Annotated in this window: 210 protein-coding genes, 7 tRNA genes, 3 pseudogenes and 1 riboswitch (1 of these 221 running past the window's edge); of the genes and pseudogenes, 99 read left to right on the forward strand and 121 right to left on the reverse strand. The window is 61.8% G+C overall.

Features of this window, described 5'->3' with window-relative positions; translation table 11 throughout:
- From tuf to ACTJKE_RS09790, 3 genes are all read right to left on the reverse strand, one after another.
- On the reverse strand, positions 1-1,157 hold a 1,157-nt coding region (tuf, locus tag ACTJKE_RS09780; RefSeq protein WP_057252251.1), incomplete at its 3' end, for an elongation factor Tu.
- A 273-nt stretch (positions 1,158-1,430) separates the two neighbouring features.
- Positions 1,431-1,504 (reverse strand) — tRNA-Gly (locus ACTJKE_RS09785).
- A 23-nt stretch (positions 1,505-1,527) separates the two neighbouring features.
- A tRNA-Tyr gene (locus ACTJKE_RS09790) sits at positions 1,528-1,612 on the reverse strand.
- 218 nt (positions 1,613-1,830) lie between these two features.
- Here ACTJKE_RS09790 and ACTJKE_RS09795 point away from each other — a divergent pair.
- Together ACTJKE_RS09795 and ACTJKE_RS09800 are read left to right on the forward strand one after the other, a co-directional pair.
- Positions 1,831-2,706 carry a TrmH family RNA methyltransferase gene (locus ACTJKE_RS09795; protein ID WP_113132767.1) on the forward strand — a complete coding sequence of 292 codons (876 nt, stop codon included), beginning with the start codon at positions 1,831-1,833 and terminating at the stop codon, positions 2,704-2,706.
- Between the two features lie 134 nt (positions 2,707-2,840).
- Positions 2,841-3,557: an AprI/Inh family metalloprotease inhibitor gene (locus tag ACTJKE_RS09800; protein WP_082615946.1), complete on the forward strand. Its 717-nt coding sequence runs from the start codon at positions 2,841-2,843 to the stop codon at positions 3,555-3,557.
- Here the strand turns inward: ACTJKE_RS09800 and ACTJKE_RS09805 are convergent.
- On the reverse strand, positions 3,547-3,798 hold the full coding sequence (locus ACTJKE_RS09805) for a hypothetical protein (RefSeq protein WP_162261311.1): 252 nt from the start codon (positions 3,796-3,798) through the stop codon (positions 3,547-3,549). The genes ACTJKE_RS09800 and ACTJKE_RS09805 overlap by 11 nt on opposite strands.
- Positions 3,799-3,958: 160 nt before the next feature.
- A complete protein-coding gene (locus ACTJKE_RS09810) occupies positions 3,959-4,579 on the reverse strand; it encodes an FMN-dependent NADH-azoreductase (RefSeq protein ID WP_113132766.1) in 621 nt (206 codons plus the stop codon).
- Positions 4,580-4,716: 137 nt separating this feature from the next.
- Here ACTJKE_RS09810 and ACTJKE_RS09815 point away from each other — a divergent pair, with 137 nt between their 5' ends.
- Complete coding sequence (locus ACTJKE_RS09815; protein ID WP_057252255.1) at positions 4,717-5,658, forward strand: LysR family transcriptional regulator; 942 nt, start codon at positions 4,717-4,719, stop codon at positions 5,656-5,658.
- Positions 5,659-5,677: 19 nt separating this feature from the next.
- Here the strand turns inward: ACTJKE_RS09815 and ACTJKE_RS09820 are convergent, their stop codons facing one another.
- Positions 5,678-5,950 carry a VOC family protein gene (locus tag ACTJKE_RS09820; RefSeq protein ID WP_162261312.1) on the reverse strand — a complete coding sequence of 91 codons (273 nt, stop codon included), beginning with the start codon at positions 5,948-5,950 and terminating at the stop codon, positions 5,678-5,680.
- 126 nt (positions 5,951-6,076) lie between these two features.
- Positions 6,077-6,152 (reverse strand) — tRNA-Thr (locus ACTJKE_RS09825).
- A gap of 157 nt (positions 6,153-6,309) precedes the next feature.
- On the opposite strand from ACTJKE_RS09825, the gene ACTJKE_RS09830 reads away from it, so the two are divergent.
- A complete protein-coding gene (locus ACTJKE_RS09830; RefSeq protein ID WP_057252257.1) occupies positions 6,310-7,083 on the forward strand; it encodes an NAD kinase in 774 nt (257 codons plus the stop codon).
- A 209-nt stretch (positions 7,084-7,292) separates the two neighbouring features.
- Complete coding sequence (locus tag ACTJKE_RS09835; RefSeq protein ID WP_057252258.1) at positions 7,293-7,781, forward strand: hypothetical protein; 489 nt, start codon at positions 7,293-7,295, stop codon at positions 7,779-7,781.
- Between the two features lie 64 nt (positions 7,782-7,845).
- Here the strand turns inward: ACTJKE_RS09835 and prfB are convergent.
- The 3 genes from prfB to ACTJKE_RS09850 form a co-directional block, all read right to left on the reverse strand.
- A protein-coding gene (prfB, locus tag ACTJKE_RS09840; protein ID WP_112995481.1) for a peptide chain release factor 2 occupies positions 7,846-8,977 on the reverse strand; the annotation gives its coding sequence in 2 pieces (ribosomal slippage) (positions 7,846-8,907 and positions 8,909-8,977; 1,131 coding nt in all).
- A gap of 96 nt (positions 8,978-9,073) precedes the next feature.
- A complete protein-coding gene (locus ACTJKE_RS09845) occupies positions 9,074-11,527 on the reverse strand; it encodes a penicillin-binding protein 1A (RefSeq protein ID WP_057252260.1) in 2,454 nt (817 codons plus the stop codon).
- Positions 11,528-11,864: 337 nt separating this feature from the next.
- On the reverse strand, positions 11,865-13,076 hold the full coding sequence (locus ACTJKE_RS09850) for an N-acetylmuramoyl-L-alanine amidase (RefSeq protein WP_348272233.1): 1,212 nt from the start codon (positions 13,074-13,076) through the stop codon (positions 11,865-11,867).
- A 778-nt stretch (positions 13,077-13,854) separates the two neighbouring features.
- Between ACTJKE_RS09850 and ACTJKE_RS09855 the strand changes: the two genes are divergently transcribed.
- Positions 13,855-16,656: an Rne/Rng family ribonuclease gene (locus ACTJKE_RS09855; RefSeq protein ID WP_057252262.1), complete on the forward strand. Its 2,802-nt coding sequence runs from the start codon at positions 13,855-13,857 to the stop codon at positions 16,654-16,656.
- 169 nt (positions 16,657-16,825) lie between these two features.
- On the opposite strand, the gene ACTJKE_RS09860 is transcribed toward ACTJKE_RS09855, so the two are convergent.
- Positions 16,826-17,983, reverse strand: coding sequence for a pyridoxal phosphate-dependent aminotransferase (locus ACTJKE_RS09860; RefSeq protein ID WP_112995483.1), 1,158 nt, complete (start codon positions 17,981-17,983; stop codon positions 16,826-16,828).
- Positions 17,984-18,217: 234 nt separating this feature from the next.
- On the opposite strand from ACTJKE_RS09860, the gene ACTJKE_RS09865 reads away from it, so the two are divergent.
- The 6 genes from ACTJKE_RS09865 (at position 18,218) to ACTJKE_RS09890 (ending at position 23,083) form a co-directional block, all read left to right on the forward strand.
- Complete coding sequence (locus tag ACTJKE_RS09865; protein ID WP_057252264.1) at positions 18,218-18,985, forward strand: DsbA family protein; 768 nt, start codon at positions 18,218-18,220, stop codon at positions 18,983-18,985.
- A gap of 106 nt (positions 18,986-19,091) precedes the next feature.
- Positions 19,092-19,538 carry a type II 3-dehydroquinate dehydratase gene (gene aroQ, locus ACTJKE_RS09870; protein ID WP_057252265.1) on the forward strand — a complete coding sequence of 149 codons (447 nt, stop codon included), beginning with the start codon at positions 19,092-19,094 and terminating at the stop codon, positions 19,536-19,538.
- Between the two features lie 25 nt (positions 19,539-19,563).
- Positions 19,564-20,049, forward strand: coding sequence for an acetyl-CoA carboxylase biotin carboxyl carrier protein (gene accB / locus ACTJKE_RS09875; RefSeq protein WP_057252266.1), 486 nt, complete (start codon positions 19,564-19,566; stop codon positions 20,047-20,049).
- A gap of 12 nt (positions 20,050-20,061) precedes the next feature.
- Positions 20,062-21,405, forward strand: coding sequence for an acetyl-CoA carboxylase biotin carboxylase subunit (gene accC / locus ACTJKE_RS09880; RefSeq protein ID WP_057252267.1), 1,344 nt, complete (start codon positions 20,062-20,064; stop codon positions 21,403-21,405).
- Between the two features lie 10 nt (positions 21,406-21,415).
- Positions 21,416-22,030 (forward strand): leucyl/phenylalanyl-tRNA--protein transferase, encoded by a 615-nt coding sequence (gene aat, locus ACTJKE_RS09885; RefSeq protein ID WP_057252268.1) that lies wholly within the window; start codon positions 21,416-21,418, stop codon positions 22,028-22,030.
- Between the two features lie 123 nt (positions 22,031-22,153).
- The gene (locus tag ACTJKE_RS09890; RefSeq protein ID WP_440636675.1) at positions 22,154-23,083 is read left to right on the forward strand and encodes a DUF2167 domain-containing protein; all 930 of its coding nucleotides are present in this window, start codon (positions 22,154-22,156) and stop codon (positions 23,081-23,083) included.
- Between the two features lie 68 nt (positions 23,084-23,151).
- Here ACTJKE_RS09890 and ACTJKE_RS09895 read toward each other — a convergent pair whose 3' ends face one another.
- From ACTJKE_RS09895 to gatB, 5 genes are all read right to left on the reverse strand, one after another.
- Positions 23,152-23,604, reverse strand: coding sequence for a DUF2155 domain-containing protein (locus ACTJKE_RS09895; protein WP_057252269.1), 453 nt, complete (start codon positions 23,602-23,604; stop codon positions 23,152-23,154).
- A gap of 125 nt (positions 23,605-23,729) precedes the next feature.
- On the reverse strand, positions 23,730-24,125 hold the full coding sequence (locus ACTJKE_RS09900; protein WP_057252270.1) for an NADH:ubiquinone oxidoreductase subunit NDUFA12: 396 nt from the start codon (positions 24,123-24,125) through the stop codon (positions 23,730-23,732).
- Positions 24,126-24,233: 108 nt separating this feature from the next.
- On the reverse strand, positions 24,234-24,704 hold the full coding sequence (locus tag ACTJKE_RS09905) for a GNAT family N-acetyltransferase (protein ID WP_093232281.1): 471 nt from the start codon (positions 24,702-24,704) through the stop codon (positions 24,234-24,236).
- Positions 24,705-24,818: 114 nt separating this feature from the next.
- A complete protein-coding gene (locus tag ACTJKE_RS09910) occupies positions 24,819-25,319 on the reverse strand; it encodes a GNAT family N-acetyltransferase (RefSeq protein WP_057252271.1) in 501 nt (166 codons plus the stop codon).
- Positions 25,320-25,322: 3 nt separating this feature from the next.
- Positions 25,323-26,825, reverse strand: coding sequence for an Asp-tRNA(Asn)/Glu-tRNA(Gln) amidotransferase subunit GatB (gene gatB / locus ACTJKE_RS09915; RefSeq protein ID WP_057252865.1), 1,503 nt, complete (start codon positions 26,823-26,825; stop codon positions 25,323-25,325).
- Positions 26,826-26,983: 158 nt separating this feature from the next.
- Between gatB and ACTJKE_RS09920 the strand changes: the two genes are divergently transcribed.
- A complete protein-coding gene (locus ACTJKE_RS09920; RefSeq protein WP_112995485.1) occupies positions 26,984-27,292 on the forward strand; it encodes a DUF1294 domain-containing protein in 309 nt (102 codons plus the stop codon).
- Between the two features lie 179 nt (positions 27,293-27,471).
- Positions 27,472-27,726, forward strand: a complete 255-nt coding sequence (locus ACTJKE_RS09925; protein ID WP_057252273.1) for a YjhX family toxin — start codon at positions 27,472-27,474, stop codon at positions 27,724-27,726.
- 241 nt (positions 27,727-27,967) lie between these two features.
- On the opposite strand, the gene ACTJKE_RS09930 is transcribed toward ACTJKE_RS09925, so the two are convergent.
- From ACTJKE_RS09930 to ACTJKE_RS09945, 4 genes are all read right to left on the reverse strand, one after another.
- Positions 27,968-28,366 carry a GNAT family N-acetyltransferase gene (locus ACTJKE_RS09930; RefSeq protein ID WP_425986854.1) on the reverse strand — a complete coding sequence of 133 codons (399 nt, stop codon included), beginning with the start codon at positions 28,364-28,366 and terminating at the stop codon, positions 27,968-27,970.
- Between the two features lie 82 nt (positions 28,367-28,448).
- A complete protein-coding gene (gene gatA, locus ACTJKE_RS09935; RefSeq protein WP_057252275.1) occupies positions 28,449-29,930 on the reverse strand; it encodes an Asp-tRNA(Asn)/Glu-tRNA(Gln) amidotransferase subunit GatA in 1,482 nt (493 codons plus the stop codon).
- Between the two features lie 51 nt (positions 29,931-29,981).
- Positions 29,982-30,269, reverse strand: coding sequence for an Asp-tRNA(Asn)/Glu-tRNA(Gln) amidotransferase subunit GatC (gene gatC, locus ACTJKE_RS09940; RefSeq protein ID WP_057252276.1), 288 nt, complete (start codon positions 30,267-30,269; stop codon positions 29,982-29,984).
- A 109-nt stretch (positions 30,270-30,378) separates the two neighbouring features.
- Positions 30,379-31,083: a metal-dependent hydrolase gene (locus ACTJKE_RS09945; RefSeq protein WP_057252277.1), complete on the reverse strand. Its 705-nt coding sequence runs from the start codon at positions 31,081-31,083 to the stop codon at positions 30,379-30,381.
- Positions 31,084-31,164: 81 nt separating this feature from the next.
- Here ACTJKE_RS09945 and ruvX point away from each other — a divergent pair, with 81 nt between their 5' ends.
- Positions 31,165-31,650 (forward strand): Holliday junction resolvase RuvX, encoded by a 486-nt coding sequence (ruvX, locus tag ACTJKE_RS09950; protein ID WP_057252278.1) that lies wholly within the window; start codon positions 31,165-31,167, stop codon positions 31,648-31,650.
- Here the strand turns inward: ruvX and ACTJKE_RS09955 are convergent.
- Complete coding sequence (locus tag ACTJKE_RS09955) at positions 31,596-31,937, reverse strand: DUF6105 family protein (RefSeq protein WP_057252279.1); 342 nt, start codon at positions 31,935-31,937, stop codon at positions 31,596-31,598. The genes ruvX and ACTJKE_RS09955 overlap by 55 nt on opposite strands.
- A 126-nt stretch (positions 31,938-32,063) precedes the next feature.
- Between ACTJKE_RS09955 and ACTJKE_RS09960 the strand changes: the two genes are divergently transcribed.
- On the forward strand, positions 32,064-32,279 hold the full coding sequence (locus ACTJKE_RS09960; protein ID WP_156414687.1) for a hypothetical protein: 216 nt from the start codon (positions 32,064-32,066) through the stop codon (positions 32,277-32,279).
- A gap of 31 nt (positions 32,280-32,310) precedes the next feature.
- Positions 32,311-33,246, forward strand: coding sequence for an AEC family transporter (locus tag ACTJKE_RS09965; RefSeq protein ID WP_093232273.1), 936 nt, complete (start codon positions 32,311-32,313; stop codon positions 33,244-33,246).
- Positions 33,247-33,341: 95 nt separating this feature from the next.
- Here the strand turns inward: ACTJKE_RS09965 and ACTJKE_RS09970 are convergent, their stop codons facing one another.
- A complete protein-coding gene (locus tag ACTJKE_RS09970) occupies positions 33,342-34,994 on the reverse strand; it encodes an acyl-CoA dehydrogenase family protein (RefSeq protein ID WP_057252281.1) in 1,653 nt (550 codons plus the stop codon).
- A 157-nt stretch (positions 34,995-35,151) separates the two neighbouring features.
- On the opposite strand from ACTJKE_RS09970, the gene ACTJKE_RS09975 reads away from it, so the two are divergent.
- The 10 genes from ACTJKE_RS09975 to rpmG all read left to right on the forward strand — a co-directional run bounded on the left by ACTJKE_RS09975 (position 35,152) and on the right by rpmG (position 47,087).
- Positions 35,152-36,093 (forward strand): aspartate carbamoyltransferase catalytic subunit, encoded by a 942-nt coding sequence (locus tag ACTJKE_RS09975; protein ID WP_057252282.1) that lies wholly within the window; start codon positions 35,152-35,154, stop codon positions 36,091-36,093.
- Positions 36,090-37,382, forward strand: coding sequence for a dihydroorotase (locus tag ACTJKE_RS09980; RefSeq protein WP_057252283.1), 1,293 nt, complete (start codon positions 36,090-36,092; stop codon positions 37,380-37,382). The genes ACTJKE_RS09975 and ACTJKE_RS09980 overlap by 4 nt, the downstream gene beginning before the upstream one ends.
- Positions 37,383-37,412: 30 nt before the next feature.
- On the forward strand, positions 37,413-38,024 hold the full coding sequence (gene plsY / locus ACTJKE_RS09985) for a glycerol-3-phosphate 1-O-acyltransferase PlsY (protein WP_057252284.1): 612 nt from the start codon (positions 37,413-37,415) through the stop codon (positions 38,022-38,024).
- Positions 38,024-39,172: a DNA-processing protein DprA gene (gene dprA, locus ACTJKE_RS09990; protein ID WP_057252285.1), complete on the forward strand. Its 1,149-nt coding sequence runs from the start codon at positions 38,024-38,026 to the stop codon at positions 39,170-39,172. The genes plsY and dprA overlap by 1 nt, the downstream gene beginning before the upstream one ends.
- Before the next feature lie 231 nt (positions 39,173-39,403).
- Positions 39,404-42,070: a type I DNA topoisomerase gene (gene topA / locus ACTJKE_RS09995; RefSeq protein ID WP_112995488.1), complete on the forward strand. Its 2,667-nt coding sequence runs from the start codon at positions 39,404-39,406 to the stop codon at positions 42,068-42,070.
- Between the two features lie 2 nt (positions 42,071-42,072).
- Positions 42,073-44,445 (forward strand): ribonuclease R, encoded by a 2,373-nt coding sequence (gene rnr / locus ACTJKE_RS10000; protein WP_440636684.1) that lies wholly within the window; start codon positions 42,073-42,075, stop codon positions 44,443-44,445.
- A gap of 26 nt (positions 44,446-44,471) precedes the next feature.
- Positions 44,472-44,927: a DUF983 domain-containing protein gene (locus tag ACTJKE_RS10005; RefSeq protein ID WP_057252287.1), complete on the forward strand. Its 456-nt coding sequence runs from the start codon at positions 44,472-44,474 to the stop codon at positions 44,925-44,927.
- Entirely contained in the window at positions 44,924-45,628 is a 705-nt protein-coding gene (locus ACTJKE_RS10010) for an NUDIX hydrolase (protein ID WP_057252288.1), read from the forward strand. The genes ACTJKE_RS10005 and ACTJKE_RS10010 overlap by 4 nt, the downstream gene beginning before the upstream one ends.
- A 13-nt stretch (positions 45,629-45,641) precedes the next feature.
- Positions 45,642-46,826, forward strand: coding sequence for an MFS transporter (locus ACTJKE_RS10015; protein WP_093232267.1), 1,185 nt, complete (start codon positions 45,642-45,644; stop codon positions 46,824-46,826).
- 93 nt (positions 46,827-46,919) lie between these two features.
- Positions 46,920-47,087, forward strand: a complete 168-nt coding sequence (gene rpmG / locus ACTJKE_RS10020; protein WP_034795357.1) for a 50S ribosomal protein L33 — start codon at positions 46,920-46,922, stop codon at positions 47,085-47,087.
- 583 nt (positions 47,088-47,670) lie between these two features.
- On the opposite strand, the gene ACTJKE_RS10025 is transcribed toward rpmG, so the two are convergent.
- Both ACTJKE_RS10025 and ACTJKE_RS10030 read right to left on the reverse strand, forming a co-directional pair.
- Positions 47,671-49,038, reverse strand: coding sequence for a PleD family two-component system response regulator (locus tag ACTJKE_RS10025; RefSeq protein WP_112995489.1), 1,368 nt, complete (start codon positions 49,036-49,038; stop codon positions 47,671-47,673).
- A 17-nt stretch (positions 49,039-49,055) separates the two neighbouring features.
- Positions 49,056-49,427, reverse strand: coding sequence for a response regulator (locus tag ACTJKE_RS10030; protein WP_003537642.1), 372 nt, complete (start codon positions 49,425-49,427; stop codon positions 49,056-49,058).
- Positions 49,428-49,583: 156 nt separating this feature from the next.
- Between ACTJKE_RS10030 and ACTJKE_RS10035 the strand changes: the two genes are divergently transcribed.
- On the forward strand, positions 49,584-49,853 hold the full coding sequence (locus ACTJKE_RS10035) for a DUF3572 domain-containing protein (RefSeq protein ID WP_058329343.1): 270 nt from the start codon (positions 49,584-49,586) through the stop codon (positions 49,851-49,853).
- A gap of 2 nt (positions 49,854-49,855) precedes the next feature.
- On the forward strand, positions 49,856-50,497 hold the full coding sequence (locus tag ACTJKE_RS10040) for a hypothetical protein (RefSeq protein ID WP_112995490.1): 642 nt from the start codon (positions 49,856-49,858) through the stop codon (positions 50,495-50,497).
- Positions 50,498-50,514: 17 nt separating this feature from the next.
- Here the strand turns inward: ACTJKE_RS10040 and ACTJKE_RS10045 are convergent, their stop codons facing one another.
- Positions 50,515-51,099 (reverse strand): GNAT family N-acetyltransferase, encoded by a 585-nt coding sequence (locus tag ACTJKE_RS10045; RefSeq protein WP_093232265.1) that lies wholly within the window; start codon positions 51,097-51,099, stop codon positions 50,515-50,517.
- A 66-nt stretch (positions 51,100-51,165) separates the two neighbouring features.
- Here ACTJKE_RS10045 and ACTJKE_RS10050 point away from each other — a divergent pair, with 66 nt between their 5' ends.
- Entirely contained in the window at positions 51,166-52,458 is a 1,293-nt protein-coding gene (locus tag ACTJKE_RS10050; RefSeq protein ID WP_112995491.1) for a DNA polymerase IV, read from the forward strand.
- Positions 52,459-52,571: 113 nt separating this feature from the next.
- Positions 52,572-53,801, forward strand: coding sequence for a L,D-transpeptidase family protein (locus ACTJKE_RS10055; protein WP_112995492.1), 1,230 nt, complete (start codon positions 52,572-52,574; stop codon positions 53,799-53,801).
- A 109-nt stretch (positions 53,802-53,910) separates the two neighbouring features.
- Here the strand turns inward: ACTJKE_RS10055 and dnaE are convergent, their stop codons facing one another.
- Positions 53,911-57,408 (reverse strand): DNA polymerase III subunit alpha, encoded by a 3,498-nt coding sequence (gene dnaE / locus ACTJKE_RS10060; protein WP_112995493.1) that lies wholly within the window; start codon positions 57,406-57,408, stop codon positions 53,911-53,913.
- A gap of 414 nt (positions 57,409-57,822) precedes the next feature.
- Between dnaE and ACTJKE_RS10065 the strand changes: the two genes are divergently transcribed.
- Positions 57,823-58,395: an FG-GAP repeat protein gene (locus ACTJKE_RS10065; RefSeq protein ID WP_057252297.1), complete on the forward strand. Its 573-nt coding sequence runs from the start codon at positions 57,823-57,825 to the stop codon at positions 58,393-58,395.
- 137 nt (positions 58,396-58,532) lie between these two features.
- Positions 58,533-58,931: a DUF5680 domain-containing protein gene (locus ACTJKE_RS10070; protein WP_440636692.1), complete on the forward strand. Its 399-nt coding sequence runs from the start codon at positions 58,533-58,535 to the stop codon at positions 58,929-58,931.
- 136 nt (positions 58,932-59,067) lie between these two features.
- Here the strand turns inward: ACTJKE_RS10070 and ACTJKE_RS10075 are convergent, their stop codons facing one another.
- The 25 genes from ACTJKE_RS10075 to ACTJKE_RS10195 form a co-directional block, all read right to left on the reverse strand.
- Positions 59,068-59,754: an ABC transporter ATP-binding protein gene (locus ACTJKE_RS10075; protein WP_057252300.1), complete on the reverse strand. Its 687-nt coding sequence runs from the start codon at positions 59,752-59,754 to the stop codon at positions 59,068-59,070.
- A 16-nt stretch (positions 59,755-59,770) separates the two neighbouring features.
- Positions 59,771-61,081 (reverse strand): lipoprotein-releasing ABC transporter permease subunit, encoded by a 1,311-nt coding sequence (locus ACTJKE_RS10080; RefSeq protein ID WP_057252301.1) that lies wholly within the window; start codon positions 61,079-61,081, stop codon positions 59,771-59,773.
- A gap of 19 nt (positions 61,082-61,100) precedes the next feature.
- Positions 61,101-62,429, reverse strand: a complete 1,329-nt coding sequence (gene proS, locus ACTJKE_RS10085) for a proline--tRNA ligase (RefSeq protein ID WP_112995495.1) — start codon at positions 62,427-62,429, stop codon at positions 61,101-61,103.
- A gap of 752 nt (positions 62,430-63,181) precedes the next feature.
- The gene (locus ACTJKE_RS10090; protein ID WP_057252306.1) at positions 63,182-63,451 is read right to left on the reverse strand and encodes a DUF1467 family protein; all 270 of its coding nucleotides are present in this window, start codon (positions 63,449-63,451) and stop codon (positions 63,182-63,184) included.
- A 127-nt stretch (positions 63,452-63,578) separates the two neighbouring features.
- Positions 63,579-63,983 (reverse strand): methylmalonyl-CoA epimerase, encoded by a 405-nt coding sequence (gene mce, locus ACTJKE_RS10095; RefSeq protein WP_058321489.1) that lies wholly within the window; start codon positions 63,981-63,983, stop codon positions 63,579-63,581.
- A 58-nt stretch (positions 63,984-64,041) separates the two neighbouring features.
- Complete coding sequence (locus ACTJKE_RS10100; protein ID WP_058329350.1) at positions 64,042-65,709, reverse strand: ribonuclease J; 1,668 nt, start codon at positions 65,707-65,709, stop codon at positions 64,042-64,044.
- A gap of 26 nt (positions 65,710-65,735) precedes the next feature.
- Complete coding sequence (locus ACTJKE_RS10105; protein WP_162728065.1) at positions 65,736-66,500, reverse strand: biotin--[acetyl-CoA-carboxylase] ligase; 765 nt, start codon at positions 66,498-66,500, stop codon at positions 65,736-65,738.
- A complete protein-coding gene (nuoN, locus tag ACTJKE_RS10110) occupies positions 66,500-67,942 on the reverse strand; it encodes an NADH-quinone oxidoreductase subunit NuoN (protein ID WP_057252312.1) in 1,443 nt (480 codons plus the stop codon). The genes ACTJKE_RS10105 and nuoN overlap by 1 nt, the downstream gene beginning before the upstream one ends.
- Before the next feature lie 19 nt (positions 67,943-67,961).
- The gene (locus ACTJKE_RS10115) at positions 67,962-69,473 is read right to left on the reverse strand and encodes an NADH-quinone oxidoreductase subunit M (protein WP_057252314.1); all 1,512 of its coding nucleotides are present in this window, start codon (positions 69,471-69,473) and stop codon (positions 67,962-67,964) included.
- A complete protein-coding gene (gene nuoL / locus ACTJKE_RS10120; RefSeq protein WP_058321491.1) occupies positions 69,473-71,467 on the reverse strand; it encodes an NADH-quinone oxidoreductase subunit L in 1,995 nt (664 codons plus the stop codon). Before nuoL ends, ACTJKE_RS10115 begins: the two co-directional genes overlap by 1 nt.
- A gap of 7 nt (positions 71,468-71,474) precedes the next feature.
- On the reverse strand, positions 71,475-71,783 hold the full coding sequence (gene nuoK / locus ACTJKE_RS10125) for an NADH-quinone oxidoreductase subunit NuoK (RefSeq protein ID WP_034803568.1): 309 nt from the start codon (positions 71,781-71,783) through the stop codon (positions 71,475-71,477).
- Positions 71,784-71,810: 27 nt separating this feature from the next.
- Positions 71,811-72,425 carry an NADH-quinone oxidoreductase subunit J gene (locus tag ACTJKE_RS10130; protein ID WP_057252871.1) on the reverse strand — a complete coding sequence of 205 codons (615 nt, stop codon included), beginning with the start codon at positions 72,423-72,425 and terminating at the stop codon, positions 71,811-71,813.
- A gap of 137 nt (positions 72,426-72,562) precedes the next feature.
- Positions 72,563-73,054, reverse strand: coding sequence for an NADH-quinone oxidoreductase subunit NuoI (gene nuoI, locus ACTJKE_RS10135; RefSeq protein ID WP_025426590.1), 492 nt, complete (start codon positions 73,052-73,054; stop codon positions 72,563-72,565).
- A gap of 64 nt (positions 73,055-73,118) precedes the next feature.
- Entirely contained in the window at positions 73,119-74,162 is a 1,044-nt protein-coding gene (nuoH, locus tag ACTJKE_RS10140) for an NADH-quinone oxidoreductase subunit NuoH (RefSeq protein ID WP_057252316.1), read from the reverse strand.
- A 20-nt stretch (positions 74,163-74,182) separates the two neighbouring features.
- Positions 74,183-76,264, reverse strand: coding sequence for an NADH-quinone oxidoreductase subunit NuoG (nuoG, locus tag ACTJKE_RS10145; protein WP_112995496.1), 2,082 nt, complete (start codon positions 76,262-76,264; stop codon positions 74,183-74,185).
- A 110-nt stretch (positions 76,265-76,374) separates the two neighbouring features.
- Positions 76,375-77,025: an NADH:ubiquinone oxidoreductase gene (locus ACTJKE_RS10150; RefSeq protein ID WP_112995497.1), complete on the reverse strand. Its 651-nt coding sequence runs from the start codon at positions 77,023-77,025 to the stop codon at positions 76,375-76,377.
- A 6-nt stretch (positions 77,026-77,031) separates the two neighbouring features.
- Positions 77,032-78,336: an NADH-quinone oxidoreductase subunit NuoF gene (gene nuoF, locus ACTJKE_RS10155; RefSeq protein WP_058329354.1), complete on the reverse strand. Its 1,305-nt coding sequence runs from the start codon at positions 78,334-78,336 to the stop codon at positions 77,032-77,034.
- 11 nt (positions 78,337-78,347) lie between these two features.
- Positions 78,348-79,475: an NADH-quinone oxidoreductase subunit E gene (locus ACTJKE_RS10160; protein ID WP_113132763.1), complete on the reverse strand. Its 1,128-nt coding sequence runs from the start codon at positions 79,473-79,475 to the stop codon at positions 78,348-78,350.
- Positions 79,476-79,491: 16 nt separating this feature from the next.
- Positions 79,492-79,749, reverse strand: coding sequence for a hypothetical protein (locus ACTJKE_RS10165; RefSeq protein WP_440636700.1), 258 nt, complete (start codon positions 79,747-79,749; stop codon positions 79,492-79,494).
- Positions 79,749-80,939, reverse strand: a complete 1,191-nt coding sequence (locus ACTJKE_RS10170; protein WP_058321497.1) for an NADH-quinone oxidoreductase subunit D — start codon at positions 80,937-80,939, stop codon at positions 79,749-79,751. The genes ACTJKE_RS10165 and ACTJKE_RS10170 overlap by 1 nt, the downstream gene beginning before the upstream one ends.
- Before the next feature lie 57 nt (positions 80,940-80,996).
- Positions 80,997-81,602 carry an NADH-quinone oxidoreductase subunit C gene (locus ACTJKE_RS10175; protein WP_057252333.1) on the reverse strand — a complete coding sequence of 202 codons (606 nt, stop codon included), beginning with the start codon at positions 81,600-81,602 and terminating at the stop codon, positions 80,997-80,999.
- Between the two features lie 17 nt (positions 81,603-81,619).
- Positions 81,620-82,201 carry a NuoB/complex I 20 kDa subunit family protein gene (locus ACTJKE_RS10180; RefSeq protein ID WP_057252335.1) on the reverse strand — a complete coding sequence of 194 codons (582 nt, stop codon included), beginning with the start codon at positions 82,199-82,201 and terminating at the stop codon, positions 81,620-81,622.
- Positions 82,192-82,557 (reverse strand): NADH-quinone oxidoreductase subunit A, encoded by a 366-nt coding sequence (locus ACTJKE_RS10185; RefSeq protein WP_034803593.1) that lies wholly within the window; start codon positions 82,555-82,557, stop codon positions 82,192-82,194. The genes ACTJKE_RS10180 and ACTJKE_RS10185 overlap by 10 nt, the downstream gene beginning before the upstream one ends.
- A 298-nt stretch (positions 82,558-82,855) precedes the next feature.
- Positions 82,856-82,932: transfer RNA gene (locus tag ACTJKE_RS10190), tRNA-Asp, on the reverse strand.
- A gap of 76 nt (positions 82,933-83,008) precedes the next feature.
- A tRNA-Asp gene (locus ACTJKE_RS10195) sits at positions 83,009-83,085 on the reverse strand.
- 452 nt (positions 83,086-83,537) lie between these two features.
- On the opposite strand from ACTJKE_RS10195, the gene ACTJKE_RS10200 reads away from it, so the two are divergent.
- Positions 83,538-83,613: transfer RNA gene (locus tag ACTJKE_RS10200), tRNA-Val, on the forward strand.
- A 254-nt stretch (positions 83,614-83,867) separates the two neighbouring features.
- Here the strand turns inward: ACTJKE_RS10200 and ACTJKE_RS10205 are convergent.
- The 3 genes and pseudogenes from ACTJKE_RS10205 to ACTJKE_RS10215 form a co-directional block, all read right to left on the reverse strand.
- Positions 83,868-84,264: pseudogene (locus ACTJKE_RS10205) on the reverse strand ((R)-mandelonitrile lyase).
- Between the two features lie 88 nt (positions 84,265-84,352).
- Positions 84,353-87,811 (reverse strand): AAA family ATPase, encoded by a 3,459-nt coding sequence (locus ACTJKE_RS10210; RefSeq protein ID WP_113132761.1) that lies wholly within the window; start codon positions 87,809-87,811, stop codon positions 84,353-84,355.
- Positions 87,811-89,091: a metallophosphoesterase family protein gene (locus tag ACTJKE_RS10215; RefSeq protein ID WP_057252872.1), complete on the reverse strand. Its 1,281-nt coding sequence runs from the start codon at positions 89,089-89,091 to the stop codon at positions 87,811-87,813. Before ACTJKE_RS10215 ends, ACTJKE_RS10210 begins: the two co-directional genes overlap by 1 nt.
- Positions 89,092-89,474: 383 nt before the next feature.
- Here ACTJKE_RS10215 and ACTJKE_RS10220 point away from each other — a divergent pair, with 383 nt between their 5' ends.
- A complete protein-coding gene (locus ACTJKE_RS10220; protein ID WP_162728064.1) occupies positions 89,475-91,313 on the forward strand; it encodes a methyl-accepting chemotaxis protein in 1,839 nt (612 codons plus the stop codon).
- A 219-nt stretch (positions 91,314-91,532) separates the two neighbouring features.
- On the forward strand, positions 91,533-92,009 hold the full coding sequence (locus ACTJKE_RS10225; protein WP_057252345.1) for a MarR family winged helix-turn-helix transcriptional regulator: 477 nt from the start codon (positions 91,533-91,535) through the stop codon (positions 92,007-92,009).
- Positions 92,010-92,117: 108 nt separating this feature from the next.
- Here ACTJKE_RS10225 and ACTJKE_RS10230 read toward each other — a convergent pair whose 3' ends face one another.
- From ACTJKE_RS10230 to ACTJKE_RS10270, 9 genes are all read right to left on the reverse strand, one after another.
- Positions 92,118-94,313: an esterase-like activity of phytase family protein gene (locus ACTJKE_RS10230; RefSeq protein WP_112995501.1), complete on the reverse strand. Its 2,196-nt coding sequence runs from the start codon at positions 94,311-94,313 to the stop codon at positions 92,118-92,120.
- An 88-nt stretch (positions 94,314-94,401) separates the two neighbouring features.
- On the reverse strand, positions 94,402-95,316 hold the full coding sequence (locus ACTJKE_RS10235; protein WP_192494661.1) for a DMT family transporter: 915 nt from the start codon (positions 95,314-95,316) through the stop codon (positions 94,402-94,404).
- Between the two features lie 78 nt (positions 95,317-95,394).
- Positions 95,395-95,560, reverse strand: a riboswitch (FMN riboswitch).
- A 125-nt stretch (positions 95,561-95,685) separates the two neighbouring features.
- Positions 95,686-95,961 carry a DNA-binding protein HupB gene (gene hupB, locus ACTJKE_RS10240; RefSeq protein WP_057252351.1) on the reverse strand — a complete coding sequence of 92 codons (276 nt, stop codon included), beginning with the start codon at positions 95,959-95,961 and terminating at the stop codon, positions 95,686-95,688.
- A 220-nt stretch (positions 95,962-96,181) separates the two neighbouring features.
- Positions 96,182-98,602, reverse strand: a complete 2,421-nt coding sequence (lon, locus tag ACTJKE_RS10245; protein ID WP_093232249.1) for an endopeptidase La — start codon at positions 98,600-98,602, stop codon at positions 96,182-96,184.
- A 374-nt stretch (positions 98,603-98,976) separates the two neighbouring features.
- Complete coding sequence (gene clpX / locus ACTJKE_RS10250; RefSeq protein WP_034803621.1) at positions 98,977-100,254, reverse strand: ATP-dependent Clp protease ATP-binding subunit ClpX; 1,278 nt, start codon at positions 100,252-100,254, stop codon at positions 98,977-98,979.
- A 283-nt stretch (positions 100,255-100,537) separates the two neighbouring features.
- Positions 100,538-101,170: an ATP-dependent Clp protease proteolytic subunit gene (locus ACTJKE_RS10255; protein ID WP_057252356.1), complete on the reverse strand. Its 633-nt coding sequence runs from the start codon at positions 101,168-101,170 to the stop codon at positions 100,538-100,540.
- 291 nt (positions 101,171-101,461) lie between these two features.
- On the reverse strand, positions 101,462-103,021 hold the full coding sequence (locus tag ACTJKE_RS10260) for a phospholipase D family protein (RefSeq protein WP_112995502.1): 1,560 nt from the start codon (positions 103,019-103,021) through the stop codon (positions 101,462-101,464).
- Between the two features lie 18 nt (positions 103,022-103,039).
- On the reverse strand, positions 103,040-103,897 hold the full coding sequence (locus tag ACTJKE_RS10265; protein ID WP_112995503.1) for an endonuclease/exonuclease/phosphatase family protein: 858 nt from the start codon (positions 103,895-103,897) through the stop codon (positions 103,040-103,042).
- Positions 103,898-104,059: 162 nt separating this feature from the next.
- The gene (locus tag ACTJKE_RS10270) at positions 104,060-104,707 is read right to left on the reverse strand and encodes a VOC family protein (RefSeq protein ID WP_113132759.1); all 648 of its coding nucleotides are present in this window, start codon (positions 104,705-104,707) and stop codon (positions 104,060-104,062) included.
- Positions 104,708-104,911: 204 nt separating this feature from the next.
- Here ACTJKE_RS10270 and ACTJKE_RS10275 point away from each other — a divergent pair, with 204 nt between their 5' ends.
- Positions 104,912-106,150, forward strand: a complete 1,239-nt coding sequence (locus tag ACTJKE_RS10275) for a cytochrome P450 (RefSeq protein WP_440691812.1) — start codon at positions 104,912-104,914, stop codon at positions 106,148-106,150.
- Between the two features lie 37 nt (positions 106,151-106,187).
- Here ACTJKE_RS10275 and ACTJKE_RS10280 read toward each other — a convergent pair whose 3' ends face one another.
- The 7 genes from ACTJKE_RS10280 to ACTJKE_RS10310 all read right to left on the reverse strand — a co-directional run bounded on the left by ACTJKE_RS10280 (position 106,188) and on the right by ACTJKE_RS10310 (position 114,222).
- Entirely contained in the window at positions 106,188-106,532 is a 345-nt protein-coding gene (locus ACTJKE_RS10280; RefSeq protein WP_057252366.1) for a cupin domain-containing protein, read from the reverse strand.
- Between the two features lie 212 nt (positions 106,533-106,744).
- The gene (locus ACTJKE_RS10285; RefSeq protein WP_440636709.1) at positions 106,745-109,933 is read right to left on the reverse strand and encodes an efflux RND transporter permease subunit; all 3,189 of its coding nucleotides are present in this window, start codon (positions 109,931-109,933) and stop codon (positions 106,745-106,747) included.
- Positions 109,930-111,360: an efflux RND transporter periplasmic adaptor subunit gene (locus ACTJKE_RS10290; protein ID WP_440691813.1), complete on the reverse strand. Its 1,431-nt coding sequence runs from the start codon at positions 111,358-111,360 to the stop codon at positions 109,930-109,932. Before ACTJKE_RS10290 ends, ACTJKE_RS10285 begins: the two co-directional genes overlap by 4 nt.
- Positions 111,357-111,761 carry a FixH family protein gene (locus ACTJKE_RS10295; protein WP_112995508.1) on the reverse strand — a complete coding sequence of 135 codons (405 nt, stop codon included), beginning with the start codon at positions 111,759-111,761 and terminating at the stop codon, positions 111,357-111,359. Before ACTJKE_RS10295 ends, ACTJKE_RS10290 begins: the two co-directional genes overlap by 4 nt.
- Before the next feature lie 111 nt (positions 111,762-111,872).
- Entirely contained in the window at positions 111,873-112,268 is a 396-nt protein-coding gene (locus tag ACTJKE_RS10300) for a hypothetical protein (RefSeq protein ID WP_112995509.1), read from the reverse strand.
- 38 nt (positions 112,269-112,306) lie between these two features.
- Positions 112,307-113,590, reverse strand: a complete 1,284-nt coding sequence (locus tag ACTJKE_RS10305; protein ID WP_057252373.1) for an O-acetylhomoserine aminocarboxypropyltransferase — start codon at positions 113,588-113,590, stop codon at positions 112,307-112,309.
- Positions 113,591-113,793: 203 nt separating this feature from the next.
- Positions 113,794-114,222 (reverse strand): CoA-binding protein, encoded by a 429-nt coding sequence (locus ACTJKE_RS10310; protein ID WP_093232341.1) that lies wholly within the window; start codon positions 114,220-114,222, stop codon positions 113,794-113,796.
- A 179-nt stretch (positions 114,223-114,401) separates the two neighbouring features.
- Between ACTJKE_RS10310 and ACTJKE_RS10315 the strand changes: the two genes are divergently transcribed.
- Entirely contained in the window at positions 114,402-115,238 is an 837-nt protein-coding gene (locus ACTJKE_RS10315) for a DMT family transporter (protein WP_093232243.1), read from the forward strand.
- 12 nt (positions 115,239-115,250) lie between these two features.
- On the opposite strand, the gene ACTJKE_RS10320 is transcribed toward ACTJKE_RS10315, so the two are convergent.
- Positions 115,251-116,072, reverse strand: coding sequence for an enoyl-CoA hydratase (locus ACTJKE_RS10320; RefSeq protein ID WP_440636713.1), 822 nt, complete (start codon positions 116,070-116,072; stop codon positions 115,251-115,253).
- Positions 116,073-116,243: 171 nt separating this feature from the next.
- On the opposite strand from ACTJKE_RS10320, the gene ACTJKE_RS10325 reads away from it, so the two are divergent.
- The 4 genes from ACTJKE_RS10325 (at position 116,244) to ACTJKE_RS10340 (ending at position 118,276) form a co-directional block, all read left to right on the forward strand.
- Entirely contained in the window at positions 116,244-116,675 is a 432-nt protein-coding gene (locus ACTJKE_RS10325) for a PaaI family thioesterase (protein ID WP_058321511.1), read from the forward strand.
- Positions 116,676-116,900: 225 nt separating this feature from the next.
- Positions 116,901-117,365, forward strand: a complete 465-nt coding sequence (gene rplM, locus ACTJKE_RS10330; protein ID WP_057252379.1) for a 50S ribosomal protein L13 — start codon at positions 116,901-116,903, stop codon at positions 117,363-117,365.
- A 2-nt stretch (positions 117,366-117,367) separates the two neighbouring features.
- Positions 117,368-117,835 carry a 30S ribosomal protein S9 gene (gene rpsI / locus ACTJKE_RS10335; RefSeq protein WP_057252381.1) on the forward strand — a complete coding sequence of 156 codons (468 nt, stop codon included), beginning with the start codon at positions 117,368-117,370 and terminating at the stop codon, positions 117,833-117,835.
- Positions 117,836-117,937: 102 nt separating this feature from the next.
- The gene (locus ACTJKE_RS10340) at positions 117,938-118,276 is read left to right on the forward strand and encodes an antibiotic biosynthesis monooxygenase family protein (RefSeq protein ID WP_058321512.1); all 339 of its coding nucleotides are present in this window, start codon (positions 117,938-117,940) and stop codon (positions 118,274-118,276) included.
- Positions 118,277-118,306: 30 nt separating this feature from the next.
- On the opposite strand, the gene ACTJKE_RS10345 is transcribed toward ACTJKE_RS10340, so the two are convergent.
- Complete coding sequence (locus tag ACTJKE_RS10345) at positions 118,307-118,780, reverse strand: Lrp/AsnC family transcriptional regulator (RefSeq protein WP_058321513.1); 474 nt, start codon at positions 118,778-118,780, stop codon at positions 118,307-118,309.
- A 106-nt stretch (positions 118,781-118,886) separates the two neighbouring features.
- On the opposite strand from ACTJKE_RS10345, the gene ACTJKE_RS10350 reads away from it, so the two are divergent.
- The 3 genes from ACTJKE_RS10350 to argC all read left to right on the forward strand — a co-directional run bounded on the left by ACTJKE_RS10350 (position 118,887) and on the right by argC (position 121,852).
- Positions 118,887-119,678: a phenylalanine 4-monooxygenase gene (locus tag ACTJKE_RS10350; RefSeq protein ID WP_058321514.1), complete on the forward strand. Its 792-nt coding sequence runs from the start codon at positions 118,887-118,889 to the stop codon at positions 119,676-119,678.
- 127 nt (positions 119,679-119,805) lie between these two features.
- Entirely contained in the window at positions 119,806-120,768 is a 963-nt protein-coding gene (speB, locus tag ACTJKE_RS10355; RefSeq protein WP_440636717.1) for an agmatinase, read from the forward strand.
- 151 nt (positions 120,769-120,919) lie between these two features.
- A complete protein-coding gene (argC, locus tag ACTJKE_RS10360; protein WP_057252391.1) occupies positions 120,920-121,852 on the forward strand; it encodes an N-acetyl-gamma-glutamyl-phosphate reductase in 933 nt (310 codons plus the stop codon).
- A gap of 77 nt (positions 121,853-121,929) precedes the next feature.
- Here the strand turns inward: argC and ACTJKE_RS10365 are convergent, their stop codons facing one another.
- On the reverse strand, positions 121,930-123,033 hold the full coding sequence (locus ACTJKE_RS10365) for a COX15/CtaA family protein (RefSeq protein WP_058321517.1): 1,104 nt from the start codon (positions 123,031-123,033) through the stop codon (positions 121,930-121,932).
- Between the two features lie 174 nt (positions 123,034-123,207).
- On the opposite strand from ACTJKE_RS10365, the gene ACTJKE_RS10370 reads away from it, so the two are divergent.
- From ACTJKE_RS10370 to ACTJKE_RS10380, 3 genes are all read left to right on the forward strand, one after another.
- The gene (locus tag ACTJKE_RS10370; RefSeq protein ID WP_057252395.1) at positions 123,208-123,420 is read left to right on the forward strand and encodes a DUF2842 domain-containing protein; all 213 of its coding nucleotides are present in this window, start codon (positions 123,208-123,210) and stop codon (positions 123,418-123,420) included.
- Positions 123,421-123,455: 35 nt separating this feature from the next.
- A complete protein-coding gene (locus ACTJKE_RS10375) occupies positions 123,456-124,196 on the forward strand; it encodes a metallophosphoesterase family protein (protein ID WP_058321518.1) in 741 nt (246 codons plus the stop codon).
- Positions 124,197-124,406: 210 nt separating this feature from the next.
- The gene (locus ACTJKE_RS10380; RefSeq protein ID WP_440636843.1) at positions 124,407-125,597 is read left to right on the forward strand and encodes a GNAT family N-acetyltransferase; all 1,191 of its coding nucleotides are present in this window, start codon (positions 124,407-124,409) and stop codon (positions 125,595-125,597) included.
- A 55-nt stretch (positions 125,598-125,652) separates the two neighbouring features.
- Here ACTJKE_RS10380 and ACTJKE_RS10385 read toward each other — a convergent pair whose 3' ends face one another.
- Complete coding sequence (locus tag ACTJKE_RS10385; RefSeq protein WP_112995514.1) at positions 125,653-127,842, reverse strand: GumC family protein; 2,190 nt, start codon at positions 127,840-127,842, stop codon at positions 125,653-125,655.
- A gap of 204 nt (positions 127,843-128,046) precedes the next feature.
- Between ACTJKE_RS10385 and ACTJKE_RS10390 the strand changes: the two genes are divergently transcribed.
- From ACTJKE_RS10390 to ACTJKE_RS10415, 6 genes are all read left to right on the forward strand, one after another.
- Positions 128,047-128,622, forward strand: coding sequence for a polysaccharide biosynthesis/export family protein (locus tag ACTJKE_RS10390; protein WP_057252881.1), 576 nt, complete (start codon positions 128,047-128,049; stop codon positions 128,620-128,622).
- Positions 128,623-128,627: 5 nt separating this feature from the next.
- Positions 128,628-129,800, forward strand: a complete 1,173-nt coding sequence (locus ACTJKE_RS10395) for a glycosyltransferase family 4 protein (protein ID WP_112995515.1) — start codon at positions 128,628-128,630, stop codon at positions 129,798-129,800.
- A gap of 248 nt (positions 129,801-130,048) precedes the next feature.
- Positions 130,049-131,422, forward strand: a complete 1,374-nt coding sequence (locus ACTJKE_RS10400; protein ID WP_440636845.1) for an undecaprenyl-phosphate glucose phosphotransferase — start codon at positions 130,049-130,051, stop codon at positions 131,420-131,422.
- Positions 131,419-132,663 carry an O-antigen ligase family protein gene (locus tag ACTJKE_RS10405; protein WP_440636722.1) on the forward strand — a complete coding sequence of 415 codons (1,245 nt, stop codon included), beginning with the start codon at positions 131,419-131,421 and terminating at the stop codon, positions 132,661-132,663. The genes ACTJKE_RS10400 and ACTJKE_RS10405 overlap by 4 nt, the downstream gene beginning before the upstream one ends.
- A gap of 2 nt (positions 132,664-132,665) precedes the next feature.
- Positions 132,666-133,859 (forward strand): glycosyltransferase family 4 protein, encoded by a 1,194-nt coding sequence (locus tag ACTJKE_RS10410; RefSeq protein ID WP_112995517.1) that lies wholly within the window; start codon positions 132,666-132,668, stop codon positions 133,857-133,859.
- Positions 133,860-134,280: 421 nt separating this feature from the next.
- Entirely contained in the window at positions 134,281-134,733 is a 453-nt protein-coding gene (locus ACTJKE_RS10415; RefSeq protein WP_440691814.1) for a hypothetical protein, read from the forward strand.
- On the opposite strand, the gene ligD is transcribed toward ACTJKE_RS10415, so the two are convergent.
- The gene (gene ligD, locus ACTJKE_RS10420; protein WP_440691815.1) at positions 134,730-135,656 is read right to left on the reverse strand and encodes a non-homologous end-joining DNA ligase; all 927 of its coding nucleotides are present in this window, start codon (positions 135,654-135,656) and stop codon (positions 134,730-134,732) included. The two genes, ACTJKE_RS10415 and ligD, sit on opposite strands and share 4 nt — an antisense overlap.
- A gap of 172 nt (positions 135,657-135,828) precedes the next feature.
- Between ligD and ACTJKE_RS10425 the strand changes: the two genes are divergently transcribed.
- The 5 genes from ACTJKE_RS10425 (at position 135,829) to ACTJKE_RS10445 (ending at position 138,984) form a co-directional block, all read left to right on the forward strand.
- On the forward strand, positions 135,829-136,005 hold the full coding sequence (locus ACTJKE_RS10425; protein WP_197417280.1) for a hypothetical protein: 177 nt from the start codon (positions 135,829-135,831) through the stop codon (positions 136,003-136,005).
- A 70-nt stretch (positions 136,006-136,075) separates the two neighbouring features.
- On the forward strand, positions 136,076-136,282 hold the full coding sequence (locus ACTJKE_RS10430) for a hypothetical protein (protein ID WP_370006533.1): 207 nt from the start codon (positions 136,076-136,078) through the stop codon (positions 136,280-136,282).
- 4 nt (positions 136,283-136,286) lie between these two features.
- The gene (locus ACTJKE_RS10435) at positions 136,287-136,697 is read left to right on the forward strand and encodes a hypothetical protein (RefSeq protein ID WP_440691816.1); all 411 of its coding nucleotides are present in this window, start codon (positions 136,287-136,289) and stop codon (positions 136,695-136,697) included.
- A 1,289-nt stretch (positions 136,698-137,986) separates the two neighbouring features.
- Positions 137,987-138,253: a hypothetical protein gene (locus ACTJKE_RS10440; RefSeq protein WP_440691817.1), complete on the forward strand. Its 267-nt coding sequence runs from the start codon at positions 137,987-137,989 to the stop codon at positions 138,251-138,253.
- Positions 138,254-138,465: 212 nt separating this feature from the next.
- Entirely contained in the window at positions 138,466-138,984 is a 519-nt protein-coding gene (locus tag ACTJKE_RS10445) for a YidB family protein (protein ID WP_440691818.1), read from the forward strand.
- A 508-nt stretch (positions 138,985-139,492) separates the two neighbouring features.
- Here ACTJKE_RS10445 and ACTJKE_RS10450 read toward each other — a convergent pair.
- From ACTJKE_RS10450 to ACTJKE_RS10465, 4 genes are all read right to left on the reverse strand, one after another.
- Positions 139,493-139,858 carry a hypothetical protein gene (locus tag ACTJKE_RS10450; RefSeq protein ID WP_440691819.1) on the reverse strand — a complete coding sequence of 122 codons (366 nt, stop codon included), beginning with the start codon at positions 139,856-139,858 and terminating at the stop codon, positions 139,493-139,495.
- A gap of 95 nt (positions 139,859-139,953) precedes the next feature.
- On the reverse strand, positions 139,954-140,127 hold the full coding sequence (locus ACTJKE_RS10455; protein WP_192372506.1) for a hypothetical protein: 174 nt from the start codon (positions 140,125-140,127) through the stop codon (positions 139,954-139,956).
- Positions 140,127-140,441, reverse strand: a complete 315-nt coding sequence (locus tag ACTJKE_RS10460; protein WP_440691820.1) for a cell wall anchor protein — start codon at positions 140,439-140,441, stop codon at positions 140,127-140,129. The genes ACTJKE_RS10455 and ACTJKE_RS10460 overlap by 1 nt, the downstream gene beginning before the upstream one ends.
- Positions 140,442-140,469: 28 nt before the next feature.
- Positions 140,470-140,952 carry a peptidoglycan recognition protein family protein gene (locus tag ACTJKE_RS10465; RefSeq protein WP_440691821.1) on the reverse strand — a complete coding sequence of 161 codons (483 nt, stop codon included), beginning with the start codon at positions 140,950-140,952 and terminating at the stop codon, positions 140,470-140,472.
- A gap of 387 nt (positions 140,953-141,339) precedes the next feature.
- On the opposite strand from ACTJKE_RS10465, the gene ACTJKE_RS10470 reads away from it, so the two are divergent.
- Entirely contained in the window at positions 141,340-141,678 is a 339-nt protein-coding gene (locus ACTJKE_RS10470) for a hypothetical protein (RefSeq protein WP_218374335.1), read from the forward strand.
- 143 nt (positions 141,679-141,821) lie between these two features.
- On the opposite strand, the gene ACTJKE_RS10475 is transcribed toward ACTJKE_RS10470, so the two are convergent.
- The gene (locus tag ACTJKE_RS10475; protein WP_440691822.1) at positions 141,822-141,947 is read right to left on the reverse strand and encodes a hypothetical protein; all 126 of its coding nucleotides are present in this window, start codon (positions 141,945-141,947) and stop codon (positions 141,822-141,824) included.
- Positions 141,948-141,977: 30 nt separating this feature from the next.
- On the opposite strand from ACTJKE_RS10475, the gene ACTJKE_RS10480 reads away from it, so the two are divergent.
- Positions 141,978-143,042 carry a class I SAM-dependent methyltransferase gene (locus ACTJKE_RS10480; RefSeq protein ID WP_440691823.1) on the forward strand — a complete coding sequence of 355 codons (1,065 nt, stop codon included), beginning with the start codon at positions 141,978-141,980 and terminating at the stop codon, positions 143,040-143,042.
- Here ACTJKE_RS10480 and ACTJKE_RS10485 read toward each other — a convergent pair.
- From ACTJKE_RS10485 to ACTJKE_RS10505, 5 genes are all read right to left on the reverse strand, one after another.
- The gene (locus tag ACTJKE_RS10485) at positions 142,950-145,301 is read right to left on the reverse strand and encodes a hypothetical protein (protein ID WP_440691824.1); all 2,352 of its coding nucleotides are present in this window, start codon (positions 145,299-145,301) and stop codon (positions 142,950-142,952) included. The genes ACTJKE_RS10480 and ACTJKE_RS10485 overlap by 93 nt on opposite strands.
- Before the next feature lie 70 nt (positions 145,302-145,371).
- Entirely contained in the window at positions 145,372-147,585 is a 2,214-nt protein-coding gene (locus ACTJKE_RS10490) for a hypothetical protein (RefSeq protein ID WP_440691825.1), read from the reverse strand.
- Entirely contained in the window at positions 147,582-147,995 is a 414-nt protein-coding gene (locus ACTJKE_RS10495; protein ID WP_440691826.1) for a DUF6950 family protein, read from the reverse strand. The genes ACTJKE_RS10490 and ACTJKE_RS10495 overlap by 4 nt, the downstream gene beginning before the upstream one ends.
- An 8-nt stretch (positions 147,996-148,003) precedes the next feature.
- Entirely contained in the window at positions 148,004-148,606 is a 603-nt protein-coding gene (locus ACTJKE_RS10500) for a hypothetical protein (RefSeq protein WP_440691827.1), read from the reverse strand.
- Positions 148,606-149,370 (reverse strand): hypothetical protein, encoded by a 765-nt coding sequence (locus ACTJKE_RS10505; protein WP_440691828.1) that lies wholly within the window; start codon positions 149,368-149,370, stop codon positions 148,606-148,608. The genes ACTJKE_RS10500 and ACTJKE_RS10505 overlap by 1 nt, the downstream gene beginning before the upstream one ends.
- 71 nt (positions 149,371-149,441) lie before the next feature.
- On the opposite strand from ACTJKE_RS10505, the gene ACTJKE_RS10510 reads away from it, so the two are divergent.
- The 3 genes and pseudogenes from ACTJKE_RS10510 to ACTJKE_RS10520 all read left to right on the forward strand — a co-directional run bounded on the left by ACTJKE_RS10510 (position 149,442) and on the right by ACTJKE_RS10520 (position 151,119).
- Positions 149,442-149,786: a dATP/dGTP pyrophosphohydrolase domain-containing protein gene (locus ACTJKE_RS10510; RefSeq protein ID WP_440691829.1), complete on the forward strand. Its 345-nt coding sequence runs from the start codon at positions 149,442-149,444 to the stop codon at positions 149,784-149,786.
- Between the two features lie 8 nt (positions 149,787-149,794).
- A pseudogene (locus ACTJKE_RS10515) lies at positions 149,795-149,953 on the forward strand (helix-turn-helix domain-containing protein); the annotation flags it as partial.
- Between the two features lie 20 nt (positions 149,954-149,973).
- The gene (locus ACTJKE_RS10520; protein WP_440691830.1) at positions 149,974-151,119 is read left to right on the forward strand and encodes a tyrosine-type recombinase/integrase; all 1,146 of its coding nucleotides are present in this window, start codon (positions 149,974-149,976) and stop codon (positions 151,117-151,119) included.
- Between the two features lie 129 nt (positions 151,120-151,248).
- On the opposite strand, the gene ACTJKE_RS10525 is transcribed toward ACTJKE_RS10520, so the two are convergent.
- A tRNA-Pro gene (locus tag ACTJKE_RS10525) sits at positions 151,249-151,325 on the reverse strand.
- A 309-nt stretch (positions 151,326-151,634) separates the two neighbouring features.
- On the opposite strand from ACTJKE_RS10525, the gene ACTJKE_RS10530 reads away from it, so the two are divergent.
- On the forward strand, positions 151,635-151,799 hold the full coding sequence (locus ACTJKE_RS10530; RefSeq protein WP_093232207.1) for a hypothetical protein: 165 nt from the start codon (positions 151,635-151,637) through the stop codon (positions 151,797-151,799).
- 305 nt (positions 151,800-152,104) lie between these two features.
- Here ACTJKE_RS10530 and ACTJKE_RS10535 read toward each other — a convergent pair whose 3' ends face one another.
- The 6 genes from ACTJKE_RS10535 to ACTJKE_RS10560 form a co-directional block, all read right to left on the reverse strand.
- On the reverse strand, positions 152,105-152,641 hold the full coding sequence (locus ACTJKE_RS10535; protein ID WP_057252555.1) for a MerR family transcriptional regulator: 537 nt from the start codon (positions 152,639-152,641) through the stop codon (positions 152,105-152,107).
- Between the two features lie 139 nt (positions 152,642-152,780).
- Positions 152,781-153,119, reverse strand: coding sequence for an integration host factor subunit alpha (locus tag ACTJKE_RS10540; RefSeq protein ID WP_057252557.1), 339 nt, complete (start codon positions 153,117-153,119; stop codon positions 152,781-152,783).
- 92 nt (positions 153,120-153,211) lie between these two features.
- Positions 153,212-154,183, reverse strand: coding sequence for a beta-ketoacyl-ACP synthase III (locus tag ACTJKE_RS10545; protein WP_112994520.1), 972 nt, complete (start codon positions 154,181-154,183; stop codon positions 153,212-153,214).
- Positions 154,184-154,187: 4 nt separating this feature from the next.
- Positions 154,188-155,246: a phosphate acyltransferase PlsX gene (gene plsX, locus ACTJKE_RS10550; RefSeq protein WP_112994540.1), complete on the reverse strand. Its 1,059-nt coding sequence runs from the start codon at positions 155,244-155,246 to the stop codon at positions 154,188-154,190.
- 201 nt (positions 155,247-155,447) lie between these two features.
- Positions 155,448-155,999 (reverse strand): YceD family protein, encoded by a 552-nt coding sequence (locus ACTJKE_RS10555; RefSeq protein WP_057252561.1) that lies wholly within the window; start codon positions 155,997-155,999, stop codon positions 155,448-155,450.
- A 104-nt stretch (positions 156,000-156,103) separates the two neighbouring features.
- Positions 156,104-156,643: a ubiquinol-cytochrome C chaperone family protein gene (locus ACTJKE_RS10560; protein ID WP_440635466.1), complete on the reverse strand. Its 540-nt coding sequence runs from the start codon at positions 156,641-156,643 to the stop codon at positions 156,104-156,106.
- Positions 156,644-156,781: 138 nt separating this feature from the next.
- Here ACTJKE_RS10560 and ACTJKE_RS10565 point away from each other — a divergent pair, with 138 nt between their 5' ends.
- Complete coding sequence (locus tag ACTJKE_RS10565) at positions 156,782-157,291, forward strand: outer membrane protein assembly factor BamE (RefSeq protein ID WP_057252891.1); 510 nt, start codon at positions 156,782-156,784, stop codon at positions 157,289-157,291.
- A gap of 69 nt (positions 157,292-157,360) precedes the next feature.
- On the opposite strand, the gene ACTJKE_RS10570 is transcribed toward ACTJKE_RS10565, so the two are convergent.
- The 4 genes from ACTJKE_RS10570 to ribH form a co-directional block, all read right to left on the reverse strand.
- Positions 157,361-159,496 carry a sodium-translocating pyrophosphatase gene (locus ACTJKE_RS10570; protein ID WP_112994519.1) on the reverse strand — a complete coding sequence of 712 codons (2,136 nt, stop codon included), beginning with the start codon at positions 159,494-159,496 and terminating at the stop codon, positions 157,361-157,363.
- A 195-nt stretch (positions 159,497-159,691) separates the two neighbouring features.
- Positions 159,692-160,921 (reverse strand): MFS transporter, encoded by a 1,230-nt coding sequence (locus ACTJKE_RS10575; protein ID WP_162727978.1) that lies wholly within the window; start codon positions 160,919-160,921, stop codon positions 159,692-159,694.
- A gap of 5 nt (positions 160,922-160,926) precedes the next feature.
- Positions 160,927-161,409 carry a transcription antitermination factor NusB gene (nusB, locus tag ACTJKE_RS10580; RefSeq protein WP_058329384.1) on the reverse strand — a complete coding sequence of 161 codons (483 nt, stop codon included), beginning with the start codon at positions 161,407-161,409 and terminating at the stop codon, positions 160,927-160,929.
- Positions 161,406-161,867, reverse strand: a complete 462-nt coding sequence (gene ribH / locus ACTJKE_RS10585; protein ID WP_440691831.1) for a 6,7-dimethyl-8-ribityllumazine synthase — start codon at positions 161,865-161,867, stop codon at positions 161,406-161,408. The genes nusB and ribH overlap by 4 nt, the downstream gene beginning before the upstream one ends.
- A 645-nt stretch (positions 161,868-162,512) precedes the next feature.
- Here ribH and ACTJKE_RS10590 point away from each other — a divergent pair.
- From ACTJKE_RS10590 to ACTJKE_RS10600, 3 genes are all read left to right on the forward strand, one after another.
- Positions 162,513-163,013, forward strand: coding sequence for a cupin domain-containing protein (locus ACTJKE_RS10590; RefSeq protein WP_057252572.1), 501 nt, complete (start codon positions 162,513-162,515; stop codon positions 163,011-163,013).
- 24 nt (positions 163,014-163,037) lie between these two features.
- Positions 163,038-163,604 (forward strand): GNAT family N-acetyltransferase, encoded by a 567-nt coding sequence (locus tag ACTJKE_RS10595; protein ID WP_057252574.1) that lies wholly within the window; start codon positions 163,038-163,040, stop codon positions 163,602-163,604.
- Between the two features lie 285 nt (positions 163,605-163,889).
- The gene (locus ACTJKE_RS10600; RefSeq protein WP_112994518.1) at positions 163,890-164,240 is read left to right on the forward strand and encodes a hypothetical protein; all 351 of its coding nucleotides are present in this window, start codon (positions 163,890-163,892) and stop codon (positions 164,238-164,240) included.
- Between the two features lie 92 nt (positions 164,241-164,332).
- Here the strand turns inward: ACTJKE_RS10600 and ACTJKE_RS10605 are convergent, their stop codons facing one another.
- The 7 genes from ACTJKE_RS10605 to ACTJKE_RS10635 form a co-directional block, all read right to left on the reverse strand.
- Complete coding sequence (locus ACTJKE_RS10605) at positions 164,333-164,953, reverse strand: riboflavin synthase (RefSeq protein ID WP_112994517.1); 621 nt, start codon at positions 164,951-164,953, stop codon at positions 164,333-164,335.
- Complete coding sequence (gene ribD / locus ACTJKE_RS10610) at positions 164,953-166,062, reverse strand: bifunctional diaminohydroxyphosphoribosylaminopyrimidine deaminase/5-amino-6-(5-phosphoribosylamino)uracil reductase RibD (protein WP_112994516.1); 1,110 nt, start codon at positions 166,060-166,062, stop codon at positions 164,953-164,955. Before ribD ends, ACTJKE_RS10605 begins: the two co-directional genes overlap by 1 nt.
- 19 nt (positions 166,063-166,081) lie before the next feature.
- Positions 166,082-166,555, reverse strand: coding sequence for a transcriptional regulator NrdR (gene nrdR, locus ACTJKE_RS10615; RefSeq protein ID WP_034803756.1), 474 nt, complete (start codon positions 166,553-166,555; stop codon positions 166,082-166,084).
- A 10-nt stretch (positions 166,556-166,565) separates the two neighbouring features.
- Positions 166,566-167,861 carry a serine hydroxymethyltransferase gene (glyA, locus tag ACTJKE_RS10620; protein WP_093232201.1) on the reverse strand — a complete coding sequence of 432 codons (1,296 nt, stop codon included), beginning with the start codon at positions 167,859-167,861 and terminating at the stop codon, positions 166,566-166,568.
- Positions 167,862-168,044: 183 nt separating this feature from the next.
- Complete coding sequence (locus tag ACTJKE_RS10625; RefSeq protein WP_057252585.1) at positions 168,045-169,370, reverse strand: L,D-transpeptidase family protein; 1,326 nt, start codon at positions 169,368-169,370, stop codon at positions 168,045-168,047.
- Positions 169,371-169,865: 495 nt separating this feature from the next.
- Positions 169,866-170,378: a transcriptional regulator LdtR gene (gene ldtR, locus ACTJKE_RS10630; protein WP_058320190.1), complete on the reverse strand. Its 513-nt coding sequence runs from the start codon at positions 170,376-170,378 to the stop codon at positions 169,866-169,868.
- Between the two features lie 130 nt (positions 170,379-170,508).
- On the reverse strand, positions 170,509-170,946 hold the full coding sequence (locus ACTJKE_RS10635) for a DUF6163 family protein (protein WP_110878184.1): 438 nt from the start codon (positions 170,944-170,946) through the stop codon (positions 170,509-170,511).
- 186 nt (positions 170,947-171,132) lie between these two features.
- On the opposite strand from ACTJKE_RS10635, the gene hemB reads away from it, so the two are divergent.
- The 4 genes from hemB (at position 171,133) to ACTJKE_RS10655 (ending at position 174,590) form a co-directional block, all read left to right on the forward strand.
- Positions 171,133-172,149, forward strand: a complete 1,017-nt coding sequence (gene hemB / locus ACTJKE_RS10640; RefSeq protein ID WP_113479469.1) for a porphobilinogen synthase — start codon at positions 171,133-171,135, stop codon at positions 172,147-172,149.
- Between the two features lie 147 nt (positions 172,150-172,296).
- Positions 172,297-172,761 (forward strand): RDD family protein, encoded by a 465-nt coding sequence (locus ACTJKE_RS10645; RefSeq protein ID WP_110878182.1) that lies wholly within the window; start codon positions 172,297-172,299, stop codon positions 172,759-172,761.
- Between the two features lie 140 nt (positions 172,762-172,901).
- The gene (locus ACTJKE_RS10650; protein WP_057252595.1) at positions 172,902-173,690 is read left to right on the forward strand and encodes an arginyltransferase; all 789 of its coding nucleotides are present in this window, start codon (positions 172,902-172,904) and stop codon (positions 173,688-173,690) included.
- Positions 173,691-173,693: 3 nt separating this feature from the next.
- Positions 173,694-174,590 carry a DMT family transporter gene (locus tag ACTJKE_RS10655; RefSeq protein WP_440635467.1) on the forward strand — a complete coding sequence of 299 codons (897 nt, stop codon included), beginning with the start codon at positions 173,694-173,696 and terminating at the stop codon, positions 174,588-174,590.
- A 105-nt stretch (positions 174,591-174,695) separates the two neighbouring features.
- On the opposite strand, the pseudogene ACTJKE_RS10660 reads toward ACTJKE_RS10655, so the two are convergent.
- Positions 174,696-175,022 (reverse strand): annotated as a pseudogene (locus tag ACTJKE_RS10660) (helix-turn-helix domain-containing protein); the annotation flags it as partial.
- Positions 175,023-175,190: 168 nt separating this feature from the next.
- Positions 175,191-177,467, reverse strand: a complete 2,277-nt coding sequence (gene parC, locus ACTJKE_RS10665; protein WP_440691832.1) for a DNA topoisomerase IV subunit A — start codon at positions 177,465-177,467, stop codon at positions 175,191-175,193.
- A gap of 425 nt (positions 177,468-177,892) precedes the next feature.
- Between parC and ACTJKE_RS10670 the strand changes: the two genes are divergently transcribed.
- From ACTJKE_RS10670 to groL, 5 genes are all read left to right on the forward strand, one after another.
- Positions 177,893-179,092 (forward strand): hypothetical protein, encoded by a 1,200-nt coding sequence (locus tag ACTJKE_RS10670; protein ID WP_058320196.1) that lies wholly within the window; start codon positions 177,893-177,895, stop codon positions 179,090-179,092.
- Positions 179,093-179,561: 469 nt separating this feature from the next.
- Entirely contained in the window at positions 179,562-180,995 is a 1,434-nt protein-coding gene (locus tag ACTJKE_RS10675) for a cytochrome P450 (protein ID WP_110878177.1), read from the forward strand.
- Complete coding sequence (locus ACTJKE_RS10680; protein ID WP_440635468.1) at positions 180,982-181,989, forward strand: lysophospholipid acyltransferase family protein; 1,008 nt, start codon at positions 180,982-180,984, stop codon at positions 181,987-181,989. Before ACTJKE_RS10675 ends, ACTJKE_RS10680 begins: the two co-directional genes overlap by 14 nt.
- A gap of 134 nt (positions 181,990-182,123) precedes the next feature.
- Positions 182,124-182,357, forward strand: coding sequence for a hypothetical protein (locus ACTJKE_RS10685; RefSeq protein ID WP_057252607.1), 234 nt, complete (start codon positions 182,124-182,126; stop codon positions 182,355-182,357).
- Positions 182,358-182,468: 111 nt separating this feature from the next.
- Positions 182,469-184,094 carry a chaperonin GroEL gene (groL, locus tag ACTJKE_RS10690; protein WP_057252609.1) on the forward strand — a complete coding sequence of 542 codons (1,626 nt, stop codon included), beginning with the start codon at positions 182,469-182,471 and terminating at the stop codon, positions 184,092-184,094.
- Positions 184,095-184,262: 168 nt separating this feature from the next.
- On the opposite strand, the gene aspS is transcribed toward groL, so the two are convergent.
- The gene (aspS, locus tag ACTJKE_RS10695) at positions 184,263-186,050 is read right to left on the reverse strand and encodes an aspartate--tRNA ligase (RefSeq protein WP_057252612.1); all 1,788 of its coding nucleotides are present in this window, start codon (positions 186,048-186,050) and stop codon (positions 184,263-184,265) included.
- A 324-nt stretch (positions 186,051-186,374) separates the two neighbouring features.
- Between aspS and ACTJKE_RS10700 the strand changes: the two genes are divergently transcribed.
- From ACTJKE_RS10700 to ACTJKE_RS10715, 4 genes are all read left to right on the forward strand, one after another.
- Positions 186,375-187,616 carry an MFS transporter gene (locus ACTJKE_RS10700; RefSeq protein WP_440635469.1) on the forward strand — a complete coding sequence of 414 codons (1,242 nt, stop codon included), beginning with the start codon at positions 186,375-186,377 and terminating at the stop codon, positions 187,614-187,616.
- Positions 187,617-187,711: 95 nt separating this feature from the next.
- Positions 187,712-189,112 (forward strand): multicopper oxidase family protein, encoded by a 1,401-nt coding sequence (locus ACTJKE_RS10705; protein WP_440691833.1) that lies wholly within the window; start codon positions 187,712-187,714, stop codon positions 189,110-189,112.
- A 78-nt stretch (positions 189,113-189,190) separates the two neighbouring features.
- Positions 189,191-190,342 (forward strand): ribonuclease D, encoded by a 1,152-nt coding sequence (gene rnd, locus ACTJKE_RS10710; RefSeq protein WP_058320199.1) that lies wholly within the window; start codon positions 189,191-189,193, stop codon positions 190,340-190,342.
- 288 nt (positions 190,343-190,630) lie between these two features.
- A complete protein-coding gene (locus ACTJKE_RS10715) occupies positions 190,631-191,680 on the forward strand; it encodes an adenylate/guanylate cyclase domain-containing protein (protein WP_058320200.1) in 1,050 nt (349 codons plus the stop codon).
- A 22-nt stretch (positions 191,681-191,702) separates the two neighbouring features.
- Here ACTJKE_RS10715 and ACTJKE_RS10720 read toward each other — a convergent pair whose 3' ends face one another.
- The gene (locus ACTJKE_RS10720; protein ID WP_112995479.1) at positions 191,703-192,110 is read right to left on the reverse strand and encodes a DUF2000 family protein; all 408 of its coding nucleotides are present in this window, start codon (positions 192,108-192,110) and stop codon (positions 191,703-191,705) included.
- On the opposite strand from ACTJKE_RS10720, the gene ACTJKE_RS10725 reads away from it, so the two are divergent.
- Together ACTJKE_RS10725 and ACTJKE_RS10730 are read left to right on the forward strand one after the other, a co-directional pair.
- Positions 192,109-193,005: an AraC family transcriptional regulator gene (locus ACTJKE_RS10725; RefSeq protein WP_113132292.1), complete on the forward strand. Its 897-nt coding sequence runs from the start codon at positions 192,109-192,111 to the stop codon at positions 193,003-193,005. The two genes, ACTJKE_RS10720 and ACTJKE_RS10725, sit on opposite strands and share 2 nt — an antisense overlap.
- Positions 193,006-193,211: 206 nt before the next feature.
- Positions 193,212-194,570: an esterase-like activity of phytase family protein gene (locus ACTJKE_RS10730; RefSeq protein ID WP_440635516.1), complete on the forward strand. Its 1,359-nt coding sequence runs from the start codon at positions 193,212-193,214 to the stop codon at positions 194,568-194,570.
- A 65-nt stretch (positions 194,571-194,635) separates the two neighbouring features.
- Here ACTJKE_RS10730 and ppx read toward each other — a convergent pair whose 3' ends face one another.
- From ppx to ACTJKE_RS10750, 4 genes are all read right to left on the reverse strand, one after another.
- Positions 194,636-196,159 (reverse strand): exopolyphosphatase, encoded by a 1,524-nt coding sequence (gene ppx / locus ACTJKE_RS10735; protein WP_440635471.1) that lies wholly within the window; start codon positions 196,157-196,159, stop codon positions 194,636-194,638.
- Positions 196,160-196,170: 11 nt separating this feature from the next.
- Complete coding sequence (locus ACTJKE_RS10740) at positions 196,171-198,357, reverse strand: RNA degradosome polyphosphate kinase (RefSeq protein WP_057252898.1); 2,187 nt, start codon at positions 198,355-198,357, stop codon at positions 196,171-196,173.
- Positions 198,358-198,421: 64 nt separating this feature from the next.
- Positions 198,422-199,111, reverse strand: coding sequence for a DnaA regulatory inactivator HdaA (hdaA, locus tag ACTJKE_RS10745; RefSeq protein ID WP_093232193.1), 690 nt, complete (start codon positions 199,109-199,111; stop codon positions 198,422-198,424).
- Between the two features lie 26 nt (positions 199,112-199,137).
- On the reverse strand, positions 199,138-200,259 hold the full coding sequence (locus tag ACTJKE_RS10750) for an AI-2E family transporter (RefSeq protein WP_058329395.1): 1,122 nt from the start codon (positions 200,257-200,259) through the stop codon (positions 199,138-199,140).
- 372 nt (positions 200,260-200,631) lie between these two features.
- On the opposite strand from ACTJKE_RS10750, the gene purM reads away from it, so the two are divergent.
- The gene (purM, locus tag ACTJKE_RS10755) at positions 200,632-201,702 is read left to right on the forward strand and encodes a phosphoribosylformylglycinamidine cyclo-ligase (RefSeq protein WP_058329396.1); all 1,071 of its coding nucleotides are present in this window, start codon (positions 200,632-200,634) and stop codon (positions 201,700-201,702) included.
- A complete protein-coding gene (gene purN / locus ACTJKE_RS10760) occupies positions 201,699-202,367 on the forward strand; it encodes a phosphoribosylglycinamide formyltransferase (protein WP_057252632.1) in 669 nt (222 codons plus the stop codon). The genes purM and purN overlap by 4 nt, the downstream gene beginning before the upstream one ends.
- A gap of 59 nt (positions 202,368-202,426) precedes the next feature.
- Here purN and ACTJKE_RS10765 read toward each other — a convergent pair whose 3' ends face one another.
- The 5 genes from ACTJKE_RS10765 to ACTJKE_RS10785 form a co-directional block, all read right to left on the reverse strand.
- Positions 202,427-203,812: a virulence factor family protein gene (locus ACTJKE_RS10765; RefSeq protein WP_058329397.1), complete on the reverse strand. Its 1,386-nt coding sequence runs from the start codon at positions 203,810-203,812 to the stop codon at positions 202,427-202,429.
- Positions 203,809-206,418 (reverse strand): bifunctional lysylphosphatidylglycerol flippase/synthetase MprF, encoded by a 2,610-nt coding sequence (mprF, locus tag ACTJKE_RS10770; RefSeq protein WP_440635472.1) that lies wholly within the window; start codon positions 206,416-206,418, stop codon positions 203,809-203,811. The genes ACTJKE_RS10765 and mprF overlap by 4 nt, the downstream gene beginning before the upstream one ends.
- 103 nt (positions 206,419-206,521) lie before the next feature.
- Entirely contained in the window at positions 206,522-207,118 is a 597-nt protein-coding gene (locus ACTJKE_RS10775; RefSeq protein WP_440635473.1) for an NUDIX domain-containing protein, read from the reverse strand.
- 43 nt (positions 207,119-207,161) lie between these two features.
- Entirely contained in the window at positions 207,162-208,055 is an 894-nt protein-coding gene (locus ACTJKE_RS10780; protein ID WP_057252638.1) for a cation diffusion facilitator family transporter, read from the reverse strand.
- 32 nt (positions 208,056-208,087) lie between these two features.
- Positions 208,088-210,223 carry a molybdopterin-containing oxidoreductase family protein gene (locus ACTJKE_RS10785; RefSeq protein WP_440635474.1) on the reverse strand — a complete coding sequence of 712 codons (2,136 nt, stop codon included), beginning with the start codon at positions 210,221-210,223 and terminating at the stop codon, positions 208,088-208,090.
- A 69-nt stretch (positions 210,224-210,292) separates the two neighbouring features.
- Here ACTJKE_RS10785 and ACTJKE_RS10790 point away from each other — a divergent pair, with 69 nt between their 5' ends.
- The 4 genes from ACTJKE_RS10790 to ACTJKE_RS10805 all read left to right on the forward strand — a co-directional run bounded on the left by ACTJKE_RS10790 (position 210,293) and on the right by ACTJKE_RS10805 (position 213,046).
- Positions 210,293-211,162 carry a 23S rRNA (adenine(2030)-N(6))-methyltransferase RlmJ gene (locus tag ACTJKE_RS10790; RefSeq protein WP_058329401.1) on the forward strand — a complete coding sequence of 290 codons (870 nt, stop codon included), beginning with the start codon at positions 210,293-210,295 and terminating at the stop codon, positions 211,160-211,162.
- Positions 211,163-211,213: 51 nt separating this feature from the next.
- Positions 211,214-211,654, forward strand: coding sequence for a hypothetical protein (locus tag ACTJKE_RS10795; RefSeq protein ID WP_113479462.1), 441 nt, complete (start codon positions 211,214-211,216; stop codon positions 211,652-211,654).
- 137 nt (positions 211,655-211,791) lie between these two features.
- Positions 211,792-212,373 (forward strand): ribonuclease T2 family protein, encoded by a 582-nt coding sequence (locus ACTJKE_RS10800; protein ID WP_440635475.1) that lies wholly within the window; start codon positions 211,792-211,794, stop codon positions 212,371-212,373.
- Positions 212,374-212,455: 82 nt separating this feature from the next.
- The gene (locus tag ACTJKE_RS10805) at positions 212,456-213,046 is read left to right on the forward strand and encodes a glutathione S-transferase (protein WP_057252648.1); all 591 of its coding nucleotides are present in this window, start codon (positions 212,456-212,458) and stop codon (positions 213,044-213,046) included.
- A 61-nt stretch (positions 213,047-213,107) separates the two neighbouring features.
- On the opposite strand, the gene ACTJKE_RS10810 is transcribed toward ACTJKE_RS10805, so the two are convergent.
- The gene (locus ACTJKE_RS10810) at positions 213,108-213,746 is read right to left on the reverse strand and encodes an outer membrane protein (RefSeq protein ID WP_057252653.1); all 639 of its coding nucleotides are present in this window, start codon (positions 213,744-213,746) and stop codon (positions 213,108-213,110) included.
- A 367-nt stretch (positions 213,747-214,113) separates the two neighbouring features.
- Between ACTJKE_RS10810 and ACTJKE_RS10815 the strand changes: the two genes are divergently transcribed.
- From ACTJKE_RS10815 to ACTJKE_RS10835, 5 genes are all read left to right on the forward strand, one after another.
- Entirely contained in the window at positions 214,114-214,878 is a 765-nt protein-coding gene (locus ACTJKE_RS10815) for an SDR family oxidoreductase (protein ID WP_440635476.1), read from the forward strand.
- Positions 214,875-216,896 carry an excinuclease ABC subunit UvrC gene (uvrC, locus tag ACTJKE_RS10820; protein WP_440635477.1) on the forward strand — a complete coding sequence of 674 codons (2,022 nt, stop codon included), beginning with the start codon at positions 214,875-214,877 and terminating at the stop codon, positions 216,894-216,896. Before ACTJKE_RS10815 ends, uvrC begins: the two co-directional genes overlap by 4 nt.
- Positions 216,897-217,025: 129 nt before the next feature.
- On the forward strand, positions 217,026-217,613 hold the full coding sequence (pgsA, locus tag ACTJKE_RS10825) for a CDP-diacylglycerol--glycerol-3-phosphate 3-phosphatidyltransferase (RefSeq protein WP_057252657.1): 588 nt from the start codon (positions 217,026-217,028) through the stop codon (positions 217,611-217,613).
- Positions 217,610-217,870 (forward strand): molybdopterin converting factor subunit 1, encoded by a 261-nt coding sequence (gene moaD / locus ACTJKE_RS10830; RefSeq protein WP_440635478.1) that lies wholly within the window; start codon positions 217,610-217,612, stop codon positions 217,868-217,870. Before pgsA ends, moaD begins: the two co-directional genes overlap by 4 nt.
- A gap of 4 nt (positions 217,871-217,874) precedes the next feature.
- Positions 217,875-218,342 (forward strand): molybdenum cofactor biosynthesis protein MoaE, encoded by a 468-nt coding sequence (locus ACTJKE_RS10835; RefSeq protein ID WP_112995452.1) that lies wholly within the window; start codon positions 217,875-217,877, stop codon positions 218,340-218,342.
- A 32-nt stretch (positions 218,343-218,374) separates the two neighbouring features.
- Here the strand turns inward: ACTJKE_RS10835 and ACTJKE_RS10840 are convergent, their stop codons facing one another.
- A complete protein-coding gene (locus tag ACTJKE_RS10840; protein ID WP_112995451.1) occupies positions 218,375-219,271 on the reverse strand; it encodes a branched-chain amino acid ABC transporter permease in 897 nt (298 codons plus the stop codon).
- A 67-nt stretch (positions 219,272-219,338) separates the two neighbouring features.
- Here ACTJKE_RS10840 and ACTJKE_RS10845 point away from each other — a divergent pair, with 67 nt between their 5' ends.
- Together ACTJKE_RS10845 and ACTJKE_RS10850 are read left to right on the forward strand one after the other, a co-directional pair.
- Positions 219,339-219,899: a CGNR zinc finger domain-containing protein gene (locus ACTJKE_RS10845; RefSeq protein ID WP_440635479.1), complete on the forward strand. Its 561-nt coding sequence runs from the start codon at positions 219,339-219,341 to the stop codon at positions 219,897-219,899.
- The gene (locus ACTJKE_RS10850; RefSeq protein WP_440635480.1) at positions 219,896-220,405 is read left to right on the forward strand and encodes a hypothetical protein; all 510 of its coding nucleotides are present in this window, start codon (positions 219,896-219,898) and stop codon (positions 220,403-220,405) included. Before ACTJKE_RS10845 ends, ACTJKE_RS10850 begins: the two co-directional genes overlap by 4 nt.
- Before the next feature lie 76 nt (positions 220,406-220,481).
- Here ACTJKE_RS10850 and ndk read toward each other — a convergent pair whose 3' ends face one another.
- The gene (gene ndk, locus ACTJKE_RS10855; protein WP_034803877.1) at positions 220,482-220,904 is read right to left on the reverse strand and encodes a nucleoside-diphosphate kinase; all 423 of its coding nucleotides are present in this window, start codon (positions 220,902-220,904) and stop codon (positions 220,482-220,484) included.
- Positions 220,905-221,006: 102 nt separating this feature from the next.
- Positions 221,007-221,696, reverse strand: coding sequence for a glutathione S-transferase family protein (locus ACTJKE_RS10860; protein WP_113132286.1), 690 nt, complete (start codon positions 221,694-221,696; stop codon positions 221,007-221,009).
- Between the two features lie 136 nt (positions 221,697-221,832).
- Here ACTJKE_RS10860 and ACTJKE_RS10865 point away from each other — a divergent pair, with 136 nt between their 5' ends.
- Positions 221,833-222,342: a DinB family protein gene (locus tag ACTJKE_RS10865; RefSeq protein ID WP_440635481.1), complete on the forward strand. Its 510-nt coding sequence runs from the start codon at positions 221,833-221,835 to the stop codon at positions 222,340-222,342.
- On the opposite strand, the gene ACTJKE_RS10870 is transcribed toward ACTJKE_RS10865, so the two are convergent.
- A complete protein-coding gene (locus tag ACTJKE_RS10870) occupies positions 222,328-224,964 on the reverse strand; it encodes a non-ribosomal peptide synthetase (protein WP_440635482.1) in 2,637 nt (878 codons plus the stop codon). The genes ACTJKE_RS10865 and ACTJKE_RS10870 overlap by 15 nt on opposite strands.
- Before the next feature lie 245 nt (positions 224,965-225,209).
- Here ACTJKE_RS10870 and ACTJKE_RS10875 point away from each other — a divergent pair, with 245 nt between their 5' ends.
- Positions 225,210-225,377, forward strand: partial view of a GGDEF domain-containing protein gene (locus ACTJKE_RS10875; RefSeq protein WP_440635483.1) — the start only. 912 nt of this gene lie beyond the right edge of the window; 168 of the gene's 1,080 nt are visible here — the first part of the coding sequence; its start codon is at positions 225,210-225,212; its stop codon lies off the right edge, out of view.

Raw genomic sequence — 225,377 nt, forward strand, 5'->3', positions numbered from 1 at the left:
ACGATGCCTGCGCCGACGGTACGGCCGCCTTCGCGGATCGCGAAGCGCAGCTTTTCTTCCATCGCGATCGGAACGATCAGCTCGACGGCAACGGTGACGTTGTCGCCCGGCATGACCATTTCCGTGCCTTCCGGCAGCGTCACGATGCCCGTCACGTCCGTCGTGCGGAAGTAGAACTGCGGACGGTAATTCGTGAAGAACGGCGTATGACGGCCGCCTTCTTCCTTCGTCAGGATGTAGGCTTCGGCCATGAACTTCTTGTGCGGCTTGACCGAACCCGGCTTGCACAGGATCTGGCCACGCTCAACGCCGTCACGGTTAACACCACGGATCAGCGCGCCGATGTTGTCGCCGGCCTGGCCCTGGTCGAGCAGCTTGCGGAACATTTCAACGCCCGTAACCGTCGTCTTCGACGTGTCGCGGATGCCGACGATTTCAACTTCTTCGCCGACCTTGACGATACCGCGCTCAACGCGACCGGTCACAACCGTACCACGGCCCGAGATCGAGAACACGTCTTCGATCGGCATCAGGAACGGCTGGTCGATCGGACGCTCCGGCGTCGGGATGTAGGCGTCAACAGCGGCCATCAGCTCGCGGATCGCGTCTTCGCCGATCTTCTTGTCCGAATCTTCCAGAGCTGCAAGAGCCGAGCCCTTGATGATCGGAATGTCGTCGCCCGGGAATTCGTAGGACGACAGAAGTTCGCGAACTTCGAGTTCGACGAGCTCGAGAAGCTCGGCGTCGTCAACCTGGTCGACCTTGTTGAGGAACACGACGATTGCCGGAACGCCAACCTGGCGGGCGAGCAGGATGTGCTCGCGGGTCTGCGGCATCGGGCCGTCAGCAGCCGAGCAAACCAGGATCGCGCCGTCCATCTGAGCCGCACCGGTGATCATGTTCTTGACGTAGTCGGCGTGGCCGGGGCAGTCAACGTGAGCGTAGTGACGGTTCGGCGTCTCGTACTCAACGTGGGCCGTCGAAATGGTGATACCACGGGCCTTTTCTTCCGGCGCAGCGTCGATCTGGTCATACGCCTTGAACTCGCCGAAGTACTTCGTGATCGCTGCGGTCAGCGACGTCTTGCCATGGTCAACGTGGCCAATCGTGCCAATGTTAACGTGCGGCTTGTTGCGCTCAAATTTGCTCTTTGCCATGGGTACGTTTCCTGTGGTCAAGTATGAATGATCAGCCGGCAGGGCCGGTTTGTGGAGCCGTTTAAGGGTTTCAGGGGATTTGCGCAAGACTTAATTGCGTACGCCCGGACCGGTCGCCGACGGCCTTTTCCTGCCGATATGTAAGAACGCTGAAGCGCCGACACAAGGGCAGGCATGCGCGAATCACGGATCGCTCCGCAAGCAAGACAAACAATGACTTACCGCGAAGCGTTGGAGCATCGGATTAATTCGGATAAGGAGGCTGTTCGCTGCTGGAGCGGGTAGCGGGAATCGAACCCGCGTATTCAGCTTGGAAGGCTGCTGCTCTACCATTGAGCTATACCCGCGGGCCTTCGATCCAGAAGCAGAATGGTGGAGGGAGTTGGATTTGAACCAACGTAGGCTGAGCCAACGGATTTACAGTCCGTCCCCTTTAACCACTCGGGCATCCCTCCATTATTCTGTCGGGATCTTTCGACCAAGCATTTGAGATCGTGAGACAACCAGCGACGCGTCGTTGCCGCCTCTCGATCTGTGGCCGGGTATATGACCGCCCTCTTTCCTCCTGTCAACACGGGTCAGTGGAAAATTTCCGAATTTCTCCACAGCGACAATTCCGGACCGCTCATCGAAAACCATTTCGCCACGCCTGCAACCCCTCTATAAGACGCCCATGAGCAAAGATCACACCGGCGACAAGAGCGCCAAGGACACCCATTACGCCAACCTCAGGCGCGCCCACCGCGACGCCAAGCGGGAACGCGGCGAAATCCCAACGCTAAAACAGGAGAAGCGCCGCAAGGCGCCGGCCGACTGGAAGCCACCGCAGCTCGCGCCCGAGCAGGTTCTGCTCTACGGCCTGCATACGGTTCGCGCCGCCCTCGACAATCCGGCGCGCCAGTTCGTTCGCCTCAGCGTGACGCCGAACGCCGCTGCAAGATTGGAGCTCGACGAGCTTTCGGCCCTGCCCTTCCCGGTCGAAACCGTGACGCCGCAGGATCTCGACAAGATCCTCGGCCCCGATGCGATCCACCAGGGCGTGATGCTCGAGACGCGCCCCTTGCCGCATCGCAAGCTCGAAGCGCTTCGCGACTGCCCGCTGATTCTGGTGCTCGACCAAGTGACGGATCCGCACAATGTCGGCGCCATCATGCGTTCCGCCGTCGCCTTCGATGCCGGTGCGTTGATCACCACCATGCGCCACAGCCCGACCGAATCGGGCGTTCTCGCCAAATCCGCCTCGGGCGCGCTGGAAATGATTCCCTATATCCAGATCACCAATCTTGCGGATGCCATCGAAGAACTCCATCGGCTGGGCTTCCAGACGATCGGCCTCGATTCGGAAGGACCGCAGCCGCTTGAAGGAACATTCAGCGGTGAGAAGATCGCGCTCGTTCTCGGCTCCGAGGGCAAGGGACTGCGGCAGAAGACCCGTTCGATCGTGACCGACCTTGCCCGCCTCGACATGCCGGGCGCGATCAAGTCGCTGAACGTGTCGAACGCGGCAGCAATCGCCATGTATGCCGCGCGCCAGTTCCTGAACCGCTGACATCCACGCGCAGCCGGCCGCCCATGGCGACGACCAAGCGGGCGACGGCGTCATCCCACACTGCTGCAAGGGCTGGCGCATTGACGCGAAAATGTGACTGTGGAAATCTCCGCGCGTTGGGATCGGAGAGCTCCATGGTTGTCGCAGTTGCGTCACGCGTTCCTATGTTTCGGCTGCTCGTTCTGGGTGCAGTCTGCCTCGGTTCACACACCGCCTTCGCCGCCGGCGACATCGATCCCGGGATCATCGCGGCGCAGGCGGGCGACTATCTGGTCGCGCCGCTCGATGGCGCCGAAGGATGCAAGCTCACCCTCACCGCCGATGAGGCGATCGGCGGCTACGCAGTTACCGGAGCCGAGGGTTGCGCCAAGAGTGTGCCAACCCTTGCCGACGTCGCCGCCTGGAATTTCGACGGGAACGGCGGCCTGCTGCTGATCGACGTCCTGCGAAAAGTCCATGCCCGCTTTGAAGAGAGCGAGGGATCCCCGCTCCTGACGAACGGCGAGGACGGGCCTCGACTGGCCCTCGTAACCGCGGTGGACGGCATCTCGCATCTGCCGGCGCCGGCAAACATGAAAGGCGCGTGGCAGATGAAACGGCCGGGCGGAACCGCCATCTGCCATGTGCGCTTTAAGGAGGCTGCCGACAGTGACGGCAATTTTGCACTGTCCGTCGAAGAGCCATGCGATAGCGCCGTCAGAAAATTGAAACTGAAGAGCTGGACGGCGAACGGACTTGGCATAACCCTGCTCGGCGAAGACGGCAGCTCGCTCGCGTTCACCGCCACACCTTCCGGCTTCGAAAAAGACCGTAATGAGGGCGGCAAGCCGCTGCTCCTCGTCAGAAACTGACCAATTGCTCCGTAGGGCTCAGCGGCGTGCTCATGCCGGCCGCCGTCGGGCAGCCGTCACGCAGCTTCTTCCAGGTGGAGACGTTGAGGTTCATTTCGCAGCGCGCCATATAGACGTTGCCGTCGACCCTTAGGCAGGCGATCTGTCCGAGCTCATATTTCGAACCGTCGCGGTTGCGGCACGTGCAATTGTGTGCGCGCGCCGCGTCGGCGGCGAGCAGTGCAGCCACCGCAGCGGTCATGCCCAACAGAATTGTCCGCCGGTCCACCATCGATGCATTATAAAGCAGATTGTGAAATCCCAAAACGGACAATGCCGGCTGCGTTTGCAACCGGCACCGTCCGCACGCAGGGCCTGGGCCCCTCCACCGGATCACGTCAGTGACCCGCTGAACCTATATGTTAGCTCGCCAGGCGAAGGACGTTGCCTTCCGCGATGGCCTTTTCAGCCTCAGCGATCGCAAACTGCTTGGAATCGGCGCTGAGGTTGAGACCTTCGGCACGGACAAATTCCACATCTGTGACGCCCAGGAAGCCGAAGACCGTCTTCAGGTAGGATTCCTGGTGGTCCATGACGGCGGCCGGGCCGGCGGAGTAGTGACCGCCGCGGGTCGAGGCGACGATGATCTTCTTGCCCTTGGCGAGGCCTTCCGGACCATTTTCGGTGTAGCGGAATGTCTTGCCGGAGACGGCGATGCGGTCGATCCAGGCTTTCAGCTGGCTCGGGATGCCAAAGTTGTACATCGGGGCGCCGATGACGACCGTGTCGGCCGCCAGGAATTCTTCGAGCATGTCGCGGCCAAGCTTGACGTCGGCGGCAAGGTCGGCATCCACGCCTGCGAGATCGGCGGGAGCCATGATCTGGGCGCCGGTCAAATGCGGGAGCGAGCTGGCGGCGAGATCACGATAGGTCACGGTGGCATCCGGGCGGTCAGCCTTGATCTGAGCGGCGAGTGCGGCCGTCAGGCGACGGGAAACCGAGTGATCGCCGAGGATACCAGAGTCGATATGAAGAACGTTCATGGGAACACCTTTGTGTTTGCGTTGCGGTGCTCCACATATGAGCGGAAAACAATCGACCGATAAGCCAGCGGATATTTGACATACTGTTTCCAGACGGAAACAATCGGGCAAAGCATCCGGACCTCGGAGACAGGACAATGCAGGATCTGAACGATCTCGGGCTCTTTGCCGCCGTCGTGCGCAACAACGGCTTCAGCGCTGCCGCACGCGATCTCAATATACCCAAATCCAAACTCAGCAAACATGTGGCCCGCCTCGAGGAACAGCTCGGCGTGCGGTTGCTTGAACGTTCGACCCGCAAGCTGCGTGTCACCGACATCGGCCGGGTTTTCTATGAACATTGCCAGGGGCTGCTCGACGGCGTCGCGGCCGCCGAAGCCGAAATTGCGGCGGTGCGGGCTGAACCTTCGGGCACCGTCAGGCTCGCCTGCCCACTCGGCTTCACCCCGATGCTCGCGGATATCCTGCCGGCGTTTCACCGGCGTTATCCCGGCGTGCGGCTCCTGATCACCGCCACCAACCGGCGCATCGACCTGATCGAAGAACGGATCGATGTGGCGCTCCGCGCCCGCGGCCAGCTCGATACCGACAATCAGCTGATCATCCGCAAATTCGGCGAGGTTCGCGAGCGGCTCGCCGCTAGCCCGACGTTCCTTGCCCGCTCGGGCGACATCACCATCGACAACCTCAGCCAGCAGGCGACGCTGTCGATGAACGAACAACACCCGACCGACGTCTGGCGGCTCGTCTCATCCGACGGAAACACGACGGAAATCTCCCATCGTCCGATCATCGGCTGCAGCGACTTCCTGATCCTCGAACGCGCCGCGATCGAAGGCATGGGCGTGGCGCTGTTGCCGGACCATATCTGCGAGCGCGCCTTCCGCGCCGGCGTGCTCGTGCCGGTGCTGCCGGAATGGACCTCGAACGACGTCGTGGTGCACCTCGTCTTCCCGTCTCGCCAGGGCATGCTGCCGGCGACCCGGGCGCTGATCGACTATCTCGCCGAAAACCTTCTCAACGCCCTGCAGAAATGCCGGGAGGTTCCGATGCGCATGGCCCCCTCGTTCGACATCTGACATCGCGAGGCAGTCCCGCTCAGCACCGGCAAATCATCAAGACATTGCCGTCGGGGTCGCGGATCGTGAACCATTGCTCGAATTGCACCGGCGTGACGATCTCGACACCGAGGGCGACCGCGTGATGATGTGCCGCAGCCACGTCTTCGGTATCGAAATGAAAGAGCGGCGCATCCTGCGGCCTCCCGAGAGCGAATATTCTCGCATCGAGAATCAATCGTGCGCCGTTACCCTTTGGAAAGACCGCGAGGTGGCCGTGCACGGTTTCCGGTTCGTCGACCTGGATCGGCACGCCTTTCTTATGGCGATCCTTGCTGAACGTGATTGACTGCTCAATTCGCAGCTTGGCCCCGCGTCTCAAATCCGAATGCGGTTAAAGCTTCAAAACATGCGCGATTTCAGCAGAAAAAGGCAGATGTGGTGCCCCCAGAGAGACTCGAACTCCCGACCTACTGATTACAAATCAGCCGCTCTACCAACTGAGCTATAAGGGCACTTGCTGCGGTGGGAGTTACCATAATCTCATCCGGTGTAAAGCAAAATTGCGAATTCTCCCAATTTTTCAGATGCGTTCGGCTTCGGGCCATGCCAGAAACGATGGACAGAGATCGCCGCTAGCGGCATGCAACGCATCGAACGGACCACTGTTTCATGGCCAGAACGTTCAACTCCTTCGCCTTCCTCGCCTCTTCTGCGGAGGAGGCGCAAAAGGCTGCGGCTGATCTCAAGGCGATCTATGGTGACAACGATCCGGCGAAGGCCGATGTGATCGTAGCGCTCGGCGGCGACGGCTTCATGCTGCAGACGCTGCACCAGACCATGAACAGCGGCAAACTGGTCTACGGCATGAACCGCGGCTCCGTCGGCTTCCTGATGAACCGGTACAGCACCGAGAACCTGACGGACCGCATCTGCCAGGCAGTCGAGAACGCGTTCCATCCGCTGGAGATGCAGACGACCGACGTCTACGGCGAGAGCTTCACGGCGCTTGCGATCAACGAAGTCTACCTCTTCCGCCAGTCCTATCAGGCTGCAAAGCTTCGCGTCCTCATCGACGGAAAGACAAGGCTCCAGGAGCTGACCTGCGACGGCCTGCTGGTGGCGACACCAGCCGGTTCCACCGCCTACAACCTCTCCGCCCATGGGCCGATCCTGCCGCTCGAAGCACCGCTTCTGGCCATGACGCCGGTCAGCGCCTTCCGTCCACGCCGCTGGCGCGGCGCGCTCTTGCCGAACCATGTCACGGTCGAGATCGAAATCCTGGAAGCCGACAAGCGGCCGGTGAACGCCGTGGCGGACCATCAGGAAGTAAAGTCGGTGGTCAAGGTGCGGATCGCCGAATCGGAGAACATGACGGCGCGCATCCTCTCGGATCCCGATCATTCCTGGTCGGACCGCATCCTGGCCGAGCAATTTTCGAACTGAACGCACGTTCTCCGCGCGATATGTTATGATCCTCCACGGCTCGTTTTCCGACGGCTACTGCATGTTTTCCTTTAATCGTAGCCGATTAAAGGACAAAAACATGCAGCAATTCAAAGTGCTACAGCGACCTTTGCGCGTCTGATAAGACGCGCGGCGCTGTAGGAGCGAAGCGGCAGCGGAGCTGCGGTTTGAAAGGACGACAATCCCCAATGCAAAGATCCGCCCTCCTCGCGCTTCTCCTGTTCGTGAGCACCGCCGGCGCCAGGGCCGAGGACGCCAACGTCGTGCCGCCGCAGGCTACCTTTGTCACGAGCACCGGCTACTGGGAGGAAAGCGGAGCGCCGCTTTCATCACTCGATCCCAATGCGGCCGCCGAGAAGCAAACCGACGCCCGCCGCGGCTACTACAAGCTGATCGCGCTTCGCCAGACGGATGGCACGGCACAGGTCCATCTGCAGCAGATCGAAGCGACGCCAGCCGGACCGGTGGTGGTTTCCTCGGCGGAGCTCGAAGAGTTCTCGGCGCTCAAAGCCTATGTCACCGACATTCGCCCGGAGACCTCAACCGGCGTCACCGCGCAGCCGGGCATGTTCGCGACCGTCTATCTGAAGACAGATCCGACCGCCCGCGAACCGGAGACCTGGACCGTGCTCATCGATGATCTCGGCGACATCAAGGTCGAGCGCGCCTCGAACTGAGCAAAAGAAAAGGCCGGATGCGAACACCCGGCCTTCTTCAATTCAAGAACTCTCGCAACGACGCTTAGTTCAAATCGTCGACGACTGCATCCGCGCCACCGCTGACACGGTGCGCAAGCGCCGCCTCCATGAACTCGTTGAGCTCGCCGTCGAGCACATCGCCCGGTGCGGTGCTCTCGACCCCGGTGCGCATGTCCTTGACCAGCTGGTAAGGCTGCAGAACGTAGGAGCGGATCTGGTGGCCCCAGCCGATATCCGTCTTTGACGCAGCCTCGGCGTTTGCCGCCTCTTCGCGCTTCTTCAACTCCGACTCGTAGAGACGCGCACGCAGCATGTCCCAGGCCTTGGCCCGGTTCTTGTGCTGTGAGCGCTCCTGCTGGCACTGCACGACGATACCGGACGGCATATGCGTAATACGCACGGCCGAGTCGGTCGTGTTGACGTGCTGGCCACCGGCACCAGACGAGCGGTAGGTGTCGATGCGGCAGTCACTCTCGTTGATGTCGATCTGGATCGAATCGTCGACCACCGGGTAGACCCAGATCGACGAGAACGAGGTGTGGCGGCGCGCATTGCTGTCATAGGGCGAAATGCGAACGAGGCGATGCACGCCCGATTCGGTCTTCAGCCAACCATAGGCATTGTGGCCCTTGACGAGCAGCGTCGCAGACTTGATGCCGGCTTCTTCACCGTCCTGGATTTCAAGAAGCTCGACCTTATATCCCTGGCGCTCGGACCAACGGGTGTACATGCGCAGAAGCATGTTGGCCCAGTCCTGGCTTTCGGTACCGCCGGCGCCGGAATGCACTTCGAGATAGGTGTCGTTCTGATCGGCCTCGCCGGAAAGCATGGCCTCGACCTGCTTCTTGGCCGCTTCGTTGCGCAGTTCACGCAGCGCCTGTTCGGCATCCGCGATGATCGCCGCGTCGCCCTCTTCCTCGCCGAGCTCGATGAGTTCGATGTTGTCGTTGAGCTGCTGCTCGAAACGACGCAGGCCATTGATGCCGTCGTCGAGTTGCTGGCGCTCGCGCATCAGCTTCTGTGCTTCCGAAGCATCGTTCCACAAGGTCGGATCTTCCGCCTTGTTGTTCAACCAGTCCAGTCGTCTTACCGCCTGATCCCAGTCAAAGATGCCTCCTCAGCAGGCTTATGGCCTGCTTGATTTCGTCGACAATGTTCTCGATTTCGCTGCGCATAATCCTGCTTCTTGTGAACCCGATATGAAATTGAGCGTCAAATAGCGATGCCCGCCGCTGATGTAAAGGCGGCGGGCATCGCGAGAGGGGAAAGGCTTAGAACAGACCGTTGGAGCCCGAGGTCACCGCCTGGTTCGCCTGCGGCGAGTTCTTCAGGATTTCCTCCGGCGGCACGTATTGATCGAGCCCGCCGATGACCGAGAAGGTGTCGGCCGGGCCGGTGCCGGGCTTGAAGGCCTCGATGATCGTGTCCGGCTCACCCTCTTGGGCGGCCATGCCGGTCTTGCGGTTGACGGCGACCATGCTCATGCCCTCGGGCACAACGAACTTGCTCGGGCGGGTGTCCTTGACGGCTTCCTGCATGAAGTCGTTGAAGATCGGCACCGCGAGGCTGCCGCCGGTGGCACCGCGGCCGAGCGGGGCCGGATTGTCGAAGCCGAGGTAGAGGCCGGCAACCATGTCGGGCGTGTAGCCGACGAACCAGGCGTCCTTTTCGTCATTTGTCGTGCCGGTCTTGCCGGCAACCGGACGATCGAGCTTGATCTTGCCGGCGGCCGTGCCGCGCAGCACCACGCCCTCCATCATCGACGTGATCTGGTAGGAGGTCATGGGGTCGAGCACCTGCTCGCGATTGTCGGTCAGGACGGGTTCTTCCTGGCTCTGCCAGTCGCCCGCGTTGCAGTTGTCGCAGGTGCGGTCCTCATGCCGGAAAATCGTCTTGCCATAGCGGTCCTGAATACGGTCGATCAGCGACGGCTTGATCTGCTTGCCGCCGTTGGCGAGCACCGAATAGGCCGAGACCATACGCAGAACCGTCGTTTCGCCGGAGCCCAGCGACATCGCGAGCAGCGGCGGCATCTTGTCGTAAATGCCGAAGCGTTCGGCATATTCGGCGACCAGATTCATGCCCATGTCGTTGGCGAGGCGAACCGTCATCAGGTTGCGCGATTTCTCGATGCCGAGGCGCAGCGTCGACGGACCGGCGGAGCCGCCGCCATAGTTTTCAGGACGCCAGACCTGACCGCCCGCGACGATTTCGATCGGGGCATCGAGAATGACCGATGCCGGCGTGTAGCCGTTGTCGAGTGCTGCGGCGTAGACGAAGGGCTTGAAGGACGAACCCGGCTGACGCATCGCCTGCGTCGCGCGGTTGAATTCCGACTGGCCATAGGAGAAGCCACCGACCATCGCCAGGACGCGGCCGGTCTTCGGATCCATCGCGACGAGACCACCCTGCACCTTCGGCGGCTGGCGCAGGCGATATTCGCCCTTTTCGGCGAGCGGCTCAACGTAGACAACGTCGCCGGCGCCGAAGACGCCTTCGGGGGATTTCGCCGACTTGCGGTCGCCAGTCGCCGAACGGTAGGCCCACTGCATGTTCTTGGCGGAGATGTGTCCGGTGACGCGCTCGGCCACGATTTTGCCCGATGCTTCCTTCTCCGGCTGGATGCCGATCTCGGCGCCCTGTGCGTCGACAGAGAGAACAACGGCGAGCTTCCACTCCGGCACGTCGCTGAAGGCGACGACGGCACCAAGCGGCTCACCCCAATCGCCACCGATCTCGATCGACTTCACCGGACCATGGAAGCCGCGGCGCTCGTCGTAGGTCAGCAGACCCGCCTGCAGCGCCTTACGGGCCGCGATCTGCAGACGCGGATCGAGCGAGGTGCGAACCGACAGGCCGCCCTCATAGAGCGCGTTGTCGCCGTATTTCTGAATGATCTGCCGGCGGACTTCCTCGGCGAAGAAATCGGAGGCGAAGAGATGCGCGCCGCCGCGGCGCGGGTTGACACCGAGCGGCTGCTTCTTGGCTTCTTCGCCGTCGGCCTTGGTGACGTAGCCGTTCTCGACCATGCGGTCGATCACCCAGTTGCGGCGTTCGATGGCGGCTTCGGTCTTGCGGAACGGATGGTAGTTGGCCGGTCCCTTCGGGAGCGCTGCGAGATAGGCGGTCTCGGCAATGGTAAGCTCGGTTACCGACTTGTCGAAATAGGTCAGCGCCGCACCGGCAATACCGTAGGAATTCAGGCCGAAGAAGATCTCGTTGAGATAGAGTTCAAGGATCCGGTCCTTGCTGTAGGCCTGCTCGATGCGGAACGAAAGGATCGCTTCCTTGACCTTGCGGTCGATCGTCTGGTCCGAGCTCAGCAGGAAGTTCTTTGCCACCTGCTGCGTGATCGTCGATGCGCCAACCGGGCGACGGCCGGAACCGAAGTTCTGCAGGTTCACCGCGATAGCGCGGGCGAGACCTGTGATATCGACACCCGGATGCTGGTAGAAGTTTTTGTCTTCGGCGGAGATGAAGGCTGCCTTGACGCGATCAGGAATCGCCTGGATCGGCAGATAGAGACGCCGCTCACGGGCATATTCCGCCATCAGCGCGCCATTGCCGGCATGAAAGCGCGTCGTTACAGGCGGCGAGTATTTCGCCAGCACCTCGTAGTCCGGTAGATCCTTGGTGACGACGCCCAGATAAAGCGCCACGGCTCCAGCCACGCCAAGCAGCAGAAACGCACCAATCCCGAAGAAATATCCAATCAGCCTGATCATCAGTCAGATACCGGTACCTTAATTATCGTTCAATTGCCGGACCGCCGAGCGACAGTCCATGCTCTGTCCCGCCGGCTTAATTGCGTCAGTCCGACCAAACTCTTCCGTCAGAAATCGTCTGGCTTCGCAGCAACCCGCTAAGCCCGGCTCCTCATATGGCGAGGAACCCCGGGCTTCAACTCGTTTCTCAACAAATCCGGGCGCAATTCCGGTTAGGTTCCCGGAATGTGCGTAAAATAGGGCTGTTTCCGATTATCGCGTGCGCATCCAGTTGAAAAGCATAACGCTGTTACCAAGGCGACACAAATCACTTCGTTCCTGGGCATGCCTTCAAACGTCAGCCGCCGCTGGCAACCGCCTGCTCGCGATAACGCCGAACCGCGACGGCAAGACGCTCCGAAACCTTCTTGCGCCATTCCGGATCCAGCAGCAATTTCTCATCCTCCTTGTTCGACAGGAAGCCCAGTTCCAGCAGGATCGACGGCACGTCGGGTGCCTGCAACACGCGGAACCCGGCGAAGCGGTGCGGGTTGTTGATGAGATTGATCTGGCCCTCGAAGGAAGAAACCACCGCGCGCGCCATGTTGACGGAAAAGGCCTGCGTCTCGCGGCGGGTCAAATCGATCAGGATATCGGCGACCTCCGCGGGCTCGCTCTGAAGCGGTACGCCGGCGATTTCGTCCGAAAGGTTTTCGCGAGCGGCAAGGCTTGCGGCCAGATGGTCCGACGCCTTGTCAGAGATAGTATAGACCGTAGCGCCGCGGATGTCCTTCTGGCGGAGCGCATCGGCATGGAGCGAGATGAAAAGATTGGCGCCCTTGTTCCGGGCAATCTGCACGCGCTGCGGCAGCGAGAGAAAAACATCCTTGTCGCGGGTGAGAAAAGCCTCGATCCCGGCACCCTTGTTCAGGGCCTCGACGAGATCCTTGGCAAAGGCCAGCGTGACGTGTTTCTCTTCCGTCTTCGTCTCGGCGGCAAGCGCACCGGTGTCGATGCCGCCGTGGCCGGCATCGATCGCGATGATGAAGGGACCGCCGTCCTTGGTGGGCGCAACGGCCACAGGTCTGTCGGTTTTCGTCGCAGCGACGGAACCGGTCCATTGCTGTTCGCCGAGAAGCGCATCGAAGCGCGTCTGGTCGACCCGTTCGGCGTCGATAACCAGGCGGTAGCCCTTGCCCCCCTCCTCCGCGATCACCTCCGCATGGGTTACCGCAACAGGCCCCTTCGCGGAAAGAACGATACGGGAATTGCCCGCGCCCATGCCGCCGTAGCGGATCGCGTCGAACAGGCCGCGCGGTTGGAGGCTGTCCGCCTTCAGGCCGAAGGCTGTTTCCGGCAGGTCGACGACAACGCGAACGGGGTCGGCCACGTAATGAACGGAAAAATCCGGCTTGCGGTCGAACTCGACGACGACCCGGGTGCGCGCGTCGTCGCCGGCGATCCGCGCGCCAAAGGCGAGCAACGGGCCCGGCTCGGCAGCACGAGCGGCCGGCACGCTCAGGAGGAGACCGCCGACGAGCACCGAAGCACCGAACAAACGCCAACCCATCCGCGACATCAACGACAACAGCGAACCGCGCATACAAACCGCCAAAGGCTTCACCTTGGGCTCCCCGCCACTTTCTCAAAACCAGACGGCGGCCGATGCGGCCACCAAACGCATACCTTGATCAATGAACCCTTATGGTTAATCAAAGCTTGACAAAGGCCATCTTCCACCTCGCACCGGCGCCATCGATTCATCATTTGCCGGCCTACTCCACGTGGACAAGCGAATCGATCATTATTGTGGCGGCACGGGCTTTTCCCTTGCCAATGTGACATAGAAAACATAAAAGCGTCACAAGGAGAAAGTGTTGACGGGATAGAACAGTCGACCGGGCAGCCGGAGCTTCTCCAAAGCTTGGCGCCAGGGAGTGGTCGAACCGGATCAACCGGTTAAACGCATCGCACTTCCGCGGTCGCAAGGTGTTCATCCGCCGTCGCTGCATTTCCTCCTCGTACACTGGATCGCAAATTTCCGGCGGTGGCCGGAGTTCTTGATGGTGATTTTTCACCAACGCCCGCAAGCGGGCGAATTCATTGGGTCTTCATGAGACCTTGGACATTGGCATTCTTGTTTGGTCATTGATGTTGACTCAGCAGTATCGGTCAGAAGTAGAGCGGCCCCGGGACACAGGTGTTCCGGCTGTCGTCTGGCTGCTGCACCATCGCCTGCACCAAACAGGAACTTTCATATCCGGCGCACCTTCCGACGTGTTTGGCAGTCTTCCCAAGGAAGCAGGTCTGTCTCCCGTTCCGCTGGTGCGCCGAGGAGCACAGCTTAGATGGCAGAGAAAATGCTTATCGATGCGTCTCACTCCGAGGAGACGCGCGTCGTTGTCGTACGCGGAAACCGCATAGAAGAGTTCGACTTCGAGTCGGAACATAAGAAGCAAATCCGCGGCAATATCTATCTGGCGAAGGTCACCAGAGTGGAGCCTTCGCTGCAGGCCGCCTTCGTCGACTACGGCGGTAACCGCCACGGATTTCTGGCCTTTGCCGAAATTCACCCCGACTACTACCAGATTCCGCTTGCCGACCGTCAGGCACTGCTGAAGGCCGAAGCCGAAGAAGCGCGACGCGACGACGACATCGAACATGTCGAAACCGCCCCGGCGCCGGCGAGCGAACTTTCCGTTCCCGTCGACCTCGAGGTCGTAGCGGAGACCGAAGTCGAGGCGCAGCCGGCAGAAGCCGTCACCGCCGAACCGGTGGTCGAAGAGGAAGTGCCGGTCGAAAAGCCCAAGGCAAAGCCGAAGCGCACCCGCAAAACCAAGGCCAAGGCTGCGGAAGAAGCGGCTGCCGCTTCCGTCGATGGCGACGAAAGCAACGGCGGCGAAATGGCCGCGATGGTCGATACCGACGCGATCTCCGAAGACGTCGACAGCCGTCGTCGCCATGACGACGACGATGATGATGACGACAGCCACGATGGCGAAAAGGAAATCATCGAATCCGTCGGCGCCGAAGATGCCATGGAAGAGGTTCCGGATCGCCAGGTCCGCAAGCCGCGCAAGCAGTACCGCATCCAGGAAGTCATCAAGCGGCGCCAGATCCTGCTCGTCCAGGTTGCCAAGGAAGAGCGCGGCAATAAGGGCGCGGCGCTGACGACCTACCTGTCGCTGGCCGGCCGCTACTCTGTCCTGATGCCGAACACGGCACGCGGCGGCGGCATCTCCCGCAAGATCACCAACCTGCAGGACCGCAAGCGCCTGAAGGAAATCGCGCGCGGCCTCGAAGTGCCGCAGGGCATGGGCGTCATCCTGCGCACCGCGGGTGCGAACCGAACCAAGGTCGAGATCAAGCGCGACTTCGAATACCTGATGCGCCTGTGGGAAAACGTCCGCACGCTGACGCTGAACTCCACGGCCCCCTGCCTCGTCTATGAGGAAGGCAGCCTGATCAAGCGCTCGATCCGCGATCTCTACAACAAGGATATCGGCGAGATCATCGTTTCCGGCGAGGAAGGTTACAAGGAAGCCAAGGGCTTCATGAAGATGCTGATGCCGAGCCACGCCAAGGTGGTTCAGCCCTATCGCGACGTACATCCGATCTTCTCGCGCTCCGGTATCGAAGCGCAGCTCGACCGCATGCTGCAGCCGCAGGTGACATTGAAGTCCGGTGGCTACATCATCATCAATCAGACCGAAGCGCTGGTTTCGATCGACGTCAACTCCGGTCGTTCGACGCGCGAGCACTCGATCGAAGACACGGCGCTGCAGACGAACCTGGAGGCTGCCGAAGAAGTGGCGCGCCAGCTGCGCCTGCGCGACCTTGCCGGCCTCGTCGTCATCGACTTCATCGACATGGAAGAAAAGCGCAACAACCGCGCCGTCGAGAAGAAGCTGAAGGACTGCCTGAAGAACGATCGCGCCCGCATCCAGGTCGGCCGCATCTCGCATTTCGGCCTGCTCGAAATGTCGCGTCAGCGCATTCGCGCCTCGGTGCTCGAATCGACGATGCAGACCTGCCCGCACTGCAACGGCACGGGCCACGTTCGCTCGCAGTCCTCCGTCGCCCTGCACGTGCTGCGCGGCGTCGAAGAACATCTGCTCAAGAACACCACGCACGACATCACCGTGCGCACCATCCCGGATATCGCGCTCTATCTGCTGAACCAGAAGCGCGGCACGATCATGGATTACGAGGCCCGCTTCGGCGTTTCGATCATCATCGAGGCGGACGCTCATGTCGGCGCACAGCACTTCGCAATCGATCGCGGCGAACCGGTCGAAAACCCGGTCAAGATCGAGCAGCTCCTGCACTTCCAGCCGGAGCCGGAAGAAGATGACGTCGTGATCGAAGAGGATCTCGACGAAGAAGAAGCCGAAGAAGTCGTCAGCGAGCCGCGCCAGGAGCAGCCGAAGGCTGCCCAGTCCTCCGACGACCAGAGTGGACGCAAGCGCAAGCGCCGTCGCCGCCGTCGCGGCAAGGGTGGCCAGCAGGCCGAAGGTGCCGTCGGCCAGGCGTCCGAAGCGGCAGGCGATGTCGATGACGACGCCGACGAAGGTGATGCGGACGACGAGGGCGTCGATGCCGAGGCCACAACCGCTGACGGCGAGCAGAAGCGCAAGCGCCGCCGCCGCGGCAAGCGCGGTGGCCGCCGCAATCGTCCGGAGGGCGAAGGTGAAGGCGAAGGCCAGATCGAGGCCGATGCCGAAGGTGATGACGCCGACGAGCCGGAAGCCGTTGACACGCCGGCCGTCGCCGCAGAGATCGAAGTAGCCGTCGCCGTCGAGGAAACCGCGGCAGTCGTCGCGGAAGCCGAGGCCGTCGAGGCCAAGCCGGCCAAGCCGAAGCGGACCCGCAAGAAGGCTGTAAAAGCCGAAGAACCGGTCGCAACCGTCGATGAAGTCGCTCAGGCGGTTATCGAAGACCAGCCGGCAGGCGTCGATGTCGCCGCCGAGGCGGTGGAAGAGGCTGCGGCCGACCTCGCGGAAACCAAGCCGGCGCGCGCGAACCGCGACCTTTCGAAGATCGCCTCGGAGCCTGTCGTGACCTCGAGCTCTCCGAAGGCCGAAGGCGAAGAAGAAGACCCGACCAAGCCCAAGAAGGGCGGCTGGTGGCAGCGCCGCGGCTTCTTCTAAGAAGTCGCCTCTGGTCCCGGCTCGAAGCCGAACCGGGATCCTGACGCCGAAGCGTTGGACGCGAAAGAGCACAAATAAAAAGGCCCGGATCGCTCCGGGCCTTTTCTTTTACGGGTGATGGCCACAGCAGACGGGGCGTCTTCGCTCCCCTGCCCGTCCAGTCGGGCAATCAGGCAAGCCAGCGCGCGATCCGGTCCATTGCCTCGACCATGTCAGCCTCCGCGCCGGCATAGGAAAAGCGCATCGTGCGATGCCCTTCCAACGGATCGAAGTCGAAACCCGGCGTTGCCGCGACATTGATCTCGGCGAGCATCCGCCGGGCAAAGGCCATGCTGTCATTGGTAAAGCGGCTGACATCCGCATAGGCATAGAAGGCACCGTCCATCGGCGAGGCGATCGAGAAGCCGATCTCCGGCAGGCGCTTCAGCAGCATGTCCCGATTGACGGCATAGGCGGCCTTGTAGCGGTCGAGTTCCTCATGCGCGTCAAGCGCCGCTTCAGCGGCGATCTGCGACAGTTCCGGCGGCGAAATGTAAAGGCTCTGGGCGATGCGCTCGAAGCCCCGCACCTTATCGGCGGGCAACACCATCCAACCGATGCGCCAGCCGGTCATGCAGTAATATTTCGAGAAGGAGTTGATGACGATCACTTCGTCGGTAACCTCCAGCGCGCTCGCCTCTTCGCCGGCAAAAGTCAGCCCGTGATAGATCTCGTCGGAGATGAACGCGATCTTTTCCGCGCGGCAATAGTCGGCCAGCGCCTTGAGGCCGGCCCTCCCCGTCACGGTGCCGGTCGGGTTCGCCGGGCTTGCCAGCAACACACCCTTCAGCGGTCGGCCGACCTTTGCAGCGGCCCGCTTCAGGCTTTCCGGCGTCAGTGTGAAGCCGGTCTCGGCATTCGCCTCGACCTCGACCACCGTCAGCCCGAGAGCGGCGAGGATGTTGCGGTAGGCCGGATAGCCGGGCCGCGCGATGGCGACGCAGTCGCCAGGATCAAACAGCGCAAGGAAGGCGAGATTGAAGCCGGCGGACGATCCCGTGGTGACGGCCACCCGCTGCGGATCGAGCGCGATACCGTGGCGCTTCTCGTAGTGGCGGGCGATCGCGGTTCGCAGCGATAGCGTGCCGAGTGCGTCGGTATAGCCAAGGCGCCCATGTTGGAGTGCGTTGCGCGCAGCTTCGAGAGCGGCCTGCGGCGCCGGGTGGGCAGGCTGCCCGACTGCCATCGAGATCACCGGGTGGCCGGCATCACGGCGGCGGGTCGCCTCCGCCAGCACATCCATCGCGTGAAAAGGTTCGACGGCGCTGCGTTTTGACAAGTCTACCAACGGAAAATCCTCGATAAGCGGCTGTTATCCAGCCCCTTTGCCCGATGAAATTGACCTTCACAAGTCCGCGAGTGCCGTATTTCTGCCGATTTTGCCGTTTCGTTTCCGCGGCACCCACCCTATGCTGCCAGCATATTGCGGATACGAGGATTCCTGTTGTCTTTCAGAACTGCCGGTTGACGTGACGACGGGGGATGAACGACACACAGGACACGCAAGGACAACGAGGTAGAAATGAATTTCAGCACCAAGATGATTGCCGCCGGGACGCTCGCAGCGCTCGTGGCCGGGGTCAGCCTGCCGCAAAGCGCGTTTGCGCTCGACGCGAAGCAGAAGGAAGAGATCGGCGCGTTCATCAAGGAGTACCTGATCGCCAATCCGGAGATCATGCTTGAAGTCCAGGAGGCGCTGACGACGAAACAGCGCGCCAAACAGCAGGAAGCGGCTGAGAGCGCGATCACCGAGAACAAGAAGGCGATCTTCAACTCCGACTATGACATGGTCCTTGGCAATCCCAAGGGCGACGTCACCATCGTCGAGTTCTATGACTACAATTGCGGCTATTGCAAACGCGCCCTCTCCGACATGGATGACATCCTCGCCAAGGATAAGAACGTCCGTTTCGTGCTGAAGGAACTGCCGATCCTCGGTCCGGATTCGCTTGCCGCCCATAAGGTGAGCGCCGCGTTCCGCCTGGTCGCTCCGGAAAAGTACGGCGACTTCCATCGTGCGCTGCTCGGCGGCGAAGATCGTGCCACGGAAGAGACCGCAATTGCGGTTGCCGCAAAGCTTGGCGTCTCGGAGAAGGACCTGCGCGCCAAGATGGAAAAGGAGCCGCATGATGCGGCCGTGCGCGAGGCCTATGGGCTTGCCAACGACCTCGGCATCACCGGCACACCGTCCTATGTCATCGGTAACGAAGCGGTCTTTGGTGCCGTCGGCGCCGAAGAGATCGAGGGCAAGGTCTCCAATATGCGCGAATGCGGCAAGACGGCCTGCTGACAAACCTTCCCATGACTGTGGACAAATCCCGCGGGGGCCCAAAGGGCTTTTCCTCGCGGGACCATCAGTCTATAGGTAACCCTCCATCACCGGACCGGAATCCCTTATGCCATCGACCATTTTCGTGCTGAACGGCCCCAACCTGAATGCGCTGGGCAAGCGCGAACCGGGTATTTATGGCGGCCAGACGCTCGCCGATATCGAGGCCATGTGCAAGGCGGAGGGCAAGACGCTCGGTTTCGAGGTCGATTTCCGCCAATCGAACCATGAGGGCACGCTGGTCGACTGGCTGCATGAAGCCGGCAACGTCGCCGCCGGCGTGGCGATCAATCCGGCGGCATACGGCCATACGTCGATCGCACTTCACGACGCCATCCGCGCCATCGGCATTCCAGTCGTCGAACTCCACCTCTCGAACATCCATGCGCGCGAGGAATTCCGTCACAAGTCGATGATCGCGCCGGCTGTCAAAGGCGTCATCTGCGGCTTCGGTGCCCAGAGTTACATTCTTGCGCTGCATGCGCTAAAGAACCTGACACATCCGTCGAAATAAAAAGAACACAAGAGGCTCATATTCCATGGCTGACAAGAAACCAGGTATCGACCAGGCGCTGATCCGCGATCTCGCCAACATTCTCAAGGACACCGATCTGACCGAGATCGAAGTCGAGCAGGACGACTTGCGCATTCGCGTCTCGCGCAACGGCACGCCGGTTGCAATGCCGATGGCCATGCCGCAGATGCCGGCCTACCAGTTCCCTGCCGCAGCCGCAGCGGTTGCCCCTGCAAACGCTGTCGCCGCTCCCGCCGCCGAGAGCGCCCGCGCATCGAAGAACGCCGTGACCGCACCGATGGTCGGCACCGCCTATCTGTCTCCGGCACCGGGCGCCCGCCCCTTCGTTGAAGTCGGCGCCACCGTCAAGGAAGGCCAGACGATCCTGATCATCGAAGCCATGAAGACGATGAACCAGATCCCGGCTCCGCGCTCGGGCAAGGTCACCGAGATCTTCGTCCAGGACGCAGCCCCCGTCGAATATGGCGAACCGCTGATCGTAATCGAATAAGGCGGCGTGGCGATGATCTCGAAAATTCTCATTGCCAATCGCGGCGAAATCGCCCTTCGCGTGCTCAGAGCCTGCAAGGAGCTCGGCATTGCTACGGTTGCCGTTCATTCCACGGCCGACGCTGACGCCATGCATGTGCGCCTCGCCGACGAGAGCGTCTGCATCGGCCCGCCGCCTTCGCGCGATAGCTATCTGAACATTCACCAGATCGTCGCTGCCTGCGAAATCACCGGCGCCGATGCCGTGCACCCGGGCTACGGCTTCCTGTCGGAAAACGCCAAGTTCGCCGAAATCCTGGAAGCGCACGACATCACCTTCATCGGCCCGACGGCGGAGCACATCCGCATCATGGGCGACAAGATCACCGCCAAGAAGACGGCGCAGGAGCTTGGCATCCCGGTCGTTCCGGGTTCCGATGGCGAAGTGAAGCCGGAAAACGCGCTTGAAGTCGCCCGCAAGATCGGCTTCCCGGTGCTGATCAAGGCAACAGCCGGCGGCGGTGGCCGCGGCATGAAGGTCGCTCGCTCCGAGGCTGACCTCGAAGAAGCCGTCTCGACTGCCCGCGCCGAGGCGCTTGCTGCCTTCGGCAACGACGCCGTCTACATGGAAAAGTACCTCGGCAAGCCGCGCCACATCGAGATCCAGATCGTTGGCGATGGTGCCGGCAACGCGGTGCACCTCGGCGAACGCGATTGCTCGCTGCAGCGTCGTCACCAGAAGGTTTGGGAAGAAGCAAACTCCCCAGCCCTCAACGTCGACCAGCGCATGAAGATCGGCCAGGTCTGCGCCGACGCGATGAAGAAGCTGAAGTACCGCGGCGCCGGCACGATCGAATTCCTCTACGAAAACGGCGAGTTCTATTTCATCGAAATGAACACCCGTCTTCAGGTCGAGCATCCGATCACCGAAGCGATCACCGGCATCGACCTCGTGCACGAGCAGATCCGCGTCGCCTCCGGCGGCGGCCTCTCGGTCAAGCAGGAAGACATCGTGTTCTCCGGACACGCCATCGAGTGCCGCATCAACGCCGAGGACCCGCGCACCTTCGTCCCCTCCCCGGGCACGATCACGCATTTCCATGCTCCGGGCGGTCTTGGCGTACGTGTCGATTCGGGCGCCTATCAGGGCTACCGCATCCCGCCGTACTACGACAGCCTGATCGGCAAGCTGATCGTGCACGGGCGTACCCGCGTCGAATGTATGATGCGTCTGCGCCGTGTGCTTGATGAATTTGTCATCGATGGCATCAAGACCACGCTTCCGTTGTTCCAGGACCTGATCAATAATCAGGATATTGCCAACGGCGACTACGATATCCATTGGCTGGAAAAGCATCTGGCCGCCACGTCCGAGTAAGGACCGTACATTGAAAGGGACGCGCAGCAAGCAGCCCGACATTACACCGGACATGCTGCTGCGCGCCTATTCGATCGGCCTGTTCCCTATGGCCGATTCGGCCGATGACCCCGAGCTTTTCTGGGTCGAGCCCGAAATTCGCGGCGTTATCCCGCTCACGGACTTTCACGTCTCCCGCAGCCTCGCCAAGACGATCCGCCGAAAACCCTTCGACATCCGCTTCAACACCGCCTTCGAAGCAGTGATGGAAGGCTGCGCCGCCCCGGCCCCTGACCGCCCGACGACCTGGATCAACAACAAGATCCGCACCCTCTACGCAACGCTGCACACGATGGGTTACGCCCACAGCGTCGAGGCCTGGGAGGACGACCTGTTGGTCGGCGGCCTCTACGGTGTCTCGCTCGGCTCGGCATTTTTCGGCGAAAGCATGTTTTCAAGGCGCACCGACGCCTCAAAGATCTGCCTTGTGCATCTGGTGCAGCGCCTGCGTGCCCGAGGCTTTGAGCTGCTGGACACCCAATTCACGACCGAGCATCTGAAATCTTTCGGTGCGGTCGATGTGCCGAAGGCCGAGTACGAGATCATGCTCGGCAACGCGATGAACTCGCCAGACCTTTCCTTCTAGAGCGTCTTCCCGCTTCCAGTGATTCCACTTGAGAGCGGGATACTCTTCGTTGGATATCTCCACCTGGAGATGTACTTCGCTCACATGTTCATCCACAGTTCAACCGTTTTCGAGGGCACATGGATGAACAAGTTTATATTGGCATTGTCGGTTTTCATGGCTTCCAGCGCGATTGCGGAAGCAAAGACATATCGCGAGATGTTCGGCAGCGAACCGAACCTGTCGCCTGAGTACTCGGCCATCGTCGGGTCGCTTGATTTCAAGCAGGGCAAGGTCTCGCTGCCCGCAGCCCAGGCGCAGCTCGATATTCCAGCGGAGTTCTATTTCCTGGATCCTGCCGACACAAAGAAGGTCCTTGTCGACCTGTGGGGCAATCCTCCGGGCTCTGCCGAGGGTCATCTCGGCATGGTGTTTCCCGCCAAGTATGCGCCTGACGCCGACAAAGCCTGGGGATCGGTCATCGATTACCTGAAGGACGGTTACGTCTCGGATGCGGATGCGCTGACCACCGATTTTACCGAACTGCTGGCACAGCTGAAGGAAGCGTCTGCCGAAAACAACATCGAGCGCGAGAAGCAGGGCTACGATCCGATCACGCTGGTCGGCTGGGCCTCCCCTCCCCATTACGATCTGGAAACGCACACGATGCATTGGGCACGCGACCTGATCTTCGGCAAGGATCCAAACGCGCCCCATACCCTGAACTATTCTGTTCGCATCCTCAGCCGCGAAGGCGTGCTGCAGATGAACTTCGTTTCGGGGCTGGAGCAGCTCGACGAAATCAAGTCGGGACTGCCGGGTGTTACGGGCATGGTGCAGTTCGACGCCGGGCAGGCCTACGCGGACTTCAAGGAGGGCGATGCTGTCGCGGCCTATGGAATGGCGGGCCTTATTGCAGCCGGCGCCGGCGCCAAGGTCGCCGCCAAGGCCGGCTTGCTTGCCGTCGCGCTGGCCTTTCTGAAAAAGGGCGGCGTGCTGGTCGTGATTGCAGGTGCTGCGGCTATGCGTTTCTTCAAGGGCCTGTTGGGCCGCAAGGAACCGCCAAGCGCATAGCGCCAAGGTGATGAGGTAGATCGATTACGGGTTAGGCTGCCGCTCTTATGTCCGGCAGCCTCAGCGAATTACTGCTTCGCCGCGGTATCCGGTGGCGGCAGATCGGACGTCGCCTTGCAGGACTGCAGCCAGACGTCATAGACCGGATGCTCCACAGCGTTCAGGCCCGGGCTATCGGCAAACATCCAGCCTGTAAAGATGCGGCGGATCTTGCGGTCGAGCGTGATCTCCTCGACCTCGACAAAGGTCGTGATCTTTTGCGCTTCGGTATCATCGCGGCTGTAGCAGACGCGCGGCGTCACCTGGAGGGCGCCGAACTGGACCGTCTCGCCAATATAGACGTCGAAGGTGGTGATGCGGCCGGTGATCTTGTCGATGCCGGAGAAGACAGCGACGGCATTGGAGAGGCGCGCCGCGTCAACGGCTCCCGCCGAGGCGATCAGCGGCAAACCGGCAAGCAGGGACAAGCCCAACCGCCGTGCTCCTTGGCCGATTGCTTTGCGCAGATCAGAACCTGCCATTGTCGCCTGTCTCCCGCGTGCCCTGTTCATCGTCGATGGATTTCAGGCGCTAACCATCAATTGTGGCCGCGCCGTGATCGAGGAACCTATTCCGCGGCCCGTCGTCGTCTCTGAGAACAGATTATTCAGGAGCCAGGCGTCCAGGCGTCGTAGTCGCCGGTCACGCGCGGACGCTTGCCGGTGGCTGCAATCGAGCCCTGCGGGCGGTAGGCGCTGGCCGTACCGGTCGGGTTCGCGCGATGCGGCTTCTGCCATTCGCGCGGCGTGTATTTCTCATCGGCCGGCGAGACGTCGGTTCGGTGATGCATCCAGCCGTGCCAGCCGGCCGGAATGGCGGAGGCTTCGGCATAGCCATTGTAGATCACCCAGCGGCGGGTGCGGCCTTCTGAGTCCTTGCCGCCCTGATAGTAGACATTGCCGAGTTCGTCTTGACCGACCCGTTGACCATGGCGCCAGGTGTGAAAGCGCGTTCCGATCGTCTGTTCGTTCCACCAGGTGAAAATCTGCAGCAGGAGCTTCATGGATGCCGTCCTTGACCGGCCGTTGGGAAGGCGGCCAGATACCAAAACTATGTTCCCGCTTATGCCCCGCCGCTCATGGCTTGTCCAGTGATTCCGAGGCAAAGGCCGTCATTTCAACGGCATGAGGAAGCCGAAGTGACTGCGCGTGAAGCCGAGCCGCTCGTAGAAACGGTGCGCGTCGGTGCGCACAGCATTGGACGTCAGCCGGACCTTCTTCGCTCCTCGGTCGCGAGCCTCGGCGATCGCGTGGCGCATCATGCGTTCGCCGATCCCACGGCCACGCATATCCTCGCGCGTCTGAACCGCTTCGACGATCAGGCTCGAGCTGCCGCGACCGGAAAGCGACGTATGCAGCGCCGTCTGAAAGGTACCGACGATCTCCCGGGCAAGAACCGCGACAAAGAGTGTCTGCAGCGACGAGGCTTCGATTTGTTCGAAGGCGGCGACGTAGTCTCCGAAGGCTTCCGGAGCGGTCGTATCGCCATGACCACCGAGCTGATCATCGGCAAAGAGTGCCACGATGGCGGACAGATCTTCGCGCTCGGCCTTGCGGATCAAGAGTTCGGCTATCGCGTCCATGGTTCCCTCGGCTCGCTTCGTTCATCGACGGCGGACCAAGCACTGCAGTGCAAAGGTTTCATGACAGAGCCGCCCCCGATGAAGTTATCCACAGGGAGCTGCCAGGACTTGCACTTAGCCGAGAAGCCGCTTTTCCAGGATGATCGCCGGCAGACCGGATTGCTCGTCACCATGGTTGGCCGTCTCACCGACCTCGGCGAAGCCATGCGTTCGATAGAAGGCAAGCGCGTGCAGGTTCTGCGGCTCGACTTCGACGCGCATGCGCTCGGCATCCGGGAAGCAGGTTTCGAGCTCGGCGAAGATGTCGCGGCCGATGCCCTGCCGCTGGAACTTCGGCAGCACATAGAGCTGATGCAGCACGGCAGTCTTGGCTTGCGTGTCGGACATGGCCGCAAAACCCATGCCGCCGATCTGGCGACCGTCATCTGCGACCAGGAACTCGGCGTTCTTGCGCGCGACCCGCGCTTTCAGCGCCGGCAGCGAATGCCAGCGCTCCGTCAGTTCGTTGACCTTCTCGACGCCGTAGAAGGTGTCGTAGGTCGCATGCCACGTCTCGACCAGCAGGGCGCGAACCTTTTCGAGATCACGCTCGCTGGCCGTCCGCACGAAGAACATCGCTTATTCCTCGATGCCGAGCTTGGCCTTCACGAGGGCCTGCACGGCCTGCGGGTTGGCCTTGCCGCCCGTCGCCTTCATCACCTGACCGACGAACCAGCCGGCAAGCGAGGGCTTGGCCTGGACCTTGGCGACCTGGTCCGGGTTGGCGGCGATGATCTCGTCCACTGCCTTTTCGATGGCGCCGGTGTCCGTCACCTGCTTCATGCCGCGGGCTTCGACGATCTCGGCCGGGTCGCCACCTTCGTTCCAGATGATCTCGAAGAGGTCCTTCGCGATCTTGCCCGAGATGGTCTCGGCCTTGATGAGATCGATGATGCCGCCGAGCTGAGCCGGGGAAACGGGAGTCTCTTCAATGGCTTTGCCGGCTTTGTTCAAGGCGCCGAGCAGGTCGTTGATGACCCAGTTCGCGGCGATCTTGCCATCGCGTCCTTCGGCTACAGCCTCGAAGTAGTCCGCGATCGACTTTTCGGAAACGAGCACCGAGGCATCGTAGACCGAAAGGCCGAGGTCTCGAACGAACCGGTCCTTCTTGTCGTCGGGCAATTCCGGCAGATCGGCCTTCAACGCTTCAACGAAAGCATCGTCGAACTCCAGCGGCAACAGGTCCGGGTCCGGGAAGTAACGGTAGTCGTGCGCGTCTTCCTTGGAGCGCATCGAACGGGTCTCGCCCTTGTTCGGATCGAACAGGCGGGTTTCCTGATCGATAGAGCCACCATCTTCGAGGATGCCGATCTGGCGGCGCGCCTCGTACTCGATTGCCTGGCCGATGAAGCGGATTGAGTTGACGTTCTTGATCTCGCAACGGGTGCCGAAGCCCTCGCCCGGACGGCGCACGGAAACGTTGACGTCGGCGCGCATGGAACCTTCGTCCATGTTGCCGTCGCAGGTGCCGAGGTAGCGCACGATCGAGCGCAGCTTCGTCATATAGGCTTTGGCCTCATCCGACGAACGCATGTCCGGCTTGGAGACGATCTCCATCAGCGCCACGCCCGAACGGTTGAGGTCGACATAGGACATGGACGGATGCTGGTCGTGCATCGACTTGCCGGCATCCTGCTCGAGATGCAGCCGCTCGATGCCGACCTCGACGTCCTCGAACTGGCCCTGGCGATCAGGGCCGATCGAAATCATGATCTTGCCCTCGCCGACGATCGGATCCTTGAACTGGGAGATCTGATAGCCCTGCGGCAGGTCCGGATAGAAATAGTTCTTGCGGTCGAAGATCGAGCGCTTGTTGATTGCGGCCTTGAGGCCGAGACCGGTGCGCACCGCCTGCTTCACGCATTCCTCGTTGATGACGGGCAGCATGCCGGGCATGGCGGCGTCGACCAGCGAAACGTTGGCATTCGGCGCATTGCCGAACTCCGTCGAGGCACCCGAGAACAGCTTCGAATTGGAAAGCACCTGGGCATGGACTTCCATGCCGATGATGACTTCCCAGTCGCCGGTGGCGCCGGGGATGAAGCGTTTCGGATCGGGGGTGCGGACGTCGACAATGCTCATATCATGCTCTTCTTTGAAGCCTGAATTCTTGGTTTCTCGGTAGAACAATTGGTCCGCCGGTGCAAGTTGTTCGGCAGCATGCGGCCGCATCTCCGGACAGCCGCGCGTTGGGAGCGCCGCTTAACCATCGTTTAGCACCCTTGCGCCAAGATTTGCCGATGTCCACCGCCACCGCACTCGCCTTGTACGCAGCCTACATCAACATCTTAAGCTTCGGGCTGTTCTGGTTTGACAAACGGGCGGCGCGCGCGGGCCGTTGGCGCATCAGCGAACAGACGCTGTTGACGATTGCTTTTCTCGGCGGAAGTCCGGGGGCGATGGCTGCCCGGCACATATTTCGCCACAAGACACGCAAGGAACCATTCAGAACCCGGCTGGCGCTCATCATCGTCTTTCAGGTGGCAGCCGCGGCGTTCGGCACCCTGGCGTTGCAGGGGCATCTTGACGCGCTCGCGAACGTCTTTTAGGAAAGCACCGTCTTTCTGGAGTTTTGATGTTCTCGTATTCGCCTGAGTCCCGGTAAGGGCCCGTCCCCGCAATCTTCCTTTGATTGCGCGCACGGGCCGGAAACGTCACCCCGCTTTCCCAGTGATTTGCGGAACGTTTTCCTGCGTTCTTCCGAACGCTTTTCCGGAACATTCAGACAATGGACATCTCGCGCGCAGAACAGCGCATTCTTCATCATTTGGCCCAGGGCGGCCGCATCGAAATCATCCGCGAAAGCAAGGCGATCACCGAGATCCGCTGCTTCACCCGTGACGGCTGGGTCTACCCCGGCTTCGACCTGGAGCTCTTCCGCAAACTGAAGCGCAAGAAGGCGATATCGTCTTCCGGCGGAAATCCCTATCGCATCACGGAACGCGGTTTGCAGCTCGTGCGCTCCGAATTCAACAACCGCTGAGCGGCTGAAACGGCGATAACGGACATCGAACGATGTCCGGTATCGCCGGCGCTTCACGCAAGGTGAAGCGACGAGAAGCCTCACCTTGCATCAATACCGGAAGCTGCGCATTTCCGGGTGGCAGCCGTGCACGGATATGCGCAGGGTCGGCGGTTCTAGTCTTGCTCGGTGAGGACTTTGCTCAGACCGATAAACTCGACATCACTGTCGAGTTGCGGGGCGTAGGCGGTGGAAAGCCAACTCACGCCGTAGCCGCGGTTGCGGAAAAGGTCACGGCTCGGTCGTTGCGCGCATGGGTCTTGGTGGTGGCGACATCGAACCCGTCCGCAACGATGCAACGCTCGATCTCGCCGAGGAGCAAAGCACCGAGCCCCCTGCCCTGGACTGCCGGCTCGATCCACAGGTCGGATATCGCGTTGTCGAAGTCCTCTCGCGCCGCCCAACCGCGAATGCCGCCTTCGGCTTCGATCAGCAAAACAGACAACCAGTGATCGGAAAGAAAACGGAAAAACGAGGCTTCTGCCACACGCCGCATTATCTCACCATCGGCAAGACCGGCAATGGCGGATTGCCAAGCGGCGAGACCGATCGCCGTCAGCCGGTCGACATCGCCGGCGCGGGCATGACGGATGGCGGGCATGACGCGGGCTCCTTCCGCGACAAGAGTGACTGATCGCCTTCAGAAACAGTGGCGGCGCCTGTCCGGCACCGCCATCAAAGCCTTACCACCACTTGGTGGGCGTGAAGCGACCGGCGGCCTGTTCGATGATATGCGCCGTCTTGAACAGCGTCTCTTCCTCAAACGGCTTGCCGATCAGTTGGAGGCCAAGCGGCAGACCCTTGTGGTCGAGGCCGCCGGGAACGGCAATGCCGGGAAGACCAGCCATGTTGACCGTTACCGTGAAGATGTCGTTCAGGTACATCTTGACCGGATCGGACGCCAGGTCCTCGTCGGCGATACCGAAGGCGGAGGACGGTGTAGCGGGCGTCAGGATGGCATCGACGCCGGCGTGGAAGGCCAGTTCGAAGTCGCGCTTGATCAGCGTACGGACCTTCTGCGCCTGCAGATAATAGGCGTCGTAATAACCGGCCGAAAGCACGTAGGTGCCGATCATGATGCGGCGCTTGACCTCCTGGCCGAAACCGGCGGCGCGGGTCTTCTCGTACATGTCGACGATGTCCTTGCCGTCGACGCGCAGGCCGTAGCGCACGCCGTCATAGCGGGCGAGGTTCGAGGAAGCCTCGGCCGGAGCGACGATGTAATAGGCCGGCAGCGCATACTTCGTGTGCGGCAGGGTGATGTCGACGATCTCGGCGCCGGCGTCCTTCAGCCAGGCGATGCCCTGCTGCCAGAGCGCCTCGATCTCTTCCGGCATGCCGTCGACGCGGTATTCCCGGGGAATGCCGATCTTCATGCCCTTGACCGACTTGCCGATGGAAGCTTCGTAATCCGGCACCGGCAGATCGACCGAGGTCGTATCCTTGGTGTCGACGCTTGCCATCGACTTCAAGAGGATCGCAGCATCGCGCACGTCACGGGCGATCGGGCCGGCCTGATCGAGCGACGAGGCGAAGGCGACGACGCCCCAGCGCGAGCAGCGGCCATAGGTCGGCTTGATGCCGACGGTGCCGGTAAAGGCGGCCGGCTGGCGGATGGAACCGCCGGTATCGGTCGCCGTGGCACCGGCGCAGAGATGCGCAGCGACGGCTGCAGCCGAACCGCCGGACGAGCCGCCCGGAACGAGGTCGAGATTGGAGCCCTTGGCGCGCCACGGGTTCTTCACGGCACCGTAGTAGGAGGTCTCGTTCGACGAGCCCATGGCGAATTCGTCCATGTTCAGCTTGCCGAGCATGACGGCGCCGTCGTTCCAGAGGTTCTGGGTCACGGTCGATTCGTAGCGCGGCGCGAAACCGTCGAGGATATGGCTGCAGGCCTGTGTGTGCACGCCTTCGGTGCCGAAGAGATCCTTGATGCCGAGCGGGATGCCTTCAAGCGCACCGGCCTTGCCGGCGGCGATACGCGCGTCCGAGGCTTTCGCCATCTCGCGCGCCTTGTCCGGCGTTACGGCGATGTAGGCATTGATCGCCTCATTGGCGGCATCGATCGCGCCGATGTAGGCATCCGTCAGTTCGACGGCGGTGATTTCCTTGGCGGCGAGTTTCGCGCGGGCTTCGGCAATCGTGAGGCTGATAAGGTCGGTCATGATGAAATCGGGCTTTCGCAATCGGGAACGTCGGGGCGGCAGGGGGTCTGGTTATTCGACCACCTTCGGAACGAGGAAGAAATTGCGATCGGAATTCGGTGCATTGGCAACGATATCGTCGGCCTTGTTGCCGTCCGACACGATGTCCGTCCGCTTCTTCATCTCCATCGGCGTGACCGAGGTCATCGGCTCGACGCCATCGACATTAACTTCGGAGAGCTGTTCGACAAAACCGAGGATGCCATTGAGCTCGCCCATCATCCGCTCGGCTTCCTCTTCGCTGACGGCGATACGGGCAAGGCGCGCAACGCGCTTCACGGTGGCAAGGTCTACGGACATGATCGTCTCCGGTAACTGGAACTTCCCCCGCTATAATGGCGCACGGCGAGCCACGCAACGGGGGAATTGCCGGAGTACCGGACCTCTCGTCAAAAGGCCCGGCGCAACATCAGACCTCGACGACGACGCCGACGTAAGGTGTCTCCACCTTGGTGGATGCACTTTCCATGCCGGCAACGAAGGTCGCGGGGGTCTGGTCGATGATCGGGAACGAGCCGTAATGGCAGGGGATCGCCGTCGAGAACTTGAAAAAGCGCTGGCAGGCGAGTGCCGCCACCGCGCCGCCCATGGTGAAACGGTCGCCGATCGGCACGATGCCGATTTCCGGCTGGTGCAATTCGTTGATCAGCGCCATGTCGGAAAAGATGTCCGTGTCACCCATGTGGTAGAGCGTCGGCTCGTCCTCGAAATGCAGCACCAGGCCATTGGCATTGCCGAGCGAATGGGAAACGCCGTCCTCGGTGAGCTGCGCCGAGGAATGGAGCGCGTTGACGAAGGTCGTTGAAAACGCGCCGAGGTTGATGGTGCCGCCGGTATTTCCCATTTCGAGCGCCTTGACGCCATGCCGCCCGAGCCAGGCGGCGAGATCGGCATTGGCGACCACGGTCGCACCGGTCTCCTTGGCGATCGCAATCGTATCGCCGACATGGTCGCCATGACCATGGGTCAGGAGGATGTGGGTGAGCCCGGCGGTCGCGTCCCTGCGATCCTCGTCCCGGAAGGCGGGATTGCCGGTGAAGAAGGGGTCGATGAGGATTTTGGACTTTGCCGTTTCGATGTGAAAGGCGGCATGACCGAGCCATTTGATCTTCATGACGATCTCCCTGATGATTTGCGTGTCGGAACAGCATATGGAACAGACAGCCCTCCGCGCAAAGATCGAATCGACACCGACATGGCAATTCTCACCATCGAAGAGCTGGCATCCCAGCTTCAACAGAACCAGGCGATCGCCGGGCTCGACCTCGGCACCAAGACGATCGGCCTTTCGGTCTCCGATCTCGGCCGCAGGTTCGCAACACCCCGAGAGGTGATCCGCCGGATCAAGTTCGGGGTGGACGCGGAAGCGCTGCTGTCAGTGGCAGGAAAAGAAAAGATCGCAGCCTTCGTCATCGGCCTGCCCGTCAACATGGACGGCAGCGAGGGACCGCGTTGTCAGGCGACCCGCGCCTTCGTGCGCAACATGGAGCAAAAGACGCCGCTGCCTTTCATCTTCTGGGATGAAAGGCTTTCGACCGTTGCGGCCGAGCGTGTGCTGATCGAAATGGATGTGTCGCGACGGAAGCGGGCCGAACGCATCGATTCGGCCGCCGCCTCCTTCATTCTTCAGGGCGCGCTCGACAGGCTGGCTTCGCTCGCGAGGGACGGCCTTTCGGACTGAGCTACGCCGGCACCGAAACGACGGCGATACCAGGCTGCGATCTCACGGCGCTTGCGAAAGCCGATAATGGCAAAAACCACAAAACTATCGAAGACGATCGCACGCGCGACGAGGGGCGGGATCGTCTCTGGCGGAATGCCGAGGACATGGCCGTAGACCTGGAACACGAGATCATGGGTCTGCCGCGTCAGCATGAAGAAGCCGAAGCTCATGTCGTAGTAGGAGAGACCATACCACGACGTGAGGAACATGACCGGGCAGGCCCAAAGGATCAGAAACCACTTCATGCGGCTCCCCTTTCCGAGATGCGGCGGTAGACTAGCGGATATATGGCGCGGTCTGCCAGCAACAAGGCAAGCAGGACCATCGTTGGGACCGCAATATCCAGCGCCAGTCCGGCGAAAAACATCATCATGATGATCAAAAGACCAGTTCTCACCGAACCGCTCCACTCCGGATCTGTTGAAATTCCTGGTCAATTTCGCGCCTACAGGCAAGGCGTGCAACGTAAACCATTTGTTAAGGTTAATTTTCACAAGCTAGGTTTTCTTGCGCTCACGCTTGCGGTTGCGCCCGATCATTCACCACAAAGCTGCAAGCCCATTCCGGTCTCTGCAAAATTCGGGTAGCGGTATCCCTCCCCCTCGCAGGTCCTCCTCCATGACCGTCGTCTTTGAAAGCATCCTTCCGATCTTCCTGCTGGTTCTGCTCGGCGTCTGGCTCAAACGCTCGACATTCGTCGACCAGAGCCTTTGGCTCGGGCTCGAGCAGTTCGGCTACTTCATCCTGTTCCCTGCCCTGCTGTTCTCGACGCTTGCCCAGGCAGACTTTGCCGGGTTGAAAGCCGACGCGACGGCCATCGCGACGATCGGCAGCGTCAGCCTGATGTCGGCCTTCGTGCTGCTCCTCTGGCCAGTGCTGCGAGACCGGCACGTGTCCGGCGCCTCGTTCACCTCAGTCTTCCAGACCGCAACACGCTGGAACGGCTTCATGGCGCTGGCGATCGCGCAAAAACTCTATGGACCGATCGGCCTGACGCTGACCGCGCTGGTGATGACGCTCGTGATCATCCCCATCAATCTCTACAATATCGGCGTGCTGGTCTGGTTCGGCGGGGGCAATCGTGACTTCAGGCGCTTCTTCGCAAAGATCGCCACCAATCCGCTGATCGTCGCCTCGGTGCTCGGCATTCTCGTCAACCTGGTCGGACTTAAGATCTACGGCCCCGTGATGACCACGATCGAGATGCTGGCAAGCGCCTCGCTCAGCCTCGGGCTGGTGATGGTCGGGGCAGGTTTGCGCGCTTCCGATGCGCTGAAGCCGAGCGCGACGGCGCTGCTCGCGGTCTTCCTCAAGTTGATCGTCATGCCGGTCTTCATGGTGAGCGCGAGCTATCTGCTCGGCATTCGGGGGGACGCCCTGCTGGTCATCGCGCTTGGCGCGGCCGTGCCGACGGCGATGAACGGCTATCTGCTGGCCAAGCAGATGGATGGCGACGCCGAACTCTATGCGGCGGTCGCAACCGTGCAAACGGTCGTCTCGTTCTTCACGATACCACTCGTCCTTTACCTGACGACCTACGTCGCAGGGATCTGACGACGTACATGGCAGCGGACTGACGACGTACGTCGCAGCGGCTGACGGCATACGCCGCCGGGACCTGACGACGTACGTCGCAGGGGGCCGACGGCCTACGCCGCAGGGGGATAGAGAAGATCGAGGATGTAGGCGGAATCGAAGCGCGAATCGAGCATGCCGTAGGTCGAGCGCCATCCGGCAGCCAGTCGCGATTCGAGGAAAGCGTCGGCGATGCGGCCGGCACCGAGACGATAGAGTTCGGCGGCGGCGGCGGCGAGCGCCAATTGCTCGACCAGCATGCGCGCAGCACCCTCGTCCCGTTCGCAGAGCGACATGGCGGCGCGCAACACGTCGATCGTCTTGCGGCCGGCTGGTCCGAGATCGCGCGCCAAAACGACGAAGAGCTGCTCGAAGAGGTCCTTGCCCTTGGCGAGTACGCGCAGCACGTCCAGCGCCATGACGTTGCCGGACCCTTCCCAGATAGCGTTGACAGGTGCTTCGCGGTAATGGCGCGCCAGCGCGCGCTCTTCCACATAGCCGTTGCCGCCAAGGCACTCCATCGCCTCGTAAATCAGTGCCGGGGCGATCTTGCAGGCCCAGTACTTGGCAACAGGCGTCATGATCCGCGCATAGGCCGCGTCTTCAGGGCTGTTGCGGGCCTTGTCGAACGCTTCAGCCAGACGGAACGAAAGGGCGCTTGCCGCCGCCACATCGAGCGCCATGTCGGCAAGCACGCGCGTCATCATCGGCTGGCTCACGAGCGGCTTGCCGAAGACCTTGCGGCCGCGGGTGTGGTGCACGGCTTCGGCAAGCGAGGCACGCATCATGCCTGCGGATGCCAACGCGCAGTCGAGGCGCGTCAGCGTGACCATGTCGAGGATCGTCCGGATGCCGGCGTCCGGAGCGCCGAGGATGAAACCGAACGTGTCGGAGAACTCGACCTCCGACGAAGCGTTGGAGCGGTTGCCGAGCTTGTCCTTCAACCGCTGGAAGCGCAGGCCGTTGGCGCTGCCGTCTTCCAGAAGACGCGGCACGAGGAAACAGGCAAGGCCCTCGCGGGTCTGCGCCAGCATGACGAAGGCGTCGCTCATCGGTGCCGACATGAACCACTTGTGGCCATTCAACCGATAGATGCCCTCGCCTACACGCTCGGCCGTCGAGGTATTGGCGCGGACATCGGTACCGCCCTGCTTCTCGGTCATGCCCATACCGACGGTGACGGCCGACTTCTGCATCCAGGGACGGTTCGTCGAGTCGTATTTGCGTGACAGGATCTTCGGCGCCCATTCCTTCTGCACCGCCGGAGACGCGGTGATCGCGGCAAGCGACGCGCTCGTCATCGTCAGCGGGCAGAGATGGCCGCATTCCAGCTGCGCCGTCAGATAGAAGCGGATGGCGCGTGTCTTGTGCGACTGGTTGCGCTCGTCGGCCAGGTTTTCCCAGGCCGACGCATGCAGGCCCGACGACATTGAGCGGCGCATCAGCGCATGCCAGGCCGGGTGGAACTCGACGACATCGAGACGCTCGCCGCGCGGGCCATGCGTCTTCAGCTTCGGCGGACCTTCATTCGCCATACGCGCCAGTTCCTGCGCTTCGGGCGAGGTGACGTAACGGCCGAGCACATCGAATTCGTCGCGCAGCGTCTTGCTCATCGACGAGGTGATGTCCACCACGAGCGGATCGGAGCGATAGGCGTTGACACCGGACCAGGGCTTGGGCTGGTTCAGCTCGGCGAGTTTCTGTTCAGTCCGGTTCATCTGATTCATGGGCCGGTTCTAGCGCAAGTTTCTCGACCACGGAACGGGGCGCGAAAAAGATAGGATGGCCGTTGCAAGTTTTCTGCGGACGATGACGCCCAAGCCTTGCCGTACCGGGGGCCAAGTCTTATAGAGCGACCACATTTCCAGAGCGCAAGGGCGGCCCATGATCACTTTCCCGCATCGCCACCTGCTCGGCATCAAGGGGCTCACGGAGCAGGATATAACCTATCTGCTCGATCGCGCCGATGAAGCCGTCCAAATCTCCCGTCAAAGAGAGAAAAAGACCTCCACGCTGCGGGGGCTGACGCAGATCAACCTCTTCTTCGAGGCTTCGACCCGCACGCAATCGTCCTTCGAGCTCGCCGGAAAGCGGCTTGGCGCCGACGTCATGAACATGTCGGTCGGCAACTCCTCGGTGAAAAAGGGCGAAACGCTGATCGATACGGCGATGACGCTGAACGCCATGCACCCGGACGTGCTGGTGGTGCGCCATTCCTCGGCGGGTGCTGCCGCACTCCTGGCGCAGAAGGTCTCCTGCTCCGTCGTCAATGCCGGCGACGGTCAGCACGAGCACCCAACCCAGGCCCTGCTCGACGCGCTGACGATCCGCCGCGCCAAGGGTAAGCTCTCGCGCATCATCGTGGCGATCTGCGGCGACGTGCTGCACTCGCGCGTGGCGCGCTCCAACATCCTGCTCCTGAACCAGATGGGCGCCCGCGTGCGCGTCGTCGCTCCGGCGACGTTGCTTCCCTCGGGGATCGCCGAAATGGGCGTCGAGGTCTATCACTCGATGGCCGAGGGCCTGAAGGATGCGGATGTCGTCATGATGCTGCGCCTCCAGCGCGAGCGCATGGCCGGCTCTTTCGTGCCTTCGGTGCGCGAATACTTCCACTACTACGGACTCGATGCGCAGAAGCTGAAGGCGGCCAAGGACGATGCGCTCGTCATGCACCCCGGGCCGATGAACCGCGGCGTCGAGATCGCCTCGGAAATCGCCGACGGCCCGCAGAGCGTGATCGAACAGCAGGTCGAGATGGGCGTTGCCGTACGCATGGCGGTGATGGAAACGCTGCTTCTCTCGCAGAACCAGGGGCCGCGCCTATGACCAGACCACTCGTTCTGAAGAACCTCCGCATCGTCGATCCCTCGCGCAGCCTTGACGAGGTCGGCACTGTCATCGTCGGAAACGACGGCCGCATCCTGGCCGCCGGCGCGGATGCACAGAACCAGGGCGCGCCCGATGGCGCCTTCGTCAAGGACTGCGATGGCCTGACCGCCGTTCCCGGCCTCGTCGATGCCCGCGTGTTCGTCGGCGAACCGGGCAGCGAACATCGCGAAACCTTCGAATCCGCGTCGCGCGCAGCAGCGGTCGGTGGCGTCACCACCTTCATTGCGATGCCCGACACGGATCCTGTGATCGACGATATCGCGCTGGTCGAGTACGTAAAGAAGACGGCGCGCGACAAGGCCCTCGTCAATGTCCATCCTGCCGCGGCCCTGACCAAGGGACTGGCCGGGGAAGAGATGACCGAATTCGGCCTGCTGCGCGAAGCCGGCGCCGTCTGCTTCACCAATGGCCGACGGTCGATCCACGACACGCTGGTTCTGCGCCGCGCCATGACCTATGCGCGCGAATTCGGCGCCGTCATCTCTCTTGAGACCCGCGACAAGTATCTCGGCGCCAACGGCGTCATGCACGAAGGCCTGCTCGCAAGCTGGCTCGGCCTTGCCGGGATCCCGCGCGAATCGGAGATCATCCCGCTCGAGCGCGACCTGCGCATCGCCGGCCTGACGAAGGCCGCCTACCACGCCGCCCAAATCTCGGTTCCCGAATCGGCTGAGGCCATTCGTGCAGCACGCCAGCGCGGCGCCAACGTCACCTGCGGCATCTCGATCAACAATCTGGCGCTCAACGAAAACGACATCGGCGAGTACCGCACCTTCTTCAAGCTTTCGCCGCCCCTTCGCAGCGAAGACGACCGGGTGGCCATGGCCGAGGCGCTGGCCGACGGCACGATCGACATCATCGTCTCCTCGCATGACCCGCAGGACGTCGACACCAAACGCCTGCCGTTTGCCGACGCTGCCGACGGTGCGATCGGCCTTGAAACGCTGGCAGCGGCCGCTCTTCGGCTGTACCACAGCGGCCAAGTTCCATTGATGCGCCTGATCGATGCCATGTCGACCCGCCCGGCGGCGATCTTCGGTCTTAACGCCGGCACGCTGAGGCCGGGCGCCAAGGCCGATATCGCGGTCCTCGACCTCGACGAGCCGTGGGTGCTCTACAAGGAAGCCATCGTCTCGCGCTCCAAGAACACGCCGTTTGAAAATGCACGCTTTACCGGCCGGGTTGTGCAAACCTATGTTGCCGGCAAGCTTGTGCATTCCGCATAAGCCCAAAGCGGTCGCGCGGGAGGGGAACCGGTGGATCTATTTTCCTGGCAGCTTGGGCTGCCCTTGACGTTGTTGAGCCTGGGCTTCGGTTATCTGCTCGGCTCGATCCCATTCGGACTGATCCTGACCCGCATGGCCGGGCTGGGCGACGTCAGAAAGATCGGCTCGGGCAACATCGGCGCGACCAATGTGCTGAGAACCGGCAACAGGAAACTTGCGGCAGCAACATTGCTTCTGGATGCCCTGAAGGGCACCGCCGCGGCCTTCATCGCCTCCTACTGGGGCGTGGAAGCGGGGATCGCCGCCGGCTTCGCCGCCTTCATCGGCCACCTCTATCCGGTCTGGCTCGGCTTCAAGGGCGGCAAGGGTGTTGCCACCTATATCGGCGTCCTGCTCGGCCTCGTTCCCGCCATGGTGCTTGCCTTTGCGGTGATCTGGCTCGCCATGGCGAAAATCAGCCGTTACTCCTCATTGTCCGCCCTGGTTGCAACGGCTATCATTCCGGTACTACTTTACGCGGTAGGGAACGAAAAGGTCGCCCTGCTCTTCGCGGCAATGACCATCATTAGCTGGGTGAAGCATCGCGCCAATATTCAACGGCTGATCGCCGGCACGGAAAGCAAGATCGGGGACAAGGGATAATGTCTGAGGACAGCGCAGGACGAACCGGAGTGGCGCTGACTGAACGACAGAAAATATCCTGGCTGCGGCTGATCCGCAGCGACAATGTCGGCCCCATCGCCTTCAGGGACCTGATCAACCACTTCGGCACCGCGGAAAACGCGCTCGACGCGCTTCCAGAACTATCCCGGCGCGGAGGGACCAAACAGGCCTATCGCGTGGCAACGGTAAGCGAGGCCGAACGGGAACTGGAAGCGGCGCGACGCTGCGGCGCGGTCTTTGTCGGCATCGGCGAGCCAGGTTATCCTTCAGCGCTTCGGCAGATCGACGGCGCTCCCCCTCTCCTCGCGATGAAGGGCGATCTCAAAGCAGCAACCCGCCCGTCGCTCGGCATTGTCGGCTCGCGCAACGCGTCGGCCAGCGGCGCCAAGTTCGCGGCGATGATTGCCCGCGATGCCGGTCGCGCCGGCTATGTCGTCACCTCGGGTCTCGCGCGCGGCATCGATACCGCCGCCCATCGCGCAAGCCTCGAAACCGGCACGATCGCCGCGCTTGCCGGCGGCTTGGATCGGCCCTACCCGCCCGAAAACATCGGCTTGCTGGATGAGATCACCGCTGGCCGGGGTCTGGCGATCAGCGAAATGCCCTTTGGCTGGGAGCCACGTGCACGCGATTTCCCGCGGCGCAACCGGCTGATTGCCGGCGTCAGCCTCGGCGTGACCGTCGTCGAGGCGGCCAATCGCTCCGGCTCGTTGATCACCGCGCGTTATGCCGCCGATTTCGGCCGGCTGGTCTTTGCCGTTCCGGGATCCCCACTCGATCCCCGGTGCCATGGCACGAACGACCTTTTGAAGCAGGGCGCGATCGTCACGACGTCATCGGACGATGTCCTTGAAGCATTGGCGCCGCTCAGCCAGTTCGAGCTACGCTTGCCAAGTGTCAGGGAACCGGAGGGGCATGCGCAACCGAGCACCCCTGCCGCGACCAATGACAGCGACCGTGCGGCCATCATCAATGCGCTTGGTCCGACGCCGGTCGAAACCGACGACATCGTCAGGCACACCGGGCTTTCGCCGGCACAGGTCTACCTTCTTCTCCTAGAGCTCGATCTCGCTGGGCGGCTCGATCGCCACGCCGGAGGACTCGTGTCTCTCACGGCAAGCGAATGAGCACCGGCGATGGCGACCCCGCGGCCGTGAGGAAGCGAGCAGGCACCCATTCCAGATTGCAGATGCGATGCAATCTTGCATGAGTTGCATCACCTCCTCTCGTCGTTATTTTGGGTGAACCCTCTTGACCCCGCACGAATCCCTGTCCATTTCGGGGCATCGATACCAGGCGACACACGGCGCTGACAGCGCTGACGCCCGAACCAGAACCGGTTGTCTCAGAAAATGACGATGAATGTTGTAGTGGTGGAGTCGCCTTCCAAGGCAAAGACGATCAACAAGTACCTCGGGCCTAACTACAAGGTGCTGGCTTCGTTTGGCCATGTGCGCGATCTGCCGGCGAAGGACGGTTCGGTCCGTCCGGATGAAGACTTCGAAATGTCCTGGGAGGTCGATGGCGCCTCGGCCAAGCGCATGAAGGACATTGCCGACGCGGTAAAGTCCGCTGACGGCCTCATTCTCGCAACCGACCCGGATCGCGAAGGCGAAGCCATTTCCTGGCACGTGCTCGACCTCTTGAAGAAAAAGAAGGTGCTCGGCGACAAGCCGGTGAAGCGCGTCGCCTTCAACGCCATCACCAAGAAGGCCGTGCTCGAGGCGATCGCCCATCCGCGCGACATCGACATCTCGCTGGTCGACGCCTATCTGGCGCGCCGCGCGCTCGACTATCTCGTCGGCTTCAACCTGTCGCCGGTCCTCTGGCGCAAGCTTCCGGGCGCCCGCTCGGCCGGCCGTGTGCAGTCCGTCACGCTGCGCCTTGTCTGCGATCGCGAGTCCGAGATCGAGCGCTTCATCTCCGAGGAATACTGGAACATCTCCGCGCTGCTGAAGACCCCGCGCGGCGACGAGTTCGAGGCCCGCCTCGTCTCGGCCGATGGCAAGCGCCTCGCGCCAAGGGCTGTCGGCAACGGCGAAGAGGCCAACCGGCTGAAGACCCTGCTCGATGGCGCCGCCTATGTCGTCGACAGCATCGAGGCAAAGCCGGTCAAGCGTAACCCGTCGCCGCCTTTCACCACCTCAACACTGCAGCAGGCCGCCTCCTCCAAACTCGGCTTCTCCGCATCGCGCACCATGCAGGTCGCGCAGAAGCTCTATGAAGGCGTCGACATCGGCGGCGAGACGGTCGGTCTGATCACCTATATGCGTACCGACGGCGTGCAGATGGCGCCGGAAGCGGTCGAGGCCTCGCGCAAGGCGATTGCCAGCCAGTTCGGCGACCGCTACCTGCCGGAAAAGCCGCGTTTCTATTCGACCAAGGCGAAGAACGCCCAGGAAGCGCACGAAGCCATCCGCCCGACCGACTTCAATCGGACGCCGGACCAGGTCCGCCGCTTCCTCGACGGTGACATGCTGCGCCTCTACGATCTGGTCTGGAAGCGTGGCATCGCGAGCCAGATGGCATCGGCCGAGATCGAGCGCACCACGGCAGAAATCACTGCCGACAACGGCGGCCAGAAGGCGGGCCTGCGCGCCACCGGCTCGGTCATCCGCTTCGACGGCTTCATCGCCGCCTATACGGATGCCAAGGAAGACGGCGAGCAGACGGATGATGGCGAGGAGGATGGCCGCCTGCCGGAAATCAACGCGCGCGAAAACCTCGCCAAGCAGAAGATCAACGCCTCGCAGCACTTCACCGAGCCGCCCCCGCGCTACTCGGAAGCGAGCCTGATCAAGAAGATGGAAGAGCTCGGCATCGGCCGGCCGTCGACCTATGCCGCGACGGTCACGACCCTGCTCGACCGCGACTACATCACCAACGACAAGCGCAAGCTCATACCCCAGGCCAAGGGGCGGTTGGTGACGGCGTTTCTGGAAAGCTTCTTCACGCGCTATGTCGGCTACGACTTCACGGCGTCGCTCGAAGAAAAGCTCGACCAGGTCTCGGCCGGTGAGGTCAACTGGAAGGATGTACTTCGCGACTTCTGGAAGGATTTCTTCGCACAGATCGAGGAAACAAAGGAGCTGCGCGTCACCAACGTGCTCGATGCGCTGAACGAGGAACTGGCGCCGCTGGTCTTCCCGAAGCGCGAAGACGGCGGTGATCCACGCATCTGCCAGGTCTGCGGCACCGGCAAGCTGTCGCTGAAGCTTGGCAAATATGGCGCCTTCGTCGGCTGCTCGAACTATCCGGAGTGCAACTTCACCCGCCAGCTTTCCTCCGAAAGCAACGGCGACCAGGAAGCGGCGGTCTCCAATGAACCGCAGGCGCTCGGCAAGGATCCGCATACCGGCGAGGAAATCACCCTGCGCAGCGGCCGTTTCGGCCCCTATGTCCAGCGCGGCGACGGCAAGGAAGCGAAGCGCTCGAGCCTGCCGAAGGGCTGGACGCCATCGACGATCGACCATGAGAAGGCGGTCGCGCTGCTGTCGCTGCCGCGCGATATCGGCGCGCACCCCGAAAGCGGCAAGATGATCTCGACCGGCCTTGGCCGCTACGGACCGTTCGTGCTGCACGACGGCACCTATGCCAATCTCGAATCGATCGAAGACGTCTTCTCGATCGGCCTCAATCGCGCCGTGTCGGTTCTCGCCGACAAGCAGTCGAAGGCCGGTGCCGGGCGTGGCCGCACCGCCGCCGCCTCGCTCAAGGAACTTGGCGACCACCCGGACGGCGGCTCCATCACCGTTCGTGACGGTCGCTATGGCCCCTATGTAAACTGGGGCAAGGTCAACGCGACGCTGCCGAAGGGCAAGGATCCGCAGTCGGTGACGGTCGAGGAGGCACTCGTGCTGATTTCGGAGCGTGCCGCCAAGGGTGGAACTACCAAGGGCAAGCCCGTGAAGGCCAAGACGACCAAGGCGGCGGCAAAGTCCGAGGACGGCGCAACCAAGTCGACCAAGGCCAAGGCACCTGCCAAGAGCAAAACGAAGACGGCCGCCAAGGCCAAGAAGGGCTGATCTTGACCAGAATACCGCGCGATCCGACCGAACAGTCCGGCAGAAGAGCCATGGGCAAGAAGCCTGCTCGCGCGGCCAAGGGAGGACCGGCTCCGGCAAGCGAGCCCATCATCCACGGCGCGGTTCCGCCGCGTGACGTGCTGATGCGTTTCATTGCCGAAAACCCGGACCGCGCCTCCAAGCGCGAGATCGCCAAGGCCTTCGGGCTCAAGGGCGATACCCGTGTCGAGCTCAAGGCGCTGCTGAAGTCGCTGGAAGTGGACGGCCTCGTCGAAAAGAAGCGCAAGTCGCTGGTGCGTCCCGGCGCCCTGCCCCCGGTGACCGTGCTCGACATCACCATCCGCGACGTCGACGGCGAACTGATCGGCCGTCCCGCCGAGTGGCTGGACGATGACGGCGTCGCGCCGGCGGTGCTGATCAAGCAGTCGGTTGTCGGCAAGGCCAAGGGCAAGGTACCGGTCGGCGGTCTCGGCGACCGGGTGCTCGCCAAGATCTTCCCCGCCAAGGAGCGTGGCGGTCCTGCCTATACGGCGCGCATCATCAAGGTTCTCGACAAGCGCAAGGACGCCGTGCTCGGCGTCTTCCGCGCCACTCCAGGCGGCGGCGGCCGGCTGATGCCGATCGAGAAGCGCGGCGAAGAAGTGCTCGTCGATCCGGAGTTCACCGGCAACGCGCAGGATGGCGATCTGGTCGAAGTGCAGCTCTCGCGCCTCGGTCGCTACGGTCTGCCACGGGCCCAGGTCCAAAACGTCATCGGCTCCGTGGCCTCGGAGAAGGCAATCTCGATGATTGCCATCCACGCGCATGGCATCCCCCACATCTTCCCCGAGCGTGTGATCGAAGAGGCGAACGCCGCCGGTCCCGCCACCATGGCCCATCGCGAGGATTGGCGCACGCTGCCGCTGATCACCATCGACCCGGCCGATGCCAAAGATCACGACGATGCGGTTTATGCCGAACCCGACCCGTCCGAGGACAATCCCGGCGGCGTCATGGTCACGGTCGCAATCGCCGACGTCTCCTATTACGTCCGTCCGAAATCGGCGCTGGACCTGGAAGCGCTGAAGCGCGGCAACTCGGTCTATTTCCCCGACCGGGTGGTACCGATGCTGCCCGAACGGATTTCGAACGACCTCTGCTCGCTGAAGGAAGGCGTCGATCGTCCGGCGCTTGCCGTGCGCATGCGCTTCTCCAAGGAAGGCCGCAAGGCCGGCCACACCTTCCACCGCATCATGATGAAGAGTGCTGCCAAGCTCTCCTATCAGCAGGCACAGGCGGCGATCGACGGCAACCCGGACGACAAGACCGGGCCGATCCTCGACGCGATCCTGAAGCCGCTCTGGGAAGCCTATCGGATCCTCACGCGCGGGCGCGACCGGCGCCAGCCGCTCGAACTCAACATGCCCGAGCGCAAGATCATCCTGAAGCCCGACGGCACGGTCGATCGCGTTTTCGTCCCGGAACGCCTCGACGCCCACAAGCTGATCGAAGAGATGATGATCCAGGCAAACGTCGCGGCCGCCGAGACGCTGGAGCAGAAGCGCCAGGTGCTGATCTATCGCGTGCACGACCAGCCGTCGCTCGCCAAGCAGGAAAGCCTGCGCGAGTTCCTGGCGACGCTCGACATCTCGCTCGTCAAGGGCGGCAACATGCGCTCGAACCATTTCAACGGCATTCTCGCCAAGGCCGAGGGAAAACCCTTCGAGACGATGGTCAACGAGATGGTGCTGCGGTCGCAGAGCCAGGCGATCTACAGCCCCGAGAACATCGGGCACTTCGGCCTGAACCTTTTGAAGTACGCACATTTCACCTCGCCTATCCGGCGCTATGCCGACCTGATCGTGCACCGGGCGCTGGTTGCCTCGCTCGGCCTTGGCGAAGGCGGGCTGACGCCGCAGGAAGAGGGCGTGCTCGACGACATCGCCGCCGAGATCTCGACCTTCGAGCGTCGCGCCATGGCGGCGGAGCGCGACACCGTCGACCGGCTGATCGCACACCATCTGAATGGCCGTGTCGGCGAGGAATTCGAAGGCCGCGTCTCCGGCGTCACCAAGGCGGGACTCTTTGTCACCCTGCCCGCCTATGGCGCCGATGGCTTCGTTCCGATATCTACGCTCGGGCGCGACTACTTCATCCATGATGAGGCGCATCAGGCGCTTTCCGGCGAAAAGACCGGGCTCGGCTATCGCCTCGGCGATCCGGTGCGCGTTAAGCTCGTTGAAGCTGTGCCGCTTGCGGGTGCGCTCAGGTTCGAGATGCAAAGCGAGGGGCGCAAGATGCCGACGGCAACGCGCTCCTTCCACAAGTCCGGCCGGCGCGATCGCACCGGAGCACGTAAGACGCCGGGAACGCGGCCGCCGCGAGGCAGGCGTTAGAACTCCCGTAAGGCAGAGGATTAGGCATGAAAGCAGCGGCAGGCGAAACACTTCAACTGGGCGGTAGCGAAAGCGACAAGCGCTCCGTTGGCCTTTCGATGAAGCGCGGCTTTCTCGGCCGTTGCCCGGCCTGTGGCAGCGGCAAGCTGTTTCGCAGCTACGTCAAGTCCGTCGATGCCTGCGCCGCCTGCGGCGAACGCATGGACCATCACCGCGCCGATGACTTCCCGCCCTATATCGTCGTGACGATCGTCGGCCACGTCGTGCTTGCGGGCTACATGATGACCGATCTCATCCTGCCGCTGACAACGTGGCAGCATCTGGCAATCTGGGCACCGATCACCGTGATCAGTTCGTTGGCGCTGCTGCAGCCGATCAAGGGTGCCGTCATCGGCTTGCAATGGGCGCTCAGGATGCACGGTTTCGGCGGCCACGAAGACGCACCGGAAGATGTCCTGCCGCCGCGAGACGACAGGGCATGACGTCTGCGCGGGGCCTGGGCGGCGAGGTCGAACGCCAACGTTCCGCAGCCGTCAGGCCACGCGATGCGGCCTCCGTCATGCTGCTTGACCGCCAAGGGGGACGCGTGCGCGTCCTGATGGGCAAACGGCACAGCGCCCATGTCTTCATGCCGGATCTCTATGTCTTCCCCGGTGGGCGGCGCGATGCCGGCGATCACCGCATCGGCTTCGGCTCCGACCTGCACCCTTCCGTCCTGCATGCGCTGAAGGCGGCCGGCACGCGCGAGCTGACGGATGCACGCGCACGCGCGCTCGCCCTTGCCGCACTGCGCGAACTTTACGAAGAGGCCGGCATCGCCGTCGGGCAACCGGCTCCCTCTGCCACAGCGCCGGTTCCATTTCTTCCCGATCTTGCAAAGTTGCGCTATATGGCTCGGGCCATTACCCCTCCGGGCCACGCGCGGCGGTTCGATACGCGCTTCTTCGCATTGTTTGCGGACGAGGCCAAAATCGATCCGACACGCTTCCTGGACAGCCGGGAGCTTCAGGATTTGCAGTGGATCGATGTGAACGATTCTCCGTCTCTACGGATACCCGACATCACCGCCATCATACTTGCTGACCTCAGAAGCAGTCTCGACACCGATCCGTCGCTCCCCTGCGAACGAGAGGTGCCACTTTATGCCGCGCGCCGTGGGCGCCTCGTCCGCACGTTGCTCTAAGGACCCTCGTCGCATGTCACAGCCGTCGCCCGGTACAGTTGCACCGGTTGAGGAAATTCACTGGCGGTCGCTGATCGCCGCCGTTGCAGCGATCAGTGCGGTCGGCATTGCAATTGGTCTCGGTCTGCCGCTCCTGTCGATCATCATGGAGAAGCGCGGAATCTCCTCGACGCTGATCGGCTTGAACTCCGCCATGGCTGGCGTGGCATCGATGGTTGCCGCCCCGTTCACGACCAAGTTCGCTCATAGACACGGCGTCGCGCCGACAATGCTGTGGGCCGTCCTGATCGCAGCAACGAGTTCGTTCGGCTTTTACTACATTACCAACTTCTGGCTCTGGTTCCCGCTGCGGATCGTTTTCCATGGGGCGATCACCGTCCTCTTCATTCTCTCCGAGTTCTGGATCAACGCCACGGCGCCGCCGGCAAAGCGCGGCTTCGTGCTCGGCATCTATGGCACGTTCCTGTCGCTGGGCTTCCTGACCGGGCCGCTGTTGTTTTCAATCCTCGGCAGTGAAGGCATCCTGCCTTTCATGGTTGGCGCCGGCGTCATCCTGCTTGCCTCGGTGCCGATCTTCCTCGCACGCGACGAAAGCCCCGTCATAGACGAGAAGCCGGAGCGGCATTTCCTGCGCTACGTCTTCCTCGTGCCCACCGCAACCGCCGCCGTGTTCATCTTCGGCGCGGTCGAATCAGGCGGTCTTTCGCTGTTCCTCATCTTCGGCACGAGAGCCGGTTTCAGCGAATCGCAGGCGGCCCTCCTGCTGACTGTCATGGGGGTCGGAAATTTCATCTTCCAGATCCCGGTCGGCATGTTGTCCGACCGCGTCAAAGACCGGCGAACCCTGCTCTCGGCCATGACTGTTATCGGCCTTGTTGGCGCGCTGTTCCTGCCGCTTCTGGTCGAAAGCTGGTTCCTGATGGCGATCGTATTGCTGTTCTGGGGCGGCTGCGTCTCCGGGCTCTACACGGTCGGTCTCAGCCACCTTGGCTCGCGGCTGCAGGGCGCCGATCTTGCCGCCGCCAACGCCGCTTTCGTGTTCTCCTATGCCGTCGGCACGGTTGCGGGGCCGCAGGCCATCGGTGCTTCAATGGATGCCACCGGCAACAATGGCTTTGCCTGGGCGATCGCCGGCTTTTTCGGCCTCTATGTCGCGCTTTCGGTGGTCAGGATCGTTTTGAAGCCAAAACGGCCTTGACTTTTCGGCCGCGATTTGTAGTTTCGCGCCAACCTTGCCCGTGGCCCGCAACCGGTTGTCCACGGCTTTCATTGTTACAAAGGCAGGACGACCATGGCAAAAGCCACCACCATCAAGATCAAGCTGCTTTCGACAGCCGACACGGGTTTCTTCTACGTCACGACCAAGAACAGCCGTACGATGACGGAAAAGATGACCAAGACCAAGTACGACCCGGTCGTCAAGAAGCACGTTGAGTTCAAGGAAACCAAGATCAAGTAAGATCGACCGTTTCTCGGGAATTTAGGGCGCCGACCGCAAGGTCAGGCGCCCTTTCCTTTTGGACGTCCGGGAAACGGCGCGCAAGGCACCGCTGGCTTCGGTGACAGGTCAAAGGATGATTGAAAGACATGCCGACACGGCGCCCCCTCGCCCGGTGCCGAGAAAGCAAAAACGCCGCCCCAAGATGGGACGGCGCTTCGGAAAAGGGGGTCGGCTGGCGTCTGACTGCGGCACGAGGATTCCGCAGAAGTCAAAAGCCAACCGACCGACCCCACGACCCAGGAGATGCGGCGGACCTGAGCATCATGGGGTAAGTAAAATGTTGGTAGGCGATGCCTACTTGTTCATCAGCATCACCTGAAAATGGAAAAAAATCAACGAATTCTTAATGCGCGAAGCGGTGCCGCTAAGCGCATGGTTAATTTTGTATCAGACTGAGACAGGCACACGCATGGGCGCCGCGGCTACCCAATCTCCCCGGTAGCATCGGCTGTGGCGAGAATACAACTTTAAATGCAACCCGCAAGAGGTGACCCAAGAAAATCACTGGGTCGCGGAGCGCCCGGATTGGACGGCCAAACGCTCAGGCGGCCGCCGCCACCACTCGGTTGCGGCCCTCGTGCTTGGCTTGGTAGAGCGCCGTATCCGCGCGCTTCAACAGAGCCTCGGCCGTGTCAGCACCCGGCCTGAGCGTCGCTATTCCCATCGACGCCGTTACCTTCAAAACGCCATCCGCCTGCGGAACCGGGAACGGCAGGCTTTCGATAATCGTGCGCAAGCGCTCGGCGACGCCCGCCGCCATTTCAGCCGACGTATCCGGCATCACGACGACGAATTCCTCTCCGCCGAAACGGCAGGCAAGATCGGCACCGCGCACGGTGGTGCGAATGCGGTTGGCGAACTCCCGAAGCACTTCGTCGCCGGCATCATGGCCGTAGGTATCATTGACCTGTTTGAAACGGTCAATGTCGGTCATGCAGATGGAGAGCGGCCGGCCGCGCGCCGCAGCCCGGTCCATCAACAGTTTCAGGTGGGTGTCGAAATAGCGGCGGTTGTGCAAGCCTGTCAGGCCATCGGTGACGGCAAGTTCGATGGTCTGCTGCACGCTCGAGCGCAGCCTGTCATTGCAATGCTTGCGCCGGATCTGGGTCATGGAGCGGGCAATCAGTTCATTGGGATCAACCGGCCGCATCAGATAATCGGTCACGCCGAGATCGAGCGCACGCACCACCATCTCGTCGCTGCCCTGCTCCGCGATCAAGAGGATCGGGATGAAGCGCGTCCGCTCCAGCGAGCGCAACTGCGAACACAGCCGCAGGGGATCGTAGTCGTCGAAATTCGCATTGACGATGACCAGGTCGAAGTTGTTCTCGGCCGCTTCGAAGAGCGCCGCCTGCGGATCGGAAATCACCGAAACATCGGCGATCGGCTTGAGGGCGCGTTGCAGCCGCTCCTGTGACGAGCCACGGCCATCGACGAGCAGAACATTGCCCGGCTCGTCCGGACGATCCGCACCGCCGACGTCTTCGAGGCCGATGGTCTGCGCCGTCTGGGCGCGCAGGCGCAATTCATCGCTGACATTCTTCAACCGCACCAGGCTCTTCACGCGCGACATTAGCTGGAGATCGTTGACGGGCTTGGTCAGGAAGTCGTCGGCGCCGGCCTTCAGGCCGCGCACGCGATCCGACGGCTGGTCGAGCGCCGTCACCATGACGACGGGAATATGCGCCGTGCGCGGATTGGCCTTCAGACGTTCGCAGACCTCGAAGCCATCGAGGCCGGGCATCATAACGTCGAGAAGCACGAGATCGATGGGCGTCTTCTCGCAAAGCGCCAGCGCCGAATAGCCGTCATTGGCCGTCAGTACATCGAAATACTCGGCGAGCAGCCGGGCTTCGAGCAACTTCACATTGGCCGGAACATCATCAACGACAAGAATACGCGCAGTCATATCAATTTTCCCGCCGCTCAGGCATCGCCCAGGTAGGTTTTGATCGTTTCTATGAACTTCGGTACGGAAATCGGCTTGGAAACATAGGCTTCGCATCCACCCTGGCGGATCCGTTCCTCGTCGCCCTTCATCGCAAATGCGGTGACCGCAATGACCGGAATGACGTGAAGCTCGTCATCTTCCTTCAGCCATTTCGTCACTTCCAGACCGGATACTTCCGGCAACTGGATGTCCATGAGAATGAGATCGGGCCGGTGCTTGCGCGCGAGCTCGAGCGCCTCCATGCCGTTGCGCGTCTGGATCGTCGCGTAGCCGGAAGCCTCAATCAGGTCGCGGAACAGTTTCATGTTCAGCTCGTTGTCTTCAACAATCATTACCTGTTTGGGCATGTCGATCCCTTGCTGTCCATCATCGTCTTGCAAGTCTCCTCAGGACATTTAACTTGCAGAGCCGACGACTCGACCCATTTCCTCAACTTCAGAGATAGGCCTATTTGGTTGAAAAATAGGTAACTCCGCACGTAAAAACCATACGGGGACGAAGCATTGAAGAGCGCTGACGAAATCGCCATCGACATCCTTGCCTGGCTCGCGGGCGAGCCTGAGCTTCTGTCCCGTTTCCTGGCACTGACGGGCACCGATCCAACGGCGTTGCGCAATGCCATTGCCGAACCCGGCTTCATGGGCGGTCTCATCGCCTTTCTCATGGACCACGAGCCGACGCTGATGGCATTCTGCCAGGCAACCGGCACGGCACCGGAAGATGTCGTGCGCGCCCATGCGGCGCTTTCTGACCATTCGGGTTTTGAGGATTGAGCGTGCCAGGCACGTCCACGAGCGACCGCATTCAGCTTCGAGAGCGCCCGCTGATCGTCAGTGACGTCGATGAAGTCGTGCTCGAATTCATCAATCCCTTCAAAGCCTTTCTCGATAGCTGCGGCCACGTGCTGCTGCCCCGATCGTTCCGCCTGACCGGCAACATCATCGATCGCGCGAACGAACAACCGCTGGCGGAGGCGGAGGTCAAAGCCCTGCTTAATTCCTTCTACGGGACGCAGGATCGCTGGCAGACGCCGGCTGCACAGGTCGTCGAGACTTTGGCTGCTCTGTCGAAAGAAGCGGACATCGTTTTCCTGACGGCGATGCCGCCGCATCACGCGGCGGTCCGCCGTGCCTTGCTCGACCGGCTTGGCCTTCCCTATCCGCTGCTTGCCTCCGAGGAACCGAAGGGACCGATCGTCCAAAATTTGCACGGCGGACGCCCGGTTCCGCTGGTCTTCGTGGATGATATTCTTCGCAACCTGCAGTCGGTCCAGCATCACACGCCGTCCTGCCTGCTGATCAACCTGATGGTTAACGCGGAGTTTCGCGCCCTTGCCCCAAAGCCGGACGCCGGCATCCGCGCTGTGGCCGACTGGCCGGAAGCGGCGGCCACCATCCGCGCGCATTTCGAGGGTTAGTTCAGCGCCGGTTCCCATCAGTGCAAATCCAAGCGCATCAGCGGTCTACCATCCTTGCGGCGCGCCACGACATCGAATCCCGCAGCCTCGAAGACCGTCGTCGCGCCGACCCAAAGGGCGACTGACTTGGACTGTTTGGCACGATCGATCGGACAAGCATCGAGATAACGTGCGCCGCCCGCCCTGGCGTGGTCGATCGCGGCGCGCACGAGTTGATGGCTCAAGCCCCTGCCGCGTAGCTTCGACTGCATGAACAGACAGCTCAGCGCCCAGATCGTCGGATCGGTCGCCTCGCGGTCCTCCAGCGGTCGCGCGACCGTGCGCGGCGAATTGAACTGCGGAACATCCTGGCGCGGACCAATCTGAACCCAGGCCACCGGCGTTCCCTCGAAATAGCCGAGGATACCGGGCGACGGCGCGGTATCGATACGAGCCTTGATAAAGGCCCTGCGCTCCCTTGCCGGCATCGCCGTTCGAACGGAATGCGGCAGGCGCAACGCGGTGCACCAGCAACCGCCATAGGCACCGTTCGGCCCAAAAAGCTGCTCGAAATCCGCCCAACTATCCGCCGTGACAGGTGAGAACTGGAGTGTGATTTCCAACAGAGCCTCCCTTGAGACTCACTAGCGTAGAGCGTAAGGTCGCGATGTTCAATATTTGTTCCTGATATGCCCGACAGCGCTGCTCAATCTCCAGGCTTCTGCCGCGACTGCCTCAAGGAACAGGCCGCTAGCGCGCGGCGCTGCACGGCCTGCGGCAGTCCGCGCCTGCTGCGCCATAGCGAGCTCTACGATCTCACCTTGGCGCATATCGATTGCGACGCGTTCTACGCGTCGATCGAGAAACGCGACGATCCGGAGCTTGCCGACAAGCCGGTGATCATTGGCGGCGGCAAGCGCGGCGTGGTGTCCACGGCTTGCTACATCGCCCGCATTCACGGCGTGCGCTCGGCAATGCCGATGTTCAAGGCGCTGGAGGCCTGCCCGCAGGCCGTGGTCATCAAACCCAACATGGAGAAATATGCGCGCGTCGGCCGCGAGGTGCGGACGCTGATGCAGGAGTTGACGCCGCTGGTGCAGCCACTGTCGATCGACGAAGCATTTCTTGAGCTCAGAGGCACCGAGCGACTGCATCACGATCCGCCGGCCCGCACCCTCGCGCGCTTCGCCCGCCGTGTCGAGCAGGAGATCGGCATCACCGTTTCGGTTGGCCTCTCCTACTGCAAGTTCCTCGCCAAGGTGGCTTCCGATCTGCAAAAGCCGCGCGGCTTTTCCGTCATCGGTCAGGCCGAGGCGCTGGAGTTCCTGAGGGAAAAGCCGGTCACTCTGATCTGGGGCGTCGGCAAGGCCTTCGCCGCCATCCTGGAACGCGATGGCGTGCGCACGATCGGGCAATTGCAGACCATGGAGGAAGCCGACCTCATGCGCCGTTATGGCACCATGGGGCAGCGGCTCTATCGGCTGTCGCGCGGGCTCGACGAGAGGGCGGTCGAAATCGACGGCGAGGCGAAGAGCGTTTCCGCGGAGACGACGTTCAATGACGACATCGCACGCTACGACGACCTGGTCACGCACCTTAGGCGCCTGAGCGAGCAGGTGGCCCACCGGCTGCGAAAGTCCGAACTCGCGGGTCAGACCGTCGTTCTGAAGCTCAAAACCACCGACTTCAAGCTTCGCACCCGCAACCGGCGGCTCGACAGCCCCACCCGGCTTGCCGACCGCATTTTCCGCACCGGGCTTCAGCTTTTGGAGAAAGAGGCGGATGGCACGAAGTATCGCCTGATCGGGATTGGCGTCAGCGATCTATCCGCCCCAGATCTGGCCGACCCTCCGGACCTTGTCGATCCGGCGGCAACCCGCCGGGCAGCGGCCGAAGACGCCATGAACAAGCTGCGCGACAAGTTCGGCAAGGAGAGCGTCGAGACCGGCTATACCTTCGGTACCCGGAAACGCGATCACTGAACGTAAACGTGCGGCGATCACGCAACCTTGATGTGGCCGACACACGGACTGGATGAATTCCTTAAAGATTGCCGGCTAGGCTCGTTCGCCAAGTCACGTGTTGGGTTGAGTGTATGGTATCGCGTTTCGCTCTCACCGCCAGCTTCGTCGCTCTGCTTTTGTCGCCGGCCACCGGCTTTGCAGGCAGTCGCGGGCCGCTGCAAATCATTGTCTCGAAAGACCAGCAATCGCTCGTGGTCTATGACGGCGATGCCGTGATTGCGACGTCACCGGTGTCGACCGGCAAGGCCGGCCATGCGACGCCGACCGGAATCTTCTCTATCCTCGAAAAGCGGCGCCATCATAAGTCGAACATCTATTCGAATGCGCCGATGCCGTTCATGCAGCGGCTCACCTGGTCGGGCATTGCGCTGCACGGCTCCAACCACGTGCCCGACTACCCCGCCTCACACGGATGTGTGCGCCTGCCAAGCGCTTTCGCCGCGTCGCTCTACAAGATGACCGAGCGCGGCGTGCATGTGCTGATCTCGGACCGGCAGATATCGCCCGCAGAGGTTAAAAGCGCCCTCCTCTTCCGTCCGGTTCCGGTAAATATCCAGCCGCCGCTTTCCGATGTTCCGCTCAGACCGGCGATCAGCCAGGCCGGAGATACGCCGGTGGAAGTGGCGATGAGAGAGCCGACCGGCGGTGCCGGCACCTCCAGATCCATGGAAGAACCGATCCGCATCCTGATCACGCGCAGCGACGCGCGCGACACCATGCGCGAGGTTCAAACCTCGTTGGAATTCCTCGGATACGCGCCCGGCTCGATCGACGGCCATGCGGGCACGGCAACCACTGCGGCGCTCCGCGCCTTCCAGACGGGCGAAGGTCTCGAGAGCGATGGCAAGCTGACGCCGGAACTGACCGACAAGCTCCTGCGTAAGGCCGGCCGAACGCCGCCGCAGAACGGCAAGATCCTCGTGCGGCAAGGTTTCAAGCCGCTTTTCGAAGCCGGCCTCACCATCGACAAACCGGAAGAGGCCCTTGGGACGCATTTCCTCCAGTTCCGGCACAATGAAGAAGAAGGCGCCGAAGGCAAATGGTTCGGCGTTTCGCTTGAAAACCACCTGCCCGCCTCGATGAAGAAGCGGCTCGGCATTTCCATTGAGGCGGACCCCTTCGCTTATAACGGCATACAGCGCACGCTGGCGCGAATGACGATATCCGACGACGTTCGCAAGCGGGTTGAAGGACTGCTGGCCGAGGGCTCTTCGCTCTCGATCGCCGACACGGAAAGCGGGCTGGAGACCGGCCAGGGAACCGATTTCATCACCGTCACCCGATCGCGTCCGGGTGACTGATCCCGGGGAACCGCAGGAAAGCACAATGTGCGCTTTCTGTCCCAGCTGCCCACCCTCAAGGTGATCGGTGTGATTTCTTCGCTTCGAACGAAACGGAGAAACCTGCCGATCAAACCAACTCGACGTCGACCACGCCCGGCGCCGAGCGCAGCGCCGCAGCGATCTCGGGCGAGATCCGGAACTTCTCGCTCAGTTCCACCTCGATCTCGCGCTGACCGTTGTCCTTGATGACGACGAAGGAGACGAGACCGTCGCCCCTGGTGTTGAGGTGCGAGGCGATCGATTTCAGTGGGCCGGAATCGCGCACATAGACGCGCAGCGCCTTCTGCAGTTGCAGCGATTCTTCCTCGAGCGAGCGCAGGGTCTGGATGCGCAGCCCGATGCCTTCCGGCCGCTCCTCGGCGGCAACGGTCATGACCAGCGATTTGCCCGGCTCCAAGAGGTCGCGATACTGGTGCAGCATTTCGGAGAACAGCACGGCCTCGAATTGGCCCGAAGAATCCGAGAAGGCGACGATTCCCATCTTGTTGCCGGTGCGCGTCTTGCGCTCCTGCTTCGAGGTCACTGTGCCGGCAAGCCGGCCGGCGGTTGCCCCCTTCTTCACCGCGCCGGCGAAATCGCCGAAGGTCTGCACGCGCATCTTGGCGAGCAGCGCATTGTAGGTGTCGAGCGGGTGGGCGGAGAGGTAGAAACCCAGCACCTGGAATTCGCGATGCAGCTTCTCCGAAGCGAGCCAGGGCGTGTAGGTCGGGAGCGCGATACGCTCCGGCCCGGTTGCCGCCCCTGCCCCGAACATGTCGCTCTGGCCGCTCGTCTTGTTCTCCTGCGCACGCTGGGCGAAGCCGAGGATGCGGTCGAGCCCGCCGACCAGTTCCGCACGGTCATAGCCGAAGCATTCGAACGCACCGGCAGCGATCAGGCTTTCGAAGACGCGACGGTTGAGAAGCTTGGGGTCGATCCTGAGGCAGAAATCCTCAAGGCTCACGAAGGTCCGGTCGCCGCGCACTTCGACGATATGCTCAACCGCGGATTCGCCCACGCCCTTGATTGCGGCAAGCGAATAATAGATGCGGTTTTCGCCCGTCTGGAAATGTCGGAATGAAGACTGCACCGACGGTGCAATCACCTCGATGCCCAGGCGCTTTGCGTCCTGACGGAAGTCGTTGACCTTTTCCGTGTTGGACATGTCGAGCGTCATCGACGCCGCCAGGAACTCCACCGGATAGTGCGCCTTCATATAGGCGGTCTGGTAGGAGACGATGGCGTAGGCCGCTGCGTGCGACTTGTTGAAGCCGTAGTTGGCGAACTTGGCGAGCAGGTCGAAGATCAGGTCCGCCTGCGGCTTCGACACCTCGTTCTTCACCGCGCCGTCGACGAAGCGGGCGCGCTGCTTGTCCATCTCCTCCTTGATCTTCTTACCCATGGCGCGGCGCAGAAGATCGGCCTCGCCGAGCGAGTAGCCCGAGAGCACCTGGGCGATCTGCATCACCTGCTCCTGGTAGACGATAACGCCCTGCGTTTCCTTGAGCAGATGATCGATCTTCGGATGGATCGACTCGACTTCTTCCTCGCCATGCTTGCGGGCATTGTAGACCGGAATGTTCTCCATCGGGCCCGGGCGATAGAGCGCCACCAGCGCGATGATATCCTCGATGCAGTCGGGCCGCATGCCGATCAGCGCCTTGCGCATGCCGGCGCTTTCCACCTGGAACACGCCAACCGTTTCGCCGCGCGACAGCATCTCATAGGTCTTCGGGTCGTCGAGCGGGATGCTCGCCAGATCAACCTCGATGCCGCGCTGCTTCACGAAATCGACCGCGACCTTCAATACGGTCAGGGTCTTCAGGCCGAGGAAGTCGAACTTGACGAGGCCCGCCTGCTCCACCCATTTCATGTTGAACTGGGTGACCGGCATGTCGGAGCGCGGATCGCGATACATCGGCACGAGCTGAGACAGCGGACGGTCGCCGATCACGATACCGGCGGCGTGGGTCGAGGCGTGGCGATAGAGGCCTTCGATCTTCTGGGCGATGTCGAGAAGCCGCGCGACGACTGGCTCCTTCTCGGCTTCCTCCTGCAGGCGTGGCTCTTCCTCGATCGCCTTGGAGAGCGGCGTCGGATTGGCCGGGTTGTTCGGCACCAGCTTGCAGATCTTGTCGACCTGGCCATAGGGCATTTCGAGCACGCGGCCGACGTCGCGCAGTGCGGCACGCGCCTGCAGCGAACCGAAGGTGATGATCTGCGCCACCTGCTCGCGACCATACTTGCGCTGCACGTAGCGGATCACCTCTTCGCGCCGGTCCTGGCAGAAGTCGATGTCGAAGTCGGGCATCGAGACGCGCTCGGGATTGAGGAAGCGCTCGAACAGCAGCGAGAAGCGCATCGGATCGACGTCGGTAATCGTCAGCGCATAGGCAACGAGCGACCCTGCACCCGAACCACGGCCCGGCCCAACGGGAATATCGTGCTGCTTCGCCCATTTGATGAAGTCGGCAACGATCAGGAAGTAGCCGGGGAACTTCATGCGCTCGATAACGCCGAGTTCGAAGGCCAGGCGCTCGCGATACTCCTCTTCGCTATAGCCGGGCGCCATGCCGAGCCTGGCGAGACGCTCTTCGAGCCCCTCCTCCGCCTGGCGGCGCAGTTCGTCCGCCTCGGCGCGCTCCGCCTCTTCCGGATCTGCGGTGGCGCCGGTAAAGCGCGGCAGGATCGGTCCGCGGGTCTTCAGCATGAAAGAGCAGCGCCGTGCGATCTCGACAGTGTTTTCCAGCGCCTCCGGCAGATCGGCAAAAAGCGCAGCCATCTCCTTGCGGCTCTTGAGGTAGTGGTCCGGCGTCAGGCGGAAGCGGCTGTCGTCCGAAACCATCGCGTTGTGCGCGACCGCCATCAGGGCGTCATGGGCGTCATAGTCGGACGGTGACGGAAAGAAGGCTTCGTTGGTGGCAACCAGCGGAATGTCGAACTTGTATGCAAGGTCGATAATCCGGCTCTCATGGCGGCGGTCAAATCCGCCGTGCCGCTGCAGCTCGATATAGAGCCGGTCGCCGAAGAGATCATGCAGCGCCTCGAGACGCGCTTCGGCCAGTGCCGTCGAGCCCGCCTTCAGGGCCAGGTCCACCGGACCGCCCGACGCACCGGTCAGCGCGATCAATCCGTCCGTACCGTTTTCGGCAAGCCAGGAGCGCGTGATCCGAGTCGCCTGGCTGCCCTCGCCGCTGAGATAGGCACGGCTCACCAGATCCACGAGCCGGGTGTAACCATCATCGGTCGCGGCGATCAGGACGATCGCGGGCAGCTTCGCGAGATGTTGCGCGTGGCCGCGCCGTTCGCCATCCGCCTCGTCTTCCATGTCGATGGAAAGCTGGCAGCCGGTAATCGGTTGCAGTCCGTCGTCGGCTGCTTTCTGCGAAAACTCGAGCGCGGCAAAGAGATTGTTGGTGTCGGCGATCCCGATCGCCGGCTGATTATCGGCAACCGCCTTGCCGATGACCTTCTTCAGCGGCAGCGCACCTTCGAGCAGGGAGAAGGCCGAGTGGACGCGCAGATGCACAAACTGCGGGTCCGAACCAAGCGCCTCGCTCGATGCTGCTTTGCCGTCGTCTGCCATTATTCGCACCCTGATTCCTGTCTGGTCGGCAGGATATCCCGTTTATCACCCGACATGTCCAGTTTCACCTGACACGTCGCCCCCCTTATTCAATCCAGGGGGCGCATTTCGGGAGGTGCTTGAGAGGAAATATCGACGCTCCTCAGAGGCCGAGCGCGATGAAAGAGATGCTTGCGATGAACAGGCTCATCGAAGCGAAGGCGGCGAGGTCACGAACAAAATCAGTCATAACATGGCTCCTTTTCCGTTATGTTTTTACTTTGTTCTATTTTTGTTCACGCGTCAAGCCGAGCACAGACGTTCTGTTGACGATGGTTAACACGGCAGTCGAATGCAGGTTAACTGCCAGGAAGCCGCTTGAGGAAAGCGCCGCGCCCGCATATCAAGAGGAACAACCAAGCGGAGCGTTCCGACATGCATGCACGCCTGATTCTGCCATTGCTGTTTCTGGTTCCGGCCGTCGCCTCCGCGGCCGAAACGATCGACCCTGCCCGCATCGTCTCCGCGGCGACCGGCGACTGGAACAAGGACGGTGACGCGGACCTCGCCCTGATCGTGCGCCCCGCAGATGGAAGCGACGATGACAACGGTGTCTATCTCTATCTGACCGGTGAGAATGGCGCTCTTGAGCTGAAGGCGGCGATCCCGAACAAGATTTGGGGCGACTTTGACTTTGCCGGACAGGCGCCGTGGGTCGAGGCGCTGCCGAGCGGTTCTTTGCTCATCTCCAGCCACAACGATTCCATCGGACGTGACCGCTGGGAACAGAAACTGACGGTCGCCTACCGCAATTTCGAGTTCGTGGTCGCCGGCTATACCTACTCATCCTACGATACACTCGATCTAGACAACACGTTGAAGTGCGACCTCAACGTTCTGACAGGCAAGGGCAAATCCAACGACAAGGCCATAGCCACCAAGGGCGAACTCGTCCTGCTCAAGGACTGGAACGACGATCGCGGCCAGAAGGCTTGCGGCGTTCAGTAATCAGGTGATTGTTCTCTATTTGTTCTTTACAACCAACACGGACCACGGCATCCTCGGCCAGAACATATGAGGAACCCACATGGCCGCGCTCGAACAAAATCGTCGAAGCCAAATCGAAAACCTATGTCGGCGGCGGCGTGCCGCGGCCTTCCTCTCGCCAAGGCTCCCATGACATCGGCTACGAAACGGGCAGTTGGCGCTATCTCGACAGCTATTACGGCGGAACCGATTTTGCAGGACAGGAAACGGTCTGGCAGGATGGCGAACCGCGCTGGGCGATGAACTACTTCGGCCGGATTATGCGCCCCGAGCTCATAACTGGAGAGAAGGCAGGTCTGGTCATCAAGGCTGCGCTACAGGCGATGTATCGTGAGAAGCGGCACTTCCTCGGCGGTATGGAGTTTCGGCATGCACATGGCTACTACATCGATAGCAGCCGCGGCGACACCGAACATTTTTCCGGCCGCGAGGTCATCTTCGTCGATGGCGAGGAAGCTTACGAACTCGACTATCGTGGCGGGCTGATCCGGCGTTAAAAGCGGCGCCAGAAGACGCGTACGCCGCGCCCAGGGCGGCGTGGGACGTGAACTGTGAGACGTTTCTTCCGCGCTGGCCAAAGACAGTGAGCGGCAACGGCGCTGGGCGATCAATGCGCCCGCTCGGCCGGTGCCATCAGTTCATCTCGACGACTTTGCCGTCCTCGATCGTCACGCGCCGATCCATCAGCCCGGCGAGTTCATGATTGTGCGTGGCGATCAGGGCCGCGAGACCCGACTGGCGCGCGAGCGCCTCAAGCGCTTCAAAGACATAGCCGGCGGTTTCCGGATCGAGATTGCCTGTCGGCTCGTCCGCAAGAAGCACGAGCGGCGCGTTGGCGACGGCGCGCGCGATCGCGACGCGCTGCTGCTCGCCGCCGGAGAGCTCCGTCGGGCGATGATCGGCACGGTGACCGATGCGCATGTAGTCGAGCAGCGCCCTTGCCCTATCGGCGGCCTCAGCCTTGGGCAAGCCGGCGATCAGCTGTGGCATCATGATGTTCTCAAGTGCCGAGAACTCGGGAAGCAGATGATGAAACTGGTAGACGAAGCCGATCTCGTTGCGGCGGATCGCCGTGCGCCGATCGTCGTTGAGGCCACCACAGGAGACGCCGTTGACCAGCACTTCGCCGCCATCCGGGCGCTCCAGCAGGCCGGCGACATGCAGGAGCGTCGACTTGCCGGTTCCCGAAGGCGCGACCAGCGCAACCGTCTCGCCACTTCTCAGGGTAAAATCCGCACCCTTGAGGATGGACAGGAACGTTTCGCCTTCCCCGTAGTGTCGCTCGACGCCGGAAAGCTGCAGTGCCACGCGCGCATTCATTCAGTTGATGTCCTTGTCATTCGTAACGCAGGGCCTGCACCGGATCGAGGCGCGAAGCACGCCAGGCCGGGAAGATTGTGGCGAGGAAGGAAAGGGTAAGTGCCATGACGATGACGAGCGCGGTCTCATCGGCATTCATGTCGGCCGGAAGCTGGCTCAGGAAATAGAGCTCTGGGCTGAAAAGTGTGGTTCCAGAGATCCAGGAGAAGAACTGCCGAATGGATTCGATGTTGAGGCAGACGACGACGCCGAGCGCCACGCCCGCGACCGTTCCCGCCGCGCCGATCGCGGCACCCGTCATGAAGAAGATGCGCATCACCGAGCCGGAGGTCGCGCCCATCGTTCTGAGAATCGCGATGTCGCTGCCCTTGTCCTTCACCAGCATGATCAGGCCGGAAATGATGTTCAGCGCGGCGACCAGCACGATCAGCGTCAGGATCATGAACATGACGTTGCGCTCGACTTCGAGCGCCGAGAAGAAGGTCTTGTTGCGGTCGCGCCAGTCGGTAATGAAGATCTGTCGTCCCGCGGCATCCTCGATCGGCTGGCGCAGTTCGTCGACGACATCAGGATGCTCGACGAAGATCTCGATCGACTGCGCAAGCCCCTCCGCGTTGAAGAAAAGCTGCGCCTCTTCAAGCGGCATGAAGATGATCGTCGAGTCGTATTCCGACATGCCGATCTCGTAGATCGCCGAGACGGTGTAAGCCTTGACGCGCGGATTCATGCCAAGCGGCGTCACGTCGCCATTGGGCGAGGTCAGCGTGATTGTTCCGCCGACGCGAATGCCGAGTTGCTCGGCCATGCGGGAGCCGATCGCGACACCGGAGCCGGAGGCAAAGCCGACCATGTCGCCGGACTGGATATGGTCGGAGACCGACTTCATCTTGCCGAGATCGTCGGCGCGGATGCCGCGCACCAGAGCACCAGTAGAACTGTCGCCGATGCCTTGCGCCAGAACCTGGCCCTCGACCAACGGGATTGCCATGGTGACGCCCTTGACGCCCGAGAACTTGGTCGCCAGCTCCGCATAGTTGTTGAGTGGCCCGTCGATCGGCTGCACGATCATGTGACCGTTGATGCCGAGAATGCGGGAAATGAGCTCGGTGCGGAACCCGTTCATCACGGCCATGACGATGATTAGCGTCGCAACGCCGAGCATGATGCCGATGAAGGAGAAGCCGGCGATAACCGAAATGAAGGCTTCCTTGCGCCTGGAACGCAGGTAGCGCCACGCCACCATGCGCTCAAAGGCGGAAAAGGGACGGCTGGAGGACTTTTCAGGCTGCGTTGCGGCCTGCACCTGATCTTCAGTCACGGCGGTCATCCTGCCTTCCCTCGCCTCTTCACTTCGTTGCTATCAGCTTGTTGATCGCAGCTTCGACGGTCATGGTCTCGCGCTCGCCGGTCTTGCGATCCTTGACCTCGACTTCGCCGTTGGCGATCGAACGCGGGCCGACGATGATCTGGACCGGGACACCGATCAGGTCCGCAGTCGCGAACTTTGCACCGGCGCGGTCGTCCGTGTCGTCGAGCAGTGTGTCGAATCCCGCCTTGCCGAGTTCGGAGTAGAGCGTCTCGCAGGCGCCGTCGCAAGCGGCATCGCCCGCTTTCATGTTGATGATGACGCCATCGAACGGCGAGATCGACTTCGGCCAGATGACGCCGTTGTCGTCATGCGACGCTTCGATGATCGCCGGCACGAGGCGGGTCGGGCCGATGCCGTAGGAGCCCATGTGCACGGCATGCTCCTTGCCGTCGGGGCCGAGAACCTTGGCGCCCATGGCTTCGGAATACTTGGTGCCAAAGTAGAAGATGTGGCCGACCTCAATGCCGCGGGCCGACAGGCGGTCGCCTTCGGCAACCGCATTGAAGGCGGCCTCGTCGTGCATTTCCGATGTTGCGGCGTAACGCGAGGTCCACTTGTCGAAGATCGCCTTCAGGCCGGCGACGTCCTCGAAGTTGGTTTCTTCGCCCGGAATATCGAAGCCGAGGAAATCCTTGTGGCAGTAGACTTCAGATTCGCCGGTGTCGGCGAGGATGATGAATTCGTGGCTGAGGTTACCGCCGATCGGGCCGGTGTCGGCACGCATCGGAATGGCGCGAAGACCCATGCGCGCAAACGTGCGCAAGTAGGCCGCGAACATGCGGTTATAGGCGTGTTCTGCCCCCTCGCGATCGAGATCGAAGGAATAGGCGTCCTTCATCAGGAACTCGCGCGAACGCATGGTGCCGAAGCGCGGACGGATCTCGTCGCGGAACTTCAGCTGGATATGGTAGAGGTTGAGCGGCAGGTCACGATAGGACTTCACGTAGGACCGGAAGACGTCCGTGATCATTTCCTCGTTCGTCGGGCCGTAAAGCATCGGCCGGTCCTGGCGATCCTTGATGCGCAGCATCTCCTTGCCATAGGCGTCGTAGCGGCCGCTTTCCTGCCAGAGCTCTGCGGACTGCAGCGTCGGCATCAAGAGTTCGATTGCGCCTGAGCGGTTCTGCTCTTCGCGGATGATCGCATTGACCTTGTCGAGAACCCGCTTGCCCAGTGGCAGCCAGGTATAGATGCCCGAGGACTGCTGCCGGATCATGCCGGTACGGAGCATGAGGCGGTGGGAAACGATTTCCGCTTCCTTAGGATTTTCCTTCAGGATGGGCATGAAAAAGCGGGACAGGCGCATGACGGGTTCCAGAACTTGATGAACGTCGCACTATCGGCGGATTCGGGCGAAATGACGTTGAGCTCGGGTGCCTTCTTCGCCGGTAGACTGGCAAGGGCGACCGTTGCTTCTCGGGGTCGAGCTCTCCATTATCCATCGCCGGCAAAGCCAACGTGAACCTTTATGAGCCTTGCGTTCATAGCTGCTTCGCAGGCGGAAGAAAACCCTACTCTCAGGCCATCGCCGGAAAGATCGGAGCCACTGATTTTGAGGGGAAAAGACCGGAAAAGCCTGCGTCAAAGAGCACGCTAGTAACAAGATTACGACAGGAGTTGTCAACGGGAATATTTTACCCAACTGTAGCAAAAATGCAAAAAAACAGGATGACACAGCTTAATGTTTGGGCTAATTTCGGCTCACAAAACAGGCATGAAGACTAAATTCTTGCCGACTTTCGCGGTCAAGTCTTGGGAGGATAAGATCTTAGGCGCGCCTCGTCGCTGCCGCCGGAAACGGATTAGGATCACGCGAAACTTGAAAAACAAGGCTTTTAGCCTTGTTTTTTTTTGCTTTTCTCGACTCCGTCGCGAGCACGAAGCAGGTGTAGAAATTGAACTATGTCAATTCGGCGGCGGTCAATCCTGCAATTGCGCTGGTTCCACCCACAGCATCGCGCGCGGCGTCATCATGACGCAGAAATCCAGCACTCGGCATCCTGAAAACTCTCCGATTGCCTTGCGGTTCGGCTCAGCCCATCCGCCTTGCCGAAATTCTCAATAGAATTTCGGGTAAAACCGCGGAATAGAATCGATCCCGTAGCCAAGTTTGACGGAGACGATATACCAGGCGAGTTGGATGACAGCCGCGATGGCCGTGGTCAAAAGCACGACCCGTTTCGCATTGAACTTGGCCGGCGCGCTTTCGACGCTTCCCGGGACGACGCTGTTTTCTTCCGCTTGCGTGCGCACTCCCAAGGGAAGAACGGCAAACAGCGTGATCCACCAAATGATGAAGTAAATAGCAAAAGTTGAAAACAGTGGCATTTCCGGCTCCCGGTGAAGGCGATCGACGCAACGACCGCAGGCCGTTTCGCCGCGACTTCCGCGACATTCTGTCCGCCTTATAGCGCCGCCTGCCCGATCAGACAAATGCGCATCGCGCGGTCAACTGTCACACCTCTTCGAGTTCGATCAGCGTACCCTGGAAATCCTTGGGGTGCAGGAAAAGCACCGGCTTGCCATGCGCACCGATTTTCGGCTCGCCGTCCCCCAGAACGCGAGCGCCGGCCGCACGCAGCGCGTCGCGCGCGGCGAGGATATTGTCCACCTCGTAGCAGATGTGATGCATCCCGCCCGAAGGGTTCTTCGCCAGGAAAGCGGCGATCGGCGAGGTCTCGCCGATCGGCTCCAACAGCTCGACCTTGGTGTTGGCCAGCGTGACGAACACCACGGTTACGCCGTGTTCCGGCAACGTCTGCGGCTCGGTGACGGATGCACCAAGCGTCGAGCGGTAGCTTTCGGCGGCGGAGGCAAGATCCGGCACGGCGATGGCGATATGGTTCACTCTTCCCAGCATTGCGATCCTCCCGCGTCCTGTACCGGCCCCGCTTACACTGCCGCGAGGCGACCGCCAATCAGACTTTGGTGACGAACACCGTCACAATCGGCTTCTTGCCCCACGTCTGGTTGGCTGTGCTGCGAACGGCGCGGCGCACCGCCTCCTGCAGCATGGCCAGATCCTTGCGCTTTGCCCGCGGAATGCTCTCGACCGCACCGAGGATCGCGTCATAGAGCGTATCCTCCATGTCTTCGCCCTCGTCATCGAATTCCGGCAGACCGATCGCAACGATGTCCGGGTCGCCAAGGAAATCGTAGCGGCCATCAAGAACGACGTTGACGGCGACGTGCCCTGCGAAGGAGAGCTTGCGGCGTTCGCCGATGCCCATCTCTTCGAAATCGCCGATGAGGTTGCCGTCCTTGTAGATGCGGCCATGCGGCGCTTCGTCGATGACCTCGGCCGGGCCTGGTGCAAGACGCAGCATTTGACCGTTCCGAAGGCGCGGAACGCTGGCGATGCCCGACTGCTGACCAAGTTCGGCATGGGCCGTCAGATGCGCGGCTTCGCCATGAACCGGAACGAGAATCTGCGGGCGCAGCCATTGATACATCTGCTGCAGCTCGGTGCGGCGCGGGTGACCGGACACATGCACCAGCGCCTCACTGTCGGTGATGATGTGTATGCCTTGCTCGACCAGGCCATTCTTGATGTCGTTGATCGCCTTCTCGTTGCCGGGGATGGTGCGCGAGGAGAAAACGACCGTATCGCCGGCGGAAAAAGCCACGTTGCGCATCTCGTCGCGGGCAATCTTGGCGAGTGCTGCCCGAGGCTCACCCTGGCTACCGGTCAGGATGACCACGACCTTGTCGCGCGGCACGTAGCCGAACTCGTCTTCGGCAAGGAAAGGCTTGATCCCTTCCATCAGGCCGAGATCCGCGGCCACGGCGACGACCCGCTTCATCGAACTGCCGAGCAGCAGCACATCCCTGCCCGCCTCTTCCGCCGCCTCGGCGATCGAGCGAATGCGCCCGACATTCGAGGAGAAAGTCGTTATCGCGACCCGGCCCTCGGCGTTGGCGATGATCTTCGTCAGGCTCTCGGAGACTTCCTGTTCCGACGGCGAAACACCATCACGCATAGCATTGGTGGAATCGCAGATAAGCGCCAAGACGCCTTCGTCACCAATCTGGCGGAAGCGCGTCTCGTCGGTCAGGGGCCCAAGCGACGGATGCAGGTCGATCTTCCAGTCGCCGGTGTGAACGACAGTGCCGACCGGCGTGCGGATGATCAGCGACATCGGCTCGGGGATCGAATGGTTGACACCGACCGCCTCGATCTCGAACGGGCCAACATTGATGCGGTCGCCCTGTTTGAAGATCGTCACCGGGATCTCACTGCGGCTTCTCTCGAAATCGCGCTTGGCTTCCAGCATGCCTGCCGTGAACGGCGAGGCATAGACCGGAACGTTGAGGCCCGGCCAGAGATCGTTCAGGCCGCCATAATGGTCCTCGTGGGCGTGGGTAATGATGATGCCCTTGAGATTGCGGCGCTCTTCCGCCAGGAAGCTGATATCTGCGAGAACCAGATCCACGCCCGGAAGGTCCGGCCCCGGAAAGGTGACGCCGCAATCGACCATGATCCACTGGCGGCTTCCGGGCCGCCCGTAGCCGTATAGGCCAAGATTCATGCCGATTTCGCCGACGCCGCCAAGCGGCAAGAACACCAGTTCTTCGTCTTGCGCCATATTGTAACGCGCCCTTGTTCTAGGAATTATCCGAAAAATACGTCGCCGGCGGCAATCGCGTGCATCGTGCCTGACCCGGTATCGAGCATCAACCGCCCGGTCTCATCAATACCGGCAAAGCGGCCCGAAAGCGACCGGTCCGGCAGGTTCACAGTTATCGTCTCACCGATGCCGCGGGCGGCCGACCGCCACTGCTCGATGGTCTTTGCAATACCCGCGCCGCGCTCCCACACCGACAACGTCTCCGCCATCGTCATGAACAGCCGCGCGAAAAGTTCGTCCGGAGAAACCGACGCACCTTCACTCCTCAACGAGGTCACGGGATAGAGGGCCTCGTCCGGCTGGACGGCAATGTTGATGCCACAGCCAATGACCAGTGCCTGGCGCCCATCTGCAAGCGCCTCACCCTCGAGCAGGATGCCGCAGGTCTTTTTGCCGTCGATGAGAATATCGTTCGGCCATTTGATCTCGACCGGTGCAGCGCCCGGCGGCATCACCTGGCGGATTGCCCGGTGCACGGCAACAGCAACCGCGAGCGGCAGGGAATGCAAATGCTCGATCGGCGCCGGATCAATCAGGAGAAGCGATGCGTAGAGATTGCCGGGTTCTGAAAACCAGGCGCGGCCGCGGCGTCCCCGGCCACCGGTCTGCCTGACAGCCGTGACCCAGAGATTGCCCGGGTCGCCCTGGCGCGCACGCGCCAGGCATTCGCTGTTTGTCGATCCGACCGCATCGAGAGCGACGTGCCGGAAATCGTCGGGCGATATCCGGCCGCCGCTTTCAAGGGCGATCAAAAGAAGGTCCGCGCCGCGGCCTCGGCAGCGCTTCCAAGCGGACCGCCGATCAGGACGTATCCAAGGACGAACAGACCCGAGAGACCGAACACCAGTTTCAGTTCGCCAGCCGTACGGGCGAACTCGCCCTTGGCATCATCGAACCACATCACCTTGATGACGCGCAGGTAGTAATAGGCGCCGACAACGGATGCGAGGACGCCGATGATGGCGAGTGCATAGAGCTGCGCTTCGATTGCGGCCATGAACACGAAGTACTTCCCGAAGAAGCCTGCCATCGGCGGAATGCCGGCGAGCGAGAACATCAGGACGGTCAGTACGGTCGCCATGAAGGGGTTCGTCTGCGAGAGACCAGCGAGGTCGTCGACGTTTTCAACGTTTTCGCCTTCCTTGCGCCGCATCGCCAGGATGCAGGCGAAGGTGCCGAGCGTCATGACCATGTAAATGAGCATGTAGAGCAGCACGCCGCGAACGCCCGCCATCGAGCCGGCAGCAAGGCCGACCAGCGCGTAGCCCATGTGGCCGATCGAGGAATAAGCCATCAGACGCTTGATGTTCTTCTGGCCGATCGCCGCGAAGGAACCGAGCAGCATCGAAGCGATCGAGATGAAGACGATGATCTGCTGCCAGTCGGCAACGACGGGTTCAAAGGCATTGATGACGATACGCACAAGGATCGCCATGGCCGCAACCTTCGGCGCTGCCGCGAAGAAGGCGGTGACCGGCGTCGGCGCACCTTCGTAAACATCAGGCGTCCACATGTGGAACGGCACGGCCGAGATCTTGAAGGCGAGACCGGCGAGCACGAAGACGAGACCGAAGATCAGGCCGAGCGAACGTCCCTCCGCCGTCAGTGCAGCGGCGATCTGGGTAAAGCCGGTGTGGCCAGTGAAGCCGTAGATCAGCGACATGCCATAGAGCAGCATGCCCGAGGAAAGCGCACCGAGCACGAAGTACTTGAGGCCGGCCTCGGTCGAGCGAATGCTGTCGCGGTTGATCGCAGCGACGACGTAGAGCGCCAGCGACTGCAGTTCCAGCGAGAGGTACAGCGACATCAGGTCGTTGGCCGAGATCATCAACAGCATGCCGAGCGTTGCCAGCACCAGAAGCACCGGGAACTCGAAGCGATCAATCTGGGCGGAACGCGCGTGACCGACTGTCATCACCAGTGCCGTGATCGAACCGATCAACGCCAGCACCTTCATGAACTTGGCGAAGGGATCCGACAGGAAGGCGCCGCCATAGGCCGAGCCTTCGCCGGTCTTTAGCACGAGCCAGAGACCGGCGATGATCAGAACGGCAACCGCAAGGCCGGTGACCGTCGACGCCGATTTTTCGCCGGCAAACACGCCGATCATCAGCAATGCCATCGCGCCGACCGCGAGGATCAACTCGGGGATCGAGAGTTGCAGGCTTGCAAGGAGGGTTTCAGCAGTCATGTCCAATCACGTCCTGTGGTCATTGCACCGAAAGCGCAACGTTTTGCGCTGCCTGCAGGGCTGCGGAGTAGTTGTTGACGAGCAGATCCACGGAAGCCGCGGTTGCATCGAAGATCGGTGCCGGATAGACGCCGAAAAAGATCGTCAGGATCACCAGCGGATAGAGGATCGCCTTTTCACGACCGGAAAGATCGAGCAGAGACTTCAGGCTTTCCTTCTCCAGCGCACCGAAGATCACTCGTCGGTAGAGCCAGAGCGCATAGGCGGCCGAAAGGATCACACCGGACGTGGCGAAGAGCGCCACCCAGGTGTTGGCGCGGAAGGCGCCGACCAAGGTCAGCACTTCACCGACGAAGCTAGACGTGCCCGGCAAGCCAACATTGGCCATGGTGAACACCATGAAGGCGACGGCGTATTTCGGCATATTGTTGACGAGACCGCCATAGGCCGCGATCTCGCGGGTGTGCAAACGGTCATAGACGACGCCGACGCAAAGGAAGAGTGCGCCGGAGACGATGCCGTGCGACAGCATCTGGAAGATCGCGCCCTGAACGCCCTGAACATTGGCGGCGAAGATGCCCATCGTCACATAGCCCATGTGCGCCACCGACGAATAGGCGATCAGCTTCTTGATGTCGGTCTGCATCATCGCGACCAGCGAAGTGTAGATGATGGCAACGACCGAGAGCGTGAAGACGAACGGAGCGAAATAGTCGGATGCCAGCGGGAACATCGGCAGCGAGAAGCGCAGGAAGCCGTAGCCGCCGAGCTTCAGGAGAATGCCCGCCAGGATAACGGATCCCGCCGTCGGCGCCTGAACGTGCGCGTCCGGAAGCCAGGTGTGAACCGGCCACATCGGCATCTTCACCGCGAAGGAGGCGAAGAAGGCCAGCCACAACCAGGTCTGCATCTGGCGCGGGAAGTTGTAGGCGAGCAGCTGCGTGATGTCGGTGGTACCGGCCTGCCAGTACATCGCCATGATCGCGAGCAGCATCAGCACCGAGCCGAGCAGCGTGTAGAGGAAGAACTTGTAGCTGGCGTAAACGCGGTCCTTGCCACCCCAGACGCCGATGATGAGGAACATCGGGATCAGGCCAGCTTCGAAGAACACGTAGAACAGCACGATATCGAGCGACACGAAGACGCCGATCATGAACGTTTCCAAGACCAGAAACGCGATCATGTATGCCTTGAGACGCTTCTCGATCGACAGCCAGCTTGCGAGCACGCAGAACGGCATGAGGAAGGCCGAGAGCACGACGAAGAGCACCGAGATGCCATCGACTCCGAGATGGTAGGAAATGCCGGTGCCGAGCCACTCGTGCTTTTCGAGCATCTGGAAGCCGGGGTTCGACGCGTCGAACTGGTACCAGATGTAGACCGACACCGCGAAGGTGAAGATCGTCGTCAGCAGCGAAACGTTCAGGATGTTCCGGCGGCCGTAGGCGCTGTCTTCCCTGACAAGCAAGAGAAGCAGTACGCCGACGAGCGGCATGAAGGTGACCGCGGAAAGTACGGGCCAATCGGTCATCAGAAGGAACTCCTGAACATCATCCAAGTAACAAGCGCGGCAATGCCGATCAGCATCGCGAACGCGTAGTGATAGAGGTAACCAGTCTGCAGGCGGACAACGCGGTCAGTAACGTTGAGCACACGTGCGGCAATGCCGTTCGGGCCGTAGCCATCGATCACGCGACCGTCGCCTTCCTTCCAGAGGAAGGTGCCGAGCCACTTGGCCGAGCGCACGAACAGCAGGTCGTAGAGCTCGTCGAAGTACCACTTGTTGAGCAGGAACTGGTAGAGGCCACGGTGCTGGTCTGCCAGATACTTCGGCAGTTCCGGCCGGCGGATATACATGTACCAGGCGGTGAAGAGGCCGAGCGCCATGGCGCAGAACGGGCTCCACTTAACCCACAGCGGTACGTGGTGGTACTCATGCAGGACTTCGTTTTCAGCCGATGTGAACAGCGCACCCTTCCAGAACTCGGCATAGCCTTCGCCGAAGAAGTGGTCGTGGAAGAGGAAACCCGCGATCAGTGCGCCGGCGGCGAGAATGTAGAGCGGCACCAGCATGACCTGCGGCGACTCGTGCACGTGATGCATGACATCCGACGACGCACGGGGCTTGCCGTGGAACGTCATGAAGGCCAGGCGCCACGAATAGAAGCTGGTGAAGAGCGCGGCGACCACCAGCAGGGCGAAGGCGAAACCGGATACCGAGCTGTGCGCGGCAAACGTCGACTCGATGATCGCGTCCTTCGAGAAGAAGCCAGCCGTACCGAAGAGCGTACCGGGAATACCGACACCGGTCAGCGCGATCGTACCGATGAACATCATCCAGTAGGTGACCGGGATGTGCTTCCTGAGGCCACCCATGTAGCGCATGTCCTGCTCGCCATCGACGGCGTGAATGACCGAACCGGCACCCAAGAACAGGAGAGCCTTGAAGAAGGCGTGCGTGAACAGGTGGAAGATCGCTGCGCCATAGGCGCCGACGCCGAGCGCCACAAACATGTAGCCGAGCTGCGAGCAGGTCGAGTAGGCGATGACGCGCTTGATGTCGTTCTGAACGAGACCGACGGTCGCGGCGAAGAAGGCGGTGATGGCACCGATGATCGTCACGACGGTCAGTGCGTCCGGCGACAGTTCGAAGAGCGGCGACATGCGGGCGACGAGGAAGACGCCGGCGGTAACCATGGTTGCGGCATGGATAAGTGCCGAAACCGGAGTCGGGCCTTCCATGGCATCCGGAAGCCAGGTGTGCAGCAGGAACTGCGCCGACTTACCCATCGCGCCCATGAAGAGCAGAAGGCAGGCCGCAGTGATCGCGTCAGCCTTGTCAAGGTGCATGCCGAACAGGGTGACAACCGCCTCCCCTGCTGCAGCGCCTTCGGCCGGCAGGTAGGTCTGGGCGGCGGCGAAGATCGTCTCGAAGTTGACCGAGCCGAACAGCACGAAGACGAGGAAGATGCCGAGCGAGAAGCCGAAGTCGCCGACGCGGTTGACGATGAAGGCCTTCATCGCGGCAGCATTCGCCGACGGCTTCTTGTACCAGAAGCCGATGAGCAGGTAGGACGCGAGACCCACACCTTCCCAGCCGAAGAACATCTGCACCAGATTGTCCGACGTGATGAGCATCAGCATCGCGAAGGTGAAGAGCGACAGATAGGCAAAGAAGCGCGGACGATGCGGATCGTGGTGCATGTATCCGATCGAATAGACATGCACGAGCGTCGACACCGTGTTGACGACGACGAACATGACCGATGTCAGCGTATCGACGCGGAACGCCCATTCGACATCGAAGCTGCCGGATTGGATCCAGCGCAGCACCGAAACCTTGATCATCTCCTGGTGGCCCAAGGCGACGTCGAAGAAGACGTACCAGGACAGCGCAGCGGCGATGATCATCAGACCGCTTGTCACATATTCCGATGCCTTGGCGCCGATCGAAGTACCGAAGAGGCCGGCGATCAGAAAGCCGATCAAAGGCAGGAAGACGATAGCCTTGATGATGGTATCCATAGCCCAATCAGCCCTTCATCATGTTGACGTCTTCAACAGCGATCGAGCCGCGGTTGCGGTAGAAGACGACGAGAATTGCAAGTCCGATAGCCGCTTCCGCAGCCGCGACGGTCAGGATGAACAGGGCGAAGACCTGGCCAGTGATGTCGTTCAGGAACGCCGAGAAAGCGACCATGTTGATGTTGACCGCGAGAAGAATGAGTTCGACCGACATCAGGATAACGATGACGTTCTTCCGGTTCAGGAAGATGCCAAAGACGCCCAGCGTGAACAGGATGGCGCTGACGGTGAGATAGTGGGAAATTCCGATTTCCATTTTATGTTCCTCGATCTCGCGTCCGACTTAGATGCCCTGGCCCGGCTTGACCGTGACCACTTCGACGGCGGTCTCGGGCGTACGGGCAACCTGCTGCGGGATATTCTGGCGCTTGATGTTTTCGCGGTGGCGCAGGGTCAGCACGATGGCGCCGATCATGGCGACGAGCAGCACAAGGCCAGCGATCTGGAAGAAGTAGACGTAGTGCGTATAGAGCACGTCGCCGAGGGCAGCCGTGTTCGTGCGCTCCGTGACGGCCGGGATCGGCATCGAAATCGCCTTGGCGATCTCAGGCGAGAATGTTGCGCCGCCGACCACGATGATAAGCTCGGCAGCCAGGATCAGGCCGATCAGCGCGCCGATCGGCGCGTATTCGAGCACGCCCGCCCGCAATTCCGCGAAGTCGATGTCGAGCATCATGACGACGAACAGGAACAGCACCGCGACCGCACCGACATAGACGACCAGCAGGATCATCGCGAGGAATTCGGCGCCGGTCAGCAGGAACAGGCCTGCCGAGTTAAAGAAGGTCAGGATCAGGAACAGAACCGAATAAACCGGGTTCCTGGCCGCAATGACCATAAATGCCGACGCCACCGCGATGAAGGCAAAGAGATAGAAAAAAAGAACCTGCAGACCCATGATCGGTGCCTTCTTCGTCTTGCACGGCGTGAGGCGCTTCAGGCCCCACTCCACAGGCAAAGCCGGACACGCGTCCGGCCGTTGCCCAAACCTATGTCACATGCACCGCCCTCCCCGGGCGGCGCGACGCTCTGGCCTCAGCGATAGGGCGAGTCCATTGCGATGTTGCGGGCGATTTCGCGCTCCCAACGGTCGCCGTTGGCGAGGAGCTTGTCCTTGTCGTAGTAAAGCTCTTCGCGCGTCTCGGTGGCGAACTCGAAGTTCGGGCCCTCGACGATGGCATCAACCGGACAGGCTTCCTGGCAGAAGCCGCAATAGATGCACTTCACCATGTCGATGTCGTAGCGCACCGTACGGCGGGTGCCGTCGTTGCGGCGCGGTCCAGCTTCGATGGTGATGGCCTGTGCAGGACAGATCGCCTCGCAGAGCTTGCAGGCGATGCAACGCTCTTCACCATTCGGGTAGCGGCGCAGCGCATGCTCGCCACGGAAGCGCGGGCTGACCGGCCCCTTTTCAAAGGGGTAGTTCAACGTCGCCTTCGGCTTGAAGAAATAGCGCATCGACAGAAAGAACGCGCCGACGAATTCCTTCAGGAACAGCGAGCTGACGGCTTGCGAAAGACCGGCCATCATTTACCTCCAGAGTTGCCGGCCTGGGAGCGACCGGCGGTATGCTGCCAAACGTGAGCCATCGTCATGCGGCTCCCGTCAGCTTGAGAACGAATGCAGTGATCACGACCATTGCAAGAGAGATCGGCAGGAAGACCTTCCAGCCGAGACGCATCAGTTGGTCGTAGCGGTAACGCGGAACGAAAGCCTTCACCATTGCGAACATGAAGAACACGAAGGATGCCTTCAGAACGAACCAGATGATGCCGGGAACCCAGTTCAAGAACCAGACGTCAACCGGGGGCAGCCAGCCGCCGAGGAACAGGATCGTCGTCAGCGCGCACATCAGGCAGATGGCGGCATATTCGCCGAGCATGAACATCATGTACGGGGTCGAGCCGTACTCGACCATGAAGCCGGCGACGAGTTCGGATTCGGCTTCCGGCAGGTCGAAGGGCGGGCGGTTCGTTTCGGCAAGTGCGGAAATGAAGAACACGATGAACATCGGGAACAGCGCCAGCCAATGCCAGTCGAGGAACGACGCCGGCAGGCCGAGATTCGTGCCGATGCCCGTGGACTGAGCGTTGACGATGTCCGTCAGGTTCAGCGAGCCGACGCAGAGCAGGACGGTAACGATGACGAAGCCGATAGAGACTTCATAGGAGACCATCTGTGCCGCGGAGCGGAGCGCGCCGAGGAAGGGATATTTGGAATTCGACGCCCAGCCGCCCATGATGATGCCATAAACTTCAAGAGAAGATATGGCGAAGACGAAGAGGATGCCGACGTTGACGTTCGCGATGACCCAGCCGGCGTTGAGTGGGATCACCGCCCAGGCGGCAAGCGCCAGCGTCACGGAGACGAGCGGTGCGAGCAGGAAGATCGCCTTGTTGGCGCCAGCCGGAATCACCGGCTCCTTGAAGACGAACTTCAAAAGGTCGGCGAAGGACTGGAAAAGTCCCCACGGGCCTACCACATTCGGACCACGGCGGAGCTGAACTGCAGCCCAGATCTTACGGTCGGCAAGCAGAATGTAGGCGATGAAAAGCAGCAGCGCGACCAGGAGCAGCAGCGACTGGGCGACCATGATGATCGTGGGCCAGACATAGGTCGAAACGAAAGCGTCCATGATACTCTATTCCCTCGCGCTCATTCCGCCGCAGCTTTGAAGTTGTTGCGTGCCAAAGCCGAGCATTCGGCCATGACGGCGGATGCGCGCGCTATCGGGTTCGTCAAATAGAAGTCTTTGACCGGAGACGCAAACACGGATTTGCCCATCTCACCGGCTTTTTGGCCGAGTGCGGCAATTTCGTCGCCGTTGCCGGTCGCGATCGCGTCGACATCCGCGAAATGCGGGTGAGCCGCATAGAGCTTCGAGCGCAATTCGCCAAGCGAATCAAAGGGCAGCTTCTTGCCGAGAACGTCGGAGAGTGCGCGAATGATCGCCCAGTCCTCACGCGCATCACCCGGTGCGAAGCCGGCACGGTTGCCGACCTGAACGCGACCTTCCGTGTTGACCCAGGTGCCGGACTTTTCGGTGTAGGTCGCACCCGGCAGGATGACGTCGGCGGCATGCGCGCCGTTGTCGCCGTGCGAACCGACATAGACGGTGAAGCCGGACTTGCGACCGGCAAGGTCGATCTCATCGGCGCCGAGCAGGAAGAGAACGTCGGAAGCGGTAACCATTTCGGCCGCCGTCTTGCCGTTCGCACCCGGTACGAAGCCGAGGTCGAGACCACCGACGCGGGAAGCAGCCGTGTGCAGAACGGCAAAGCCGTTCCACTCGGCAGTGACCGCACCGACGGCGCCCGCGAGCTTGGCGGCGGCAGCAAGAACGGCAGCGCCGCCCTCCCCTGCAATCGCGCCCTGGCCGATGAGAATCATCGGGCGCTGCGCCTTCTTGAGCGTCGCGGCAAACTTGCCCTTGCCGGAGACGAGTTCGGCGAGCGTTTCGGTGCCGGCGCCGAGATATTCGTATTCGTAGCGCAGCTCGCCGGGCTCCCCGATCACGGCGATCGGGAAGTTGCCCATGCGGTAGCGCTTGCGGATACGGGCGTTGAGGACCGAAGCCTCGAAGCGCGGGTTGGAGCCGATGATCAGCAGCGCATCAGCGCTTTCGATGCCGGCGATGGTCGGGTTGAAAAGGTAGCTGGCGCGGCCAAGCGACGGGTCGAGTGCGGCGCCGTCCTGGCGGCAATCGACGCTCTCGGAGCCGAGTGCTGCGATCAACTGCTTCAGCGCGTACATTTCTTCGACCGAAGCGAGGTCGCCGGCGATGGCGCCGATCTTGTCGCCGGAGGTCTTGGCAACGGCAGCCTTGACCGCCTGGAAGGCTTCGCCCCAGGTCGCCGGCTGCAGTCGGCCGTCCTTCTTGACATAGGGACGATCGAGACGCTGCGTCTTCAGGCCGTCCCAGATGAAGCGGCTCTTGTCGGAGATCCACTCTTCGTTGATGTCCTCATTGACGCGCGGCATGATGCGCATGACTTCGCGACCGCGGGTGTCGACGCGGATCGCAGAACCGAGTGCATCCATCACGTCGATGGATTCGGTCTTGTTCAGCTCCCACGGACGAGCAGTGAAGGCAAATGGCTTCGAGGTCAGCGCGCCGACCGGGCAGAGGTCAACGACGTTGCCCTGCAGTTCGGACGTCATCGCCTGCTCGAGATAGGTGGTGATCTCGGCGTCTTCGCCGCGGCCAATCAGGCCAAGCTCGGCAATACCGGCGACTTCGGTCGTGAAACGGACGCAACGCGTGCAGTGAATGCAGCGGTTCATCACGGTCTTGACCAGCGGGCCGATATACTTGTCTTCGACGGCGCGCTTGTTTTCCTGATAACGCGAGCTGTCGATACCGAAGGCCATCGCCTGGTCCTGCAGGTCGCATTCGCCGCCCTGGTCGCAGATCGGGCAGTCGAGCGGGTGGTTGATCAGCAGGAATTCCATCACGCCTTCGCGGGCCTTCTTGACCATCGGCGTGGTCGTGAAGACTTCCGGCGTCTCGCCGTTCGGGCCCGGACGGAGGTCGCGCACGCCCATGGCGCAGGAAGCGGCGGGCTTTGGCGGCCCTCCCTTCACTTCGATAAGACACATGCGGCAGTTGCCGGCGACCGACAGCCGCTCATGGAAACAGAAGCGCGGAACCTCGGCTCCGGCCTCTTCGCACGCCTGAAGCAGCGTGAAATGATCCGGTACCTCGATCTCTTTTCCGTCGACTTTCAGCTTTGCCATCTTCGTACTCAATCCTGTCTTCCGTCCATCGGCCTTCCGGCGACGGACAATTCCAACACAGCCTTGCTGCTTGCGGGCGATGACCGTCTCAGGTCCCCGCCCCTATTGTCTCACGCGCCCTTCAGCGCCTTGGCCTGTCCAACCCAATCGTCCCGCTTGATGCGGCCGCCGAAACCGAGCTCGTCGTCAAAGCGGGCAACGTCCGCCTCGCTCCAGCCGGCGATATCGGCAAAACCGCGAATGCCCTTCGCGTTGAGCACCTGCTCCAGCTTCGGGCCAATACCGGAAATCCGCTTGAGGTCGTCAGCAGCTTGCGCCTTGGCGCGCGCCGCGCGAACCTTGACCGGCTTCTCGACCGCGACCTTCTCAACGGCCGGTTTTGCCGCAATACGATTTGGCGAAGCGGCGGGCTTCACGACCGTTTTCGCTTCTGCTTCTGCCGGGAGCGCCGTCTCGGCGACAACGGTGGTTACGTCCTGCTCTGCCGGCTCCACCCGCTTCTGAGCCGCCTCGACCGCACCCTGCATCGCGCCGAACATCGCGCCAGCAAAGTGGCTGGTCAGACCGAAACCGATCGCTGTTACCGCCGCCATAGCGGCAGCCGGGTGAACCATCAGCGGGTGCAGCGACACCTGCGGCAGGCCCTTCATCCATTCGGCCATGCCGAACGGATCGGCCGGATCACCGCCGAGCGGACGCGCGAATGGAATGCCTGTTTCGGCCTGCCCTTTCATCTGTCCCTCCTCGCGTGCACCGGCCATCGCCTGTTACTCCGCCGCTTCCAGAACCGCGCCGTGCGACGAGGCATTGCGCGTGTATTCGTCGATGCGCTTTTCCATTTCCGGACGGAAGTGCTTGATCAGACCCTGGATCGGCCAGGCGGCTGCGTCGCCAAGCGCGCAGATCGTGTGGCCTTCCACCTGCTTGGTGACGTCGAACAGCATGTCGATCTCGCGCTTCTGGGCGCGACCCTGAACCATGCGTTCCATGACACGCATCATCCAGCCGGTACCTTCGCGGCACGGCGTGCACTGACCGCAGCTCTCGTGCTTGTAGAAGGCCGAGAGGCGCCAGATCGCCTTGATGATGTCTGTCGACCTGTCCATGACGATGACGGCGGCGGTTCCAAGACTGGAACCGACTTCGCGCAGCCCGTCGAAATCCATGATCGCGTCCTTCATCTGCGCGCCGGGCACGCAGGGAACGGACGAACCGCCGGGGATGACCGCGAGCAGGTTGTCCCAGCCGCCGCGAATGCCACCACAATGCTTTTCGATCAGCTCATGGAACGGGATCGACATCGCGTCTTCGACCGTGCACGGACGATTGACGTGGCCGGAAACCGAATAGAGTTTGGTACCGTGGTTGTTCGGACGGCCGAAGCTCGTATACCAGCCGGCGCCGCGGCGCAGGATGGTCGGCGTGACGGCGATCGACTCGACGTTATTGACGGTGGTCGGGCAGCCGTAGAGGCCCATGTTGGCCGGGAACGGCGGCTTCAGGCGCGGCTGGCCCTTCTTGCCTTCGAGGCTTTCGAGCAGGGCCGTCTCTTCGCCACAGATATAGGCGCCGGCGCCGTGGTGCACATAGATGTCGATGTCGTAGCCGAGCTTGTTGTTCTTGCCGAGCAGGCCGAAGGCGTAGCACTCGTCGATTGCCGCCTGCAGCGCCTCGCGCTCGCGGACGAACTCACCGCGCACATAGATATAGGCGACATGCGCACCCATGGCGAAGCTGGCGATGACGCAGCCTTCGATGAGCGTGTGCGGATCGTGACGCATGATGTCACGGTCCTTGCAGGTGCCGGGCTCCGACTCGTCGGCGTTGACGACGAGATAGTGCGGACGGCCGTCGCTTTCCTTCGGCATGAAGGACCACTTGAGGCCGGTGGGGAAGCCGGCGCCGCCACGACCGCGAAGGCCGGAAGCCTTCACTTCGTTGACGATCCAGTCGCGACCCTTTTCGAGCAGCTGCTTGGTGCCGTCCCAGTGGCCGCGCGCCATGGCGCCCTTCAGGGACTTGTCCTTGAGGCCGTAGATGTTGGTAAAGATGCGGTCTTCATCTCTGAGCATAATTCACCTCTTTACCGCGGCTTCTTGCCGAAGACCTTGATGTATTCGGCTTCGCCGCCCTTGGCGAGCGCCTTGGCCTGCTTGACCCAGTCGTCGCGTTCGATGCGGCCCTTGAAATTCAGGTATCCGTCGACCCACTCGCGCTCCGCCTTCTTCCACGAAGCAAGTTGCGCGTAGGTGTAGATGCCCAGTTCGTTCAGCGTACCCTCGATCTTCGGACCGACGCCCGAGATCAGCTTGAGGTCGTCGACGGCCGCCGGCTTTTCGATGCCGGCCGGGCGGTTCTTGTCCTCAAGCGGCGGCTTGCCGGAAACGGTTGCCGCCTTGGCGGGCTTCGACTTGTCGACGGTGTCGCCTTCGACCTTGGCGTTGGCGGCAGCCTCGGCCTTTGCCGTAGCCGGCGTCTTCAGGGAAGCATTGGTCTCGCTGGCAGCCGTCTTGACACGGCCGGCGTTGGACGGCGGCACGGAGACGGCCGGCGCGTCGCTGACCTTCTTGGCGCTGGTCGCCGCCTTGGCCGGAGCCAGATCAGCCAACATCAGCGACGTCAGACCGCCTTCCGGTGCGGAATAGATACGGTCGATCTGCGGACCGGGGGTGACTTCGGCACCCTTGCCTGCTTCGAAACGGTCGATGATCTGCTCGAGTTGCTCGGGCGTCAGGTCTTCGAAGGTATCCTTGAAGATCATGACCATCGGCGCGTTGACGCAGGCGCCCTGACATTCGACTTCTTCCCAGGAGAGCGTGCCGCTCTCGTTGAGCGTGAAGGGATCCTGGGCGATCTTGCTCTTGCAGACCTTGATCAGGTCTTCGGCGCCACGCAGCATGCACGGCGTCGTGCCGCAAACCTGAACGTGCGCACGCGTACCGACAGGCTTCAGCTGGAACTGGGTGTAGAAGGTCGCGACTTCGAGCGCGCGGATATAGGCCATGCCGAGCATGTCGGCGATCGACTCAATGGCGGCCTTCGTGACCCAGCCGTCCTGGTCCTGAGCGCGCATCAAAAGCGGAATGACGGCGGACTGCTCACGGCCCTTGGGGTATTTCTTGATCGTTTCCTTCGCCCAGGCGGCGTTCTCCTTGCTGAAGGCAAAGCTCGCTGGCTGGACGGTGTCTTCGGCTAGTCGACGAACGGACATTCTAGTGGACACCTTATCAGTTAATCGAACCGCACCGCGATTTCGTCACAGAGACGAATTCGCAGGCATAGGCTGACTGGTCTTTCTGCAAAAATACGATGTAGCGCGTGCCATTGGCGACCGCGGCCTTGATCTCGTAGCCCTTGGCCACAAGGTCGGCCATCGAGCCCCCGCGCATGCCGCCCGACGTCGCGCCGCTATCGACCGATTCCTGTGCGGAAGCGGTCGATACAAACGCGAGAAGAGCAAGCGTGGCCAGGGGCACGAGACGCATCAGCGGTCCACCTCACCGAACACGATATCGAGGGAGCCCAGCACGGCCGAAACGTCGGCAAGCTGGTGTCCCCGACAGAGGAAATCCATCGCCTGGAGATGCGCGTAACCCGGCGCACGGATCTTGCAGCGATAGGGCTTGTTGGTGCCGTCGGAGACGAGGTAGACGCCGAACTCGCCCTTCGGCGCTTCGACGGCGGCGTAAACTTCGCCGGCCGGCACGTGATAGCCTTCGGTGTAGAGCTTGAAGTGGTGGATCAGCGCTTCCATCGAGCGCTTCATCTCGCCGCGCTTCGGCGGAACGATCTTGCCGTCGAGCGACGAAACCGGACCGACTTTGGCATCGCCGAGCAGGCGATCGACGCACTGGCGCATGATGCGCGCCGACTGGCGCATTTCGATCATGCGGATCAGGTAGCGGTCGAAGCAGTCGCCGTTCTTGCCGATCGGAATGTCGAATTCCATGTCGGAATAGCATTCGTAGGGCTGCGAGCGGCGCAGGTCCCAGGCAGCACCCGAGCCACGCACCATCACGCCCGAGAATCCCCAGGCCCAGGCGTCATCGAGCTTGACGACGCCGATATCGACGTTGCGCTGCTTGAAGATGCGGTTGCCCGTCAGGAGCTCGTCGATGTCGTCGACGGTCTTCAGGAACGGATCGATCCACTTGCCGATGTCTTCGACCAGCTCGTGCGGCAGGTCCTGATGGACACCGCCCGGACGGAAATAGGCCGAGTGCATGCGCGCGCCGCAGGCACGCTCATAGAACACCATCAGCTTTTCGCGCTCTTCGAAACCCCAGAGCGGCGGCGTCAACGCACCGACGTCCATGGCCTGCGTGGTCACGTTCAGCAGGTGCGAGAGGATGCGGCCGATTTCCGAGTAGAGGACGCGGATGAGCTGGCCGCGGATCGGCACTTCCGTGGCCGTCAGCTTCTCGATCGCCAGCGCAAAGGCATGCTCCTGGTTCATCGGCGCCACGTAGTCGAGGCGGTCGAAATAGGGCACGGCCTGCAGATAGGTCTTGGTCTCGATCAGCTTCTCGGTGCCGCGATGCAGCAGGCCGATATGCGGATCGACGCGCTCGACGATCTCGCCATCAAGCTCGAGCACCAGACGAAGAACGCCGTGCGCCGCCGGATGCTGCGGGCCAAAGTTGATGTTGAAATTGCGGACGTTATGTTCGGTCATACCGATTGCTCCAGGCCGGACGGCAGCCGTTCGACGGCTACCGCGGGCCATTTAGTCTCACCGTGCCTTCGCCTTCTCGTCGCCGGGCAGGACGTAATCCGTGCCTTCCCAGGGAGAGAGGAAGTCGAAGTTGCGGAATTCCTGCTTCAGCTCGACGGGTTCGTAGACGACGCGCTTGGCTTCGTCGTCGTAACGGACCTCGACAAAACCGGTGACCGGAAAGTCCTTGCGCAGCGGATGTCCTTCGAAACCGTAGTCCGTCAGGATGCGGCGCAGGTCCGGATGGCCGGTGAACAGGATGCCGTACATGTCGTAGGCTTCACGCTCGAACCAGTCGGCGCCGGGATAGACCGGCGTCGCCGACGGCACAGGCTCGTTCTCGCCGGTCTGGACCTTAATGCGCACGCGCAGGTTCTGGCGCGGCGACAGCAGGTGATAGACGACATCGAAACGGTCGGGACGCTGCGGCCAGTCGACGCCGCAGACATCGACGAAGTTGATGAAAGCGCAGTGCACGTCATCGCGCAGGAAGGTGAGCAGCGCGATGAGGTTCGCAGACGTAGTCGTCAGCGTCAGTTCGCCATAGTTCAGCGACGCGTCGGAGATCAGCGCACCGCGTGTTTCGCGCAGGTAGGACGCAAGCTCGTTCAGGGCTTCACTCATATCAAAGACCCCCTGCCTTAGCGCTCGATCGTGCCGGTCCGGCGAATCTTCTTCTGCAGCAGAAGCACGCCGTAAAGCAGCGCTTCTGCTGTGGGAGGACAGCCTGGCACATAGATGTCGACGGGAACGACGCGGTCGCAGCCGCGAACAACCGAATAGGAATAATGGTAGTAGCCGCCACCGTTGGCGCAAGAACCCATCGAGATGACGTAACGCGGCTCCGGCATCTGGTCGTAGACCTTGCGGAGCGCAGGCGCCATCTTGTTGGTCAGCGTGCCGGCGACGATCATGACGTCGGACTGACGCGGTGAGGCGCGCGGCGCGAAACCGAAACGCTCGGCATCATAACGCGGCATCGACATCTGCATCATCTCGACCGCGCAGCAGGCGAGACCGAAGGTCATCCACATCAGCGAGCCGGTACGGGCCCAGTTGATGAGCTCATCCGTCGAGGTGACGAGAAAACCCTTGTCGGCGAGTTCATTGTTGATCTCGCCGAAGAATGCATCATTGCTGCCGATCGGCTTGCCGGTGGAGGGATCGATGATCCCCTTCGGCTTGGGCGCAACGAGCGTAGTGCCGGATGCTGCTAGTTCCATTCCAGCGCTCCCTTCTTCCATTCATAGATAAAGCCGATCGTCAGCACGCCGAGGAAGACCATCATCGACCAGAAGCCGAACCAGCCCAGCTCATGGAACGAGACCGCCCAGGGGAAGAGGAAGGCCACTTCGAGGTCGAAGATGATGAAGAGGATCGACACGAGATAGAAGCGGATGTCGAACTTCATGCGGGCGTCATCGAACGCATTGAAGCCGCACTCGTAGGCCGACAGTTTTTCCGAATCAGGAGCCTTGAAGGCGACGGCGAAGGGAGCAATCAGAAGCGCCACACCGATCACCAATGCGATTCCAATGAAAATCGCGATCGGAACGTAGGAACCGAGAAGTTCAGTCATTGTTATCCGTCCCTGCCTGCGGGAGGGCGCATGGGAGAGCGCCAGAACAACAGATCTCGCAGGCCGAAAAATATGTTGCAACGCCAGAGTGGTTAGCGCAGCCCGCGCCCGTGCGCAAGCCTTCAAGGGTCAATTAAACCGGTTCGCGACACAGGATCGAATGGGTGGAGACGACAAAGCTCGGAATCGCAAGCCGTGACCGACTTTACCGTAAACAGCGGCAAGGAGAGACAGATTGCCGCAGTGCACAAATCAGGGCTAGCGCACGCAAAAACAGGAGGAGTGTAAGAAGAAGAAATGGCGCGAGTGACGGGGCTCGAACCCGCGACCTCCGGCGTGACAGGCCGGCACTCTAACCGACTGAGCTACACCCGCGCATGATGACCGCGAACGATCATTATTACCACCATCGGCGCTTCCTGAGAATGCCTAGGCAATTCCAGATCAAGAGTGGCGCGAGTGACGGGGCTCGAACCCGCGACCTCCGGCGTGACAGGCCGGCACTCTAACCGACTGAGCTACACCCGCATCATCTTGACTTGGTTGGAGCGTTTCCGCCCCGGCACCGAGCGGGCTTGCCCGTTCGATGAGCGGCTAACTAAGCGGTTCGCATTTGGGTGTCAAGCGTGTTTGAAGACAAATCCGTGACGGAATGAAAATAGATCCACAGGACAAAGTGACGACAAAGTTCAGGAGGCCGGATCATGCACACGACGCAGCCACATGCCCACTCCGATCGCCTCTTCCATCCCGTGCAGTGATCCCGAACGGCAAATCTTTATCTCTCGCCCTCCCCTGCCACGGGTGACGGCCAAAGACACGCTTTCTTGTCCACAACCAGGAACCCCGGCAATTCAGGGCATCGCGCGATCCAAGACAAAAAAAATCATAAAAACGATACAAATGCTCTTGCGGTTTTTTTCGGTTACGCCTAGATCACGGCCACCGACGCGGCGGACTGATCCGGTCCAAACGCTGAAGGGCGATTAGCTCAGTTGGTAGAGCGCCTCGTTTACACCGAGGATGTCGGGAGTTCGAGTCTCTCATCGCCCACCATTTTCCTTCTCCTCCCAATTCATCGCATAAGATAGCGACCTCGCGGCGTTAGAACCTTGTTGCGTTCGTGACTGTTCATAGGCCGAGAATGCGTTCGCTCCGGCGACGCCTATCTGTGCCACGATAGCGCTGATGTTGAGCGGCGCCTGTCGGGGACAGAAGCGGCTGTGCCTGACAGCCGCCGTCAGCCATGCACTCCCCACCATCGACGTGACCGGCCGTTCCTGTCGGTCAGCTGATTCTGTCGCGTGGCTCTACGCCCCGCGATACTGTTCGTCGGTCACATGCTCCAGCCAATCCACAGCCTTGCCGTCGAGCGCTTCCTGAATCGCAAGATGAACCATTGCGGTATCGGGTGCGGCACCGTGCCAGTGTTTTTCGCCCGGCAGGAACCAGACCACGTCGCCGACACGAATCTCGCGCACCGGGCCGCCCCAGCTTTGCGCGAGGCCGCGGCCGGCGGTCACGATCAATGTCTGACCGAGTGGATGGGTGTGCCAGGCGGTGCGGGCGCCCGGCTCGAAGGTAACGCTGACGGCGCGGATNCGCCGGATCTGCGGTCTCGATGACCGGATCCTGCCGCACCGTACCGGTGAAATACTCAGCCGGCGCGCGCGTCGAAGGTCTCGACCCACCGGGTATGATGTCCATCTCTCGTTCCTCCGGGTTTTTCGTTTGCGGCGCTTCTTTTCAGCGAAAGCGCGTCACGCCAACAGGCACTACCTCGCCCGCGAGCCTATCATAACCTGTGGATTGTCACAGTCGGGCAGGCACTGCGGGCGATCTCGCAAAGATGTTCGTGGTGCGTCAGGTAGATCACCTGGCCCACGCGCGCCATTTCGGCCATTTGCTCGAAAGCGCGGCCAGCACGCCCGTCATCGAAGGTCTCCATGATGTCGTCGGCGATAAAGGGCAGCGATTCGCGCGCTGCCGCGATTTCGTGATAGCCGGCGATCCTGAGCGCCAGATAGAGTTGGAATCGGGTGCCCTTGGAGAGATCCTTGGCAAGTTTCGATCCACCACCAGCGGCATTGGCGATCAGGAACTCCTGCCCCTTGTCGGACTGCGCCGATAGGCCGGAATATTCTCCGCCACTGATCCGGCTGAAGGTTTCGGAGGCGCGGCGCATCATCGCGCTGCGATGCCGCTCGCGGAAAAGCCGGAGCGCCATCTCCGCTGCGATGACGCCGGCCCGGAGCCGCAAATAGCCAAGCGCCCTGTTCTCGATGTCGAGCAGCAGCGTTCGCCGCTTCTGATCGAGATCGGCAACCGTGTCCCCGCCTTCGACATCGACGAGTGCCTTCTCCTTGCCGCGCATATCCGTGTGCAACTCGCTGACTTCGCGGTCGCTGTCTTCAAGCGCCGCATCGAGCCGCGCCAATTCCAGCAGGACCGCGGCCGCATCGAGCTCTGCGAGCAACGCCTCGGCCTGCTGGCACATGGAAACGCCCAATCGGGAAGCGATATCCGCTTCCAGTTCGGCGATTCGCTGGCGCAGGCGCCCCTGCTCGCGCGCGGCTTCGAACTGCTGCATGGCATCGTCGACCGTTTCACAGTCGAAAAACTCGAGGACGAGGCGCCGGCGCGCTATATGGAGCTCTTGCTCGGCACAGATTGCGCGTCGCTCGTCGTCCAAGCGGGCCAGCTCCGACAGGAATGTCGCCCGGCGGTCGGAAAGCCGCTGGGCCTCGGCAGCACGCGCCTTGAGCGCCGTAAAGGTTGTGAACGTATCGTCTGTCAGCGGTCCGCCAGCGAGGTCGGCGATGGCACGTTCGAATGCCGCCTGATCCTTGCGCATCCCGGCGACACGATACTCGAGATCGGCCTTGCGCTGTACGAGCTTGTCCAGGTCCTGCAGGACCGCAAGCATCGCGCCAATCTGCTCCGGCACGAGCCGGTCGCTGCGTTCCGCAAGCCAGCTCTTGGCAAGAAGCGTATTCCACTGCTCCTGCCAGGTAGTCATTTCGGTTTCAGCAAGATCAAGGGTCGAGCGTCGGCCTTCAAGAACCGTCGCGCTGCGCTTTGCCGCCTCGCGGGCTGTGTTGCGGGCGGCGGCTGAGGTCTGTGCCTGCGATACGACGCGCTCTGCGATCTGCAGGAGATCGTCGAGTCGCTCCGACAGCCCTCCTTCCATGCCGATGCCGGCGAGTTCGTCGCTGAGCCCGCGAATCGCTTCGGCCTCCTCGGCATGCGCCCGGTCGAACTCCAGACGGACAGGGCGCAATTGCGCGCGAAGTTCGAGCGCCGAACTCCGGATAGCGAGCCAGGCTTCCAGTTGGAGCAAGCCCGTGACGCTCGGCAAGCCGCAGGACGTGACGACGACTTCCAGAGACTGCGCCTGGAGCGCCACCTCCTCGCTGCATCGCTGCTGCTGCTCGCGCAGCGCCGCAAGGCGGGCGCGTCTCTCGGCGATCGAAAGAGACAGGCCGCGCATATCGGCAAGCCGCGCCGTTTCGGCGAGGCGCAGCGCGGTAACTTCGTCATCCCTACCCATCGCCTCTTCGAAAGCGACAGCCGTTTCCTGAAGAAGCCGGCCCTTGTGCCGCTCCCAGGCCTCGTCACGACGGCGACGCAGTGCCGCGGCCGAAACATCGTCCAGAGTGCCGCCAACGGCGGACTGCGCGGCCAGCCGCGCCTCCTCGCCCACAAGCAGCTCCTGCTCGCCGGCAACGCGATCGGATACGCGCGCTTGCCGCTCTTCCAAAGTGGCTGCGGCCCTACGCAACGCCTCAAGCGCTCCGGGCGCTGGAACGCTGAGCGCCAGCAGATCGTCGGCGCTTCCAGCGAAAGGCTTCAGCTGCAGCAGCTTGTCGGCAAGTTCCGCTTCCAGCCGATCCAGAGATTGCGCCGCGGCCTGTTTCCGAAGCAGGCAGTCACTGCGACGCAGCAGCGTCAGTCGCCCCGAAAGACCGGAGGTGTCCGCCAGCCCCCCTTCTCCATCAATCCGCACCAGCTCACATTCAGCGATCCGTTTTTCCTCGACCGCGGCTTGCACTTCGTGGTGAGCCGAAGCGCACCGTTCGGCCAGTGCAGAATGTCGGCGCGCCAGATCCTGCAGTCGCGCACCGACCCCTGCCGGCAGCAGCAGATCGGCAGGGTCGCGGTCTGCCGGTTCACCGAGCCGCAGCAGGCAACCGACGATCTCCGTCGACGTTCTCGCCAACTCTTCCAATCGCGACGGCATATCGCGCGCGGCCGTGACATAGCGCGCATCGAGGGCCGTCTCCTGCAGCGCCGTCAGCCGTTCGGCCAGGCACAGCCCTTTTTTGTCGAGCGGAAGCTCTTCCAACGCATTGCGGCGGTGCTGCATCTCGCTTTGGTTCTGCCGAAGCCTGACCTCGATCTCCGCTTCCTGGCGGCGAAGCGCCGGCAGCTCGGCTGCCCACTCGGTCGGCGGGACCGGCAGCACCGGCGCGCTCGCCAGTTCCATGCGAAGCGCACGCAGCCGGCCAAAGTGCGGCAGGGCCTCGATCTCCGCCTTCAGGCGAGACTGCGCGACTCGAAGTTCGGCGCGACGTGTGATCGCTTCCTCATGCCGGTCGCGTGCTTGCGCCAGCGTCTTGCGCAGCGCCGCATATTCGCGTGCGTTGATGTCGAGGGCATTTCGCTCCGTCCTCAGGGCGTCAAGCTGCGCCTTCAGCTCTGCAAGCTGATGCTTGCGCGCCTGTGGCCGGTAGAAGGCGTCGGCCTGGCCGCGCAAGGCGGCAAGGATCGCCGTACTGTCCGGCAGTCCCGAGCTTGCGGAAAACAACAGCGACCCAAGCTCTCCCTCGCTCTTCAGGATCGCCTCGCCGCCCTTCTCGATGCTCTCGTCATCGAGCGAAAACATTGTCTGATAGGTGTCGCGATCGATCGCGCCCAGCACACCGGAGAAGAGATTGTCGGGCAAAGGCTGGTCGTCGATGCCGACCAGCGAGTTCGACTTGCGTTTGACCCGGAACACGCGGTGCGTCCGATCAGCCGCCCCGATGGTGCCACCGACCCGCATTGTCGGATAGGGATGCAGGAACCCATAGGGGCTCGAGTGTTCTATCCCGAAGAGCAGATCGAGGAAGCCCGAGAACATCGTTGACTTGCCCGCCTCGTTCGGCCCGTAGACGATATGCAGATCGGGCACGCCGGCCACGCTCTCACCGAAGTCGAGGCGGCGATCGGTGAATTTGCCATAGCGGACGAGATCGAGGGCGCGGAGCCGCATCAGTGGATGCCCTCGCCGGAACCGCTGCCATGAAGATGGGCAAGCACTTCCGTGCCTCCCGACGCGCTGGCCTCGAAAGCGAGGCGCTCGATCGCGTCTTCATCGGGTGCCAACGCCTGGCGCAGCTCAGGAGGCAGTTGTTGCAGCAGATCTTCCACGGCTGCCCGGACTTCCTGGCGAAATCCGTGAGCCGGCAGAACATCGGCCTCGACGAGGGCCACCAGCTCATCGACCGGATCCAGCATTGCACCCGCTTTTTCCACCAGGGGATTGCCGCAGGCGAGTTCCAGCTTCTCGATCCAGCAACCGACGATGCCGGCCGCGATGTTGTCGATCTCGGCGCGCAGCAAATCCGTGTCGCGGCGAAGGCGCCAGGCCAGCGGTGTTGCGCCCGTCAGCGTTACGCGCAGGATCACATTTTCCGCCGGCGTATCCACAGATGTCCGCACAAGCGCCTGCCTGACCGCATCGAGCACGTCGCGCCACTCGGAGAGGCCGGCAATATCGACTGACAGGCGCTCGAAACTGGCGATGCCGATCGGCAGCTCGTTAATCTCGATCCGGCCGTCGTCATCGATCGCCACCAGCGTCACGCTCTTCACACCGGCTTCGTTGACATCGCGGCCCTGCGGTATGCCGGGCATGACGACGAAGGGGGCCGTTGCATGGATCTGGCGTTGATGGATGTGGCCGAGAGCCCAGTAGTCAAAACCATGTGCCACGAGGTCGGCGGCGCTGCAGGGCGCGTAGAGATCATGGCCGGCCGCACCGGCAAGGCTTGTGTGCAGCATGCCGATGTTGAGCGCCCCCGACATCGGCGGCTGAAAGGCCGGCAGCAGGCTTTCCGGCGCGTGCGGGCTGGCGAAACTCACCCCGTGCACATAGACGTCGCGCCCGCTTGCCAAGGTCTTGGCAAGAACGGCCTTCGCTCTGCCTTTGAACACATGCGCCGAAGGCGGCAAAGTGAGCTCGTTGGTGACCTGCGACTGGGCATCGTGGTTGCCACGGATGATGAACGCCCGGATCCCCGCCTCATCCAGCCGGCGCAACTCCCTCCCGAGAAACAGCGCCGTGTTCATCGACGTCTGGCTGCCGTCATAGAGGTCGCCTGCGATCAGCAGCGCATCGACCTTTTCGGCAATGCAGAGATCGACGATCTTGACGAAGGCGCGCCTGGACGCGCCGCGCACGATCTCAGCGAGGTCGGCGTTTCTAAGGGCGAGGCTGCGGAGGGGCGAATCGAGATGAAGATCTGCGGTATGGACGAAGCGGAAGGGCATGGCCGACCATGGCCCGGCAGGCCGCCGCCCGTCAATCAGCGTCGACCCTTCATCCACGGTGGGAGATTGGCCTGCTGCAGACGAGCATATTTCAGACCAGCCAAGTAAAGCCAAGACTAATACAGAACATCCCCGCAGGATTTGCCGAAAACGAATGGTCAACAGCACCGCCGGAGTACCTGCAAATATCAGATTATACTCACTTTAATCGATTAGGGCTTTTGTAACATCTTGTTCGCTAGGTTTCCGCCGGCTGCGCTCCCAGCGCATCCAGGCACCGGAATGATTCCTGCTTCGGCATCCGCTCCGTCATGACGATCAAGAGCCGGAACGACTTCATCAAGTACAGCTTTTATGGACGGCCGTCCTTCCGGGGGGAACCTATGTCACGGCTCAAGATTTCACATACGCTCATTGCCCTTTTCCTCGTGGTCGCCGTCATCGTCGCGGCGCTTGCCGTCTCGTCGCTCGGCGGCATCAAGATGATGAACGAGCGCAACAACGAGATCGCCACCACCTGGCTGCCGCGTGTCTCGCTTTCCCGCGCGCTCGAAACCCAGCTTTCCGATACGCGCATGGCCTTTGCGCGCCACCTGATCTCGCTAACGCCCTTCGAGAAGAAGGCCGCGGAAAAAGTCATCGGCCAGACCGTCGAAGGCTTCAACAAGCTCGCCGACGACTATGCGGCGCTGATGGTAACGGACGCCGACAAGGCCGCGCTGGAAAAGGTACGCGCTGCCTATCAGGCCTACCTCGCCATCGCCGATGGCATGGTCAAGCTCTCGAACAACCTTGAGAACATGAAGGCGCAGAGCGTCTTCAAGGTCGAGATGCGGGAGACCGAACAGAAGGTCGACGAGGCGATCAAGGAAGTGCGCGCGCTCAACGTCGCCGGCGCCGACGCCGCGGTTGCAGCAAGCTCGGCAACGCACGACCAGATCCGCATGATCGAAATGGCCGTCATCGCCGTCGCGGCGATCATCGTGCTCGGCGCCATTCTCTATGCCGTGCGCGGTATCGCCCGCCCGATCCAGATCATCACCCGTTCGATGGCGCGCCTTGCGGAAGGCGACACGGACAGCAGCATCCCCTACGGCGCCCGCAAGGACGAAATCGGCGAGATGGCCCGTGCCGTCGAAGTCTTCCGTCAGGCGGCAATCACCAACCAGCAGCTCGAAGCGGATGCCCAGGCACAGCGCGCCCAGGCTGAGGCCGATCGCCTGCGTCTGACCGAGGAAGCCGAAACTGCGGCTCAGCACCGCCTCCAGGAAGCGACGGCCGGTCTTGCTGGTGGCCTGCGCAGGCTTGCCTCCGGCGATCTCGCCTTCCAGCTCGACGAACCCTTTGCGCCGGACTTCGAGCAGCTCCGCCACGACCTGAACCAGGCCGTCGCTCAGTTGGCCGATACGCTTGCTGCCGTTTCGGCCAGCTCCGGCAGCATCGACAGCGGTGCGCGCGAAGTCAGCCAGAGTGCCGACGACCTGTCGCGCCGAACCGAGCAGCAGGCGGCCTCACTGGAAGAAACCGCAGCAGCACTCGACCAGATCACCGTCAATGTCGGCAATTCGTCGAAGCGCACCAACGAGGCCCGTGCCGTCGCCAGCCAGGCAAACGAAAGCGCCCGCAAATCCGGCGCCATCGTCTCGGGCGCCGTCGATGCCATGGGCCGCATCGAGCATTCGTCGAGCCAGATCTCGAACATCATCGGCGTCATCGATGAAATTGCCTTCCAGACGAACCTTCTGGCGCTGAACGCCGGCGTCGAAGCAGCCCGCGCCGGTGATGCCGGCAAGGGTTTCGCCGTCGTCGCTCAGGAAGTCCGCGAACTTGCCCAGCGCTCGGCCAATGCGGCCAAGGAGATCAAGGACCTGATCCGCAACTCCGCCGTCGAAGTCGAAAGCGGTGTCCGGCTCGTGCGCGAAACCGGCGAGGCTCTGCGCACCATCGAAGGCTTCATCGTCACGATCAACCAGCACATGGATGCGATCGCCATCTCGGCGCAGGAGCAGTCCGCCGGACTGTCGGAGGTCAACACCGCCGTGAACCAGATGGATCAGGTGACGCAGCAGAACGCAGCCATGGTCGAGGAAGCCAATGCCGCAAGCGCCACGCTTGCCCAGGAAGCCGGCCGCCTGCGCGAGCTGATCGCCCGCTTCACGCTGGAAGAGGCTCAGGCCTACGGCTACGCGCCGTCGGCCGGCTCGACACGCCGGGCGGCATAACCACGACGCACGCCCGTGCTTGGTTTTTCGCGGGCGGGTTCGAGACACGAAATTCTTGACAAACCAACAGAAACGGCCGCCGGAAACGGCGGCCGTTTCTTTGCCTCCAAGTGCTTACCGTGAAGTCTCAGAGGTTTCTGTCGACAAAGGTGGCAATTGTAACTATCACTAATGTTACTGCCATTTCACATGGCACCTCATGAAATTCCAGCGACGATCATGAAGAAGACATTTGAAGTTTCCGATAGACTGTTCGAGCTCTACCACCGGGTCCATCGGCTGGTGAACGAATCGATGACCGAAGAAGGCGTGTCGCTGGCACGCAGCAAGTTCCTCTTCTTCCTGAGCAAGCTCGGTCCCTGTCGCTCGACAGATATCGCCTGTGCGCTGAACTTCGCGCCGCGCACGGTCACCGAGGCCATCGACGGTCTGGAACGCGACCGCCTGGTGATGCGCAAGCCCGATCCCGAGGACCGGCGCGCCAAGATCGTCTCGATTACCGAAACGGGTCGCGTCGTGCTTGAAGCCGCAGAGCATCCACGCAAGCAGCTGCTCGAGGAGATTTTCTCGGCGCTCGACGACGAGGAACTCGATGCCCTCTACGGCATCGTCGGCAAGCTGGTCGACAGGACGGATGAGATCCGCAAGCGCAAGGATGAGGCCGAAGAGGCAGCGCAGGTCGCTGTCGCCCGCTAGTCGGCGCCCGCTATTCGGGATCGTGCTATTTATTTCCTGCCAGTCCGAAACAGAAAGAGGCCGGGACATCATGTCCCGGCCTCTTCCGTTTTCTCCGGGCGTTAACGCTTACATCGCGTTGATGGCGCCAATGGAGAAGAACAGGGTTTCGCCGGAGGAGTCGTCGACACCGTCATTGTCGGTGACGACGTAGCCATTGCCGGCTGCATCGACGGTGAAGCCCTCGACCTTGTCGACGACATAGCCGTTGAGCGCCTTCAGGTCGGGAATGAGGTCACGAACCTCCTCCTTCTTGACGACAGGCAGTTCGCCACCAAGTGCTGCCGGCTTCAGTTCCGTCAGCGCGACGCGGTAGATCTTCTTGAGCTTGGCTGCCTGGCCGATCAGGTTGTCGCGCTCGATGATGTAGGCGTAGTCACCATGAACGGAGATTTCCGACAGGCCGACCCAGCCGTCACCGGCCTTTTCCAGGGGGTAGCGCACGGCACCCCACTCTTCGCTCTTCGGCTTGTAGGAGACGAGCTTGACGAAGCCCTTCTCGTCGTCCTTCCATTCGCGCTGAACAGCCATCCACAGCGTCTGGTCGTCGCCTTCGCCAACAACGGTGATGCCTTCGAAGCCGAAGCGGGTTTCGCCGGCGCGCAGCGCCTCAGGCAAAGCGATTTCCTTCTTGATCTCGCCCTTCTTGTTCACGTGGAAGAGCGCGTGGCTGTAGAGCTTGTCGGAATTGCCTTCCGATGCGAGCCAGAAGCCCCCTTCCCCGTCATTGGCGATGCCTTCGATGTCGAGCTTCTGAGCCGGTGCGCCGTCACGGGTGATGGCGAGCGTCTCGGTGATCAGCGCCGGCTTCTGGGTGGCGTCGATGGTGAAGATCGTCGGCTGCGACGAGAAGACCGAGTCGTTGACGGCGCGCAGGAAGCCCGGCTTGTCCGAGACGGCAGCAAGACCGGAGAGTGCACCGAAGCCGATCGGCAGCCCGTCCTTCTCGGCGGAGTGGATCTGCGGATAGGCAGCTTCGCCTTCGCCGCGCTCATAGATCATCACATGCGAACGCGCGCCGCCGTCCTCGACGAGGTCGACTTCATTGGCGGTCGCAAGCAGATTGCGCGACGGGATCGCGACGGCGCCTTCCGGCGAGATGCCCGACGGCAGCAGTTGCAGCAGTTCGGGCTCCGCACCCGTATCCTTGTAGACGCCGACGACGGAAGCGCGCTCGGCGAGCAGGAAGAACAGGTTGTCGTCGCCGAACTTGGCCGCTTCCAGCCCCTCGGGCTCCGCGCCCTTGGCCGACGAGCGCTTTTCCGGGTAGTGGCCGATCGCGGCAACGGCATGCTCGAAGCTCGCGCCCGATTCGTAGAGCACCTTGCCGGTGGTGTCGAAGATCGTGAAGCCGCGCGAGCCGCCTTCGTAGTCACCTTCGTTGGCAACGACGATGCGGTTATCGTTGAGCCACTTCACCGCATCGGGCTCGCGCTCGCGGCCCGGCTGCTCGTCCTTGAAGGCGATGGCGCCGTTGCGCTTGATGTCGATATCCTTGAGGTCGACGGTGCCAGCAGAGAAGTGCGTCTTCACCGTCGCAGTCTTGCCGTCGATGACGACGATGTGGTTGTTCTCCTGCAACGTCAGCGCAATCTCGTCCTTGCCGTTGAAGGAGACGAATTCCGGCTCCGGATCTTCGCCAGCGATTTCGGCAAGACCCGTCAGCGTCACGCGCTTCAGCGAGCCGCAATCGGCAACGCCGTCCTTCAAGGACAGGATCACCAGATCGCCGGCCGGCATCTGCGGGATCTTGCCGTCGTTCACTTCCTCGTCGCGCTCGTTTTCAATGGCGATGGCTGCAAGCGTACGGTCCTTGTTGACGGCAACCGAGTCCGGCTGACCGCCGAGATCGCAGGTCGCATCCACCTTCTTCGACGCCAGGTCGACGATTGCCAGAAGACCGGAAGGCTTGACGAAGCTTTCGCGCGTGTTGACCGCAACGAGCGCCTTGGCGCCGGCAACAGTAACGGAGGTCGGCTCACCGTCGAAAGAGATTGTGCCGGCTGCCTTCGGCGCCTTGGCATCGGTGATGTCGATCAGGCCGACGCGCTTGCCCGGGCTGTCGGAGTAGATCAGCGTATTGCCGTCTTCGCTGGCCGTGATGATCTCGGCGGACGTCGGCGCTTTGCGCGCGTCACCATCGGGCAGATTGTCGGCAACGGCAAAGGACGCAATACGATTGAATACAGGTTCAGCCGCCGCAGGAAATGCCGCGGAAGCAAGAAGGACGGCCGCGAACGCGGTCACGCGCGAAGTAATGATCATTGAAATCCCCCATGGAGAATACTGAAAACATGGGGGTTCTGCGCGACTGCGATGACAGCCGAATGACACCGGCCGGATTTTACACCGTTCAGGTTGCAACAGCCTCCCGTTCGCGCCGACTCTCGTTGCGCATGATGAACAGTGACGCGCCAAGGATCAGGACCGCACCGAACCAGAGATAGCCTGTCGGTGCGTAACCGAAGACCAGCCAGCCGGCAAAGACATTGAGCGGCAGCTTCAAATCATCGAAGGGCTGCACATAGGCGGCGTCGGCAACCGTATAGGCGAGCGTCAGCAAATATTGCGCGAACACTGTCATGACCCCGGCGAGCACGAGAAGGCCGAGCGCCATGCCCTGCGGCACCGCGAAACCGGCCGTGAGCGCAATGGCGCCATTGATCGGGGTCAAAAGGACAAGCAGCCAGATGGTGATGGTTTCGGGACGCTCGCTGCTCGTCAGGCTCTTGGTGATGAGCGACGAGGCGCCCCAGAGCAAGGCGGAGAGGATCGGCAGCAGCGCTGCCCAGGTGAAGCTGTCCGACCAGGGTTCAAGAATGATCATCGCACCGGCAAATCCGACCGCGGTCGCGGTCCAGCGGGCCGGACCGACGCGTTCGCCGAGAAACAGGCGAGCGCCAAGGATGATGAAGAACGGCGAGGTCATCACCAGGGCAATCGCCTGCCAGATCGGCACATGCGCAAGGCTGGAGACCCAGGCCCCGACGCCGAAGGCCGCGAGGGCCACGCGCACGACGTGGCGCCACGGGTAATCGGTGCGCATCGCCGAAAGTCCGACGCGCCGCAGGAACGGCAAAGAAAAGAGAAGGGCGAAGGCATATTGCCAGAAGGCCGTGGCGGCAGCGGGAAAGCCGAGTTTCATCGTCAGCCATTGGGTAACGACATTGAGCCCGGCGAAGGCAATACCGGCCAGCACCATGAAGCCGGCACCGGCCATGGCGCGCGAGGAGGACAAACCGAGGGAAGTCTGATTCATGTCACGCATCCTGAGAAATGGACAAACACAAATCAGGACGCATGAGCGCACGGCACGACGCCGGGCAGCCCTGCTCTTCGTGCCGACGACCATTCTCTTTCATCCGGACTATGACCGTCGGCTCCGGAATTGCACCGGATCTGCTGACCCCTTCCCCGCTTCAGGAGAAAGGCGCTCGCGGGCTTGGGTCACCGCATGATGTTGCAGCGCCCTTACCGCCGGTGGGGATTTTCACCCCGCCCTGAGAATGGGCAAGCCGTAGAGCAAATGGCAGGAGGCCGCAAGGGCAGCCCCCCGGAATGCGAAAGGGTCCGGCTTTCGCCGAACCCTCGAATACCTGGACTGCCGGCCTCGTGTCCGGCCGCCAAGCAAATCTGATCAGCCGTTGACGGCGTCCTTCAGGCCCTTGCCGGCCGTGAACTTCGGCACGTTGCGGGCCGGGATGTCAACTTCCGCACCCGTGGACGGGTTGCGGCCCTTCGAGGCTTCGCGGCGCGAAACCGAGAAGTTGCCGAAGCCGACCAGGCGAATGTCGCCGCCGCTCTTCAGCTCGCCCTGGATGGTCTCGAAAACTGCATCAACTGCAGAAGATGCGTCGGTCTTGGAAAGTCCGGCCTTCTCAGCAACGGCAGACACGAGCTCATTTTTGTTCATGTTTCCACCCCTTTCAGATTGGTTCGAAACGACTGTGTTTTAAGCCGCGGCGGCTTGCGCATCGCCCGCGTCTTGCCTTTCCCAATTGCGCCTAATCCCTTGGAATGCAAGGCTTGCAGGGCGCTTTTACAACAAAAAAGACCGGCCAGAGGCCGGTCTTCCCAATTTTTCTGCAAAATGGGCGCCGCGTGAGGTCGCTGCGCCCATTCACCGGCACTTTTTAGTGGGCGATCGAGGAGCCTGCTTCGTCCTGCGAATCAACCACTGCGACGGTTGCCGGCTCCCTTGCCGGGTCCCATTCGATCGGTTCCGGCATGCGCGCCAGAGCGTGTACAAGCACCTCGCCCATCCGCGAAACCGGGATGATTTCGAGTGCGTTCTTCACGTTATCCGGGATCTCGGCGAGATCCTTGGCGTTCTCTTCGGGAATCAGCACCTTCTTGATGCCTCCCCGGAGCGCTGCCAGCAGCTTCTCCTTGAGACCGCCGATCGGCAGCACGCGGCCGCGCAGCGTGATCTCGCCGGTCATCGCGACGTCCTTGGAGATCGGGATGCCGGTCATGATCGACACGATCGCGGTTGCCATGGCGACACCGGCCGACGGACCATCCTTCGGCGTCGCACCTTCCGGCACGTGCACGTGGATGTCGCTCTTGTCGAACATCGGAGGCTCGATGCCGAAATCGATCGCCCGCGAGCGGACATAGGACGCCGCCGCCGAAATCGATTCCTTCATCACGTCACGCAGGTTGCCGGTGACCGTCATGCGGCCCTTGCCGGGCATCATGACGCCTTCGATCGTCAGCAATTCGCCGCCGACCTCGGTCCAGGCAAGACCCGTGACCACGCCGATCTGATCGTCGCGTTCGGCTTCGCCGTGACGGAAGCGCGGAACACCAAGGTAGTCGTTGATGTTGTCCGCCGTGACTTCGACCGTCTTCGTCTTGCCCTTGATGATCTCGGTCACCGCCTTGCGGGCGAGCTTCATCAATTCGCGCTCGAAGTTACGAACACCGGCTTCCCGCGTGTAGGTCTGGATGACCGCCATCAGGGCTCCGTCAGTCACGGAGAACTCCTTCGGCTGCAGCGCGTGGTCGCGGATCGCCTTCGGCAGCAGATGCCGCTTGGCGATCTCCAGCTTTTCCTCTTCGGTGTAGCCGGCGATGCGGATCACTTCCATACGGTCCATCAACGGCGCCGGAATGTTCAGCGTGTTGGCCGTGGTGATGAACATCACGTTGGACAGGTCGTATTCGACTTCAAGGTAGTGGTCCATGAAGGTCGAGTTCTGTTCCGGATCCAGCACCTCGAGCAGAGCCGACGACGGATCGCCGCGGAAGTCCTGGCCCATCTTGTCGATTTCGTCGAGCAGGAACAGCGGGTTGGACCGCTTCGCCTTCTTCATCGACTGCACCACCTTGCCCGGCATGGAGCCGATATAGGTGCGGCGGTGACCGCGGATCTCGGCTTCGTCACGAACGCCGCCGAGCGCCATGCGCACATATTCGCGGCCGGTCGCCTTGGCGATCGACTTGGCGAGCGAGGTCTTGCCGACGCCGGGAGGGCCGACGAGGCACAGGATCGGACCCTTGATCTTCGACGAACGCGCCTGCACGGCGAGATACTCGACGATGCGTTCCTTGACCTTATCGAGACCGAAATGATCCGTGTTGAGCACGTTTTCGGCATGGTTCAGGTCGGTCTTGATCTTCGACTTCTTGCCCCAGGGCAGACCGAGCAGCCAATCCAGATAGTTGCGAACCACGGTCGCTTCCGCGGACATCGGGCTCATCTGGCGCAGCTTCTTCAGTTCAGCGTCAGCCTTTTCGCGCGCTTCCTTGGAGAGCTTCGTCTTGGCGATGCGCTCCTCGATCTCGGCCATCTCGTCACGGCCATCCTCGCCGTCGCCGAGTTCCTTCTGGATCGCTTTCATCTGTTCGTTGAGGTAGTACTCGCGCTGGGTCTTTTCCATCTGGCGCTTGACGCGCGAGCGGATGCGCTTTTCGACCTGCAGGACGGAAATCTCACCTTCCATGAAGCCGAGCGCCTTTTCCAGACGCATCTTCACGCTGGTGGTCTCCAGCATTTCCTGCTTCTCGACGATCTTGATCGACAGGTGCGAGGCGACCGTATCGGCCAGCTTCGAATAGTCTTCGATCTGGCTGGCGACACCGACGACCTCGGGGGAGATCTTCTTGTTGAGCTTCACATAGCTCTCGAACTCGGAAACGACCGAGCGGCTCAGCGCTTCGATTTCGACCGGATCTTCTTCCGGCTCGCTCAGCGTATGCGCGGATGCCTCATAGAATTCGTCGCGCGGCGTGTAGCCGTCGATCTTGGCGCGCGCGCGGCCTTCGACCAGCACCTTGACGGTGCCGTCGGGCAGCTTCAGCAATTGCAGGACATTGGCGATGGTGCCGACTTCATAGATCGCGGACGGTTCCGGATCGTCGTCGGTGGCGTTGATCTGGGTGGCAAGCATGATTTGCTTGTCGGTGCCCATGACTTCCTCAAGCGCACGGATCGACTTTTCGCGGCCGACGAAGAGCGGCACGATCATGTGCGGGAAGACCACGATGTCGCGGAGCGGCAGAACCGGGTAGGTCGCGCTTTCAGTCGCCGGTGACGTTTTGTTCGTCATGTCATTTCCTTTCCGTCCCGATTTCGGGCCCGTTCCCGGGAGCCCCGCAGGCACTCCCGGTTGTCATATTTTCCACATCAAAGTGGAGTGCCACCGCGTCCATTTCAAGGCTGGACGCGACACCCACCAATCGTGGCCGGGTCCTTCTGACTACGCATCATTTCTGTTGCGGGCCTTGCGACGGAGAACGAGGCTCAAGGACGCGCAACGATAAAGGTCCTTCATTGAATCGTCACATCATTGCGTTGTTTGAGACACTTTAGCAACAATCGAATTGTGAAATCTGCGCTCGGGCGGCTTTGTCTCAACAGCTAAGTGCGCGAACATGAAAAAGCCCGCACAAGGCGGGCTTCTCAAACGATAATTCGGCGTTATCAGGCCGAAACGTTGGTCTTTTCGTCCGACCGCTCGGAGTAGATGTAGAGCGGCCGCGCCGCGCCCTTGACCACCTCGTCGGAGATGACCACTTCGCGCACGCCTTCGAGCGTTGGCAGCTCGAACATCGTGTCGAGCAGGATCTTCTCCATGATCGAACGGAGGCCGCGGGCGCCGGTCTTGCGCACGATCGCCCGGCGGGCAATCTCGCGCAGCGCGTCCTCGTGGAAGGTCAACTCGACGTCTTCCATCTCGAACAGGCGCTGATACTGCTTGATCAGAGCGTTCTTCGGCTCGGACAGGATCTGGATCAGCGCATCTTCATCGAGATCTTCGAGCGTCGCCAGAACCGGCAGACGGCCAATGAATTCCGGAATGAGACCGAACTTGACCAGATCTTCCGGCTCGAGTTCGCGCAGAACCTCGCCGACGCGGCGATCTTCCGGCGAGCGGACCGTCGCGCCGAAACCGATCGAGGTCTTCTCGCCACGGGCGGAGATGATCTTGTCGAGGCCGGCAAACGCACCGCCGCAGATGAACAGGATGTTGGTGGTATCCACCTGCAGGAATTCCTGCTGCGGATGCTTGCGACCACCCTGTGGCGGCACCGACGCAACAGTGCCTTCCATGATCTTGAGCAGCGCCTGCTGCACGCCCTCGCCCGAAACGTCACGGGTGATCGACGGGTTGTCGGACTTGCGGGAAATCTTGTCGACTTCGTCGATGTAGACGATGCCGCGCTGCGCGCGCTCGACGTTGTAGTCGGCGGCCTGGAGCAGCTTGAGGATGATGTTTTCGACGTCTTCACCGACGTAACCGGCTTCGGTCAGCGTCGTGGCGTCGGCCATGGTAAACGGCACGTCGATGATGCGGGCGAGCGTCTGGGCGAGATAGGTCTTGCCGCAGCCGGTCGGGCCGACGAGCATGATGTTGGACTTCGCCAGTTCGACGTCGCTGCCCTTGGCGGCATGCGCCAGGCGCTTGTAGTGGTTGTGCACGGCCACCGAGAGGATGCGCTTGGCCTGCTGCTGGCCGATGACGTATTCGTCGAGGACCTTTATGATTTCCTGAGGGGTCGGCACACCGTCGCGGGACTTGACCATCGAGGTCTTGTTCTCTTCGCGAATGATGTCCATGCACAGTTCGACGCATTCATCGCAGATGAAGACGGTCGGTCCGGCAATCAGCTTACGGACTTCGTGCTGGCTTTTGCCGCAGAACGAACAATAAAGCGTATTCTTCGAGTCACCGCCGTTGCTTCCGCTGACCTTGCTCATTTCCACTTCCTTCCAGCACGCCGGACACTTCAAGCGAAGTATCGCGGACCACTCAATTCGCCCTGTAGCCTATCCTCACGCAGGGCTTCCGGGAGTACTTACCGCACCTGGGCGACCATGCCCGATGCGGCTGCAACGACTCTCCCAACTCATCCGAACACTATGCCCTCAGAATCCAACATAGCATTAACGGTCCATATTACCGGCTTTACCCTGACGATAAAGCCCTTGAGCCATTACAATTGTGTCACAATTACATCTATCGCGACACAAAAGCGCGTTATCAGGCCTGCTCGGTGCCTTCGATCTCTTCGCGCGAGGTCAGTACCTTGTCGACGATACCCCACTCCAGAGCTTCGTCCGCGCTCATGAAATGGTCGCGATCGAGCGTCTGCTCGACTTCCTCGTAGGTACGGCCGCAATGCTTGACATAGACCTCGTTGAGGCGGCGCTTCATCTTGAGGATGTCGCGGGCATGGCGTTCGATATCGGAAGCCTGGCCCTGGAAACCGCCGGAGGGCTGATGAACCATGATGCGCGCATTCGGCGTGGCGAAGCGCATGTCCTTGTGGCCGGCCGCCAGGAGCAGCGAACCCATCGAGGCCGCCTGGCCGACGCAAAGCGTCGAGACCGCCGGCTTGATGAACTGCATCGTGTCGTAGATCGCCATACCGGAGGTGACGACGCCACCCGGGGAATTGATGTAGAGCGCAATTTCCTTCTTCGGGTTTTCCGCCTCGAGGAAAAGGAGCTGGGCGCAGACGAGCGTCGCCATCTGATCTTCGACCGGACCGGTGACGAAGATGATGCGCTCCTTCAGAAGGCGCGAAAAGATATCGTAGGAACGTTCACCGCGGTTGGTCTGTTCAACTACCATCGGCACCAGTGCCAGGGCGGTATCAACGGGATTTCTCATATCGAACCTTCATCAATCGGGCTCGCAAAACCTTTGCGAGCCGGGAATCACGGGATTTGCCTTCTGTCCTTACATAGAGTGTCAACACCCTTCACTTCAAGTCGCGAAGCTTCGATAAGCTTAATCGAAGCCCCCTTTGCTGCGAAGTTCGGCGCTCCTCCACACATGGTTGTCAATAGAACCTTTTTTCGCCGACATGCGCGCCGCAAGCCGCCGCGACCGAGCATTTCACACAGGGTTCGATGACGTCGGTAAACGAACGGCAAATCGTGTATCGGCGGCGCCGCCTTCCTAGAGCTGTGACTCGATCGGCAGAATACGGATCAGGTTGGCAATCATCCGCCTGGCAAGGCTGGCATCCGGCTCGCGCCGCAACAGCCGCTCGGAGCCGTTGGCGCGATCACGCCAGACAAGCCGTGAACCGTCCATCCCGAGCCGGTAGCTGATCGACGGCGAGGTCTCCTCCTCGAACATGCTGGCCAGCTCGCCGGCAAGAGCCGCATCGGCAAAGACGACACCCATTTCCGTATTGAGCGATGCGGAGCGGGGGTCGAAGTTCATCGAGCCGACGAACCCGTTCAAGCCATCGACCACGAAAGCCTTGCTGTGCAGGCTCGCATTGCGGCGCCCGAACAACGTCATGCGGTGCCCTTCGGCAACGTCGCCGTGCTCCTTCAATTCGAAGAGAGCGATGCCGGCCTGGATGAGTTTCCGGCGATACTTGATGTAACCGCCGTGAACGGCTGCGACATCGGTCGCAGCGAGAGAGTTGGTCAGCACCGCGACCCGAGCTCCGCGCGAAACGATGGCCGCAAGCTCTCGCGTGCCGGCAACGCCGGGGATGAAATAGGGAGAGATGATCCTCAAATCCCGCGTCGCCGCTTCGATCAACGGGAAGAGTTCGCGCAGCAACCAGTTTTGGCGCCGCTGCATCAGCGCCTTTTCCGGCGGGTCGGATGCCAGGCGGATCTGCGAACTCCAGTGAAGCCGCCGCGTGCCGTGATAGACGTCGGTTTCCTGAGCGGCCTTGTCGACGCGCTCGATGTAAAACCGGCCCGCGGGTGTCCGGGCAAGCCCGTCGACGGCCTCACGGAGCGCCGGCAAATATTGCTTGCGTGGCGTGCGCAGTGCAGCGATCGGGAGGACGGAGTCGCTGTTCCAGTACCGGTCGAACATGGCGGACGCCTGGTCCAGCACCGGCCCCACCATCCAGACGTCGAGGTCGCGGAAGTTGGAAAGCTCGGCGGCGTCGAAATAGGCGTCGCCGATGTTGCGCCCGCCGGCGATCGCGACCCGGCCATCCGCCACCCACAGCTTGTTGTGCATGCGGCGGGTGGCGCTGAAGGCGCGGATCGCCATCTCGAAGCCGCGGCGAAAGCGGTCGGTCCGCGCCCGGCTGGGGTTGAAGAGCCGCACCTCGATATTGGGGTGGGCGTCAAGCGCGATGCACATGCGATCATGAATGCCGGCGTTGATGTCATCGAGCAGTAACCGGACACATACGCCTCTGTCGGCCGCCGCCAAAATCTCTCGGGCCAGCAGAAGACCGGTCAGATCATCCTTCCAGTAATAATACTGCAGATCGAGGCTGCGCCCGGCGCGCCGCGCCGCATGCGCGCGCACTACCAGGGCCTCGATACTGTCCGACACGAGCGCCACGCCATTTGCGTTCGGGCGGCCGGCAAGAAGGGGCATGATAAGCCGATCGAGTTCCGTACCGGCCTCGGCCACCGGAAGTGCCGTTGACGGCAGCCCGTGCGGGCGCCGTCCGAACCGGCCATAGATGTAGAGGATGGCCGCCACGACCACACCGACGATCGCGGCGACGATGATCAGAACGGAGGATAACATCGAAAGCGCGCCTCGCCGTCAGACCGACCCCGTACGGCCGGCCCCAACCCGATTTCCGTCTCGGTGATCCTGCTGGGCAGCCTTCAAGGCGATGGAGGCTTTCACCGGCAGATGGTCCGATGCGATCCGCGCAAGCGGTGAGTCATGCACGGCGACCGACGTTACCAGGTGGTGCGGATTGCCAAGCACACGATCGAGCGGCAGCAGCGGAAAACGCGACGGAAAGCTCGCGACCGTGGCGTGCGACGGATCGAAAACAGGACTTAGGAAGGACAGTGACGATCTCCGGCCCATGCGCCACTCGTTGAGATCGCCGATGAGCAGCGTCGGCCGCCCGTTCGCGCCGGCTGCCGCTTCAAGGATCGCCTCGGCCTGCTGGGCGCGGGAATGCCTGAGAAGACCGAGATGGGCGGCGATGATGCGCAAGGGGCCGACCTTCAGGTCGAGATCGACGACCAGCGCGCCACGCGGCTCGACACCTGGGAGTTTCAGCTGCCTGACATCGGAAACGGCGCCCTCGCGTAGCAACAGCACATTGCCGTGCCATCCATGCCCCTTCGCCGAAAAGCCGGAGATCGGCACCGAAACGAGATGGGCCTCGCGCCGGAGATGTTCGAGATCGAGAAGACCGGCACGCTCGCCGAACCGCTGGTCCGCTTCCTGAAGCGCAACGATATCGGCGCCCAGTTCGCCAATCACATTGGCAGTCCGCCCGGGATCGAAACGGCCGTCGGTACCGACACATTTATGGATGTTGTAGGAGGCGATGACGATGTCGCCGCGGTTCACCGCAGCTTCGCGATGAACGACCGTGGGACGCCGCTTGCGGATCGCTGCCACGATCCCCGCCGATAGACTGGACTGGTTTTTTGCCATGCCGCTCCCTGCCTGCTGCCCGCATCATTGCGCAAATAGGTCACCGGGCGCCACTGAAAAAGGGTGGAGAGCAGAAGTTGTTTCGCAACTGCGATACGGGAGCGAACGGGTGGATGCCGGGACAGCACGAGCAGCGTCGGCGTCCATTTTCGCCGCTCTCGATCAGTCGGCCGGTCCTGCGAACAGGATCAGATTTCCGTCCGGATCGAGCACGATGAAGGTGCGGGCGCCCCAGGGTTCGGTCCGCAGCGGCTGGTGAAAGTGTACGCCAGCAGCCTGATAGGTCAGGAACAATTGTTTGATGTCATTGACGGTTTCGAGCGTGATGGCAGCCGAAAGCAGGTCCTCGCGCTGGCGGATGTCATCGACGAAGACCGGCTCGCAGACAAGGCGTAGAGCAAGCCTGGCGCTGTCGCGGATCACTTGCCCATAGAATGGCGGATCGCCGTAGACGAAATCGACGGCAAAGCCGAGCTTCTCCGCGTAGAAGTCGCACGAGGCCTTGATATCGGCAACGAACAGCTGAGCGGCGATCGACTGCAGCACCGGCTGCGATATGGTGGGTTTTGAGTGCGGGGTCATTGTCAGGGCTCCTGATCTGAGCGCCTGCCAACCGTCGAATCCCGATTGGCGCGCGATAAGCTCCTGCGCGTCGGCGAGCTTGAACTCCGCATTTAGAATGGCGTCGTCATCAAGGTCACAGTAACGGGGCAAGGCCGCCCTGATCTCCGCTGCGACCGGATGGTACCGTTCGCGATGCCATTTGAGGTACTGCTTCGCCTGCTTCTTCAGGTTTTCAAGGTTTGGCATGGGCGCAACTACGGTGTGTCTCCCGTAGGCGGGCGTGCCCTTTCAGCCTCTTGCCGATGCGCCCTACGCAGCGCCAGGAGATTGACGACCATTTCCGACACTGTCAACGCCATGCCGATGGCCGGAGGGATATCTGCACTTGCCGGCTGAACGCCGGTTCCCGTAGAAATAGACGTCGGTCAAATTCTGTAAAGAGCCCGTTGCATGCCTGCCATAACCATTGACGGCGCCCAAAGGCGCATTTCCATCGATGCGCGTAATCCCGCCTTCTACCGTGAGCCGCTCGCCGCCTACGCCGAGATCCACGCACAATGTCCGGCCTTCTTCTGGGAGGAGCGGCAACAATGGTATTTCGCAGGCTATGACCAGGTAAACGCGCTGCTCCGCGACCGCCGTTTCGGACGGCAGATCCTGCATGTGGCGACGCGCGAAGAAGTCGGCCTGTCGGCGCCGAAGCCACATCTGAGGGATTTCGACGCGCTGGAGGAACATTCGCTGCTGGAGCTCGAGCCGCCGGCGCACACGCGGCTGCGCACGCTCGTCAATCGGGCCTTCGTCTCGCGGCAGATCGAACAGCTGCGACCGGATATCGAGCAGCTGTCGCACGCCCTGATCGATGGTTTCGAAGGCGACGGCGAGGTCGAGTTGCTCAAGACGTACGCCGAAACGATCCCCGTGACGATCATCGCCCGCATGCTCGGCATACCGGTCGAGGCGGCGCCCGATCTTCTCGACTGGTCGCACTGCATGGTCCGGATGTATGTCTTCGACCCGAGCCACGAGACCGAACTCGACGCCAACCAGGCTTCCGCCGAATTTGCCGCCTATCTGCGAGAGATCATCGCCGAGAAACACCGCAATCCCGCCGATGACCTGCTGACGCACATGATCACCTCGGAAAAGGATGGCGAACGACTTTCCGAGGCAGAGTTGGTCTCGACCACCGCCCTGCTCCTCAATGCCGGTCACGAAGCGACTGTGCATCAGATCGGCAATGCCGTGAGAACCATCCTGCAATCCGGACCTTCCGCCGAGGATCTGTTTGCCACAGAGGCGGCAACCGCGCTGACAATCGAGGAGTGCCTGCGTTTTGGGGCACCGCTGCATATTTTCCAGCGTTACGCGCTGTCGGATGTCGAACTCGAAGACGGCATCACCCTTCGCAAGGGCGACAAGATCGGCCTGTTGCTCGGGGCGGCGAATGTCGACCCGAAGAAGTTCACGGACCCGAATGCGTTCCGGCCGACGCGCGATGAAGGCGCGAACGTCTCCTTCGGTGCCGGCCTGCATTTCTGCATCGGGGCGCCGCTGGCCCGGCTGGAGCTCAATCTATCGCTGCCGATCCTGTTTCGGCGGTTGCCGGACATGCGGCTGAAGAACGAGCCCGAGGTGAAGGACGCGTTTCATTTCCACGGCCTGGAGCGTCTCAACCTGGTCTGGTAGTTGCACCGAAGACCGCCCAGTCTTCGGTGCATGGGTGTCACAGGCGGATGACGTAATCCTTGCGGGTTGTCTCGACGACCTCCCAGGTGCCTTCGAAGCCGGGACGCAGGATCATGCTGTCGCCGGCGCGCAAATGCGCCGCCTCGCCACCATCCTGCGTGACAATCGAATAGCCGGAGATGATGTGGAAATACTCCCACTCCTCATAGACGATCCGCCACTTGCCGGGCGTCGATTCCCAGACTCCGGCATAGAGGCCGCCATCGGCCTCTTCCAGGTTCCAGGTACTGAATTGCGGCGCCCCGGAGATCAGCCGGTCGGCAGCGGGCGTGCCGGTTTCCGGCTCGACGGAAGACAGATCGAACTTCTGCATATTCGCCATTGGGCACCTTTGCTGGAGGCACTGCAACCTCCCCCGTCATGGGTTTCAGATTTGGTTTCGTCACACACCTCCGGGGCAACGTCCATTGTTTTTTCGAGGATATTCCCGCCTCCGTTCTGCTGGTGCCGCCATTCCTCGATCGAGGCGGACGTGGACCGGCATTTCGAAGCAACTCGGCTCCCGCCCCATTCCGACCTTGAACCTTCACTCGTCTACCGCTGGATCCTGACGTCTATCGGCGTCAGAAGCCCGGCGCTGGCCGCTCTCGTCGGCGACCGGGTGTCGGCTAGGGCTGGCAGCCGCCAGCCCTTCACCAGGCCGTAGATTGCCGGGATGACCGCCAGTGTCAGCACCGTCGACGAGATCATGCCGCCGATCATCGGCACGGCGATGCGCTGCATGATTTCCGATCCGGCCCCAGTGCTCCAGAGGATCGGCACCAGCCCGGCGATGATCGCCACGACCGTCATCATCTTCGGCCGGACCCGTTCCACTGCGCCGACCATGATCGCGTGATGCAGGTCGTCCCGCGTGAAGGGGCGCTGTTCGCGGTCGCATTCCTCACGGCGTTCGCGAAGCGCCTGGTCGAGATAGATCAGCATGATCACACCCGTCTCTGCCGCCACGCCAGCAAGGGCGATGAAGCCGACGACCACCGCCACCGAGGCGTTGAAGCCTAGCCACCACATCAGCCAGATGCCGCCAACCAACGCGAAGGGCAGCGACAGCATGACGATGAGGGTCTCGGTCAGCGCTTTGAAGTTCAGGTAGAGCAGCAGGAAAATCAGCGCGAGGGTCAGCGGCACGACGATCCCGAGGCGCGCTTTTGCCCGTTCCAGATACTCGTACTGCCCGCTCCAGGCGACCGAATAGCCTGATGGAAGCGACACGCTCTTCGCGACGGCTTCCTGAGCTTCGGAGACATAGCTGCCAAGATCGCGGTCGGCGATGTCTACGAGGATGTAGACCGCGAGCTGGCCGTTTTCGGTCCGGATCGTTGTCGCACCGCGTTCAAGCTTGACGTCCGCGACTGCGCCAAGGGGCACCGTACCGCCGCCGGGGAGCGCGACCTGGACATCACGGGCGATCGACTGCGGATCGCTCCTGAAGGCCCGCGGGTAGCGGACGGCGACCCCGTAGCGTTCGCGGCCCTCGACCGTCGAGGTGACGACCTCGGACCCGAGCGCAATGCCGATCACGTCCTGGACGTCGCCTATGCTCAGACCATAGCGACCGAGTGCTGTGCGGTCGGGCACGATGTCGAGATAGTACCCCCCGATGACCCGCTCGGCATAGGCGCTCGATGTGCCGGGGATCGCCTTCAGCACCGTCTCGATGTCGCGCGCCACCCGCTCCATCTCCTTGAGATCGCCCCCGTAGACCTTGACGCCGACGGGCGTACGGATGCCGGTCGACAACATGTCGATGCGGGCGCGGATCGGCATGGTCCAGGCGTTGGAGACGCCGGGGAACTGCAGTGCGGTGTCCATCTCCCGCTTGAGGCTGTCGATGGTCACGTCTGGCCGCCATTGCGACTTCGGCTTCAGGGTGATGATCGTCTCAAACATCTCCGTCGGGGCCGGATCGGTGGCAGTCAGCGCCCGTCCCGCCTTGCCGAAGACCGTCTCCACCTCCGGGAAGGACTTGATGATGCGGTCCTGGGTCTGCATCAGCTCAGCCGCCTTGGTCACCGACAGGCCGGGCAAGGTCGTCGGCATGTACATCAGCGTGCCTTCGTTGAGGGTCGGCATGAACTCGCTGCCGATCTGGCGCGCCGGCCACACCGTGGCGGCAAGCGCGGCGACCGCGAGCAGGATCGTCAGCGTCTTCGCCTGAAGCACGCCGTGAATGATCGGGCGGTAGGTCCAGATCAGAAAGCGGTTGAGCGGGTTCTTGTGCTCCGGCACGATCCGGCCGCGCACGAACAGGACCATCAGTGCCGGAACGAGCGTCACCGATAACAGCGCAGCTGCCGCCATGGCGAAGGTCTTCGTGAAGGCAAGCGGTCCGAACAACCGCCCCTCCTGCGATTCCAGCGTGAATATCGGCAGGAAGGACACGGTGATGATCAGTAGGCTGAAGAACAGTGCCGGGCCGACTTCGCTTGCCGCTTCTATCAGGACTTCGGCTCTGGGTTTGTCGGGCGGCGCGCGCTCCAGGTGCTTGTGGGCGTTCTCGATCATGACGATCGCCGCATCGATCATCGCACCGATGGCAATCGCTATGCCGCCAAGGCTCATGATATTCGCCCCGATGCCGAGCGCCCGCATCGCGACGAAGGAAATCAGGATACCGATCGGCAGCATGATGATGGCGACGAGCGCGCTCCTCACATGCAGGAGGAAGGCGATCGTCACTAGTGCGACGATGATCGACTCCTCGACCAGCGTGCTCTTGAGCGTCTCGATCGCCGCCTTGATCAGCTCCGAACGGTCGTAGACGGGCACGATCTCGGTGCCAGCCGGCAGGCTGTCCCTGACCGCCGCCAGGCTCTTCTTGGCGCTGTCGATGACGTTGAGGGCATTTTCGCCGACCCGCTGCAGGACGATGCCGCTTGCGACCTCGCCTTCGCCGTTGAGTTCGGTGATGCCGCGCCGCTCGTCGGGAACCGTTTCCACCCGCGCTACGTCGCCGAGGCGTAGCGGAGCTCCGCCTTCGGTCATCAGCACGATGTTCTCGATATCCTTGATACCCTGCAGATAACCGCGGCCGCGAACCATGAACTCGAACTCCGAGATTTCGACCGTCCGGCCGCCGACGTCCCGGTTGCTGGCGCGCACTGCGTCGGCAATCTGCTTCAGCGTCACGTTCTGGGCGCGCAGGCGCGCCGGATCGACGACGATGGAGTACTGCTTGACGAAGCCGCCGACACTCGCGACTTCCGCCACGCCGTCGGACTTCGAGGCGGCGAAGCGCACGACCCAGTCCTGCAAAGAGCGCAGTTCGGCGAGCGACAGCTCCTTGGCGACAAGGGCGTACTGGTAGACCCAGCCGACACCCGTCGCGTCCGGGCCGAGGCTCGGCGAGACGCCTTCGGGAAGCCGGCTTGCGGCGGCGTTGAGGTATTCGAGCACGCGGCTTCGCGCCCAATAGGGATCGGTCCCGTCCTCGAAGATGACGTAGACGAAGGAGATGCCGAAGAAGGAGAAGCCGCGCACAACCTTCGACCGCGGCACCGTCAGCATCGACGTCGTCAGCGGATAGGTGACCTGATCCTCGACCACCTGCGGTGCCTGGCCGGGATAGTCGGTGAAGACGATGACCTGCACGTCCGAGAGGTCGGGAATGGCATCGAGCGGAAGCGAGCGCAGGGAGTACACGCCCGCGGCGATTGAGAGGGCGGCCCCAACGATGATCAGCACCAGATTGCGGGCGGACCAGGCGATGACGTTCGAGATCATGGTTTCACCTCGTCCGCAGTGAGGGCGCTTAGCGCCGCATTGAGATTGCTCTCGGCGTCGAGCAGGAAGTTGGCGGAGACGACGATCTTCTCTCCGGCTTCAATGCCTTTCCTGATTTCCGTTCGGTCATCGCCGCGCGCTCCGAGCTCGACGTCACGCGGTTCGAAGCGGCCTTCGCCCTTGTCGACGAACACCACCTGTCGGTCGCCCGTGTCGATCACGGCGCTGTTGGGCACCGCGACGACCGGGGCGGTGTCACCCGAGGCGATCTCGACTTCGGCGTACATGTTCGCGAGCAGCAGGCCCTCGGCGTTGGAGAGCTCTATCCTCACCTTGGCCGTGCGCGTCTGCGTCTGAAGCTCGGGATAAATCAGATCGACGGCACCCTCGAAGGTCTTTCCGGGCAGGTTCCGCACCCGGACCGTCGCATGCGCGCCTTGCCGGAGGGTCGCGGCATCGAACTCGGGAACGTCGGCGATCACCCACACCTTCGACATGTCGGCAATCCGGAAGAGGACGTCGCCGGCCTCGGCCATCATGCCCGTTGTCGCGCTCCGTTCGAGGACGACGCCATCGCTTGGGGAGAGATAAGCGATGCTCCTGGGCACCGTCCGGCTCCGGGCAATCGCTTTGACGGTCTCTTCCGGCACGCCGAGATTGCGCAGTTGCAGCGCACCCCCGACGTCGAGGTCCGGCTTGCCACCACCGCGCAGTTCCGTGGTGTATTCGGCCCCGGCCTTGGCGATGTCCTTCGAGAAGAAATGGAAAAGCTCGTCGCCCTTCAGCACCCGGTCGCCGGTCGTCACATCGGCGACGCCCTCGATGAAGGCGTTTGCCCGCATCGAGACGATCCGCACCAGGCGCTCGTCGAACGTGACCGTTCCAGGCACGCGCACCTGACGGTTGACGACGGCGTTCTCTGCCGTCGCCGTCTTCACTCCCGTCCGCTGTAACTTGCCGAGCGAGACCTTCACGACGGAGCTGTCCGCCTCCTCTCCCTCGTATACGGGAAGATAGTCCATGCCCATGGAGTCCTTCTTCGGCACCTTGGAGGTGTCGGGCAGGCCCATGGGGTTGCGGTAATAGAGGACTTTTCGCTCGCCCGCCGTCGGCGTGGCTTCCGCCTTTTGGGGAGCGGCCTTCTTCACCGTGTCGAAGGAGATGTCCTCGCTCTCGCGCACGGCAACGAAAGCGCGACCGTCTGCGTTCTCTCTCGGTGTGGCCGAGTATTCCGGCGAACCGTCTGGACTACGATAGTAGATGACCTTGCCAGTCGGCTTGACTGCAGGGGGCATGGTTTCCCCGAGCGCCTGCTCGGGGAAGACCTTGTTGATGTCGGTGGCAAGGCCGCGCGTGCCAGCCGCGTACCCTCCCCCGCCGGCGATTGCGAGGGAGCTGACGAAGAGCAGAAATCTGGACGTGGTCACGGCTGTGCCTGCAGAACCAGTTCGCCCTGAACCGTCTCGGTCTCGCCCTGGACCTTGGCCGCCAGCTTGAAGCGCCATCCGCCCTCCATGCTGAGGTTGGTCTTGAACGAGTAGATGCCGGCTTCCGCTGACGGCAGGGCTTCGACCGGAGTGGTCATCGCCTCCATGCCCTCCGGTGCCATGTCCATCCTCGTGCTGAAGATGACCGCATCAGACACGGGTTTTGAGGTCCTCTTGTCGATCAGGCGCACCGCGACGGTCGCCTCGGGACCGTGTGGGACTTCAGACCGGACGAGCTGGAACTCGTAGTCCGTTGCGGCGGCGAAAGACGTGGTGGTTGCAGCCAAAATGATGGCAACCGAACCGAGGATCGCCCTCGGAGAAAAAATGCTTGTGGTCATATTGATTCTCACCCAGGACCGGCGCCTCTGGCCGTGTCCATGAAATAAATACGGTCGGAAGGACGCTCTCCCTCTGGAAAGCGGCCGCCCGGTTTCATTCAACGAGTGAGATCAGACTTTGGGAGGTCGCGCCGGAGGTTCGACGAGGGCAGACGGCAGACGGTTGTCCTGGAGGATCGGATGCGACAGTACGCGGGCCGACAGATCGATGCGCCAGCTATTGGCCTTGCTGCCGTGCGCCAGAATGATGGAAGAGCAGACGAGCGCGAGGGGACACGTCTTTCCGCAATCGTTCTTCTGAGCAGGTTGCCGCTCAGGACAGCAGGACATGTCGTCCATGCCTGTCATCGCATCCATCTGCATGTCGGACGAAAGAGCCATGGCGCTCGCAGCCGTGCCGACGCTCACGGGACCAAGCACGACCCCGAGCAACGCCAACACACAGAGAAAGCGCCGGAGCGCGACGACAGCGAACATGCAGCTATGCTTGCATAGCGCGACGTTCATTGGAAGCCGGTCACGGAAAGTTGCGACCGGCCGACGCATCAGAGCTTTGCCAGCGCCTGCTCAAGATCGGCGATGATGTCGGAAACGTCTTCGATGCCGACCGACAGACGCACGACATCGGGGCCGGCGCCGGCCGCTACCTGCTGCCCGGGCGTCAGTTGCCGATGGGTGGTCGAGGCCGGGTGGATGACGAGCGAGCGTGTGTCGCCAATGTTCGCCAGATGCGAGAACATTTCCAGCCCCTCGACGAAGCGTTTGCCCGCCTCGTAACCTCCCTTGAGGCCGAAGGTGAAGACGGCGCCGGCACCCTTCGGCGAATAGCGCTGCTGCAGCGCGTGGTTGGGATCGTCCTCAAGCCCGGCATAGTTGACCCACGAAATCTTGTCGTGCGTCTTCAGCCACTTGGCGACCGCAAGCGCGTTGTCGCAATGGCGCTGCATGCGCAGCGGCAGGGTCTCGGCGCCGGTCACGAGCATGAAGGCATTGAACGGAGAGATTGCCGGACCGAAATCGCGCAGTCCCAGGACACGCGCGGCAATGGCGAAAGCGATGTTGCCGAAGGTTTGGTGCAACACGACACCGGCATATTCCGGACGCGGCTCCGAAAGCATCGGATACTTGCCCGACTTCGACCAGTCGAAGGTACCGCCGTCGACGATGACACCGCCCATCGAATTGCCATGGCCGCCGATGAACTTCGTCAGCGAATGCACGACGATATCGGCGCCGTGCTCCAGCGGCCGCAGCAAATAGGGTGTCGCCATGGTGTTGTCGACGATCAGCGGCAGGTCGTGCTTGCGGGCGACCTCGGCGATGGCGGCGATATCCACGAAGGTGCCGCCGGGATTGGCGAGGCTCTCGATGAAGATCGCCTTGGTGCGCCGGTCGATCTTCGCCTCGAACGAGGCGGGGTCAGCAGGATCGGCCCAGCGCACCTGCCAGTCGAAGGACTTGAAGGCGTGGCCGAACTGGTTGACCGAGCCGCCATAGAGCCGGTTGGCTGCGACGAAATTGTCGCCCGGGTTCATGATCGTGTGGAAGACGAGCAGCTGAGCCGCATGGCCGGAGGCAACGGCCAGCGCAGCCGTGCCGCCTTCGAGCGCCGCGATGCGCTCCTCCAGCACCGCCTGGGTCGGGTTCATGATGCGGGTGTAAATGTTGCCGAACTGCTGGAGGCCGAAGAGTGCCGCGGCATGGTCGGTGTCGTTGAAGACGAAGCTCGTCGTCTGGTAGATCGGCGTCGCCCGCGCGCCCGTGGTCGGATCGGGCTGTGCCCCTGCATGGATTGCGAGCGTGTTGAAACCAGGGTTGTCTTTCGTCATTTCGTCCCTCCCATGACCAGAGCGCGGCCGCCAGCCGGCGCGCCGAGGACGCTCTATCACCTTGAATCTGCGTGTGATCCGCTATCGAACCTCCGTGGCCCAGCGCGGAGGTGGCGGCACTATTCCAGAGCCTACGTGTGCGGTCAAAGAGGATTTTACGAAACTGACGGTTGCGCAAGCCGCAGCCGTTCTGCGGGCCGAGATCAGCCGATCAGGCGCGGATATTCGATTGCCGGACAGCGATCCATGACCACCTTGATCCCGGCCGCTTCCGCCTTCGCCGCTGCGCCGTCGTGGCGCACCGAAAGCTGTCCCCAGATCACCTTCGGCAGCGTGTCCAGCGCCAGGATCTCGTCAACGAGCGCCGGCAAGGCATGGGCGGCGCGGAAGACATCGACCATGTCGATCGGTTCCTTCACGTCGGCGAGCCGGCCGACGACGGTCTGGCCCTGAATGGCCTTGCCGACATGGCCGGGGTTGATCGGAATCACCCGATAGCCCTTGCGCAACAGGAACGCCATGACCCGATGGCTCGGCCGCTCGGCATTCGGCGAGGCACCGACGAGAGCGATCGTCTTGGTCTCGCGCAGGATGTCGGCGAGATAGTAGTCCGGATAGGCGTCGTGATTCATGTGGGGCTTTTGATCCATCTAATTAAACGGCCGTATAATGGGGCCGCTCCCTTCCAAGTCAACTGCGTGCAGCAATGCGCCTCAGACCCTGACGCAATACAAGACTTTACGGTTGCATTTGCGTGCGAGCGGCGCGACAAGCTTCACAAGGCCCGCCACATCGTTTCCGAGGTTCCATCTTGCCGCTTGAAGTCATTGCGCTCGTCCTGTTCGGGGCGTTGTTGCACGCGACCTGGAATGCCCTGGTCAAGGCAGGCTCGGAAAAATCGCTCGACGCAGCAATGATCGCGCTCGGGGCCGCCGCCGTGGCCATCCCCTTCCTGCCATTCCTGCCCTTGCCGAAGCCGGAAGCGTGGCCCTACATCCTGGTTTCGGCCCTGTTCCAGTTCGCCTATTTCCAGCTTGTCGCCGCCTCCTATCGCGCAGGCGATATCGGCCTCGTCTATCCGCTGATGCGCGGTACTGCGCCCTTGATCGTCGCGGCCACCAGTGGCGCGCTGATTGGCGAACAGCTTACCTTCGGTACGATGCTCGGCATTCTGACAATCTCTGTCGGCGTGCTGACGCTCGCCTTCGAGTCCAGAAAGGGCGGCAAACACGCGATCGTGCTCGCCCTCCTCAACGCCTGCGTCATCGCCAGCTACACCTTTGTCGACGGCATCGGCGCCCGCGTATCGGGCAATGCGATTTCCTACACGCTGTGGATGGCGCTGTTGCCGCCGGTGCTGCTCTTCGCCTGGGCCTTTGCCCGCCGCGGCGTCAAGCCGGTCGCCCGCCACGTCTACAAGAACTGGTGGCGGGGCCTCATCGGCGGCGCCGGATCGATCGGCGCCTATGGCCTGGCGCTCTGGGCGATGACCAAGGCGCCGGTCGCAACCGTCGCCGCCCTTCGCGAAACGTCGATCCTGTTTGCGGTGGTGATCTCGGTCGTGTTCCTCAAGGAACCGGTCAGTGTCTGGCGCATCGCCGCCGCCTGCGTCATCGCGCTCGGCGCGCTGCTGCTGAAGCTGGCCTGACGACGCCGCAGATCAGTCTTCCTTCCACTCCGGCATGCGCTTGCCGAGGAACGCGCCAATGCCGTCCTCGGCGTCACGGGCCAGCATATTCTCGACCATGACGCCGACGGCGTAGTCATAGGCCTGCGGCAGGTCCATCTCCGCCTGGCGGTAAAAGGCTTCCTTGCCGATCTTCAGCGCCTGCGGCGACTTCGAGGCGATCACGGCCGCATATTTGTCGACCACCTGGCGCAGGTACTGCTGCGGCACGATGCGGTTGACGAGGCCGAAATCCTTGGCGGTCGAGGCATCGATGGTCTCGCCGGTCAGCAGCATCTCCATCGCCTGCTTGCGGTGCGAGGCACGCGTGAGCGCGACCATCGGCGTCGAGCAGAAGAGGCCGATATTGACGCCCGGCGTGCAGAAGGTGGAGCTGTCGGTACAGATCGCGAGGTCGCAGCTTGCGACAAGCTGGCAGCCGGCGGCCGTTGCGAGCCCGTCGATTTCAGCGATGACGGCTTGCGGCAACCGGGTGATCTTCAGCATTAAGTCTGCGCAAAGGCGGATCGTTTGTTCAAAGAAGGCCCGGCCCCGGTCGTCGTCTTCGCGATGCGCGGTCATTTCCTTGAGGTCGTGCCCCGCCGAAAACAGCTTGCCCGACGCGGAAAGCACAACAACCCTGATTTCCTTGGAGGCGGCGACGGCATCGAACTCGGCGTGCAGCGCCTCCATCATGGCGATAGACAATACATTGGCCGGCGGGTTGTTCAGCGTCAGCCGCAACACCGGCCCGGAACGTTCGCGCAGCAGTAGGCCGTTCGGCTCTTCCTTCTTGAACGATACCACTTCGGCCATCTCTTTCTCCTGAAACTTGAACTCGGGCTTGGTGGTACGCCGGACACGCGCGCGGTGCAAGCTGAGCGCAGAACCAGGCGGCGCGTTCCGTCTAAGACCTTTTTCCGCCTTGCGTCCGGCCCCGCGGTCGGTTTCAGGTGACGGGCAGATATATATTGAAGGATGCAATGCATGACCATCGAGCCGATCATGACCGTCGACGAACTCAACCGGTTTCTCGACACGGATTTTCCGCAGGTCCACACTGATGGCAAGGTTTTTCACGTCACGGCGGCAGGCCCAGGCTTTGCCACCATGCGGCTCGATCCCAACGAAAGGCACATCCGTCCGGGCGGCACCGTCTCAGGCCCCACCCTCTTCGCGCTTGCGGACGTTTCCGCCTATATCGCGCTGATCGCCCATATCGGTCCGGTCGCGCTTGCGGTTACCACCAATCTCAACATCAACTTCCTGCGCAAGCCGGACCCGGAGCCGCTCGAATGTACCTGCCGGATCCTCAAACTCGGCAAGCGCCTCGCCGTGCTCGACGCATCGATCGTCAAGGTCGGCGACGACGATCTCGTCGCCCATGCAACGGCGACCTATTCGATTCCGCCGCGTTAAAGTGTGGTATCAAAATACCATACATGTAACTTATTGTTTTTGCTTATATTTATTTACATCGCACAGATTTCGCGTTCTTGACGCTTGTTTCGCACTTGCGTATAAGCTGCCGCAGATCGCGGTCCTCAAGGGCCGCTTTCTTCTTTTGCCCGGGAAACCGGGCAAAACCAAGCAACAAGAAACGCCCGGCGGTTCGCCGCCCGGGTCCAAAGAAAGAGTTTAGATATGGCAACCTTCGTTCAGAAGCCTGCAGAGGTGGAGAAGAAGTGGATCATCATCGACGCCGAAGGCCTCGTTGTTGGTCGCCTCGCTTCCCTCATCGCAAACCGCCTGCGCGGCAAGCACAAAGCTACCTTCACCCCGCATGTTGACGACGGCGACAACGTCATCGTCATCAACGCCGAGAAGGCAGTTCTGACGGGCAAGAAGTACACCGACAAGAAGTACTACTGGCACACCGGCTACCCCGGCGGTATCAAGGAGCGCACCGCGCGCCAGATCATCGAAGGCCGCTTCCCGGAGCGCGTCATCGAGAAGGCCGTCGAGCGCATGGTTCCGCGTGGTCCGCTCGGCCGTCGCCAGATGAAGAACCTGCGCGTTTACGCAGGCGCCAACCACCCGCATGAAGCACAGCAGCCGGCCGTCCTCGACGTCGCCAAGCTGAACAGCAAGAACACAAGGAGCGCCTAATAATGGCCGACCTTTCCGCTCTCAAGGACATCGCCACGACCGCGGAACCGGCTGCTCCGGTTCACGTCAAGAAGGTCGACGCCCAGGGTCGCTCCTACGCGACCGGCAAGCGTAAGAACGCTGTTGCCCGCGTATGGGTCAAGCCCGGCTCGGGCAAGATCACCATCAACGGCAAGCCGTACCTCGACTACTTCGCTCGTCCGGTTCTGCAGATGATCCTGCAGCAGCCGATCGTCGCAGCTGCCCGTGACGGCCAGTTCGACATCGACGCGACGGTCGCCGGTGGCGGTCTCTCCGGCCAGGCCGGTGCCGTTCGTCACGGCATCTCCAAGGCCCTCACCTACTTCGAACCGGGCCTGCGCTCCGTTCTGAAGCGCGGTGGCTTCCTCACCCGCGACAGCCGCGTGGTCGAGCGTAAGAAGTACGGCCGTGCGAAGGCACGTCGTTCGTTCCAGTTCTCGAAGCGTTAATCGCTTCCAAACTGCGACTTGGAAAGGCGGGGCTTTGCTCCGCCTTTTTTTGTTATCATCGCCCCCACCGTATCCCGCAGCATCGATCCTCCGAGGCATCGCATGACAAGCTCCCCCGTCGCCAAGACCCCAGAGCCGCCCTACTACATCGTCACCTTCTCCTCGCGACGGACGGCCGGCGATCACGGCTACGACAATATGGGCACGGAGATGGAGAGGCTGGCGCGCGAACAGCCAGGTTTTCTCGGGCTCGAAAGCGTGCGTGGTGCTGATGGCTCCGGCATCACCAATTCCTATTGGGCGGACGAGGAGAGCATCGCGGCGTGGAAAAGCGACGTCCGGCATTTGACCGCCCAGCGGCTCGGCCGCGAGCGCTGGTACGAGGATTATCAAGTCCGTGTCGGCAAGATCGAGCGGCAATACGGGTTCGAGCGCTCATAGGGTCCCGGCAGTCGCCATGACCGAACCGCTTCAGATCGGCAGTTCCGTCGTCGACTTGAGTTCACGCAACACGAAGCTCGACACGACCGTGCGCACATGCGGGTTGCGCATCAGGTAGCGCGTCATGAAGGCGTCGTAACTTTCGACGTCGTTGGCGCGGATCTTCAGCATATAATCGAAGGTGCCGGATAGAGCGTAGCATTCCATGATCTCCGGGCGATCGCGCACCAACGCCGAGAAGGCTGCGATCGCCTCGTCATGATGATCCTCCAGCGTCACGTGAGCGATGATGCAGAGTTTCAGATCGAGCTTTGCCGGATCGAGCAACGCCACCCGCTTGCGAATGACGCCATCCGTCTCCAGTTCCTGCAGCCGTCGCCAGGCGGAACTTTGCGACATGCCCGCCTTCTCGGCGAGATCGGAGAGCGACTGGCCGCTATCAGCCTGAATCAATCGCAGCAGCTTTCGAACGGGCTGGAGATTTTCTTTCACATCGGACGGCATCTTGAAATTTCCTCCCGTCATCAGGCCCGTGTCTGGCAACTGTGGAACAAATACTCGCGCCATCCGCGATACAATTGCAACAGGAGAGTTCGAATGAGGAGACGTCATGACGAAGGAGAGTACATACACTGCGAAACTGCCGGAACCGGACGGAACTTATCATTACACTCCGGAAGAAGATGCGATCTGGGGCGAGCTCTATCAGCGGCAGATGAAGCTTCTCGCTGACAAGGCCTGCGACGAATATTTGGAAGGCGCAAAGACACTCGACCTGGGGCCGCATCATGTGCCGCAGCTGAAGGACGTGAACCGCCGTCTAGCGGAAACCACCGGCTTCGGCGTCGAAGGCGTGCCGGCGCTCATTCCGCCGTCCCGTTTCTACGAGCTTCTGTCCCAGGGCAAGTTTCCACTGGCGACCTTCATCCGCCGGCGTGAGCATATCGACTACATCGAAGAGCCCGACATCTTTCACGAAGTCTTCGGTCACTGCCCGTTGCTCACCAACCAGAGTTACGCCCACTTCGTCCGTCGCTTCGGCGAGAAGGCCGTTTCGCTCGGCAAAGGTTACTCCTGGCATCTGTTCCGGATCTTCTGGTTCACCGTCGAGTTCGGCCTGATCAACACACCGAAGGGCCGCCGCTGCTACGGCGCAGGCATCGTCTCCTCGCCAAACGAGACGCGCAACGCCATGGAGACACCGGGTGTCGAGTTCCGGCCGTTCGACCTGATGACCGTGCTGCGCACGCCGTATCGCATCGATATCGTGCAGCCGATCTATTACGTGATCGACAGCTTCGCCCAGCTCGAAACGATCATCGAAGAAGATATCGCCGCGCGCATCACCGAAGCGAAGGCGCTTGGCGACTTCGCCCCGACCTACGAAGCCAAGGCTTCGTAATCGCGGAAGAATCGGCCGGCAGGGCCTTGCCTTGCCGGCGACGATTGTCCAACGTCTCGCCACCACAAGTTAGAGCGGGATACGAGCACACGGCTCTCTTCATCCCGCCCTGAAGCAGAGACGGGACATGGCCAACAGGACAATCGATCATGCGCTGACGGCGCGCTCACTCACATCGGCGGCATCCGATCCGACGCATGCCGGCATTCTCTCCTTCATGCGCCGCAAATATTCGAAGCAGTTGAAGGGTGTCGACGCCGTAGTCTGGGGCATTCCCTTCGATGCCGCCACGTCCAACCGTCCTGGCGCCCGCTTCGGGCCACAGGCGATCCGTCGCGCCTCCGCCATCTTCGACAACGATCCGCAGTACCCCTTCGAGCGCGACCTCTTTGCCGCGATGGCGACGATCGACTACGGCGACTGCCTGCTCGACTACGGCAACCATTCGAAGACGCCGGCGACGATCGAGCGCGAAGCGGTGAAAATCATCAGAAGCGGCGCTTATCTGCAGACGCTCGGCGGCGACCACTTCATTACCTATCCGATCCTGAAGGCGCAGGCGGCCATCCACGGCCCCCTCGCCCTCGTGCAGTTCGACGCACACCAGGATACCTGGCCGGACGAACGGGGGCGGATCGATCATGGCTCCTTCGTCGGACGTGCCGCACGCGAGGGCCTGATCGATACCGACGCCTCGATCCAGATCGGCATCCGCACCCACGCACCCGAAGACTGCGGTATTCGCATTCTCTATGGCTATGACGTCGAGGAAATGAGTGCTGCCGAGATTGCCGAAACGATCATCCGGCAGGTCGGCGAACGCAAGGCCTATCTCACCTTCGACATCGATTGCCTCGACCCGGCCTACGCGCCCGGCACCGGCACGCCGGTTGCCGGCGGCCCGTCGAGCGCCAAGATCCTCTCGGTGCTGCGCAAGCTCGGCGCCCTGACGATTGTCGGCAGCGATGTCGTCGAAGTGGCACCCGCCTACGACCATGCCGAAGTCACCGCAATCGCGGGCGCCACTGTCGCCATGTTCATGCTGGGACTGCATGCGGAGAAACTTGCGGAACGCGCACCGCTGCGCTGAAGAACCGTATCGCCGTTGCGACCAGGGGCGGCTGCTTGTATAGGAACTGACAGGGCTGGCGGCGGTCCGCCGGCCTGTTGAGAAATTGATTCAATTCTATGCCAGAATGATTCCGGAACTATCCGTAAATCACTGACAGAACGGGAAAATCATGAAACCGAAGATCTTCATCGATGGCGAACACGGCACCACGGGCCTGCAGATCCGCACGCGCATGGCCGGCCGCAGCGACCTCGAACTGCTTTCCATCCCGGAAGCGGAACGACGCAACGCCACGATGCGCGAAGATCTCCTGAACGACGCCGACATCGCCATTCTGTGCCTGCCGGACGATGCGTCGCGCGAAGCGGTTTCAATGGTTTCCGGCAACAACAAGGTGCGCATCATCGACACGTCGACGGCACACCGCATCGCCCCGGACTGGGCCTATGGCTTTGCCGAAATGGACAAGGCGCAGCCGGAGAAGATCCGCGATGCACGCCACGTCGCCAATCCCGGCTGCTATCCGACCGGCGCGATCGGCGTGATCCGGCCGCTACGCCAGGCCGGCATCGTGCCCGACGGCTACCCGGTCACGGTCAACGCTGTTTCCGGCTACACCGGCGGCGGCAAGCAGATGATCGCGCAGATGGAAGACGAAACCAATGCGGACCACATCAGCGCGCCGCACTTCCTCTATGGCTTGCCGCTCAAGCACAAGCACGTGCCCGAAATGAAGATGCACGGCCTGCTCGACCGTGCGCCGATTTTCGCTCCCTCGGTCGGCAAATTCGCGCAGGGCATGATCGTCCAAGTCCCGCTCTATCTTGAGGATCTTGCCGCCGGCGCAACGCTGGAGACGATCCACTCGGCGCTGGTCGAGCACTATGCCGGGCAGTCGATCGTCGAGGTCGTGCCGCTTGCGGAAAGCGAGAAGCTCGCGCGCATCGACGCGACCGAGCTTGCCGGCAAGGACACGATGAAGCTCTTCGTCTTCGGCACCGCCGGCGGCAATCACGTGAACCTCGTCGCCCTGCTCGACAATCTCGGCAAGGGCGCTTCGGGCGCGGCCGTCCAGAACATGGACCTGATGCTGTCGGCCTGATCGGCGGCAGCCTGGAAAAACAAAAGACCCCGGCGAGCCGCTCGTCGGGGTCTTTTTTTATCACATATGTTGAAGCGTCAGTCGCGCAGCTCGATCGCCGTCGGCCGCGGATATTCGCCGTAGAAACCACGCCAGTGGGCGATGGCGAAACCGAGCACGACAAGGGCACCGCCCTGGTGTAGCACGCCCCAGCCGATCGGCACCTGCAGCACCAGCGTGGTGATGCCGATGACCGCCTGGGCTGAGACGAGCAGAAACAGAAGCACAGAGCGCCGCGCATGGGTCGTCTCAGGAGCAGCCCTCAGAGAGGCAATCATGTGCATCAGCGCGAAGGCAAACAGCACATAGGCGCCTATCCGGTGAACGAACTGCACCGTCTTCGGATTCTCGAACAGATTGATCCACCAGGGCTGCTGCAGGAACAGGTCCTGCGGAACGATCGCTCCATCCATCAGCGGCCAGGTGTTGTAGCTGAAGCCGGCGTCGAGGCCGGCGACGAGCGCGCCGAGATAGATCTGGAACAGGCTGAAGATGGCGATGATCATTGCCATCTTGCGCGAACGATCCGTGGGCGCTGCGTCGTTCGAATGCGGACTGAGCCCCCGGAAGATCCACATACAAGAGGCGAAGATCAGACAGGCAATGACGAGGTGCGTCGCCAGCCGGTACTGGCTGACCTCGGTGCGCTCGACGAGGCCGGAGGAAACCATCCACCAGCCGATGAAACCCTGAAAGCCGCCAAGGCCGAGGATGCCGAGAAGCGGCATCCGGAGCTTGCGCTCGACCCGGCCAGTCAGCCAGAAGAACGCGAGCGGCAGAGCGAAGATGATCCCGATGGTGCGGGCCAGCAGGCGATGCGCCCATTCCCACCAGAAGATCGTCTTGAACTCGTCAACCGTCATGCCGTTGTTCATCTGCTGATACTGCGGAATGCGCTGATAGAGCTGGAACTCTTCCTCCCACTCAGCGGCCGAAAGCGGCGGGATGACACCATGGATCGGCTTCCATTCAGTGATCGACAACCCCGATTCCGTGAGGCGTGTTGCACCACCGACAAGCACGAGCGCAAAGAGCGTGAAAATAACGACGGCGAGCCAGCCGCGGATCTGCCGGCGGTTGCGCTCGGTCTTGCCGATCTCGTTTCGAAGCATCTGTTCTGTCGCCATTTCGACGCCGGCCATTATTTTGCCTCTGGTATCGCAGGGTTGTCGGCGGCGCGACCGGACGGATCAACGGTCGCACCTTTCGGAAAGCCGTTGATTTGCACCAGAGCGGCATGCAAAACAAGACCGAAACCTTTGCGGCATGCCGTCGCGGTCGGTCCGCGCCCATGCAAGCCATCTGAAAGAAGTGAAATGCCCGTACGCCTCAGAAAGCTGATCGGCACGATCCTGATCATCATCCTCGTCGTCGTTTACGCACTGGCTGCCGTCACCTTTGCCTCGCTGCTGCTCGGCGCCGCACCCTGGTGGGTGCATCTGGCCTACTTCTTCTTCACCGGCCTGCTCTGGATATTGCCAGCCATGCTGATTATCAAATGGATGGAAAAGCCGGCTCGCGATCGCTGAGCCAAAGCGCAGCGGCCATTTGAGGAGACGCAAAAATGAGACTTGCGGTCATCGCCGATATCCATGGCAACGATCTCGCGCTCGAGGCCGTTCTCGCCGACATCGATGCGCTCGGTATCACCGACATCGTCAACCTCGGCGATCACGTGAGCGGCCCGCTCAATGCAGCGCGCACTGCCGACATCCTCATGAAGCGCGCGATCCCCTCGATCCGAGGCAATCACGATCGCTATCTGTTGACAGTCGACCCCCGGGACCTGGGGTTATCGGATCGCTCCGCCTACGATGAATTGCAGCCGGAGCACCGCGAATGGCTGGCCACCCTCCCCGTCGCGCACGTCCACAGGGAAACGTTTTTCTTGTGCCATGCGACGCCGACGAACGATGAGACCTACTGGCTAGAGGCTCTGACGACCGACGGCACCGTCCACATGGCGGCGCGTTCGGCAATCGAGGCTGAAGCCGCCGGCATCAATTATCCGGTCATCCTTTGCGGACACACGCATATCCAGCGCGCCATCCGCCTTTCAGACGGCCGCCTCGTGGTCAACCCCGGCAGCGTCGGCTGCCCCGGTTATGACGACGACCAGCCCGTGCCGCACAAGGTCGAGGCGGGCTCGCCGGATGCACGCTACGCCGTCGTCGAGCAGACGCCGTCAGGGTGGAGCGTCACCTTCCGCAGTGTTCCCTACGACTGGATGGCGATGTCCCGGCTCGCGGCCAGCCGCAACCGGCTGGAATGGGCAAGGGCACTGGCCACAGGCTTTATCGATTGAAGCCGCGCCGTGAGATATCCGCAACGCTTCACGCTTTGCTAACTGCGTTCACCGCTTATTCTTCACTGCCGTTCATAAGAGTTGCTGCATTAAACGGATCGTAGCGGCCTTGAAGTTCAATCGCTCGGCAACAGGGACCGGATGGCACCTTCGATGACGAACTCCGATCTGACCATGGAAGGCTCTGGCGACCGTTGCCCGCGCGTGTCCATGCGTGTCGGTCCGTCCGATACCACGACGCGCCGCTTCGATGTTACGATCCATCGCGCCATGGAGCCGCTGGAGGCCGAATGGCGTGCACTCGACAGCCTCGCTGGCAATTCGCTGCATCACGCCTATGACTGGTGCCGTGCCTGGGCGGAAACCCACAACAGCGATCTCTTGCTGCTGCGCGTTGCGTTCGATGGCGTGCTTTTCCTCATTCTGCCGCTGGAACTCAGGCACGGGCGCCTGTTTCGAACAGCCCGCCTGATCGGAACGGAACACAGCAACCTCAACACGGGGCTCTTTATCGACGGTGCCTCCGCAGTCATCACTCCGGCACTGGCCCATGCCTTGGCCCGGGATATTCGAACGGCGCTCCGCGGCTTCGCCGATGTCGTCATGCTCGAACGGATGCCGAGCGAGTGGCGTGGTGGCGTCAGCCCCTTTGCCGCACTTCCAGGCGTCGCAAACCCCAATTCGTCATTCCAGCTGCCCCTCCTCGGCAGCATTCAGCTCACACTGGCGCAGATCAACGCCAAGCGCCGCCGCAAGAAGATGCGCATCTCCGAACGACGACTGACGGAGATGGGCGGCTACGACTATGTGATCGCCCGCACCCCCGGCGAGGCGCAGACGTTGCTCGATACCTTCTTCCGGCAGAAGGCGACGCGCTTCGCAACACTCGGCCTCCCCGACGTCTTTCACGACGCCGAGACACAAGCCTTCTTCCATGCGCTTGCCTCCTATCAGGACGGCAACCCACAGCTCATGCAGCTCAACGCCATCCGGCTTAGAGGAGAACGTGACGGGCAGGTCGTTGCCGTCGCCGGGATTTCGCTCAAGGGCGACCATGTCATCTGCCAATTCGGCTCGATCGACGAGACGCTGGCAGGCGAAGCAAGTCCGGGTGAATTGCTGTTCTATCGGATGATCGAACGCCTCTCGACGCAAGGCGTGCGCCTGTTCGATTTCGGTGTCGGCGACCAACCCTACAAGCGATCCTGGTGCACGATCGAGACGCCGTTGCGTGACATTACATTACCGGTGACCCTCCCGGGGCGCCTTGCCGCCCTGCGCCATCACCTTGTCGTACGCGCAAAGGCAGCGGCGAAGTCGAACAAGGCCGTTTACGCCCGCCTGCAGCGAGCGAGGCGGTTCAGACAAGGCAAAATCGGTGCACAAAGCACCGGGGACTGAAGGCCGAACAGCAGCAGCCCGCGTTGACTTCTCGCTTTCGACACGCCGTCGTCGGTTAGGCGGCATCCCGGTCAGGATACTCCGGATCGGCTGCCTGCCCGGTCATGAGAACGATGTCGCGATAGCCGGCCGCACCGAAACCGGTCAGAACCTCGACGATCCGCTCATCACTGACCGACGGCGCCGAGAGGATGATCTCTGCGCCATCGCGGCCGGCAATCTTCTCGACAGCCATTTCGTCCGCCGGGCCGCACTCGACTAGAACGAGATCGTAGGCGTTGGTCAGGGCGTCGATGATCATCTTCAGCCGTTCGATGCCCCGCATCGCCTGCCGCGGATCCGCATCGCCCTGAGGAATGACGTGTGCATCGGAGAAGCGGTCGGCGTGGATCGTATCGGTGAAGGGCACCTCACCCGCCAGCAGGTTGGTAATCCCGGGAAGCTGCGGCGAGCGCGCCATCAGGCGCGTCGGGCAGGCCGAACCGGTCAGGTCGATCAGCACCACCTTGATATCGTCCTCAGCCAGCAGGCGCGCCAGCATCACGGTTGCGGTCGATCCTTCGTCTCCGCCCGGCGATACCGAAATCGCAACACGCACGCCGGTGGCGCGAAGATGTTCCGCCACCGCCTCGATCGAGAAGTCCGGTTCGGCGGCAGCCTCCACGGTGTCCGTATCTGCAGCGGGAATTTGCGCCGCCGGCAGCAGTTCGACTGCATCATTATCCTCGGTGACAGGCGCCACTTCAGGCTGCCTATCAGCTGCCATGATCGGGATATCGGTGGCGCTTGCAGCCAAGGCCGGCCGCGGGCGAACCGGTGCAAGCCGCTCGCCCGTTGCCGAAACCGGACGCAGCGCCCGGCCGCTGAACAGTTCGCCAAGCATGATCACGACGCAGCTCAACAGGAACGTCGCGAGGGCGGCAACGATCGTGATCGGCAGCACTTTCGGGAAGCTCGCGCTCGTCGGAACCACCGCGCTTGAAATCACACGTGCATCGGCGGGTGTCGCATTTTCCACCGTGCGCGACGTCGCCTCGCGGTAACGTGCGAGATAGGTTTCGAGCAACTGCCGTTGCGCGGTCGCTTCGCGCTCCAGCGCACGCAACCCCACCTCTTCCTCGCCGGCCTGTGCGGACTGAGCCTTCAGCGCGTTCAGCTGCTGGACGAGCTGCTGCTCGCGCAGTTCGCCGACCTTGGCCTCGTTTTCCAGGCTCGCCAGGATCTTGCGTGTCTCGCTGCGAATCTGTCCGCGTATGCCTTCGAGTTGCGATTTCAGTGCCTTCAGGCGTGGGTGGCCATCCAGCAATGTCGTCGAAAGGTCGGCAACCTGCCCCTGCAGATTCGCTTCGGTCTCCTTCAGCCGCTGGATCATCTGTGATCCGACGACGTCGGTGATCGTGTCCGCCGCCCGGCCGCTTGCAAGGGCCGAGCGCACGCCGGCAGCGCGTGCCTCCGCATTGGCGCGCTCGCCGCGCACCCGGGTCAGCTCGGTCGAAATATCGGTCAATTGCCGCGTCGCGAAATTCTCGGTCTCGCCGGTCGGCAACAGATCGGACGAAGAGCGGTAGGCGGCAACCTTCGCTTCCGCATCCCGCACCTTCTCGCGCAGATTGGCGATCTCCGGTTCCAGCCAGCGGGTCGCCTCGGAATTGGTGTCGAGCTTGGCGCCGCTTTGCAACGTAAGGAAGACCTTCGCCATTTCGTTCGGAATGGCGGCCGCGAGCTGGCGGTCCTTCGAGGTGAAGGCGATCGCGATCACGCGGGACTTCTCGACCTGATAGACTTGGAGCTTGTCGTTGAATTCCTTGAGCACCCTCTCCTCTGGCGGCATCTCCAAGGGGTTCTTCTTGAGGCCGAGCATGACGAGAAGATCCGAAAGCGCCGAGGGTGCTGCCGATGGATCGAACTCCTTCAGCTCATAGAGCTTCATATTGCGCGCGACCTGCTTGATGAGGTCCGCCGAACGCAGCACCTGCACCTGGCTCAAGATCCCGGATTCGTCGAAGACACGATCGGCGCCGGCCTGCGAAGACTGATTGGGGCCGCTGAACTCCGGCTCGCGCGATTCGATCAGCACGCGGGTTTCGCTCTGATAGTCCGGCGCAATCATCTTTGCCGCACCGAAGGCGAGTGCTGTCACACAGGCTGTTGCGAGCAACACCTTGACGCGCCGATCCCAGACAGCGCGAAACAGGCCGCCGAGGTCGATATCCACATCCTGTTGACCGCTGCCGCTTCCCGACATGCTATTGGCTCCGAACCCTCAAATTTTGCCGGAGGGTAAACGAACATGGTAACGCAAGGGTTAATACGATCAACCTCCGGGTGATAAACCCCTCCCCGTTGCAGCGATACGGCGCAAAAATTCTACCGCGAGTTTACCGGCTATTAACCCTAACGGATCGATAACGTCTGAAAAGGTGGGTCGTTTCCGGAGCCTATGAACCGCATGTCAACCGCAGCTATCAAGACAGGTCTCGCGATCACGGCGGCAGTGCTGTCGATGTTGCTCAGCGGTTGCACAAGCTACCAGCCGGCGCCGAAGGCTTTTAGCGAAGCCACCATCCAGCCCTATCGCCTCGACAGCGGCGATCGCCTGCGCATCAACGTCTTCGAACAGGCCGGCCTCAGCGGCACCTATACGGTCGACCAGGCCGGTTACGTCGCGTTTCCGCTGATCGGCACTGTCGCCTCGCGCGGCAAGACCCTGCCGGAGCTCGAAGGCATGATCGCTGCCAAGTTGCGCCAGGGCTATCTGCGCGACCCCGACGTGACGATCGAGGTCGATCGCTACCGCTCGGTCTTCATCATGGGTGAAGTCGGCCAGGCCGGACAATATGCCTACGTGCCCGGGATGACGGTGCAGAATGCGATTGCCGTCGCCGGCGGTTTCTCGCCGCGCGCCAACCAATCCAACGCCGACATTACCCGCAAGATCAACGGCCGCATCATCACCGGCCGCGTTCCGATCACCGACGCGGTTCTCGCCGGCGATACGATCTACGTCCGCGAACGCCTGTTCTGATCTCGATGCAGCAACAGCGTCCCCTGCGCATCATCCATTGTTTCAGATCGCCCGTCGGCGGAATTTTCCGCCATGTGCGCGATCTTGCCGAGGCGCACGCCCGCGCCGGCCATGAGGTCGGCATTCTCTGCGACAGCACCACCGGGGGTAGTCACGAGGATTCACTGTTCGACGAGATCCGGCCCTATCTGGCGCTCGGCCTCGTTCGCATGCCGATTCACCGCTCAGTCGGGCCGTCGGATCTTGCCGCGCTATGGCGCGGCTACAAGGAAATCAGAAGTTTGCGACCGGATGTGTTGCATGGGCACGGCGCCAAGGGTGGCGCCATTGCCCGCCTCATCGGTTCAGCCTTGCGGGTCAACAGGTATCGCGTAGCCCGCCTCTATTCCCCGCACGGGGGGAGCCTCCACTATCGCCGCCGCTCCCTGATCGGGCGGCTTGTCTTCCCGCTGGAACGGGTTCAGGAGCGGCTCGCGGATGCGCTCGTTTTTGTCTGCGACTTCGAGCGCCAGACCTATTTCACCAAGGTCGGTGCGCCACGTGTACGGCACGAACTGATCTACAATGGGATCGACGACGGGGAGTTCGAGGTGATCGCCCCTCGGCCGGATGCTGTCGATTTTCTCTATATTGGCATGATGCGGGACCTGAAGGGTCCCGATTTGTTTGTGGAGGCGTTCGCGCGGACCGAGCGCCTCGTCGGGCGACCGCTTTCGGCGTTGATGATTGGCGACGGCCCACAGCAGCAGGAATATAGCGAACTGATGCTGCAGCAAGGTCTGAGCCGCCGTATCAGGATGCAACCGGCGATGAAGACCCGTGAGGCGTTTACGCTGGCGCGCAACGTCGTCGTTCCCTCGCGGGCCGAGTCCATGCCCTACATCGTCCTCGAGGCGCTTGCGGCGAGAAAGCCGGTCATTGCCAGCCGTGTCGGCGGCATCCCGGAAATACTGGGGGCCGCCAGCGCCGCGCTCGCCGAACCGGCCGACGTTCAGTCACTGGCCGCCATCATGGCGCGCTCGATCAGCGAGAAGGACTGGGCGGTGCGGGTCATGCCTGAGCCGAACACATTCAAATCGCGATTCGCCGCTTCGGTAATGTCGTCCGATATGCTAGAGCTCTACCGGGAATTGTGCCTTTACCAGCCGTCCACGGATAGCGTGTCGTCTACAACGTAAGCGTTTCTTAGTGGCTTTCTGCTATCCGGACTGAGGGACTTCAGCGCCGGAAGACAGCCATGAACAAGTTTGACCGCCCGGATTCATTCGATCCCGAAGCGCTTCGCAAGAAGATTTCGGAAATCCGCTCCCGTGCGCCGGGCGAGATGCCGAGCGGCGAGCCGTCTGCAGAACTCAATCCGCTGGCGCGGCAAATCGCCGAACAGTTCCGGGCCGACACCTATTCGCCGGCCATGATCATGGGGCTGATGCGGCTCTTCGAGTTCAGCGCGCTCTTCGCCATCGGCTACGCGATCAACGCGCTCTACGTTCAACCGGGCTTCGAGCAATTGCCGCTCTATCTGGCGATACTGATGGGAGGCTCGGCGCTGGCGGTTGCCGCGATGCAGATCGCCGATACCTACCAGATCCCTGCATTGCGCGCCTGTCTGCGCGTGATGCCGCGCATTCTCGCGGCCTGGGCGGTCGCCTTCGGTGGGATTGCCATCGCCCTCTTCTTCCTGAAATCCGGCCACCAATATTCCCGCGTCTGGTTCGGCGGCTGGTTCGTCGGTGGCGCGCTCTTTCTCGTCGCCGAACGTGCCTTCATCGCCTATTCCATTCGCCACTGGGCCCGCAACGGCACGATGGAACGCCGCGCTGTTGTCGTCGGCGGCGGCCAGCCGGCGAAGGACCTGATCCGCACGCTTGAGGATCAGCCCGATAACGACATCCGTATCTGCGGCATTTTCGACGACCGCGACGAGCGCCGCTCGCCGAACGTCATCGCCGGCTATCCGAAACTTGGAACGGTCAACGAGCTCGTGGAGTTCGCGCGCCTGGCGCGCATCGACATGCTGATCATCTCGCTGCCGCTGACGGCGGAAAAACGCATTCTCGAGCTCCTCAAGAAGCTCTGGATCCTGCCGGTCGACATCCGGCTCGCGGCCCACGCCAACAATCTGCGTTTCCGTCCTCGTAGCTATTCCCATGTCGGCGATGTGCCCATGCTCGACATCTTCGACAAGCCGATCGCCGATTGGGACTCGGTCGCCAAGCGCGGCTTCGACATCTTCTTCAGCCTGGTTGCCGTGGTGCTCCTATGGCCGATCATGTTGGGCGCCGCCATCGCGGTCAAAGCCACCTCTCCCGGCCCGATCATCTTCAAGCAGAAGCGGCACGGCTTCAACAACGAGACGATCGAGGTCTACAAGTTCCGCTCGATGTATACGCATATGAGCGACCCTTCGGCACGCAACGCCGTGACCAAGGGCGACCCTCGCGTCACGCCGGTCGGCCGCTTCATCCGCAAGTCGTCGATCGATGAACTGCCGCAGATTTTCAACGTGCTGAAAGGCGAACTGTCGCTCGTTGGGCCGCGTCCGCACGCCGTCGCGGCGCAGACCCAGAACCGGACCTATTCCGACGTCGTCGAAGGCTATTTCGCTCGCCATCGCGTCAAGCCAGGCGTTACCGGCTGGGCGCAGATCAATGGCTGGCGCGGCGAGATCGACAATGACGAGAAGATCCGCCTGCGCACGGCGTTCGATCTCCACTACATCGAAAACTGGTCGCTGCTCTTCGATCTCAAGATCCTGTTCCTGACACCTTTCCGGCTTCTCAACACCGAGAACGCCTATTGAGCACCTTCGAGACAGGCCGGTTCCCGATCGCTCGTCCCCAGCTTGCGGCGCTCTCGCTGCTTGGCTCCGGGCTCGTGGCGTTCGCCGTATTTCTCTCCGGCTTCGTCATCTTCGAGCCCGCGCCCTATGAATTGTTCCTGGTCGCGCTCATTGGCCTGTGGGCGCTCTTCGGTCTCAAGATTTCCCGCAGTGTCGCTCCCCTGCTCGCGCTCCTGACGCTGTTCATGGTGGGCGGCATCCTGTCCTTGACGGTCATGGTCGACTTGACCAAGGGCCCGATGTACATGGCGGTCTCCGGCTTTCTTGCCCTATCGTCGGTGTTCTACGCCGCGATCATCGAAGACCGCCACGAGCGCCTGCGGCTGATCTTCAATGCCTGGGTGGCAGCGGCCATCATTACCGCGTTGCTCGGCATTCTCGGCTATTTCGGCGCAATTCCGGGCGCGGAGAACTTCACACTCTATGGCCGCGCCAAGGGCGCCTTTCAGGACCCCAACGTATTCGGACCGTTTCTCTCGGTGCCGGCCATGTATCTGATCCATGGCATCCTGACGCAGCCGATCCAGAAGGCACCACCGAAGATCGCCGCATTGATGATCCTCGCGCTCGGTGTCTTCCTGTCGTTTTCGCGTGCGGCCTGGGCGCTCAACCTCTTCTGCGTCGTCGCCTTCGTCTTCGTCATGCTGCTCAAGGAACGCAGCGGCCTCTTCCGCCTCAGGATCCTGGTCCTGGCGCTCGTCGGCGGGCTTATGGTCGTCGGCGCTCTTCTCGTCGCCCTTCAATCCGAGCAAGTCGCAACCCTCTTTTCCAGCCGGTCGCAGCTCGTGCAGGATTATGACGGCGGGCATCTCGGCCGTTTCGACCGCCATCGCCTGGGCTTTCTGATGTCGATGGAAAAGCCGCTCGGGATCGGGCCGATGGTCTTCAGCACGATCTTCCCGGAAGACGAGCACAATGTCTGGCTGAAGTCGCTGACCTCCTACGGCTGGCTCGGTTTCATCAGCTATGTCACGCTGATGATCTGGACGCTTTCGCTCGGCTTCCGCTTCCTGCTGCTCGACCGCCCCTGGCAAACCTACCTGATGATCGCCTGGGTCGCCGTTCTCGGCCATGTCGGCGTCGGCAATGTCATCGATACCGACCACTGGCGCCATTTCTACCTGCTCCTTGGCATCATCTGGGGATGTGCCGCTCTCGAATACCGCCATCGCCGGCAGGCACGCGCCGGCTGGAGCTCCTGATCATGGAACACATCGTTGCGGGCCGGCGCCCGGCCCTTCCCCTGCGCCTGCTCCAAGTGCTGGAGCCAAGCGGCGGCGGCTCGGGCCGACATTTCCTCGACCTCTGCCGCGGCGTGCACGAGCGCGGGCACCATGTGGAGGCAGTTTATTCGCCGGTGCGCGCCGAGGAAGGTTTCGTGCGCGAATTGAAGGCAATCGGCCTGCCGGCCGTCCACGCCGTCGATATGAAGCGCGCGCCGGGACCTTCTGATATCGGCCGCTTTCTTGAATTGCGCCGCCTCATTCGCCGCGGCAATTTCGACATCATCCACGGCCACAGTTCGAAGGCCGGCGCGCTGACGCGCCTGCGCCTGCCCGGCCCCCATGTTCCGCGTGTCTATACCCCGCACGCCTTCCGGACCCTCGACCCGACGCTCGGCCGCGCCGGTCGCCTCATCTACGGCACGATCGAATGGGGCCTCGCCCGTTTTCTCACCGACCATCTGATCTGCGTTTCGGAGGATGAGTATCGTCACGCGTTGTCGCTGAACATGCCGGAAAAGCGGATGTCGGTGATCGTCAACGGCGTTGCCCCGCCCTCATGCGAGATGGCGCAAACGATTCGCGCCAGCTTCGGGATCGCGCCGGATGCCTTCGTCTTCGGCTTCATTGGCCGCCTCTCGGCGCAAAAGGCGCCGGAGCGGCTGATCGCCGCTTTCCAGAGCGTCGCCGCATCCGTGAAAAACAGCCATCTGGTGATGGTCGGCGCGGGCGAACTCGAAAGGAGCCTGCGCAAGGCAATGGCCGAGAGTGGATTGCAGAACCGCATGCACCTGACCTCGGCCTTCACCGGACCGCAGGCCGCACCGGCATTCGATCTTCTGGTCATGCCGAGCCGCTACGAAGCCATGTCCTACGTGATGCTGGAAGGGGCGGCCGCAGGCAAGCCTATTATCGCCACCGATATCGGCGGCGCCCGCACGGTCATCGAAGATGGCCAGAACGGCTTCATCCTGCCGAACAGTGACGACACGTCCCTGCTCGCCAAGACGATGGTCAAAGCCGCCGCACCGGAAACATTCGGAGAGCTGTCCGCCATCGCGCAAAGACTGAAAGACCGCTTCACCCTCGACGTGATGCTCGATCAAACGGAAACGCTCTATCAGAAGGCGGCCGCCAAACGCCGCGTGCCGGCAATCCTTCAGCCGGCGGAGTAGCGCTGCAAAGAGGGAAATGAAAAACAGATCAATCGCTCTATGGGGGATTGAGGATTGAGAAAAATGGTCGGAGCGGCGGGATTCGAACCCACGACCCCTTGACCCCCAGGAGAGAGGCCTACTTTGTGCGAGGCCTTGTAGCCCAGGCATTTGCGCCGTGTCTAGGTGTCCACTTCGGGAATTATTTCGGGACTCCGTGCCCCGACTTTGCATCCGCATCAATGCTAAAGAGCGGATGCAGCGCGCCGCAATTTTCCGGAAATTTGACACCCAAAACCGGAAACACGAATTCCGCTCAACATGTCAAAGTTAATTTCCAAGGCGCCTCCAGCGGCGCATAATGAAACTATCGCTGGACTTTAAAAGGGCTCCGGCGGCTGGGAGATCATATGCGCTTTCGCCCCAAGGGAGGGATTGCGCTATGCTTTCTCCACGTCAATCTGGATACATTCTTCCTCAAGATTTTACGGTCGTCTCAACGGTCTTTGAGAAGGTCGCAAATGCGCGGGCAATAAGCCGCGAGAGCGAGGAGGGTGAGTGCTTGGCCCGATATGCGCTGGAATTGTATATGACCGGCACGCGTAATGAGTTGGACCTCGAAGCGCGCTTGAAGGAGTTCTGCCTTTCGATTGACCACACGATGACGGCCAGCGGCGGCACCACCGTCGTAGATTTGTTGCCCGACTTGTCGGCATGGGCGCGGAGCCTGACTGCCTCGCCGAGCGAGGCGACTGCTCTCACCGAACAAACGCTCGAATATGCCATCGACCATATAGAAGAATTCATTGCTATCTCGGACGTCAGAGGGTGGTTGGTGCGCCTGATGGTGGAGCTCCGCCTGGGCCGTCGACAGTTGCAAAGATCAGACGCTTAATCGAGATGGTAAACCTCCACCTCCTCGGCCCGCCGCTGGCCGACCCTCTTAAATGACGGATGGCGCAGCTTGCCATCCTGCGTCCATGCGCGGTATTCGACCTCGGTGACCAGCAGCGGCTCGGAGAAGATTGCACCCTTCCGTTTCAGCGACACCGGTGGCCGTTTTGCGGGGATTGCGTCGAGGAGCTCGCGAAGCTGCACTGATTCCTTATTGCTCCATCCGGTACCACAGCCGCCGACGTAAACGAGGCCGTCACCCTTCTTGGCAGCCAGCAGCAGGCGACCGATCGCACCTGGCACCGTCGATCGCTCATAGCCGACGATCACGAACCAGTCGCGCCTGGTGCATTTGATCTTCAGCCATTCCGGCCGACGCCCGGAGTGATAGGGCTTGTCCCTCCGCTTTGCGATAATTCCCTCGAGCCCGAGCTCACACGCAGCGCGGAAGAACTCTGCGCCGTCAGCGTGAACCTCCTCAGAGAAGCGAATAGGGCCAGTTCTGCCGGCGATGATCGGCTCCAACCGGCTTCGGCGCTCCCCCAGCGGCAATGATCGCAAATCGTGGCCGTCGAGATAGAGAAGGTCGAAAGCAAAGAAAATGATCTCGCTCGGCTCATGCAGGCTCGGCTTCTTGCCGACGGCGCGCTGTAACAGACCGAAATCTGAGCGGCCCTGGTCGTCGAGAACGACCGCCTCGCCATCGAGGATCATGGAGGCATGCCCAAGCTGGCGCGCCTCGGCGACGATCAAGCCGAACTTGCGCGTCCAGTCATAGCCGCCTCGGGTGATCGCCCTCACCTCGCCTGGCTCGACATGAACAGCGAGCCGGTAGCCGTCCCATTTCACCTCGAAGGCCCATTGTGGACCTTTCGGCGGCTTGTCCACGAGGGTTGCGACGCATGGCTCGACGCGGCGCGGCATGGGATCGGCCGGCGCAGCGGGAACTGTTTTCTTTCTGAGTGTTTTAGTCATTCCGCATTAACGCATAAAACAAGAAAACGTCCCGCGAGTCTTTGCTCTCCGGGCGGAGATGACGTTGACGCCAAGACAGCCGGGGATCATAGAACGCCGAACAGTTCGAACGAGGCAGGCAATGAGAGAAGAACAGCGCGAAGCTGCGGAGAACCTCCAGGAGGCGATGCGGATCTTCAATGAGACAATCCGCAAAGCCGCGTACTCCGGCCTGCACGTCGACCTTCAGGTGGTCGAGATCCGCCGCAGTGAAGGTCCGACCCCAGTCCCTCAGGTAAGCTGCGTGGCAAAGCTGTAAGCCGTCCCACGATTCATGCTTGACCGACCAAATTCGGGGTGTTGACTCCTCGACACCCGAATGAGAACATTTGCAGAACACGCAGATGGAAGGCAACAGCATGAGTGACGAAGGTAGCGCAACAGTGAAGACCGGAAGCGGTCCCGTCACGCATCTGTGCGAGCATCCTGGCTGCAAGAAGTGGGGCGGATTCGGCTTCGCCAGCGGGAAGGCCGCGCCGAACTGGTTCTGCTTCGAGCACCGGCCGGCGGTCTGGCCTCCGTCGAAGCAGGCGTGATCCCATGACCGATCACCGGAACCTTGATCAAGGCATTTATATCCACCTCGTTACCACGCGCGAGCCGATAAAGCGAGCATTCGCCGGCACTGGCCGATCACGGCGGCGCGAGAAATCGAGCGCTCATTGGATTGCTCAGTCCATCGTCGCCGGCATCCGCGGCAATCACCGTATCGAGCGGGACGGTGTGGCAATAGACGAAGCAGAGATCGTCGAACTATTGGCGGACGAGCTCTGGAAGGTGCCCGAGGCGATAGCTAAGGATTTTGTCGGCATCGATGCCAGCAAACGGGACGATGCCAAGGCGGCGATCACGCATGCGCTGCTAACGGCCCTGACCAGCCGTTTCGAATGCACGTTCTTTCAGCCGGAGTATCGCGGCATGGGGCCATCGTCCTATCCGTCGTGTCGTTGACGAAAACAACGGCGCGGAACGACTTTGATTACCGTGCGTTATTAGAGCGGGCTCCGTTTCTTCCGGGGCTCTGCCACCCTTCCTTCTGGCCCCGTCGTTGCCTTTCGGGGCCATTCTTTTTTGGCTCGCTCCCTGCCTGGGAACCTTTTCGCCGTATGTGCGTTTCTCGCTCGTCGGGATCACGCGGCGGACTCTCCAAATGTCCCCGCGATAGCCAGAAGCAGTCTCCGGCCTCGTCGCACCGACGAGGCCATTTCTTTGCGCAGTCTCCATAGGCGAAGGAAAGCGCACGCGGCTGGGAACAATGCTCGTACGGACGGGTTGGAACTCCAATAAAGGAGTTCTGGCGATGATCCTAATCCCACCCGAATTTGGTTGTCGCGCCGGGGAGGGGTCTGATTCCTCGGGACTTATCGCCTCCCTAAAATATGCGCTGGCGGCCGAAGCTCCATTTGATACGCAAGGCCTCTGCTTTAGAGTGCTCGGAAACAGCATCGTGATCGAGGGCCAAGTAAGTGCCCCCGGCGCGGACGAGTTTATCCGCAGGGTGGCTGAGGATATAGCGGGCGCCGATCGGGTTGTCGTACGTGTCGGGTGTCCCGTCGGACCATTTCCGAACGGTCCACTGGATAAAGGTTCGGACCCCGGCGACCAAAGCTTGGCCATCGGAGCGAAAATTGCGCAACGGGTGGTAGTAGTCCCGCCTCCCCATCTGCGGAGTTGGTTGGATAAAAAAAGGCCCCGCTGAACGGGACCTGAGGCGAACCGGCGCCCGGCTTTTGCCGAGAAACTGCGAGCATCAATAACCTCGGTAGGCCCCACACCTAGCGGGGACGCTAATGGCAGCGGGGCCTAGAGGCGCCTCGATCGACCGGGTTGAGGATCGAGAGCATTACAAAACGTAGGGGGGCGGAAAAGGTTCCGCCATGGGACTTCCCCCCATATGGCCGCGCAAAGGTGCCTTCGGAAGCAAAAACGAGGACGCGACGCGGATGGCCCAACTCCACCCTGCATTAAGGGCTACCGTCATTCGGTCACCGCCTCGGACTTAGGTCTGATACTCCCTCCGCAAAGGTCCTACCCGCATTGCCGAATCTCATTCGCGTTGCCATTCCTAGTTGAGCGTCAACCGCACTTGGCGCGAGTGACCCCCGAGCGCGTCCCAGCCCCAAGCAACGTAGCGCTCTGGGGTCCGGCTCCCTACCCCGAAATTTTAGGAAGCATTTCTGCGCCTAGCGGATCTACGTAATCCCGCCCTACCCTTCCTGCTGGATCAAAGGAGGATTGAGATGGCCCAAAGCAAGCGGCGAATGATGAAGCCGAGCGAAATACCGGATTTCGTGTCTGAGATGATTGCGGCCGGCTGCGAGATCACGGCCATAGGCCACGACAAGTATGTGCTTGGCGATATCGAGGAACAGCATCGAGCAAGAGACGAACTCGACCGCATAACCGAAAAGTACGGCGACCGCGATAGCCTGAAGCTGGAGATTGTCGCCTACCTCTGGTCGATCGGGCGATACATAGAGATTGCCTCAGAAGGCACGCGGCATTAGCGCCCACCGAAGCACTAGGCTCAGGACCCATTACTCTGGCAGGCTGCAACCACCTGTTTGTGTGGTGAACAGCGCGGGCCGATTTCGCCTTGCATCTGGCGATTTCAACGGAACCTGGAAGGTGCCGGGACGTTGACGGTTATGCGACCCACAGCGGCGACCCGAAAGAGCCGCAGCGATCATCAAACAACAACACGTCAGGGAGACGAGCAATGGTTAGCAACGCATTGAAGGCGCTTCTGGGGGTTCTGGCGGTCGCCGGCTACCAGAACCGGGATAAAATTGGCGAGTTGTTGAAGGGGCTCAGAAACCCGGCACAACTCGGACCTGATGGTCAACCGCAAGCGGGCGGAGGATTGGGCGATCTTCTCGGAGGTCTTGGTGGCCTGTTTGGGGGCGCTGCCTCAGGAGGTGGGCTCGGTGGAAGTCTTGGCGAGTTGCTCCGGCAGTTTGAACAGAAGGGGCACGGCGAAACGGCTAACTCATGGGTTCGCCCCGGGGAGAATAAGCCAGTCGGCGATCGCGAGCTGTCCGAGGTGCTTGGCCCAGAGGTGCTCAACGACCTCTCGGCACGCACAGGCCTGCCCCGCGCGGAAATTCTAAGCCGTTTGAGCCGCGAACTTCCGACGGCCGTTGACGATCTCACTCCGAACGGCCAGTTGCCATCTGATGTGGATGACGAGGCAGGCGCGCCCGGCTCCGTCCCGTCGGTGAAGCCCCAGATCGTGTGAGGCCACGACGTTCCGGCATTAGATTCAGGTGATTAAGTGTACTAGGGCTCGTTGGAACAGTATCTCTCTCTTTTTGGCCCCGCCCCATCGGGCCATTTCTTTCCCTGCACGGAAAGATTGATTTCTGTCATTGTCAAATAGAAGGTGAGCCGCCATTACTGGTTGAGCGTCATCACACCATTGACGCTAGGCCCCCAGAGCACGACCCGCCCCAAGCACTGCGCGCTCTGGGGTCCGCTTGGGCGAAGGGTCGACATGTGAAAGCCCCTCTTCATCACGAAGGCGACGCCGCCGGCCACCATTGCACTTTTCTGTGCGTGCGCTGGGAGAACATCTTCCTCCGCCAGCCACAATCTGACATTGTGCGCCACCGAAAGGAGGCAGCACATGTCCTACGATTGGGAAAGCTCCAGACGGCAACGGTTTAGGCACGCTCGGGTTTGGCTTTTGATCGCCTTGGCAGCTTGGCTGGTTGTCCTCGCTCTAGCGCCATAATTTCGTGCGTCGTTTATCTCCTCAACTGCCCGCCTTCGACCCGCTGCAAAATCTCCTTGATCACCTTCAGATCGCCGGACTGATGGCTGACCAGCGTTTGCAGATCCTTGATCGCGGCGGCTGTCGACGTCGACGACTGTTCGGTCGACGCAACGCGATAGGCGAGGTTGTCGATCTTCCGCACTTCGGATTCGAGTGCACGGAACCGCTCTTCGCTCCGGGCTTCCATTGCGCTGCGCCACTTCTGAAGCTCCTCGATGTCCCGCCCCTTGTTCACCCAGATCGTGACGCCGCCAACACACATGCCGAAGAGGGTCACGAGCTGGATGATCGTGTTCAGGTTCCATTCGAGTTTTTGCGCGCGCTTCGGGAGTTCCATCGCTTCATCCTCGATTCCCATTATGCCCCTCGTGTCTGCTATGCCGCTCGTGATGAAAAAGGCCGGCTCCCGAGGTTGAGAGTCGGCCCGGATGCTTACTGCTGGTTCTTCGGCGCCAGATAGGTCAGAACCGCCGGAAGGCCGATGGTGAGCGCATAGAGCGCGAGGTAGCCATACCAGGGCGTGCCCTCGGGCATGAACGGGACGCCGGCGCTGCCAGCAAGTGCGCCACCGACGCCGGCGCCAAGAGCTTTCGAGATGCTACCCATTACTGTGCTTCCTTCAGCGCGAGAGAGATGGTCGCGTAGGCGGTCGCAGCGACGACGAGCGCGTTGGCTGCCGTGACGCTGGACGGATCGGCGCAGATGACGCGCACGCCGTCGTAGGCGGCTTTCTCCTTGGCGATGGTCGAAGCCTTGATGTTGCCGGAGGCCGAGGCCGCGATGAACGCGGCGTGCGCCGTTTCGAGCAAGGCACAGGTCTTCGGCAGGCTGTTCTTGATCGCGGTGTCGATCGAGCCGGTGGTGGTGGTGCAAGCGGACAGCACAAAGGCCGCCGCCGATACGATGATCAGCGAACGCATGTGATTTCCTTCGATGTTGGGAGGTTGGTTAGAGGCGAGCTTTGATTTCGGCGCGCATCTTGTCGCCGCATGCTTTGGCGCCGATGACGTTCGGCGCGAACGGGAGCCGGGTGAAATCCCACTTGCCGGCTTGCTTGACGCCTAGGTTCGGCTGAACCTCGGCATGGGAGAGGATCGTCTTCGGGGTGACCGGGATTTTATAGAACTCGGCCAGGTGCGCGATGACATCCATGGCCCGATGCCACTGGGTTTCCGTCATCGGGAATTTGCCGGCATTGAACGGGCTCTCGATCGCGCCGGCCATGCAAGCGAGCGAAACGCCGATCGATCCGGAGTTACAGCCCCGGGTATGGGCCGCGTAGTCGTCATCGGCCGTGTTCACGTTGTCGGCGATGGTGTGATCGCCGCGGACCACGTTTCCGGATCCCTCGACGATGAGGTGATAATGCTCCTTGTCGAGTTCTGAGGCTCGATAGGCGCCGGCACTCCAATGCGCGATGATACGCGTCATCTTCACCGGCTGGAGCCATTCCAGCGGTAGGCGGTATGTCATCTTGAAAATACCTCTCAAAGGGACAGGTTGTAGAAAAACTGAAAAGCAACGGGAGACGCGGCAACGGCTTTGAAGGGCTCCAAAGATCACGTCCGCGTGGAAAGGCTAAATTAACCCGCTCCCCCGCAATCTATGGTCGGTTGCCATTGTCCCTGCACGTTACAACTGGCACTCAGAACCGCAGCCCCATAGACCGCGGGGCTGCGGTTTTGCCGTCGGGCCAACGCGGCGAAGCTCGGCAGGACAAGTGAGCTCGTCGTTTACCGAGGTCGCTCGCAATTGAAATATTGATTTAACTCTTCCTTGGCAGCGCCACCTTAGATTGCACTGAAAGGGGAGAGGAAAATGCAAAAACTCAGGGAACTGGGGCGGCGCCGTTTATGGGTGAGACTGCCGAAATTTCGACGAGCGCTCGAAGCTGATGTCTGCCCGGCGGAGCTGAATGACCTTTTCGAGGCGTATGCACTCGCCGCCGAACGGTTAGAAGAACTGCGAGAAGCAGAACAACCAGATCAACATCTTGTATTTGAGTACGAGGTGGCAAGCAGAGGGATCGAAGAGGAGGTAACGCGGCTTCTAGATGCGATCCTCTGGGATCCGGTCAACAATCCCTTGTCATTGATCGAAAGTGGCCCGGTCCAAGGTCGCATACGAATTCGAGCTGGTTGGCCATCTTCATACTGAGAGGTCCTGTTCAAAGCACGCGGCCAGGTCGTGACGAGCGCGCTCCGAAACGCAAAAGGCCCCTTCTCCTACGAATAAGAGAAGAGGGCCCCGTCTGAGCGTTCGAATTCACAGACGGCGCTATCTACAGCTGAAATTTCCCTTCATTCAAGCCTCACGTCTACCTTGCTCCCGTATTTGTCCAGCGCCACAAGTACGGACGCGAGGTTGCTCTCGTTCACTTTGCCTTTCGAGGCATCGCGAACCTCCTGAGCGGAGATGGCGCTCATCGATTACTCCTGATTGTTGGGTGGGGATGGGTGGACAACGGCGGCGATGGGAAGTGCTTGCGGCAGGGCAAGCTCAAGGCGGCAATGATAGCGCTGGCGACGCTGAGAGGTGGGTGCTATACCTATGGTGGCATTGAACGGATCGGACGAGCCTTGGAAGAAATCAGTGACGACCAAAGATGGTGGCTGCAACAAGTCCGCGATGGGTACGCTATTCAGTTAGAATACCCCGTGCTACCTAAGCTGCGCCGACTACCATATCGGCCAATCAACAAGCTGATAGCGGACATCATCAGCGGGCATACAAATCGCTATGAAGCCCTGCTTGCAGAATTCCAAAAGTTCAGCGCGAACTTTGCGACCATTTCCGATGAGCCCTCAGGCGAAGGTAAAGGCCCTACCTGGCGCAGCGATTGGATGCCGGCCCTCGACGCCATTTCCCTCTATGCTTTCGTGGCACTGCGGAACCCCGCCAATTTCGTCGAGATCGGCTCTGGCACATCGACCACGTTTGTGCGCCAGGCTATCCGAGATCATAACCTCAGGACCAAGATCATTTCGATCGATCCTCATCCGCGTCGCGACATCGACGTGATTGTGGACGTTGGTTTCCGCCGCCCGCTTGAAGACGCCGATCTGTCCATTTTCGACGAGGTGACGAACGGCGACATCGTGTTCTTCGATGGCAGTCATCGAAGCTTCCAGAACACGGATGTCACCGTCTTCTTTACAGAAATCGTCCCTAGCTTACTTGAGACTCCGAACGTTCTCGTCGGCGTCCACGACGTTTTTCTCCCTTACGACTACCCTCAAGACTGGCTGCAGCGGCACTACAACGAACAGTATCTCTTGCTGATGCTTATGCTATCCGAGAGAGTGACGCCGACTTTTCCGGCGTACTTCTGCTGGAACGATGATCAGCTTTCCGAATCCTGCAGAACGATAGGAGACTTGCCCGTTCTCAAGGAGTCGGATCAGCGTCCGGCGGGTTTTTGGTTTACGTCAAACGGATCGCGACATCTCGACCCACTTATCGAGCGCTCCATTTCGACGAAGCGTGATCGCGGAGCCCGCAGAGGCGGTGAAAGCCGCTGACAACCGGAAATTCCCACCTAGCAGCTGAGAGCCTCCGGACACAAATTCCAGCGTTACGAGATAATTATCGTATTTTGGGAGAACATCGCCGATGTTTCCTGTGCCGGTAACGCGCACGCTGTCCTTCCCATATGGGATCGTCAGCGCTTCAGAGACTGGCGCAGTCGTCACCCTTGATACGTTCTCAACATTCAGGATGCCGCCCGAGTAGGAGCAGTTCACTAGTTTTGGGTCGCCGGCGCCACCGTTGATATCGAGGGCGGATCCCAGTCGAGCGTAGAAGGTTGCGTTGACGATCTTGGCAGTGTTCGCGGCTTCGACATTGTTAAAAATGATGCCGTTCGCGAAATAGGACCGGCACACAAGGTTCACGATGTTGAGGTCGGTGCCTGATACCTTGCACCCAACGTTGTTCTGGAAGAGAACGAGGTTGGATAGTAGCATGGCGCCATAGTTCCCCTCCCGCAGATCGATTGCCGTGCCTTGGCTGCAAATCTTGATGTTGGAAACTTGAGGTTCGGCATTGGGAGCAGTCTCGCTTTCCAGGATGAGGCCGACTCGGTCCGGGTCCAGCGGCTCCCCGGTAGTCAGATCGGTGGTACCGTCGATCCATGTATTGCTGATCGTGTACGATCCAGGAGCCGCGAGATAGATGCCGATCGCAAATGCGTACATGAAACAATTGTCAATCGTCGGCCCGCCGGTGCTATTTCCTGTGAAATAAAAAGCCTTACCAGACCGATGCGAGATCGTCTCATGACCAGTGACCCCGCCTTGGGTGACAGGATAACAGTGGACGCGAAGATAGCGGTTAATGTCGCCACTGTTTTCGCAGTAGATTCCATTGTTGCAATCGATGAGAACGTCATCGAATTTGACGCGGCTGTTCTCCGTGCAATGGAAAGCTTCCTCGAAGCCAACCACCGATGAGCTGATGACGTAGGTACCGTCGACGATATGCATTTTGAATGCTGTACCGGCGAAATTCGTCGCCAGATCCGTACCATCGAGTTTGATGCCGCGGCGGAATGCCATGACACCCTCAATACCGCCCCCGCTTTCTAGAGAAATCGATGCTGCAGGATCAATGATGAGGGCGGCCATTGCCTGCATCGCTGCCCAGATCGGAGGCAAGAAAGAAAACGGATTGCCCGGGTCCGCTCGTCCGGCCGGTCCCTGCAACCTTACATGCTTGCCAAGCAAAACGTTGCTCGCGATTAGATGCCGCTTGGAGAAGGTAATAGTCCCTCCTCCAAACGCTTTCCCGAGAAAATCGCTTGCAGCCTGAAATGCCGCAGCGTCATTGGTAGCGATAGTGCCGCCGATACCGGCGTCTCCGACCGCCCCCAACATGGAGACATTAACCGTGCGCTCATCAAGGACCCAATAACCGCCGTTTAAGCTGTCGGTCGACCCGTCGGGCAGGAATCGGTCTGTCGACCTAAAGTAAGACGGCGCCGGATAGGTAGAAAGATCCGCCCAACTGATGCGCCGATAGTTTGCGCCTCCAACGAGCGTGGCGGGGACAACATAGCTGGGTGCAAAAAACTGCGTGCGCAGCCGCTTTACAATCGCGGGAATGGTATCTACCGCAGCGCTTGCTACCGCGGTGTAGATACGCTGATTGATCGATGCAGCCGCAGCCTCTGCGGCTGCCTGCGCTGCTTCCGCAGCCGCAACGATGGCACTGGAAATCTGGTCGTTGAAGAGGCGGAACGTGCTGCCCGATACAATGCCCAGGACGATCATGCCCGAGACAAGCCCGCCCGCCGCGACGTTGTTGCCCGTGTTCGTCTTGACCGTCAACGCTACGCCACCGTTAAAGCTGGCGGTCACAGGGCTTGAGGTGTTCGTGTCGGCAACTTCCATCCAGATCAAAGCCGATGAGCTCACAGGAATGCTCGTCGTTGCCTGGATGGCGTTCGGAGTGCCGGCGCCGGCATCGTCGGCTATGATAAACGAGAAGGGTAGATCGGAAACGCGTGTCCACGAGCCGGAACCAGAAGCCCCGAATTTCACGTAGATGCCGTTATACGCAATAGTCGGGTCGCCAAGCACCCAAGCAGTCGTGTCGGCCGCATGCGCGAGATCTGCGAAGAGAGCTGCGCGGCTCGTCTTCAGGATGTTGCCTGCACCAGAGGTGAACGCCGAAATCACCTGCTCAAGCCACGTGCCCCATTCCCGGATACGAGGCTTCATCGGCTGGTCGGGATTGGAGCTCGGGCCATCCGAAAAGATCGTGGCGGCAAGTTCTACCATTGAGGGTTCCTCATGCGAAGGTGCCCCGGCACGCGGCCAGAGCTATGGATGGTTCGTGAGTTCGATTCGCTTAGGTGACGACGGTGGTTACCGACGCCTGAGAGACGGAGGGCACGCCGGATATGTTCTCGGCGCCGCACCAATATTTCCATGTGCCCGCACCGGGGGTATCGTTGAACGAGATCGTCTGGTTGGCGGTGACCGAGTAGGTTCCGATCGTTGTCGCGGCAGCGAAGCTCTGGCCCGTCGTTCCGCGTTTGAAGATGAGGAATCGGGTGTTGTCGTTCGCTGCCTTGGCGCTGACGGGGACCGTGGTCACCGAGTCTGGCGCCGTCAGGTTCGTAGGCGTCCCTGGCGCTGTGGCGTCCACCGTCGATGTGATGCTGGCCGTGACAGACCAATCGGAGTAAACGCCGTTGGTCGCGACGAAAGCAGCTTGAACGTCGATCAGCTTATTCGCGGGGACGGTAGTGGTCGCGAGATCGATGTATCCTCCGGCCGGAGTGGCATCAGGGAACCGTTGCTCAATCCAAGCGCCGGGGTTCCCCAAGCCATCGGCATCAGCCACGCGATACCGCACAACGGGCGTAAGGCTGTCATCGTTGGGGTCGATAATGACCACGCGAATGTACACACTTCCGCTGTTCGACTTTGCTTGAACCAGATTGATGACAGGCGTTGCCAGACCGGCCGCGTTCGGGGCCGATGGAACAGGAGGCTGCTGCCCCTCATCAGTTGCCGGTGTCCATGCGTCGATGTTGCCAGGGTGCTGAACGATGTCCATCGAGAAGCCCCCGCGCGTGATCGAAAGCAACGCCCGCCGGTTTTCGATGATCTTGTGGTTCAGGCGCGGCAGACGGTTCGGTGTTTCCAGACGATTCCAGCGGCAATAAACCGCATTGATGCCGGACAGACGAACGTCGAGAGAGCCGCGAACCTTCTCACGGATGCGCAACCATTCGCGCTTTGCCAGGCGGCGTGCCTGCCGCCACTGGTGCACCCAGGTGTATTCCGCCTCCTGCGCTAGAACTCGCCCGGCTTCCAGTTGTGCAGCCGTGTCCTCGAAATAGTCGGTATCAGCGGTCGCATAATCGATTGCCGGGTATGTGAATTTCGGAACGAGACGGTTGATCTCGTCTTCGAATAGAACGTCGTACTGGATGTTGTGACCAACGATGTCGGCGTCCGTCAGAACGCCGCACCGGCTTTCCCTAAACTTACCGACCGTCAGAATGCGGGCACCATCGCCGCGGCTGACGAGGTGGCCGTCACACGCGGCAAGGATCGCATTCGTAGCAGCCTTGGGCCCGTTTTCGGTGGTATCGTAGCCGTTGCACTGGTAGCGCTTCTCTGTGCCGCCGCCGGCGATAGGGACGTCCTCATCACAGATGTTCGCTTCCTCGATCCATAGATCGAGTACAGGCAAGATCGCCTTCGTGTAGTCGAGCCTTTCGCCAAACTCATTGAAGCAGAGATGCCAGGCGAGGATGACGGCGCAGTTTTGCGTCCACGTCCACGTCGAAGGGTTCGCGGGGTTCTGGGCTGGGTCACGGAAATCCCAGCAAAAAGCGAGGTCGGCTTCGACCGAAACCGAAGGGGCGTTATATGGGAACCGCTTGCTGAAATCCTTCTGCTTCGGCGTGCCGCAGATCATCGCGACAGACGCTTGGCCATCCCCGCGATGGGCGTTGGTCCAGGATTCTGGAATGCCGGCGACGACGTCGGCATAAGGCGTCTCTGGATTTGCCCCGAGACGAGAGTAGAGCAGAACCGTGTTGCCGCCATATCTACCATCAGCCAGACCGTTGACGATGTTGCCGCTTCCGATCGTGACTTCGTCATCGTGCAGAAAATACCGGTTTATCGCCTTGATCCGATGGCCCACGAGTCCTTGGACCGCGAACAGACGTCTCCCTTTAGCTTCCCAAAGCATGTAGGCGCCGGCAACACGTGTCCGCCCAACTCCCCACCAACGGTATGGGATAGCTTGCGTCTTCGGCACCTTGCCGTCTTCCGGCTTCGGCGTCTTAACGCCTGGCGCTAACAGCAACTGCAGCCCGACTGTCAGTGCTGTTGCGGCGATGGCCGATGCAGCGCCAACAGCGAATGTAGTCAGCGCGGTACCGGCGCCGAATATGGGCGTGAATAGCGCCGTGAAGATCGGCGTAAAGATCGGATCGAAGAGAACGCGGCTGTAGTGCGACGAGCACGCGCGCAAGTCGACCCGCACGCGATGGATGATCTCTTCCGATGGAGCGCTCTCATAAAGGACCTTGAGGCTCAAGCCTTATCTCCCCGGCTCCAAGCCGCAATAAAGTCGCATCGCTTCGCCCTGACGCCAGCCGGCGCGAGAACCGCCCAGAGAGGGCCGAAACGGATAGCGCCGATTTCCTTGAAGGTCCCGTCGAGGTCCGACGCCGCCATAATGATCCCGATGTCGCCAGTGACCGGCGTTACGGTGCGCGAGTAGCCGAGCGGCTTCACGCCATTGTCGATCATCGGAATGAGGCCACCGGCCCGCGCGACGAACGCCAAGGCGCCTTCTTCATCTCGATAGGATCCCCTCACCTGCTCCGCCGGATCTGTTCCGGTCTGGTCCGCAACCCAAGAGGCGCAGAACATGATGCAGTCGTCGCCGCCGAGGCCGCCCCATCGGAAGCGATGCGGCAGCTTCAAAAACTCATGAATGTTCATGGGCACCCTCAGGTGTAGTGAGGCCACACAGGCTGGACGCCGCGCGAAAGCCGAGCGGTGCCATCGCAGAACCGGTCTGTGGGCGAAATTGCCTTCTGATGCGGCGCCGACCAAAGCGAGCGCGAAGCTCTCGATCGGGTCGTTTCTCCTGAGACGACCGATAAGGCGAGCGTTAGGCTGGGGCTGTCGTTCGCCTGGACCATCGGGCTCGACTCCGAGACGTGCGACGAGGCTCCCGTCCAGATCGGGATGATCTTGCTCATCGGCTGGTAGTACTGATCCAGGGTGGTGAGCCCCAATTGGACAGCTGCCCCGCGAAGAGGCGGCAGGCTGTCGAGCATCTTGCCACCGGTCGCCGGGTCGATGCCGGAAACGGAGAACTCGACGCTGTCGGCGGTCCCGTTGACCAGGACCTCGAGCGTTGGCACGCCCTGAAGCACCCCGCCGCCGAGATAGACAGTGCCCTCCGGGTCGATGCTGTCGAAGCCGGTCTGAATATCGTGGACGCCGAACCACATGTGGAGCGCGGGATCGGTGTCAATGCGGAGGAAGATGCCAAGCTGGTGGCTCCCGCGCATCTCCTCGATGACGTCGTCAGGAACCCACCCCATCAGAACGCCTCTGCGAATTGCAATGTTGGTCGGGACTGATACCAGGCCTCATAGTCCCACGGCAGGGTGAAGCCTTGCGGGAACTTCATGACGCAGAGCGGGCGCGCCAGTTCGACGCGGGTGTCGAGCGCGGACCCTTCGCGCAAAGCCGGACTTGTGGCGAGCTGGTAGTCGACATAGTTGAGATTGACGTCGCCGACGCTTTCCACGCCCTCAGCTGCCTTGTGGCTTTCCCAATACCGATATGCGCGCCAGCCCTTCGTCGGGTGGTAAATCGAAAACCAGTCAGACCAGCGCAGCGGCCTGGCGGCTTCGTAGACTCGCATCGAGATTTGTCCGGCTCCGACGGTCGCCGAGGCCGTCAGCTTCCCCCAGACGGTGGCCTGCGAGTAACCGGAGATATCCGAGAGCAGTGCGCCGTCCGAATGCGGAATACCGCTGACGATCGGCCGTCGCTTGCCGTTGATGACCGGGAAAGGCCCAATCCCGTCATTGATGATCGGCACATTGAAGAACCGGAAGCTTCCATTCCCTCGCGCGCCGAGCCAGTTGATGACCTCGTGGCGCTCCATGTCATCGCCCTGCAGGACGCAACGCTCGTATGTCGCAACCACCCGGCCACCGCCGCTGATCTCGATCGCGATGGATTCTCCGTTCCCGTTAACGCCACCATCGATGCCCGATCCGGTTACGTCGAAACTTGCTCGGGTCGGTCGCAGATACTGGATCGGGACGGTGGGCTGATTGATGTAAGACCTGGCCATCCTCAGCCCTTCTGAGACGTGTAGCGCGTCTGCGTCTGGCCGAAGCCGCCGCGGCGCTGCTGCTCGTTGTATTGGAGACGATCCAGACCTATTATGAGCGCCAGATAGAATGGTCTCGCGAGACGTTCGGCCCTGCGCTGCGCACCAAAGGCGTGCTGGACCATATCCGCAAGGAACTGGGTGAGATCGAGCAGGAGCCGCACGACCTGTCGGAATGGGTAGATGTCGTCATCCTGGCAATGGATGGCTTCTGGCGCCACGGCGGCAACGCTGCCGATCTTCTGCCTGCTCTCCTTGCCAAACAGCAAAAGAACATGGCCCGCACGTGGCCCGACTGGCGCTCGATGAGCGAAGACCGCGCCATCGAGCATGACCGCTCGAAGGACGCCAGTCCTGAACAAGGAGCCGAAGAATGACGGCACCCATGCTACTCGACAGCGAGCAAGCTGCCGAACTCCTCAACGTTTCCACCCGGACCTTGCGCGAATTTGTGAAGGCTGGCGATATAGCCTATGTGCCGCTCGGCGCCGGCAGGTCTAAACCGCGCCTCGGCTTCACCATGGACGACATAAACGAATTCATAAAAAGCCGGAGAACACGCGAGTGTCCGTCTACAAGCCAAGGAACACCCCGTACTACCACTTCGACTTCCAGGTCGCAGGTGTACGATATTATGGCTCTACGGAAACAGCGAACCGACGCGAAGCAGAAGCCCGGGAGAAGGTAGAGAAGGATAAGGCCAAGGCGGCTGCGAAGGCCGCCAAGCACGCCAATGGCGCCGGCCCCCTGACCATCAGCGTTGCTACCGCCCGATATTGGACCGAGATCGGCCAGCACCACGCCAACAGTGATACCACATGGACCGACATCAATCGCCTCGTCGACTACTTCGGCGCGGCGAAGCTCATGTCTGCTATCGGCGACGACGATATCGCGAAGCTCGTCCAGTGGCGACGAGCCCAGACAGCATGGGGGAAAGCCGAGACGAAGGACAAGAAGCCGATGCGTCTCGTGTCGGCCGCTACCGTGAACCGGTCGACCACGCTCGTCATTAAGAAGATTTTCACCCGGGCGAAGCGCACCTGGCGCTACGACTTCCCGCTCGAACCGAACTGGCGAGACCATTGGCTCAAGGAGCCGGTCGAGCGCGTCCGCGAATTGAAGCAGACGGAGAGCTCGTCGCTCTATCTCGCCACAAGGGCCGACTATCAGCCGATCTTCGATTTCGTGCGCGCCACAGGGCTACGCCTGCAGGAATGCATCCTGCGATGGTCCGAGGTGGACTGGCAGACGGGATGGATTACGAAACCAGGGAAGAACGATCGACCGGTTAGAACCGCGATCACGAGCGAGGTGCGGGAGATCCTGCTCCCGCTACGCGGGCATCATCACGAATTCGTGTTCACGTATCAGGCGGCCCGCCCGCGGGCTGCCGATGCTTCGTACAAGGGAGATGGGGAGGAGCGGAAGAAGGGCGACCGGTATCCGATCACCTACAGCGGGTTGAAAACCCAGTGGAAGCGAATCCGCGGCAAAGCCGGCGTGGAAGACTTCCGATTCCATGACTTCCGCCACGATCTGGCGACCAAGCTACTGCGCGAGACCGGCAACCTGAAAACGGTGCAAAAAGCTCTCAGCCACCGCGATATCAAAACGACCACACGCTACGCCCACGTGCTCGACGAAGAAGTCGCGGGCGCTCTCGAATCGCTTTCGAAGCGCAGACGTGCACAAAGGAAGAACAAATGACCGGAGCGCTTCGGGACTTTTTCGGGACTATCCGTTCCCGAACCCGCGTTTTGAGCGCGATATGTTCCGGTTACCTCTTCTCGATGAGTGGCGGTAGCGAGCCAATATCATTGAAAATAAAGAGGAAAATGGTCGGAGCGGCGGGATTCGAACCCACGACCCCTTGACCCCCAGTCAAGTGCGCTACCGGGCTGCGCTACGCTCCGAACCGAGGAAACCCCTATATAACCAGCGCTTAGAGCGCAAGCGGGAATTTCGAACTCGGCGTGAAAAAGAAATCTCCGGCGTGGAAAAGCTGCGGGCACTCGGCGGGTCGATCAGAAGAAAAGTCCATTTTGTCGGAAGATCGCCCATGGATCGGCGATCCTCGATCGCAATGGAACCTTCACCAAACCTGAAATCACATCGTTGGAAACGCTGCCCCTGACGTAACGTGAGCTTGCCATCACAACCGATTTGAGGGACAGTTTGGTACTGGCCCTTGAGGCCTGGAGCCTCCCTTTCAGGAGTAGACCATGCCTCTTAAATCTCTGATGGCCGTAACCGCACTTGTCGTCCTGACGCTGTCCGGATGCGCGACGTCCGGTTCGACCAACACAACCTACGCGCAGTGGAACGGCCCCTATCCGCAGCCTGATGTTTCCGCATCCAGCCCCGGTGGTTTCCGTATGTCCTACTAGACGCGGCAACTTTAGTGTGAGCGACAGAACACGGGCCCTGTGGGCATCCCTCAGTCGCTCACGTCAATGCATGCGTGGTTTGCCCCTTCCCTTGGGCCTGCAGCATTTGAATGCGAGCCGCCAATCTCACAAACTGACGATCGAACGAGTATTCGCCGATTGCTCGGCCGGAACCGTCGGCTGACTGTTATGCGACCCACGACCGCGCAAGCGTCACGCCTGCGTCGTCGGTCAATTTTCCTATGGTCTTGAAGGCGGGGCGCCTCGTCGGACGAGCACGCGCTTGGTAGGCGACCGCGGTACTCTCAGCGCACCTGATCGAGCAGGCGTTTGCATTCCAGGAGATCGTAGAGCGCCTCCTGCAGCAGCGCCCGGTCTTCCTTGCCGACGGACGACGATTTGCCGAGCGAGATTTCCGGCACGTCGTCGCTGCCGCCGCCGAACGAGAAGAAGCGGCGGCTCGCCGGTGCCTTGGCGCGGCCGACGATCTGATCTTCTTCCGAAACGCCGGCCTTGGGCGGTGCCGGCTCCTCGTTGCTCGACGCCGCAAGCGCTTCGACGGTTGCGAGATCGCCGCTGGCAATGGCGGCAACGAACTTGTTGCCGTTGGTTTTCAACAGCTTCTGCACGCCCTTGATGGTGTAGCCGTGATCATAGAGCAGATGCCGGATACCCTTCAGGAGATCGACATCCTCTGGCCGATAATAGCGACGACCGCCGCCGCGCTTCATCGGCTTGATCTGCTGGAAACGGGTTTCCCAGAAGCGCAGAACATGCTGCGGCAGATCGAGGTCGTCGGCGACCTCGCTGATGGTGCGGAAAGCGTCCGGGCTCTTTTCCATGTGGTTCCCAATCCATGTCACGCGACTCACGCTCGCGGGCCGCAATGAACCGATATCATACCGATGATGGCACGAATCGGGTCCATTTCAACGGCTTATGGATGGGTTTTCAACCACATTTGTGGCTGAAGCCATGACTTCACGCCGCGGGAGATGCCGGCTTCTGCTTCGCTCTACGGCTGAGATGGGCCTTCAGCACGCGCTGCTTGAGCACGTTGGACGCCTTGAAGGTCATCACACGACGCGGCGAGATCGGCACTTCCTCGCCGGTCTTCGGGTTTCGCCCGATGCGTTCGTTCTTGTCGCGGACCTGGAAGGTCGCGAAAGAAGACAGCTTCACGCTCTCGCCACGCACGATTGCGTTGCATATTTCATCAATGACGGTTTCCACCAACTCGGCAGACTCTGTCCGTGACAGACCTACCTTGCGAAAAACCGACTCAGCCAAGTCTGCTCGTGTTACTGTTTTTCCGCTCATCTTCCCCCACCAACGTCTGGCACGCCGATCAGCGACCGAAGACTATTGCCCTTGCCTATTGTGGTCAAGCGCCTGCGTTGCCTCAGCATTTTTTACCAGCGTATCAGAACGGAGCCCCAAGTGAAGCCACCACCCATGGCTTCGAGCAGAACGAGATCGCCCTTTTTGATCCGGCCATCGGCCGCCGCGGTGTTCAGGGCCAGCGGAATGGACGCCGCAGACGTGTTGCCATGGAGATCGACTGTCACCACAACCTTATCGAGAGGGATGCCAAGCTTCTTGGCGGAGCCATCGATGATGCGCCGGTTGGCCTGGTGCGGCACAAGCCAATCGATGTCCTCGGCCGTCGTGCCGGTCGCCTCGAAGGCTGCCTCGATAACGTCGGTGATCATGCCGACCGCGTGCTTGAAGACTTCGCGGCCTTCCATCTTGAGATGGCCCACCGTTCCCGTGGTCGAAGGGCCGCCATCGACATAAAGCTTGTCGCGATGCGCGCCGTCCGAGCGAAGCTTCGCCGTCAGCACGCCACGGTCGGCATTCGTACCCTCGCCTTCCTGGGCTTCCAGGATGATGGCACCGGCGCCGTCGCCGAAGAGCACGCAGGTCGTCCGGTCGCTCCAGTCGAGGATGCGTGAGAACGTCTCCGAGCCGATCACCAGCACGCGCTTGGCAAGACCGCCGCGGATGTAGGCGTCGGCCGTCGTCACCGCATAGACGAAGCCGGAACAAACGGCCTGCATGTCGAAGGCTGCGCCATGGCGCATGCCAAGGCGATCCTGGATATTGACTGCGGTTGCCGGAAACGTGTTGTCCGGTGTCGAGGTCGCCAGGATGATGAGGTCGATGTCATCTGGCGTAAGCCCGGCATTGGCGAGTGCGGCGCGCGCGGCGCCTTCGCCGAGCGACGCGGTCGTTTCGCCGTCCCCGGCGATGTGGCGCTGGCGGATGCCGGTGCGCTGCACAATCCACTCATCGGACGTATCGACCTTGGATTCCAGCTCCTGATTGGTAACAACGCGCTTCGGCAAAGCTGCGCCGAAGCCGCGGACGACGGAACGGATCATCTATTCAAACCTCATCATTCATGCCGGCGGAAAGGGCCTGCGGCGGTTCTGCACCATGGTACTTCGCCAGATCGAGCTCGATCTTCGACTTCAGGCCATTCTTCACCATGTCGTAGCCGACATCGATCGCGGCTGCGAAACCTTCGGCATCCGCACCACCATGGCTCTTGATCACGACGCCATTGAGGCCAAGGAATACCCCGCCGTTGACCTTCCTGGGATCCATCTTCTCGCGCAGGCGATCGAACGCACCCTTGGCCAGGATATAGCCGATCTTGGCAAGCAGGGTGCGCGACATAGCAGCGCGCAGATATTCGGCAATCTGGCGCGCGGTGCCTTCGGCTGCCTTCAGCGCGATATTGCCGGAAAAGCCTTCAGTCACGACGACGTCGACCGTCCCACGGCCGATGTCGTCGCCTTCGACAAAACCGTAATAGTCAAAGCCATCGATATTGGCTTCACGGATCAGGCGGCCAGCTTCCTTGACCTCTTCCTGTCCCTTGATTTCCTCGACACCGACGTTGAGAAGCCCAACCATCGGTCGTTCGATCTCGAAGAGGGCCCGCGCCATGGCGCCGCCCATCAGCGCGAAGTCCATGAGTTGCTGCGCATCCGCACCGATCGTCGCCCCGACGTCGAGCACGATGCTCTCGCCCTTCAGCGTGGGCCAGATGGCAGCGATCGCCGGGCGCTGGATCCCCTGCATCGTGCGCAGACAGAAGACCGACATGGCCATGAGCGCGCCGGTATTGCCGGCCGAAACGACGACATCGGCCTCGCCGGCATTGATCGCGTCGATCGCCTTCCACATGCTCGATTTGCCGCGGCCTCGGCGAAGCGCCTGGCTCGGCTTCTCGTCCATCGCCACGGCGATTTCACAATCGTAAAAGGTGCTGCTGGCCTTGAGCTTCGGATATTTTTCCAGGAGTTCCGCGCATTGCGCTTCGATACCGAACAACACGAACTTGATGTCCGGATGACGTTCGAGCGCTCTTGCGGCACCCGGGATGACGACTTCGGGACCATAGTCGCCACCCATCACGTCAAGTGAAATTCTGACCACGCGTGTCTTATCCTTCATTTCTGCCACACAACACGTGCCGTCGTGGCGCACTCACCTGGGACGCAATGACGAAACATATTGCTTCTGACGCTTGAGCCAAGCACGCGGCAGATCGCTTCACGGCTCTTTTGGCCGGTTTGGGGCCAAAATACTGCTTTTCCTTTGCGTGACAACCGAATTGTAGAAGAGGCTTTCGCGGCCTCAGTCCTTTTTCCAGTCCTTCAGTACTGCAAACGGGTTCGGCTTCTTGTCGTCCGCTGAGGTGCTCTCGATTCGCTCGCCGAAAGCCGCACCCGGCTTGCGCGGATAGGGGTCGATGGCAAGCGCCACCTGCTCGCTGACGACGACGCCGGCATCGATCGTGTCGCCCGTGAACGTGTCGGGGATGTCGGGACCATCCGGGTCGAGAATCATCTCGCCGCCGTCGTTGCTCGCCTGGCGGGCGAGCCGCGATCCTTCGGGAACCAGGATCGCTTCGACCGGTTCATGGATGTCGGCCTCGACGGGCTCGAGCGTCACCACGCAGCTTTGCACGATGCGGGCCGTGACATCGCCCTTGATCTTGACGCCATCCTTCTTCCAGCGCGCGATCTGCAACTCTGCGCTGAGCGACAGCACGTCCCTGACGCCCCAGAGCTTCGCCAATGCCGCCCTTTCCCGCTCGTTTGCTGAAAGCTGCACGCTGACAGCGTTCGCCGAGATATGCCCCACCTTCACCGGATAGGAGAAGGCCGGCTGGCTATCGTCTTTCATGATCGGATCCTCCCTCGCCAGGGCGATTGATGCCGCCCAGTCGCGAATGCAGCTGCCGCCCGGGTTCCGGCTCGCGGCGCTGATATCTCTTAATAACCGCTCTATTAAACGCCAGCGGATGGAATCTGCAACTGACCGGCCTCGACAACCTCTTCGGCAATGTCGGCGAGGTGCGCCTCGACAGTCAGCAGATAGGCTGCAAGCGCCTCCATCGAGGGTGCTGCATCGCCGCCTTCCGGATGAAAGTTACGCTTGAGTGCCGCTGCCAAGGCGGCCGTATCCTTCGCTTCCAGCGCTGCCGCGTAGGACTCGAGGCGACCGTAATACATGCCGGCCAGCTTCTTCATCTTCTTCGGAACGCCGGCATCGCCCACGCCGAGTTCGCGGATCGAGTGATCGACGTCCTCGAAGAAAGCGTCGATGATCTCCTGCGCGATCTCCTGGCCGGGCCTTGCCGAAGCACGGGTGCGGCGGAAGTAGAGGATCAGCATAGCCGACAGCATCTCGAACCGCCCCATGACCGTGTCCGGCACATTGAGGTCGGTGTAGAGATAAGGTTGGCGCGCGGCCGACGTCAGCAGTGCATACTGACGCTCGACAATCGCGGCATTGCCGCTTTTTCTTTTGAACAGTCCAAAAATCATCACAAAGCTCGGGCTTGGCTTTCTCGAAATGCGCGCAAGCGCCCATCCCGTTGTTGCATGACAGCCGAAGCTGGTTTACCGAAGCAGGCACGAATTGCAATGGCGGATCTGCCATCGTTTCTCCAAGGGGAGCTGTCGTTGACGAAGCGGTATTTGAGAAAAAATTTTAAAACCCTCGGCCGCGTGGCGGCCGTAGCTACCATCGCCGGTCTCACCCTTTCAGCCTGCCAGTCCGCCAATGTCGGTGAAGTCCTTCATCAGGGTTATGTGGTTGACCAGGAAACGCTAAACCTCGTTCCGGTCGGCTCCAGCCGCGAGCAGGTGCTCCTGTCGCTCGGCACCCCGTCGACGACCGCGACCTTCGACAACGAAGTGTTCTACTACATTTCGCAGACCCGCAAGCGTCCCGTCGCCTTCATGAAGCCTCAGCTGGTCGACCAGTCGATCCTCGCCGTTTACTTCGACAAGGAAGGTACTGTCAGCCAGCTCGCACACTATACGCTGAAGGATGGCAAGGTCTTCGACATGCTGTCGCGCACGACGCCGACCGGCGGCAAGGAAACGAGCTTCCTCGGCCAGCTGTTGAGCGGACCAGGTGCCGGACAGGCTGCTGCAAAGAGCCTGTTCAAGGACTTCGGCAGCAAGTAGTTAACCCATCACAAAGCAAAAGGCCCGCGGAAGTCTCTTCCGCGGGCCTTTTTCGTTTCAGCGATACAATCAGGCGAGGACGGCCAGAAGCAGCAGCGCCACGATGTTGGTGATCTTGATCGCAGGGTTCACCGCCGGACCGGCCGTATCCTTGTAGGGATCGCCCACCGTGTCGCCGGTGACGGATGCCTTGTGCGCCTCCGAGCCCTTGAGATGACGCTCGCCGTTCTTGTCGACGAAGCCATCCTCGAAGCTCTTCTTGGCATTGTCCCAGGCGCCGCCGCCCGACGTCATCGAGATCGCCACGAACAGGCCGTTGACGATGACACCGAGAAGCGATGCGCCGAGTGCTGCGAAGGCCGAGGCCTTCGAGCCCGACAGAAGCAGCACGCCAAAGTAGACGACGATAGGTGCGAGCACCGGCAGCAGCGAGGGAACGACCATTTCACGGATCGCCGCCTTCGTCAGAAGGTCGACGGCGCGACCATAGTCCGGCCGCTCCGTGCCTTCCATGATGCCGGGTTTTTCGCGGAACTGTCGACGAACCTCCTCAACGATGGATCCGGCCGCACGGCCGACCGCCGTCATCGCGATACCGCCGAAGAGGTAGGGGATGAGACCGCCGAAGATCAGGCCTGCCACAACGTAGGGGTTGGAGAGATCGAAGGAGATCTGGCCCACATCGGCAAAGTACGGGTACTTGTCACCATTCGCCGCAAAGTAGCGGAGGTCGTTCGAATAGGCCGCGAAGAGCACCAACGCGCCGAGACCGGCCGAACCGATCGCGTAACCCTTGGTGACGGCCTTGGTCGTGTTGCCGACAGCATCGAGCGCATCGGTGGATTTGCGCACTTCCGGCGGCAGATGCGACATTTCCGCGATGCCGCCGGCATTATCCGTCACCGGACCGAAGGCATCGAGTGCCACAATCATGCCGGCAAGACCGAGCATGGCGGTGACGGCGATGCCGGTCCCGAAGAGGCCGGCGAGTTGGTAGGTGAAGATGATGCCGCCAACGATGACGATCGCCGGCAGGGCCGTCGATTCCAGCGAGACGGCAAGCCCCTGGATCACGTTGGTGCCATGGCCGGTGACCGAAGCCTGGGCGATCGAGTTCACCGGCCGTTTGTTGGTGCCGGTATAATATTCCGTGATCACCACGATCAGGGCCGTCACGATCAGGCCGAGAATGCCGCAGAAAAACAGATTCCAGCCGGTGATGTCCTTGCCGTCAACCGTACCAATGGTGCCCCATCCGATCGTAAAGGACGTGGCTGCGCCGAGACCGAGGATCGACAACACGCCGGTGACGATCAGACCCCTGTAGAGAGCGCCCATGATCGAATTGTTGGTACCGAGCTTGACGAAGAAGGTGCCGATGATCGAAGTGATGATGCAGGCTGCGCAGATGGCCAGCGGATAGACCATGACCGTCGCGAGCAGCGGCGTGCCGGCGAAGAAGATCGCCGCCAGCACCATAGTCGCGACGACCGAGACGGCGTAGGTCTCGAACAGGTCGGCCGCCATGCCGGCGCAATCGCCGACATTGTCGCCGACGTTATCGGCAATCGTTGCCGGATTGCGCGGATCGTCTTCCGGAATGCCGGCCTCCACCTTGCCGACGAGATCGCCGCCAACGTCGGCACCCTTGGTGAAGATGCCGCCGCCGAGACGGGCGAAGATGGAGATCAGAGAAGCGCCGAAACCGAGCGCGACCAGCGCGTCGATGACTTCGCGCGAGGCGGGCTCATGCCCGAGGCCGGCCGTGAGGACGACGTAGTAGACGGAGACGCCGAGAAGCGCCAGGCCCGCTACGAGAAGGCCGGTAATCGCGCCTGACTTGAAAGCGATGTCGAGGCCGGAGGCAAGGCTGACGGAAGCCGCCTGGGCAGTGCGGACGTTTGCCCGAACAGAAACATGCATGCCGATGAAGCCCGCAGCGCCCGAAAGGATCGCACCGACCAGAAAGCCGAAAGCGGCGGCGGAAGAAAGAAGAACCCAAGCGGCGATGAAAACGACAACACCGACGATGGCAATGGTCTTGTACTGACGCGTGAGATAGGCCTGCGCCCCTTCACGAATGTAGCCTGCGATTTCTTGCATGCGGGCGTTCCCCTGGTCGGCGGCCATCACCGACTGTGTTGCCCAGATGGCATAAACCACCGCGAGCAACCCGCATGCGATAACGCCCAATAAAATGGTCATTTCGCATTACCCTCCGTTACAACCCGCGGACTCACTCCCGGCCACGGGCCCCTCAAAACCGCGAATCACGCGCCACCTCCTCAAGCAGCACCCCCCACGGCGCGGCCAGAGTGCGGTTGCAACGGGAGATCGTCAAGCCCCGGAAAACGCCAGTGAGAAGGCGCTCCGGCGACTTTGAATGTCGGGAGAATGGAGTTAGGCGGCGGCCTTCCGCGGTGTGCGCTTCAGGAGCAGCAGAAGTACCAGGCAGACGATGGTGACCGGCCACACGACCGCGTTCAGCATGTCCCATCCATAGGCGGACAGCACTTTGCCTGAGGCAAAGGACGACAGCGCCACGGTGGTGAAGAGGATGATGTCGTGGAAAGCCTGGACCTTGTCGGCTTCCTGCGGACGGTAACTGCTGGCGACGATCGCCGTCGAGCCGATGAAGCCGAAATTCCAGCCGAGCCCGAGCAGCACCAGCGCACCCCAGAAGTTCCAGAGTTCGATGCCCATATGCGCCACAGTCGCACAGGCCATTAGGAGAAGCAGGCCGCAGCCGACGATGCGCTCGGCGCCGAAGCGGCTGATCAGCCAGCCGGTGAAGAAGCTCGGAGCGAACATCGCCAGCACGTGCCACTGAATACCGAGCGTCGCGAGCTCGGTCGAAAACCCGCAGCCCACCACCATCTCGACGGGAGCACCGGTCATCATGAAGGTCATCAGTGCATAGCTGGAGATGCCGCAGACCATGCCGGTGGCGAAGCGCTGGCTGCGTATGATCGCGCCGAGAGGACGCACGGCCTCATGGTGGTGATCTTTGACCATTGCACCCGGTTCGGGCAACCGCAGGGGCGCGAAGAAGAACGCCGCGAGCAGGCAGATCGGCAGCAGCACGACGAAGGCGCCGGCAAAGGCAACGGGCGCGAACAGGTCTCCGGCAAAGATGACGATCTGGGGGCCGAGCACTGCCGAAACGATACCGCCGCCAAGGATCAGCGAGATCGCCTTGGGTTTGTAGAACGACGGGGAAGCATCGGCGGCGGCGAAACGCAGCTTTTGGGTGAAGCCGTTCGACGAGCCGAGCATCGCGAGAGCAAAGGCGAAGAGCCAGAAGCTTTCGCGGAAGAGTGCGACGGCGGCGAGCGCCGCGCCTGCGGCAGCGATCCCGGTCCCGGTCATGAAGGCAAACCGGCGGCCGATCAGGCGCGAGAGCATCGCGACCAGCACGACGCCAAGCGCCATGCCGACGTTGAAGGCGGTGAGAGGTGCTGTTGCCAGCGACTTGTCTTCCGCCAGCAACTGGTAGCCGGCGACACCGCCGATGGAGAAGCAGATCGGTCCGACGACGCCGAGAATGGCCTGCGCGGCAGTCAGATGGAAAACGTTGCGGCGCGCTTCGCGAAGGGTGGCCCCCATGTCATCCGCAGCAACCGCAACCATAAACTCTACTTCCTGGACTCGCTACGAACCTGCTTGGCAATACGATCGAGAACGGCATTGACCAGCTTCGGCTCGTCATCCTCGAAGAAGGCCTTGGCGATCTCGACATACTCGGTGACGATCACCGGAACCGGCACGTCCTTGCGTTCCAGCATTTCGAAGGTGCCGGCACGCAGGATGGCGCGCACGGTAGAATCGAGCCGCGACAGTGCCCAGTCGTCCTGAAGCGCCGAACCGATCAACGGATCGAGCTTGCGCTGGTCGCGCACGACGCCGGCGACGATCGAGCGGAACCAGGAGGCGTCAGCCTTCAGATAGGTGTCGCCGTCGACGTCCTGGCCGAGGCGATGGGCTTCGTACTCGGCAACCACTTCGAGCACGCCGGTGCCGCCAATGTCCATCTGGTAGAGCGCCTGCACCGCGGCAAGGCGCGCGGCGCCGCGCTGGTTGACCTGCTTCAGCGGCTGATCCGAGGGTGTCTTCGTCACTTTTCCGTGCCCATTTTCTTCTTCAATTCAATCATGGTGAGCGCCGCACGCGCAGCAAAGCCACCCTTGTCACCTTCCGACCGGCGGGCGCGTGCCCAGGCCTGGTCGTCATTCTCGACCGTCAGGATGCCGTTGCCGATGGCGAGGCTTTCGCTCACCGCGAGATCCATGATGGCCCGCGAAGATTCGTTCGCGACGATATCGAAATGATAGGTCTCGCCACGAATGACCATGCCGAGCGCGACGAAGCCGTCATATTCCGTACCGCCTTCGTCAGCACCGTCGAGTGCCATGGCGATCGCCGGCGGGATTTCGAGCGCGCCCGGAACCGTCACGATATCATAGGTGGCCCCGGCTGCGTCCAGCGCATGTTTGGCGCCGTCGAGTAATGCATCGGCCATATCGTCATAGAAACGCGCTTCCACAATCAGAATGTGGGCTGCCGTGGTCTCTGCCATGGATCACCTGTCTTTGAGAGTTCGTCGCCGGTTGCGACCGGCAGGCGGCGGTCAAACCATGCCCGGCGCCGAATGGCAAGCAAATTCCGCCGCAAACGGCCTTTTGCCGCGCCGAACAGCGCCAGAATACCAAGCCCGAAGGGCTATCCTTGCCGTCCGGGCTTCGAACACAATCGCATGGTTGCTTGCGGTTTGCAGCGCAGAACAGCAAGTTCAGGTACCAGACAGGAATTGAACGAGGCATCCGCATGCTTGAGACCCATCAACGATCCGCCTCCCCCACGCCCCTCGAGCGGTCCTCTTCGATATGGATGGGCTGCTCTTCGACACCGAGGCGGTTGCCCGCGACGCCATGATGCGGACCGCACCGGATTTCGGCATGCGCAGGCAGTCGGCCCGCCTACGAGATGCCCGTCTCGCTGTACTCGACACGATCGGCCTTCCGGGCGACGCGACGCGGTCCGTGCTGAGGCATAGCGCGCTCCGCCACCGCAGTTACCGTCATAGGATTGCAAAATCGAGGCATAAGCAACGTAACGTTTATCAATTTCGACGCTTGTCGGTTGACGTTCCCTCGATCGCGCGACACGGATAGGAACGGACCGTGGATGCTTCTTGCGAAATGCACGCGTCAGGGAGATAGACATGACGGAAACGCGAAAACCGATCGTCAATCCGAAGACCCTCAACCTCGACCATTGGACGAAAGGCGAAGGGTTCGAATCGAGCGACGCCTCCTTCGGCGCGTTGCTGGGCCTTAAGGATCTCGGTATCGGCTACGGTGAAGTGCCGCCGGGCAAGTCCGGCTGCCCGTTCCACAATCACCACGTCGAGGAGGAGCTTTTCATCATCCTCGAAGGCGAAGGCACGTATCGCTTCGGCAACGAGCGCCATGCGGTTGGACCGGGCGACATTCTTGGCGCGCCTGCAGGCGGGCCGGAAACGGCGCATCACCTGATCAACACTGGCAGCGTGGCGCTCAAATACTTGTCTATTTCGACCATGGCGGCCACCGAGATCTGCGAGTACCCGGACTCGGGCAAGTTCCTCGCCAAGACGCGCAGTGCTGATGGCCAGAGGCGATTCCGCTTCATCGGCAGACCGGAAGACACTGTCGACTATTGGGACGGCGAGCCGGGCGCCTGAGTTCACCACAGCATAGGATCGAACATGCATAGCGTGCCTATCATCGAGACAGACCGCCTCATCCTGCGCCCCTATCGCCGTGACGACTTCCCCTCCTACGCAGCGCTGTTCGGCGATGCCGAGGTGATCCGCTATGTCGGTGGGGTTCCTTTTACGCGTGAACAATCCTGGACGCGGTTCCTGCGCCAGGTGGGCATGTGGCACTATTTCGGCTTTGGCTTCTTTGCCATTCAGGATCGGGAAACGGGAGCATTCCTCGGCGAAGCCGGGTTTCACGATGTACACCGCGCCATCACGCCCTCGCTTGAAGGCACGATGGAGACCGGATGGGCGCTTTCACCAAAGGCCCATGGCCAGGGGCTTGCGACAGAAGCGGTCAGTGCGGCGCTGAAATGGGCCGATCACCAGTTTCCCACGCTCCGCAAAACCTGCATCATCGATGTCGGCAACCGTGCCTCAATCCGGGTTGCGGAGAAGCATGGCTTCAAGGAATTCTGGCGGACGACCTACCATGGCAACCACGTGATCATGTTCGAGCGCCATCAGAAGGCAACGACGACGCACAAGTTGCGTGCGCACGCCGAAACATGAACAATTTTTAATTGTTTTCCAGACCTTTACGCCACGGAAACGGCCAGAATCCGGGCCAGCTTTCTAGGCGTTGGCACGACGCGCCCCCGCCCCAAGCCGAGGAAACGCCGCCCCAATCAGTCGAAACCGTCCAGCACGTCTCAATGCGGGTGACGCCACCCGCAATCGACGTTTGCTGGCCGCTGCGGCACGAGATGGTGACCGGTCTCCGCGGCCCATAAGGGTCACCCGTTCGGGTAGGAGCCCGGCAGTCGCGATGTCGCAAGCAAACAAAGGAGCATGACCATGAACCGCATAGCCAAGCTTTCCGTCATCGCTGCCCTCTCCGCCCTGTCCTTCGGCGGCGTTTCCTACGCGGCAGGCGCCGCGATGAACTGGCCGGCCGAGATCGACCACACGGTTCGCGAATTCAAAGGCGACCAGTTCACCGTCGTTGACGTCGATACGCTCAAGGAATCGAGCCAAACGCGACTGTGGATCGACGAAGCCACGCCGCAACAACTCTCGTCCCTCCACGCAGCGGTCAACGCCAACAAGCCGCTTGCAGCCAAGCTGAAGGGCCAGAACGTCGAGATGAACAACATCGCGGGCGCTGAACAGGCGGCCGATGGCAGCCTGACCTTCTATCTACGCTGAGCCGCCAATCGCCCTCTCAAAACGCCACCGCCCCCAATCGGGGGCGGTTTGCTTTTTTTGAGACATATTCGGCAAAGAATCTCAGACTTCGCTCATGCCGGCTTCGGCGCCGGGAACTCGGCCAGGCGCGCCGCGTAACGGGCCATGGTGTCGACTTCAAAGTTGACGAAATCACCAGCCTTGCGGTCGCCCCAGGTGGTGACCTCCAGCGAATGGCGGATCAAGAGCACGTCGAATTCGGCGCCATCGACCTTGTTGACCGTCAGCGACGTACCGTCGAGCGCGACGGAGCCCTTCGGTGCGACAAACCGCGCCAGATGTTCCGGTGCCCGAAGGCGAAAGCGCACCGCGTCGCCCTCCGACTCCACCGAGAGGATTTCCGCCTTGTCATCGATATGACCGGAGACCAAGTGGCCGCCGAGCTCGTCGCCAATCTTCAGCGACCTCTCGAGGTTGATCCGCGTGCCTTTTGTCCAGCCCGCGATCGTCGTCAGCCGCAGCGCTTCTTCCCAGGCCTCAACCTCGAACCAGCGCTCGTTGCTGCCAGCGTCAGGCAGGGCGGTCACTGTCAGGCACACGCCGGAATGGGCGATGGAGGCGCCCATGTCGATGGTCTTCGGATCATAGCTCGTGGCAACACGCAGCTTGATGCCTTCCTTGAGCGGGGTGACGGCATCGACGGTGCCGATGTCGGTAACAATGCCTGTGAACATCAGTTTTCTCTTTCGTATTCCTCGAACAGATCTTCTCCGTAGCGCGCTTCGGCGACACGCGTGAAGCCTGTCGGCACGGACTTACGGTCAAATGGGGATGCAATGCCGTCTTCGCCAATCGTCCCAGGCCCGGTGTAAAGCTGAATACGGTCGACGAGGGCCGCATCGAGAAAGGCGCGCGCCGCGACCGCTCCACCTTCGACCATCAGCGAGGAGATGCCGCGCGAGGCGAGGGCCGTCAGAAGGTCCGCAATCGAACCGGCTTCGAGCACCTCAACGCCGGTGGCCTCCAGCGCCGCCTTGCGTGCGGCCCGGCCGTCATCGACATCCGCGTCCGGGCCGCCGGATCCGTCACTGGAGACCACGATAACAGGAACATCCCGCGCCGTTCGCACCAGTTTCGAGGAAAGCGGCAGGTCGAGCCGGCGGTCGAGGACGATGCGCAGCGGCGAGCGATTTTCGAGCCCGGGCAACCGCACGGTCAATTCCGGGTCGTCGGCCGTCGCCGTGCCGATCCCGACGAGGATCGCGTCCGTCTCGGCTCTCAGCATTTGCACCTGGCCGCGGGAGATGGGACCGGTGATGCGGACCTGCCCTGCCCCCTTACGGCCGATCATGCCGTCGGCGGAAACAGCAAGCTTGAGAATCACATAGGGCCGCCGGCTTACCTGGCGCATGAGATAGGCTTCGAGTGCGTGCTGCCCCTCTTCAGCGAGAACGCCGATATCGACGGTGATACCGGCATCGCGCAGGCGCACGACGCCGCGCCCGGCGACACGCTCATCCGGATCGAGGATCGAGATCACCACGCGGGCAACGCCGGATGCGACAAGGGCGTCGGCGCAAGGCGGCGTCTTGCCGTGATGCGAGCAGGGCTCCAGCGTCACATAGGCGGTTGCGCCCCTCGCCCTTTCGCCGGCTTCGGCAAGCGCCTGGGTTTCGGCATGCGGACGACCGCTTCGCGCCGTCACGGCGCGGCCGACGATGACGCCTTCCTTGACGATCAGGCAGGCGACGGAAGGATTGGTGGACGTCTGTCCGAGATGATGGCGGGCCAGCCTCAGCGCCGCGGCCATGAACCTCTCGTCTTCACGGGTGGGTCCTGCCATGGCTCTATCCAGCTTTCGCCTATTCGCCCGGATCGCGCGCGATCTTAGCGCTGATCTCGGTGATGACCTTCTCGAAATCCTCGGCATGCGAGAAATCGCGGTAGACCGAAGCGTAGCGCACGAAGGCAACGTCATCGAGGCTCTTCAGGGCTTCGAGCACCTGCAGGCCGATTTCCTCCGAGGGAATTTCGGTCTCGCCGGAGCTTTCGAGGCGCCGAACGATGCCGGAGACCGCCCGCTCGATGCGGTCGCGATCGACCGGGCGCTTCCTGAGCGCGATCTCGAACGAACGCAAAAGTTTATCCCGGTCGAAAGGAACCTTCCGACCGGTCTTCTTGATGATCATCAGTTCACGCAACTGCACCCGTTCGAAGGTCGTGAAACGACCTCCGCAATCCGGACAAATCCGGCGGCGTCGAATGGCGTTCCCGTCCTCTGCAGGACGGGAATCCTTCACCTGACTGTCTTCAGAACCGCAATAGGGGCAGCGCATGAGCGACCGATCACATGTAGCCGTACATCGGGAAGCGATCGGTCAGCTTGAGGACCTTGTCGCGAACGCCGGCTTCGACGGCGGCATTGCCTTCGTCGGAGTTGGCGACCTTCAGGCCGTCGAGGACCTCGACGATCAGCTCGCCGATTTCCTTGAACTCGGCCTCCTTGAAGCCGCGGGTGGTACCGGCCGGCGTGCCGAGACGGACGCCCGAGGTGACGAACGGCTTCTCAGGGTCGAACGGGATGCCGTTCTTGTTGCAGGTGATGAACGCACGGCCGAGGGCGGCTTCCGCGCGCTTGCCGGTTGCGTTCTTCTTGCGCAGGTCGACGAGCATCAGGTGGTTGTCCGTGCCGCCGGATACGATGTCGAGGCCGTTTGCCTTCAGCGTTTCGGCGAGCGTGCGGGCGTTCTTGACGATCTGGGCCGCATAGTCCTTGAACGACGGATGTAGCGCTTCGCCGAGAGCAACAGCCTTGGCCGCGATGACGTGCATCAGCGGGCCGCCCTGGAGACCCGGGAAGACGGCCGAGTTGATCTTCTTGGCGACATCTTCGTCGTTGGTCAGGACCATGCCGCCGCGCGGGCCGCGCAGCGACTTGTGCGTGGTCGTGGTGGCGACGTGGCAATGCGGGAACGGCGACGGATGCTGGCCACCGGCAACGAGACCGGCGATGTGCGCCATGTCAACCATCAGCCAGGCGCCGACTTCGTCGGCGATCTCACGGAAGCGCTTCCAGTCCCAGATGCGCGAATAGGCGGTGCCACCGGCAATGATCAGCTTCGGCTTGTGCTTGCGCGCCTGCTCGGCAACGTTGTCCATGTCGAGCAGGTGATCGTCTTCACGTACGCCGTAGGAGACGACGTTGAACCACTTGCCGGACATGTTGACCGGCGAACCGTGCGTCAGGTGACCGCCCGAGTTGAGGTCGAGGCCCATGAAGGTGTCGCCCGGCTGCAAGAGCGCCAGGAACACGGCCTGGTTCATCTGCGAACCGGAGTTCGGCTGAACGTTGGCGAAGTTGACGCCGAAGAGCTTCTTGGCGCGTTCGATCGCCAGTTCTTCGGCGATATCGACGAACTGGCAGCCGCCATAGTAGCGCTTGCCCGGGTAACCCTCGGCATATTTGTTGGTCATGATCGAGCCCTGGGCTTCGAGCACGGCGCGGGAAACGATGTTCTCGGAGGCGATCAGCTCGATCTCGTGGCGCTGACGACCCAGCTCCTTCTCGATCGCACCGAAGATGTCCGGATCGCTGTCGGCCAGAGAGCGGGTGAAGAAGGCGTCATTGGATTGTTCAAGCATCGGCGCGAGGCTCCTCTCAAGGGTGGCAGTTCTTTAGCTTCCTCGCACGGCAAGAGCAATATCTGCTGTGCGGATTGCGCCATTTCCCCCATCTGCCGCGCCGAAATATCGCGAGCGCTGGCGCATGAAAAAGCCGCGCTTCCAGGGGAAGCGCGGCTTGTCGATCTCGTGTCGCAAATTCGCTTATTGCGGCAGCGCGTCCTGATCGACCGAGCCGGGCGACTGCTCGACGCCATAGGGCGACTGCAGCGCCAGCTCGGTGGCACCGTCGCGCTGGTAGATATCATCGCGGAACTGCACCACGCCATCCTTTGCGGACCAGGCCGTGATGTAGGTGAAGAACACGGGCACTTCCTCGGCGAGCGTGATCGGCGTGTTGACGCCGGTCTTGATGGTCGCCTCGATCTGCTGGCGCGACCAGCCGGGCGTATCCTTCAGCAACCAGGTCGAAAGATCGCGCACGTTCTGCACGCGAACGCAGCCGGAAGACTCGAAACGCATCAGCTTGTTGAACAGACCCTGCTGCGGGGTATCGTGCATGTAGACCTGATGCTCGTTGTGGAAGTTGATCTTCGTCGACGACATCGCGTTGATCTTGCCCGGGTCCTGGCGGAACATCAGGTTCGGCGCCTTCTCGGCGTTCCAATCGACCGTTTCCGGCGACACTTCGCCGCCACTGCCGTCGAACAGACGGATCGAGTTGCGTGCGAGATAGGTCGGGTCCTTGCGCATCAGCGGCATGATATCCTTCTGGATGATCGAGCGCGGCGCGGTCCAATAGGGGTTGAGGATGACCTCGTAGATCTTCGAGTTGAGGATCGGCGACTGGCGGTCGATCTTGCCGACGATCGCCGTATGGCGCAGCGCCACGCGGCCGTTCTCGACCGCTTCGATATAGGCGGCCGGAATGTTGACCATCACGTAGCGGCGGCCAAGATCGCCGGACATCGACTGCAGGCGAACGAGGTTGGTCTGGAGCTGGCCGAGGCGGGTGTTGGCGTCGACGTTGATCGCCTTCAGCGTGTATTCGCCGATGACGCCATCAGCCGGGAGGCCATGGCGAGCCTGGAAGCGCTTGACCGCGCCTTCGACGTAGGAATCGAAGGACGAGGAGACGCCTGCCGACTGCGGCAGGTCACCGGAGACCATCAGGCGCTGGCGAAGCTGCTGCACCGACGGATCCGTGACGCCGAGCTCGAGCTTGACGCTGGTCTGGACCATCGGCCAGCCGCCTTGCGAAACGATGTTCTGGTAGTCGAAGATTGCCTGCTGCACGTGGGCGATCGTTTCCGGGCCGAAGACCGGCGTGTTCGAAACGACCGTCGTCGCGGTGCGCGATGCCTTGGCGTCGTACTGGTCGTCCCAGGAGCCGCGGCGTGGCGAATTGATGATCTCGTTCAGGGCGTCCTGTGCGCTTGCCGCGCCGGCAACTGCCACGGCGCCGAAGGTTGCTGCCGAGCGCAGAAAGGCGCGGCGCGAGAATGCATCAATTCCATTCTTTTTCGACATATTCCTACCATCCCAATGCGTTGGCACGCGCCCTATGCGCTGGCACGCACGTTGCCGGAGCCCTAACACGATCGTGGTTAACAAAGGTCAACCAACGAGCCACCCTGCCCTCACAAGATTTCACGACACCGCGAGTGAGGACCCTCATCCGGCAGGCGAAACGCGAAACGAATCCACGCTCAAGAAAACACGTGGCCGCACCTACCGCATGTCGTCGTCGCTGTCACAGCAATATGGCCAATTCGTGTCTCGGACAGGTTGAACGGCGACATGGCACGCCTTTTGCTTTTCGCCGTAGCGGACAAGCCGGCGGACGAGCTGCAGACGGCAACATTTTGATTTTCTAATATTTTCCGTTTGGAAAGCCGTCCGAACGCAGGAATGGCGCGCAGAAGTGGTGCGGCTTTTCCGCAACAGGATGAGAAGCCGGCAAATGGCAAAGGTCGGACACGCAGGGACTGCGCCCGACCCTTGAACTGGAGGTTTTGGCCTGGATTACAGGCGGTACATGATCGAGTCGTTCCAGAAGCGATCGAGGCGCTGCAGGAGCTTGTTCATCTGGGTGAACTCGTCCGAACCGATACCGCCGACCTTCTGGATCGAGCCGATGTGGCGCTCGTAGAGCTTGGCGACGGTTTCGGCGATTTCCTGGCCGTCTTCCGTCAGGCTGATACGAACCGAGCGACGATCGACGCGGGAGCGCTGATGGTTGATCAGGCCGAGGTCGACGAGCTTCTTGACGTTGTAGGAGACATTCGAGCCCAGGTAGTAACCGCGGGAGCGAAGTTCGCCGGCGGTCAGTTCCGAGTTGCCGATGTTGAACAGCAACAGGGCCTGGACGGCGTTGACGTCGCTGCGGCCATCGCGGTCGAACTCGTCCTTGATGACGTCGAGCAGACGGCGATGCAGACGCTCGACGAGGTGGAGGGATTCCATGTAGAGACCGCGGATGGTTTCTTCCTGAGGGTCTCGGGGCTGAGCCGCCTGCGGCTTCATCTTCGTGTTCATTTGACTGCCTCACTGTTTTGTTTGGCGGTGTCTGTTTGTCTTCCCGCCTTGAGTGAGACCCTATCGAATACGTCTAAAATTCTACTTAAACCGCAGCCTTAACAAGAGCTTGCAATTTGACGAGCCTGTCTCAGGGTGAATCAACTCTTACCTGTTTGGCCTGCCGCCAGCGCAGAAAGAAGAGTGCCGCCCGGAAAAGAACGAAGGTTACGGCAACCGCCACATGCAGCACGACCAGCAAAGGCCGGGCACCGAAACTGGCCGGATAGAACTCATACATGGCGATCTCGATCGCCGCTGCGACCACCCAGACCACAGGCCCCCAGGAGACGAGCAACCAGAGGCCGAGCGCCGCAACGGGATAGACGACGGCGAGCGCCGTCGCAGCCGCGCGCCACTCCGGCGACAACAGATCGAAGCGACCGGCGCCACCATGGGAAAAGCCGATCAGCATGGCCCAGTAGTTAAGTGCGAACCAGATGCACGAGGCAGAGACCAGACGTAGGAAGATACCGAAGAGGATCTCGGTCAGCGATGGTTTCAGCACATGGGCAGAATCATGAAGCATGGCCGGCAAGATAGGGCGGGTCTTCCTCATCCGCCAGCGGGATCGCAGTTTCCCCTCCCCTGCTGCTATCTTTTTGAAGAGAAGAAATGCCGCAGTTCGTTCGCCCAGCGCGCGGTTCCCAATTGCCGCCGCCCCATGATAAAGCGCTTGGCTAACGATGATTTTGACCGGAAAGGCGTGGGCGCGATGAACGACAGGACAAATCTTGTGGACAGGATCACCGGCCACCGCCGCATGCGCCGCAACCGCAAGGCCGACTGGACGCGGCGACTGGTGCAGGAAAACCGCCTGACCGTCGACGATCTGATCTGGCCGATCTTCATCGTGCCGGGCAGCAACATCGTCCAGCCGATCGAGGCGATGCCCGGCGTCAACCGCATGAGCATCGACAAAGCGGTGGAAGCGGTCAAGGAAGCGGCCGATCTCGGCATTCCGGCGATTGCGACCTTCCCGAACATCGACTTGGGGCTGCGCGACGAGACCGGCTCCAACAGCCTTGCCGCCGACAACCTGATCAATCAGGCGACGCGGGCCTTCAAGAAAGCGGTGCCCGAGATCGGCATCATCACCGACGTCGCTCTCGATCCCTTCACCAGCCACGGCCATGACGGCATCCTTCGCGATGGCGAGATCGTCAACGACGAAACCGTCGAGATGATCGCAAGGGCTGCGGTCGCCCAGGCGGATGCCGGCTCCGACATCATCGCCCCCTCCGACATGATGGATGGCCGCATCGGCGCGATCCGCCAGGCGCTCGATGCCGCCGGGCACCAGAATGTCGGCATCATGTCCTATGCGACAAAGTTCGCGTCCGGGTTCTACGGCCCCTATCGCGAGGCGATCGGCACCGGCGGCCTTTTGAAGGGCGACAAGAAGACCTATTATATCGACCCGGCCAACGGCACCGAAGCGATCCGCGATGCTGCCCTCGACGTCGAGGAAGGCGCCGACATGCTGATGGTGAAGCCCGGCCTGCCCTATCTCGACATCTGCTGGCGCATGAAGGAGGCCTTCGGCCTGCCCGTCTTTGCCTACCAAGTCTCCGGCGAATACTCGCAGGTCAAAGCCGCCGCCGCCAACGGCTGGATCGACGGCGAGAAGGTGATGCTGGAAACACTGCTCGCCTTCAAGCGCGCCGGCTGCGACGGCATCCTCAGCTATTTCGCCGTCGAGGTGGCTCGTATCCTTGCCAAGGGCCGTTAAGCGCGAGCTTCTGTTGCAGCAAATCAATCTTCTACAGCGACCTTTGCGCGTCTGATAGGACGCGCGGCGCTGTGGTGAGCCTCCAATCCTTGTTTTGCGGGCATCACCATCCCATATCCTGCATGCAACCAAGCGAGGCTTAGACGGATGACCATGCACAACGAAGAACTGAGGCTGCCGAGCAATGACTGGCGCGCCTATCAGGGCGTGCTGTCGCGACGCATCTTTGCCTTCCTGCTCGATTACGCCATCATCGCGCTTCTGTGGATCCCGGCGGCGGTCGTCGTCTTTTTCCTGGGCATCCTGACGCTCGGCCTCGGCTTTATGCTTTACCCGGCGCTCTTTGCGATCGTCGCCATGCTCTATTTCGGCCTCACGGTCGGCGGCCGCGAACAGGCCTCCCCCGGCATGCGCATGATGGGGCTGGCAATTGCCCGCACAGACGGGCGCCCGATGGACTTCCTGACCGCCATCGTCCACCTCGTCATCTTCTGGATCGCCAACGCTCTGCTGACGCCGCTGATCCTGCTGATCGGCCTCTTTACCGACCGCAGCCGCCTGCTGCACGACCTCCTGATTGGCACCGTCACGGTCCGCCGCGACATGTACTGACCGGAACGCGGCCCATTGTCGGCAACGCTAAAATAACTGGACGGCGGAGGCGGAAGCTGCAAACGAGTGAGTTGACGTTTTCCATTCTTCCGCCATGCTATTGTCATGAACAACCGCGCGCAGAGTGACCTCCGCACTCGATGAACACACAGACCACACCGTCTCCGCAATTCTACCTGACTGCGCCGGCAGCCTGCCCTTATCTGCCGAACGAGATGGAGCGAAAAGTCTTCACCCACATGGTGGGCGAACGTGCGCCGGAACTCAACGATCTCCTGACCCAGGGCGGCTTCCGCCGGTCGCAGAACATCGCCTACCGCCCAGCCTGCGAGACCTGTCGCGCCTGCATTTCGGTGCGCATTCTTGCCAACGAGTTCAAGCCCACGCGCTCCATGCGCCGGGTGCTTGCCACCAATCAGGATGTGATCTCGGCAGAGTATCCGGCTGAGCCTTCCAGCGAACAGTACAATCTCTTCCGCCGCTATCTCGACCGCCGGCATCAGAAGGGCGGCATGTCGGACATGTCGGTGCTCGACTACGCAATGATGGTCGAAGATACGCACGTGCACACGAAGATCATCGAGTACCGCCTGCGGGTCGAAGGCGACGGCATCAGCGAGAAGGCACGCGGGCCACTCATCGCAGCAGCGCTGACCGATCGCATGGGCGACGGTCTTTCGATGGTCTACTCCTACTTCGACCCGGCGCGAGAGGACCGCTCGCTCGGCACTTTCATGATTCTCGACCACATTCGTCGCGCCCGCGAGCGCGGCCTGCCCCACGTCTATCTTGGCTATTGGGTCAAGGGATCGCGGAAGATGGGGTATAAAACAAAATTTTTGCCGCAAGAACACCTTATGGCCCGTGGCTGGGAACGCTATGAAGGCGGAGACGCCACCTTGGAAGCCGCTCCTACGAAAACGGGTTAGACATTGAGTTCATCTTCTGATGCCGCGATGCACCGGCGCGGCCTTGCCATCACCGGCCTCGGTGGCCTTGCCCTTTCCTTCGATATCCCGCTCATCCGTTCCGCCGGTGGCGACGTCTGGTCGCTGCTCGCGGTGCGCAGCCTGTCGACGTTCGTCATCGCGCTCGGCGCGTGGTTCGTGATCAACCGCGTGTTCGGCCGGAAGATTTCACTGTTGCCGGGCAAGACCGGGCTCGTCGTCGGCCTGTTCTACGGCGTCAATTCCTGCACGTTCCTGCTCGCGGTCTTCAACACATCGACGGCGAATGTGGTCTTCATCCTCGCCTTCACCTCGATGTTTGCCGCCATTTTGTCCTGGATCTTCCTGAAGGAACGACCATCGAACGCCACGCTCGTGACGATGTTGATCATGGTGTTCGGCGTCGGATTGATCGTTCAGGACGGGTTGGAAAGCGGCCACCTCTTCGGCGATGCGATGGCAGCATCCTCCGCCTTCCTGCTTGCCAGCGCGATCACGATCAGCCGCGCAAGCAAGCGCGACATGGCGCTGGTGCCGCTGGTCACGGCGATCTTCCCGGCAGCGGTCGCTCTGTTGATGCTGTCCCCTTCGGGATTCACGATTGCGGAACCCGGCTACATCTTCTTCAACGGTCTGGTGATGATCCCGCTCGCCTTCTTCTGCCTGGCGACGGGACCGCGTTTCCTCTCGGCGCCGGAAGTGGGCATGTTCTACCTGCTGGAAACGATCCTGGCGCCGATCTGGGTCTGGCTGGTCTTTGCCGAAACCCCGACAACGCAGACCTTGATGGGTGGCGCGATCCTGATCTTCGCCCTCATCGGCCATTCGCTCTGGCAGATGCGCAGCAGAGCGCTGAGGTCCGCGGTGGCCTGCGCCGAGTAGCGCTATCGATCAATTTTCACGGCGAGGACCGGTCGGCCGGGGGCGGCGCGACTTCTGTTCGGTTTCGCTGCGGCGGTCGCGAATCGGCGTCCGCTCGGGTACAGGCTCCGGCGCGCCGGAGGCCAGCCGGGTTTCCGGCATCTGCACACGCATCGCCCAAAGCTCGCGGTTGGTGTTGATCCAGGTGGCCGCCTCGCTCAAAGGCGCAGGATTTCCGCTTAGGGATTCGCCTTCGCGGCGCCGCAGGCGCGTGATGAGGCCCGCTGCCTCGAGGAGTGCTATGTGCTTCTCCAATTCTTCGCCGCGCACCGCAACGGCCGAGGCGATATCGGCGACACGCGCCTCACCGGCAAAGAGGATCTCGAAGATCCGCCGGCGTACCGGGCTGGCGAGCGCCAGGAGAATTTCGTCGAGGGCATTGGCGTTCGGCATCGTATCCATCCTGTTGGATGGGCAGTCATCCACGATACGCCGGCACATACAAGCGCCGCTTTTCGCTCAAGTTCGACTGTATTTCCAATACCTTAATGCGTGAATTCAATGCCCCGGATTGGGACGCCAGCCATGCGGCCCATCGGCCGCACGACTGGTATTTTATGGTCAGCCGCTGAACTTTCCGCTGCGCGGGAAGCCCTTCGGAACGACGCGGCCGGCCGATGCGCGATCGGCCTGCCATTCGATCAGCTCATCCTTCGTCTTGGTAAAGACGCGGCCAGCGCTGTCTTCCCAGATGAGCCCTTCTGCGATCGTGAAGCAGCGAATGTCGGAGATGCCGCCATCCTTGTAACGCTGCAGCCGGACGCCCTTGCCCCGCGCCATCTCTGGGATCTGGACGAGCGGGAAGACGAGCATCTTGCGGTTCTCGCCAACGACAGCAACGTGATCACCCTTGACCGGCACGACCAGCTTGGTTTCGTCCGGCATCGAGACGTTCATCACCTGCTTGCCCTTGCGGGTATTGGCAACGATATCGCTTTCCGTCACGACGAAACCGTTGCCGGCAGCCGACGAGACGATGAGCTTGCGCGCCGGATCATGGACGAAGGCGGTCAGGACGTCCTGGTCGTTCTCCATGTCGACGATGATGCGCAGCGGCTCGCCATGGCCGCGACCGCCAGGCAGCCTGTCGCCGCCGAGCGTGTAGACCTTTCCACCGGTCGTGAAGACCAGGATCTTGTCGGTCGTCTGCGCCGGGAACGCCACCTTGAGCGCGTCGCCCTCCTTGAACTGGAGCGACGACGTGTCGGAGATGTGGCCCTTCAGTGCCCGGATCCAGCCCTTTTCCGAGATGACGACGGTGATCGGTTCCTTCTCGATCATCGCCTGCTGGATCGCCTCGACGTCGGCCTCCGGTGCATCCGCGAAGGTGCTGCGGCGCTTGCCGATCTCGGTTGCCTTGGCAAACTTCTTTTTGACCTCGCCGATCTCCCAGGCGACGGTCTGCCACTGCTTCTCCTCCGAAGCGAGCAGCGCTTCGATCTCGGCCTTCTCCTTCGACAGGGCGTCGAATTCGGTGCGGATCTCGAACTCTTCGAGCCGGCGCAAGGAGCGCAGGCGCATGTTGAGGATCGACTCGGCCTGCAGATCAGTGAGCGAGAACCGCTCCATCATGACCGGCTTCGGCTCGTCTTCTTCGCGGATGATGCGAATGACTTCGTCGATGTTCAGATAGGCGACGAGATAGCCGGCGAGTATCTCGAGCCGGCGATCGATCGCCGCCAGGCGATGGCGGGACCGGCGCTGCAACACCTCGCGGCGATGCGCCAGCCATTCCGAGAGCACCTCATTGAGCGCCATGACCCGCGGTACGCGCCCCATGGACAGCACGTTCATGTTCAGCGAGATGCGGCTCTCAAGCTCGGTCAGCTTGAACAGCGACTCCATCAGGATGCCGGCATCGACCGAGCGGCTCTTCGGCACGAGAACGATGCGAACGTCTTCCGCCGATTCGTCGCGAATGTCTTCGAGCAGAGGCAGCTTGCGCGCAACCAGAAGCTCGGCAATCTTTTCGATCAGGCGCGACTTCTGAACCTGATAGGGAATCTCGGTGACGACGATCTGGTAACCGCCCCGGCCGAGATCCTCCTGGGCCCAGCGGGCGCGGACACGAAAACCGCCACGGCCGGTGCGGTAGGATTCGGCCATGCTTTCGCGGCTTTCGACGATCACGCCACCGGTCGGAAAGTCTGGCCCCTCGATGCCGCCCTTCTGCGGATTGGCCGGATCGTAAAGCAGATCTTCTACGGTCGCTTGCGGATGGCGGATGAGGTGCAGCGCGGCATCGCACAGTTCATGCGCGTTGTGCGGCGGGATCGAGGTCGCCATGCCGACCGCGATGCCGGTTGCGCCGTTTGCGAGCAGGTTCGGGAAGGCCCCGGGAAGCACCGTCGGCTCCTGGTCCTCCTCGTTGTAGGTGGGGCGGAAATCCACCGCGTCCTGGTCGATCCCGTCGAGAAGGAGCGAACAGACGTCCGTCATCTTCGCTTCGGTGTATCGCATCGCCGCGGCATTATCGCCATCGATGTTGCCGAAGTTGCCCTGGCCGTCGACGAGCGGGTAGCGGATTGCAAATTCCTGTGACAGGCGCACGAGCGCGTCATAGATCGAGGCATCGCCGTGCGGGTGGAACTTACCCATGACGTCGCCGACGATGCGGGCGCATTTCTTGAACGACGAGTTGGGTCTGAGGCCCATTTCGCTCATCGCATGCACGATACGGCGATGCACGGGCTTCAACCCGTCGCGGACGTCCGGAAGCGCGCGGTGCATGATGGTCGACAAGGCATAGGCAAGATAACGCTCTTCCAGCGCCGCCTTGAGGTCAACCGGCTGAATATTGTCGTCCCCGCCTGACGGGGGATTAAGGCTTTGTCCCATGGGACCTTGCTAGCGCAACAAACCCGGAACAGCAAGGTTTTCAGGGGATGCGATTGTGGAGAACCCCTTACCCGCCAACAGTTGGCGCGTGAAGCGATCCGCTTGCTCCGGCGCAATGTTCGTGTAACGGTCGGACGGCTATGCGTCGGAGGCGAGCGCTTGGTAGCATCCCGGAAAGCATGCCCGACCAGGAACATGTGCGGTTTGGCCAAGCGAATATAATTTCGCCCTGTTTCGTAATAGCTTCGGCTGTAGTTGATTTGGACGATTTGTGAGGGGGATTGCAAGACACGAACTGGCCGCCGAAAACTTCCGGATGTTGCCGTTCGCTCCCAGTTGACGCCCTCTGCGGAGACAAACCAGATTAGCCACGCCTCATCTTCGAAACAGTTACACAATCAAAGATTTTACGAAGGAACTCGACAATGATGCACACGCGCAAGATCCGCCTGATGATGGCGAGCGCCGCGCTCCTCACGCTTACCAGCCCGGCCTTCGCACTCGACGGCGCGGACCTGATGAAGAAGCTCGACGCGGCAACGAACGCGAACGGCACCTCCATCACCTATGACAAGGCCGAAGTGGACGGCGACAAGGTGACGGTGACCGGCGTGCAGCTGAAGGTCGCCAGCCAGCCGGGCGAACCGACGAGCCTGAAGATCGGTGATCTGACCTTCGAAGGTGTCGAGGAAACCGAAGGTGGCGGCTACTACGCCGAAACCGTGTCGTTCCCTGACGTCAATGTCAGCCAGGACGAGGGAAGCATTTCGGTCAAGGACATCCTGCTTTCCGGCCTGACGATCCCCGCCAATGCCAACGGTGGAACGATCAACGACATTCTTCTCTACGAAAGCGCCAGCACCGGCCCGATCGCTCTCAACGCCAAGGGCAAGGAAGTCTTCTCGCTCGAAAGCACCGAAGCGAACCTGGCACGCCAGGAAAATGACGCCGGCTTCGACTTCGACGCGACCGCCTCGGGCATCAAGGCCGACCTGTCGACCGTCGAGGACGCCAAGACCAAGGAGGCGATCGAAAAGCTCGGCCTCACCACGATCGACGGCGCCTTGACGATGAAAGGCAGCTGGGAGGTCGAAAGCGGCAATGTCGCACTCGAAGAATATGCCCTCGACTTCAAGAACGTCGGCCGGCTGAACTTTGCCCTGGACATTTCCGGCTACACGCTTGCCTTCGTGAAATCCATGCAGGAAGCGATGAAGGCCGCCGAGGCCAATCCGAACAAGGAAGAGGCGAACCAAGCCATGGGCCTTGCCATGATGGGCCTGATGCAGCAGTTGACCTTCAACAGCGCCGAAGTCCGCTTCGACGATGCCTCGATCACCAAGAAGGCGCTGGACTATGCCGGTTCGCAGCAGGGCGTTTCGGGTGAGCAGATGGCTCAGTCGCTGAAGGGCCTGGTGCCGATCATGATGGCGCAGCTCAATGTGCCAGAACTGCAGAACCAGGTGTCGGCCGCCGTCAACGCCTATCTCGATGGACCGAAGAGCCTGACGATCAGCGCGGCACCGGAAAAGCCGGTTCCGTTCCCGATGATCATGGGCGCTGCCATGGGCGCACCGAACACCATTCCGTCGGTGCTCGGCGTCAAGGTGACCGCGAACGACTGATCGCTCCGCTTGCTCCGCCCGGAGCAACCGACCTTACCACGAGCTTTGCGCGCCCACCGGGCGCGCAAACTTTAGCGGCTCAGCCTACCTGATTTGCCGTAGCCCACAGGACCTCTGGTCCAGCTTCATTCAGCAGATCTGTATTTTGCACCCGCCGGCCCTCCACAGGACAAGGGCTGTTTCTACTTGCGGCCATGCGAACGGTCGGCACCGTACGTCTTGAAGGCGCGCGCTTCGGTTGCAGTGGCCGTTACTCTCTCCGAACGTCGTTCATGGCGCCAAGAAAATTTCACCGCCGGGCGATAGCGTTTTTCATCAAAATCGTGCATGCCACACTCAGGCGGCCGAGAATTCGACGTTCCGTGAACTTGAGAGCATTTCAGCCTCGACGAGGAATTCTCGGACTCTGTGTAAGAAATACAAATATACGCCTGAATATCATCTTCATATTACGGCAGATCGGACGTAAATGCTCGCCTGGCTCCAGCAATCTGTAAATTTCAGGGAAGAATTGCTGGAGGGGAAATTCGCCCCCGTCCGTGCCGATTACTATTCGGGTCCGCCAGGTAAGCCGCTACGGCTCCTGCTTCAGGCGCGGACGGATTTCCTGTCGATCTGGCGCGCCAGCGACTATACCGAAAACGTCTCGCAGACCCGGATCCTCGGCCGGCAGATCATCGTCGTCAACTCGCCCGATCTGATCCGACAAGTGGTCGTCAAGCGACACGAGAACTTCGAGCGCAAGAGCCCGCAGATGCGCCGGGCGCTCGAGTTTCTGCTCGGCGACGGGTTGTTCATCTCGGATGGAGACACCTGGAAGCAACGCCGGCCGCTGGTGGCCGACATCGTCCACGCCAAGAGAGTGCCGTCCTTCGGTCCTGTCATGGAGAAGACAACCAGCGAACTGGTCGAGCGCTGGAACCAGATGCCCGACGGTGCCGAGGTCAACGCCCTGCACGAAATGGCGGGCCTGACCGCCGAGATCATCGCACGCAGCGTCTTCGGCAACCAACTCGGAGACGACAGTGCGGCTGCCGTGACCGAGGGCTTCACCAGCTACCAGTCGCTGGTCGATTCCATCAACATCGGCTATTTCCTCGGCTTCGACGACGGCTTGCCCGTCCTGCGCACACCGAGCCTGCGCCGCTCGGTCAAGCGCATCCATGGGACCATCGACAAGGTGGTGGAGGATCACCTTGCCGGCCGCGGCGACCACAATTCGATGGTCGAACTGCTCATCCGGCGGCAGCAGCGAAATCCGGAGCTGAAGCTCGACCTCGTCGCCTTGCGCAACGAAGCCGCGACCATCTTCATGGCCGGTCACGAGACGACGGCAGCCACACTTACCTGGACCTGGTATCTGCTTTCGAAAGCAGGCTGGATCGAGAAGGCCGTGCACGACGAGATCGCCAGGGTCTGCGGCGACCGGACGCCGACGATCGACGACGTGCCGCAGCTCGAATGGTGCCGGGCCGTCATTGAAGAAACGCTTCGCCTTTACCCGCCGGTTCCGATCCTGGCGCGACAGACGCGCGAGGCGGACATGATCGGCGACGTTGCCGCCGAGCCGGGCTCGCTCGTCCTGATCGTGCCATGGCTCTTGCACCGCACGGAAAGTCTGTTCGAAGACCCACACCACTTCCATCCGGAGCGGTTCACCGAAGGCCGTCGCCCGACGCCCTACAGCTTCATTCCCTTCGCCAGCGGCCCCCGCGTCTGCCCGGGCCTGCATTTCGGCCTGACGGAAGCGATCCTCTGCCTGGCGATCATCGCTCAGCGCTACCGGGTTCGCCTGCGCGAACGCCACGCGGTCGAGCCGATCTGCCGGCTGACCCTCAGACCGAAGGGCGGGCTTCCGGTCACTTTACACAGGCGAGAAGGCACGTCGCATGGCGCCGGATAATCCTGGCGTCAGGGGACCGATTGCCAAGCGCAAGGCCTGGACTTTCGCTGAGGAGCAACCGCCGCGTCTTGGGGACGCATTGGCAGGCGGTGACCGGTCCCGGGCCTTCCGGCGCTATTGGATTACCGACAATCTGTGGAACCTTGCCAATCTCACTGCCCATTTCGGCATGAAGCTTCTGCCGATGGATGCATGCTCACGCCTGGGGGCCGCACTCGGCCTTTTCGTGGTGCCGCGCTTTCACAAGATCGCCACGCAGCGCGCCCGGGATACGATCAAACATCTGCGTCCGGACCTGAGCCCCGAGGAACAGGAAGCCTTGTTCCTCGAAAACTGCCAGGCCCAGGGACGGCTGATGACAGAATTTTCCGTCATCAACAGGCTGCAGCGACATGGTGAGCGGTTGCGGACCGATGGCCTTGCTCCGATCCGCGACGCGGCGAAAGACGGCCCCGTCGTCCTCGTCGGGCTTCATCTCGGAAATTGGGAAGTCGGGACGATCGCGTTCCGCAGTCTCGGTCTCCAGCCTCATGCCTTCTACGTTCCACCCAAGAGCCGTTCCAAAGCATGGATCGCCGAGCGCGTCCGCAGCAAGGCCGGATTGCGGTTTCTGCCGCCGGGCATGGAAGGAATCCGACCGGCGATCAAGATCCTGAAGAGCGGCGGCGTCGTCAGTATGTTCTGCGACGAAGGCTTTGGCGGCATGATCCGCGGACCGTTCTTCGATCGCAAACCTCATCAGGAAGGCAATCTCGCGCTTGCCATCCGCCTGGCGCGCATGACGGGTGCCACGATCTGCCCCTGGTACGGCTTGCGCACCAACGGTTTCCGTTTCGAATGCCAGGCGCTGGAGCCCATCCGGCTTCCGGCTTCCGATGAGCCGAATGCACGCCTCGTGAAAGATATGCTGCTGTTGAACGATGCGATCGAGCCCGTCGTTCGCGCGCATCTCGACCAATGGTATTTCCTGGACAACGCGCTTCGGCCGGAATGACGCCTCATGGTTTTCCGCCCACTTGGCTTCCATGATATGATCAGCGCTTGATGCCTTCAGACCCCGGCCTATTTACATTGGGCGGGGATTCGAGGTCCCCGCATTCCTGACCGACAAAACGGAAGGAGGAGCCCATGGGACTGAAGCATGCGGATATTACCGCTATCCTTGGCCCGGTCGACGAGACACTGATGGCCGAGTTGCTTGCGACGGGCGCCACGGCCGGCGAACTCGCCGAGGCCATTGCCTGGGTCAACAACGACGAGGCGCTGATCGGCGAAGGCCGCCACCTGCCGGCCGGCCGGGTTGCGGCGTTGATCGATATCCTGACGCCGGACAATGACGAGGAACGGGACTTCGCGACCTAGCCGATCAGGCGGCGAGGCTGCGCTAGTGTTTTCGATTGCATGCAAGGTTGCCCCCGCGCGGCGGGCGGCGGGAGCATCAGGCCACGTGTTTTGTGTTGAGGGAGGTCAACGATGGCAGCCAAGGAAGTCAAGTTCAGTAGCGATGCCCGCGACCGTATGCTGCGTGGCGTCGATATCCTCGCCGATGCCGTGAAGGTGACGCTCGGCCCGAAGGGGCGGAACGTGGTGATCGACAAGGCCTTCGGTGCGCCGCGTGTCACCAAGGATGGCGTCTCGGTTGCCAAGGAGATCGAGCTCGAAGACAAGTTCGAGAACATGGGGGCGCAGATGCTGCGCATGGTGGCGTCACGCACCAGCGATGTTGCCGGCGACGGAACGACGACGGCCACGGTGCTTGCTCAAGCGATAGTCCGGGAAGGCGTCAAGGCAATCGCCTCGGGTATGAACCCGATGGACCTCAAGCGCGGCATCGACCTCGCCGTCGAGGCGATCGTGGCACAACTGAAGATCCATGCCCGCAAGATTTCCAACAACGAGGAAATCGCCCAGGTCGGCACGATCTCCGCCAACGGCGACAAGGAAATCGGCAACTATCTGGCACAGGCGATGGAGCGTGTCGGCAACGAGGGTGTGATCACCGTCGAGGAGGCCAAGACCGCCGAGATCGAACTTGAGATCGTCGAGGGCATGCAGTTCGACCGCGGCTATCTCTCCCCCTATTTCATTACCGACCAGGAGAAGATGCGCGTCGAATTTGAGGACCCGTACATTCTCATCCACGAGAAGAAACTCTCCAACCTCCAGGCCATGATCCCGATTCTCGAATCGGTCATCCAGGCGAGCCGTCCCTTGCTGATCATCGCCGAGGATGTGGAGGGCGAAGCGCTTGCCACGCTCGTCGTCAACAAGCTGCGCGGCGGTCTCAAGATCGCAGCCGTCAAGGCCCCCGGGTTTGGAGATCGGCGCAAGGCCATCCTCGAGGACATCGCCATCCTGACGGGCGGCACGGTCATTTCCGAGGATCTCGGCATCAAGCTTGAAAACGTGACGCTCGACACGCTCGGGCACGCCAAGCGGGTGATGGTCGAGAAGGAAAACACCACGATCGTCGATGGCGCCGGAACGAAGGCGGATATCGGCGGACGTGTCAGCCAGATCAAGGCACAGATCGAGGAAACGACCTCCGACTATGATCGGGAAAAGCTGCAAGAACGGCTCGCCAAACTCGCCGGCGGCGTTGCGGTGATCCGGGTTGGCGGCTCGACCGAAGTCGAAGTGAAGGAAAAGAAGGACCGGGTCGACGATGCCCTGCATGCGACGCGAGCCGCGGTAGAGGAAGGCATTCTGCCCGGCGGCGGCGTCGCGCTGCTGAGGGTCGTCCACGCGCTCGACGGGCTCAAGGCCGCCAATGACGATCAGCGCGTCGGCATCGAGATCGTTCGGCGGGCGCTCGAGGCGCCGGCGCGCCAGATCGCCGAGAATGCTGGCGCTGAAGGTTCGGTGATCGTTGGAAAGCTGCGGGAGAACAGTGACTTTGCCCACGGCTGGAACGCCCAGACCGGAGAGTACGGCGATCTGTTCCGCATGGGTGTCATCGACCCCGCAAAGGTCGTGCGCGCGGCGCTGCAGGATGCGGCTTCCGTCGCCGGCCTGCTGGTGACGACCGAGGCCATGATCGCCGAAAAACCGAAAAAGAACGGACCGACGCCTCCGTCTGGTGCTGGAATGGACTTCTGACGGCCGCCAGACGCTCATTCTCGCATGGCGAACGCGACCGTCGAGGGCTTGGGGCCAATTCAGCCGCGCCGTTCTACGGCAAGCACTGAACCCAGATCACAGGCAGACCATGAAAAAAGCCCGGCGAAACGATCGCCGGGCTTTCGTTTTTGACAGGTCTCTTCGACCTCAATCCTTCTTCTGCGGGATCGGGCGAAGCGCCAGTTCACGCAGCTGGGCCGGCGTCGCCTCGGACGGCGCCCCCATCAGGAGGTCGACCGCCTGCTGGTTCATCGGGAAGATCGAAATCTCGCGCAGGTTCTTCGCGCCGACGAGCAGCATGACGACGCGGTCGATGCCGAATGCCATGCCGCCATGCGGAGGCGCGCCGTACTGGAACGCACGGTAGAGGCCGCCGAACTGCTCTTCGACTTCCTGCTGCGACTTGCCGGTCAGCTCGAAGGCCTTGACCATGACTTCCGGGAGCTGGTTACGGATCGAGCCGGAGGCGATCTCGAAGCCGTTGCAGACCATGTCGTACTGGTAGGCCTTGAGCGACAGCGGATCTTCGGTGTTCAGCGCCTCGAGGCCACCCTGCGGCATCGAGAAGGGGTTGTGGGCGAAATCGATCTTCTTTTCGTCTTCCAGCCATTCGTAGAACGGGAAGTCGACGATCCAGCAGAATTCAAAGCGGTCACGGTCGACGAGGTTCAGCTCCTCGCCGGCGCGTGTGCGGGCTTCGCCAGCAAACTTGTAGAACTTCGAAGGGTCGCCGGCGACGAAGAAGCAGGCGTCGCCGTCATCGAGGCCAAGCTGGGTGCGGATCGCATCGGTGCGTTCCTCGCCGATGTTCTTGGCAAGCGGACCGGCGCCTTCGAGCTTTTCGCCTTCCTTGCGCCAGAAGATGTAGCCGAGGCCCGGCTGGCCCTGGCTCTGGGCCCAGGCGTTCATGCGGTCGCAGAAGGCGCGCGAGCCACCGGTCTTGGCCGGGATCGCCCAGACTTCAACCTTCGGGTTCGAGGCGATCATGTTCGCGAAAACCTTGAAGCCGGAGCCGGCGAAGTGCTCGGTAACCGCCTGCATCTCGATCGGGTTGCGCAGATCCGGCTTGTCGGAGCCGTATTTGCGGATCGCCGTGTCATAGGGGATGCGCGGGAACTTTTCCGTCACCGGCTTGCCATCGGCAAACTCGACGAAGATCTCGCGGATGACCGGCTCCATCGTCGACCACACGTCTTCCTGCTCGACGAAGCTCATTTCCAGGTCGAGTTGGTAGAACTCGCCCGGCAGGCGGTCGGCGCGCGGGTCTTCGTCGCGGAAGCACGGCGCGATCTGGAAGTAACGGTCGAAGCCGGCAACCATCAAGAGCTGCTTGTACTGCTGCGGCGCCTGCGGCAGGGCATAGAAGTTGCCGGGGTGGATACGCGACGGAACCAGGAAGTCGCGTGCGCCTTCCGGTGACGATGCGGTCAGGATCGGGGTCGTGTATTCGGTAAAGCCGACTTCGCCCATGTGGCGGCGCATCGACGAGATGATCTGGGTGCGCTTGACGATGTTCTTGTGCAGCGTGTCGCGGCGCAGGTCGAGGAAGCGGTACTTGAGACGCACGTCTTCCGGATAGTCGGGCTCGCCGAAGACCGGCAGCGGCAGTTCCTTGGCGGCCGAGAGTACCTCGATCTCCTGCGCGTAGAGCTCGATTTCGCCGGTCGGCATGCCTTTGTTGACGGTGTCGTCGGTGCGAGCCTTGACGCGGCCGTCGATGCGGATGACCCACTCGCCGCGAACGGTTTCAGCCGACTTGAAGGCCGGGCTGTCCGGATCGGCGACGACCTGGGTGATGCCGTAGTGGTCGCGCAGGTCGATGAAGAGCACGCCGCCATGGTCACGGACACGGTGGACCCAGCCCGAAAGGCGAACGGTGGAGCCGACGTCCGACTTGCGGAGGGCGGCACAGGTGTGGCTGCGGTAACGATGCATCGTTTTATCCCGGAATTGCGAAAGAGCCGCGCAGGCTCGTGGGACACGGCGCGCGGCACATGGTCAAAATCGGGCGGAAAAGCGCATGATGCGCCGGCTTTGTCAAGCCGCGCGACCCGCCGCCGCCCCAGATGGAGATGCGTTCTAAACCAAGGAAACGGCCAGTCCAAGGCCGCTTGAGACAGAAGCAGGCCGAAATGCCGCGAAAAGAACGGCAATCGTCACAATTCGGGGCTGTCCGGCCACGGAATGCGGGGCTACACATTGGAAGGCCCCACAATGATCCCCCGAGTCGCGGCCGCTTTCCCGGATGTCGCCTGCCCCATGTCTCAGATTCGCCCGCTCATCCCCCTCCTCGTCACCGCAGGCATCCTCATCGGCGGCAATGGCCTGCAGGGCACCTTCATCTCGCTTCGTGCGCTGGAGGAAGGTTTCTCGACATCCCTGATCGGCGTCGTCGGGGCCGGCTACAATATCGGTTTCGCGCTCGGCTGCGTCTATGTCACCCGCATGCTGCGCGCCATCGGCCACATCCGCACCTTCTCGGCAATGGCGGCAATTGCCTCCGCCGCGGCCATTTCGATGGTGCTCGTCATCAATCCGCTGATGTGGTTTCTGATGCGGCTGCTTGCCGGAATCTGCTTCGCCTGCCTGTTTGCGACCGTCGAAAGCTGGCTGAACGCCAGCGTCACCAATGCCAACCGGGCGCGTACGCTTTCCGTCTATCGCCTCGTCGACCTCGGATCGGTGACGGCGGCGCAATATGTCATCCCCGGCATCGGCCTCGAGGGCTTCGAACTCTTCGCCATCATCTCCATGGCACTGACACTGTCGTTAGTGCCGATCTCCTTTGCCGACCGATCGAGCCCGGTAGCGCCCGAAGCGATCCGGTTCGACGTCAAGGCGCTCTGGAACATTTCGCCGCTCGCGACTGTCGGGTGCATCGTCGTCGGCCTCACCAACGCCGCCTTCCGCTCGCTCGGGCCCATCTATGCCCAGGGCATCGGCCTTTCAGTGACGGCGATCGCCACCTTCATGAGCGCCGGCATCATCGGCGGCGTCGTGCTGCAATATCCGCTCGGCCATTATTCCGACCGGATCGACCGCCGGCTGATCATCCTGATCGCCACCTTCGGCTCGCTGCTCGCCGGCCTGTTCCTGGCCTTCGGCGCCGGCAACGACGAATGGCTGAACTTTGCCGGCATCTTCCTCTTCGGCGCCTTTGCCATGCCGCTCTATTCGCTCTGTTCGGCCCATGCCAACGACCACGCCGCCGAGGGGCAGCATGCGCTGGTATCTGCCGGCATGCTGTTCTTCTGGTCGCTTGGCGCGATCATCGGCCCGCTGTTTGCGTCCTTCCTGCTCGAGATCTTCGGGCCGCAGGCGCTCTTCATCTACACGGCGGCGATCCTCTTCCTGTTCATGCTCTACACCCTGCAGCGCATGACGGCGCGCGGGCCAGTGCCCGCCGGAGAGCGTGCGATGCCGTTCCGCAACCTTTTGCGCACCTCGTCCTTCTTCAACAAGCTCGCCACCGGCAACAACCACAAGCGCAAGGATGGCTGAGCCTGCGGCAAGATGCGCGCAGTTCGGATAATTGCTGAACTCCACAATCAGGTTTAGAACCGGCAGCAACCTGAACAGCAGCCGAGATTGCCGAAATGCCCGTCATCAGCCGCCGTACTTTTCTTCAAGGCTCCGCTGCTCTGGGAGGTGCCTTTGCGCTCGGGGCGGGCATGGCGGCACGCGCCGGGGCCGCGCCGGATCCGCAGACCCTGACGGCACGTCTCACCGAGGCGCAGATCGCCAGGGATGGCGTGACGCCGAAGGTGATGACCTACGGTTTGGGCGAGGCTGAGAACAGCGGCGTGCCGCCGGTCCTGCGCATGCGCAAGGGTGAGCCTTACGCCGCGCGTCTCATCAACCGGCTCGACGAGCCGACGACGGTGCACTGGCACGGCCTTCGCATCGCCAACGCCATGGATGGCGTTCCCGAGCTGACGCAGCCCTATGTCTATCCGGGCGACCACTTCGACTATCTCTTCACGCCGCCGGACGCCGGCACCTTCTGGTACCATCCGCACTGCAACACGCTGACCCAGATGGGCAGCGGGCTCACCGGCGTGATCGTCGTCGAGAACCCCGAGGATCCGGTCTTCGATGCCGAGATCGTGCTCAACCTCCGCGACTGGCGGCTTGGCACGGGCGGCGCCTTCATCGATCCGTTCAAGCCGCGCGATGCCGCGCGCGGCGGGACCTATGGCACGGTGCGCACCGCCAACTGGCAGCAGGAACCGACTTACGACGCACGGGCCGGCGGGCTCATTCGCGTGCGCATCGCCGCGACCGACGTTACCCGCATCTACACGATCGGCCTCGATGGCGCTGAGGCGATGGTGATCGCGCTCGACGGCAACCCGGTCGACAAACCCTTTTCCCTCGATCGCTACGACTTCGGCCCAAGCCAGCGTGTCGACCTGGCGTTGCGCATGCCCGATGGCGAGGGCCAGACCGTTTCCCTCGGCAATTTCCGCGGATCGCATCCCTGGACCATCGCACGCTTCCGGGCGATCGGCGCGTCGCTGAAACGCGACCTTAGGGATGTCGCCCCCCTGCCCGCCAACCCGATCGCCGAGGCGGATCTCTCCGTCGCGACCCGTGTGCCGATCGAGCTGACGGCGACGGCCGAGCACAAGGCGGCGCCTTCGATCTGCGGCTCGCTCGGCTATACGTTCTGGGCGATCAACAAGGTGCCGTGGCCGGGCGACACGCCGGACCCGATCGCGCCGATCGAGGAGATGAAACTCGGCAAGAGCTATGTGCTGCAGATTGCCAACCGGACGCCGCATGCGCATCCGGTCCATCTGCATGGCTTGAGCTTCCGTATTCTCAACTCCAACAAACGGACCTTCCTGCCGCCACCGACCGATACGATCCTGCTTTTGCCCGACGAACAGGCGGAAGTGGCGCTAGTAGCGGACAATCCGGGCGACTGGGTCATCCATTGCCACATCATCGAGCATCAGAAGACCGGCATGACGGGTTATTTCAAGATCGTCTGAGAATTTCGATTGTGACAGATGCCGCGAAGAGCTACACGAAAATCTAAGCCGCATTTTTGCCACAGTGATTTAAATCTGATGATTGAAACAACCACAGACCTTGAGGCCGCCTGCGAGCAGCTGGCCCGTTCAAATTATATTACGATTGACACCGAATTTCTGCGTGAGACGACCTTCTGGCCGGAGCTCTGCCTGATCCAGATGGCGAGTCCGGATCTCGCCGTCATTGTCGACCCGATGGCCAAAGGCATCGACCTTTCGCCCTTCTTCGCGCTGATGGCCAATCCTGAAGTCATCAAGGTATTCCATGCCGCGCGTCAGGACATCGAGATCATCTTCCATCTCGGCAACCTCATTCCGCACCCGATCTTCGACACACAGGTCGCGGCCATGGTTTGCGGCTTCGGCGATAGCGTCTCCTATGACCAGCTCGTCAACCGCGTGACCGGCACCCAGATCGACAAGTCCTCGCGCTTTACCGACTGGAGCCGCCGGCCGCTGACCGACAAGCAGCTCGACTATGCGCTCGCCGACGTCACGCATCTGCGCGACATCTACAAGTATCTGGCTGCAGAGCTGGAACGCGAGGGGCGTTCGTTGTGGCTGACCGAGGAGATGGCGATCCTCGAGGCACGCGACACCTATGACCTGCATCCGGACGACGCCTGGCAGCGTCTCAAGATGCGCGTCAAGAAACCGATCGAACTCGCCGTCCTCAAGACCGTCGCTGCCTGGCGCGAACGCGAGGCGCGCGCCCGCAACGTACCGCGCGGCCGCATCCTGAAAGACGACGCCATCTACGAGATTGCCCAGCAGCAGCCGAAGGACGCGGAAGCCCTGGCGCGGCTTAGGACCGTTCCCAAGGGCTGGGAACGCTCCAGCGCCGGAACTGCGGTCATCGAGGCGGTCAACGAGGCGCTAGCGATCCCGAAGACCGATCTGCCGAAGCTACCGCGCCAAAACCATACGCCGGAAGGCGCCGCTGCCGCAGGCGAAATGCTCAAGGTTCTTTTGAAGCTCATCGCCGAAAAGCAGGGCGTGGCCGCGAAGATCATCGCCAACAGCGACGATCTCGACAGGATCGCCGCCGAAGGCGAGAAGGCCGATGTCGGCGCACTCAAGGGCTGGCGGCGCGAACTCTTCGGTGAAACCGCGCTGAAGCTCATCAACGGCGAAGTGGCTCTTCGTTTCGTCGACAAGAAGATCGAGACGGTGGAGCTCGGCAGCTAGATCGCGTTTGCGACAGGTGGCAAACGGTATCGGGCGGAGTCAAGTTTCCGCCCGAATCCGGCTCTAGCTGAAAGCCGGGCGGAACAGAATCACCATCGTCTCGAACGAAGGTGACTACTGCATGTTTCCTTAATCGTACCCGATTAAAGGGCAAAAACATGCAGAAATTCAAAGTGCTACAGCGACCCTTGCGCGTCTGATAAGACGCGCGCCGCTGTAGGCGTGGCAGAGCGGCAACGTTGCGTGCCGACTGACACGTATGCCGCTTCTTCCGTACCGGGGCTTCCTATGCGTTGGCGCTTCTCCACTTTCGAAGGACTTCTGCTGCTGCTCGTCATCGCGGGCGCAGGGGCAGTTTACGCATGGGTTTTCTATGGAAAGGGCGCCCTGATCGGCGCCACCTACGCGCTCTTTATGTGCCTGCCGATCATTGCCTTCGAGAGACGCATCATCTTCCGGCGCCTCAATCGGCGGATCCACGCCTTCTCGACGCCTGTCTTCTTTGTCGCCTCGCTTGCGATCTACTTCGTGCTTCTCGATGTCGGCTACGCGGCGGCCGGCCTGATCATGCAGACAAGCGGCGTTATGGACGACAACTGGATGGAGGCGATGACGCCATCCAAGACGGTCCTGCTCTTCGCATTGGGTATCTCGGGTTCGCTCGTCTTCATCCTCCGGGTTCGCGAGCTTTTGGGCCGCGATGTCTTTCTGAGCCTGCTGACGGGGCGTTACCGCAATCCGGTTCAGGAAGAGCGCGTCTTCCTGTTCGTCGACCTCGCCGGCTCGACCAGCTACGCCGAGAAACACGGCGACCTCAGGATGCAGGAATATCTCGGCCGGCTGTTCGCGACGATTGCCGACCCTGTGCTGCGCTATCGGGGGTCGATAGACGACTATGTGGGCGACGCTGCCGTCATCACCTGGCCCTTCGACCGCGCCACCAACAATGCGGCCTGCATTCATTGCGTCTTCGACATTCTGGAAATAATCGATGCGGAGGCGCACCGCTGGCAGAAGGAATTCGGCGAGGTCCCGCGCCTGCGCGCAGCCCTTCATGGCGGCACCATCGTCGCTGCCGAAATCGGCCTCGACAGGCACAAGATCACCTATTTCGGCGATACGGTGAACACCACCGCCCGGCTGGAAGGCTTTTGCAAGACACTCGGCCACCAGGTGCTGATCTCCACCGACCTCGCCCGCAAGATGCGTCTGCCGCACTATGTCCGGGTCGAGGATCTCGGCGAGCACGCGATCAAGGGCCGCGGTCAAAAGCTCGGCGTTCTGGCACTGCGTGTCGGAGGCTCGACGTCCGCCCTTGCGCCCAGTGCGGCGGAATAGTCACCGTCGGGCCGTAGCCGCTTCAGCCGTGCAGTTTTGCGCCCTTGGTAATCTTGTCGACCAGCTTCTTGTCCGCATGGATGGCGATGCCGGCGACCGCGGCATCGTCCGGTCTGGTTTCCGCGAAAACCGCGCGATTGGCATTGTCGTGGCCGGTGGCGAACATGGCGTCGACATAAATCGACGTCCGCACATCCCTTTCGATCGCACGCCGTTGAATGTTGCCAAGCGTCTTCCCATCTGCGGCGAGCACGATGATCGGCTGAACGCTCAAGGCGTTGTAGACGTTGCCGGCGCCGTCGCGATAATCTTCGCCGATGATATCGGGCTTCTGTCCGGCAATACCGGTGGCGAGGAAGGCGGTGACGTTCAGCTTTTGCCAGGTTGCCAGGTCTTCGCGCAATACGATCGCAAATTTGGTATCGAACATGACGGTCATCTCCATTTCAGCCCGACAGGGCGTGCCGGAAGACGCATTATCGGAGGGTGCTGCCGTCGATCTTGAACGATTGTGCGGGACGCGAGGTGACGGTATCCGGGTCGCTCCCGCCGTCGATGGCATCGAGCGCATAGAAGCGCGCCTGCATGGGAAATTTTTCGAACTGCACCGCCACGACACCTATGCGATCGGCGTGACGCTCGGCGGCGTCCAGACGTTCCAGTACCGCGGTGAAAGCCGTTTCAGCAGGCCCGGAAGCATCATCATCCTCCACCCGGACGAGGTCCACGATGGCGGCGCGGGAACGGAGATCGGGCTGCGCTATCGGATGATGTATCTGCAGCCGGAACGCTTGCTCGCCGCGCTCGGCGAAACGGGGCGCGCCCTGCCCTTCGTCGCAGCACCGGTGGTGGGTGACGAGGCCCTGCGGCAGGCGGTCGGAGAAGCCGTGATGGACCTCGACAATGGCATCGACGAACTGGCGCTTGACGACATCCTCGTTCGGATCGCGGAGGGCCTCTACCGGCATGCCGGCGCCAAGGACATCAAGCCGGGAAAGGCCGACAAGCACGCAGTTCTGGAGGCAACCGAATACCTTCGCGCCAATCTCGAGCGGCCCGTGGGTTCCCAGGAACTCGAGGCCGTCAGCGGGCTCGATCGCTTCACGCTGGCGAGGCAGTTCCGCAAAGTTCTCGGCACAAGCCCGCATCGCTACCTCCTGATGCGCCGGCTGGAGCGCGCCCGGCAGATGATTGCCAGGGGAGAAAGTCTTGCAGGTGCTGCGCTCGAAACCGGCTTTGCCGATCAGGCGCATTTCACCCGCCATTTCAAGCGCGCCTATGGCATAACACCAGGACGCTGGGCGAGCCTCGCCGTCGCCGGCTGAGCCTGTCACCAAAGCTTCATCGGTCTGTCAGACAAGCATCACCCCTTCGTCATCTAAGCCGCCTATCGGGTTGCGGTCTACAGCGCCGCGCGTCTTATCAGACGCGTAAAGGTCGCTGTAGCACTTCGAATTGCTGCATGTCTTTGTCCTTAAATCGAGGGCGATTTAAGGAGGCATGCAGGAGGCTCCAACCCATGGTGACTTTTATGACGAAAACGCTTCTCGCCACCGCGGCGCTCTCACTTTTGATGACGATGGCCGCCTCGGCCGAGGAAAAGTCCTTCACCGCAACGCTGAAGGGTCACGCGATCCTGCCGGCGAACACGATCATCGCCGCTCCCTCGGATGCACCCGATTACCTGAAGACCTCCGGCAAGTTCACCTCCGCGGACCGCAAGCGCGCAGAAGCGCTCGGCACCGTGCCGGGCAAGGACGGCGTTCGCCCGACCGGGCTTTCGCTGCCCTTCAACGGTCAGCCGATGCAAGGCTTTTCCGGCATCAAGGCGATGGAGGACGGTACGTTCTGGAGCCTCTCCGACAATGGCTTCGGCAACAAGCTGAACTCCACCGACGCCATGCTGATGCTGCATCACGTCAAGATGGACTGGGATGGGGGCAAGGTCGAAGCGCTGAAGACCCTCTTCCTCACCGACCCGGACAAGAAGGCACCCTTCCCGATCGTCATGGAAGGTTCTGACAAGCGCTATCTCACCGGGGCGGATTTCGACGTCGAATCGATCCAGCCGGTCGCCGACGGCTTCTGGGTTGGCGAAGAATTCGGACCCTACATCCTCAAGTTCGATCTCGACGGCAAGCTGACGGACGTGGTTGCGACGACGGTCGATGGCAAGCCGGTCCTGTCGCCCGACAATCCGACGCTGACGCTGCAGGCCGACCCGTCGAAGAAGACGCCCGCTTTCAACCTGAAGCGCTCCGGCGGCTATGAAGGCATGGCCCTTTCCAAGGATGGCAGCAAGCTCTATGGCCTGCTCGAAGGCCCCCTCTGGACGGACGGCGAAACGGTCGAGCAGGCCGATGGTCGCCCGGCGCTGCGCATCATCGAACTCGATGTCGCGAGCAAGGCCTGGACCGGTCGCAGCTGGCTCTATCCGCTGGCTGAAGGCGGCGAGGCGATCGGCGACTTCAACATGCTCGACGACAAGACCGCGCTGGTGATCGAACGCGACAACGGCGCCGGCACGGTCGACAAGGCGTGTGCCGACCCGAAGGACCCGAAGCCGGACTGCTTCGCCACCGGCTCCAAGGTCAAGCGCATCTACAAGATCGCCTTCGATGACAGCAATGTCGGCAAGGCCGTCCGCAAGATCGGGTACATCGACCTGCTCAAAATCGCCGACCCGGATAACAAGAAGCGCCAGGGCGGCGGCGAAGGCTTCTACGACATGCCCTTCGTCACCATCGAGAACGTCGACCGCGTCAATGAGACCCACATCATCGTCGGCAACGACAACAACCTGCCGTTCTCGGCCGGTCGCGCGCTCGACAAGGCCGATGACAATGAATTCGTGCTGCTCGAAGTCGGCGATTTCCTGAAGGCCGAATAATCAAAAAGGGCGCGCCAGCCCAGGTTGGCGCGCCCTTTCCGCAAGAAACAAGATTTTCCTCAGCCTCAGCTTTCGAAGTGGAAAGCGAGCCTCTTGCCGGTGAGCTTGCCGAGTTGCTGCAGGCGCCCATCCAGCCGCTCGCCGGCAAACTCCGAATAGGCGGCCGGAACGACGATCTCGAGATCCACGTCCGGCTGGGACGATTTGCGGAACGTCAGGTTCTGCGTAATCCCCGGCATCGACGCCGAGAACAGGTAGGCGACACGCAGCAGGCCGCCGAGCAGCTTCGCCAGTTCCAGCAAGCGCGGCGTGGTGATACCGGCAAGCGCGTTCGTGGCGCCGTCATCGTTCAGCCCTTCGAAGCGGTAGTAGTTGGCAAGCGCGATATAGGCGCGGCCCGCATGGGTGATACCGGAGAAGGTCGAGTGGGCGATGATGTTCAGCGCCTGCAGGCCGCGATAGTCGGGATGCGCGCGCCAGCTGATATCGGCGAGCAGGCACGCGGCCTGACGATAACGGCTTTCCTCTTCCGTCTCCTCGATACCGAAGAACGGCACCATGCGCCCCGTCCAGTCCGCCAGTTCGCGGGCGTGCTCCGGGGACCGGGCGCGCAGGATGGCGATTTCGTTCGCCGCCGTCAGCAGCGGATCCTGGGCGCGTTCCTCGTCCTTCAACAACGAGAACAGATAGCCTTCGCGCACGCCGAGTGCCGAGAACGATATCCGTTCTGGCTTCATGATCGACAGGGCTTCCTGCATGGCGATCGCCCCGAACGGCAACAGCGTGCGGCGGCTCTTCGAGATCGTCGCATAGGCCGACGGCTTGATGCTCTTCGGCTCGATCACTTCAGGCAGCAGCGCCATCGCCTCGTCGTAGGAAATCTCGTAGCCCTGCATCATGTGCAGCGGATAGTCCCGGGTCTCCATATGCAGCTTGGCGATCGAGCGCCATGTGCCGCCGACGGCGTAGAAGGTGCGGCCCGTACCGGTCCTCAGGACGGCCGAGTTCTTCATGAACTTGCGCACCCAGGTGCGCGCTTTCGTGAGCGAGCCATTGCTGTGTTCGAACAGCCGGATGCCGCCGAGCGGCAGGGTGATGCCCTTGCCGATCTTGGTGCCCGAGACGTCGACGAGCTCAAGGGAACCGCCGCCAAGGTCGCCGACGACACCATCAGGATCGTGATAGCCGCTGACGATACCCATCGCGGAATAATAGGCCTCCTCCTCGCCGGTGAGGATACGGACCTTATGGCCGAGGATCGCCTCCGCCTTCTCGATGAAGGCCGGACCGTTGCTCGCTTCGCGTGCTGCCGCCGTGGCGAGCACATACATCGATATGGCACGCGCCTGCTTCGAGAGCGCGTGGAAGCGATGCAGCGCCCTGAGCGCGCGCTCGACGCTTTCTTCGTCCATGCGTCCGGTCGCATCGATGCCCTTGCCGAGACCGCACATCACCTTTTCGTTGAACAGCATGGCCGGCGAACGGCTCAGGCCTTCATAGACGACAAGGCGGATGGAGTTCGAACCGATATCGATAACGGAAACCGGGCGGATGCCGGGCAGACGCCCCTGCGCTTCTGATTCGACCATGCAATTCCAGTTTATTTGTGCCAGCCGCTCTTCCAGCCAGCTATGAGCTTCGGTGCGCTGGACTTCAGGGCTTCACCCCGGCCGGAGAGGCTGGGATTGGTCATGAAATAATGCTGTGCGTTGAAAGGCTCGGCGTCCTTGCCGACTTCCATCCGGCGAGAGGTGCCATCAGGAAGAATTTCGTAGCTCTGCTGGTTGTCGATGAGATTGCCCAGCATGATCTGCGACAGAACCTGTTCGTGCACAGTCCGGTTGATGAGAGGCACGAGCGTCTCGACCCGCCGGTCCAGATTGCGCGGCATCATATCCGCCGAGCCGATATAGACAAGGGCATTTTCCGATGGAAGCCCATGGCCGTTGCCGAAGCAGAATATGCGGGAATGTTCGAGGAAACGGCCGACGATGGACTTGACACGGATGTTGTCGGAGAGCCCGGGGACTTGCGGCCGAAGGCAGCAGATGCCGCGCACCACGAGGTCGATCTCGACGCCGGCGCGGCTCGCCTTGTAGAGCGCGTCGATGATTTCCGGGTCGACGAGAGAATTCATCTTCATCCAGATCGCCGCCGGGCGCCCGGCCTTGGCATGTTCGATCTCTTCGTCGACGTGCTTGAGGATGCGCGGGCGCAGCGTGTGCGGCGAAACCGCGAGCTTCATGCCGGCTTCCGGCTCGCCATAGCCGGTGATGAAGTTGAAGATGTTCGCCATGTCGTGGGCGATCACCGGGTTGCAGGTGAAGAACGACAGGTCGGTATAGATCTTCGCCGTCACCGGGTGATAGTTGCCGGTGCCGAGGTGGCAGTAGGTCCTGAGCCTGCCTTCCTCACGCCGCACCACCATCGACATCTTGGCGTGAGTCTTGAGTTCGATGAAACCGAAAACGACCTGCACGCCGGCGCGCTCGAGGTCGCGCGCCCAGCGGATATTGGCCTCCTCGTCGAAACGGGCCTTGAGCTCGACCAGCGCCGTCACCGACTTGCCGGCTTCAGCCGCATCGATCAGCGCGCGCACGATCGGACTGTCGTTCGAGGTGCGGTAGAGCGTCTGCTTGATGGCGACCACTTCAGGATCGCGTGCCGCCTGCAACAGGAACTGCACGACGACGTCGAAGGATTCGTAGGGGTGGTGGACCACCATGTCCTTCTCGCGGATCGCCGCCAGGCAATCGCCGGCATGCTCGCGGACGCGCTCGGGAAAGCGCGGATTGTAGGGGTCGAAGCGCAGATCGTCGCGCGGCGCCTTGGTGATTTCAGAGAGCGTGTTGAGCGCCAGCAGGCCGGGGAGAACGGCGATGCGGTTTTCCGGAACGCCGAGTTCCTGCACGACGAACTGGCGCAGCGACGCCGGCATTTCCGAATCGGTCTCGATGCGGATCACCGAACCACGGCGACGGCGCTTCAACGCGGTTTCGAAGAAGCGCACCAGGTCTTCGGCTTCTTCCTCCACTTCGATATCGCTGTCGCGGATGATGCGGAAGGTACCGGAACCCTTGACCTCGTAACCGGGGAACAGCCGATCGATGAACTGGCTGACCATATCTTCGAGCGTAATATAGCGGATGACGTTCTTGACGTCGGGCAGCCGGATAAAGCGGTCGAGCGCGACCGGCAGGCGCAAGAGCGCGGTCATCGGCTCGCGGCCAGTCTTGCTGACGAGCTGCAGGCCCATCGAGAAGCCTAAGTTCGGAATGAACGGGAACGGGTGCGCCGGATCGATCGAGAGCGGCGTCAGCACCGGGAAGATCGACTGGTCGAACTCGTTGGCAAGCCAGCTCCTGTCCTGCGCCGACAGCGACGCCGGGCGCACGATCAGGATGTCTTCCTTGGCGAGATACTGCTGCAGGACCGCAAGCGAGGCCTGCTGCTCCATCTGCAGATTGTCGATTTCCTTGAGGATGTCTTCGAGCTGTTCGACCGGCGTCTTACCATCGGGCGAGCGCATGGAAAGGCCCTGGCGCACCTGCCCTTCCAGGCCCGCAACGCGCACCATGAAGAACTCGTCGAGGTTGGCAGCGGAGATCGACAGGAAGCGAATCCGCTCCAGCAGCGGATGTGCCGTATTCAGCGTTTCTTCGAGCACGCGACGATTGAACTGCAGCCAGGAGAATTCGCGGTTGATGAAGCGCCGCGGGCTGGTCAGCAGATCGATGTCCTCCACTGCCGCCTGGTTTTCGTTCACCGCCGATACCGCGTTATCCATGCTCATTCGATCCCATTGCTCCGGTTGCACCGGCTATCTCAGTTTGACGACGGTTCTGTGACAGTCAATCGGACCGCCGCCGATTCCCCAGTTCTTCGAGAACTTCGGAAGCAAGTGCCCGGCTGAGCTTCGTTCCGCGGGAAAGTGCCAGATGGTCGATGCGCTCGACGATCGTCTGCGCCGCCTCCAGCGACCGCTCCATGCGCTGAACGATATAGCCCACGAGCCGCTCGTCGACGAAGAGCTGGCGGTCGGCGAAAAGCTTGATCAGCACCTGCGTCAGCAACTCGTCATCCGGCTCGCCGATCTCGACGATGGTCGCCGCCTTCAGGCGCGAGCGCAGATCCGGCAGCGTCACCGGCCAGGACATCGGCCATAGCCGCGTCGTCATCAGGAGACCGGTGCCATGCTGGCGCACGTTGTTGATGACGTGGAAAAGCGTCGTGTCGTCAAAGCCACTGCGGTCGGCGTCCTCGAAGAGGACAGGCTTCTCCGCCGCAATCAGCGCGGCATCCGAGCCGGCGAGCGGATGGATCGTTTCGGCCCCTGCCCGCTCTTTCCAGATGCTGGCGAGATGCGATTTGCCGGAGCCGACGGGCCCGGCGATGATGACGACCGGCGACGGCCAGTCCGGCCAGTGGTCGACGATGGCGATCGCAGCGCTCAGCCTGTCGGAGACGAGCAGGTCCTCACGGCCCGTCGCCGGGTCGTGGCCGAAGGCCAGGGGTATTTGTTCGAATGGGCGTTTTGTCATGCTGTACTCGGGACAATCGTCGGAAATCAGGCGGCCTTGTCGCTCTTCGCCTTCTTTTCCACGGCCTTGCCGTGCCCGTGATAGAGGTCGCTATCAAGGTACCGCTGGATGCCGAAGCGGACAAGCACGCCGATGGCGGCTGCTGCCGGCACCGCCACCAGCAGACCGACGAAGCCGAAGAGCGCGCCGAAGGCAAGGAGCGCAAACATCAGCCAGACCGGATGCAGGCCGACGCTTTTACCCACCAGCTTCGGCTGGAGGATGTTGCCCTCCATGAACTGACCGCTGAAGAAAACTGCAAGCACGAGGCCGATCCAAAGATAGTCCGGCCAGAACTGCACCAGGGCAACGCCAACAGCGAGCACCAGGCCGACCATGGATCCGACATAGGGAATGAAGCTGATCATGCCGGCGAAGAGGCCGATCAGCAGGCCGAAATTGAGACCGACCAGCGACAGGCCGATACCGTAATAGAGGCCAAGGATGACGCAGAGCGAGCCCTGCCCGCGCACGAAGCCGGCGATCGTCGTGTTCATGTCGCGGGCGATCTGGCGCACATCCGAGACGTAGTCGCGCGGAACCCAGCTGTCGACCTTCTCCACCATCCGGTCCCAGTCGAGCAGAATATAGAAGGCGACGACAGGGGTAACGACCAGCAGCGAGATGACATCGAGCAGCGCCACGCCGGAGTTCCAGATCTGCTGGAAGAGCGTGCCGACGAAAGCGGCTCCCTGTTCCAGCAGCTTGCCGGAGCTCTGCTTGAGCGACGGCATCTGGCTCGCCAGCCAATCGGGGATCAGTCGCGTCTGCGCTTCGTTGACGAGCAACTGCAGCTTGGCGGCGTAGCCCGGGATGTTCGCGATGAAATCCGAAGCCTGGCTGACGACCACGGGAATGATGACCATGAGCGCCAGCACGAAGACCACGACGAAGCCGATCAGGATGACGACCGTCGCCATCAACCGGCTGAGGCCAAGCCGCTCGAGACGGTCGGCGACCGGATCGAGGAAATAGGCAAGCGCCATGCCGGCAAGGAACGGCAGCAGGATAGAGCTGAAAACCATGAGGAAGGCAATGAAGGCGGCAAGCACCAGCAGCCAGAAAATGACCTGGCGCTGCAATCCGGAACCGCTGACCTTGATATCCATGACACTCCCTTTAGATCGCGATGATTTTAGGTCGGATCGACCTGAAATCATAACAGTGGTCGCTTGTCACAAGCGGGAGCGGGGTGCGGGCGGAAAACCGCGCACACTTTTCCACATCCCGCGCTGGCGCGCCGCATGCGCCGATCGCGTATCACAACCCTGCAAGGAGATAGGGGGCGGCGCGGGCGCCGGTCAAGTCCAACCGGGCAAGGCCGCACGGTTTGGAGCCATGCTGCTTCGCTTCTACCGTGGGATATGGGCAAAATGTTGAAAAAACGCCGCCAATCCGTGCTCTCGGCTTGCACTCCCTTGCCTGCCGTGCCAATCGCATCCGCAAAATATCTGTCGCACGACGAGCCTTGGAGAACGAGCATGAGCCAGTCGGGAAAGAACGGCCTCACCTATAGCGATGCGGGCGTGGATATCGACGCCGGCAACCTGATGGTCGAGAAGATCAAGCCGCATGTGCGCTCGACGAGGCGTCCGGGTGCCGACGGTGAGATCGGCGGCTTCGGCGGTCTGTTCGACCTGAAGGCGGCAGGCTTCACCGACCCGGTTCTGGTTGCCGCCAATGACGGCGTCGGCACCAAGCTGAAGATCGCCATCGACGCCAACAAGCACGACACCGTCGGCATCGACCTTGTCGCCATGTGCGTCAACGACCTCGTGGTCCAGGGCGCCGAGCCGCTGTTCTTCCTCGACTATTTCGCGACCGGCAAGCTCGATCCGGATCAGGGTGCGGCGATCGTCGCCGGCATTGCCAGCGGCTGCCGCGAAGCGGGCTGCGCGCTGATCGGCGGCGAGACCGCCGAGATGCCGGGCATGTATTCGGGTGGCGATTATGATCTCGCAGGCTTTGCCGTCGGCGCTGCCGAACGCGGCCAACTCCTTCCCGCCGGCGACATCGGCGAAGGCGACGTCATCCTCGGCCTCGCATCGTCGGGCGTTCACTCCAACGGCTACTCGCTGGTGCGCAAGATCGTCGCGCTCTCGGGCCTTGCCTGGGACGCACCCGCGCCGTTCGGCGAAGGCACGCTTGCCGATCTCCTGATGACGCCGACGCGCATCTATGTGAAGCCGCTCTTGAAGGCGATCCGCGAGACCGGCGCGATCAAGGCGCTCGCCCATATCACCGGCGGCGGCTTCCCCGAGAACATTCCGCGCGTGCTGCCGAAGCACCTCGCCGCCGAGATCGACCTCGATGCGATCAAGGCGCCGAAGGTGTTCTCCTGGCTTGCACAGACCGGCGGCGTTGCTGCCAACGAGATGCTGCGCACCTTCAACTGCGGCGTCGGCATGATCGTCGTCGTCCCGGCGGACAAGGCTGCGGAGATCGCCTCTGTGCTGACCGACGAAGGTGAAACCGTCTTCACGCTCGGCCGGATGGTCGCGCGCGACGAAGGTGCTGCCGGCACGATCTACAAGGGCACCCTCGCCCTATGACGACTGAGGTCTCGACGGGCAAGAAGCGGGTCGTCGTCTTCATTTCGGGTGGCGGCTCCAACATGCTGGCGCTGGCGAAAGCCGCGGCCGAGCCAGGTTTTCCCGCCGAGATCGTTGCGGTCATCGCCGACAAGGCGGATGCCGGCGGCCTCGTCAAGGCGGCAGCACTCGGTATTGCCACACGCAGTTTCCTGCGCAAGGATTTCGACAGCAAGGACGCCCACGAGGCGGCAATCCTTGCCGAGCTCGATCGCCTATCGCCGGATATCATCTGCCTGGCCGGCTATATGCGGCTGCTTTCGGCAACCTTCATCCAGCGCCATCAAGGGCGGATCCTCAACATCCACCCCTCGCTGCTGCCGCTCTTCCCCGGCTTGCACACCCATCAGCGGGCGATCGACGCCGGCATGAAGGTCGCCGGCTGCACGGTGCACTTCGTGACCGAAGGCATGGACGAAGGCCCGATCCTCGCGCAGGCAGTGGTGCCGGTTCTCCCCGGCGATACATCCGAAAGCCTTGCAGCGCGGGTGCTGACCGTCGAGCACCGCACCTATCCGATGGCGCTCCGGCTGATGGCCGAGGGCAAGGTGCGCATGGAAGATGGTCGCGCGGTGAGCCATAGCGCTGCCGAAGCAACCGCCACGCTGATCTCGCCTGCCGCCTGATTAGAGCACCCCGCTTTCAGTGAAATTACTGGAAGCGGAAGATGCGCTGGATCAATTCATCACTTCGCCGACGCCAGCCTGCGATCGAGCGCATCGAGCACACGCCGCGTCAATGCCGGATAGTCCTCGTCGAAGTGATGGCCACCGTCGATGCCGATGACGTCGACGCCCGTTCCCTTCAATTCAGGGCAGGCATCATCCTCTTCGTCGGTGCCGTAGATGCATTGCACCAGCGCCGGATCGATGCGCTTGATGTCGTCGAGCGGATCGCCGCCCTTGCCATCGCCTTCCGCACCCAGCCAGCCGAGCACCGACACCTTGTAGTCGACCAAGTGCGACAGCGCCATCAGCGTCACCTGGCGGACATGCGCCTTTTCGCCTGATGGCAGCAGGTTGAAGGTTCGCGGCAGAACGTCGGCACCGAAGGAATAGCCGATCAGCAGTACGTTGCGCACGTTCCAGTGCTTGCGGTAGTAGCTCATCACTTTGGCAAGGTCGTCCGCCGTCGCCTGGGGATCGCGTTCCGACCAGAAATAATGCAGGGAATCGAAGCCGACGACCGGCACCCCCTGCTGCTGGAGGACGTCGCCGACTTCCTTGTCGATGTCACGCCAGCCGCCGTCACCCGAATAGATCACCGCCATCGTATCGCGCGTCGGCTTGGCGTCGAGAATGGTCAGCGGCAGGCCGAACGGGTTGCCGGCGTCGCTTTCGCTGTCGATGATATCCGAGAGATGGTCGGACAATGCCGTGAAGGCATCATCGTCACTGTCTTCCTGATCGACATCCGGATGCTTTGCGATAAGCGCGGCCACATGCGAGCGCCCATCCGCGGAGGCTGCCGGCGAGAAGACGACGGAGACCGGGTCCGGCAAGGCACCATCGGTCAAGCCATAGACCATGCGGTCGCCTTTCTTCACCTTATCGGCCGGAGTGCAGAGCTGTTTCCTGAGCGCGATGCCCTCCTCCGGATCGACCGCCAGCGTCTGGCCGATCGTGGCTGGCGGCGTCTGGGCGGCAATCGCGAGCGCCATGGCGCCACCGGCGCCGACACCGGCAACGATCGGCAGTTGGTAGGCATCGCTGCCGATGGCGCGCTGTACCTGCTGGCTGAGCGATTCGATATCGGAGACCATGTAGATGCAGTCGCCGTCATCCTTGGCGAGCGACGCGAGATAAGCCTTGAGATCGACACCGATGACGATGGTCTTGTCACCGGTGAGCGTATCAGCGACCGCCTGCTCCTTGTCCGTCCAGCCTGAAGCATCCGAAAGCAGCACGACCAGTGCGGTCGCCTTTTCCTTGGGCAACATGATGCGCGGCGACGGGATCATCCCGGTATCGTAGCTCTTCGGCGCGTCTTCCGCGGCAGCAGGAAGAATGGAAACCGAAAGCAGCAACGCCGCCGAGGTGAGGCATTTCCAGGCGTTCGCGACACGGATCATTTCTTCACCACTCCCTTGAGACCGCCGCCGATCAGGAATGTCGCATCCATCAAGGCGAGGATCGGATTGATGCCGCCACTGGCGACAAGATAGCGCGGTTGCCACTGCGGATGAAACTTCGACTTGAAGGCGCGCAGGCCCTTGAAGTTGTAGAAGCGCTCGCCGTGTTCGAAGAAGGTACGGCCGGCCCGATCCCATACCGGCGCGATCTGGCGCGTCGACATGCCGGACAGGGGTGCCATGCCGAGATTGAAGGCGCGGAACCCCTCCCCCTTCAGATATTCCATTACCTGGGCGAAGAGGAAATCCATGGCTCCCTTCGGCGCGTCCGGCGAGAAGCGCATCAGATCGACGGTGCCCTCCTCCTTCGTCCCGGTCACGAGGATATTGGCGAAAGCGACAATGCGTCCGTTACATGTGAGGATCGCAACCGGCTGCTCCGTCAGATAGTCCGGATCGAAGGCGCCGAGCGAGAAGCCCTTTTCCTTGGCGTTGTGATGGGCGAGCCAGGCATCGGAAACAGCCGTCAGGTCGGCCATGATTTCAGGAACGTCCGCCGGCGGCACGACCTGGAACTCCAGCCCGTCGCGCTGGGCGCGGCTGACCTGCTGGCGCAAGTTTGCCCACTTGCCGCCCTTCATCTCGAAACGGGCGAGATCGACGCGCGCCAGTTCACCGAGCCGGAAGGCGCGCAGCCCCGCATCGGCATAGTAGGCAAGCCCTTCGGCCGACACCTGGTAGAAAACCGCACGACAGCCGGCGGCTCGCGCCTTCTCGATGAAATGCCAGATCAGTTCCGGCCAGGCGTCGATTGGTCCGACCGGATCGAAGAGCGCAATCCAGGAACGGGCCCGCTGCCCGTACATGATGAAGGCCCGCCGGTCGGCCGAGAACAGGATGCTCTTGTCGCCCATGCGCACCAGATTGGCGTCGGACATGTTTTGCGCCTCGACGATCGCCAAGGCGCGCTCCATCGCATCGTCGGACGCGGGCTCCGCCGCCCCGGTTGCCGGGCGCATCAGGCTCCAGATCGCAAGCATGCTGGCACCGATGGTGACGCCAAGGAGCGCCCGCAGCCCACGCGGCGCCTCGGCCGAAAATTCGAACTGCCACCAGAGCTCGTGGCTGTATTCGACATCGCGGTAGACGAAGAGCAGGACGACCAGTCCGCCGAGGCAGATGACCCCAAGCGCCGTCAGCCACGGTATGGTGAGCGCCTGGCCAAAGAGGGATGCCGGACGGACGAACAGGCGACGGCTGACGAGCAGCCCCAGGAGAAAGAAGGCGAGCATGCCCGCTTCCACCACCGCGATCGCCTTGATCAGCGACAGCAGGAGTGCGGCGATCGCAATCACGATCGACGCCCACCAGGCACCATCCAGGCGCAGCGCCAGGCCGCGGGAGACGACGACGAGCGCAAGGCCGAGCAGGCTTGCGAGGAAATGGGCGCCCTCGACGATCGGCAGGGGCAGCAGGCTTTCAAGAAAGGCCAGATTTTCGTCGGGTGTCGGCGTCACGCTCGAAAGCACCAGCATGATCGCGAGCACGACGCCGAGCGTCGCCAGCAGCAGCGGCGTCATGCGGCCGCCAACGCGCCGCACACTTGAGGCGACCGGATGGCCGGAGAGCTGGCGGAGCTCGATGCCGATAACGACGGCGATCGCAATCACCAGCGGCAGCACGTGATAGATCACGCGATAGAGAACCAGCGCGCCGAGAATGGTGTCGACATCGGTGTTGTGGCCGAGCGTCGCGATGATGATCGTCTCGAAGACGCCGAGGCCGGCTGGAACGTGACTGAGAACACCGACGCCGACGGCGAGCGAGTAGACGGCGAGGAAAGCCGGCCAGCCGATGGTGCCGGCCGGCAGGAGCACATAGAGGACGGTTGCCGAAGCGGCGAGATCGAGCGCGGTCACCAGGAACTGGCGCGAGACCGTGCGCGAATCCGGCAGCCGCAATGTCAGGCGTCCGAGGCTGACCTCGCGGCCGTCGCGCGCAAGGAAGAACACGGTGAACAACCCGCCGAGGATGACGACGGCGATCAGGCGCAGCAAAAGCGGATCGAGCCCGGTCATCGGCGCCACATATTCGCCGACCGCCAGCAGGCTGAGGCAGGTCACCGTCAGAAGGCCGAGCCCAAAGGCAAGCGTCACGAAGGCAATGATCCGGGCAATATTTTCCGGCTCGATGCCGAGGCGGGAATAGGACCGGTAGCGGATCGCGCCACCGCTCAAGGCGCCGAAGCCGGCGGTGTTGCCGACCGCATAGGCGCAAGCGGCCGTCAGCGCCACATCGGCATAGGGCAATTTGCGCCGGACATAATCGAGCGCGCCGACGTCATAGAAGGTCAGCGCCAGAAAGCTCAGCGCCGTGAAGAACACCGCCGCCGCAAGCGACGCCCAGGGCGTATCTGCCAGGGCTTGGACGACTTCATCGTACTGAACTTCGGATGTCAGGTGAAAGATCGCAAAGCCGAAGAGAGCGATCACAAATAGCGTACCAGCGGCCGAAAGATAACGACGGTTGCGGCGCAGGAAGGAAATCCAGCCCCCCTCCGCCTGCTGCTCGTCGTCGGTTGCGCTTTCCGAAAGGGAGGATGTCATGGGGCGCCCATGTCAATGATGAGAACATCAGCGCTTTAGCTTACCCGATACCGATCAAAAAGTGAAATATCCGTAATAAATTATCTTCTTATAAAACAATGATTTAGCTGGCGAGCTCGCTGCGGTTGAGCTTTGCCCATTGCAATAGCATGATCGTCTTGGCATCGCAGATCTCGCCGGTTGCGATCATGGCGAAGGCCCGATCAAGCGGTATTTCGAGAACTTCGATGTCCTCCCCCTCATGCGCAAGCCCACCGCCATCCCCACGCTTTTCCGTGACGTCGATGCGGCCGACGAAAAAGCTCGTGCGTTCGGTGAGCGCGCCCGGGCTCATATAGGCATCAAAAAGATGGGTGGCGCCTTCGACATGGTAGCCGGTTTCTTCCAATGCCTCGCGGGCGATCGCAACTTCCGGGGTATCGTCGTCCAACAACCCGGCCACCGCTTCGATCATATAGGCCTGGTCCCCCTGCAAGAGCACGGGAACGCGCAGCTGCCGCACAAGCACTACGCTTTGCCGCTTGGCGTCGACGAGCAGGATGGTCGCCGCACTGCCATGATCGTGAACCTCGCGCTTCAAGGTCGCGGTCATGCCGTTCGACATGTCCTGTTCGAGCGTCACTTCCTCAAGATGGATGAACCCGTCCCAAAGCGTGCGGCGACCGATGATCCTGACGCGCGGATCGTGATGTGTGCTCATGCGAAATCCTTCTTTGGCGGGGGCAATCCGGCCGTTCCTGCCTTTAGTGAACATGTTCCAACGCCGCGCGGTCTTCCCGCTCCATCTGCAACGTCGTGTGGTGAAGGTCAAAGTCTTCGCGCAAGCGCGCCTCGATCGCCCGGCGCACGGTCTCGCCGTCAGCGCCATCCGTGAGCACCGCATGCGCCGTCAGCGACGGCTGGCTCTGGGTAATCGCCCATAGGTGAAGGTCATGCACCGACAAGACGCCCGGAACCGCGGCGATCGTCGCGTGGACATCGGCGAGCCGTATGCCCGGCGGCACGCCTTCGAGCAGGATGTTGATGCACTCCTTCAGCAGCACCCAGGTGCGCGGGAAGACCATGAAGCCGATACCGACGGCGAGCAGGGAGTCCACCCATTGCCAGCCGGTGAACCAGATGACCGCGGCACCGACGATGACGGCGAGCGAGCCGAGCATGTCCGACCAGACCTCGAGATAGGCACCCTTGACGTTGAGGCTCTCGTCCTTGTGGCTCGTCAGGAGGCGCATCGAGGCGAGATTGACGAGCAGGCCGATGACGGCGATCACCAGCATCCCGCCCGACTGGATTTCCTGCGGCTCCGACAGCCGCTTCCAGGCTTCGTAGAGAATGTAGAAGGCAACGGCGAGCAAGAGCAGCGCGTTGAAGGCGGCCGCGAGGATTTCGAAACGCGCATAACCGTAGGTGCGCAGCAGATCGGATGGGCGGCGGCCCACATGGATGGCCACGAGCGCGATCGCAAGGGCCGCGGTGTCGGTCAACATGTGCATGGCGTCGGAAATCAGCGCCAGGCTGCCGGTCAGTACACCGCCGACGACCTCCGCCAGCATGAAGCCGCCGGTCAGGCCGAGCGAAGCCCAGAGCCTCGAAACCGGCGTGCTACTGACATCTGCATGGTGGTGGTCGCCGCTCATGGAGGGTTCCGTCTGCCGTTGAACAACCTGATTTAGCGCGCCAACCTGACCCAGACCCTATTGTCGTGGAAGGCAGCACCGCCATAGGGCGCCACCGCATCGGCACCGGTCAGCACGTTGATCCCTTCCCCGTCGAGATGGGCGCCGTTCGGCCAGAGCCCCTCGGCGATCACAACGCCGCGACGCGTTCCCCCGCCGATCTTCGCATGCAGGCGGATCTCACCACGCTGATTGCCGAGCTGAACGATATCGCCATCGGCGATGCCGAGTGCCTCGGCGTCTTCCGCATGGAGCATCACTTCCGGGCGCACTTCCTTCTGGATGGAGGACGGCGTCTCGGCAAAGGTCGAGTTGAGGAAGGAGCGGGCCGGCGAGGTCGCGAGGCGGAAGGGATGCTCGGCATCAGCGACCTCAATCAGGTCGACATGATCAGGAAACTCCGGCAGCGCTGCATGCGGCCCTTGAATGCCCATGGACTTCGGCGGCCGGTTCGCCGCCGGCGTTCCCGTCCAGTCCGGCTTGAAGCGGAACTTGCCGTCCGGATGACCGAAGCCTTTGAGGTAGTGCGCGTCTTCGAATGCCGGCTGGCAGTCCAGCCACTTCTCTTGTCTCATCTCCTCGTAGCCGATGCCGTAATTGGCGAGCAGCCGGTCGATATGCTGGCGCTCCGTCAGGCCGAAGCCGCCATGGTCGGCAACGCCCAAGCGCTTGGCCAGTTCCTCGATGACGAAGAGGTTGGTGCGCACGGTCGACGGCGGCTCCACCACCTTCGGACCGATCAGGATGTGCTGATGGCCGCCACCGCGATAAAGGTCGTCATGTTCGAGGAACATGGTGGCCGGCAGCACGATATCGGCAACGGCGGCCGTATCGGTCATGAACTGCTCGTGCACGGCAACGAAGAGATCATCGCGCAGGAAGCCGCGCTTCACCAGCCGCTGCTCCGGCGCGACGTTCACCGGATTGGTGTTCTGGATCAGCATCGCCGTCACCGGACCTCGGTGGCGCAGCGCCTCGGCATCGCCGGTCAGCACGCGACCGATCTGCGACTGGTCGAGCATGCGGACATCCGGATCGTGGAAGGCCGAGCCGATCAGTTCGCGCTTGTCGAGCTTGAAGATATCGTTGTTGGAGTGGAAGGCACCGCCGCCTTCATTCTTCCAGGAGCCAAGAACGGTGGCGACGGAGGCGGCCGCATGGATGGCGACCGAGCCGTTGCGCTGGCGGGTAAAGCCGTAGCCGAGGCGGAAATAGGTTCTGGGCGTCGTGCCGACAAGCTTGGCGAAGGCTTCGATTTCATCGACCGAAAGACCAGTGATGGCGGAAGCCCATTCCGGTCCGCGCGACTTGAGATGTGCTTCGAGCCCGGCGGGGTCGTCGGCGAATTCCGTCATATAGGCCCGGTCGGCATAGCCGTCGCGAAAGGCGATGTGCATAACGGCGCAGGCGAGCGCTGCGTCGGTGCCGGGCTTCAAGACGAGACCCATATCTGCCTGTTTGACCGTCGGGTTGTCGTAGATGTCGATGACGACGATCTTTGCGCCGCGATCCTTGCGCGCCTTCACCGCGTGCGTCATCACGTTGACCTGGGTCGCGACAGCGTTCGTCCCCCAGATCACCACGCAATCGGCCTTGGCCATCTCGCGCGGATCGGGTCCGCGCAAGGCGCCGGTCGCCATGGCGAAGCCGGTCCAGGCCATGTTGGTGCAGATCGAGCCGAAGAAGCCGGAGTAACGCTTGGCGTGGCGCAGGCGCTCGATGGAATCGCGCTGCACTTGCCCCATGGTTCCGGCATAGAAGTAGGGCCAGATCGCCTCCGCACCGTGTTTCTGCTCGGCGCGGATGAACTGGTCGGCGATCTCGTCGAGCGCCGCCTCCCAGCTGACGTCCTGCCAGTTCCCCTCACCCTTGTCGCCCTTGCGCCGCTGCGGCACCATGAGGCGGCCGGGATGGTAGATGCGCTCGGAATAGCGCGCCACCTTGGCGCAGATCACACCGGCGGTGTAGGTGTTGGCGGAAGCGCCACGCACGCGGCCGATCCGCCCTTCGGCAGTCAGATCCACCTCCAGCGCGCAAGCGGAGGGACAGTCGTGCGGACAGACCGAATGGCCGATCGATTTTTCTGCTTTGATGGGGGTCGCAACGTTCATGGCTTTTCTATATGGCATCGACAAACGGGCTCAAAGAGCCAATCGTTCACCCATCGCAACAATTGATCTCAGCCATCGGCGGCGCTCATGAACTATCGGCACATCTACCACGCGGGCAATTTTGCCGACGTCCTGAAGCACGCGGTGCTGGCACGCCTCGTCACCTATCTCCAGCAGAAGGAGAAGGCGTTTCGCGTGCTCGATACCCATGCCGGCATCGGGCTTTACGACCTCTCCGGCGAAGAGGCGCAGAAGACCGGGGAATGGCGCGACGGCATCGGCCGGCTTCTCGAGGACGATCTGCCTGTCGAAATCGCTGCGATCCTCGCCCCGTATCTCGAAACCATCCGTACGCTCAATCCCGGCAGCGAGCTGAAGCTTTATCCCGGCTCGCCGAAGCTTACGCGCATGCTCTTCCGTCCGCAGGACCGGCTGTCTGCCATGGAGTTGCACCCGGACGACTATGAAACCCTGCATCGGCTTTTCGACGGCGACTTCCAGAGCCGGATCACCGAACTGGACGGCTGGCTGGCGCTCGGCGCCCATCTGCCGCCGAAAGAGAAGCGCGGGCTGATCCTCGTCGATCCGCCCTTTGAAAAGGAAGGCGAATACGAACGCCTCGCCGATGGCCTGGCGCGCGCCTACCGGCGCTTTGCCGGCGGCATCTATTGCCTCTGGTATCCAGTGAAGCAGGGCGCGCCCATCAAGGCTTTCCACGAAGCACTGAAGGCGCTCGAAATTCCGAAGATGCTCTGCGCCGAACTGTCGGTCCGGAGCGACCGCGAAACCACGGGCCTTTCGGGCTCCGGTCTCATCATCGTCAATCCGCCCTTCACGCTGAAGGGCGAACTCGATCTGCTGCTGCCGTTCCTGAAAGCACGGTTGGCGCAGGATCGCTTCGCCTCCGCCCGCTGCTTCTGGCTGCGCGGTGAAGAACAGGCAACCCGAGGGGCTTGACGGACGGGGGCGACACACCGCAATCTCCTGTGACGATATAGGGAGACGCCCATGACTCGCACGCTCGCAGCAACGCTTCTCATCTCGCTTTCCCTCGCCGCCGCCGCAGCGCCGGGCGCATTCGCCGCCGACTATATCGGCAGCGGCCAGGTCCAATCCTATAACGCAGGTGTTTGCAGCGAGTCCTCGGTGCTCGGTTTCATCACTTCGCGCTTCGAATACCGGGATGCGAACTACCTGCACGCCAATCTGTCGATCGCCGATATCCGCAACATGGGACAGAACCGGCAAGAGTTCCGCGATGAGACTCATCTGGTCGAGCGTGAATATTGCTATGCTACGGCGGTCATGACCGACGGCCAGCAGCGCTCGCTCTACTACCTCATCGAACGCCCCTGGGGCTTTGCCGGCGTCGGCAGGAGCATCGAGTTCTGCGTCGGCGGGCTTGATCCCTGGTATGTCTATGGCGCGCATTGCGCCTCGCTCCGCTAATCATGAAAGCAATCCGGAATGCGCGCCGGCTTCTGCCGGCGCTTCTCGTTGCGGCTAGCCTGGCCGGCTGCAGCGATCAGAGCACCGAGAAGGCGCCGCCGGCTGCCGAGACGAAACCTGCAAAAGCGATCGCCGCGGTGCCGATCGGCAGCGGATTCGATTTCTATGTGCTTTCGCTCTCCTGGTCGCCGACCTGGTGCGGCGACAACGATCCCAACGGAAAATCCAGACAATGCGAGATCGGCAGCAACCGCGGCCTGATTGTGCACGGCCTATGGCCTCAGAACGAAAAAGGTTTCCCGGATTTCTGCCCGCCGCGGCAATCGGACCGCGTGCCCTCCTCGCTCGGCAAGCAGTATCTCGATCTCATTCCGTCGATGGGCCTGATCGGCCATCAGTGGCGCAAGCACGGCACCTGTTCCGGGCTCAGTCAGGAGGACTATTTCGCCGTCACACGCGCGGCCTGGAATAGTCTCTCCCTGCCGCCAGAACTCTCCCCGCCCCGGCAACAAACGAACATGTCCGTCAACGCGATCGAAAGTGCGCTCGCCGCCAAAAACCCTGGCATGACAAAAGACGCGGTCGCGGTCACGTGCGAAGGCAACATGCTCGAAGAAATCCGGATCTGCTTCGACAAGTCGCTGAATTTCCGATCATGCCCGGCGGTCGATCGCCAGGCATGCAGGAAAGACAGCGTTTCACTGCCTCCGGCTCCATAGGTATTTGTTCTTAGGCAATTCCGGACGCAATTCCGCTTCGCACTCTTGTCGGAATTGCTCTGGACCAGAAGAAAGACGCTCGATGAAGATACTGTACTCTCCTGCCTCGCCCTATTCGAACAAGGTTCGGATGGCGGCGCATTATGCCGGGTTCTCGGCCGACAGCGTGCTGACCGACACCGGAGCCAATCCACCCGAACTGATCGGCAACAATCCGCTCGGCAAGATACCGACACTCATCCTTAACGATGGGCGTTCGGTCTATGACAGCCGCGCGATCATGCACTTCATCGATCGGGAAACGAAGGGCAAGCTTTACCCGAAGAACGCGGGCAAGCGGACCGATGTCGAGATCCTCGAAGCTTTGTGCGACGGTGTCTGCGACAGCCTGCTGGCGATCGTCTACGAGAAACGTTCACACCCGCCGGAGAAGGTGCATCAGCCCTGGATCGACCGGCAATGGGAAAAGGTCGAACGCAGCCTCGACCATCTGAACGCCAACCTGCCGAAGACCGGAGCCAAGCTCCATGGCGGCCATTTCGCCCTTGCGGCGATGCTGCGCTACATCGAGTTGCGCTTTGCCGGCGAATGGCAGAAGGGTCGCGCCAAACTCAAGAACTGGCCGGCGAAGTTCGAAAAGCACTTTCCCGACTATTCCAAGTTCAAAGCGTAGGAAACGCGCACAAAAAAGGCCGGGTCGCCCCGGCCTTCTTGTTTGATCCGGCGAGAGCCGATCAGAACTTCACGCCCATACCGACGCGAACGCTGTGTTCGTCGTAACCGGAGGAGACGTTGGTGCCGCCCATCCGGAAGTCCTTCGAGCCGTAGTCCGTGTAACGGTACTCGACGCGTGCGGTGATGTTGTCGGTGACAAAGGTTTCCGCGCCGGCACCTGCGGTCCAGCCGACCATGGTGTTCTTGTCGGAAGCGCCACCAACGGTGCCCTTGGCCTGGCCGACGGCGAGACCGGCGGTGCCGTAAAGCAGAACCGGGTTCAGATCGACGCCGACGCGTGCGCGCAGCGAGCCGTTGACGCCCTGCTTCATGCGCAGGTTGCCCTTGCTCGAATCTTGACCGGAGTAGCCGACATCCGCTTCGCCGCCGTATACGATCTGGCCGCTCTGCATGTTGTAGCCGCCGTAGAGACCGCCGCCGAAGCCGGCTGCCGTGTTGCTGCCGGTCGCGTCAAACTGACCATGGTGCCAATCGGCGGTACCACCGACATAGGCGCCCGACCAGTTCTTCTGCGCCGGCTCGGTGTATTCGGCCTGCGGAGCAGCCGGAACTTCGTCGATCGCATCAGCAGCCTGGGCGGCCTGGAAGGCGATGAGGGTCATAGCCGAAGCCATGAGGGTGGTGGTGAGCGTACGCATAAATATTCTCCTTTTCGTACCGATGCCCCTTGGGCTTGGGGTCCCACAGTGAAACATCGGACAACTTTCAATTAACCCGCCCGGTTGAGCTGAAATTGGTCAGCAAATGCGGATTCACAAGAGCCAAAATGTGAAATTTTGGTGGCACAAACACGCCCGAAATTTGATGTTGCCTTGGCGCAACAGGGGATTTATTAACCATGATTCAAGATTAACGAAAGATATACTATACACATACAAAATAATACAATTTACGCCAATTCCATTAATTTTTCGGCAAGGAACTGTCAGGGAGTGTTTCAGGCTCACGTTTCTTGCCTATATCTTGGTCGGCTGACGCGAAGATTCGAAAAAGCGGGATGAAACGTTGAAGAAAGCACGGAAGGCCGCCCTCGTGACCGGGGGCGCCAAGCGGATCGGCAAGGCTATAGTTGAGGACCTCGCGGCCCATGGCTTTTCGGTCGCCATTCATGCCGACGCCTCATTTGACGAAGCGGAAGCTCTGGTCGAAGCACTCTCGAAAGGTGGAACGAAGGCCGTCGCGCTTCGCGCCGACCTCACCGATACGGCCGAGACTTCGACACTCATCGCACGCGCCGCAGAGGCGATTGGCCCGCTGAACCTGCTCGTCAACAATGCCTCGGTCTTCAAGAAGGACAGCCTCGACGCTTTCGACGAATCAATCTGGGATCAGCACTTCGCCCTGCATGTGAAGGCCCCTTCCCTGTTGGCGCGCGATTTCGCTGAACTGCTTCCGGCGGACGCCAATGGACTCATTGTCAACGTGATCGACCAGCGCGTCTGGGCTCCCAATCCGCGCTTTTATTCCTATATGTTATCGAAGTCGGCGCTTTGGACCGCTACCCGGACGATGGCGCAGGCGCTCGCCCCGCGCATCCGCGTCAACGGTATCGGCCCCGGGCCGACTTTGCCAAACGAGCGGCAGGACCCGCAGGATTTTGAGGCGCAGGTCGAAGCCCTGATTCTCAGACGCGGGCCGACGCTCGACGAATTCGGACGGACGATCCGCTTCCTGTTCGACACGCCGTCGATTACCGGACAGATGATCGCGCTCGACGGGGGCCAGCACCTCGCCTGGGAAACGCCCGACATCAGGGAGATAGTGGAATGAACGGACGCGTGCCGACAGACGGCGGCATCCTCTATGACGGCAGCGAAGCGGAAGACGACGACGATCTGATCGAGGTCACAGAAAGCACGAGTGCCACGCCACCCGTCGAGTGGAACGAGAATCGCGCCGAAATGGAAGGCTTGAAGGGCGCAGAGCTGATCCAGGCCTTCGTCAAGCTCCTGCCAAACGGCCCTGGCGTCTACCGCATGTTCAACGAGACCGGCGACGTTCTCTATGTCGGCAAGGCGCGCAGCCTGAAGAAGCGCGTCAGCAACTATGCCCAGGGACGCGGCCATTCCAACCGCATCGCGCGCATGGTGCGCGAGACCGCCAACATGGAGTTCGTGACGACGCGCACCGAGATCGAGGCGCTGCTGCTCGAAGCGAACCTGATCAAGCGCCTCCGGCCGCGCTTCAACGTGCTTTTGCGCGACGACAAGTCGTTTCCCTATATTCTGGTGACGGGCGACAGCCGGGCGCCGGCGCTTTACAAGCACCGCGGCGCACGCAGCCGCAAGGGGGACTTCTTCGGCCCCTTCGCGTCGGCTGGTGCCGTCGGGCGAACGATCAATTCGCTGCAGCGCGCCTTCCTGCTCAGGACCTGTACCGACAGCGTCTTTGAGACCCGGACGCGCCCCTGCCTGCTCTACCAGATCAAGCGCTGTTCGGCGCCCTGCACCCGCGAAATCAGCGACCCCGACTATGCGGAACTGGTGCGCGAAGCCAAGGACTTCCTGTCGGGCAAGAGCCAGGCGGTGAAGGCAACCATTGCGGCTGCCATGGGCGAGGCTTCGGAGAACCTCGACTTCGAGAGGGCCGCCCTTTACCGCGACCGGCTGGCAGCGCTCAGCCACGTCCAGAGCCACCAGGGCATCAATCCCGCCGGTGTCGAGGAGGCCGATGTCTTCGCGATCCATCACGAGGGCGGCATATCCTGCATCCAGGTCTTCTTCTTCCGCACCGGTCAGAACTGGGGCAACCGCGCCTATTTCCCGAAGGCCGACCCGTCGCTGCCGACAGCGGAGGTGCTCTCGCAGTTCCTGGCACAGTTCTACGACGACAAGCCCTGTCCCCGGCAGATCCTTCTCTGCGAGGCGGTGGAGGAGCAGGAACTGCTCGGCCAGGCGCTGAGCGAAAAGTCCGGATACAAGGTCGCGATCCAGGTGCCGCAGCGCGGCGAGAAGAAGGATCTCGTCGATCATGCGCTCGCCAATGCGCGCGAAGCCCATGGCCGCAAGCTGGCGGAAACCGCCTCGCAATCGCGCCTGCTCGAAGGCTTCTCGGAAACCTTCAAACTGGAGCGCGCACCGCGCCGCATCGAGATCTACGACAACTCCCACATCATGGGCACCAATGCCGTCGGCGGCATGGTGGTGGCGGGGCCGGAAGGTTTCGTCAAAGGCCAGTACCGCAAGTTCAACATCAAATCGACCGACATTACGCCGGGCGACGACTTCGGCATGATGCGGGAAGTGATGACGCGGCGGTTCTCGCGACTGCTGAAGGAAGAAGGCAAGCCGGACCGGACCGTAGAGTCTGACGACGGCGCTTTCCCCGCCTGGCCCGATGTAATCCTCATCGACGGCGGCCAGGGCCAGATGACTGCCGTGCGGGCCATCCTCAAGGAGCTCGACGTCGAAGACTGCGTCACCGCGATCGGCGTCGCCAAGGGTGTCGACCGCGACGCCGGACGCGAACGCTTCTTCGCGCTTGGCCGCGACAGCTTCACGCTGCCGCCACGCGATCCGGTGCTCTACTTCATCCAGCGGCTGCGCGACGAAGCGCACCGTTTTGCGATCGGCTCGCATCGCGCCCGTCGCAAGAAGGAGATGGTCAAGAACCCGCTCGACGAAATCGCCGGCATCGGGCCGACGCGCAAGCGTGCGCTGCTGACGCATTTCGGCACCGCGAAGGCCGTCTCGCGCGCGGGCATCAACGACCTGATGGCCGTCGCCGGGATTTCCGAGACGGTGGCCCGGCTGGTCTACGAACATTTCCACGACGATGGTGCCAAATGACAACCGGGTGTCATAATTCACCGGGCGTTCACATGGAATCAGGCAAATATGACAATTGCCGCGTGATGACCTGTTGACCTCCGGTCAGCAAAGTCATTCTGTACCTGACGAACCAGAGAACACGAATCCATGCCCACGCCCGTCGCCTACAGCATCCCGAACCTGCTCACCTATTTCCGAATCCTGATCGTGCCGCTGATCGTCCTTTGCTTCTTCATCGAAGGGCGGCTGCACAGTTCGGATTTCGCGCGCTGGACGGCGGTCACGCTCTTCGCGATTGCGTCGATCACCGACTTCTTCGATGGCTATCTCGCCCGCATCTGGAAGCAGACGTCGAACATCGGCAAAATGCTCGATCCGATCGCCGACAAGCTGCTGGTCGCCTCGATCCTGCTGCTGGTCGCCGCCGATGGTACCATCGCCGGCTGGTCGATCTGGGCTGCGATCATCATCCTCTGCCGCGAAATCCTGGTGTCCGGCCTGCGCGAATATCTGGCGGCACTGAAGGTCAGCGTGCCCGTCACCCGCATCGCCAAGTGGAAGACGACTATCCAGATGGTCGCCATCGCCTTCCTGCTCGCCGGTCCTGCTGGCGACAAGATTTTGCCCTATACGACGGAAGCGGGTATCGTGCTCCTGTGGATCGCCGCCGCCATCACGCTCTACACGGGCTACGACTATTTCCGCGCCGGCCTCAAGCACGTGGTCAACGAATGAGCACCGTCAATCTCGTCTATTTCTCCTGGGTGCGCGAGCGCATCGGCAAAGGCGAAGAGACCCTGGACGTTCCCGCCAGCGTCGTCACCATCGCCGACCTGCTTCAGCATCTGAAGACGCTCGGCGAGGAATACGAAGCGGCGCTCGAACATGAAAACGTCATCCGCGCGGCCATCAACCAGGAACATGTCGACCACAAGGAGCCGATTGCCGGCGCCCGTGAGATCGCCCTGTTTCCGCCCATGACGGGCGGCTGAGCCCATGAACGCGCCGGTGAACGTGCGCGTTCAGCGCGAGGACTTCGATCTCAATACGGAGGTCGCGAAGCTCTCTGCCGGACGGGCGGACGTCGGCGCGGTCGTCACTTTCTCCGGGCTTTGCAGAGATGAGGCGGGCACGCTCGCTGCGCTTGAGCTCGAACATTATCCAGGCATGGCCGAAGCGGAGATCGAGCGCATCTGCCACGAGGCGGTTGAGCGCTTCTCGCTGCAGGCCGCCACCGCCATCCACCGTTACGGCACGATCATGCCCGGCGACAATATTGTGCTGGTCGTCGCCGCCTCGCGGCACCGGCAGGCCGCCTTCGACGGCGCCAACTTCATCATGGATTTCCTGAAGACCTCAGCGCCTTTCTGGAAGAAGGAACACCTCGGCGACGGCACCACCGGCGGCTGGGTCAGCGCCAAGGATGCCGACGACACGGCGCGGGACCGCTGGTCGACGAAATAGCGCTACATGCGGGGACTTCCCCTCCCGTTTGACTAGGGAATGACTTTCTCCCGGCGCGTCACGACCAGCACGATCACCAGGAAACCGAAGATCACGAAATCGCGCCAGAGGATGGGGCCATAGGCACTCCAGAGCGTTTCGAGGAAACCGACCCCGGCGGCGCCAAGGGCTGCAAAAAGCGGCGAAGCCTGGCCGCCGATTGCGGCGATGAACAGCACCTTAACGCCGAAGGTGAGCCCCGTGCCGAAATCCATGTTGCCGTAGTAGGAGGCTGCGAGAATGCCGCAGACGGCGGCGATCAAAGATGCCGCGCCATAGGCGGCGATGTAAACGGTCGCGGCGTCGACACCGCAGAGCGCTGCAGCCCCCCTGTCCTCCGATACGGCGCGCCAGAACCGCCCTGCCCGGGAATGCGTGAGATACCAGTGCCCGGCCGCCACGAGCGCAGCCATGAGCACGGTGTTGCCGAGCTGGATGACCGTCAAGGTCACCGGAAAGCGAGGATCGTCCCAGAAGACGATATTCCCGTTCAGGAACGGCGGCAGCCACAGGCTGCGTGTTTCAGAGGCGAGCCGCGCCGCTTCCATCAGCACCAACAGGCAGCCGAGCGAAGCGACGACGACGGTGTTGGCTGACGAAAAGGCGAGCGGGCGCATGACATAACGCCCGGCGACGAGCCCGGCGCCAACGCTGAAGCTCAGGGCCGCGGCCGCGCCGAGGCCAAGGGCGGCCGGCAACACCAGCCACAGCCGGTTCCAGCCGAAATCAGCAAACAGCACGAACATCTGGCCTGAGAAGGCAAAGAGCGCGCCATAGGTGAGATCCGCCCGACGCGTCACCGCGAAGGCGATGGCATAGCCGAAGGCGAGCGCCGCATAGAGCGCAGCGATTGGGACGGCATTGGCGAGCTGCTGCAGAAAATAGAGCATGGCGCATCCGGAGCGTGACAAGATCAATATAACTGGTAAAATCAATTTTACCAGTTAGGATTTTCGCATGACCTTCACCTGGACAGCCCATCGATTTGCCGGCGGCGCATTGGCGCTGGATGTGGCCAATTCCATCATCCTACGCGCCGATCCGGAGCGCCGGATCGACCGTTTCGCCGATGTTGCGGCAATCGATTCTTTTGCGGAAGCGGCCAACCGTTTCGGAGCAGAGAGTGCCCGCTTCGGTGCGCTGGCGCCCGTCGCAGCGGAGAATCGCGGCCGGCTGCTGCAGCTGCGCGAAGCGACTGACCGGCACTTTCGCGCGGCGATATCGGCCAAGGGACGGCCAGAGTTCTTGGCCGATTTGCTCGAGGCGATTGCGGCGGTTCTGCGCGGTTCCCTGCCCCACGTCGGCGCACTTTCGCTCGACACGGCGACCGCGCAATCTGCCCTCAGCCTTGCCGCCAGCACCGAGCCCGACCGGCTGAAGATCTGTCCGAATTGCGGATGGCTGTTTCTCGACCGCAGCCGCAACCGCAGCCGGACCTGGTGCGACATGGCCGTCTGCGGCAATCGCACCAAGGCCAAACGCCACTACCATCGCAACAGGGAGGAAACCGGCTTATGACGAGGATGATCGTTACGCTTGCGGCGGCCGCCATCACACTGCTCGCCGCCGGGTGCCAGCGCGAGACCGGTCCGGATCCGCTGAAGCTGACGGGAAAGATGTTCGTCTTCAACTATCGTCTCGCCTATGCGGTCTACACGATCACGCTTCAGAAAACAGAGCCCGTGCCCGAGGGCAGCGTCGTCATTGCCACCTTCGAGAATCCAGTGGGCGGCGCGCCGTTCACGCTGACGCGCAAACTTTTTCCAAAGCTCGACAGGGTGGTGCTGGAAAGTCCTGATTTGACCTGTGTGAAAAAGGAAAGGCCTTATGCGGTGACGATCGAGGTCAAAGGACCTGCCGGCGAAACGCTGCAGAAACTGGAGACCACAGTCGTCTCCGATATCGACCAGGACATCCTGCCGGCGAAGCCGCTGGTCGAAGGCCCCGCTTACGACAAGAACCCCGAGGTCTTCATGGACGGCAAGGCGCCCGAACATTTCGAGACGGCGACGTGCCCGATATGAAAAAACCGGAGCGTTTCCGCTCCGGTTCAAATCCGAGTCAATTCAAGCCTTTGCGGCTCGAACCGAAGATTTTGAATCAGCCGACGATCTCGGTGCCCGAGAACCAGTAGGCGATTTCTTCAGCAGCGGTTTCCGGAGCATCCGAACCGTGAACCGAGTTTTCGCCGATCGACAGGGCGTGAACCTTGCGGATGGTGCCTTCGTCAGCGTTTGCCGGGTTGGTGGCGCCCATGACTTCGCGGTTCTTGGCGATTGCGTTTTCGCCTTCGAGAACCTGAACGATGGTCGGGCCGGAGGACATGAACTCGACCAGTTCGCCGAAGAACGGACGTTCCTTGTGAACGGCGTAGAAGCCTTCGGCTTCGCGGCGGCTCATCCAGACGCGCTTGGAAGCGACGACGCGCAGGCCGGCATCTTCGAGCATCTTGGTGATGGCGCCGGTCAGGTTGCGCTTGGTCGCGTCCGGCTTGATCATCGAGAAGGTACGTTCAATAGCCATTGGCTCAAATCCCTTGTTTCTTGAGAAGTGGCGGTTCATTAGCCGCCAATCCCGCGCAAAACAAGGGGGTTCACCGATGATTCGGCTCGGGCCAAGCGGGTTTCACGCAGCCGTCACACTACGTCCAAGCCCACCGTGCAGATCGAGGCACCGCTCGAACCAATCGGTGACGGGATCGCCTGGCTGAAGCAGGCGCTGCGGCGAGACGATGCGCGCCCACTGAAACGCGCCGAAGACGATGTAGTCGGCGAAAAGCGGCGACGCGCCGCCCAGGAAATCCTGAAACTTCAGCATATGGCGCAAAGGCTCAAGTTTCTCGGCGAGGGTTTCGAGCGCGGCGCCACCGCTTTCGGCTACCGCTTCAAGCGACTTGCCAAAGCGCTTCTCGCGGCTCTGGCGGAAGTAGGCCTGATCGATCGGATCGAGGCGATCGTGAATATCCCTGATGATGATGCGGGTGATGGCGGGATGCAGCGTCGTCTGCGACCAGCCCTCGACGAAGCGGGAGATCGCCATCGCCCCCTCACCGCCGAAGAGCGGCGGGCGATCCGGATAGGTTTGTTCGAGATAAAGCGCGATCTCGAAGCTGTCCTTCACCAGACGTTCGCCGTCCCGCAGCAGCGGCACCAGGCTCGTCGCCCCATCCTCGACCGCGGGGATCTCGGTGAAGCCGATCGGCACGACGTCGAAATCGAGCCCCTTGTGCGCGAGCGACATCTTCGTCTTCCACACATGCGGCGAGAAAGGACGCGTCCTGTCGGCCCCGCAAAGCGAATAGAGTTTTCTCGACATATAAACTCCCGGTCGGTTGGCGTCCCGTTGAACGACAAATCGGCCACGTCATCAAATCAGTAAATTTCATGAGTGATATCAGCCACAGAAATGCGGTTTCGAGTTAGCTTCGCCGCCCCTTCAAAGGAGATACCCGATGCTCGATCACTTTCGCATGTTCGCCGACTATAACCGCTGGGCGAACCGCCTGATCTATGCCGCTGCGGCAGAACTGACCGATGCCGAATTGCGGGAAAGCCGCGGCGCCTTCTTCGGCTCGCTGCTGGCGACCCTCAACCATATCCTCGTTGCCGATCGGGTCTGGATGAAGCGCTTTACGCACGAGGGCGACGCCCCCACCGCGCTCGACACGATCCTCCATGACGATCTGCCGGCGCTTGCCGCTGCCCGCACTGTCGAAGACGAACGCATCATTGCCTGGATCGACGGCCTGAGTGATGCACGCCTCGGCGCCGACCTCACCTATACGCCGCTCACCAGCCCCACGGTCATCACGCAGAAGCTGGCGCCGACGCTCGGGCATTTTTTCAACCATCAGACCCATCATCGCGGCCAGGCGCATGCGACGCTGACCGCACTCGGCCGCCCATCGATAGCGCTGGATCTCGCGTATTTCCTGAGAACCGAAGGGTCAAAGTGGGCGTAACGGAGACCGGAGCGCGCCCAACCCAAGCGACCGCAGTGGTCGGAGCTCACGCTCCCGCCACTCCGCAAGCTTCTTGAGCACCTGGCGCTGGCCGAGCCAGGCGACCAGGCCGAGCGCGACACCGCCAACGATCGACAGGACCGAAAACACCACGGACGGCAGCGCCGGCTGCAGCGGCAGCATCAGCAACTCCGGCACGAAGCGGTGCAGGATGTAGATGTGGAAACCCGCCGCCGATAGAGGCAGGATGAGCTGTGCCGCCCAGCGCGGCACATTGATGCGCGGAAAATAGAGCAGCGCCACGAGGACAGCGATCTGCAGGAGGTACTTGACCTTCGTCCCGATCCACACCCCCTCGTATAGACCGAAGAACAGCAACGCCCCCGTGGCGGATAACATCAGCAACAGGCGCTGCTTGCCGGTTTCTGCGACAGCGGCGCACCAGCCGATGACCGCGAGATAGAAGATCCACGGCAGGGTAAAAATCTGGCGATTGCCGATCGGCCACAGGAGCGGCAGCGCCAGCCGGGCGGCGAGCGCCGCCAGGAGCAGGCTCATACCGGCGGCGAAAGGCCTTGCCGACACGAGCCGCCGGAATTGCGGGATGGCGAAGAGCCCGACGAAGACGAGCATCATCTGGCAATAGGCTTCGATGAACCAGTAGAGATACGGCACCATGCCGTGCGTCTCCGGCAGGGCCACACCGAAATTGCCGACGAGGAAGACCGAGGCCCAGGGCACCTCGCCCCAGGCGACCGCATAGGCGGCGACGATCAGATAGTATGGCACGAGCACCTGGGCGAGCGGGCGCAGGATGGCCAGGCCGTCTCCCGCCAGAAGCGGGCCCATCTGGAAGCGGGCGAGGCTGAAGCCCGCGAGAACGACCATGGCTGCCGATCCGCCGGGGATGGGCCAAAGCAATTCGTGGTGCAGCACGACCAGCAGAATGGCCAGTGCGCGGATCACGAGATCCGTCCCGATCCGCCGCGTGGCGGTCTCGCGACGCTCCTCCGCCGATAACTCGGCGATAGACAAGGTCTCCCAGGCGTCGGGAACCTGTCCCAGCGCCTTTTCCAGACCGATCGAGAGCTGAACGAAGCGCAGGGAATCACCGCCCAGCGACACAAAACTGTCGGAGCGCTTTACCCTTTTCGGATAGAAGACCTGCGCAAAAAGCTCTTCGATGCCGCCGTTGTCGTCGTCAACGTTCGCCGCTGCCTGGCGGGCTGCCATGTTGAGCGCGTTGTAGTCGACCTTGCCGCTGGCAAGCCGCGGCATTTCGGCGAGGGGGGTGGCCTTGAGATGCGAAAGCGTCAGCCCGCTTGCCTGTGCGAGGAACCGTCTGATCTCTTCCGCATCGCGGCTGCCGGCATAAAAGGCGTGAAGGCCGGCATCGTCACCGACGACAGCAGCAGTAATGCCGCGCCTTTCGAGCGCCGCTTCCAGCACATCGTGAGCGATCCTGAGGCCCGCGATCTTGGAAATCCGCTTCATGCGGCCGACGATCTGGAACAGGCCGTCGGCATGGCGCATCGCGAGGTCGCCGGTGCGCAGTTCGGTGAGTTCGGCGCCGCGGCAGAGATCGTCACGCGACGTGGCATAGCCCATCATGACGTTCGGGCCGCGATAGACGAGTTCGCCGGCCACACCGTCGTTTTCAATCGGCGCTCCGCTCTCGTTCTCGATCAAAAGGCGCCCACCGGGGATCGCGACGCCGATCCTGTCCTCGTTGCCGGCAAGCAGGGCGGGCGGCACATAGGCGATCCGCGCGGTGGCCTCGGTCTGGCCGTACATGGCGAAGAAGGCCGCGCCTTGGGCCTTTAGGTGGTCGTTGTACAGACGGATGACGTCCGGGCTCAACCGACCGCCCGCCACGGTCATGAAGCGCAAGCGCGGGAACCGCCGATCGCGGAAGCCCACCTTCTCCAACAATTCGTAGGAATAGGGCACGCCCGCAAGGTTGGTACTGTCGCTTGCAGCGAGACCTTCGAGAAAATCGGTATCGTGGATCGATCCACCGGGAATATAGAGGCTGGCGCCGACTGCCAGGTGAGAATTCAGCACCGACAGGCCGTAGGAATAATGGAGCGGCAGAATGAGGCAACCGCGGTCATCCGCCGTCAGGCCGAGATAGTCGGCGATGGACGCGGCGTTTGCGGAGATGTTTTGCCGGGACAAGCGGACGGCCTTGCCGCAACCGGTGCTGCCCGATGTCGAGAGCATCACCGCCAGCTCGGAATGCGGCGCACTGTCACTTTGCCGCAGCGGCTGTTCCGTGCGCCAGCGGCCGTCGATCCGGCGAAAGGCATAATCGGGATCGAAGGCATCGACCCAGGATCCGGCAGCCGCGTTCTTCGGGGCTTGCATCGCCACGGCATGGCCAGCTGTCAGCGCTGCCAGATAAGCGACGATCGCATGTTCGGAAAGCTCGGCCTCGATCGCCACCAGCCCGCGTGGGCTTCGGAAAGCAAGTGCCCGGCGCGCGACCCGCTCGCCGAGTTCCTGATAAGTGACGACCCGCTGCCTGGAAAAGACCAGCGCCGGCCGGTCGCCCCATTTCGCCAGATCCGCAATGAACGAGAGGGACATCCTTGACCGTCGCTGTTTGCCTCGGGCCCCCATGCCCGATTTAGCAGCGCCGAATATAATTGGTGACTAAAGGCGTCAAGTATAAAGATTGCCCGGGCTGACGGCTGTCAGTTGGCATGCGATTCTCGGTTGCGCCGCCGCCTGGCAGATGAAATTCAGCAACCATACCGGGCAGGAATAGGCGACTGCCCGAAATCTTCAGACTCCCTTAAATGCAGCCTTCCATAGTGCATCGATCCGGACATCACCATCCGACAGGCATTGAGGAACACGACAGAATGACCAGGCAAGTTCCAGCGGACGCCAGCCGATCGCAGGCGAGGCAGGCGGCGATCATTCTGAAGGTGGCGCACGCAATGTCCGCGCACGGTGTCGCTGCCCTGCCCCGCAACTACGAGCTTTTCTACGAGGCGCTGTCCGGTCGCCTGCCCCAGCTTTCCCGGGAG

The sequence above is a fragment of the Ensifer sp. 22521 genome (genome assembly GCF_052044795.1).
GTDB lineage: Bacteria > Pseudomonadota > Alphaproteobacteria > Rhizobiales > Rhizobiaceae > Ensifer.

Bases quoted from the DNA above. Each gene is read 5' to 3' on its own strand.
- ACTJKE_RS09795 (WP_113132767.1), top strand. From the start codon at position 1,831: ATGAGCAAAGATCACACCGGCGACAAGAGCGCCAAGGACACCCATTAC.
- ACTJKE_RS09800 (WP_082615946.1), top strand. From the start codon at position 2,841: ATGGTTGTCGCAGTTGCGTCACGCGTTCCTATGTTTCGGCTGCTCGTT.
- ACTJKE_RS09805 (WP_162261311.1), bottom strand. From the start codon at position 3,798: ATGACCGCTGCGGTGGCTGCACTGCTCGCCGCCGACGCGGCGCGCGCA.
- ACTJKE_RS09810 (WP_113132766.1), bottom strand. From the start codon at position 4,579: ATGAACGTTCTTCATATCGACTCTGGTATCCTCGGCGATCACTCGGTT.
- ACTJKE_RS09815 (WP_057252255.1), top strand. From the start codon at position 4,717: ATGCAGGATCTGAACGATCTCGGGCTCTTTGCCGCCGTCGTGCGCAAC.
- ACTJKE_RS09830 (WP_057252257.1), top strand. From the start codon at position 6,310: ATGGCCAGAACGTTCAACTCCTTCGCCTTCCTCGCCTCTTCTGCGGAG.
- ACTJKE_RS09835 (WP_057252258.1), top strand. From the start codon at position 7,293: ATGCAAAGATCCGCCCTCCTCGCGCTTCTCCTGTTCGTGAGCACCGCC.
- ACTJKE_RS09845 (WP_057252260.1), bottom strand. From the start codon at position 11,527: ATGATCAGGCTGATTGGATATTTCTTCGGGATTGGTGCGTTTCTGCTG.
- ACTJKE_RS09850 (WP_348272233.1), bottom strand. From the start codon at position 13,076: ATGGGTTGGCGTTTGTTCGGTGCTTCGGTGCTCGTCGGCGGTCTCCTC.
- ACTJKE_RS09855 (WP_057252262.1), top strand. From the start codon at position 13,855: ATGGCAGAGAAAATGCTTATCGATGCGTCTCACTCCGAGGAGACGCGC.
- ACTJKE_RS09865 (WP_057252264.1), top strand. From the start codon at position 18,218: ATGAATTTCAGCACCAAGATGATTGCCGCCGGGACGCTCGCAGCGCTC.
- aroQ (WP_057252265.1), top strand. From the start codon at position 19,092: ATGCCATCGACCATTTTCGTGCTGAACGGCCCCAACCTGAATGCGCTG.
- accB (WP_057252266.1), top strand. From the start codon at position 19,564: ATGGCTGACAAGAAACCAGGTATCGACCAGGCGCTGATCCGCGATCTC.
- accC (WP_057252267.1), top strand. From the start codon at position 20,062: ATGATCTCGAAAATTCTCATTGCCAATCGCGGCGAAATCGCCCTTCGC.
- ACTJKE_RS09890 (WP_440636675.1), top strand. From the start codon at position 22,154: ATGAACAAGTTTATATTGGCATTGTCGGTTTTCATGGCTTCCAGCGCG.
- ACTJKE_RS09895 (WP_057252269.1), bottom strand. From the start codon at position 23,604: ATGGCAGGTTCTGATCTGCGCAAAGCAATCGGCCAAGGAGCACGGCGG.
- ACTJKE_RS09900 (WP_057252270.1), bottom strand. From the start codon at position 24,125: ATGAAGCTCCTGCTGCAGATTTTCACCTGGTGGAACGAACAGACGATC.
- ACTJKE_RS09905 (WP_093232281.1), bottom strand. From the start codon at position 24,704: ATGGACGCGATAGCCGAACTCTTGATCCGCAAGGCCGAGCGCGAAGAT.
- ACTJKE_RS09910 (WP_057252271.1), bottom strand. From the start codon at position 25,319: ATGTTCTTCGTGCGGACGGCCAGCGAGCGTGATCTCGAAAAGGTTCGC.
- gatB (WP_057252865.1), bottom strand. From the start codon at position 26,825: ATGAGCATTGTCGACGTCCGCACCCCCGATCCGAAACGCTTCATCCCC.
- ACTJKE_RS09920 (WP_112995485.1), top strand. From the start codon at position 26,984: ATGTCCACCGCCACCGCACTCGCCTTGTACGCAGCCTACATCAACATC.
- ACTJKE_RS09925 (WP_057252273.1), top strand. From the start codon at position 27,472: ATGGACATCTCGCGCGCAGAACAGCGCATTCTTCATCATTTGGCCCAG.
- ACTJKE_RS09930 (WP_425986854.1), bottom strand. From the start codon at position 28,366: ATGCCCGCCATCCGTCATGCCCGCGCCGGCGATGTCGACCGGCTGACG.
- gatA (WP_057252275.1), bottom strand. From the start codon at position 29,930: ATGACCGACCTTATCAGCCTCACGATTGCCGAAGCCCGCGCGAAACTC.
- gatC (WP_057252276.1), bottom strand. From the start codon at position 30,269: ATGTCCGTAGACCTTGCCACCGTGAAGCGCGTTGCGCGCCTTGCCCGT.
- ACTJKE_RS09945 (WP_057252277.1), bottom strand. From the start codon at position 31,083: ATGAAGATCAAATGGCTCGGTCATGCCGCCTTTCACATCGAAACGGCA.
- ruvX (WP_057252278.1), top strand. From the start codon at position 31,165: ATGGCAATTCTCACCATCGAAGAGCTGGCATCCCAGCTTCAACAGAAC.
- ACTJKE_RS09955 (WP_057252279.1), bottom strand. From the start codon at position 31,937: ATGAAGTGGTTTCTGATCCTTTGGGCCTGCCCGGTCATGTTCCTCACG.
- ACTJKE_RS09960 (WP_156414687.1), top strand. From the start codon at position 32,064: ATGATGATCAAAAGACCAGTTCTCACCGAACCGCTCCACTCCGGATCT.
- ACTJKE_RS09965 (WP_093232273.1), top strand. From the start codon at position 32,311: ATGACCGTCGTCTTTGAAAGCATCCTTCCGATCTTCCTGCTGGTTCTG.
- ACTJKE_RS09970 (WP_057252281.1), bottom strand. From the start codon at position 34,994: ATGAATCAGATGAACCGGACTGAACAGAAACTCGCCGAGCTGAACCAG.
- ACTJKE_RS09975 (WP_057252282.1), top strand. From the start codon at position 35,152: ATGATCACTTTCCCGCATCGCCACCTGCTCGGCATCAAGGGGCTCACG.
- ACTJKE_RS09980 (WP_057252283.1), top strand. From the start codon at position 36,090: ATGACCAGACCACTCGTTCTGAAGAACCTCCGCATCGTCGATCCCTCG.
- dprA (WP_057252285.1), top strand. From the start codon at position 38,024: ATGTCTGAGGACAGCGCAGGACGAACCGGAGTGGCGCTGACTGAACGA.
- topA (WP_112995488.1), top strand. From the start codon at position 39,404: ATGAATGTTGTAGTGGTGGAGTCGCCTTCCAAGGCAAAGACGATCAAC.
- ACTJKE_RS10005 (WP_057252287.1), top strand. From the start codon at position 44,472: ATGAAAGCAGCGGCAGGCGAAACACTTCAACTGGGCGGTAGCGAAAGC.
- ACTJKE_RS10010 (WP_057252288.1), top strand. From the start codon at position 44,924: ATGACGTCTGCGCGGGGCCTGGGCGGCGAGGTCGAACGCCAACGTTCC.
- ACTJKE_RS10015 (WP_093232267.1), top strand. From the start codon at position 45,642: ATGTCACAGCCGTCGCCCGGTACAGTTGCACCGGTTGAGGAAATTCAC.
- rpmG (WP_034795357.1), top strand. From the start codon at position 46,920: ATGGCAAAAGCCACCACCATCAAGATCAAGCTGCTTTCGACAGCCGAC.
- ACTJKE_RS10025 (WP_112995489.1), bottom strand. From the start codon at position 49,038: ATGACTGCGCGTATTCTTGTCGTTGATGATGTTCCGGCCAATGTGAAG.
- ACTJKE_RS10030 (WP_003537642.1), bottom strand. From the start codon at position 49,427: ATGCCCAAACAGGTAATGATTGTTGAAGACAACGAGCTGAACATGAAA.
- ACTJKE_RS10050 (WP_112995491.1), top strand. From the start codon at position 51,166: ATGCCCGACAGCGCTGCTCAATCTCCAGGCTTCTGCCGCGACTGCCTC.
- ACTJKE_RS10055 (WP_112995492.1), top strand. From the start codon at position 52,572: ATGGTATCGCGTTTCGCTCTCACCGCCAGCTTCGTCGCTCTGCTTTTG.
- dnaE (WP_112995493.1), bottom strand. From the start codon at position 57,408: ATGGCAGACGACGGCAAAGCAGCATCGAGCGAGGCGCTTGGTTCGGAC.
- ACTJKE_RS10065 (WP_057252297.1), top strand. From the start codon at position 57,823: ATGCATGCACGCCTGATTCTGCCATTGCTGTTTCTGGTTCCGGCCGTC.
- ACTJKE_RS10075 (WP_057252300.1), bottom strand. From the start codon at position 59,754: ATGAATGCGCGCGTGGCACTGCAGCTTTCCGGCGTCGAGCGACACTAC.
- ACTJKE_RS10080 (WP_057252301.1), bottom strand. From the start codon at position 61,081: ATGACCGCCGTGACTGAAGATCAGGTGCAGGCCGCAACGCAGCCTGAA.
- proS (WP_112995495.1), bottom strand. From the start codon at position 62,429: ATGCGCCTGTCCCGCTTTTTCATGCCCATCCTGAAGGAAAATCCTAAG.
- ACTJKE_RS10090 (WP_057252306.1), bottom strand. From the start codon at position 63,451: ATGCCACTGTTTTCAACTTTTGCTATTTACTTCATCATTTGGTGGATC.
- mce (WP_058321489.1), bottom strand. From the start codon at position 63,983: ATGCTGGGAAGAGTGAACCATATCGCCATCGCCGTGCCGGATCTTGCC.
- ACTJKE_RS10100 (WP_058329350.1), bottom strand. From the start codon at position 65,709: ATGGCGCAAGACGAAGAACTGGTGTTCTTGCCGCTTGGCGGCGTCGGC.
- nuoN (WP_057252312.1), bottom strand. From the start codon at position 67,942: ATGACTGCTGAAACCCTCCTTGCAAGCCTGCAACTCTCGATCCCCGAG.
- ACTJKE_RS10115 (WP_057252314.1), bottom strand. From the start codon at position 69,473: ATGACCGATTGGCCCGTACTTTCCGCGGTCACCTTCATGCCGCTCGTC.
- nuoL (WP_058321491.1), bottom strand. From the start codon at position 71,467: ATGGATACCATCATCAAGGCTATCGTCTTCCTGCCTTTGATCGGCTTT.
- nuoK (WP_034803568.1), bottom strand. From the start codon at position 71,783: ATGGAAATCGGAATTTCCCACTATCTCACCGTCAGCGCCATCCTGTTC.
- ACTJKE_RS10130 (WP_057252871.1), bottom strand. From the start codon at position 72,425: ATGGGTCTGCAGGTTCTTTTTTTCTATCTCTTTGCCTTCATCGCGGTG.
- nuoI (WP_025426590.1), bottom strand. From the start codon at position 73,054: ATGGCCGGTCTTTCGCAAGCCGTCAGCTCGCTGTTCCTGAAGGAATTC.
- nuoH (WP_057252316.1), bottom strand. From the start codon at position 74,162: ATGGACGCTTTCGTTTCGACCTATGTCTGGCCCACGATCATCATGGTC.
- nuoG (WP_112995496.1), bottom strand. From the start codon at position 76,264: ATGGCAAAGCTGAAAGTCGACGGAAAAGAGATCGAGGTACCGGATCAT.
- ACTJKE_RS10150 (WP_112995497.1), bottom strand. From the start codon at position 77,025: ATGGCCGGTGCACGCGAGGAGGGACAGATGAAAGGGCAGGCCGAAACA.
- nuoF (WP_058329354.1), bottom strand. From the start codon at position 78,336: ATGCTCAGAGATGAAGACCGCATCTTTACCAACATCTACGGCCTCAAG.
- ACTJKE_RS10160 (WP_113132763.1), bottom strand. From the start codon at position 79,475: ATGTCCGTTCGTCGACTAGCCGAAGACACCGTCCAGCCAGCGAGCTTT.
- ACTJKE_RS10165 (WP_440636700.1), bottom strand. From the start codon at position 79,749: ATGCGTCTCGTGCCCCTGGCCACGCTTGCTCTTCTCGCGTTTGTATCG.
- ACTJKE_RS10170 (WP_058321497.1), bottom strand. From the start codon at position 80,939: ATGACCGAACATAACGTCCGCAATTTCAACATCAACTTTGGCCCGCAG.
- ACTJKE_RS10175 (WP_057252333.1), bottom strand. From the start codon at position 81,602: ATGAGTGAAGCCCTGAACGAGCTTGCGTCCTACCTGCGCGAAACACGC.
- ACTJKE_RS10180 (WP_057252335.1), bottom strand. From the start codon at position 82,201: ATGGAACTAGCAGCATCCGGCACTACGCTCGTTGCGCCCAAGCCGAAG.
- ACTJKE_RS10185 (WP_034803593.1), bottom strand. From the start codon at position 82,557: ATGACTGAACTTCTCGGTTCCTACGTTCCGATCGCGATTTTCATTGGA.
- ACTJKE_RS10210 (WP_113132761.1), bottom strand. From the start codon at position 87,811: ATGCGGCTCCGCGCCCTCGATCTCGTCCGCTATGGCAAATTCACCGAT.
- ACTJKE_RS10215 (WP_057252872.1), bottom strand. From the start codon at position 89,091: ATGCCCTTCCGCTTCGTCCATACCGCAGATCTTCATCTCGATTCGCCC.
- ACTJKE_RS10220 (WP_162728064.1), top strand. From the start codon at position 89,475: ATGTCACGGCTCAAGATTTCACATACGCTCATTGCCCTTTTCCTCGTG.
- ACTJKE_RS10225 (WP_057252345.1), top strand. From the start codon at position 91,533: ATGAAGAAGACATTTGAAGTTTCCGATAGACTGTTCGAGCTCTACCAC.
- ACTJKE_RS10230 (WP_112995501.1), bottom strand. From the start codon at position 94,313: ATGATCATTACTTCGCGCGTGACCGCGTTCGCGGCCGTCCTTCTTGCT.
- ACTJKE_RS10235 (WP_192494661.1), bottom strand. From the start codon at position 95,316: ATGCGTGACATGAATCAGACTTCCCTCGGTTTGTCCTCCTCGCGCGCC.
- hupB (WP_057252351.1), bottom strand. From the start codon at position 95,961: ATGAACAAAAATGAGCTCGTGTCTGCCGTTGCTGAGAAGGCCGGACTT.
- lon (WP_093232249.1), bottom strand. From the start codon at position 98,602: ATGACGAACAAAACGTCACCGGCGACTGAAAGCGCGACCTACCCGGTT.
- clpX (WP_034803621.1), bottom strand. From the start codon at position 100,254: ATGAGCAAGGTCAGCGGAAGCAACGGCGGTGACTCGAAGAATACGCTT.
- ACTJKE_RS10255 (WP_057252356.1), bottom strand. From the start codon at position 101,170: ATGAGAAATCCCGTTGATACCGCCCTGGCACTGGTGCCGATGGTAGTT.
- ACTJKE_RS10260 (WP_112995502.1), bottom strand. From the start codon at position 103,021: ATGTTATCCTCCGTTCTGATCATCGTCGCCGCGATCGTCGGTGTGGTC.
- ACTJKE_RS10265 (WP_112995503.1), bottom strand. From the start codon at position 103,897: ATGGCAAAAAACCAGTCCAGTCTATCGGCGGGGATCGTGGCAGCGATC.
- ACTJKE_RS10270 (WP_113132759.1), bottom strand. From the start codon at position 104,707: ATGCCAAACCTTGAAAACCTGAAGAAGCAGGCGAAGCAGTACCTCAAA.
- ACTJKE_RS10275 (WP_440691812.1), top strand. From the start codon at position 104,912: ATGCCTGCCATAACCATTGACGGCGCCCAAAGGCGCATTTCCATCGAT.
- ACTJKE_RS10280 (WP_057252366.1), bottom strand. From the start codon at position 106,532: ATGGCGAATATGCAGAAGTTCGATCTGTCTTCCGTCGAGCCGGAAACC.
- ACTJKE_RS10285 (WP_440636709.1), bottom strand. From the start codon at position 109,933: ATGATCTCGAACGTCATCGCCTGGTCCGCCCGCAATCTGGTGCTGATC.
- ACTJKE_RS10295 (WP_112995508.1), bottom strand. From the start codon at position 111,761: ATGACCACAAGCATTTTTTCTCCGAGGGCGATCCTCGGTTCGGTTGCC.
- ACTJKE_RS10300 (WP_112995509.1), bottom strand. From the start codon at position 112,268: ATGAACGTCGCGCTATGCAAGCATAGCTGCATGTTCGCTGTCGTCGCG.
- ACTJKE_RS10305 (WP_057252373.1), bottom strand. From the start codon at position 113,590: ATGACGAAAGACAACCCTGGTTTCAACACGCTCGCAATCCATGCAGGG.
- ACTJKE_RS10310 (WP_093232341.1), bottom strand. From the start codon at position 114,222: ATGAATCACGACGCCTATCCGGACTACTATCTCGCCGACATCCTGCGC.
- ACTJKE_RS10320 (WP_440636713.1), bottom strand. From the start codon at position 116,072: ATGGCCGAAGTGGTATCGTTCAAGAAGGAAGAGCCGAACGGCCTACTG.
- ACTJKE_RS10325 (WP_058321511.1), top strand. From the start codon at position 116,244: ATGACCATCGAGCCGATCATGACCGTCGACGAACTCAACCGGTTTCTC.
- rplM (WP_057252379.1), top strand. From the start codon at position 116,901: ATGGCAACCTTCGTTCAGAAGCCTGCAGAGGTGGAGAAGAAGTGGATC.
- rpsI (WP_057252381.1), top strand. From the start codon at position 117,368: ATGGCCGACCTTTCCGCTCTCAAGGACATCGCCACGACCGCGGAACCG.
- ACTJKE_RS10340 (WP_058321512.1), top strand. From the start codon at position 117,938: ATGACAAGCTCCCCCGTCGCCAAGACCCCAGAGCCGCCCTACTACATC.
- ACTJKE_RS10345 (WP_058321513.1), bottom strand. From the start codon at position 118,780: ATGCCGTCCGATGTGAAAGAAAATCTCCAGCCCGTTCGAAAGCTGCTG.
- ACTJKE_RS10350 (WP_058321514.1), top strand. From the start codon at position 118,887: ATGACGAAGGAGAGTACATACACTGCGAAACTGCCGGAACCGGACGGA.
- speB (WP_440636717.1), top strand. From the start codon at position 119,806: ATGGCCAACAGGACAATCGATCATGCGCTGACGGCGCGCTCACTCACA.
- argC (WP_057252391.1), top strand. From the start codon at position 120,920: ATGAAACCGAAGATCTTCATCGATGGCGAACACGGCACCACGGGCCTG.
- ACTJKE_RS10365 (WP_058321517.1), bottom strand. From the start codon at position 123,033: ATGGCCGGCGTCGAAATGGCGACAGAACAGATGCTTCGAAACGAGATC.
- ACTJKE_RS10370 (WP_057252395.1), top strand. From the start codon at position 123,208: ATGCCCGTACGCCTCAGAAAGCTGATCGGCACGATCCTGATCATCATC.
- ACTJKE_RS10375 (WP_058321518.1), top strand. From the start codon at position 123,456: ATGAGACTTGCGGTCATCGCCGATATCCATGGCAACGATCTCGCGCTC.
- ACTJKE_RS10380 (WP_440636843.1), top strand. From the start codon at position 124,407: ATGCGTGTCGGTCCGTCCGATACCACGACGCGCCGCTTCGATGTTACG.
- ACTJKE_RS10385 (WP_112995514.1), bottom strand. From the start codon at position 127,842: ATGTCGGGAAGCGGCAGCGGTCAACAGGATGTGGATATCGACCTCGGC.
- ACTJKE_RS10390 (WP_057252881.1), top strand. From the start codon at position 128,047: ATGTCAACCGCAGCTATCAAGACAGGTCTCGCGATCACGGCGGCAGTG.
- ACTJKE_RS10395 (WP_112995515.1), top strand. From the start codon at position 128,628: ATGCAGCAACAGCGTCCCCTGCGCATCATCCATTGTTTCAGATCGCCC.
- ACTJKE_RS10400 (WP_440636845.1), top strand. From the start codon at position 130,049: ATGCGGCTCTTCGAGTTCAGCGCGCTCTTCGCCATCGGCTACGCGATC.
- ACTJKE_RS10410 (WP_112995517.1), top strand. From the start codon at position 132,666: ATGGAACACATCGTTGCGGGCCGGCGCCCGGCCCTTCCCCTGCGCCTG.
- ACTJKE_RS10415 (WP_440691814.1), top strand. From the start codon at position 134,281: ATGCTTTCTCCACGTCAATCTGGATACATTCTTCCTCAAGATTTTACG.
- ligD (WP_440691815.1), bottom strand. From the start codon at position 135,656: ATGCCGCGCCGCGTCGAGCCATGCGTCGCAACCCTCGTGGACAAGCCG.
- ACTJKE_RS10425 (WP_197417280.1), top strand. From the start codon at position 135,829: ATGAGAGAAGAACAGCGCGAAGCTGCGGAGAACCTCCAGGAGGCGATG.
- ACTJKE_RS10435 (WP_440691816.1), top strand. From the start codon at position 136,287: ATGACCGATCACCGGAACCTTGATCAAGGCATTTATATCCACCTCGTT.
- ACTJKE_RS10440 (WP_440691817.1), top strand. From the start codon at position 137,987: ATGGCCCAAAGCAAGCGGCGAATGATGAAGCCGAGCGAAATACCGGAT.
- ACTJKE_RS10445 (WP_440691818.1), top strand. From the start codon at position 138,466: ATGGTTAGCAACGCATTGAAGGCGCTTCTGGGGGTTCTGGCGGTCGCC.
- ACTJKE_RS10450 (WP_440691819.1), bottom strand. From the start codon at position 139,858: ATGGAACTCCCGAAGCGCGCGCAAAAACTCGAATGGAACCTGAACACG.
- ACTJKE_RS10455 (WP_192372506.1), bottom strand. From the start codon at position 140,127: ATGGGTAGCATCTCGAAAGCTCTTGGCGCCGGCGTCGGTGGCGCACTT.
- ACTJKE_RS10460 (WP_440691820.1), bottom strand. From the start codon at position 140,441: ATGCGTTCGCTGATCATCGTATCGGCGGCGGCCTTTGTGCTGTCCGCT.
- ACTJKE_RS10465 (WP_440691821.1), bottom strand. From the start codon at position 140,952: ATGACGCGTATCATCGCGCATTGGAGTGCCGGCGCCTATCGAGCCTCA.
- ACTJKE_RS10470 (WP_218374335.1), top strand. From the start codon at position 141,340: ATGCAAAAACTCAGGGAACTGGGGCGGCGCCGTTTATGGGTGAGACTG.
- ACTJKE_RS10475 (WP_440691822.1), bottom strand. From the start codon at position 141,947: ATGAGCGCCATCTCCGCTCAGGAGGTTCGCGATGCCTCGAAAGGCAAA.
- ACTJKE_RS10485 (WP_440691824.1), bottom strand. From the start codon at position 145,301: ATGGTAGAACTTGCCGCCACGATCTTTTCGGATGGCCCGAGCTCCAAT.
- ACTJKE_RS10495 (WP_440691826.1), bottom strand. From the start codon at position 147,995: ATGAACATTCATGAGTTTTTGAAGCTGCCGCATCGCTTCCGATGGGGC.
- ACTJKE_RS10500 (WP_440691827.1), bottom strand. From the start codon at position 148,606: ATGGGGTGGGTTCCTGACGACGTCATCGAGGAGATGCGCGGGAGCCAC.
- ACTJKE_RS10505 (WP_440691828.1), bottom strand. From the start codon at position 149,370: ATGGCCAGGTCTTACATCAATCAGCCCACCGTCCCGATCCAGTATCTG.
- ACTJKE_RS10530 (WP_093232207.1), top strand. From the start codon at position 151,635: ATGCCTCTTAAATCTCTGATGGCCGTAACCGCACTTGTCGTCCTGACG.
- ACTJKE_RS10535 (WP_057252555.1), bottom strand. From the start codon at position 152,641: ATGGAAAAGAGCCCGGACGCTTTCCGCACCATCAGCGAGGTCGCCGAC.
- ACTJKE_RS10540 (WP_057252557.1), bottom strand. From the start codon at position 153,119: ATGAGCGGAAAAACAGTAACACGAGCAGACTTGGCTGAGTCGGTTTTT.
- ACTJKE_RS10545 (WP_112994520.1), bottom strand. From the start codon at position 154,183: ATGATCCGTTCCGTCGTCCGCGGCTTCGGCGCAGCTTTGCCGAAGCGC.
- ACTJKE_RS10555 (WP_057252561.1), bottom strand. From the start codon at position 155,999: ATGAAAGACGATAGCCAGCCGGCCTTCTCCTATCCGGTGAAGGTGGGG.
- ACTJKE_RS10560 (WP_440635466.1), bottom strand. From the start codon at position 156,643: ATGATTTTTGGACTGTTCAAAAGAAAAAGCGGCAATGCCGCGATTGTC.
- ACTJKE_RS10570 (WP_112994519.1), bottom strand. From the start codon at position 159,496: ATGACCATTTTATTGGGCGTTATCGCATGCGGGTTGCTCGCGGTGGTT.
- ACTJKE_RS10575 (WP_162727978.1), bottom strand. From the start codon at position 160,921: ATGGTTGCGGTTGCTGCGGATGACATGGGGGCCACCCTTCGCGAAGCG.
- ribH (WP_440691831.1), bottom strand. From the start codon at position 161,867: ATGGCAGAGACCACGGCAGCCCACATTCTGATTGTGGAAGCGCGTTTC.
- ACTJKE_RS10590 (WP_057252572.1), top strand. From the start codon at position 162,513: ATGACGGAAACGCGAAAACCGATCGTCAATCCGAAGACCCTCAACCTC.
- ACTJKE_RS10595 (WP_057252574.1), top strand. From the start codon at position 163,038: ATGCATAGCGTGCCTATCATCGAGACAGACCGCCTCATCCTGCGCCCC.
- ACTJKE_RS10600 (WP_112994518.1), top strand. From the start codon at position 163,890: ATGAACCGCATAGCCAAGCTTTCCGTCATCGCTGCCCTCTCCGCCCTG.
- ACTJKE_RS10605 (WP_112994517.1), bottom strand. From the start codon at position 164,953: ATGTTCACAGGCATTGTTACCGACATCGGCACCGTCGATGCCGTCACC.
- ribD (WP_112994516.1), bottom strand. From the start codon at position 166,062: ATGGCAGGACCCACCCGTGAAGACGAGAGGTTCATGGCCGCGGCGCTG.
- nrdR (WP_034803756.1), bottom strand. From the start codon at position 166,555: ATGCGCTGCCCCTATTGCGGTTCTGAAGACAGTCAGGTGAAGGATTCC.
- glyA (WP_093232201.1), bottom strand. From the start codon at position 167,861: ATGCTTGAACAATCCAATGACGCCTTCTTCACCCGCTCTCTGGCCGAC.
- ACTJKE_RS10625 (WP_057252585.1), bottom strand. From the start codon at position 169,370: ATGTCGAAAAAGAATGGAATTGATGCATTCTCGCGCCGCGCCTTTCTG.
- ldtR (WP_058320190.1), bottom strand. From the start codon at position 170,378: ATGAACACGAAGATGAAGCCGCAGGCGGCTCAGCCCCGAGACCCTCAG.
- ACTJKE_RS10635 (WP_110878184.1), bottom strand. From the start codon at position 170,946: ATGCTTCATGATTCTGCCCATGTGCTGAAACCATCGCTGACCGAGATC.
- hemB (WP_113479469.1), top strand. From the start codon at position 171,133: ATGAACGACAGGACAAATCTTGTGGACAGGATCACCGGCCACCGCCGC.
- ACTJKE_RS10645 (WP_110878182.1), top strand. From the start codon at position 172,297: ATGACCATGCACAACGAAGAACTGAGGCTGCCGAGCAATGACTGGCGC.
- ACTJKE_RS10650 (WP_057252595.1), top strand. From the start codon at position 172,902: ATGAACACACAGACCACACCGTCTCCGCAATTCTACCTGACTGCGCCG.
- parC (WP_440691832.1), bottom strand. From the start codon at position 177,467: ATGGGACAAAGCCTTAATCCCCCGTCAGGCGGGGACGACAATATTCAG.
- ACTJKE_RS10670 (WP_058320196.1), top strand. From the start codon at position 177,893: ATGATGCACACGCGCAAGATCCGCCTGATGATGGCGAGCGCCGCGCTC.
- ACTJKE_RS10675 (WP_110878177.1), top strand. From the start codon at position 179,562: ATGCTCGCCTGGCTCCAGCAATCTGTAAATTTCAGGGAAGAATTGCTG.
- ACTJKE_RS10680 (WP_440635468.1), top strand. From the start codon at position 180,982: ATGGCGCCGGATAATCCTGGCGTCAGGGGACCGATTGCCAAGCGCAAG.
- ACTJKE_RS10685 (WP_057252607.1), top strand. From the start codon at position 182,124: ATGGGACTGAAGCATGCGGATATTACCGCTATCCTTGGCCCGGTCGAC.
- groL (WP_057252609.1), top strand. From the start codon at position 182,469: ATGGCAGCCAAGGAAGTCAAGTTCAGTAGCGATGCCCGCGACCGTATG.
- aspS (WP_057252612.1), bottom strand. From the start codon at position 186,050: ATGCATCGTTACCGCAGCCACACCTGTGCCGCCCTCCGCAAGTCGGAC.
- ACTJKE_RS10700 (WP_440635469.1), top strand. From the start codon at position 186,375: ATGTCTCAGATTCGCCCGCTCATCCCCCTCCTCGTCACCGCAGGCATC.
- ACTJKE_RS10705 (WP_440691833.1), top strand. From the start codon at position 187,712: ATGCCCGTCATCAGCCGCCGTACTTTTCTTCAAGGCTCCGCTGCTCTG.
- rnd (WP_058320199.1), top strand. From the start codon at position 189,191: ATGATTGAAACAACCACAGACCTTGAGGCCGCCTGCGAGCAGCTGGCC.
- ACTJKE_RS10715 (WP_058320200.1), top strand. From the start codon at position 190,631: ATGCGTTGGCGCTTCTCCACTTTCGAAGGACTTCTGCTGCTGCTCGTC.
- ACTJKE_RS10725 (WP_113132292.1), top strand. From the start codon at position 192,109: ATGACGGTCATCTCCATTTCAGCCCGACAGGGCGTGCCGGAAGACGCA.
- ACTJKE_RS10720 (WP_112995479.1), bottom strand. From the start codon at position 192,110: ATGTTCGATACCAAATTTGCGATCGTATTGCGCGAAGACCTGGCAACC.
- ACTJKE_RS10730 (WP_440635516.1), top strand. From the start codon at position 193,212: ATGACGAAAACGCTTCTCGCCACCGCGGCGCTCTCACTTTTGATGACG.
- ppx (WP_440635471.1), bottom strand. From the start codon at position 196,159: ATGGTCGAATCAGAAGCGCAGGGGCGTCTGCCCGGCATCCGCCCGGTT.
- ACTJKE_RS10740 (WP_057252898.1), bottom strand. From the start codon at position 198,357: ATGGATAACGCGGTATCGGCGGTGAACGAAAACCAGGCGGCAGTGGAG.
- hdaA (WP_093232193.1), bottom strand. From the start codon at position 199,111: ATGACAAAACGCCCATTCGAACAAATACCCCTGGCCTTCGGCCACGAC.
- ACTJKE_RS10750 (WP_058329395.1), bottom strand. From the start codon at position 200,259: ATGGATATCAAGGTCAGCGGTTCCGGATTGCAGCGCCAGGTCATTTTC.
- purM (WP_058329396.1), top strand. From the start codon at position 200,632: ATGAGCCAGTCGGGAAAGAACGGCCTCACCTATAGCGATGCGGGCGTG.
- purN (WP_057252632.1), top strand. From the start codon at position 201,699: ATGACGACTGAGGTCTCGACGGGCAAGAAGCGGGTCGTCGTCTTCATT.
- ACTJKE_RS10765 (WP_058329397.1), bottom strand. From the start codon at position 203,812: ATGATCCGTGTCGCGAACGCCTGGAAATGCCTCACCTCGGCGGCGTTG.
- mprF (WP_440635472.1), bottom strand. From the start codon at position 206,418: ATGACATCCTCCCTTTCGGAAAGCGCAACCGACGACGAGCAGCAGGCG.
- ACTJKE_RS10775 (WP_440635473.1), bottom strand. From the start codon at position 207,118: ATGAGCACACATCACGATCCGCGCGTCAGGATCATCGGTCGCCGCACG.
- ACTJKE_RS10780 (WP_057252638.1), bottom strand. From the start codon at position 208,055: ATGAGCGGCGACCACCACCATGCAGATGTCAGTAGCACGCCGGTTTCG.
- ACTJKE_RS10785 (WP_440635474.1), bottom strand. From the start codon at position 210,223: ATGCCATATAGAAAAGCCATGAACGTTGCGACCCCCATCAAAGCAGAA.
- ACTJKE_RS10790 (WP_058329401.1), top strand. From the start codon at position 210,293: ATGAACTATCGGCACATCTACCACGCGGGCAATTTTGCCGACGTCCTG.
- ACTJKE_RS10795 (WP_113479462.1), top strand. From the start codon at position 211,214: ATGACTCGCACGCTCGCAGCAACGCTTCTCATCTCGCTTTCCCTCGCC.
- ACTJKE_RS10805 (WP_057252648.1), top strand. From the start codon at position 212,456: ATGAAGATACTGTACTCTCCTGCCTCGCCCTATTCGAACAAGGTTCGG.
- ACTJKE_RS10810 (WP_057252653.1), bottom strand. From the start codon at position 213,746: ATGCGTACGCTCACCACCACCCTCATGGCTTCGGCTATGACCCTCATC.
- uvrC (WP_440635477.1), top strand. From the start codon at position 214,875: ATGAACGGACGCGTGCCGACAGACGGCGGCATCCTCTATGACGGCAGC.
- pgsA (WP_057252657.1), top strand. From the start codon at position 217,026: ATGCCCACGCCCGTCGCCTACAGCATCCCGAACCTGCTCACCTATTTC.
- moaD (WP_440635478.1), top strand. From the start codon at position 217,610: ATGAGCACCGTCAATCTCGTCTATTTCTCCTGGGTGCGCGAGCGCATC.
- ACTJKE_RS10835 (WP_112995452.1), top strand. From the start codon at position 217,875: ATGAACGCGCCGGTGAACGTGCGCGTTCAGCGCGAGGACTTCGATCTC.
- ACTJKE_RS10840 (WP_112995451.1), bottom strand. From the start codon at position 219,271: ATGCTCTATTTTCTGCAGCAGCTCGCCAATGCCGTCCCAATCGCTGCG.
- ACTJKE_RS10845 (WP_440635479.1), top strand. From the start codon at position 219,339: ATGACCTTCACCTGGACAGCCCATCGATTTGCCGGCGGCGCATTGGCG.
- ACTJKE_RS10850 (WP_440635480.1), top strand. From the start codon at position 219,896: ATGACGAGGATGATCGTTACGCTTGCGGCGGCCGCCATCACACTGCTC.
- ndk (WP_034803877.1), bottom strand. From the start codon at position 220,904: ATGGCTATTGAACGTACCTTCTCGATGATCAAGCCGGACGCGACCAAG.
- ACTJKE_RS10860 (WP_113132286.1), bottom strand. From the start codon at position 221,696: ATGTCGAGAAAACTCTATTCGCTTTGCGGGGCCGACAGGACGCGTCCT.
- ACTJKE_RS10865 (WP_440635481.1), top strand. From the start codon at position 221,833: ATGCTCGATCACTTTCGCATGTTCGCCGACTATAACCGCTGGGCGAAC.
- ACTJKE_RS10870 (WP_440635482.1), bottom strand. From the start codon at position 224,964: ATGGGGGCCCGAGGCAAACAGCGACGGTCAAGGATGTCCCTCTCGTTC.